Annotated in this window: 183 protein-coding genes, 1 tRNA gene and 4 pseudogenes (2 of these 188 only partly in view); 112 read left to right on the top strand and 76 right to left on the bottom strand. The window is 71.1% G+C overall.

Translation table 11 applies throughout. The features are described from left to right. A protein-coding gene (locus OG413_RS18560) for an acyltransferase family protein (RefSeq protein ID WP_266806956.1) crosses the window boundary here: on the top strand, positions 1 to 9 show its 3' end. 1,158 nt of this gene lie to the left of the window's left edge; 9 of the gene's 1,167 nt are visible here — the last part of the coding sequence; the start codon falls outside the window, past its left edge; the stop codon is at positions 7 to 9. Between the two features lie 104 nt (positions 10 to 113). Here the strand turns inward: OG413_RS18560 and OG413_RS18555 are convergent, their stop codons facing one another. The 3 genes from OG413_RS18555 to OG413_RS18545 are packed head-to-tail and all read right to left on the bottom strand — an operon-like array spanning position 114 to position 3,970. Then, complete coding sequence (locus tag OG413_RS18555; RefSeq protein ID WP_266806954.1) at positions 114 to 614, bottom strand: HD domain-containing protein; 501 nt, start codon at positions 612 to 614, stop codon at positions 114 to 116. A gap of 27 nt (positions 615 to 641) precedes the next feature. Beyond that, a complete protein-coding gene (locus tag OG413_RS18550; RefSeq protein WP_266806952.1) occupies positions 642 to 3,104 on the bottom strand; it encodes an FtsX-like permease family protein in 2,463 nt (820 codons plus the stop codon). Beyond that, a complete protein-coding gene (locus OG413_RS18545; protein WP_266806950.1) occupies positions 3,104 to 3,970 on the bottom strand; it encodes an ABC transporter ATP-binding protein in 867 nt (288 codons plus the stop codon). The genes OG413_RS18550 and OG413_RS18545 overlap by 1 nt, the downstream gene beginning before the upstream one ends. 356 nt (positions 3,971 to 4,326) lie before the next feature. Here OG413_RS18545 and OG413_RS18540 point away from each other — a divergent pair, with 356 nt between their 5' ends. Further along, a complete protein-coding gene (locus OG413_RS18540) occupies positions 4,327 to 5,535 on the top strand; it encodes a cation:proton antiporter (protein WP_266806949.1) in 1,209 nt (402 codons plus the stop codon). Between the two features lie 123 nt (positions 5,536 to 5,658). On the opposite strand, the gene OG413_RS18535 is transcribed toward OG413_RS18540, so the two are convergent. Further along, a complete protein-coding gene (locus OG413_RS18535) occupies positions 5,659 to 6,804 on the bottom strand; it encodes a PP2C family protein-serine/threonine phosphatase (RefSeq protein WP_266806948.1) in 1,146 nt (381 codons plus the stop codon). Positions 6,805 to 6,909: 105 nt separating this feature from the next. On the opposite strand from OG413_RS18535, the gene OG413_RS18530 reads away from it, so the two are divergent. Continuing rightward, positions 6,910 to 8,142, top strand: coding sequence for a GNAT family N-acetyltransferase (locus OG413_RS18530; protein ID WP_266806947.1), 1,233 nt, complete (start codon positions 6,910 to 6,912; stop codon positions 8,140 to 8,142). Positions 8,143 to 8,277: 135 nt separating this feature from the next. Here OG413_RS18530 and OG413_RS18525 read toward each other — a convergent pair whose 3' ends face one another. After that, positions 8,278 to 9,090, bottom strand: a complete 813-nt coding sequence (locus OG413_RS18525) for an Fpg/Nei family DNA glycosylase (RefSeq protein WP_266806945.1) — start codon at positions 9,088 to 9,090, stop codon at positions 8,278 to 8,280. 114 nt (positions 9,091 to 9,204) lie between these two features. After that, entirely contained in the window at positions 9,205 to 9,693 is a 489-nt protein-coding gene (locus tag OG413_RS18520) for a ribose-5-phosphate isomerase (RefSeq protein WP_266806943.1), read from the bottom strand. A gap of 223 nt (positions 9,694 to 9,916) precedes the next feature. On the opposite strand from OG413_RS18520, the gene OG413_RS18515 reads away from it, so the two are divergent. Further along, the gene (locus OG413_RS18515) at positions 9,917 to 11,437 is read left to right on the top strand and encodes an amino acid permease (RefSeq protein ID WP_266806941.1); all 1,521 of its coding nucleotides are present in this window, start codon (positions 9,917 to 9,919) and stop codon (positions 11,435 to 11,437) included. 94 nt (positions 11,438 to 11,531) lie between these two features. After that, positions 11,532 to 12,824: an FAD-binding oxidoreductase gene (locus OG413_RS18510; RefSeq protein WP_266806939.1), complete on the top strand. Its 1,293-nt coding sequence runs from the start codon at positions 11,532 to 11,534 to the stop codon at positions 12,822 to 12,824. Here the strand turns inward: OG413_RS18510 and OG413_RS18505 are convergent. Next, complete coding sequence (locus OG413_RS18505; RefSeq protein WP_266806937.1) at positions 12,805 to 13,398, bottom strand: biotin transporter BioY; 594 nt, start codon at positions 13,396 to 13,398, stop codon at positions 12,805 to 12,807. The two genes, OG413_RS18510 and OG413_RS18505, sit on opposite strands and share 20 nt — an antisense overlap. 362 nt (positions 13,399 to 13,760) lie before the next feature. Between OG413_RS18505 and OG413_RS18500 the strand changes: the two genes are divergently transcribed. Both OG413_RS18500 and OG413_RS18495 read left to right on the top strand, forming a co-directional pair. Continuing rightward, positions 13,761 to 15,269, top strand: a complete 1,509-nt coding sequence (locus OG413_RS18500) for an amino acid permease (RefSeq protein WP_266806935.1) — start codon at positions 13,761 to 13,763, stop codon at positions 15,267 to 15,269. A gap of 119 nt (positions 15,270 to 15,388) precedes the next feature. Next, positions 15,389 to 16,804, top strand: coding sequence for an amino acid permease (locus OG413_RS18495; protein WP_266806933.1), 1,416 nt, complete (start codon positions 15,389 to 15,391; stop codon positions 16,802 to 16,804). A 40-nt stretch (positions 16,805 to 16,844) separates the two neighbouring features. Here the strand turns inward: OG413_RS18495 and OG413_RS18490 are convergent, their stop codons facing one another. Beyond that, positions 16,845 to 17,531 carry a histidine phosphatase family protein gene (locus tag OG413_RS18490; RefSeq protein WP_266806932.1) on the bottom strand — a complete coding sequence of 229 codons (687 nt, stop codon included), beginning with the start codon at positions 17,529 to 17,531 and terminating at the stop codon, positions 16,845 to 16,847. Continuing rightward, a complete protein-coding gene (locus OG413_RS18485; RefSeq protein ID WP_266806931.1) occupies positions 17,528 to 18,952 on the bottom strand; it encodes an FGGY-family carbohydrate kinase in 1,425 nt (474 codons plus the stop codon). Before OG413_RS18485 ends, OG413_RS18490 begins: the two co-directional genes overlap by 4 nt. 146 nt (positions 18,953 to 19,098) lie before the next feature. On the opposite strand from OG413_RS18485, the gene OG413_RS18480 reads away from it, so the two are divergent. The 12 genes from OG413_RS18480 (at position 19,099) to OG413_RS18425 (ending at position 31,473) form a co-directional block, all read left to right on the top strand. After that, positions 19,099 to 20,526 (top strand): sugar ABC transporter substrate-binding protein, encoded by a 1,428-nt coding sequence (locus OG413_RS18480; RefSeq protein ID WP_266806930.1) that lies wholly within the window; start codon positions 19,099 to 19,101, stop codon positions 20,524 to 20,526. Between the two features lie 3 nt (positions 20,527 to 20,529). Further along, positions 20,530 to 21,492 (top strand): carbohydrate ABC transporter permease, encoded by a 963-nt coding sequence (locus OG413_RS18475; protein ID WP_266806928.1) that lies wholly within the window; start codon positions 20,530 to 20,532, stop codon positions 21,490 to 21,492. Further along, positions 21,489 to 22,544, top strand: coding sequence for a carbohydrate ABC transporter permease (locus OG413_RS18470; protein ID WP_266806926.1), 1,056 nt, complete (start codon positions 21,489 to 21,491; stop codon positions 22,542 to 22,544). Before OG413_RS18475 ends, OG413_RS18470 begins: the two co-directional genes overlap by 4 nt. Next, positions 22,541 to 23,689: an ABC transporter ATP-binding protein gene (locus OG413_RS18465; RefSeq protein ID WP_266806924.1), complete on the top strand. Its 1,149-nt coding sequence runs from the start codon at positions 22,541 to 22,543 to the stop codon at positions 23,687 to 23,689. Before OG413_RS18470 ends, OG413_RS18465 begins: the two co-directional genes overlap by 4 nt. After that, on the top strand, positions 23,686 to 24,522 hold the full coding sequence (locus OG413_RS18460; RefSeq protein WP_266806922.1) for a DeoR/GlpR family DNA-binding transcription regulator: 837 nt from the start codon (positions 23,686 to 23,688) through the stop codon (positions 24,520 to 24,522). Before OG413_RS18465 ends, OG413_RS18460 begins: the two co-directional genes overlap by 4 nt. Next, positions 24,519 to 25,598, top strand: coding sequence for an ABC transporter ATP-binding protein (locus OG413_RS18455; protein ID WP_266806920.1), 1,080 nt, complete (start codon positions 24,519 to 24,521; stop codon positions 25,596 to 25,598). The genes OG413_RS18460 and OG413_RS18455 overlap by 4 nt, the downstream gene beginning before the upstream one ends. An 11-nt stretch (positions 25,599 to 25,609) precedes the next feature. Further along, on the top strand, positions 25,610 to 26,617 hold the full coding sequence (locus OG413_RS18450; protein ID WP_266810230.1) for an NAD(P)-dependent oxidoreductase: 1,008 nt from the start codon (positions 25,610 to 25,612) through the stop codon (positions 26,615 to 26,617). A 54-nt stretch (positions 26,618 to 26,671) separates the two neighbouring features. Continuing rightward, positions 26,672 to 28,099: an FGGY-family carbohydrate kinase gene (locus tag OG413_RS18445; protein WP_266806918.1), complete on the top strand. Its 1,428-nt coding sequence runs from the start codon at positions 26,672 to 26,674 to the stop codon at positions 28,097 to 28,099. Positions 28,100 to 28,324: 225 nt separating this feature from the next. Continuing rightward, on the top strand, positions 28,325 to 29,389 hold the full coding sequence (locus tag OG413_RS18440; protein ID WP_266806917.1) for a glycerophosphodiester phosphodiesterase family protein: 1,065 nt from the start codon (positions 28,325 to 28,327) through the stop codon (positions 29,387 to 29,389). Positions 29,390 to 29,584: 195 nt separating this feature from the next. Next, a complete protein-coding gene (locus OG413_RS18435) occupies positions 29,585 to 30,226 on the top strand; it encodes a superoxide dismutase (RefSeq protein ID WP_266806916.1) in 642 nt (213 codons plus the stop codon). Between the two features lie 168 nt (positions 30,227 to 30,394). Then, positions 30,395 to 30,730, top strand: coding sequence for a metalloregulator ArsR/SmtB family transcription factor (locus OG413_RS18430; protein ID WP_266806914.1), 336 nt, complete (start codon positions 30,395 to 30,397; stop codon positions 30,728 to 30,730). Beyond that, the gene (locus OG413_RS18425) at positions 30,727 to 31,473 is read left to right on the top strand and encodes a DUF2071 domain-containing protein (protein WP_266806912.1); all 747 of its coding nucleotides are present in this window, start codon (positions 30,727 to 30,729) and stop codon (positions 31,471 to 31,473) included. The genes OG413_RS18430 and OG413_RS18425 overlap by 4 nt, the downstream gene beginning before the upstream one ends. Here the strand turns inward: OG413_RS18425 and OG413_RS18420 are convergent. Next, positions 31,445 to 32,131: an O-methyltransferase gene (locus OG413_RS18420; RefSeq protein WP_266806910.1), complete on the bottom strand. Its 687-nt coding sequence runs from the start codon at positions 32,129 to 32,131 to the stop codon at positions 31,445 to 31,447. The genes OG413_RS18425 and OG413_RS18420 overlap by 29 nt on opposite strands. A 133-nt stretch (positions 32,132 to 32,264) precedes the next feature. On the opposite strand from OG413_RS18420, the gene OG413_RS18415 reads away from it, so the two are divergent. Further along, on the top strand, positions 32,265 to 32,936 hold the full coding sequence (locus OG413_RS18415; protein ID WP_266806908.1) for a CatB-related O-acetyltransferase: 672 nt from the start codon (positions 32,265 to 32,267) through the stop codon (positions 32,934 to 32,936). Between the two features lie 55 nt (positions 32,937 to 32,991). Here OG413_RS18415 and OG413_RS18410 read toward each other — a convergent pair whose 3' ends face one another. Together OG413_RS18410 and OG413_RS18405 are read right to left on the bottom strand one after the other, a co-directional pair. Further along, positions 32,992 to 33,411, bottom strand: a complete 420-nt coding sequence (locus OG413_RS18410) for an RNHCP domain-containing protein (protein WP_266806906.1) — start codon at positions 33,409 to 33,411, stop codon at positions 32,992 to 32,994. 42 nt (positions 33,412 to 33,453) lie between these two features. Continuing rightward, a complete protein-coding gene (locus tag OG413_RS18405) occupies positions 33,454 to 33,795 on the bottom strand; it encodes an RNHCP domain-containing protein (protein ID WP_266810228.1) in 342 nt (113 codons plus the stop codon). A gap of 720 nt (positions 33,796 to 34,515) precedes the next feature. Between OG413_RS18405 and OG413_RS18400 the strand changes: the two genes are divergently transcribed. From OG413_RS18400 to OG413_RS18385, 4 genes are all read left to right on the top strand, one after another. After that, complete coding sequence (locus tag OG413_RS18400) at positions 34,516 to 36,183, top strand: recombinase family protein (protein ID WP_266806904.1); 1,668 nt, start codon at positions 34,516 to 34,518, stop codon at positions 36,181 to 36,183. A 486-nt stretch (positions 36,184 to 36,669) separates the two neighbouring features. After that, positions 36,670 to 36,984 (top strand): hypothetical protein, encoded by a 315-nt coding sequence (locus OG413_RS18395; RefSeq protein WP_266806902.1) that lies wholly within the window; start codon positions 36,670 to 36,672, stop codon positions 36,982 to 36,984. Between the two features lie 97 nt (positions 36,985 to 37,081). Beyond that, complete coding sequence (locus OG413_RS18390) at positions 37,082 to 37,528, top strand: hypothetical protein (RefSeq protein ID WP_266806900.1); 447 nt, start codon at positions 37,082 to 37,084, stop codon at positions 37,526 to 37,528. Positions 37,529 to 37,575: 47 nt separating this feature from the next. Continuing rightward, on the top strand, positions 37,576 to 38,418 hold the full coding sequence (locus OG413_RS18385) for a phage major capsid protein (protein WP_266806898.1): 843 nt from the start codon (positions 37,576 to 37,578) through the stop codon (positions 38,416 to 38,418). Between the two features lie 144 nt (positions 38,419 to 38,562). On the opposite strand, the gene OG413_RS18380 is transcribed toward OG413_RS18385, so the two are convergent. Then, entirely contained in the window at positions 38,563 to 38,871 is a 309-nt protein-coding gene (locus OG413_RS18380; RefSeq protein ID WP_266806896.1) for a hypothetical protein, read from the bottom strand. Positions 38,872 to 39,555: 684 nt separating this feature from the next. Here OG413_RS18380 and OG413_RS18375 point away from each other — a divergent pair. Further along, positions 39,556 to 39,999: a phage terminase small subunit P27 family gene (locus tag OG413_RS18375; protein ID WP_266806894.1), complete on the top strand. Its 444-nt coding sequence runs from the start codon at positions 39,556 to 39,558 to the stop codon at positions 39,997 to 39,999. A 150-nt stretch (positions 40,000 to 40,149) separates the two neighbouring features. Here the strand turns inward: OG413_RS18375 and OG413_RS18370 are convergent, their stop codons facing one another. Both OG413_RS18370 and OG413_RS18365 read right to left on the bottom strand, forming a co-directional pair. Then, entirely contained in the window at positions 40,150 to 40,371 is a 222-nt protein-coding gene (locus OG413_RS18370; RefSeq protein WP_266806892.1) for a DUF397 domain-containing protein, read from the bottom strand. Then, complete coding sequence (locus tag OG413_RS18365; protein ID WP_266810227.1) at positions 40,368 to 41,207, bottom strand: helix-turn-helix transcriptional regulator; 840 nt, start codon at positions 41,205 to 41,207, stop codon at positions 40,368 to 40,370. Before OG413_RS18365 ends, OG413_RS18370 begins: the two co-directional genes overlap by 4 nt. Positions 41,208 to 42,002: 795 nt before the next feature. Between OG413_RS18365 and OG413_RS18360 the strand changes: the two genes are divergently transcribed. Continuing rightward, a complete protein-coding gene (locus OG413_RS18360; protein WP_266806890.1) occupies positions 42,003 to 42,347 on the top strand; it encodes a hypothetical protein in 345 nt (114 codons plus the stop codon). 106 nt (positions 42,348 to 42,453) lie between these two features. Then, positions 42,454 to 42,735: a hypothetical protein gene (locus OG413_RS18355; protein WP_266806888.1), complete on the top strand. Its 282-nt coding sequence runs from the start codon at positions 42,454 to 42,456 to the stop codon at positions 42,733 to 42,735. Between the two features lie 98 nt (positions 42,736 to 42,833). On the opposite strand, the gene OG413_RS18350 is transcribed toward OG413_RS18355, so the two are convergent. Further along, complete coding sequence (locus OG413_RS18350; RefSeq protein WP_266806886.1) at positions 42,834 to 43,106, bottom strand: GntR family transcriptional regulator; 273 nt, start codon at positions 43,104 to 43,106, stop codon at positions 42,834 to 42,836. 171 nt (positions 43,107 to 43,277) lie between these two features. Between OG413_RS18350 and OG413_RS18345 the strand changes: the two genes are divergently transcribed. Together OG413_RS18345 and OG413_RS18340 are read left to right on the top strand one after the other, a co-directional pair. Beyond that, positions 43,278 to 43,589: a hypothetical protein gene (locus tag OG413_RS18345; RefSeq protein WP_266806884.1), complete on the top strand. Its 312-nt coding sequence runs from the start codon at positions 43,278 to 43,280 to the stop codon at positions 43,587 to 43,589. Beyond that, entirely contained in the window at positions 43,586 to 43,786 is a 201-nt protein-coding gene (locus OG413_RS18340) for a hypothetical protein (RefSeq protein ID WP_266806882.1), read from the top strand. Before OG413_RS18345 ends, OG413_RS18340 begins: the two co-directional genes overlap by 4 nt. A 79-nt stretch (positions 43,787 to 43,865) precedes the next feature. Here the strand turns inward: OG413_RS18340 and OG413_RS18335 are convergent, their stop codons facing one another. The 3 genes from OG413_RS18335 to OG413_RS18325 form a co-directional block, all read right to left on the bottom strand. Continuing rightward, on the bottom strand, positions 43,866 to 44,195 hold the full coding sequence (locus OG413_RS18335; protein WP_266806880.1) for a VOC family protein: 330 nt from the start codon (positions 44,193 to 44,195) through the stop codon (positions 43,866 to 43,868). 90 nt (positions 44,196 to 44,285) lie between these two features. Continuing rightward, positions 44,286 to 44,738, bottom strand: a complete 453-nt coding sequence (locus OG413_RS18330; protein ID WP_266806878.1) for a GNAT family N-acetyltransferase — start codon at positions 44,736 to 44,738, stop codon at positions 44,286 to 44,288. 121 nt (positions 44,739 to 44,859) lie between these two features. Continuing rightward, a complete protein-coding gene (locus OG413_RS18325; RefSeq protein WP_266806876.1) occupies positions 44,860 to 45,510 on the bottom strand; it encodes a DsbA family protein in 651 nt (216 codons plus the stop codon). Between the two features lie 144 nt (positions 45,511 to 45,654). Between OG413_RS18325 and pepN (OG413_RS18320) the strand changes: the two genes are divergently transcribed. From pepN (OG413_RS18320) to OG413_RS18310, 3 genes are all read left to right on the top strand, one after another. Further along, on the top strand, positions 45,655 to 48,252 hold the full coding sequence (gene pepN / locus OG413_RS18320; protein ID WP_266806874.1) for an aminopeptidase N: 2,598 nt from the start codon (positions 45,655 to 45,657) through the stop codon (positions 48,250 to 48,252). Positions 48,253 to 48,481: 229 nt separating this feature from the next. Beyond that, positions 48,482 to 49,540 (top strand): hypothetical protein, encoded by a 1,059-nt coding sequence (locus OG413_RS18315; RefSeq protein WP_266806872.1) that lies wholly within the window; start codon positions 48,482 to 48,484, stop codon positions 49,538 to 49,540. Positions 49,541 to 49,727: 187 nt separating this feature from the next. After that, positions 49,728 to 53,033 carry a S8 family serine peptidase gene (locus tag OG413_RS18310; protein ID WP_266806870.1) on the top strand — a complete coding sequence of 1,102 codons (3,306 nt, stop codon included), beginning with the start codon at positions 49,728 to 49,730 and terminating at the stop codon, positions 53,031 to 53,033. 232 nt (positions 53,034 to 53,265) lie between these two features. On the opposite strand, the gene OG413_RS18305 is transcribed toward OG413_RS18310, so the two are convergent. Further along, entirely contained in the window at positions 53,266 to 53,940 is a 675-nt protein-coding gene (locus OG413_RS18305) for a hypothetical protein (RefSeq protein WP_266806868.1), read from the bottom strand. A gap of 2 nt (positions 53,941 to 53,942) precedes the next feature. Then, a complete protein-coding gene (locus tag OG413_RS18300; protein ID WP_266806866.1) occupies positions 53,943 to 54,473 on the bottom strand; it encodes an RNA polymerase sigma factor in 531 nt (176 codons plus the stop codon). Positions 54,474 to 54,640: 167 nt separating this feature from the next. On the opposite strand from OG413_RS18300, the gene OG413_RS18295 reads away from it, so the two are divergent. Further along, on the top strand, positions 54,641 to 55,669 hold the full coding sequence (locus tag OG413_RS18295) for an aspartate-semialdehyde dehydrogenase (protein ID WP_266806864.1): 1,029 nt from the start codon (positions 54,641 to 54,643) through the stop codon (positions 55,667 to 55,669). Positions 55,670 to 55,812: 143 nt separating this feature from the next. On the opposite strand, the gene OG413_RS18290 is transcribed toward OG413_RS18295, so the two are convergent. Beyond that, positions 55,813 to 56,313, bottom strand: coding sequence for a DUF1203 domain-containing protein (locus tag OG413_RS18290; RefSeq protein ID WP_266806862.1), 501 nt, complete (start codon positions 56,311 to 56,313; stop codon positions 55,813 to 55,815). Between the two features lie 156 nt (positions 56,314 to 56,469). On the opposite strand from OG413_RS18290, the gene pepN (OG413_RS18285) reads away from it, so the two are divergent. Beyond that, complete coding sequence (gene pepN, locus OG413_RS18285; protein WP_266806860.1) at positions 56,470 to 59,046, top strand: aminopeptidase N; 2,577 nt, start codon at positions 56,470 to 56,472, stop codon at positions 59,044 to 59,046. A 64-nt stretch (positions 59,047 to 59,110) separates the two neighbouring features. Here pepN (OG413_RS18285) and OG413_RS18280 read toward each other — a convergent pair whose 3' ends face one another. From OG413_RS18280 to OG413_RS18255, 6 genes are all read right to left on the bottom strand, one after another. Next, positions 59,111 to 59,572, bottom strand: a complete 462-nt coding sequence (locus tag OG413_RS18280; protein WP_266806858.1) for a hypothetical protein — start codon at positions 59,570 to 59,572, stop codon at positions 59,111 to 59,113. A gap of 180 nt (positions 59,573 to 59,752) precedes the next feature. Next, complete coding sequence (gene alc, locus OG413_RS18275; protein ID WP_266806856.1) at positions 59,753 to 60,901, bottom strand: allantoicase; 1,149 nt, start codon at positions 60,899 to 60,901, stop codon at positions 59,753 to 59,755. Between the two features lie 64 nt (positions 60,902 to 60,965). Beyond that, a complete protein-coding gene (locus OG413_RS18270) occupies positions 60,966 to 61,874 on the bottom strand; it encodes a LysR family transcriptional regulator (protein WP_266806854.1) in 909 nt (302 codons plus the stop codon). A 173-nt stretch (positions 61,875 to 62,047) separates the two neighbouring features. Then, on the bottom strand, positions 62,048 to 62,278 hold the full coding sequence (locus tag OG413_RS18265) for a hypothetical protein (RefSeq protein WP_073723257.1): 231 nt from the start codon (positions 62,276 to 62,278) through the stop codon (positions 62,048 to 62,050). 20 nt (positions 62,279 to 62,298) lie between these two features. Further along, complete coding sequence (gene malQ, locus OG413_RS18260) at positions 62,299 to 64,557, bottom strand: 4-alpha-glucanotransferase (protein WP_266806850.1); 2,259 nt, start codon at positions 64,555 to 64,557, stop codon at positions 62,299 to 62,301. After that, the gene (locus OG413_RS18255; RefSeq protein WP_266806848.1) at positions 64,558 to 64,869 is read right to left on the bottom strand and encodes a hypothetical protein; all 312 of its coding nucleotides are present in this window, start codon (positions 64,867 to 64,869) and stop codon (positions 64,558 to 64,560) included. It abuts the gene before it with no gap. 297 nt (positions 64,870 to 65,166) lie between these two features. Between OG413_RS18255 and OG413_RS18250 the strand changes: the two genes are divergently transcribed. After that, positions 65,167 to 68,151: a beta-N-acetylglucosaminidase domain-containing protein gene (locus tag OG413_RS18250; protein WP_266810226.1), complete on the top strand. Its 2,985-nt coding sequence runs from the start codon at positions 65,167 to 65,169 to the stop codon at positions 68,149 to 68,151. 112 nt (positions 68,152 to 68,263) lie between these two features. Here OG413_RS18250 and OG413_RS18245 read toward each other — a convergent pair whose 3' ends face one another. Then, complete coding sequence (locus OG413_RS18245; RefSeq protein ID WP_073723265.1) at positions 68,264 to 68,800, bottom strand: HNH endonuclease; 537 nt, start codon at positions 68,798 to 68,800, stop codon at positions 68,264 to 68,266. 318 nt (positions 68,801 to 69,118) lie between these two features. Here OG413_RS18245 and OG413_RS18240 point away from each other — a divergent pair, with 318 nt between their 5' ends. The 14 genes from OG413_RS18240 (at position 69,119) to OG413_RS18175 (ending at position 88,395) form a co-directional block, all read left to right on the top strand. Further along, positions 69,119 to 70,183 (top strand): mechanosensitive ion channel family protein, encoded by a 1,065-nt coding sequence (locus OG413_RS18240; RefSeq protein WP_266806845.1) that lies wholly within the window; start codon positions 69,119 to 69,121, stop codon positions 70,181 to 70,183. 208 nt (positions 70,184 to 70,391) lie between these two features. After that, entirely contained in the window at positions 70,392 to 71,597 is a 1,206-nt protein-coding gene (locus OG413_RS18235; RefSeq protein ID WP_266806844.1) for an ROK family transcriptional regulator, read from the top strand. A gap of 106 nt (positions 71,598 to 71,703) precedes the next feature. Next, positions 71,704 to 73,038 (top strand): ABC transporter substrate-binding protein, encoded by a 1,335-nt coding sequence (locus OG413_RS18230; protein ID WP_266806843.1) that lies wholly within the window; start codon positions 71,704 to 71,706, stop codon positions 73,036 to 73,038. A gap of 7 nt (positions 73,039 to 73,045) precedes the next feature. Next, positions 73,046 to 73,987 carry a carbohydrate ABC transporter permease gene (locus OG413_RS18225; protein WP_266806842.1) on the top strand — a complete coding sequence of 314 codons (942 nt, stop codon included), beginning with the start codon at positions 73,046 to 73,048 and terminating at the stop codon, positions 73,985 to 73,987. A gap of 3 nt (positions 73,988 to 73,990) precedes the next feature. Then, positions 73,991 to 74,887, top strand: a complete 897-nt coding sequence (locus OG413_RS18220) for a carbohydrate ABC transporter permease (RefSeq protein ID WP_266806841.1) — start codon at positions 73,991 to 73,993, stop codon at positions 74,885 to 74,887. A 2-nt stretch (positions 74,888 to 74,889) separates the two neighbouring features. After that, on the top strand, positions 74,890 to 76,155 hold the full coding sequence (locus OG413_RS18215) for a 6-phospho-beta-glucosidase (RefSeq protein ID WP_266806840.1): 1,266 nt from the start codon (positions 74,890 to 74,892) through the stop codon (positions 76,153 to 76,155). Then, positions 76,146 to 77,120 (top strand): N-acetylglucosamine kinase, encoded by a 975-nt coding sequence (locus OG413_RS18210; RefSeq protein ID WP_266806838.1) that lies wholly within the window; start codon positions 76,146 to 76,148, stop codon positions 77,118 to 77,120. Before OG413_RS18215 ends, OG413_RS18210 begins: the two co-directional genes overlap by 10 nt. Positions 77,121 to 77,590: 470 nt before the next feature. Continuing rightward, a complete protein-coding gene (locus OG413_RS18205) occupies positions 77,591 to 78,865 on the top strand; it encodes a hypothetical protein (protein ID WP_266810224.1) in 1,275 nt (424 codons plus the stop codon). Between the two features lie 11 nt (positions 78,866 to 78,876). Continuing rightward, positions 78,877 to 79,911 carry a glutamate ABC transporter substrate-binding protein gene (locus tag OG413_RS18200; protein WP_266806837.1) on the top strand — a complete coding sequence of 345 codons (1,035 nt, stop codon included), beginning with the start codon at positions 78,877 to 78,879 and terminating at the stop codon, positions 79,909 to 79,911. A 46-nt stretch (positions 79,912 to 79,957) separates the two neighbouring features. Further along, entirely contained in the window at positions 79,958 to 81,304 is a 1,347-nt protein-coding gene (locus tag OG413_RS18195; RefSeq protein ID WP_266806836.1) for a hypothetical protein, read from the top strand. Next, entirely contained in the window at positions 81,301 to 84,123 is a 2,823-nt protein-coding gene (locus OG413_RS18190; protein WP_266806834.1) for a tetratricopeptide repeat protein, read from the top strand. Before OG413_RS18195 ends, OG413_RS18190 begins: the two co-directional genes overlap by 4 nt. 2 nt (positions 84,124 to 84,125) lie before the next feature. After that, complete coding sequence (locus OG413_RS18185; RefSeq protein ID WP_266806832.1) at positions 84,126 to 85,559, top strand: PP2C family serine/threonine-protein phosphatase; 1,434 nt, start codon at positions 84,126 to 84,128, stop codon at positions 85,557 to 85,559. A 97-nt stretch (positions 85,560 to 85,656) separates the two neighbouring features. Further along, positions 85,657 to 87,018 (top strand): VWA domain-containing protein, encoded by a 1,362-nt coding sequence (locus OG413_RS18180; protein ID WP_266806830.1) that lies wholly within the window; start codon positions 85,657 to 85,659, stop codon positions 87,016 to 87,018. 75 nt (positions 87,019 to 87,093) lie between these two features. Next, the gene (locus tag OG413_RS18175; RefSeq protein WP_266806829.1) at positions 87,094 to 88,395 is read left to right on the top strand and encodes an FHA domain-containing protein; all 1,302 of its coding nucleotides are present in this window, start codon (positions 87,094 to 87,096) and stop codon (positions 88,393 to 88,395) included. 36 nt (positions 88,396 to 88,431) lie between these two features. On the opposite strand, the gene OG413_RS18170 is transcribed toward OG413_RS18175, so the two are convergent. Next, positions 88,432 to 89,418, bottom strand: a complete 987-nt coding sequence (locus tag OG413_RS18170) for a methyltransferase domain-containing protein (protein WP_266806828.1) — start codon at positions 89,416 to 89,418, stop codon at positions 88,432 to 88,434. A 134-nt stretch (positions 89,419 to 89,552) separates the two neighbouring features. On the opposite strand from OG413_RS18170, the gene OG413_RS18165 reads away from it, so the two are divergent. The 6 genes from OG413_RS18165 (at position 89,553) to OG413_RS18140 (ending at position 100,279) form a co-directional block, all read left to right on the top strand. Next, positions 89,553 to 89,957, top strand: coding sequence for a globin (locus OG413_RS18165; RefSeq protein WP_266806826.1), 405 nt, complete (start codon positions 89,553 to 89,555; stop codon positions 89,955 to 89,957). A 145-nt stretch (positions 89,958 to 90,102) separates the two neighbouring features. Next, a complete protein-coding gene (locus OG413_RS18160; RefSeq protein WP_266806824.1) occupies positions 90,103 to 93,426 on the top strand; it encodes an FtsX-like permease family protein in 3,324 nt (1,107 codons plus the stop codon). Position 93,427: 1 nt separating this feature from the next. Continuing rightward, on the top strand, positions 93,428 to 96,316 hold the full coding sequence (locus OG413_RS18155) for an FtsX-like permease family protein (protein WP_266806823.1): 2,889 nt from the start codon (positions 93,428 to 93,430) through the stop codon (positions 96,314 to 96,316). Beyond that, entirely contained in the window at positions 96,313 to 97,278 is a 966-nt protein-coding gene (locus OG413_RS18150; RefSeq protein WP_266806821.1) for an ABC transporter ATP-binding protein, read from the top strand. Before OG413_RS18155 ends, OG413_RS18150 begins: the two co-directional genes overlap by 4 nt. 197 nt (positions 97,279 to 97,475) lie before the next feature. After that, positions 97,476 to 99,041: an alpha/beta hydrolase gene (locus OG413_RS18145; protein ID WP_266806820.1), complete on the top strand. Its 1,566-nt coding sequence runs from the start codon at positions 97,476 to 97,478 to the stop codon at positions 99,039 to 99,041. Further along, positions 99,038 to 100,279 (top strand): serine hydrolase, encoded by a 1,242-nt coding sequence (locus tag OG413_RS18140; RefSeq protein ID WP_266806818.1) that lies wholly within the window; start codon positions 99,038 to 99,040, stop codon positions 100,277 to 100,279. Before OG413_RS18145 ends, OG413_RS18140 begins: the two co-directional genes overlap by 4 nt. 40 nt (positions 100,280 to 100,319) lie before the next feature. Here the strand turns inward: OG413_RS18140 and OG413_RS18135 are convergent, their stop codons facing one another. The 8 genes from OG413_RS18135 to OG413_RS18100 form a co-directional block, all read right to left on the bottom strand. After that, a complete protein-coding gene (locus OG413_RS18135) occupies positions 100,320 to 101,054 on the bottom strand; it encodes a hypothetical protein (protein ID WP_266806817.1) in 735 nt (244 codons plus the stop codon). After that, complete coding sequence (locus tag OG413_RS18130) at positions 101,051 to 101,473, bottom strand: thioesterase family protein (protein ID WP_073723307.1); 423 nt, start codon at positions 101,471 to 101,473, stop codon at positions 101,051 to 101,053. The genes OG413_RS18135 and OG413_RS18130 overlap by 4 nt, the downstream gene beginning before the upstream one ends. 5 nt (positions 101,474 to 101,478) lie before the next feature. Further along, the gene (gene ettA / locus OG413_RS18125) at positions 101,479 to 103,143 is read right to left on the bottom strand and encodes an energy-dependent translational throttle protein EttA (RefSeq protein WP_266806815.1); all 1,665 of its coding nucleotides are present in this window, start codon (positions 103,141 to 103,143) and stop codon (positions 101,479 to 101,481) included. A gap of 248 nt (positions 103,144 to 103,391) precedes the next feature. Continuing rightward, a complete protein-coding gene (locus OG413_RS18120; RefSeq protein ID WP_266806813.1) occupies positions 103,392 to 104,570 on the bottom strand; it encodes a PQQ-binding-like beta-propeller repeat protein in 1,179 nt (392 codons plus the stop codon). A gap of 352 nt (positions 104,571 to 104,922) precedes the next feature. Further along, complete coding sequence (locus tag OG413_RS18115) at positions 104,923 to 106,317, bottom strand: LAETG motif-containing sortase-dependent surface protein (protein WP_266810222.1); 1,395 nt, start codon at positions 106,315 to 106,317, stop codon at positions 104,923 to 104,925. 294 nt (positions 106,318 to 106,611) lie between these two features. After that, positions 106,612 to 107,115, bottom strand: coding sequence for a single-stranded DNA-binding protein (locus OG413_RS18110; protein ID WP_266806811.1), 504 nt, complete (start codon positions 107,113 to 107,115; stop codon positions 106,612 to 106,614). Between the two features lie 90 nt (positions 107,116 to 107,205). Beyond that, the gene (locus OG413_RS18105) at positions 107,206 to 109,200 is read right to left on the bottom strand and encodes a GTPase (RefSeq protein ID WP_266806809.1); all 1,995 of its coding nucleotides are present in this window, start codon (positions 109,198 to 109,200) and stop codon (positions 107,206 to 107,208) included. Next, complete coding sequence (locus tag OG413_RS18100; protein WP_266806808.1) at positions 109,197 to 110,840, bottom strand: ATP-binding protein; 1,644 nt, start codon at positions 110,838 to 110,840, stop codon at positions 109,197 to 109,199. Before OG413_RS18100 ends, OG413_RS18105 begins: the two co-directional genes overlap by 4 nt. A 317-nt stretch (positions 110,841 to 111,157) precedes the next feature. Between OG413_RS18100 and OG413_RS18095 the strand changes: the two genes are divergently transcribed. Beyond that, positions 111,158 to 111,230 (top strand) — tRNA-Arg (locus OG413_RS18095). A 175-nt stretch (positions 111,231 to 111,405) separates the two neighbouring features. Here the strand turns inward: OG413_RS18095 and OG413_RS18090 are convergent. Further along, positions 111,406 to 112,824: a PLP-dependent aminotransferase family protein gene (locus OG413_RS18090; protein WP_266806806.1), complete on the bottom strand. Its 1,419-nt coding sequence runs from the start codon at positions 112,822 to 112,824 to the stop codon at positions 111,406 to 111,408. A gap of 105 nt (positions 112,825 to 112,929) precedes the next feature. Between OG413_RS18090 and OG413_RS18085 the strand changes: the two genes are divergently transcribed. The 27 genes from OG413_RS18085 to OG413_RS17955 all read left to right on the top strand — a co-directional run bounded on the left by OG413_RS18085 (position 112,930) and on the right by OG413_RS17955 (position 152,477). Beyond that, positions 112,930 to 114,183, top strand: coding sequence for a Tm-1-like ATP-binding domain-containing protein (locus OG413_RS18085; RefSeq protein WP_266806805.1), 1,254 nt, complete (start codon positions 112,930 to 112,932; stop codon positions 114,181 to 114,183). A 74-nt stretch (positions 114,184 to 114,257) separates the two neighbouring features. Further along, on the top strand, positions 114,258 to 115,082 hold the full coding sequence (locus OG413_RS18080) for a phosphoenolpyruvate hydrolase family protein (protein WP_266806803.1): 825 nt from the start codon (positions 114,258 to 114,260) through the stop codon (positions 115,080 to 115,082). Positions 115,083 to 116,187: 1,105 nt separating this feature from the next. After that, the gene (locus tag OG413_RS18075; protein ID WP_266806802.1) at positions 116,188 to 117,258 is read left to right on the top strand and encodes a phytanoyl-CoA dioxygenase family protein; all 1,071 of its coding nucleotides are present in this window, start codon (positions 116,188 to 116,190) and stop codon (positions 117,256 to 117,258) included. Next, entirely contained in the window at positions 117,240 to 118,553 is a 1,314-nt protein-coding gene (locus tag OG413_RS18070) for a DUF6271 family protein (RefSeq protein ID WP_266806801.1), read from the top strand. Before OG413_RS18075 ends, OG413_RS18070 begins: the two co-directional genes overlap by 19 nt. Before the next feature lie 37 nt (positions 118,554 to 118,590). Then, complete coding sequence (locus OG413_RS18065; RefSeq protein ID WP_266806800.1) at positions 118,591 to 119,766, top strand: type III PLP-dependent enzyme; 1,176 nt, start codon at positions 118,591 to 118,593, stop codon at positions 119,764 to 119,766. Beyond that, complete coding sequence (locus OG413_RS18060; protein WP_266806799.1) at positions 119,767 to 120,351, top strand: GNAT family N-acetyltransferase; 585 nt, start codon at positions 119,767 to 119,769, stop codon at positions 120,349 to 120,351. Between the two features lie 5 nt (positions 120,352 to 120,356). Further along, positions 120,357 to 121,523: an MFS transporter gene (locus OG413_RS18055; protein WP_266806797.1), complete on the top strand. Its 1,167-nt coding sequence runs from the start codon at positions 120,357 to 120,359 to the stop codon at positions 121,521 to 121,523. Between the two features lie 625 nt (positions 121,524 to 122,148). Further along, a complete protein-coding gene (locus tag OG413_RS18050; RefSeq protein WP_266806795.1) occupies positions 122,149 to 123,999 on the top strand; it encodes a phage tail sheath C-terminal domain-containing protein in 1,851 nt (616 codons plus the stop codon). Positions 124,000 to 124,036: 37 nt separating this feature from the next. Then, positions 124,037 to 124,561 carry a phage tail protein gene (locus tag OG413_RS18045; RefSeq protein WP_073723339.1) on the top strand — a complete coding sequence of 175 codons (525 nt, stop codon included), beginning with the start codon at positions 124,037 to 124,039 and terminating at the stop codon, positions 124,559 to 124,561. Positions 124,562 to 124,713: 152 nt separating this feature from the next. Next, entirely contained in the window at positions 124,714 to 125,469 is a 756-nt protein-coding gene (locus OG413_RS18040; RefSeq protein ID WP_266806794.1) for a hypothetical protein, read from the top strand. Continuing rightward, entirely contained in the window at positions 125,462 to 126,205 is a 744-nt protein-coding gene (locus OG413_RS18035) for a hypothetical protein (RefSeq protein ID WP_266806793.1), read from the top strand. Before OG413_RS18040 ends, OG413_RS18035 begins: the two co-directional genes overlap by 8 nt. A gap of 4 nt (positions 126,206 to 126,209) precedes the next feature. Beyond that, positions 126,210 to 127,118: a DUF4255 domain-containing protein gene (locus OG413_RS18030; protein ID WP_266806792.1), complete on the top strand. Its 909-nt coding sequence runs from the start codon at positions 126,210 to 126,212 to the stop codon at positions 127,116 to 127,118. A 30-nt stretch (positions 127,119 to 127,148) separates the two neighbouring features. Further along, positions 127,149 to 129,344: an ATP-binding protein gene (locus tag OG413_RS18025; RefSeq protein WP_266806790.1), complete on the top strand. Its 2,196-nt coding sequence runs from the start codon at positions 127,149 to 127,151 to the stop codon at positions 129,342 to 129,344. Further along, positions 129,335 to 129,622 carry a hypothetical protein gene (locus tag OG413_RS18020; RefSeq protein ID WP_266806788.1) on the top strand — a complete coding sequence of 96 codons (288 nt, stop codon included), beginning with the start codon at positions 129,335 to 129,337 and terminating at the stop codon, positions 129,620 to 129,622. Before OG413_RS18025 ends, OG413_RS18020 begins: the two co-directional genes overlap by 10 nt. Beyond that, positions 129,619 to 136,044: a DUF4157 domain-containing protein gene (locus tag OG413_RS18015; protein WP_266806786.1), complete on the top strand. Its 6,426-nt coding sequence runs from the start codon at positions 129,619 to 129,621 to the stop codon at positions 136,042 to 136,044. Before OG413_RS18020 ends, OG413_RS18015 begins: the two co-directional genes overlap by 4 nt. Before the next feature lie 28 nt (positions 136,045 to 136,072). Then, positions 136,073 to 136,717, top strand: a complete 645-nt coding sequence (locus tag OG413_RS18010; protein WP_266806784.1) for a hypothetical protein — start codon at positions 136,073 to 136,075, stop codon at positions 136,715 to 136,717. After that, on the top strand, positions 136,714 to 137,373 hold the full coding sequence (locus tag OG413_RS18005) for a hypothetical protein (RefSeq protein ID WP_266806783.1): 660 nt from the start codon (positions 136,714 to 136,716) through the stop codon (positions 137,371 to 137,373). Before OG413_RS18010 ends, OG413_RS18005 begins: the two co-directional genes overlap by 4 nt. A 9-nt stretch (positions 137,374 to 137,382) precedes the next feature. Beyond that, a complete protein-coding gene (locus OG413_RS18000) occupies positions 137,383 to 137,766 on the top strand; it encodes a hypothetical protein (RefSeq protein ID WP_266806782.1) in 384 nt (127 codons plus the stop codon). After that, complete coding sequence (locus OG413_RS17995) at positions 137,759 to 138,898, top strand: hypothetical protein (protein ID WP_266806780.1); 1,140 nt, start codon at positions 137,759 to 137,761, stop codon at positions 138,896 to 138,898. The genes OG413_RS18000 and OG413_RS17995 overlap by 8 nt, the downstream gene beginning before the upstream one ends. A gap of 36 nt (positions 138,899 to 138,934) precedes the next feature. Then, positions 138,935 to 139,465, top strand: a complete 531-nt coding sequence (locus OG413_RS17990) for a phage baseplate assembly protein V (RefSeq protein WP_266806778.1) — start codon at positions 138,935 to 138,937, stop codon at positions 139,463 to 139,465. A 22-nt stretch (positions 139,466 to 139,487) separates the two neighbouring features. Then, positions 139,488 to 139,937, top strand: a complete 450-nt coding sequence (locus tag OG413_RS17985; RefSeq protein ID WP_323137874.1) for a hypothetical protein — start codon at positions 139,488 to 139,490, stop codon at positions 139,935 to 139,937. Then, positions 139,934 to 140,317: a GPW/gp25 family protein gene (locus tag OG413_RS17980; RefSeq protein WP_073723364.1), complete on the top strand. Its 384-nt coding sequence runs from the start codon at positions 139,934 to 139,936 to the stop codon at positions 140,315 to 140,317. The genes OG413_RS17985 and OG413_RS17980 overlap by 4 nt, the downstream gene beginning before the upstream one ends. Continuing rightward, positions 140,314 to 143,616, top strand: a complete 3,303-nt coding sequence (locus OG413_RS17975; RefSeq protein ID WP_266806775.1) for a putative baseplate assembly protein — start codon at positions 140,314 to 140,316, stop codon at positions 143,614 to 143,616. The genes OG413_RS17980 and OG413_RS17975 overlap by 4 nt, the downstream gene beginning before the upstream one ends. After that, entirely contained in the window at positions 143,613 to 147,554 is a 3,942-nt protein-coding gene (locus OG413_RS17970) for a putative baseplate assembly protein (RefSeq protein WP_266806773.1), read from the top strand. The genes OG413_RS17975 and OG413_RS17970 overlap by 4 nt, the downstream gene beginning before the upstream one ends. 22 nt (positions 147,555 to 147,576) lie before the next feature. Beyond that, positions 147,577 to 149,847 (top strand): hypothetical protein, encoded by a 2,271-nt coding sequence (locus OG413_RS17965; RefSeq protein ID WP_266806771.1) that lies wholly within the window; start codon positions 147,577 to 147,579, stop codon positions 149,845 to 149,847. A 155-nt stretch (positions 149,848 to 150,002) separates the two neighbouring features. Next, a complete protein-coding gene (locus OG413_RS17960; protein ID WP_266806770.1) occupies positions 150,003 to 151,547 on the top strand; it encodes a DUF6519 domain-containing protein in 1,545 nt (514 codons plus the stop codon). Between the two features lie 51 nt (positions 151,548 to 151,598). Beyond that, positions 151,599 to 152,477, top strand: coding sequence for a peptidoglycan-binding protein (locus OG413_RS17955; protein ID WP_266806768.1), 879 nt, complete (start codon positions 151,599 to 151,601; stop codon positions 152,475 to 152,477). A gap of 128 nt (positions 152,478 to 152,605) precedes the next feature. Here the strand turns inward: OG413_RS17955 and OG413_RS17950 are convergent, their stop codons facing one another. Continuing rightward, positions 152,606 to 154,087, bottom strand: coding sequence for an FG-GAP-like repeat-containing protein (locus tag OG413_RS17950; RefSeq protein ID WP_266806766.1), 1,482 nt, complete (start codon positions 154,085 to 154,087; stop codon positions 152,606 to 152,608). A 198-nt stretch (positions 154,088 to 154,285) separates the two neighbouring features. Between OG413_RS17950 and OG413_RS17945 the strand changes: the two genes are divergently transcribed. Then, positions 154,286 to 154,852, top strand: coding sequence for a GNAT family N-acetyltransferase (locus OG413_RS17945; RefSeq protein WP_266806764.1), 567 nt, complete (start codon positions 154,286 to 154,288; stop codon positions 154,850 to 154,852). Between the two features lie 217 nt (positions 154,853 to 155,069). On the opposite strand, the gene OG413_RS17940 is transcribed toward OG413_RS17945, so the two are convergent. The 4 genes from OG413_RS17940 to OG413_RS17925 all read right to left on the bottom strand — a co-directional run bounded on the left by OG413_RS17940 (position 155,070) and on the right by OG413_RS17925 (position 161,111). Continuing rightward, a complete protein-coding gene (locus OG413_RS17940) occupies positions 155,070 to 155,519 on the bottom strand; it encodes a DUF1772 domain-containing protein (protein WP_266806762.1) in 450 nt (149 codons plus the stop codon). Positions 155,520 to 155,747: 228 nt separating this feature from the next. Further along, positions 155,748 to 157,436, bottom strand: a complete 1,689-nt coding sequence (locus OG413_RS17935; protein WP_266806760.1) for a von Willebrand factor type A domain-containing protein — start codon at positions 157,434 to 157,436, stop codon at positions 155,748 to 155,750. A gap of 136 nt (positions 157,437 to 157,572) precedes the next feature. Continuing rightward, entirely contained in the window at positions 157,573 to 158,460 is an 888-nt protein-coding gene (locus OG413_RS17930; RefSeq protein WP_266806758.1) for an ABC transporter permease, read from the bottom strand. Next, positions 158,457 to 161,111 (bottom strand): alpha/beta fold hydrolase, encoded by a 2,655-nt coding sequence (locus tag OG413_RS17925; protein ID WP_266806756.1) that lies wholly within the window; start codon positions 161,109 to 161,111, stop codon positions 158,457 to 158,459. Before OG413_RS17925 ends, OG413_RS17930 begins: the two co-directional genes overlap by 4 nt. Positions 161,112 to 161,323: 212 nt before the next feature. Here OG413_RS17925 and OG413_RS17920 point away from each other — a divergent pair, with 212 nt between their 5' ends. Beyond that, positions 161,324 to 161,875 (top strand): zeta toxin family protein, encoded by a 552-nt coding sequence (locus OG413_RS17920; protein WP_266806754.1) that lies wholly within the window; start codon positions 161,324 to 161,326, stop codon positions 161,873 to 161,875. On the opposite strand, the pseudogene OG413_RS17915 reads toward OG413_RS17920, so the two are convergent. Continuing rightward, a pseudogene (locus OG413_RS17915) lies at positions 161,838 to 162,299 on the bottom strand (DUF4291 domain-containing protein); the annotation flags it as partial. The gene OG413_RS17920 and the pseudogene OG413_RS17915 sit on opposite strands and share 38 nt — an antisense overlap. Before the next feature lie 220 nt (positions 162,300 to 162,519). Here OG413_RS17915 and OG413_RS17910 point away from each other — a divergent pair. The 4 genes from OG413_RS17910 to OG413_RS17895 all read left to right on the top strand — a co-directional run bounded on the left by OG413_RS17910 (position 162,520) and on the right by OG413_RS17895 (position 166,989). Further along, positions 162,520 to 163,569 carry a tyrosine-type recombinase/integrase gene (locus tag OG413_RS17910; protein ID WP_266810219.1) on the top strand — a complete coding sequence of 350 codons (1,050 nt, stop codon included), beginning with the start codon at positions 162,520 to 162,522 and terminating at the stop codon, positions 163,567 to 163,569. 130 nt (positions 163,570 to 163,699) lie between these two features. Further along, the gene (locus OG413_RS17905; RefSeq protein WP_266806752.1) at positions 163,700 to 166,012 is read left to right on the top strand and encodes a site-specific integrase; all 2,313 of its coding nucleotides are present in this window, start codon (positions 163,700 to 163,702) and stop codon (positions 166,010 to 166,012) included. Positions 166,013 to 166,059: 47 nt separating this feature from the next. Next, complete coding sequence (locus OG413_RS17900) at positions 166,060 to 166,671, top strand: hypothetical protein (protein ID WP_266806750.1); 612 nt, start codon at positions 166,060 to 166,062, stop codon at positions 166,669 to 166,671. Between the two features lie 18 nt (positions 166,672 to 166,689). Beyond that, the gene (locus tag OG413_RS17895; protein ID WP_266806748.1) at positions 166,690 to 166,989 is read left to right on the top strand and encodes a hypothetical protein; all 300 of its coding nucleotides are present in this window, start codon (positions 166,690 to 166,692) and stop codon (positions 166,987 to 166,989) included. Positions 166,990 to 167,042: 53 nt separating this feature from the next. On the opposite strand, the pseudogene OG413_RS17890 reads toward OG413_RS17895, so the two are convergent. The 7 genes and pseudogenes from OG413_RS17890 to iolC form a co-directional block, all read right to left on the bottom strand. Beyond that, positions 167,043 to 167,192, bottom strand: a pseudogene (locus tag OG413_RS17890) (DUF4291 family protein); the annotation flags it as partial. A 209-nt stretch (positions 167,193 to 167,401) separates the two neighbouring features. Then, positions 167,402 to 167,608, bottom strand: a pseudogene (locus tag OG413_RS17885) (DUF6879 family protein); the annotation flags it as partial. Positions 167,609 to 167,720: 112 nt separating this feature from the next. After that, positions 167,721 to 169,223, bottom strand: a complete 1,503-nt coding sequence (gene mmsA / locus OG413_RS17880; protein ID WP_266806746.1) for a CoA-acylating methylmalonate-semialdehyde dehydrogenase — start codon at positions 169,221 to 169,223, stop codon at positions 167,721 to 167,723. 19 nt (positions 169,224 to 169,242) lie between these two features. Further along, positions 169,243 to 171,141 carry a 3D-(3,5/4)-trihydroxycyclohexane-1,2-dione acylhydrolase (decyclizing) gene (gene iolD, locus OG413_RS17875; protein WP_266806744.1) on the bottom strand — a complete coding sequence of 633 codons (1,899 nt, stop codon included), beginning with the start codon at positions 171,139 to 171,141 and terminating at the stop codon, positions 169,243 to 169,245. Next, complete coding sequence (iolB, locus tag OG413_RS17870) at positions 171,138 to 172,124, bottom strand: 5-deoxy-glucuronate isomerase (RefSeq protein WP_266806742.1); 987 nt, start codon at positions 172,122 to 172,124, stop codon at positions 171,138 to 171,140. Before iolB ends, iolD begins: the two co-directional genes overlap by 4 nt. 27 nt (positions 172,125 to 172,151) lie before the next feature. Beyond that, the gene (locus OG413_RS17865) at positions 172,152 to 173,102 is read right to left on the bottom strand and encodes a deoxyribose-phosphate aldolase (protein ID WP_266806741.1); all 951 of its coding nucleotides are present in this window, start codon (positions 173,100 to 173,102) and stop codon (positions 172,152 to 172,154) included. Then, the gene (iolC, locus tag OG413_RS17860; RefSeq protein WP_266806739.1) at positions 173,099 to 174,196 is read right to left on the bottom strand and encodes a 5-dehydro-2-deoxygluconokinase; all 1,098 of its coding nucleotides are present in this window, start codon (positions 174,194 to 174,196) and stop codon (positions 173,099 to 173,101) included. The genes OG413_RS17865 and iolC overlap by 4 nt, the downstream gene beginning before the upstream one ends. 188 nt (positions 174,197 to 174,384) lie before the next feature. On the opposite strand from iolC, the gene OG413_RS17855 reads away from it, so the two are divergent. Further along, positions 174,385 to 175,311, top strand: a complete 927-nt coding sequence (locus OG413_RS17855; RefSeq protein ID WP_266806737.1) for a sugar phosphate isomerase/epimerase — start codon at positions 174,385 to 174,387, stop codon at positions 175,309 to 175,311. A 94-nt stretch (positions 175,312 to 175,405) separates the two neighbouring features. Here OG413_RS17855 and OG413_RS17850 read toward each other — a convergent pair whose 3' ends face one another. Next, positions 175,406 to 175,954 (bottom strand): DinB family protein, encoded by a 549-nt coding sequence (locus OG413_RS17850; protein ID WP_266806735.1) that lies wholly within the window; start codon positions 175,952 to 175,954, stop codon positions 175,406 to 175,408. A gap of 252 nt (positions 175,955 to 176,206) precedes the next feature. Between OG413_RS17850 and OG413_RS17845 the strand changes: the two genes are divergently transcribed. Next, positions 176,207 to 176,398, top strand: a complete 192-nt coding sequence (locus tag OG413_RS17845) for an AlpA family transcriptional regulator (RefSeq protein WP_266806733.1) — start codon at positions 176,207 to 176,209, stop codon at positions 176,396 to 176,398. Between the two features lie 67 nt (positions 176,399 to 176,465). Here OG413_RS17845 and OG413_RS17840 read toward each other — a convergent pair. Next, a pseudogene (locus tag OG413_RS17840) lies at positions 176,466 to 176,842 on the bottom strand (hypothetical protein). 130 nt (positions 176,843 to 176,972) lie between these two features. Between OG413_RS17840 and OG413_RS17835 the strand changes: the two are divergent. The 3 genes from OG413_RS17835 to OG413_RS17825 all read left to right on the top strand — a co-directional run bounded on the left by OG413_RS17835 (position 176,973) and on the right by OG413_RS17825 (position 180,842). Next, positions 176,973 to 177,953, top strand: a complete 981-nt coding sequence (locus OG413_RS17835) for a PrsW family intramembrane metalloprotease (protein ID WP_266806731.1) — start codon at positions 176,973 to 176,975, stop codon at positions 177,951 to 177,953. An 89-nt stretch (positions 177,954 to 178,042) separates the two neighbouring features. Beyond that, positions 178,043 to 178,351: a heavy-metal-associated domain-containing protein gene (locus OG413_RS17830; protein WP_266806729.1), complete on the top strand. Its 309-nt coding sequence runs from the start codon at positions 178,043 to 178,045 to the stop codon at positions 178,349 to 178,351. Between the two features lie 115 nt (positions 178,352 to 178,466). After that, entirely contained in the window at positions 178,467 to 180,842 is a 2,376-nt protein-coding gene (locus OG413_RS17825; protein WP_266806727.1) for a cation-translocating P-type ATPase, read from the top strand. A gap of 618 nt (positions 180,843 to 181,460) precedes the next feature. Here OG413_RS17825 and OG413_RS17820 read toward each other — a convergent pair. From OG413_RS17820 to OG413_RS17805, 4 genes are all read right to left on the bottom strand, one after another. Then, positions 181,461 to 182,759 carry a citrate synthase gene (locus tag OG413_RS17820; RefSeq protein WP_073723411.1) on the bottom strand — a complete coding sequence of 433 codons (1,299 nt, stop codon included), beginning with the start codon at positions 182,757 to 182,759 and terminating at the stop codon, positions 181,461 to 181,463. A gap of 214 nt (positions 182,760 to 182,973) precedes the next feature. Beyond that, positions 182,974 to 185,181: an ATP-dependent RecD-like DNA helicase gene (locus tag OG413_RS17815; RefSeq protein ID WP_266806725.1), complete on the bottom strand. Its 2,208-nt coding sequence runs from the start codon at positions 185,179 to 185,181 to the stop codon at positions 182,974 to 182,976. A gap of 229 nt (positions 185,182 to 185,410) precedes the next feature. Beyond that, positions 185,411 to 186,475 carry a CU044_5270 family protein gene (locus OG413_RS17810; protein ID WP_266806723.1) on the bottom strand — a complete coding sequence of 355 codons (1,065 nt, stop codon included), beginning with the start codon at positions 186,473 to 186,475 and terminating at the stop codon, positions 185,411 to 185,413. Continuing rightward, positions 186,472 to 187,086, bottom strand: coding sequence for an RNA polymerase sigma factor (locus OG413_RS17805; protein ID WP_266806722.1), 615 nt, complete (start codon positions 187,084 to 187,086; stop codon positions 186,472 to 186,474). The genes OG413_RS17810 and OG413_RS17805 overlap by 4 nt, the downstream gene beginning before the upstream one ends. A 167-nt stretch (positions 187,087 to 187,253) precedes the next feature. Between OG413_RS17805 and OG413_RS17800 the strand changes: the two genes are divergently transcribed. The 5 genes from OG413_RS17800 (at position 187,254) to OG413_RS17780 (ending at position 190,457) form a co-directional block, all read left to right on the top strand. Next, on the top strand, positions 187,254 to 187,769 hold the full coding sequence (locus OG413_RS17800; RefSeq protein ID WP_266806720.1) for a hypothetical protein: 516 nt from the start codon (positions 187,254 to 187,256) through the stop codon (positions 187,767 to 187,769). After that, complete coding sequence (locus tag OG413_RS17795; RefSeq protein ID WP_266806718.1) at positions 187,766 to 188,116, top strand: transcriptional regulator; 351 nt, start codon at positions 187,766 to 187,768, stop codon at positions 188,114 to 188,116. The genes OG413_RS17800 and OG413_RS17795 overlap by 4 nt, the downstream gene beginning before the upstream one ends. Before the next feature lie 68 nt (positions 188,117 to 188,184). Then, positions 188,185 to 188,892, top strand: a complete 708-nt coding sequence (locus OG413_RS17790) for a VOC family protein (RefSeq protein ID WP_266806716.1) — start codon at positions 188,185 to 188,187, stop codon at positions 188,890 to 188,892. A gap of 27 nt (positions 188,893 to 188,919) precedes the next feature. Continuing rightward, positions 188,920 to 189,747, top strand: a complete 828-nt coding sequence (locus OG413_RS17785; RefSeq protein WP_266806714.1) for an SMI1/KNR4 family protein — start codon at positions 188,920 to 188,922, stop codon at positions 189,745 to 189,747. A gap of 131 nt (positions 189,748 to 189,878) precedes the next feature. After that, on the top strand, positions 189,879 to 190,457 hold the full coding sequence (locus OG413_RS17780) for a hypothetical protein (RefSeq protein ID WP_266806712.1): 579 nt from the start codon (positions 189,879 to 189,881) through the stop codon (positions 190,455 to 190,457). A gap of 61 nt (positions 190,458 to 190,518) precedes the next feature. Here OG413_RS17780 and OG413_RS17775 read toward each other — a convergent pair whose 3' ends face one another. Next, positions 190,519 to 191,259 (bottom strand): hypothetical protein, encoded by a 741-nt coding sequence (locus tag OG413_RS17775; protein WP_266806710.1) that lies wholly within the window; start codon positions 191,257 to 191,259, stop codon positions 190,519 to 190,521. Continuing rightward, a complete protein-coding gene (locus OG413_RS17770; protein WP_266806708.1) occupies positions 191,249 to 191,434 on the bottom strand; it encodes a hypothetical protein in 186 nt (61 codons plus the stop codon). The genes OG413_RS17775 and OG413_RS17770 overlap by 11 nt, the downstream gene beginning before the upstream one ends. 313 nt (positions 191,435 to 191,747) lie before the next feature. Between OG413_RS17770 and OG413_RS17765 the strand changes: the two genes are divergently transcribed. Further along, entirely contained in the window at positions 191,748 to 192,989 is a 1,242-nt protein-coding gene (locus tag OG413_RS17765; RefSeq protein ID WP_266806706.1) for a DUF2254 family protein, read from the top strand. Between the two features lie 69 nt (positions 192,990 to 193,058). Here the strand turns inward: OG413_RS17765 and OG413_RS17760 are convergent, their stop codons facing one another. Both OG413_RS17760 and OG413_RS17755 read right to left on the bottom strand, forming a co-directional pair. Further along, positions 193,059 to 193,418, bottom strand: a complete 360-nt coding sequence (locus OG413_RS17760; protein WP_266806704.1) for a hypothetical protein — start codon at positions 193,416 to 193,418, stop codon at positions 193,059 to 193,061. Next, positions 193,415 to 193,786: a hypothetical protein gene (locus OG413_RS17755; protein WP_266806703.1), complete on the bottom strand. Its 372-nt coding sequence runs from the start codon at positions 193,784 to 193,786 to the stop codon at positions 193,415 to 193,417. The genes OG413_RS17760 and OG413_RS17755 overlap by 4 nt, the downstream gene beginning before the upstream one ends. 183 nt (positions 193,787 to 193,969) lie before the next feature. Here OG413_RS17755 and OG413_RS17750 point away from each other — a divergent pair, with 183 nt between their 5' ends. Next, on the top strand, positions 193,970 to 194,809 hold the full coding sequence (locus tag OG413_RS17750) for a helix-turn-helix transcriptional regulator (RefSeq protein WP_266806701.1): 840 nt from the start codon (positions 193,970 to 193,972) through the stop codon (positions 194,807 to 194,809). Further along, entirely contained in the window at positions 194,781 to 195,005 is a 225-nt protein-coding gene (locus OG413_RS17745; RefSeq protein ID WP_266806699.1) for a DUF397 domain-containing protein, read from the top strand. Before OG413_RS17750 ends, OG413_RS17745 begins: the two co-directional genes overlap by 29 nt. A gap of 33 nt (positions 195,006 to 195,038) precedes the next feature. Here OG413_RS17745 and OG413_RS17740 read toward each other — a convergent pair whose 3' ends face one another. The 5 genes from OG413_RS17740 to OG413_RS17720 form a co-directional block, all read right to left on the bottom strand. Continuing rightward, positions 195,039 to 195,797, bottom strand: a complete 759-nt coding sequence (locus OG413_RS17740) for an HNH endonuclease (protein WP_266806697.1) — start codon at positions 195,795 to 195,797, stop codon at positions 195,039 to 195,041. Next, the gene (locus tag OG413_RS17735; protein ID WP_266810217.1) at positions 195,794 to 197,200 is read right to left on the bottom strand and encodes an AAA family ATPase; all 1,407 of its coding nucleotides are present in this window, start codon (positions 197,198 to 197,200) and stop codon (positions 195,794 to 195,796) included. Before OG413_RS17735 ends, OG413_RS17740 begins: the two co-directional genes overlap by 4 nt. A 315-nt stretch (positions 197,201 to 197,515) precedes the next feature. Continuing rightward, on the bottom strand, positions 197,516 to 198,349 hold the full coding sequence (locus OG413_RS17730) for a sugar phosphate isomerase/epimerase (RefSeq protein WP_266806695.1): 834 nt from the start codon (positions 198,347 to 198,349) through the stop codon (positions 197,516 to 197,518). Next, positions 198,346 to 199,494 (bottom strand): dihydrodipicolinate synthase family protein, encoded by a 1,149-nt coding sequence (locus OG413_RS17725; RefSeq protein ID WP_266806694.1) that lies wholly within the window; start codon positions 199,492 to 199,494, stop codon positions 198,346 to 198,348. The genes OG413_RS17730 and OG413_RS17725 overlap by 4 nt, the downstream gene beginning before the upstream one ends. A gap of 118 nt (positions 199,495 to 199,612) precedes the next feature. Beyond that, complete coding sequence (locus OG413_RS17720; RefSeq protein WP_073723425.1) at positions 199,613 to 200,764, bottom strand: Gfo/Idh/MocA family protein; 1,152 nt, start codon at positions 200,762 to 200,764, stop codon at positions 199,613 to 199,615. 132 nt (positions 200,765 to 200,896) lie between these two features. Between OG413_RS17720 and OG413_RS17715 the strand changes: the two genes are divergently transcribed. Then, entirely contained in the window at positions 200,897 to 201,961 is a 1,065-nt protein-coding gene (locus tag OG413_RS17715) for a LacI family DNA-binding transcriptional regulator (RefSeq protein ID WP_266806692.1), read from the top strand. A gap of 241 nt (positions 201,962 to 202,202) precedes the next feature. After that, positions 202,203 to 202,991: a sugar phosphate isomerase/epimerase gene (locus OG413_RS17710; RefSeq protein WP_266806690.1), complete on the top strand. Its 789-nt coding sequence runs from the start codon at positions 202,203 to 202,205 to the stop codon at positions 202,989 to 202,991. Between the two features lie 22 nt (positions 202,992 to 203,013). On the opposite strand, the gene OG413_RS17705 is transcribed toward OG413_RS17710, so the two are convergent. After that, on the bottom strand, positions 203,014 to 204,033 hold the full coding sequence (locus tag OG413_RS17705; protein ID WP_266806689.1) for an EamA family transporter: 1,020 nt from the start codon (positions 204,031 to 204,033) through the stop codon (positions 203,014 to 203,016). Between the two features lie 102 nt (positions 204,034 to 204,135). Between OG413_RS17705 and OG413_RS17700 the strand changes: the two genes are divergently transcribed. Both OG413_RS17700 and OG413_RS17695 read left to right on the top strand, forming a co-directional pair. Then, a complete protein-coding gene (locus OG413_RS17700) occupies positions 204,136 to 205,068 on the top strand; it encodes a LysR family transcriptional regulator (RefSeq protein WP_266810215.1) in 933 nt (310 codons plus the stop codon). A gap of 123 nt (positions 205,069 to 205,191) precedes the next feature. Continuing rightward, a complete protein-coding gene (locus OG413_RS17695; protein ID WP_266806688.1) occupies positions 205,192 to 207,021 on the top strand; it encodes a glycoside hydrolase family 3 protein in 1,830 nt (609 codons plus the stop codon). A 97-nt stretch (positions 207,022 to 207,118) separates the two neighbouring features. Here the strand turns inward: OG413_RS17695 and OG413_RS17690 are convergent, their stop codons facing one another. From OG413_RS17690 to OG413_RS17655, 8 genes are all read right to left on the bottom strand, one after another. Next, positions 207,119 to 208,603 carry a S28 family serine protease gene (locus OG413_RS17690; RefSeq protein ID WP_266806687.1) on the bottom strand — a complete coding sequence of 495 codons (1,485 nt, stop codon included), beginning with the start codon at positions 208,601 to 208,603 and terminating at the stop codon, positions 207,119 to 207,121. Positions 208,604 to 208,707: 104 nt separating this feature from the next. Then, a complete protein-coding gene (locus OG413_RS17685; RefSeq protein WP_266806686.1) occupies positions 208,708 to 209,079 on the bottom strand; it encodes a hypothetical protein in 372 nt (123 codons plus the stop codon). A 227-nt stretch (positions 209,080 to 209,306) separates the two neighbouring features. Then, on the bottom strand, positions 209,307 to 213,026 hold the full coding sequence (locus tag OG413_RS17680) for an ABC transporter ATP-binding protein (RefSeq protein ID WP_266806684.1): 3,720 nt from the start codon (positions 213,024 to 213,026) through the stop codon (positions 209,307 to 209,309). Between the two features lie 200 nt (positions 213,027 to 213,226). Beyond that, entirely contained in the window at positions 213,227 to 214,186 is a 960-nt protein-coding gene (locus OG413_RS17675; RefSeq protein ID WP_266806683.1) for a serine hydrolase, read from the bottom strand. 227 nt (positions 214,187 to 214,413) lie between these two features. Beyond that, positions 214,414 to 215,859, bottom strand: coding sequence for a HEAT repeat domain-containing protein (locus tag OG413_RS17670; RefSeq protein WP_266806682.1), 1,446 nt, complete (start codon positions 215,857 to 215,859; stop codon positions 214,414 to 214,416). A gap of 107 nt (positions 215,860 to 215,966) precedes the next feature. Further along, positions 215,967 to 217,649: a thiamine pyrophosphate-binding protein gene (locus tag OG413_RS17665; protein ID WP_266806681.1), complete on the bottom strand. Its 1,683-nt coding sequence runs from the start codon at positions 217,647 to 217,649 to the stop codon at positions 215,967 to 215,969. Continuing rightward, positions 217,646 to 218,632: an agmatinase gene (gene speB, locus OG413_RS17660; protein ID WP_266806679.1), complete on the bottom strand. Its 987-nt coding sequence runs from the start codon at positions 218,630 to 218,632 to the stop codon at positions 217,646 to 217,648. The genes OG413_RS17665 and speB overlap by 4 nt, the downstream gene beginning before the upstream one ends. 263 nt (positions 218,633 to 218,895) lie before the next feature. Then, positions 218,896 to 220,386, bottom strand: coding sequence for a sodium:solute symporter (locus tag OG413_RS17655; RefSeq protein ID WP_266806677.1), 1,491 nt, complete (start codon positions 220,384 to 220,386; stop codon positions 218,896 to 218,898). Between the two features lie 162 nt (positions 220,387 to 220,548). Here OG413_RS17655 and OG413_RS17650 point away from each other — a divergent pair, with 162 nt between their 5' ends. The 6 genes from OG413_RS17650 to OG413_RS17625 all read left to right on the top strand — a co-directional run. Further along, positions 220,549 to 222,039, top strand: coding sequence for a PucR family transcriptional regulator (locus OG413_RS17650; RefSeq protein ID WP_266806675.1), 1,491 nt, complete (start codon positions 220,549 to 220,551; stop codon positions 222,037 to 222,039). Positions 222,040 to 222,141: 102 nt separating this feature from the next. Then, positions 222,142 to 222,432 carry a hypothetical protein gene (locus OG413_RS17645; protein WP_266806673.1) on the top strand — a complete coding sequence of 97 codons (291 nt, stop codon included), beginning with the start codon at positions 222,142 to 222,144 and terminating at the stop codon, positions 222,430 to 222,432. A gap of 173 nt (positions 222,433 to 222,605) precedes the next feature. After that, a complete protein-coding gene (gene eccD, locus OG413_RS17640; protein WP_266806671.1) occupies positions 222,606 to 223,946 on the top strand; it encodes a type VII secretion integral membrane protein EccD in 1,341 nt (446 codons plus the stop codon). 64 nt (positions 223,947 to 224,010) lie between these two features. Beyond that, positions 224,011 to 225,222 carry a MinD/ParA family protein gene (locus OG413_RS17635; RefSeq protein WP_266806669.1) on the top strand — a complete coding sequence of 404 codons (1,212 nt, stop codon included), beginning with the start codon at positions 224,011 to 224,013 and terminating at the stop codon, positions 225,220 to 225,222. Positions 225,223 to 225,292: 70 nt separating this feature from the next. Continuing rightward, entirely contained in the window at positions 225,293 to 229,300 is a 4,008-nt protein-coding gene (eccCa, locus tag OG413_RS17630; protein ID WP_266806668.1) for a type VII secretion protein EccCa, read from the top strand. A 49-nt stretch (positions 229,301 to 229,349) separates the two neighbouring features. Further along, positions 229,350 to 230,686: the 5' portion of a DUF6177 family protein gene (locus tag OG413_RS17625; protein WP_266806666.1), read on the top strand. The gene runs 82 nt beyond the window's last position; only the first 1,337 of its 1,419 coding nucleotides appear in the window; it begins with the start codon at positions 229,350 to 229,352; the stop codon falls past the right edge of the window.

Here is a 230,686-nt window from a genome sequence, read left to right as displayed (position 1 = left end):
GAACGCTGAACCGCCGCACCGGTACGACGTACGGGCCCTGCCGGGCTGTCCGGCAGGGCCCGTACGCGGTCTGTATCGGTGCGGCGGTCCGTACGGAGCTGCCCGTACGGCTGTCAGTGCGTCGCCGGGTTGGCTTGATCCCGTTGGTCGGTGGGTGATTCGGCCCCCGTGAGACCCAACAAGCCGCGTACCTGCGCATATTTCGCTGTCAGCCGGGTACGCGTCGCCGGTTCCAGGACCGCGAGGCGGGCCGGGTCGGCGTTGTGGGCCAGATCCGACTCCTTGATCAGCAGGGCGCCGGGGATGGCCAGGATCCGTCCGGTGTACGCGGCCAGGTCCTCGCCGGCCCGTTTGGTGACGGCGAGGACCATGTCCTTGACCTGCTGCGGCAGCGCCGCCCCGGCCAGCCATCCGGCCGTGAGCGCGTCGTCCTCGATCGCGTCGTGGAGCCAGGCGGCGGCGATCTGTTCGTCGCTGCCGCCGCGGACCCGTACCCCCTCGGCGACCGCCGCGAGGTGTTCGGTGTACGGGCGTCCCGCCTTGTCCTTCTGGGTCGCGTGGGCCGTGCGGGCGATCGCCTCGATCTCGGCCAGGGTCAGGTACGGGGTGGACACGGCCCCGACTGTACGGCGGGCGGCGGCTCAGCGCAGGGCCGCCCGAGCGGGTATGGCGGTCGCGCCGAGCCCGAGGATCACCGTCGCCGCGGCGAACGAGCCGTACAGCATCGGCGGGATGTACGGGGCCTCGCCCGTCAGGCCCTTCATCATCGGGATGAGCGTGGCCAGGGCGATGCCCGTACCGAGGACGATGCCCGCGCCCGTGACCAGCAGGGCCTCCCAGCGGATCATGCCCATGACCTGACGCCGGGTGGAGCCGACCAGGCGGAGCACGGTGAGTTCGCGGCGGCGGTCCAGGACCGTCATGACCAGGGTGTTGACGGCCGCGACCGCGGCGAATCCGCCGAGAACCGCCGCCATGACGGTGTTGGCCCAGGCGCTGAGCTCACGCTGCTGGTTCTGGGTGGCGGCGTAGCCGGAGGAGTCGGTGACGGTGCCCAGCGCGGTGAGTTCGCTCGCCGCGGCCGGGGTGGCGCGGACCAGGACGTCCGAGGCGTACGGCGAGGTCACATGGCCCTTGAGGTCGGCGGCGGGCAGCGTGACGAGTGAGATGCCGAGGCCGCGGCCGTAGACGGCGACCACCTTCGGGGACGCCTTGGTGCCGTCCGGGAGGTGCAGCGCGAGCCGGTCCCCGGTGGTGACCTTCGCCGACGCCGCGAGGGTGGTGTCGATGGCGACCGTGCCGGGGCGGAGGGCGTCGAGTGTGCCCGTACGGACATCGAGGTCCTGGACCCGCCCGAGGTCGGCGGCCGAACCGATGACTCCCTGGGCGGATGCGGTGGCCAGGTACCTCTCGGAGGAGCTGCCGCTGGGCACCAGGACGGAACTGCGGACCAGGCCGACCGCGGTGGAGACCCCGGGGGTCGCGGCGGCGCGCGCGGTGGCGTCGGAGGCCAGTCCCGCCGGGTCGGAGACGATGTGATCGGCGGTGATGCCGTCGCGCTGCTGGTGCTCGACGGCCCGGTTCTCGCTCGTGTGCATGAAGACGAGGGTCGAGGAGAAGGCCATGGCGAGCACGATCGGGGTGATCGCGGAGGCCAGTCGGCGGGCATTCGTACGGGAGTTGGCGGCGGCCAGTGATCCGGAGGCGCCCGCGGCGCGCAGCGGGAGGCCGAGGACGCTCGCACAGACACGGGCGATCACCGGGCCGAGCAGGGCGACGGCCATCATGAAGAGCATGACCACGCCGAGTGCGGCGTTGGCGGCGTCCTCGCCGGTCTGGGAGGCGGCGACGCCCGCGAAGACACCACCGCCGACGAGGGCGATGACACCCAGCGGCGTACGGATCCGGCCGAACGGGGAGCCCTCCACCGCGGTCTGGGCGAGGGCCAGGCCGGGCTTGGTCTTCGCGGGACGGCGGGCGGCCAGGTATCCGGCGAGCAGCGCGGTGAGCACCGTGGCGGCGACGGCGACGGCCGGCGGCAGCCACCCGATGTCGAGCCGTACCGCGTCGGGGATCGCCCCCTTGTCCTTCAGCCGGCCGAACCACCAGTTCGCCAGGGCGATTCCGGGCAGCGTGCCGAGTGCTCCGGCGAGCGGGGCGACGAGCAGGGATTCGGTGGCGATGGTGCGGCGCAGCTGACGCGGGGTGGCTCCGATCGCGCGCAGCAGGGCGAACTCGCGGCCACGCTGGCCGACGGAGAGCGCGACCGTACCGGCGGCGGTGAAGACGGCGACCATGGCGGCGATGCCGCCGAAGGAGCCGCCGAGTCCGACGAGGAGTTCCTCGGCGCTCGCGAGGCCGGGGTCCTCGACTCCGCCCCGGTCGTCGCCGGTGTGGACCTGGGCGGCGTGCTCGGTGCCCATGGCCCGGCCGACCTGGGCGGCGAGGGTGTCGGTGGTGGTGCCGGGGGCGGCGAGTACGGCGATGGCGTCGACCCGGCCGGGGTGGCCGGAGACGCTGCCCGCCTGCTGGTCGGTGAACCAGAGGGTGGCGCCGGTGTCCGTGGTGCCCGAGACGCGGAACGCGTGGGCGCCCGCCGGGGTGTCCAGGGTGATGGTGTCGCCGACCCGGCCCTCGATACCGCTGCCGATGACGACTTCGCCGGTCTCCGGCGCGTCACCGGTGACCAGTTCCGTACCGGTGAAGGCGGTGGATCCCCAGCCGTGGGCGGTGAGGGGGGTCCGGTCCTGGTGCACGGGGAAGGTGAGGTCCCCGATCGCGGCGGCCGCGCCCGGGGCGTCCGCGGCCTTCTTCACGAGGGATTCGGGCAGCCGTGCGGTGTCCGGGAGCACGGTGGTCGATTCGTACGCCTCGTCGCCGCTGCCGGAGGTCACGCTGACCTGCTGGTCGGCGGCGACGAGCACGGGTGCCCCGGCGTACCGGTCGGCGGGGACGGAGGCGGTGAGGCCCGTCTGGAGCAGGATGCCGCAGGCGGAGACGATCGCGGCGGCCATCAGCAGCGCGACGAAGGTCCCGACGAACGAGGAGGGCCGGAAGCGGACTGCCGCGCGGGCCAGGCCGTTCGGGAGGTGCGGGGTGAACATCAGGCTGCCGCTCCCGCGTATGCGTGGGCGGGGGCGGTGAGTGCCGTCATCCGGGCGGCGATCCGCTCGGCGGTGGCGTGCGGCAGGCTGTCCGCGATCTCCCCGTCGGCGAGGAAGAGCACGCGGTCGGCCCAGGCGGCGGCCGCCGGGTCGTGGGTGACCATGACGACGGTCGCGCCGAGGCTGTCCACGGCGTGCCGGAGCAGGGCGAGGATCTCGACGGCTGTGGTGGTGTCGAGGGCGCCGGTCGGTTCGTCGGCGAAGATCACATCGGGTTCGGTGACCAGGGCGCGGGCGATGGCGACGCGTTGCTGCTGGCCGCCGGAGAGCTGGCCGGGACGGCGGTCGCCCTTGCCTGCGAGGCCGACCCTGGTGAGCATGTCGGCGGCGCTGCGGCGGGCGGCCGAGCCGGTGCCCCGGCCGGCCAGCCGCATGGGCAGGATGATGTTCTGCTCGACCGTCAGGGACGGCAGCAGGTTGAACGCCTGGAAGACGAAGCCGAGTCGGCTGCGGCGCAGCTCGGTGAGCTTGTTCTCGCTCATGCCGGTGATCTCGGTGCCGCCGAGGCGTACGGACCCTTCGGTCGGCCGGTCGAGTCCGGCCGCGCACTGGAGGAAGGTCGACTTCCCGGATCCGGAGGGGCCCATCACGGCGGTGAAGCTGCCGCGCGGGAGGGTCAGGTCGATGCCGCGCAGGGCGTGGACGGTGGCGGAGCCGCGGCCGTACCGCCGCTGGACGCCCCGCAGTTCGACGGCCGCGTCGGCGTGACCGTGCTGCCCGTGGGCGCCCTGCGGGTCCCGTGCGACCTGCGAGCTCCGCGCGTTCCGCGAGCTCTGCGCGGTGCGCCTCGTGCGTCGCAGCCCCATGGTGTTCCGTCCTTCCGTTGCCCTGCTTGATCGATACCTCGAACGTACGGATCACGGGGTGTCCCGGGCCATGGCGGCTACTGGTGGATCGGGGGTGGGGATTGCCCCACCCTCGACGGATTCGGCAGGGGCCCCGGACGGATCCGACTGGTGGCCCGGGGGGCGGATCCGGCACGGCCCGGGGGGCGGATCCGGCACGGCCCGGGGGGCGGATCCGGCACGGCCCGGGGACGGATGCACCGGGGGGCATAGTTGCGACGTCAATCGTTCGGTAAACTAATTACTGACGATTTCTTGACGCCCCCTTGACCTACTGAAGGACCAAGCTCATCGGACACGCAGACACGCTCATCGCCATGGGCGGCGCCTTCCTGGCCGCCGCCGTCCTCGCCCGCGTCGGCGGCCGTATCGGACTGCCGACCATCCCCCTGTTCATCCTGGCCGGAATCATGCTCGGCCCGCACACCCCCGGCATCGTTCTCGTCTCCGACCCGCACGAGCTGGAGATGCTCTCCGCACTCGGTCTCGTGCTGCTGCTCTTCTATCTGGGACTTGAGTTCCACCTCGACGACCTCAAGACGGGCGGGCGCAAGATGGCGCTCGCCGGAGGCGCCTATCTCGCGCTGAACGTCGGCGCGGGGCTCGGCTTCGGCTTCGCGCTGGGCTGGGGCACCTCGGAGGCACTGGTCCTCGCCGGGGTCCTCGGCATCTCGTCGTCGGCCATCGTCACCAAGGTCCTGGTCGACCTCGGACGCATCGGCAATCCGGAGACCAAGCCGATCCTCGGCATCATCGTCGTCGAGGACGTCTTCCTCGCCCTGTACCTGGCCGCTCTCCAGCCGATCCTGTCCGGTGCGGACAGCCTCTCCGCCGCGGTCGTCGACGGCGGAAAGGCGTTCGGCTTCCTGCTGCTGCTCGCCCTGGTGGCCCGCTTCGGCACCAAGGTGATCTCCAGGCTGATCAACACCAAGGACGACGAACTCCTCGTCATCTCCTTCCTCGGTGCCGCGGTCTTCGTCGCCGGGGTCTCCGAGTGGTTCGGTGTGGCCGACGCGATCGGCGCCTTCATGGTCGGCCTGATGCTCGGCAGCACGACGTCGGGCGGCCGCATCCTCAAGCTGGTCCACCCGCTGCGGGACGCGTTCGGGGCGATCTTCTTCTTCGCCTTCGGTCTCTCCATCAACCCGGGCGACCTGCCGAGCGTGGTGTGGCCGGTCCTCGCGGCCGTCGCGGTGACCATGGCGATGAACGTGTTCGCGGGTCTCGCCGCGGCCAAGGTGTACACCTTCGGGCCGCAGGCCACGGCGAACATCTCCACCACACTGCTGGCCCGCGGCGAGTTCGCGCTGATCCTGGCCACGATGGCGGCGGGCGCCGGTCTGGACGAACGGCTTTCCCCGTTCATCGCGGGCTATGTACTCGTCCTCGCCGTCCTCGCACCGCTGGCGGCCGGACGCTCGCACTGGCTCGCCCGGATTCTGCCCGGCGGCCGGACAGAACGCGGGGACGGAGACGGAGACGGGAACGGAGATCCGAATCCGGGCAAGATTCCGGTGACGGTCTGAGGCGGTGGCGCGGGGCGCCCCGGTTCCGCACCTTTCGGTGACGGGGCGCCCCCGCGTTGACGTCCGCGCGATATCGCCGGGTTGTGTACGGTTCGCGAATCGGCGTCGTCGTCGGTGCGCGACTCAGGCGCGGCGGGACAGCAGCAGCAGCGCGCGGTCGTCGTTGACGTCCTTCGCGCAGGCCTCGATCAGGTGCCAGGCGGCGCCCTCGAAGCCGGTGGCGACATAGCGGTCGGCCTCACCGGTCAGCCGGTCGATGCCCTCGGCCATGTCCCGGTCGGACGCCTCCACCAGGCCGTCCGTGAACAGCATCAGCACGTCCCCGGGCGCCAGTCGGCCCTTCACCGCGTCGAACTGCGCCCCGTCGTAGACCCCGAGCAGCGGCCCCTCCCCGGACTTCTCCTCCCAGTGGCCGCTGCCCGCGTGCAGCTGGAGGGCGGGCGGATGACCGGCCGAGAGGATCTCGTAGTCGCCCGACTCCAGGTCCAGGACCAGGTGGATCGAGGTCGCGAAGCCCTCGTCCCAGTCCTGGCGCAGCAGATAGCCGTTGGCCGCGGGCAGGAAGCCGTGCGGGGGCAGCGAGCCGAGGAGCCCGCCGAAGGCGCCGGACAGCAGCAGGGCGCGGGAACCCGCGTCCATGCCCTTGCCGGAGACATCGGTGAGTACGGCCTCCAGGGTGCGCCCGCCGTTGGTCCGGGCCGCGACGACGAAGTCGCCGGAGAAGGACTGGCCGCCCGCGGGGCGCAGCGCCATCTCGCGGTGCCAGCCCTTCGGCAGCGGGGGCAGGGCGCTCTGGACCCGGATGCGTTCGCGCAGGTCGAAGAGCATCGTGCCGCCGCGTCGCCACGGGACCCCGACGCGGGCCCGGAACTGCGCGAGGACCAGCCCGAAGAACCCGCAGGCCGCGACCACCAGGACGGTGCCCGGGGTGACCCGGGCCGGGCCGTCCGCGTACGGGCCGAGCGTGAGGGCCTCGACGATCAGCGCGACGGCCGCCGTCGCGTACAGGCCCAGCAGGCTGGCGGGCCGCAGCAGCAGACCGCCCGCGACGATCGGCAGGACGAGGGCGGCCGGGGCGCACCACACGGGGTTCAGCACCGTGGCGCAGGTGATGGCCGGGACGGTCAGCAACAGGCCGACGAGGGCGATCCAGTCGGAGCCGTCACCGCGGAAGTAGTCGACCCCGGATTTGCGCAGCGCGATGCGCGCCCGGTGCGCCGACTTCCGCCAGCGGGCCGGGTACGCGTCCACTCCTCCGCGACGGTCCATTGCGGGGACTTTATCCACCCCGCCGCCTCCGGTGCAGGGGGACCCCGGTGACAATGTGTTCGAAAACGGGTCGCTTGCCCGCCGACACCCTGGTAGGGATGGCATATGACAACAGAACTCCGGGTTCTCCGGCCCTCCGAATGGGACAACTGGCTCAGCTGTCTGGAGCGTGGCTTCGGCGCGGTGCCCAGCTCTCCGGAGGCGCGGGAGCTCTGGCTCGCCCTCGCCGAGTACGAGCGGTTCCTCGGGCTGTGGGACGGCGCCGAATGCGTGGGGACGACGGGGGCGTACAGCTTCCGGCTGACGGTGCCCGGCGGAGCCGCCGTGCCCGCCGCCGGGGTGACCATGGTGAGCGTCGCCGCGACGCACCGCAGGCGCGGAGCGCTCACCGGGATGATGCGGCGCCAGCTCGACGACGTCCGCTCCTGGGGTGAACCGCTGGCCGTGCTGACGGCTTCGGAACCGGCGATCTACGGACGCTTCGGCTATGGAGCCGCCGCCCGGGAGATGCATCTGGACATCGACACCGACCGCGTGCGGCTCGCCCGGCCGGCCGGTTCGGACGAGGTCCGGCTGCGGTACGCGGATCCGGTGGAGGCCCTGGCCGCCTGCGAGGCGGTGTACGCGCGGCTGGCGCCGGGTCGCCCGGGGACCCCCGTGCGCAGGCCGAACTGGGACCGTGCGGCGGTGATCGACCCCGAGCGGGACCGGTCGGGCTCCTCTCCGTTGCAGTGCGTGCTCGCGGAACGGGACGGGGAGGTCGTCGGGTACGCCACCTTCCGCACCAAGCCCGAATGGGACCTGACCAGGCCCCGCGGCACGGTGTCGCTGCGGGATCTCGGGGCGCTCGATCCCGCCTCGTACGCCTCGCTGTGGCAGTTCCTCTTCGACATCGACCTGATGTCGACGGTCGAGTGCGACAACCGGCCGGCGGACGACGCGCTCCTGCACCTCGTCTCCGACGTGCGGCGCTGCGACGTGCGCGTGCGGGACGGGCTGTACGTCCGGCTGGTGGAGGTGGGCGCGGCCCTGGAGGCGCGGACCTACCGGACGCCGGTGGATGTGGTGCTGGAGGTCGAGGACGCGTTCTGCCCCTGGAACGCGGGGCGTTGGCGGCTCACCGCGGACGCGAAGGGCGTGGCCTCGTGCCGGCGGACGGAGGACGACGCGGATCTGGAGCTCTCGGTACGGGAGTTGGGGTCGGCGTATCTCGGCGGGGTGTCACTGGCCTCGCTGGCGTCGGCCGGGCGGGTGCGGGAACTGCGCACGGGAGCGCTGGCGGAGGCCGGGGCGGCGTTCTCCTGGGACGTGGAGCCGTGGCTGCCGCACGGATTCTGAGCCGCGGCTTCCGAGCCTGCCGGTTCTGAGCCCGCCGGGCCCGAGCGGCCCGGCGGGTTCAGCCGGGCCGCTGGTCGCGTTCTGCGGGCGGCTGGTCACGTTCAGACGAGCGTTCAGCCGAGCGGCCGGGCAGGCTCAGCGCGGCGGCTGGCAGGTGGGGCACCAGAAGAGGTTGCGGGCCGCCAGCGGGGCCGTACGGATCTCGGTGTGGCAGATGTGGCAGGGCTGGTGCGTGCGCCGGTACACGTAGACCTCGCCGCCGTGGTCGTCCACGCGGGGCGCGCGCCCCATGGCCTCGGGCAGGTGCTCGGGGCGGACCGTGTCGATCCGGTTGTTCCGTACGCCCTCGCGCATCAGCATCACGAGGTCGGCCCAGATCGCGTCCCACTCGCGGCGGGTGAGGTCCTTGCCGGGGCGGTACGGGTCGATGCCGTGCCGGAACAGGACCTCGGCGCGGTAGACGTTGCCGACGCCCGCGATGACCTTCTGGTCCATCAGGAGGGCCGCGACGGTGATCCGGCTGCGGGAGATCCGCGACCAGGCCCGTTCGCCGTTCTCGTCGGTGCGCAGGGGGTCCGGGCCGAGGCGGTCGTGTATCGCGCGCTTCTCCGGCTCGGTGATCAGGGCGCAGGTGGTGGGCCCGCGCAGATCGGCGTGGTGGTCCCCGTTCGCCAGGCGCAGCCGCACGGTGTCGGTGGGCGGCGGCGCCGGGGCCGTACCGAAGCCGAGCTTGCCGAACAGGCCGAGGTGGATATGGACCCAGCCGGTGCCCCCGAAGCCGAGGAAGAGGTGCTTGCCGTGGGCGTCCACCGCGTCCAGCACCTGGCCGTCGAGCAGGGCCGCGCTGTCGGCGAACTTGCCCTGCGGGCTGCTCACCCGTACCGGCCGCCCGGCGAATCTGTCCCGGTGGTCCGCGGCGAGGCGGTGGATGGTGTGTCCCTCGGGCACGGCCGACTCCCTGTGCGATGCGATGCGGGGTGATGCGGTGGTCATGGTGCGCGGTGATGGCATGACCGTGCCGCCGGGCGGGCCCGGCGGCACGGTGAAGCGGTGCGGGCCTGCTCAGCCCTGCTGCGGGTGGTGGGCCGGGATCGGGGGGAGGACGCCCGTCGCCTCGTACGCCGACAGCATCTCGATGCGGCGCGTGTGACGCTCCTCGTTCGAGTACGGCGTGCTGAGGAAGATCTCGACGAACTTGGTGGACTCCTCCACCGTGTGCATCCGGCCGCCGATGGCGACCACGTTGGCGTTGTTGTGCTCGCGGCCGAGCGCGGCGGTCTGCTCGCTCCAGGCCAGTGCGGCGCGGACGCCCTTGACCTTGTTGGCGGCGATCTGCTCGCCGTTGCCGGAGCCACCGATCACGATGCCCAGGCTCTCCGGGTCCGCGGCCGTCCTCTCGGCGGCACGCAGGCAGAACGGCGGGTAGTCGTCCTGGGCGTCATAGATGTGGGGGCCGCAGTCGACGGCCTCGTGGCCGTGGGCCTGGAGCCACTCGACGAGGTGGTTCTTGAGTTCGTAACCGGCATGGTCCGATCCGAGGTACACGCGCATGTGCCGAAGTGTGGCACGAACATCGCGGGGTAGCCGTCAGCGGGGTCGGGACCCTCCACGACGTCCGTGTGGGCAACACCACTCGGGCAACGATCCGGTCAACGATCCGGAACGGGGGGTTCCATTCCCAGCGGATGCCGGGCTTGAATGCGTGGCCCTGCCTTCGCACCACCACGCGGAGTCGGAGCCGACCCGCGTGCCCGTAAACGTAAGGATCCGTTCCATGACGTCGCAGACGACGCTGGCGAAGTCGGGCCAGGGGCCCGGTGAGCCGGAAAAGCCGGTCTCCCCGGACGGGCTCCAGGCCGGTCTGAAGAACCGCCACCTCTCGATGATCGCGATCGGCGGTGTGATCGGTGCGGGCCTCTTCGTGGGGTCCAGCGCGGGCATCGCCGCCGCGGGACCGGCCATTCTCCTGTCGTACGCGCTCGTCGGCCTGATGGTCGTGTTCGTGATGCGGATGCTGGGCGAGATGGCCGTCGCCCGGCCGAGCTCCGGCTCCTTCTCCGCCTATGCCGACCAGGCGCTGGGCCGCTGGGCGGGCTTCTCCATCGGCTGGCTGTACTGGTTCTTCTGGGTCGTGGTGCTGGCCGTCGAGGCGACCGCCGGTGCCAAGATCCTGGAGGGCTGGATCCCGGGCGTGCCGCAGTGGGCCTGGGCCCTGATCGTGATGATCGTGCTCACCGCGACGAACCTGGTCTCGGTCGGTTCGTACGGGGAGTTCGAGTTCTGGTTCGCCGGGATCAAGGTCGTGGCGATCGGCGCCTTCGTGGTCATCGGTCTGCTCGCCGTCTTCGGACTGCTGCCGGGGTCGGACAACCCCGGTTCCGGGCTCGCGCATCTCACCGACAGCGGAGGGTTCTTCCCCGAGGGGCCGGGCGCCATCCTCACCGGTGTGCTGATGGTCGTCTTCTCGTTCATGGGCAGCGAGATCGTGACCCTGGCGGCCGGTGAGTCCGAGGACCCGCAGCGTGCCGTGTCCAAGGCGACCAACAGCGTGATCTGGCGGATCGCGGTCTTCTACCTGGGCTCGATCTTCGTCGTCCTGACCCTGCTGCCGTGGAACGACCCGTCGATCCTCAAGGAGGGTTCGTACGTCGCCGCGCTCAACTCCATCGGCATCCCGCACGCGGGCCAGGTCATGGATGTCATCGTGCTGACGGCCGTGCTGTCCTGTCTGAACTCCGGCCTCTACACGGCCTCCCGGATGGCGTTCTCCCTCGGCGGCCGGGGAGACGCGCCGAGTGCCTTCGCCCGGGTGAACAAGCGCGGGGTGCCGCAGACGGCGATCCTGTCCTCCGTGGTGTTCGGCTTCGTCGCGGTGTTCTTCAACTACCAGTGGCCCGACACCGTCTTCCAGTTCCTGCTGAACTCCTCGGGCGCCGTCGCCCTGTTCGTCTGGCTGGTCATCTGCTTCACCCAGCTGCGGATGCGCGGGATCATCCTGCGCGAATCCCCGGAGAAGCTCGTCGTACGGATGTGGCTGTTCCCGTATCTGACCTGGGCGACGATCGCGATGATCTCCTTCGTCCTGGTCTACATGCTGACCGACGACGCCGGACGTGAGCAGGTGCTGCTCTCGTTGCTGGTCGCGGCGCTGGTGGTGGCGATCTCGCTGGTACGTGAGGCGCGCGGCCGCAAGGCCGCCAAGGCACCGGCCACCGAGGCGCAGGCCGACGAGGCGCAGGCCGACGAGGCGCAGGCCGACGAGGCGCAGGCCGACGAGGCGCAGGCCGACGAGTGAACTGATACCTGACGGCCGATGTCAGGTTTACCGGGGAGGCTCTCCCCCGCGACGCCCACCGGGTGCGTCGCGGGCGAATGGAGAGCCTCCCCTCATGACGTACGCGCCTGACACCTTCCAGACCGGCTTCCCGATCCGTCCCGACCGCGTCGTCGAGGCCACCGGCGCCGATGACGTGCGCGCCGCCGTGGCGTACGCCGCCGGGCGCGGGCTGCGGATCGCGGTCCACGCCACCGGGCACGGGCTGCCCGGCCCCGTCGAGGGCGGCGTACTGATCAGCACCCGCCGGATGGACTCCGTACGGATCGATCCGGGGCGCCGCACCGCCCTGCTCGGGGCGGGCGCCACCTGGGGGCAGGTGATCGCGGCCGCCGCCCCGCACGGGCTCGCCCCGCTGAACGGCTCGGCCCCGTCCGTGGGCGCCGTCTCCTACACGCTCGGCGGCGGGCTGGGCCTGCTGGCCCGGGAGTTCGGGTACGCCGCCGACCATGTGCGCTCCCTCGACGTGGTGACCGCCGACGGGGTGGCGCGCCGGGTCACCGCGGACAGCGAGCCCGAGCTGTTCTGGGGCCTGCGCGGCGGCGGGCACCGCCTGGGGGTGGTGACGGGCCTGGAGATCGGCCTGGTGGCGGTGGACCGGCTGTACGGCGGCTCGGTCGCCTTCGACGGGGCGGGGGCCGACGAGGTGCTGGGCCGGTATCTGGAGTGGACCCGGACGGTTCCGCGGAGCCTCAACTCCTCGCTCGCGGCGATCCAGTACCCCGACGCCCCGCAGCTGCCCGAGCCGCTGCGGGGGCGGTACGTGGTCTCGGTGCGGGTGGCGTTCACGGGCGGTACGGCCGAGGGCGAGCGGCTGGTCGCGCCGCTGCGCGCGATCGGGCCCGCGCTCGCGGATTCGCTACGGGAGATGCCGTACACCGACAGCCACACCATTCACAGCGACCCGCCGTTCCCGCACGCCTACTACGGAGACAGCGCGCTGCTCGGGGAGCTGGACGCGGGGCGGGCGGGGCGGGTGCTGGAGCTGACCGGGCCGAAGGCGCCGATGATGACGGTGGTTCAGCTCAACCACCTGGGCGGGGCGCTGGCCGAACGGCCCGGGGTGGACAACGCGGTGCCGTACCGCGAGGCGGGCTTCCTGCTGCGGCTGCTGTCCCCGCTGGACGGTACGGACGTCGCGGCGGTACGGGAGCTGTACGGGCGGGTGTCCGGGGTGCTGGCCCCGGACGTCCTGGGCCGGTCGCTGAACTTCTCCTTCGGCGGCGGCGACCGCACCGAGGACTTCCACGACCCCCGGACACGCGAAAGGCTCGCCGGTCTGGTCTCCCAGTACGATCCGGCGAGCCTCCTGCGAGGGCCCTACGGCATCAGCCGCGGCGCCCGATGAGCTTCCAGGACGCGGGCAGCGCACCCATGGCCAGCGCCGCCTTGAGGGCGTCGCCGATCAGGAACGGCACCAGACCGGCCGCGACGGCCGCGCCCATCGACATCCCGGTGGAGAACGCGAGGTACGGCACGCCGACCGCGTAGATCACCGCGGAGCCGACCGCCATCGTGCCCGCGGTGCGCAGTACGGAGCGGTCGCCGCCGCGGCGGGCGAGAGAGCCGACCACGGTGGCGGCGAGCAGCATGCCGAGCACATAGCCGAACGAGGCGCCGCCCGCACCGGAGGAGCCCTCGGAGAACCACGGCATGCCGGCCATGCCGACGAGCGCGTACAGGGCGAGCGAGAGGAAGCCGCGGCGGGCGCCCAGCGCGGTGCCGATGAGGAGCGCGGCGAAGGTCTGGCCCGTGACGGGGACCGGGGAGCCGGGGACCGGGACGGCGATCTGGGCCGCGATGCCGGTGAGGGCGGCGCCGCCCATGACCAGGGCCGTGTCGACGGCGTAACGGTGCCGGGCTGCGGGCAGCAGGTCGGCGAGGACCGCTCCGGAACGGACGGGTGCGACAGCAGTGCTCATCGGGACTCCGCGGGTGAGGGCAGGCAGGGTGGGTGCGAGCACGGTGGGTGCAGGCGGGCTGGGGACATCCGGTGGGAACAGTCGGTTGGGACATCCGGTGGGAACAGCCGGGTGGAGACGGACTGGAGTTGACGTTAGCCCACGGGTTAACGCTCGATCACCGTCAGCCGCCCACAAAGCGGTGACGGAGGGGATGGTGGGGTTCGCACAAAGACCGGCCCGCAATCATCCGCGGGCGTGACGCTCGTCACTGAGCCTGGGGCGGAGCGGGTGCCTTCTGCCGGGAGGGGACTCGCGGCGTGAGACTGTAGGTTCCCCATAAGACCGGTCGGTCCGAATGAGCCGAGAGTGACCCGCACCCCATGCACGACGCGCCTCCCCCCACGCACTCCCCCGTACCGGCCGAGCCGCTCTCCCACGGCCTGAAACAGCGGCATCTGACGATGCTCGGCCTGGGCGGGGTGATCGGGGCCGGGCTGTTCGTCGGGTCGGGCGCCGGGATCGCGGTGGCGGGCCCGGCCATCGTCGTCTCGTACCTGATCGCGGGAACGCTCGCGATGCTGGTGATGCGGATGCTCGGCGAGATGTCGGCCGCCATGCCGGCCTCCGGTTCGTTCTCCGTGCACGCGGAGCGGGCGCTCGGCCGCTGGGCCGGGTTCAGCGCCGGGTGGCTCTACTGGTTCCTGCTGGTGGTGGTGCTCGCCGTGGAGGCGACGGCCGCCGCGCAGATCGCCCACGGCTGGGTGCCGGGGATGGAACCGTGGGCCTGGGTGCTGGTCTTCATGGTGGTGTTCACGGTGGCCAACCTGACCGCCGTGAAGAACTTCGGGGAGTTCGAGTTCTGGTTCGCCGCGCTCAAGGTCGGCGCGATCGTGGCGTTCCTGGTGCTGGGGCTGCTGGCGGTCTTCGGTCTGCTCCCGGACACCGATCCGGTCGGGATGACCAACCTCACCGGGCAGGGCGGCTTCCTGCCGAACGGCTGGGACGGGGTGGTCTCCGGCGTACTGACCGTGGTCTTCGCCTTCGGCGGCCTGGAGGTCGTCACCATCGCGGCGGCCGAGACCGACGATCCGGCGCGGGCGGTGGGGCGCGCGGTGCGCAGCGCGGTGGTGCGCATCCTCTTCTTCTACGTCGGTTCGATGCTGGTCATCGTGACCGTGCTGCCGTGGACCGCGCAGCAGGCCGGGCTCAGCCCGTATGTGAAGGTGCTGGACTCCATCGGGGTGCCGTCCGCCGGGCAGATCATGAACATCGTGGTGTTCGTGGCGCTGCTCTCCGCGCTCAACGCCAATCTGTACGGCTCCTCGCGGATGATCTTCTCGCTGGCCGAGCGCGGCGAGGCGCCGCGCGGACTGCTGAAGGTGTCGGGCGGCGGCGGACGCAAACGCGGAGCCGAGGACGACGGCGGTACGGGAGACGGCGGTGACGACAGCGGTACGGAAGGCGGCGGCACGGCAGGGGGCAGCGGCGGTACGGGAGGCGGTGTGCCGCGGCGGGCGGTGCTCGCGTCGGTGGCCTTCGGCTTCGTCTCCGTCCTGCTCAATCTGCGGTGGCCGGACACGGTCTTCCTCTACCTGCTCAACTCGGTCGGCGCGGTGCTGCTGTTCGTCTGGGCCCTGATCGCCGCCTCGCAGCTGCGGCTGCGCGCCCGGATCGAGCGCGAGGCACCCGAGGCGCTGACCCTGCGGATGTGGTGTTTCCCGTATCTGACCTGGCTGACGCTGGCCGGTCTGTTCGGGGTGCTGCTGCTGATGCTGAGCGATGACGCGGCCCGCCCGCAGGTGCTGTGGTCGGCCGGGGCGACGGCGCTGGTGCTGCTGGTATCGGTGGTGCGGGAGTTCCGGACCCGGCCGGGAGCTACTCGGGAGTAGGCGCGTGCGCACCTTGTGTGAGCCTCGTGACCGTATAGCGGACAGCTGTTCCTTGTGAGCGGGGGCCGTGCCCAGACTGTGGGCTCGTCCCCGTCTCACCTACCGAACTGAGCTCGTCCATGCCTCGGACCTCCGCGTCTCCCCCCACCGCTGACTCCGCAGCCACCGGCACCGTCACGGCCGACTCCGCTCTCACCCACGGCCTCAAGCAGCGCCACCTCTCGATGATCGCCCTGGGCGGCGTCATCGGGGCCGGGCTGTTCGTCGGTTCGGGCGCGGGCATCGCCGCCGCCGGGCCCTCGATCGTCATCGCCTACGGGATTTCCGGGCTGCTGGTCATGTTCGTGATGCGCATGCTCGGCGAGATGTCCGCCGCGAATCCGGCCTCCGGTTCCTTCTCCGTCCACGCGGAACGCGCGATCGGCCCCTGGGCGGGCTTCACCGCCGGATGGGCGTTCTGGGTGCTCCTGTGCGTCGCCGTCGGCCTGGAGGGCATCGGCGCCGCGAAGATCGTCACCGGCTGGCTGCCCGGCACCCCGGAGTGGGCCTGGGTCGCGCTGTTCATGGTGATGTTCCTCGGGACGAATCTCGCCGCCGTGAAGAAGTTCGGCGAGTTCGAGTTCTGGTTCGCCGCGCTGAAGGTGGTCGCGATCACGCTCTTCCTCGTCCTGGGTGTGCTGGCGATCCTCGGCGTGCTGCCCGGCACGGACGCGCCCGGCGCCTCCAACCTCACGGGTGACGGCGGCTTCCTGCCCAACGGCTCCGACGGCTTCATCATCGGACTGCTCGCCTCCGTCTTCGCCTACGGCGGTCTGGAGACCGTCACCATCGCAGCCGCCGAGTCCGAGGACCCGGTGCGGGGCGTCGCGAAGGCGGTCCGGACGGCGATGTGGCGCATCGCGGTGTTCTACGTCGGCTCGATGGCGGTCATCGTCGCGCTGGTGCCGTGGGACGACCCGAAGGTCGTCGAGGTCGGCCCGTTCTACGCGGCACTGGACCACCTCGGCATCAGCGGCGCGGCGGAGATCATGAACGTGGTCATCCTGATCGCGCTGCTCTCCGCGATGAACGCCAACATCTACGGCGCCTCGCGCATGGCCTGCTCGCTCGTCGCACGGGGCCAGGGCCCGAAGCGGCTGGGCCGGATCACCTCCGGGGTGCCGCGCACGGCCGTTCTCGTCTCCTCCGTCTTCGGCTTCCTGTGCGTGCTGCTCAGCTACTGGCGGCCGGACGACGTCTTCCCGTGGCTGCTCAACATGATCGGCGCGGTGATCCTGGTGGTGTGGGTCTTCATCGCCGCCTCGCAGCTGATCCTGCGCGGCCGGATGGAGCGGGAGGCGCCGGAGAAGCTGGTGGTGCGGATGTGGCTGTTCCCGGTGGGCACCGTGCTCGCGCTGGCGGCGATGGCCGGCATCTTCCTGCTGATGCTGCGGCAGCCCGGCACGCGCGATCAGCTGTTGGCCACGGGGGCGCTGACCGCGGTGCTGATCGTCGTGGGGCTGCTGCGGCAGCGCCGGGGCGCCACCGCGGAGTGACCGCCGCGCCCTCGGGCCCGTCCGCGCCGGCAGCGACGCCTCAGGCGCCGGACGGGCCCGAGTCGTACGGGCCCGAGTCGCCGGACGGGCCCGGGTCGTCGCACGGCACGTTCAGGGAGAGCAGCGCCCCACCCCCGCCACCCTCGCCCGACAGGCGGATCTCGCTCACCGCCGCGTTCCGCAGCCGCGGGAAGACCCTGCGGTAGGAGCCCAGGGGGATGCCCAGCAGTTCGCACAGGACCAGGCGCAGCAGCGTGTTGTGCGCGACGACCAGGATCCGCCCGCCCGGTCCGCCCGCGGCGATGCGGCGCAGGGCCGCCGTCCCCCGGGCCGCCGCCGCCCGGGGGTCCTCGGCGCCCGGGAACGGGTTGGCCACCGGGTCGGCCCGGAACGCCTGTGCCCGCTCCGGGTCCTCGGCGGCGAACTCGGCGAGGGTGCGCCCCTCCACCACCCCGAAGTCGCACTCGCGCAGCCCGTGTTCACGCATCGGTACGAGGCCGAGCGCCCGGCAGGCCGGGTCGGCGGTCTCCATGGCGCGGGGGACGGTGGAGGTCCAGATCGCGTCGACCGGGTGCCGGGCCGCCCACCGCCCCAGTCGCTCCGCCTGACGCCTCCCCTCGTCCGTGAGGGCGACATCGCTCACTCCGGCGTAGCGGTTCTCCGCGTGCCAGACGGTCTGCCCGTGGCGGGCGAGCAGCAGCGTGGTGGGAGGCGGACTCGCGGTCATGGGTGCTCCGTTCGGGTGCGGGCGTGCGCGGCGACGGTGCCCGGGAGCCAGCCGCGCCGTTCCAGTTCGTCCACCAGCGTGCGGTACGGCTGAAGATGGCGGGCGGTACGCGCCGGGTCCGGGTGCAGGGTCTGCCGCAGCCGCACCATCCGGCCCGCGGCCTCCTGCACGGTGTCCGCGGCCCCCGCCCCGTACGCGGCGAGGACGGCCATGCCGAGGGCGGGTTCGCTGTGCTGCGGGAGGTGGACGGTCCGGCCGAGGATGTCGGCGCGCAGCCGGTTCCAGTGGTCGCTGCGGACGGCGCCGCCGGTGAACGTGAGCGGGCCGCGCACGGGCGCGCCGAGCAGGTCGAGGTAGTCGAGGCAGAGCCGTTCGACCAGTCCGACGCCCGTCAGGAGCGCCGCCCAGTGCTCGGCGTCCGACGCGGGTTCGCCGAGCAGGAAGCCGGTGGCGTCGGGGGCGAGGAAGGGGAAGCGCTCGCCTCGCGCCACCAGCGGGTACGCCACCACGTCCGACGGCCCGAGCCGGGCGGCCAGCGCGTCCAGCCGGGCCGGGTCCGCCTCCGGGAAGGCGGCGGTCAGCGCCCCGCCGCCGGTCCCGGACGCGCCGCCGGGCAGCCAGCTCCCGTCGGGGGCGCGGTGGTTGTAGACGACCCCGGTCCGGTCGGTGACCGGTGCGTCGGTGACCCCCTTGAGCACCAGGGTCGTGCCGAGCACCGCGTTCCAGGAGCCGACGGTCAGCGCGCCCGAGGCGATCTGTGCCGCGCAGCCGTCCGTCATCCCGGCCACCACGGGCGTGCCCGCCGGAATGCCGGTCTCCTCGGCCGCCGCGCGCCCCACCTCGCCGATCCGCCGACCGGGCCGCACCACCTGGGGGAACAGCCCCTCGGGCAGGCCGAGTCCGGCGAATTCCGCGTGCGGCCAGTCGTCGTCCGCCAGCACGTAGCCGGTCTTGAGGGCATGGCTGGAGTCGGTGGGCAGCGGGTGCCCGGCGAGCCGCGCCAGGACGAAATCGGCCTGGTGCGTCACGCGGACGCCGTCGCTCCCTCCCCCGTACTCCCTCAGCAGCCACATCACCTTGGGCAGCGCCCAGGTCGGTGGTGTCCCGGCCCTGGCCGCCTCCGCTCCGGCGCGCCCGTCGTCGTACATCAGTGCGGGGGTGAGCGGCCGTCCGGTGCGGTCGGCGAGCAGGACCGTGCCGGAGGTGGAGCAGACCGCGAGCGCCCGGGGCGCGGGACCCTCGCGCAGCGCCTGCCGGGTCGCCGCGCACACCGCCGTCCACCAGTGGTCCGGCAGCTGTTCGTGGCGTGCGCCGTCGCGCCTGCCGCCGAGCGGGGCCGACCCGCTGCCGAGGATCTTCCCGCGGTCGGAGGCGAGGACCGCGCGGACGCTCTGCGTTCCGAGATCGATGCCCATCCACATATCGGCTCCCTCTGTGAACTTCTCACTGTGCACTGAGAATTTCACTTGTGCGAGGGATTGACGGGCAACTTGTGTTGTTCCAAGCTCTGTTAACCAATCAGCACATTGTGTGATCAGCATCTCCGGCCGGACCGTGGAGGTCACGGATGGACAGGCACGGGCACGACCGGCGCCGCTTAGTCGCTCTCGGCGCGGCAGCCGCAGCATCCGCAGCTCCGCTGCTGTCCGCCTGCGGGGCGGGCTTCGGCGGTGACACCTCCGGCGGGGGCGGCTCCGCGGCCGACGATGTCACCGGCGCCTTCGACTGGAAGCGGGCCGAGGGCAAGACCGTCAAGGCGCTGCTCAACAAACACCCGTACACCGACGCCCTGATCGCCGATCTGAAGGCGTTCACCGAGAAGACGGGCATCAAGGTCGAGTACGACGTCTTCCCCGAGGACAACTACTTCGACAAGCTCACCGTCGACCTCTCCAGCGGGCGTGCCTCGTACGACGTGTTCATGCTCGGCGCGTACATGGTGTGGCAGTACGGTCCGCCCGGCTGGCTGGAGGACCTCGGGCCGTGGATGCGCAACTCCTCGGCGACCGGGTCCGCATGGGACCAGGCGGACTTCTACCCGAATCTGCTCCAGGCCGGCCAGTGGTCCCTGAAGGCGGGCGCCCCGCTCGGACAGGGCGGGCAGTACGCGCTGCCGTGGGGCTGGGAGACGAACGTCGTCGCGTACAACACCGAGGTGTTCAAGAAGCTCGGGCTGAAACCCGCCGAGTCCTTCGACGAGCTGCGCGAGCTGGCCGGGACCATCACCCGCAAGGCACCGGGCGCGGGATTCGACGGGATGTACGGGGTCGCGGTGCGCGGGTCGCGCAGCTGGGCCACGATCCACCCCGGCTTCATGACGATGTACGCGCGCAACGGGCTGAAGGACTTCACCGTCGCGGGCGGGAAGGTGAAGCCCGCGATGAACTCCCCGGAGGCCATCGCGTTCACCGGGGACTGGGCGGAGATGGTCAGGAAGGGCGGGCCGCCGTCCTGGACCTCGTACACCTGGTACCAGTGCTCCAGCGACCTCGGCGCGAAGAAGGCCGGGATGCTGTTCGACGCGGACACCGCCGCGTACTTCCAGGCGGTGGAGGGGGCCTCCCCGGCCTCCGGGAAGATCGCCTTCCACCCCGGTCCGAAGGGGCCGGGCGGCTCGCTCGCGACGAACATGTGGATCTGGTCGCTGGGCATGAACGCCAGGAGCCGCAACAAGCCGGCGGCCTGGCTGTTCCTCCAGTGGGCGACCGGCAAGGAGCATCTGCTCAAGGGCGCGGTCCAGGACAACCACATCGATCCGGTCCGCAGGTCGGTGAGCGAGGCCGCCGCGTACCGGGACAAGATGGGGGCGATCCCCGGCTTCATCGAGACGTTCGAGGCGGTCGTCGACCAGACGAAGATCCAGTTCACCCCGCAGGAGCAGTTCTTCGACGCGACGACGAGCTGGGCCTCGGCGCTCCAGGAGATCTACGGCGGGAAGAACGCCTCGTCCGTGCTGAACGGACTCGCGGGCGATCTGGCGTCGAAGATCGGCTGACCGGTGGCCCTGACGACGCCTCCGGCGCCCTCGGAACGCACGGCCGTCCATGGCGAGGAGACCGCGCCGGCACGGCCGGTGCCTAGGTGGCGCCGCTCGCTGCGGCCGTATCTCCTGATCGTCCCGGCGCTGCTGCTGACCGGCGGCATCCTCTATCCGTTCGGTCTGGGCCTCTACTACACGCTGTTCGACTTCGCGGCGAGCAAGCCGCGGCCGGACCTGGTGGGGTTCGAGAACTACCGGCGGATCTTCTCCCAGTCCTCGTTCTGGGAGTCGGCCCGGGTGACCGTGCTGTACGCGGTGGGCGCGGCGGCGGTCGAGACGGTGCTCGGGGTGTCGGTGGCGCTGCTGCTGCACCGGGCGAGCAGGGTCGGGCGGGTGCTGGAGAAGATCCTCATCCTGCCGCTGATGATCGCGCCGGTGATCGCCGCGATCATGTGGAAGCTGATGCTCCAGCCCTCGGTCGGGGTGATCAACCATCTGCTGGAGCCGGTCGGTCTGGGCGGGGTGCAGTGGACCGACACCCCGACCGGGGCGCTGCTGTCGTCGATCGCCGTCGATGTGTGGGTGTACACGCCGTTCGTCGCGATCCTCGCGCTGGCCGGGCTGCGCTCGCTGCCCGTGTCGCCGTTCGAGGCGGCGGCGGTGGACGGGGCGGGCTGGTGGTTCACCTTCCGGCGGCTCACGCTGCCGATGCTCTGGCCGTACGTCCTGGTGGCGGTGATCTTCCGGTTCATGGACTCGCTGAAGGTCTTCGACATCATCTACGCGCTGACCGAGGGCGGCCCCGGCGACTCGACGGTGGTGCTCCAGATCCGGGCGTATCTGGAGGCGATCCGCTTCCAGCGCTACTCGTTCGGCATCAGCTACATGATCGTGCTGTGGGCGGTGGTCTACCTGGTCACGATGGTGCTGGTGCGCTATCTGGGCCGGATCCAGAACCGTGCGGCGGAGGTGCCGAAGTGAGGCGGGAACCGCGGGACGGGTACGGGGCCGGGGACGGCGGGGCGGCGAAACCGCGGGCCGGGTACGGGGCCGGGGACGGCGGGGCGGCGAAACCGCGGGCCGGGGCCGGGGCCGGGGACGGCGGGGCGGCGAAACCGCGGGCCGGGGCCGGGGACGGCGGGGCGGCGAAACCGCGGGCCGGGGCCGGAGACGGCAGGACAGCGAAACCGCGGGCCGGGGACGGCGGGCGAAGGCTGTTGTCGGTGGCCGCCGACGGGGCGCTGATCCTCTACTTCGTCTTCGCGCTGTTCCCCGTCGTCTGGATGGTGATCCTGTCGCTGAAGCCGACGAACGAGCTGTTCAGCACGTACTTCTCGTTCACCCCGACCCTCGACGCGTACCGCACGGTGCTCGGCGCCGGGAACGACCAGGGCGTGCCGTTCCCGCGCTTCTTCGTCAACAGCCTGATCGTGTCGGTGGGGGCGGTGGCCCTGTCACTGGTGATCGGGCTGCCCGCCGCGTACGCCGCCGCCCGGTGGCGGTTCCGCGGCTCGGAGAACCTGATGTTCACGCTGCTCTCGTTCCGCTTCGCCCCCGAACTGACCGTGATCATCCCGCTGTTCGTGCTCTACCAGAAGCTCGGGCTCTTCGACACCTACGTCGGCATGGTGTGGGTGCTCCAGCTGGTGACGCTGCCGCTGATCGTCTGGATCATGCGCTCGTACTTCTCCGATCTGTCACCGGAGCTGGAGCAGGCGGCGCTGCTGGACGGCTACACCCGTAAGCAGGCGTTCTTCAGGGTCGTGCTGCCGCTGGTGAAACCCGGCATCGCGGCCGTCTCGCTGCTGGCGTTCATCTTCGCGTGGAACAACTTCGTCTTCCCGCTCATCCTGACCTCGTCGAACGCCCAGACGGTGACGGTCGGCGCGCTGTCCTTCCTGGGCGGTGACCGGCCCAAGTACAACCTCACGGCGGCCGCCGCGCTGATCTCGGCCGTCCCGCCGCTGCTGCTGGCCCTGACCATCCAGCGGTATCTGGTGCGGGGCCTGTCGTTCGGGGCGGTGAAGTCATGACCGCCCCGGCCGCCATCGCGCTGCGCTCCGTGCACCTGCGCTACGGCGGGAACGTCGCGCTGGACGGGCTGGACCTGGAGGTGGCGGAGGGCGAGTTCTACTGTCTGCTCGGCCCGTCGGGCGCGGGCAAGACGACCACGCTGAAGACCGTCGCGGGCCTGGTGGAGCCGCAGTCCGGGTCGGTGGAGCTGGGCGGGGCGGACATGACGGGCGTCGAGCCGTACGACCGGGGCGTGGCCATGTGCTTCGAGTCGTACGCGCTGTACCCGCACCGCACGGCGTACGACAATCTGGCCTCCCCGCTCCGTTCGCCCCGCCACCGCCTCCCCGCGGACCAGGTGCGGGCCCGGATCGGGGAGACCGCCGAACTCCTCGGGATCAGCGCCCTGCTGGACCGGCCGGTGGGCGCCCTGTCGAACGGGCAGCGCCAGCGCGTCGCGCTCGGCCGGGTGCTGGTCCGTCCGGCGCGGGCCTTCCTCCTCGACGAGCCGCTGTCGCACCTGGACGCCAAGCTGCGCCAGGCGATGCGCGCCGAGCTGCGGGCGATCGGCGAGGTACGGCGCACGACCACGCTGTACGTCACGCACGACGCGGTGGAGGCGCTGGCGCTCGGCGACCGGATCGGGGTGATCAGGGACGGCCGCCTGGTGCAGAGCGGCACCCGCGAGGAGCTGTGGCACCACCCGTACGACACCTTCGTCGCCCGTTCCTTCGGTCGGCCCCGGATCAATCTGCTGCCGGGCACGGTGACGTCCGAGGGCCGGTTCCGGGCGGCGGACGACTCGTACGAACTGCCGCTGACGGTGCCCGCGGCGCCGGGCACGGCCGTTCAACTGGGGCTGCGGCCCCGGGACATCGGGCTCCGGGAAGGCCGGGTGAGCGACGTCGGCGGGGCGTCCGGCGGCGGGCCCGACAGCGGACCCGGGGTCGCGTTCACGGGCTCCGTCTACATCACCGAGGTGCTGGGCCGGGCGACCGAGGTCACCGTCCGGATCGGCGAACAGCAGCTGTCCCTCGTCGTCCCGCGCGCCGAGGCCGCGGGCCTGCGTCCCGACGATCCGGTGCGCCTCCACACGGCGCGGACGAGACTGCTGTTGTTCGAGGCCGACCGGCCGGAGAGACCAGGACGAAGGATCAGCCCATGAGCAGTCTTCAGCAGCGCGGACCCGCCCCCCGTCAGGCGTCCATCGCCGAGTACGTCCTCGCCGAGGGCGAGGTCAGCGCCGCCGAGCTGGCCGAGCGATTCGACGTCAGTCTGATGACCATCCACCGCGACCTCGACGAGCTGGAGCGGCAGGGCATCGTCCGTAAGTTCCGCGGTGGGGTGACGGCCCAGCCGTCCGGCGTCTTCGAGTCGAACGTCGCCTACCGGCTGAAGACCATGCGCGCCGAGAAGGCCGCCGTCGCCGAGCGGGCGGTGCGGCTCATCGAGCCGGGCATGGCGGTGATGCTGGACGATTCGACCTCGACCCTGGAGATCGCGCGGCGGCTGCGGGCCATCACCCCCCTCACCGTCGTCACCAACTTCCTCGAAGCGATAACCGTGTTGTCGCAGGAGCGGGGCATCCATCTGATGGGCCTGGGCGGCGACTACGACCCGCTGCACTCCTCCTTCCTCGGGGTCTCCTGCGTGGAGGCCGTGCAGTCCCTCCAGGTCGATGTCTGCTTCACCTCGACGTCCGCGGTGTCCGGCGGCTTCGCCTACCACCAGGAGCAGCACATCGTGTCCGTGAAGCGGGCGATGCTCGACTCGGCCGCCCGTAACGTCCTGCTGCTCGACCACTCCAAGCTGGGTCGCGTCGCCCTGCACCGGCTCGCCCCGCTCAGCCGGTTCGATCTGGTGCTGGTGGACGACGGGGCGTCCGCCGAGGCACTGCGCGATCTGGACGAGCACAAGGTCCCCTACGAGGTCTGCGCGACCGGCACAAGCGTCGGCGTAGGCGTCGGCACGGCATCGGGAGGTGGCGGTGAACGGTGACTGAACTGGCCCTGCGCGCCCTGCGCAAGACGTACACCGGGCGGGGCCGGGCGGCGGACGTCGAGGCGGTGCGGTCCATCGACGTCGAGCTGCGGTCCGGGGAACTGCTGGGCCTGCTGGGCCCGTCCGGCTGCGGCAAGTCCACGACGCTGCGGATGATCGCCGGTCTGGAGACCGTCACCGGCGGCGACATCCTCATCGGCGGCTCCTCGGTCGTGCCGCTCCCGGCACAGCGGCGCAATATCGGGGTCGCGTTCGAGAACTACGCGCTGTATCCGCCGCTGACGGTCGCGGAGAACCTCGGATTCGGCCTGTCGGCGCGGCGACGCCACGGCCGGGCCGAGATTCGCGGCAGAGTGGCGGCCATGGCCGAACGTCTCGGGATCACCGACCTGCTCGGATCCCGCCCGGCCGCGCTCTCCAGCGGGCAGAAGCAGCGGGTGGCGCTGGCCCGCGCGCTGATCCGCGAGCCCGACGTACTGCTGCTCGACGAACCGCTCTCGCATCTGGACGCCGCCCAGCGGGACGCCACACGGCGTGAGCTGAAACGCATCCAGCGGGACTCCGGACACACCGCGATCCTCGTGACGCACGACCAGGAGGAGGCCCTGTCGCTCGCCGACCGGATCGCGGTCATGCGGGACGGCGAGATCCAGCAGCTCGGCACGCCCGAGGAGATCTATGACGCCCCGGCGAATCTGTTCGTCGCGGACTTCGTCGGGGAACCGGCGGTCAATCTGCTTCCGGGCGTCATGGACGGCGGGGGCGTACGGCTCTCGGACACCGTGGCCTTCCCGGTACCGCACCGCTCCACCGCGCCGGGCCGCTCGGTGGTCCTGGGCATCCGGCCCGAGGACCTCACCCTGGGCGATACGGGCGTACCGGCCCGGGTCGCCGCCCATGAGCCCCTCCTCGAAACGGGCATCGCCACGCTCGCCCTGGACGGGGTGGCCGGGCCCGTCGTCGTCCTGACCGGACCCGGAGTACGGCTCGGCCGGGGCGACACCGTACGGATCGCCGCCGACCCGCGGCACATCCATGTCTTCGACGCCGAAACAGGAGACGCACTTCGATGAACCGCCCCCCGATGAGGATTCTGGCAGCCGGTGACCATTTCGTCCGCGCCTCGCTGATCACCGAGGCCCTGCGCCGGACGGTGGCGGGCGACGCGGACATCACGGAACTCACCCTCCCCTGGCCCCTGGAGCCGTTCGGCAGGGTCGCCGAGGTCGACGAGGCCAGCGACGCCGAGGACGCCCTGATCCAGGCCCTGGACGGGATCGAGGTGTGCGTGACGCAGATGGGGCCGTTCACCGAGCGCGTTCTCGCCGCCGCGCCCCTGCTGCGGCTCGTCGTCGTCTGCCGGGGCGGCCCGGTCAATGTGAACGCGGCGGCCGCCCGTGCCCGGGGCGTACGGGTGTGCTTCGCCCCCGGGCGCAACGCGGCGGCGACCGCGGAGTTCACCGTGGGCCTGCTGCTGGCCGCCCTGCGGCGCATCCCCGAGGCCCACGAGACCCTGCGCACCCAGGGCCGTTGGGACGCCTCGCACTTCCTGTACGAGCAGGCTGGCCTCGAACTGGAGGACGTCCCGGTCGGCCTGATCGGCTACGGGGCGGTCGGCAGCCGGGTGGCCCGGGTGCTCGGCGCGTTCGGCGCCGAGGTCGAGGTGTACGACCCCTATGTGCGCGGCGACGTGCACGGGATGCGCGCCGTCTCGCTCGACGCGCTGCTCGCCCGCTCCCGGGTCCTGACCCTGCACGCCCGGCTGACCCCGGAGACCCGGCATCTGATCGGCGCCCGCGAGCTGGCCCTGCTGCCGCGGGGGGCGGTGCTGGTGAACGCGGCACGGGGCGGCCTGCTGGACACCGACGCGCTCTGCGACGCGCTGGATTCGGGCCAGTTGGGGGCCGCTGCGCTCGACACGTACGAGCAGGAGCCGCCGCCCGCGTCCTCCCGGCTGTTCCGGACCCCGCATCTGCTGATGACCCCGCATGTGGCGGGGGCCAGCCGTGCCGTCGCCGAGAAGGCGGCCCGGATCGCCGCGGACGAGGTGGCCCGCTATGCGCGGGGCGAGCCGTTGGCCCACGTCCTGTGACCGCGCGACACCGCCCGCACTCCCTCGAATTCCTCTGACCGGAGGCCATGCGCCGTGACCAGGTACGTCGGGATCGATGTCGGCACCTCGCTGGTGAAGGCGGCCGCCTTCGACGAACGGGGCCGCACCCTGGCCGTGGAGTCCCGCCCCGTCGGGCTGGACATCCACGGCGGCCGTGTCGAACAGGACATGGACGAGGTGTACGGGGCGGTCCGCGAGGTCCTTGCCGCGCTGGGCCCGGACGGGGTGGCGTTCGCCGGTCTCACCGGGCAGGGCGACGGGGTCTGGCTGGTGGACGCGGCGGGCCGCCCGGTCCGCAGGGCGATCTCCTGGATGGACGGCCGGGCCCATGAGGTGGTCGACGGCTGGCTGGCGTCGGGGGTCTTCGATGAGGTCTACCGGGCCACCGGCAGCGCGATGTTCCCGGGCTGCCCCGGTCCGGTGCTGGCCTGGCTCGACCACCATGAACCGGCCGCCCTGGACGCGGCGGCCACCGCGCTGTACTGCAAGGACATGGTGTTCCAGCGGCTGACGGGAGTCCGGGCCACCGATGTCTCCGACGCGTCGATGCCGTTCCTGGACCCGGTGACCCGGGCGTACTCCCCCGACGTCCTGGCCGCGCTCGGCCTCACCCGCCGGGCCGGGCTGCTGCCTCCGGTGAGCGACCCGGTGGCGACCGCCCGGCTGCCCAGCGGGGTGCCGGTGTCCAACGGCCCGTACGACCTGCCGGCCTCCGCGCTCGGCGCGGGTGTCACCCGCCCCGGCGACGGTCTGCTGATCGTCGGCACCTGTCTGGCCGCGCTGGTAGCCACCGACCGCCTCGATCTGTCCGGCGAACCGGCCGGGCTGCACATCTCCACCGACCGTCCCGGCCACTGGCTGCGCGCCATGCCCGCGATGGTGGGCACGGCGGCGCTGGACTGGATCCTGGCCACCACCGGCGTACGCCACCGGCAGCTCGACGCCCTCCTCGACGCGACTGTGCCCGGCGCGCACGGCGTGCGGGTGCTGCCGTACTTCGCGCCGTCCGGCGAGCGCGCCCCGTTCGTCGAGCCCCGGCTGCGGGCCGAACTCACCGGCGTATCCCTGGAGTCGACCCCGGCGGACCTGATCCGCGCGGTCTGCGAGGGCATCGGCTTCGCCGCCCGGCACTGCCTGGAGGCCGCGGGGCTGACCGGCACCCTGGCCCTGTGCGGCGGCGGCACCCGCTCCCCCGCCTGGATGCGCCTGTTCGCCGATGTGCTGGGCAGGCCGGTCCGGATCGTGGAGGGGGAGGTGGGGGCGCGGGGTGCGGTGCTCGCGGCGGCGGAGCGCTTCGGGGCGGAGCTGGACACGGCGTCCTGGACGGCACCCACGGCGGTGGTGACACCGGATCCGCGGCGGGCGGCCTTCTACGCGACGGCGTACGAGGACCACCTGGCACGCCTCGCCGAGGCCCGTACGCGGGCCCGCACCACCGGGAGCCCGTCGGTGGCGCTTTAGCGGAGCCCGCCGACGCCCGCGCCCGGCACCGACGGCGGTGTTGTCCATGCCCTTACGCGGGCCGGTACGCGGGGCCCGTACGCGGGGCGGTACGCGGGGCCCGTACGCGGGCCGGTACGCGAGCCCGTACCCACGGCCGTACATGACCCGGCAAGCCGCCGTCCGCCGGGCCGTAACCCCCCATCGCTTTGGTGGTCCTACCGCCCACCACCCGAGGAGATCCCCATGTCCCCTTCCCCCGGCCGACGTTCGATCCTTCTGGCCACCGCCGCGGTGACAGCGGCGGCGGCGACCACGCCCGCTTCCGCCGCGGACCGCCGTCCGCACCGCCCCCGGGGCCCCGTGGTCATCGGCCACCGCGGCGCGGCGGGCTGGCGCCCCGAACACACGGCAGCCGCCTACACCTTCGGTGTGCGGTCCGGCGCGGACTGGATCGAGCCGGACCTCGTACCGACGAAGGACCATGTCCTGGTCGTGCGCCACGAGAACGAGATCTCCGGGACGACGGATGTCGCCCGCCACCCGGAGTTCGCCGGCCGCCGCACCACGAAGACCATCGACGGGAAGGCCGTCACCGGCTGGTTCACCGAGGACTTCACGCTCAAGGAGCTGAAGACGCTGCGGGCGGTGGAGCGGCTGCCGCTGATCCGCAACCGCAACACGGTCTTCGACGGCCGCCAGCAGGTCATGACGTTCCAGGAGGTCGTCGATCTGGCCCGCGCCCTGTCGAAGGAGTACGGCCGCCGGATCGCGGTCTTCCCCGAGACGAAGCACCCCACGTACTTCCGCTCGATCGGTCTGCCGCTGGAGCCGGAGCTGATCCGGGTGATCCGCCGCAACCGCCTCACCGCCCGGGAGTGTGTCGTCCAGTCCTTCGAACCGTCCAGCCTGCACCGGGTGGCCGAGGCCCGGCTCGGCCTGCCGCTCTGGCAGGCGCTGGGCACGAGCGGGCGCCCGTACGGCCACGGGAGCACCTACAAGGAGATGATGACTCCGGCCGGGCTGCGCGAGATCGCCTCGTACGCGGACTGGATCGGCCCGGACAAGTCCTCGCTCGTCCCGCCGCTCACCCTGCTGGCCGACGCGCACGCGGCGGGCCTGAAGGTCGGTGCGTACACCTTCCGCGCCGAGAACCAGTACCTCCCGGCGCACTACCGCCGGGGCACCGCACCGAACGACTTCGGTGACGCCTTCGCCGAGTACGCCTTCCACTACGCGCAGGGCGTGGACGCGGTGGTGACGGACTTTCCGGACATCGCGGCGGCGGCGCGGGAGGACCTGCGGCCGTAGCTCCGCCCTCGCGCGGTCACCGACCACCGACCACCGACCCTCGGTCGCCGGTCGCCGGTCGCCGGTCCGATCGCCCGCCATCGGACCTAGGCCGAAGGGCTGATCACGGACGAACCCTCCTGCTGTTAGCCTGCTCCTGCATATAGGTTGCAATAACAACTGGACGGCATTCCCAGCAGTCGGAGGGTTCGCATCATGGCCACGTACACGCTCCCGGAGCTCCCTTACGATTACGCGGCGCTCGAACCGGTCATCAATCCCCAGATCGTCGAGCTGCACCACGACAAGCACCACGCCGCGTACGTGAAGGGTGCGAACGACACCCTGGAGCAGCTGGAAGAGGCCCGCGACAAGGGAGCCTGGGGCGCCATCAACGGCCTTCAGAAGAACCTCGCGTTTCACCTTTCCGGCCACATCCTGCACTCGATCTACTGGCACAACATGACCGGCGACGGCGGCGGCGAGCCCCTCGCGGCGGACGGCGTCGGCGACCTGGCCGACGCGATCACCGAGTCGTTCGGCTCGTACGCGGGCTTCAAGTCCCAGCTGACGAAGGCCGCGGCCACCACCCAGGGCTCCGGCTGGGGCGTCCTCGCGTACGAGCCCGTCAGCGGCAAGCTGATCGTGGAGCAGGTCTACGACCACCAGGGCAACGTGGGCCAAGGTTCGGTCCCGGTCCTGGTCTTCGACGCCTGGGAGCACGCCTTCTACCTGCAGTACAAGAACCAGAAGGTCGACTTCATCGAGGCGATGTGGCGCGTCGTCAACTGGCAGGACGTGGCGAAGCGGTACGCCGCCGCGAAGGAGCGCGCGGACGTGCTCCTGCTCGCCCCCTGACGATCCCCCAGGCGTCCTGCCTCGTGATCGTCTTCTCAACCTTCACTCGGGCAGGCGGATGAACGAAGAGCCCCCGCGAGGACATGACTCGCGGGGGCTCTTCCATGCCCAAGTTCCCCGCGCCCACCTGGCTCGTTAGCCATTTAGCTCATATGCTAAACATGGGCCATGGAGAATCCTTCCGCCGACGAGGCAAGCGCGTTCCGCGCTCTCGCCGACCCGACGAGGCGCCAGATCCTGGAGGACCTGCGGGGCGGTGAGCTGGCCGCCGGTGAGATCGCGGGCCGGTTCCCGATCAGCGCACCGTCCGTCTCGCGCCACCTGGGCGTACTCAAGGGCGCCGGGCTCGTCACCGAGCGCCGCGACGCCAACCGCATCCTCTACTCGCTCGCGGAGGAACGGCTCGCGATGTGCGTGGGACGGTTCCTCAGCGCCGTCTGCCCCGAACAGATCGTGCTCCGCCGCACCGCGTGGCGTCAGGGCCCGAAGGGTGATGCCTCATGACCGGACCCCGGCTCTCCAGCGTCATCGAACGCCGCCTCCTGGTGAACTACCGCGTGGACCCGGACATCGCGGCCGGTCTGCTGCCCGCCCCCCTGCGCCCCCAGCTCGTGCGCGGCAGTGCGGTCGCCGGGATCTGCCTGCTGCGCGTCGGGGGCGTACGCCCCGGCTGGAGTCCGGCCGCCGTCGGACTGCGCAGCGAGAACGCCGCGCACCGGATCTCCGTGGAGTGGGACGGCCCCGAGGGCGTGGAGAGCGGCGTCTACATCCCGCGCCGCGACAGCGCGTCCCGGCTCAACGTCCTCGCGGGCGGCCGGATCTTCCCGGGCGCGCACGGGCACGCCGACTTCACGGTGCGCGAGGACGCCGCCGAGGTGCGCGTGGCCTTCGCGACCCGGGACGGAGAGGTCCGGGTGGACGCCTCGGTGCAACCCACGGACGAACTGCGCGGCAGCGAGCTGTTCATGGACCTGGCCGAGGCGTCGGCGTTCTTCCGCGCGGGGGCCAGGGGCCTGTCCCCCCACGCCTCCGGCCGCCACCTGGATGTCCTCGAAATGAGCACCGACGCCTGGCGGGTGACGGCCGGGCGGGCCCGGTCCGTGCGGTCCTCGTTCTTCGAGGACCCGGACCGCTTCCCGCCGGGGAGCGCCGCGCTGGACAGCGTGCTGGTCATGCGGGGCGTCCCGGCCCGCTGGTCGCCGCGCGCGCCCTTCCCTCTCACCGCCCCGGCTGCTCGCCCCCGGTGACGAGCACGACCATCAGGCCGTCGTATCCCTTGTCCCCCACGGTCTGGAGCGCGGTGGCGCTCAGTGTCGGGTCAGCCGCGACGAGTTCGGTGAACCGGCGCACCCCCCGCACCTTCGGGTCGGTGCTGTCGGCGTCGACGACTTCCCCGTCGCGTACGACGTTGTCGGCGACTATCAGGCTGCCGGGCCGGGTCAGCTCGACGGACCAGGCGAGATAGTCGGGGTTGCTGGGCTTGTCGGCGTCGATGAACACGACGTCGAACGGCCCGTACCCCTCGGCGGCCAGCACGGGCAGCGTCTCCAGCGCCGGCCCGACCCGGACCTCTACGACATCGGCGAGCCCGGCGCGCGCGATGTTGGCGCGGGCGACCTCGGCGTACGCCGGATCGGCCTCCAGCGTCACGAGCCTGCCGTCCGCCGGGAGCGCCCGCGCCAGCCAGATGGTGCTGTACCCGCCCAGGGTGCCGATCTCCAGGATGGTCCGCGCCCCCTGGAGCCGGGCCAGCATGCTCAGCAGCTTGCCCTGATTGGGGGCGACCTGGATCGCGGGCAGACCCGCCGCCTCGCTCGCCCCGACGGCGGCGTCCAGGGCCGCGTCGGGCCCCACCAGCAAGCCGTTGAAGTAGTTGTCGACCGCGGTCCACTGTGCCTGAGTCATGCGTTCTCCCTGCTCACCGAGTCAGTTCCCTTGAGGAACTTACTAGGGTCGGCAAGAAAATGCACGTCGTCGCCGGTCGATGGCTGCCACGATGGGCCTGCCCCTGCCGACCGATCACCTGGAAGCGACCCCTGTGCCCACGACCCCCGTTCCCGCCGATCCCACCGTTCTGCACCCGCTGCCCGGTCAGCCACGGGTGGTGCGGCTGAAGCCGCTGGTGACCTCTCCGCTGATCGAGGTCGGGGAGTACTCGTACTACGACGACCCGGAGCACGCGGAGGAGTTCGAGACCCGCAATGTGCTGTACCACTACGGGCCCGAGCGGCTCGTCATCGGGAAGTTCTGCTCGCTGGGCACCGGGGTGCGGTTCATCATGAACGGCGCCAACCACCGTATGGACGGCCCGTCCACCTTCCCCTTCCCCTCCATGGACGGCGCCTGGTCCGACCACTTCGATCTGCTGACCGGTCTGCCCGGACGGGGCGACACCGTGGTGGGCAACGACGTCTGGTTCGGCTACGAGGCCATGGTGATGCCCGGCGTCCGCATCGGGCACGGCGCGATCATCGGCTCGCGGGCGGTCGTCGTCTCGGACGTACCGGACTACGGCATCGTCGGCGGAAACCCGGCGAAGCTGATCCGCACCCGGTACGAGGAGAAGGACGTCGCGCGCCTGCTGGCCGTCGCCTGGTGGGACTGGCCCACCGAGCACGTCACGAAGCACATCCGCACGATCATGTCCGGCAGCGTCGAGGAACTGGAGGCCGCGGCCCCCGAAGCCCGAGCCGCGGCCCCCGGCGCGTGAGCGGGGCGGCCGGGGCCTGAGCGGAGGGCGCCCGGCCGTGGCCGGGCGCCCCTGTTCACAGCGCGAGCAGCGCCCGTACGGGGATACGGGTGTCCGTCAGCGGTCGCAGCGCGAGCCGCATCAGTGCCAGCGGATTGTCGTCGCCCGCGATGCGGTTGGCGCTGAGTTCGTCGCACCTCAGGCAGTGGTGGATGACCGTCCACTCACCGTCCTCGCGCACCGACAGGCTCAGCGCCGCCATGCGTCCGCCGCAGCCCGCCGCCCGGTCGCCCGGTATCCGCCGGTCGACGTGCAGGCTGGCCAGACAGTGCGGGCAGTGATTGCGGTGGGCGGTGCCCGGCGCCACCAGCGGCACGTCGAGCCGGCAGCCGGCACACCGGAACGCGTCGCCACGCGCCCCGGCCGGTCCGTGGAGTACGTCCTTGGGCCGCTGGGGGCGGTGACTGCCGTCCCGCCGGGGTCTACGTCGCGGCACGGTCGCCTCCTCCCGCCTTCCTCCGGAGTCCTCGGGCCCGCTTCACAGGTCACCGAACGCTTCGAGCGGGAAGGGCGGTTGGGCCAGGGGGCGCACGGCCATCCGCATCAGGATCAGCTGGTTGTCGTCCCCGCAGACCGGATTCGAGGTCAGCTCGTCGCAGCGGGTGCAGCGATGGACGACCATCCAGTCGCCGGTGCGCAGCACCGCGATGGAGATCGGGGTCATCCGGCCCTCGCAGTCGGAGGGCCCGCCCTCGATGTGGTCGATCAGGTGCTTGGAGTGCAGACAGCTGGGGCAGTGGTTGCGGCGGCTGCCGTCGGGCGCGTGCGCGGCGACGGTCAGTCCGCAGCGCACGCAGGCGAAGGTGTCGATGAAGGACATGGCTGAGCGGTGCTGGGGGTTGTCGTGTGACACCCGGATACTCCTTGCCGAAGGTGCGGAACAAAGCAGCAGGGAAGTACCGAGCAGCCCTCGGCGCACGGCGTCACGGGGCAGGGGTCACGGGCCGAACGGCATGGTGTGTCAGCGAGGAGCGGCGAACAGTCGCATGCGGGCAGGTCCCGTCTCCCCGGCGCGGGAGGCGCGGCGAGGGAAGCTCGGAATCACTGGCCGGGGCATACATCAGCTGCTTTCCGGGGCATACGCCCAGAGGTCACCCGCGGTCGGTCCCGCGTGGAGGGTGCGAGCACCGTAACAACGGGGCGGGAACGGATCCACCGGATTACGCCCCCGCTCCGGCGGACCCGCCCTCCCCCCTCCGCTCAGCCGGAGACGCAGAACTCGTTGCCCGCCGGATCTCCCAACACTCAGAACTAGACGTTCTGGAGTGTCGGCATGGTGGCATCGGCCCTGGTCAAGCGCGGTAGCGGGAACCCTTCGCTCTCCCCTGGGGGCATGGAGAACAAAGCAGGCGGGGCGGCCTCGGTCCCTACAGATCCCATGGAACAGACCGCACGTAGGACTCCTCCGCTCCTTACAGAGAGCATGGAGAGTGAGCAGGGGACAGGCAGGGTCGGGCAACCTTCGCTCCCCACAGAAAGTGTGAACACAAACTCCCCGAATCCCCTCGCAGGCACGGTCTACACCGAGACCCTTCGGGGTGTGCGGTGTGTCCGCCTGTCCGTACTGACCGACGAGACGACCAGCCCGGAGCGGCAGCGCGAGGCCGACGACAAGGTTGCCGCCGAACTCGGCATCAGCTTCGGCGAGGGTGACGGGCTCCGCGAAGCCGTGGACCTCGATGTGAGCGCGTCCAAGGTTGCCCCGTTCGACCGTCCCGCCCTTGGTCAGTGGCTCGCCCGCCCTGACGAGTACGAGGCCCTTATCTGGTGGAGATTCGATAGGGCCATCCGGTCCATGAGCAACATGCACGACCTTGCGAAGTGGGCGAAGCAGCACCGCAAGATGCTGGTCTTTGCCGAGGGTATAGGCGGGGGCAAGCTCGTCTTTGACTTCCGCAACCCCATGGACCCCATGGCGGAATTCCAAATGACGATGCTCGCCTTTGCGGCACAGGTGGAAGCGCAAAGCATCAAGGATCGTGTCATGGGTGCCATGGCAGCTATCCGGAAGATGCCGCTTCGGTGGCGTGGTGGCCGTCCGCCGTACGGCTACATGCCCGCCCCCATGCCCAAGGAACACGGCGGTATCGGCTGGACGCTCATACCGGACCTGGATGCGGTCAAGGTCATTGAACGGATCGTCCGCGAGATGTTCGACGGCAAGACCGTTTCGGCTGTCGCCGCGGGTCTCAACGCAGACAGCATTCCGAGTCCGCGCGACCACTGGTCAGTGAAGAAGGGCCGCGAAAAAGGCGGGCGAACCGGCGGAGCCAAGGGGCTCGTCAAGGACGCATTCCTGTGGAACCCCGCAGTCATTACGCGGATGCTGCGTAACGAAACGCTGCTCGGCTGGAAGATGCACAAGGGAAAGCCCGTCCGGGACGCCGAGGGCAACCCGATCATGCAGACCGAACAGCCGATCATGACACGTGAGGAATTCGACCGCATCGGCGTGGTTCTCGAAGAACGGAGCATTGACAACAGCGACCGGAAGGACACGGATGCACTCCTGTTGCGGATCATTCACTGTGACTCTTGCAGTGGGCGTATGTACCTGAACAAGCAAGAGAGCAAGAAGAACCAGCACCCCACGTACAAGTGCAACCCGTACTCGCGCGGGTTCAAGTGCGAGAAGTCCGCGCACATCCGGGGCGATTGGGCGGACGAGTACGTTGAAGCCGAGTTCCTGCGACTGGTCGGCCCCATCCAGACAACCCACGTTGTGACCATTCCCGGATACGACCCCGGCCCGGAACTACAGGCCACGCTCGCCGAGTTCAACGAGCACCAGCAACAGAAGGGGCGGCAGAAGTCACGGCACGCTGCCGCTGCCTGGCAGGAACGCGCCGATGCGCTCGACAACCGGATAGCCGACCTGGAGTCCCGCGAGAAGCGCGAGCCGCAGCGCATCATCACGAACACGGGCCGGACGTTCGCGGACGAGTGGGCGGCGGCGGACACGGCGGGACGGCGCGCCATGCTCATCGAAGCGGGGGTGCGCCTCGATGTACGGCGCGGTGTCCGTGGCGGGTGGCGGACCCTGGACACGCGCCGTGTCACGTTCACCATGTCCGGTGAGCTGGACCCCGCCGCGGAAGCCCTCGCAGGAGAGGCGACGGCGCTTGAGTCGGTAGCGCGCGGAGACGAGCCGACCGAGGGCGCAAGTGTGCGCCTGGTCGAGCCCGTCCACCAACTGGTGGCCGCGTAGGCCCCAGCGCGCCCCTACGCCCCTCAAGAGCCCCGGACGGGCCCGTTCCCGCCGGGACTTTGGCGTGCCCGCAGACAGGCGCACAGGGACTCTCGCCGACTCGCCCTCGGCGGTGAACCGCCGGTCAGCGAGAGGCGAAAAGGTGTTGAGGGTGTCGAACTTCGACTGTTTTTGGGGAAGCCAAGAAAAACCTAGAGAGAAGAGAGATTGGGGTCTCTGCCGTCACCCCAACACGCTTCACCGCTCCCTGTCCGCTGTGCGGTCGGTGCCGACGATTCCGAGGCAGTGAAGTGTTGCGTGCATCACACTTACTGTCCGGTTTGCCTGTATTGAATAAGTTTGCGGGCAACCGCCGGTCCCTATTACTCGGGAACCAGAAAGCGGCCCACACGCGCGGACCGCCGACGCCGGGGCGCTGGAAACCTCCGCTCCCCCTTAACTACCGAGAGAGCTTGTACGGCCCTCTCCCTGCACCAGTGAGGAACGATGGACACCACACGACACATTGAGGTCTGCGCGCTGCTGCGACGCGCTGAGAGCGCCGCACGGGACGCACTGAACGGTGACCAGGCCGCCGCGCGCACAACACTTGCCCTTGTGGCCGATGCACGGCAGCGCGCGGAGGACACGGGTTCCGGGCTGTGCGGGCATCCGGACTGCCGCAACGAACTTCATTACGTGGGGCGGGGTCGGCGGCCCCTTTACTGTTCCGCGGTCTGCCGCACGGACGTGTACCAGGCCACGCAGATGGCTGCGCGTGCGCTGATCAAGGCCCCGGAATCCGTACCCGCGCAGACCTGACCCTCACGCAGCGGGGCAATGCCCTGACACTCGTTCCTCCCCTGACGTCATGCACGCAGGGGTTTTTTCATGCCCGAACACGCAGATGGAGTGAGTCATGAATGAAACCAATGACCGGGATGCGGTGCAGCGGACCACCGAGACGGTCCCTAATCCGCACGCTGGCAGCCCCGCAGCCGAAAGTGAGGGTTCTTCCCCGGAGGGTGCCAGTAAGGCGCTGACAGAGGCGCACAGTCGCTTGGAGGCTGCGCGGAAGCGCATTGACGAACTGTTGATGCGGGAAGTCGAGCACCAGGCAGCGAAGCGTCTCGATGTTCCCTCCGATCTCTTTGTTCTGGGGAATCACGCGCTTTCCGATCTGCTCAACGAAGGCGGAGAAATCGACACGGGGAAGGTCACTTCCGCCATCGATTCACTGCTGAATTCCCGCCCCGCCCTGGCGGCGCGCCGAATCGGCTGGGGAGAAGTGGGGGCGGGGATGCATGAAAGCCTCGCCGACGACACGCCCGACTGGAACACTGCCCTTCACGGACAGCACCGGTGACACGCCAAACCGCATAACCCGACACGACGACGAGAACAGAGGAACGTATGTCTATCTACACGAACACGCCCGGTGCGCAGAGCATTCTTCCCGACGAATACGGGGCGCTGGTTGAAAAGCCCGTCAAGGAACTCTCCCTCGCGATGAAGATCGGCACGATCGTCAACACGGCGAGCAACGTATACCGCATTCCCCTTCTCGCTGAGGATGTCACCGTGGGTGCGGTCGCCGAAGGAGCCGAGATTACCCCTTCCGATGTGAAGCTCGATGAGCAGAAGATCCGGCCCGCCAAGTTTGCCGGGCTCACGGTCATCAGCCGGGAAATGGCGGAAGACAGCTCGCCGTCCGCTGGTGAACAGGTCGGACGTTCCATCGCGCGTCAGATATCGAACAGCGTGGACAATGCGTTCCTGAACGCGCTGTCCGAGCCGAACCCTGCCGGGCTAGGTTCTCTCAAGGGGATTTCCAAGGTGAATGCCCCGGTGGTCTACACGAATCTCGACCCTTTCGAGGAGGCTATTTCTATCTCGGAAGGTGCGGGCGGCAACATTACGGCCTGGGTGATGACTGCCTCAACGGCACTCGATATCGCCAAGCTCAAGGACCAGAGCAATTCGAATCGCGGTCTTCTCAACACGGATATGACGATGGAGGGGCGGCGGCAGATCCTCGGCCGTCCCGTATTCGTGTCGCCATTCGTGCAGCCGGATACCGTGTACGGCGTGAGCCGTGATGATCTCCTGACCATTGTGCGCACCGGTACGCGACTGGATGTTGACAAGTCCGTGTACTTCACCAGCGACCGTGTGGCCGTCAAGGGCACTATGCGTGTCGCGTTCGGCTTCCCTGTGGAAGCGGCGCACGTCCGAATTCAGAATGCAGCTGAGTAACCCCCATGCCGCGTAAGCCCCGCCCCCCTTGTTCAGTCCCCGGATGCCCCGAACTGACCACGGGCGGGCACTGCCGGACAGTACTCCGCCCCAGTACGGGCTATTCAAAAGCTCGCACCGGGGCGGAACCTTCACCTGCCGCTGTTATTCGGTGACGAACTTCACCGAAGAGAATTCGGTGCGACCCTGTTCCTCTCCGGGGGGAAACGCGTCCACCTCATCGCGGCACCCTCCGCGGTCATAGACGACGGCTGTGGCGTCGGTGTAATTGATCAGACCTTTGGATTCCCCCAGATTGTAACAACGGCCATTCTGGGGGTTCTCCAAAACTACAAAACCTTGCTGCTTTCCGTAGTAGAATACTCCTTGCGCAGCGTGAGCGCTGGTTGAGATTCCGAACAGCAAGGTGGCAGCTGCACCGACAGAGATCAGTGCCTGTCCAAGGGTTTTCATTGTCTTTCTCCTTTTAGGTCTGGGCGTGGCGCTCTCAGTCTGACCACTTGAATGAACCGATATTCATTAGTTCACCCGCATGGCCCCTGGAGAAACGATCCCCCCTCACCTATTTGGAGGTGCCCCCATGCCGCGTAAGCCCCGCCCCCCTTGTTCAGTCCCCGGATGCCCCGAACTGACCACGGGCGGGCGCTGTGCAGCCCATGAGCGGGGGGCGAACAAACAGCGCGCGACACCAGGGACGAGCGCGTACGGGCCCGTGTGGCCGCGCATTCGCCGTGCGTACCTGTACGCGAATCCGTGGTGTGTGCTGTGTGGTCGGGCGGCGAATGTCGCGGACCATTTCCCCGCGAGCCGGCGGGAGCTTATCGCACGAGGTGAGAGGAATCCGGATGCCGCAAAGCATCTGCGTCCATTGTGTGTGAGGTGCCATAACGGGGAGACGGCGCGTAATCAGCCGGGTGGGTTCGCTGCGGAGTTCCGTTCGCGTCGTGATTCGGGTGAACGACCGCCGTTCTGACCAGGGGGGTACTCCCGAGCCTCCCCGTAGTTGCACGGCAGGGAGGCAATTAACTCGCGCTGGAGCTGCGGTTGTTTTTGGAGAGCCCCGTTACCAGGAAGTGAGAATGCATGGCTGACAGATATAGACCCAAATCCGCTATCCAGCGCGCACGCGAGGGAAATGTGTCACATTCCAAGATTCGAGAGGGTGTGATCGTGCCACGTGCGATTCTCGCCGAGCCGGATTGGTCAGGAGTTTTCCCGCCCTCATTCGATCCCGCTGTTGAACCGGCGAACGCCCGTTGCCGGGAAATCGCATCCGAGGAATGGCGACGCGTCGTCCCCATCCTGGAAGTCGCGGCCGGTATCGGCGAAGTGGACCACACCACGGTCAAGGATCTATGCGTGTGCGTCGCCCGCATCGACCAGGCCGAGCGGGACCTATCAGAACGGGGGCTTCTAGTGACAGCCGAGCGGGGAACGGTGAAGAACGGGGCGGCGACCATCGCAGCGCAGTACCGCACTCAACTCGCCCGCTACATACGCGAGTTGGGACTCTCGCCGAGTGCGCGGACCGCCATCACAGCCCCCGATGTCGAGGATGACGACAGCAACATCTGGGACTAGCGCCGACACACCTTCCGCCGTAGCCCCCGGTGACTACACGCCCCGCCATGCCCTGTCCGGGTGTGGCGGGGCTTCCGTCGTTCCAGGAAACAGCAACGCCCCACCATGCCGGGCACGATGGGGCTCCGCTGAGTCGGCCTCGCCGGTCGGTCAGATGCTGCCGAACTCTCCGGCCTTGACGCCCGCCACGAACGTGGCGAACGAACCAGCAGGGAAGGACAGCACGGGGCCGCTCGGGCGCTTGGAGTCACGGACGGGGACGACACCGGTAAAGGATGCGTGTGCCGGTGCCCACTCGACACACGTGCCGCCGTTGCCGCTGTACGAGGATTTGACCCAACGGGGTTGGAGAGGCTGAGAGTCGGTCGTCACGGGGTGCCCTTTCGTGCCTGCGTGATCATGTCCACGGATGCCGCTTGGGAGAGCGCGGGTGCCTGCATCTGATGGTAGGCCCTAAGCAAGGGCGCCACGGAGCCGATATCGCGGTCCAGATGCCCGTGCGTCTGTGACTCGACGTAAGAGATCACGGAGCGATCAGGCAGGGTCAGTAGATTGACCGCGCGGTTGAACGGCCTCTCCTCGCCACCAGCGAACGGGGCGATCTGGAGCATGGTGTTCGTCTCCTCCGCAAACCCGATCAAGCGCTCCAACTGTCGATCCATGACCGTCCGCCCCCCGATCGGTCGGCGGATGCAGCTCTCATCCAGCACCACGAACAATAAGGGCGGCAGCGATCGCACCAAGGCGGCTTGGCGTTCTATCAGGGACGTGACCCGTTCCTCTGCTTGTTCGGCCGTGATGGAGCCTCGCTTGACGTTGCTAACCTCCAGCGCCTGCGCGTACTCCGGTGTCTGGAGCAGACCAGGGATCAGGCCCGACTCGAACAGCCGGATCTCCACTGCCCGCCCCTCGTGCACCAAGTACTCAGGGAAGCCCTCCAGCAGGCTGCCGTGCCTGATCTCCCGCCATTCACGCTCGAATGAATCTGCGGTGTTCAATGTGCCTAGCGCCAGGTCAACCTTGCGGCTAAAGGGCAGGGTTGGGGACTTCCGGGCAGTTTCGAGCGCCGAGATGTGCCTCCCCGTACAGCCGACCAGCGTTGCGAAGTGGTCCTGGGTCCAGCCGCGAGCCTCACGGAACCTGCGCATACGTGCGCCGAAGGCCGCAAGTGGGCCCGCTTCGGGGTTCAGTTCCTTGCGGTTTACCAATGTGTCCTCCCGAAGAGCGACGTTGCAGATAGCGCGACTGTAGGTCAATGCTGGGCCGCCCTGGTAGTGGAATCGCTACGGAGAGGAACGGCCCGTGCCTGCAAAGAGCGGTGCCCCGCCCGGACAGGAAGCATCCCTCACCTCTGGCCCAGGCGCGCACGCGCAGAATGTAAGTCGTTCTGATGACTGGGCAATTCGCGATTTCAAGGTGTGCCGCCAGCTCGCCTTGCCTCTGGCCGCAGTGGCGGAGCGGAGCCGTCAGCGCTGGGAGGACACCCCGCAGGAGTCGTGGTTCTCCCCGTGGTCGCCGTTGCCGTGCGGTGTCCGCCGCGGACCGTACGCGAAGCCGACGCGGGACATCCTCACCGCTGTGCGGGACGGGCTGCAAAGGCGGGTGGGGCCATGACCCCTGGCAAGGATGACCCGGATGGGGATGATCCACCGATCCGTTCGGTGTTCGAGTGGCCCCGGTGCGCGTGCGGTTCCCCCCGTTGCCCGGACACAGCAGAGGACGGCGAGACGGCCGGCGAACGGACCGATGACCGGTCGCAGAGCGAGGCCATACAGCGCATCCGTCCCCGCGTCCGGTTCGAGAACGAACGAAGCCGTTGGAGGATTCGATGAAGTGCGACAAGTGCACTGCTCTGCGCGCTGAGTTGGCGCGGGCGGTCAAGGCTGGCGACCGCTCGAAGGAAACGGACTGCCGCATCCTCCTGAACCGGCACCCCGAACACGGAACATCCCCGGCCGCCAAAAGGTGGCCCCGTGGTTCTCGGCGCGTCTGACATGGCCGCTATGAGATCGAAACCGCCCCGTACGGCAGGCGCGGCGAATGTGCCGAAGACGCCCGTACAGCGTGCCGCGCAACTCCCGAGTCCGGTGCGGCCGTTCCGATCGGCCGATGAGATCAAGGCCGGTCAGGTCGTGTTCGACAAGGACAAGAACATGCCCTGCACCGTGATCTCTGTGCGGTACGGAATGGTGCAGGTGATACGCCCCGCGGGCGCGCCGTGGGAGACGCACTACAAGAGGCTGCTGCCCGGTACCGCCTACCACTGCCGTCAGCTGGACGCGCTGGCCGCACTCAACGCCACACGGGCGCGCGGAAGACAGCCGGGCGCATCCGCCCAACGGCTATGAGATTCCTCTACCGCTTCGGCTGGCCCGTGTTCGTCTCCGCTGTCACCGGACTTTCCCTTCTGATCCCCGTACTCGCCGTGACCGGCAAGCTCTGAAAGAGAACCGCATGGACTACCGCCCCGTGGGCCCTTCCCACTTCGACGAGGACGACCACACCGAAGCCAAGGAAGTCGGGGCCGACTTCGTGAACGCCTTACGGCGGGTGCGGGTCAGCTTCGAAGCTATCGGCATCGATCACCCGTGCGACACGTGCCAACAGGTCGAACACCGCATCTCGCTGGGCTGGATCAGCCTCAAAGAGGCCCGGACGATGACCGCCACGGTCAACGCCGCCATGGACGAACTGGACCGGTACCGCCAGGCCGGACGGGCCCCGCGCCTTCCCTGACCGCACGTCCCTGCCGGACGCAACCCGCCATGGCTCCCCGCCCGATGCGGAATCCCGGCAGGGACGTGCCCCAACCTCAACGGTTCCCGGAGCGGGGCCTACTCGCCGCTCTGGCGCTGATCCCCTGAAACGGGCTCGGCAACGTAAGTCCCACGGCCGGGCACGGTGAAGACCAGCCCCTGTTCGCGAAGTACAGCGAGTGCCGACCGGGCGGTATTACGTGCGACTCCGTATAGCTCCGTCAGTTCCTTTTCGGACGGAAGCGGCCTGCCCGGAGCCAAGTCGCCTCGCCCGATTTCCGCGATCAGGTCGGCAGCAATCTGCCGGTATGGGGGTTCCGGTGCCCGTGGGTCGATTTCGTGCGCTGCCATGAGGTGAAGCGTAGACACCCCGCACAGCAAGGCGCGATCTAGACCGACCTGAACGCAGCTAGACGGACCTATACAGGTTGGCTTAACGTCGGGCATGAAAACGCCCCGGAAGACCGCTCCACACGGTCCGCCGGGGCTCCGCCGCAACAGCTTTCGAGGAGCTGAAACGACATGCGCGATCTTATCGCCCGCATCCTGGCGTACATCCTGACATTCGTACTTCCGGGCAGGGGGCGCCACGCAGCAGACCCCGCCCCCTCACCCGTCCCCGTGTCGCCCTGGTCCCGCCCGTGGTCCAGCCCCACCAAGGAAGAAGCCCAAGCGCTCTTCCGGAAGCAAGCAGAAGTGACCATGCGACTCGGTGTGATCCGGGAACGCCGCACTGCTGCCGTCCTCGCAACGCTCGGCGTGGACTACCCGTACAGCTATCCCGGAGACCACTTCGAAACCGCCGCGTACGCCGCTGCGGGAGTGTCGGCATGACGCGCGACTGGCTGACCGCTGACCCGGTCATCACGATGGCGCTCTGCGTCCGCTGCAAGACCGTCACCTATGCCCCGGTCCCGATCCGCTACATGCAGAGCACCAGCGGCCCCGGAACCACCCTGTACGCCTGCCCCGCACACGCCGTGGCCCTGGTCACCGGCCCCGTTCCCGGAGAGCTTGAGCCTGGCATGTAGCCCCTCACAGACAGCAAAATGCCCCGTTCGGCCAAGTGCCGGGCGGGGCTCTGTCGTTGGTCCTGACGTGCGCGTATGCTCAGAACTGGTAGTCAGGAGTGTTGGGGTCCTGAAGGGTCGTCCAGGCCAGCCCCGGCATGGTGTGCTCACCGACGACGACGGCGCCCAGCCCCACCAGCCGCTCCACGTCTGCGGCCCGGTCCTCGGAGGAGAAGTCGACGTGGACCCGGTTCTTGCCGGCCTTCGGCTCGGGCACCTGCTGGAAGCCCAGCACCAGCGGCTGGGCCGCCAGGATGACGAACTCCCCGTGGTCCTGCGCCACTTCCACCCCGAGCGCACCGGCCCACCAGTCGGCCAGCGCACGCGCGTCCGCACAGTCGATCGTGATCATCTCCGCAGCCATTCTCATGCCCCTCACCGTACGGCGAGGCACTGACAACGGGCCGGGGACACTCTGCGTGCGTGCGGGTGCGGGTGCGGCTGCGGGCGCGGCCGGGGCTCAGCGCAGGGCGACCTCCAGCAGTGGCAGCTCGCGGCCCGGGATCGAGCCGGACGGGATGGCGCCGATGCGGACGGCGCCCATCGCCACGTAGAACGGCTCCGCGTTCGGATCGGCGTCGATCGTCAGGCGGGTGAAGCCGAGGCGGCGGGCCTCGTCCACGGTGTGGGCGAACAGCAGGCGCCCGATGCCCCGGCCCATCGCGTCCGGGTCGACGAACATCATGCCGAGCGCCCCCTCGGGCGGGTCCCCGTCCAGGGTGGTGAAGCCCAGCACGCGGCCGTGCTCCTCCGCGACCGCGGTCCGTCGGAGGCCCACGTCGGCCGGGCGGAGGGTCAGCTCCTGGCGGCAGGCGGCCAGGAAGTCCTCGTCGTAGTCCCAGTGGCCCTTCGAGCGCAGGGCCAGTTCGGTCAGTTCCGCGGCTTCCGCCGCCTCGCCCGCGCGCACGCGCATGGCCGGTCCCCTTCCGTTCGGCGAGGAGACGCGGGAACGGGCGGGTGGTGCGGGGTTCCGGCCGGAACCCCGCACCACCCGCCCGCCACGCCTCGGGGTACGTCAGTCGAAGCGGGGTACGTCAGTCGAAGATCGGGCCCTGGGTCCGGGTCCGCTTGATCTCGTAGAAGCCCGGAATGGACGCCACCAGCAGGGTGCCGTCCCACAGCTTCGCCGCTTCCTCGCCCTTGGGGGCCGGGGTGACGACGGGACCGAAGAAGGCGATCTGCTCGCCGTCGGCGCCCGGGACGGCGATGACCGGGGTGCCGACCTCCTGCCCGACCTTGTCGATGCCCTCCTTGTGGGAGGCGCGCAGCTCGGTGTCGTACGCGTCGGAATCGGCGTACTCCGCGAGCTCGGCCGGCAGGCCGACGTCCGTGAGGGCGCCGATGACCGCCTCGCGGGTCGGGCCCTCGCCCTTGTTGTGGAACCGGGTTCCGAGCGCGGTGTACAGGGGGCCGACGACCTTGTCGCCGTGCTTCTGCTGGGCGGCGACGACGACCCGGACCGGGCCCCACGCCTTGTTCTCCAGGAGGTCGCGGTACTCGTCGGGCAGGTCGTCGAGCTTGTCCTCGTTCAGGACGGCCAGGCTCATCACATGCCAGTGGACCTCGACGTCCCGGACCTTCTCCACCTCCAGCATCCAGCGGGAGGTCATCCACGCCCAGGGGCAGAGCGGGTCGAACCAGAAATCGACCGGAGTCCTGCCGTTGGCCGTGCTGTTCTCAGACATGTCTCTCCTCAAGGGCGTATCCCACCTGTCCGGCAGAACACCGCAGGGCGGTCCCCCCATTCCCGGATTCCGGCGTCCCGAGCCACATGGGAGGATCAAAGGTGTTCGAACACGACACAAAACGCGCGTCACGAAGGAGTGCCCGTGCCCGGTGAAAACCTGTCCCGCGACGAGGCCCATGAGCGGGCCGAGCTGCTGACCGTCGACGGATACGAGGTCGCCCTCGACCTGCGTTCCGCCGTCGGGGAGCCAGGCGGGGGCGACGGGGAGGCCGACAGCACCGGTCCGCGTACCTTCCGCTCGCTGACCACCATCCGCTTCCGCGCGGCCCGCGGCGGGGCGTCGTTCGCCGATCTGGTGGCGCCGCGGGTGAACGCGGTGACGCTGAACGGCACGGCCCTGGACCCGGCGGCCGTCTTCGACGGAACCCGGGTGGCGCTGGATTCCCTCGCCGAGGGCGAGAACGTCCTGGTGGTCGACGCGCAGTGCGCGTACAGCCGGACCGGCGAGGGCATGCACCGGTTCGTCGACCCGGAGGACGGCGAGGTCTACCTCTATACGCAGTACGAGCCGGCCGATGCCCGGCGCGTCTTCGCGAACTTCGAGCAGCCCGACCTGAAGGCGCCCTTCCGCTTCCAGGTGACGGCGCCCGAGGGCTGGCGGGTCTGGAGCAACGGAGCCGAGGAGTCCCACGAGGGCGAGGTGTGGCGGTTCGCCGAGACGAAGCCGATCTCCACCTACATCACCGCGGTCGTCGCCGGTCCGTACCACTACGAGACCGACCACTACACCCGCACCTTCGACGACGGCTCCAAGCTGGAGATCCCGCTCGGCGCGATGTGCCGCAAGGGGCTCGCCCGGCACTTCGACGCGGACGGCATCTTCCTCGTCACCAAGCAGGGCCTGGACTTCTTCCACGACCACTTCGACTACCCGTACCCCTTCGGGAAGTACGACCAGGCGTTCGTGCCCGAGTACAACATCGGCGCCATGGAGAACCCGGGCTGCGTCACCTTCCGCGAGGAGTACATCTACCGCGGCAAGGTCACCTCGGCGTCCTACGAGCGCCGGGCCAACGTCATCCTGCACGAGATGGCGCACATGTGGTTCGGCGACCTGGTCACCATGCAGTGGTGGGACGACCTGTGGCTGAAGGAGTCGTTCGCCGACTTCATGGGCACCTTCTCCATGGTGGAGGCGACCCGCTTCACCAACGGCTGGATCACCTTCGCCAACAAGCGCAAGGCGTGGGCCTACCGCGCCGACCAGCTGCCCTCCACGCATCCGGTCACGGCCGACATCCGTGACCTGGAGGACGCCAAGCTGAACTTCGACGGCATCACGTACGCCAAGGGCGCCTCCGTGCTGAAGCAGCTGGTGGCGTACGTCGGACAGGACGCGTTCATGGAGGGCGCCCGGCGCTACTTCAAGCAGCACGCGTACGGCAACACCCAGCTGGGCGACCTGCTCTCGGTGCTGGCCGAGACGTCCGGCCGCGACATGACCGCCTGGTCGCGCTCCTGGCTCCAGACGGCGGGCGTCAATGTGCTCACCCCCGTCGCCACGTACGACGCGGCCGGGCGGATCACCGAACTGGCCGTGGTCCAGGAGGCAGCCGAGTCGCACCCGGAGCTGCGCCCGCACCGCGTCGCGGTGGGCCTGTACCGGCGCAACCCGGACGGCGACCTGGTGCGCTACGCGCGCGCCGAGGTGGACGTCGCCGGGCCGCGCACGGTGGTCGGGGAGCTGGCCGGGGCCGAGCGGCCCGAGCTGATCCTGGTCAACGACGACGACCTGACGTACTGCAAGGTCCGCTTCGACGAGGTGTCCCTGGCCACCCTGCGCGAGCACCTGGGCGACATCACCGACCCGCTCGCACGGGCGCTGTGCTGGTCGGCCCTGTGGAGCCTGACGCGCGACGGTCTGCTGCCCGCCCGCGACTTCGTCCACCTGGTGCTGGCCTTCTCCGGCCGGGAGACGGACATCGGCGTGCTCCAGATGCTGCACGCCTGGACGCAGTCGGCACTCACGCACTACGCCGCGCCCGCCTGGCGCGAGGAGGGCGGCCAGGCCGTGGCCGAGGGCGCGCTGCACGAGCTGCGCCTCGCCGAGCCGGGCAGCCAGCACCAGCTGACCTGGACCCGGTTCTTCGCGGCGGTCGCCACCTCGGAGGCTGACTTCCAGCTGCTGACCGGGCTGCTCGACGGCACCGCCCGGATCGACGGCCTGGACGTCGACCAGGAGCTGCGCTGGGCGTTCCTGTCCCCGCTGGCCTCGCACGGGGTCGCCGACGAGTCGGTGATCGACGCCGAACTGGCCCGCGACGACACGGCGTCCGGGAAGCGGCACCAGGTGCGCTGCCTGGCCTCGCGCCCCTCGGCGGCGGTCAAGGCGCAGGCGTGGGCGGTGGTCGTGGAGTCGGACAAGCTGTCCAACGCCCTGGTCGGGGCGACGATCGCGGGCTTCGTGCAGTCCTCGCAGCGCGAGCTGCTGGCGCCGTACACGACCGCGTACTTCGACGCGATCGAGCGGGTGTGGGCCGAGCGCTCCATCCAGATCGGCATGGACGTCGTCTCGGGGCTGTTCCCGGGGCTCCAGGACGACCCGGCCACGCTCGCGGCGACGGACGCGTGGCTGACCGCGCACCCGGACGCGGCCCCGGCGCTGCGCCGGCTGGTCCTGGAGGCCCGCGACGACCTGGCGCGGGCGCTGCGCGCCCAGGAGTGCGACCGGAGGGCGTGAGCCGCGGGTGTGCGAGCCGAGGGATGTGAGCCGGGGGATGTGAGCCGGGGGTGTGCGAGCGGCGCGGAAGCGGCGCTCGCACACCCGTCCATGGCGCCCCCGCACAATCCCCGCGTGACGGCGCTTTTCGGATCTCGAACGCCCGTACTTTAGGACGGCGTTGTCCTGGATTGTCGACGGGCGTGTAACAGGGGTTAGCGCCCCGTGGGCGAGCGGGAAACCCCGGGGCATGACCCAGAACACCCCGCTCTCCCCCTGCCCCCTGAGTCACCTCCACGAGGTGCGGCAACGCGTGCTGTCCGCCGCCCAGTTACGGGTGCGGGGCGTGTCCGCCGCGCAGGCCGCCGCGCGGTGTCTGCGCGGTGGCCCCTGGCAGCAACTGCTGCCGGGGGTGTACCTGCTGCGGCCGGGTCCGCCCTCCGGTGCGGAACGGCTGCACGGCGCCCTGCTGTACGCGGGCCGCCCGCCGGTCTCCGGGCGGCGGACCCCGGCGCCCGCGCACGGCGGGGCGGAGTACGGGGAGGCGATGGTCACGGGGCTCGCGGCGCTCACGCTGCACGGGTTCGCGTCCGCGCCGCACCTGATGTCGCTGCACCGGATCGATGTGCTCGTGCCGCGCTCCCGGCGGCTGCGTTCGACCCGGTTCGTCCAGGTGCTCCGGTCCGCCGGGCTGCCGGAGCCCACGCGCGTCGCCGGGCTGCCGGTCGCGCCGGTGGAGCGGGCGGTGGCCGACGCGGTGGCGGAGCTCACGGACGCGGGGGCCGTGCGCCGGCTGCTGACCGAGGCGGTCCGGGACGGGCACGGCGAGAGCGGCGCGCTCGTACGGGAGCTGAGCACGGCGAAGCTGCTGGGCCGGGCACCGGTGGTGGAGGCCGTGGAGTCGCTGCTGGCCGAGGGGCGGGCCGAGGCGGAGCTGCGGCTGTACGAGATGGTGCGCGCGCACGGGCTGCCGGAACCGCTGTGGAACGTGGAGCTGCGGCTGCCGGGCGGCCCGCCGCTGGGCGGGGTCGACGCCTACTGGCCCGATGAGGCCGTCGCGCTCGGGCTGGACATCCGCGCCCCCGGGCGCGGCGCGACGGCCGACGGGCATCAGGAGGAGCATGACGCGCGAGGGTCCGCGTACGCCGCCCAGCGGGAACATCTGGAGCAGCTCGGGATCACCGTCGTCCAGGTCACGCCGAGAAAACTGCGCGAGTCGGCGGAGCGGCAGGCCACCGTGGTGCGTACGGCGCTGATGGCGGCGGGTGACCGCGAACCGGCCGCGTATGTGATGGTCCTGCCCCGATGAGGGCCCCCGCGGGCCCCTGTGGGGCCTTTTTGACCCCATTCATCACTCGTGACGCATCCGACCCACTGGCGGATCTACGCCATGTCCATTTCTCGTCTCCGTCAACTCTCCACAAACCCCTGTCATTTACGACAGGGTGAGCGGTCATCCGGTACCGAATTCCGGACTCTCTCTTTCAGATACAGGGATGCTGATGACCAAGGAATCCCCCAGCTCCATACCCGGGGCGAGACGCGCGGCCCGTATCGCGGCCGCCGCCGGTCTGGTGGCCGCGCTGGCCGCCTCCGGTGCCGCCCCGGTTTTCGCCGCCGACGACCCGGCCACCGCGCCCGTCAAGCCCTCCGCCACGAGCGAGAAGGGCGACAAGCTCGGCAAGGCCGACGCCGACGTGCTGTCCAAGGCCGAGGCCAAGGGCGAGAAGAACATCACGATGATGGTCGCCACCACTCCGGGGGCGACCGAGCAGGTCACCAAGCAGTTGGACGCCGTCAAGGGGTCCGTGCTGGGGCAGACGTACGACAAGCTCGGCTATGTCCGCGCGACCGTACCGACCGCCGCGGCCGAGTCGACGATCAAGGCGGCTTCCAAGCTGTCGTCCGTCCTCGGCATCGACCTCAAGCAGGAGATCAAGCTGGACGACCCGACGCCCGAGGGCGACCGGGCCGCCGGGGCGAAGAGGGCGAAGTCCACGGGCAGTCACCCGGCCCCGGGCAGGAAGACGCCGGCGAAGAACCCGTACAACCCGTCCTTCGAGACGGGCGCGGTCGACTTCGTCAAGCAGCACCCGAAGGCCGACGGCCGCGGGATCACCATCGGTGTCCTGGACTCCGGGGTCGACCTCGGTCACCCGGCCCTCCAGAAGACCACCACCGGCGAGCGCAAGATCGTCGACTGGGTGACCGCCACCGACCCGGTCGGCGACAGTGACGGCACCTGGCTGCGGATGACGGAGGCCGTGACCGGCCCGACGTTCACGGCCCAGGGCAAGACGTACTCGGCGCCCGCGGGCTCGTACCGCTTCAGCCTGTTCAAGGAGTCCGCCACGCTCGGGGGCGACATGGCGGGCGACCTCAACCGTGACGGTGACACCACCGACACGTGGGGCGTGCTGTACGACCCGGTCACCGGCACCACGCGCGTCGACCTGAACGGCAACGCGAACTTCGCCGACGACACCGTCCTGAAGCCCTACAAGGACAAGCACCAGGTCTCCTACTTCGGCAAGGACGACCCGCGCACCGATGTCGTGGAGCGCATCCCGTTCGTCGTCGAGACCCGTAAGAACGTCGTCTACAACGCCGCGGGCGCCAAGGCCGACTTCGTCAGCATCGGTGTCATCGAGAGCGAGCACGGTACGCACGTCGCGGGCATCACCGCGGCCAACGGCCTGTTCGGCGGCAAGATGAACGGCGCGGCGCCCGGCGCCAAGATCGTCTCCTCGCGTGCCTGCACCTGGACCGGCGGCTGCACCAACATCGCGCTCACCGAGGGCATGATCGACCTCGTCGTGAACCGCGGTGTCGACGTCGTGAACATGTCGATCGGCGGCCTGCCGCCGCTGAACGACGGCAACAACGCGCGCGCCGAGCTCTACAAGCGGCTCATCGACATCTACGGCGTCCAGCTGGTCATCTCGGCCGGCAACGACGGCCCCGGTGTCAACACCATCGGTGACCCCGGTCTCGCCGACCACGTCATCTCGGTGGGCGCGTCCATCTCCAAGGAGACCTGGGCCGCCAACTACGGCTCGAAGGTCACCAAGAAGTACGACATGCTGCCCTTCTCCTCGCGCGGTCCGCGTGAGGACGGCGGCTTCGCGCCGATCCTGACGGCGCCGGGTGCGTCCATCAACACCACCCAGACCTGGCTCCCGGGCGGACCGGTCAAGGAGGCGGGTTACAGCCTGCCGGCCGGTTACTCCATGCTCCAGGGCACCTCGATGGCCTCGCCGCAGGCCGCCGGTGCGACCGCGCTGCTGCTGTCCGCCGCGAAGCAGAAGAACATCGAGCTGCCGCCCGCCGATCTGCGCACCGCGCTGACCAGCACCGCCACCCACATCAAGGGAGTGCCCGCGCACGCCCAGGGTGCCGGTCTCATCGACATCGTCGGTGCCTGGAAGGCCATCGGAAAGGGCGCCACCGCGCACGAGTACACGGTGAAGGCCCCGGTCGACACCGCGATCGACTTCGCGCTCAAGGACCCGGGCTTCGGCACGGGCCTGTACGACCGTGAGGGCGGCCTGAAGGCCGGCCAGAAGAAGTCGTACGACGTCACCGTCACCCGCACCACGGGTCCGGACCGCAACGTCAAGCACACGCTGTCGTGGAAGAACAACGACGGCACCTTCAAGCTGACCGGTCCGAGCACCATCTCGCTGCCGCTCGGCAAGCCGGTGACCGTCAAGGTCCAGGCGAAGCCCGGCAGCGCCGGTGTGCACAGCGCGATCCTCAAGGTCGATGACAAGAAGACCGTCGGCGTGGACCACCAGATTCTCACCACCGTCGTCGTCGCCACCGACCTCAAGAAGCCGGGTTACGCGTTCAAGGCGTCCGGCTCGGTGCAGCGCAACAGCAGCACGTCGTACTTCCTGAACGTGCCGGAGGGCGCCAAGACCCTTGAGGTCGCCCTCAGCGCCCTGCGTTCGGGCAGCCAGACGCGGTTCATCTCCGTGCACCCCTACGGGGTCGCGGTGGAGGACAGCGCCACGATCTACTGCTACCCGAACTACGAGAACCCGGCCAACACCTGCCGCCCGGACGTGCGTTCCTACAAGGACCCGCAGCCCGGCGTCTGGGAGGTCGAGGTCGAGTCGCGTCGTACGTCGCCGCTGCTGGACAACCCGTTCAAGCTGGATGTCAGCCTGCTCGGCGCGTCCTTCGACCCGGCCGTGCAGACCATCGCCGAGGCGAAGATCGGCAGCCCGGCCGCGGTGGACTGGAAGGTCACCAACAGCGCCGCCGCCCTGGAGGGCAAGCTCAAGGGCGGTTCGCTGGGTTCGGCCAAGGTCGACCGCCTGTCGATCTCCACGGGTGGAAGCTACGAGACCACGGTCACCATCGGTGAGGGCGTCGAGAAGCTGGACGTCGCCATCGGCGGCACCTCGGACGCCAACGCGGACATCGACCTGCTCGTCTTCAAGGGCGACAAGGAGGTCGGCAGGTCGACCACCGCGGGCTCCGAGGAGTCGGTCAGCCTGCTCAAGCCCGCCGCCGGTACGTACACCGTCGTCGTCGACGGCTACTCGGTCCCGGCCGGGACCACCGAGTTCGACTACCGCGACGTGTTCTACTCGCCGTCGCTCGGCACGATCAAGGTCGACACGTCGAAGGCCGTGAACCTGGCCAACGGTGCCTCGGCCCAGGTCGGCGCCGAGGTCCTGGTCGCCGGAGCGGCCCCCGAGGGCCGGCAGTTCTTCGGTGAGGTCCAGCTGGTCAACCCCCGCGGCACCGCGGCGGGCACCGGCAGCGTCGTGATCGAGAAGGTCACACCGTAATGACCGGTCCGGCGACTCGGTGAGCCGTCGGACCGGTGGGTCACCGCACCGGTGACCCACTGAACGACCAGCGGGGCGGGCGCTCTCCCGGGAGCTCCCGCCCCGCCGCACGTCCCGTGCCGGTGCTCCGGGTCCGGACCGTCGGCCGGGGTCAGGGCTGTCACCCCGCTCCGGGCCGTCAGCCGGGTCCGGCCCGTCAGCCGAGTCCGGTCCGTCACCCGGGTCCTGGCCGTCACCCGGGCCCGGAGCACTCCAGGTCCCGGGAGCCCGGCAGCGCGGCCGACATCCACTCCCAGGCCGCCGCCCGGTCCGCCGCCGCCGTGTAGAAGTCGACCCCCTCGCCGGGGAAGCGGGACACGCTGACGACCATGCGGGCGCCGGGCGGGTAGTGGTCCGCGTCCTTGCCCGGCACGAGGAACGCGGCCTCGCGCGGGCCGCGCTCCGGCTTGAGCCGGCGCTCGACGTCCAGCAACACGCGCACGCCGGGCGCGACCCGCTCGGTACGGGTCACCGTGCCTTCCACGACGAGGCGGGCGCAGGCCATGATCCCCTCGTGGGTCAGCTTGGCGTCGCCGGGCCCGCCGTCCGAGGGCCGCGCCACCGACCACATGATCCCGGTGCCCGCCAGCGCGGCGGCGACCACCAGCGACGCGGCCGGCGCGAACACCCGCCACCGGGACCGCCGGGCGGCGGGGTGCGGGGCCGCGGGCTCCGGGACAGCCGACTCCGGGGCCGGGGTCGCGGCCAGGGTGTCCCCGATCAGCCGGAGCTGCGTACCGAGCACCGCGAGGTCCCGCTCCGCCGCCGCGTAGCGGGCCGCGGTGCCGCTCTCCCCGTCCCGAGGCGCCGGCTCCCCCAGCAGCACGGCCATCAGCTCGTCCGATCCGTACGGCTCGCCCGTGTTCATCGTCACACCACCTCGTCCGTGCGCAGCAGCGCCATCCGCTCGCGCATCGCCCCGGCCGCCGCGTACAGGCGGCTCTTGACCGTGCCTTCCGGAATCCCCAGCTCGGCGGCGATCCGCGGTACGGAGAGGTCCGCGTAGAACCGCAGCACCAGGGCCTGGCGCTGCGGTCCGGGCAGCTCGTCGAGCCCGGCGGCGACCGTGAGGGCCAGCAGCCGCGCCTCCTGGCCGCCCTCGGCCGCGCCGTCCGGCGGGGTCAGCGCGGCGAGCCGGGCGCCGATCCGCTCCTGTCGGCCGCGCCCGCGGTGCCAGTCGGCCGCCAGGTTCGAGGCGACCACGGCCGCCCAGGCGCCGACGTCGCGCGGGGCCTCCTTGCCGCTCGCCGCGCGCTCCAGCAGGCGCAGCCGTATCTGCTGCACACCGTCCTGGAGATCGGCGTACGGCACACCGCCGAGGGACAGCACGGCCCTGACCCTGTCCACCTGCGCCGGGGCCAGCGGATCCTCCCCCGCACCCGACGCCTTCCTTCTCAGCAAGGACTGCCTCCCCCTGAAGATGTTTCCCCTCAGACGCCGGAACGCGGCAGAACGTTCGGTCCGGGAGCCAGGAGTCCGCAGGCCGGACAATGGATTGGACAAGGCGGGCAGGGACATACGCATCATGGAGCGGCAAGCGGGCCGCACAAACGTACAGAGGAGATCCTGTGAAGGTCGGAATCGTCGGCGCCACCGGTCAGGTCGGCACAGTCATGCGCGGGATCCTGGCCGAGCGGAAGTTCCCGGTCGCCGGGCTGCGGCTCTTCGCCTCCGCGCGCTCGGCGGGCTCCACGATCGAGTGGCAGGGCGCGGACATCACCGTCGAGGACGCCTCCACGGCCGACTACACGGGCCTGGACATCGTGCTCTTCTCCGCCGGTGGCGCGACCTCGAAGGCGCTGGCGGAGAAGGTCGCCGCCCAGGGTGCCGTCGTGATCGACAACTCCTCCGCCTGGCGCATGGACCCCGAGGTCCCGCTGGTCGTCTCCGAGGTCAATCCGCACGCGGCGCTGGTCCGCCCCAAGGGGATCATCGCCAACCCGAACTGCACCACCATGGCCGCGATGCCCGTGCTGCGCCCGCTGCACGCCGAGGCCGGTCTCGAAACGCTGACCGTGGCCACGTACCAGGCGGTGTCCGGCTCCGGTGTCGCGGGTGTCGCCGAGCTGCACGGCCAGGCGTCCAAGGTCGTCGCCGAGGCCGACAAGCTGGCCCACGACGGCGAGGCCGTGGACTTCCCCGAGCCTGCTGTCTACAAGCGTCCGATCGCCTTCAATGTGCTGCCGCTGGCGGGCTCCATCGTGGACGACGGTTCGTTCGAGACGGACGAGGAGCAGAAGCTCCGCAACGAGTCCCGCAAGATCCTGGAGATCCCCGGCCTCAAGGTGTCCGGCACCTGTGTCCGGGTCCCGGTCTTCTCCGGCCACTCGCTCCAGGTCAACGCCCGTTTCGCCCGGCCGATCAGCGTCGAGCGCGCCTATGAGCTGCTGAAGGACGCGGAGGGCGTCGAGCTCTCGGAGATCCCCACCCCGCTCCAGGCGGCCGGCAAGGACGCCTCGTTCGTGGGCCGTATCCGGGTCGACGAGACCGTCGAGCACGGCCTCGCGCTCTTCGTCTCCAACGACAACCTCCGCAAGGGCGCGGCGCTGAACGCCGTGCAGATCGCGGAGCTGGTGGCGGCCGAGCTGAAGGGCTGACCCGCGGCCGTACGCGTACGGGAACGGGCGGCCACCGGCACACGGTGGCCGCCCGTCGGCATGAGGGGACCGGCGGAAAGACCGGCGGAGGCACCGCGGGCCGGACCGGTGGAGGCACCGGCGGTCCCGGCCCGGTGGCGGGATCAGCCGCGCCGCACCTCGAACTGGAAGCACCCGTACTCCACGGCCCGCACATGCACCAGCTCCACCGCCGGATCGGCGAACGCCTCGTCGAAGGCCGTGTCGAACCCGCGGTCGTGGTCCGCGGGGATCTCCATCAGCCGCCCTCCCACGATCCGCCCCTCCGCGTCGTAGCGCCGGACGGTCCGCAGCGCCCCGGTCCGCGCGAACGGGTAGCCCGCCCGCTCCGGGGCGGGCCCCCCGCACTCCTCGGCGTGGATGAAGACCGGCCCCTGCTCGTCGTACGCCCCCGGCCTGGCCCACGCCGCGGCCGCCCAGCGGCGCAGCGGCGCGTAGGAGACCAGGGCGATGCGCTCCCCCGGCTCGTTGCCGCGCAGACAGCAGCGCAGCGGGCTGCCGCTCCCCTCGGCGGTGTACGGGACGCAGGGGTACCCCGCGTCGTCGGTGTCGCGGAGCTCCTTGAGGGCGGTGGGTTCGATGGGACGTGCCTCGTATCCGGTCATGGTTCGAGGGTCGCGCCGCCCGCCGTCCCCGTCCGGCGGAAAACGGACATCGCGCTGTGTGCGTGCCGCGTGGAAGGATGGCCGGAAACGCCGCATGGCAAGATCGACCGCCCCATGTGCCGGTCGGTCCAAGTAGCACATCAAGGAGATGACCGCGTGCCTGGCACGAATCTGACCCGCGAAGAGGCACAGGAGCGGGCGCGCCTGCTGACCGTGGACGCGTACGAGGTCGATCTCGACCTCTCCGGAGCGCAGGAGGGCGGCACCTACAGGTCCGTCACCACCGTGCGCTTCGACTCCGCCGAAGCCGGTGCCGAGTCCTTCATCGACCTGGTGGCCCCGGCGGTGCACGATGTCGAGCTGAACGGGAAGTCGCTCGATGTCGCCGCCGTCTTCCGTGACTCGCGGATCGCGCTGCCGCATCTGCTGGCGGGCGCCAATGAGCTGAAGGTCGTCGCCGACTGCGCCTACACCAACACGGGCGAGGGTCTGCACCGCTTCGTCGACCCGGTCGACGAGCAGGCTTACCTGTACACGCAGTTCGAGGTGCCGGACGCGCGCCGGGTGTTCGCGAGCTTCGAGCAGCCCGATCTGAAGGCGACGTTCCAGTTCACGGTGAAGGCGCCGGAGGGCTGGACCGTCATCTCGAACTCGGCGACCCCGGAGCCGAAGGACCACGTCTGGTCCTTCGAGCCGACGCCGCGTATCTCGACGTACATCACGGCCCTCATCGTGGGCCCGTACCACTCGGTGCACAGCAGCTACGAGAAGGACGGCCAGTCCGTTCCCCTCGGCATCTACTGCCGCCCGTCGCTGGCCGAGTACCTGGACGCGGACGAGATCTTCGCGGTCACGCGGCAGGGCTTCGACTGGTTCCAGGAGAAGTTCGACTACGCGTACCCCTTCGCCAAGTACGACCAGCTCTTCGTCCCGGAGTTCAACGCGGGCGCCATGGAGAACGCGGGCGCGGTCACGATCCGCGACCAGTACGTGTTCCGCTCGAAGGTGACGGACGCCGCGTACGAGGTGCGGGCCGAGACCATCCTGCACGAGCTGGCCCACATGTGGTTCGGCGACCTGGTCACCATGGAGTGGTGGAACGACCTGTGGCTGAACGAGTCGTTCGCCACGTACACCTCGATCGCCTGCCAGGCGTACGCCGAGGGCTCGAAGTGGCCGCACTCCTGGACCACGTTCGCCAACTCCATGAAGACCTGGGCGTACCGGCAGGACCAGCTGCCCTCGACGCACCCGATCATGGCGGAGATCAACGATCTCGACGACGTCCTGGTGAACTTCGACGGGATCACGTACGCGAAGGGCGCCTCGGTCCTGAAGCAGCTCGTGGCGTACGTCGGCATGGACGAGTTCTTCCAGGGCGTGCAGGCGTACTTCAAGGCGCACGCCTTCGGCAACACGCGTCTGTCGGACCTGCTGGGCGCGCTGGAGAAGACCTCAGGCCGTGACCTGAAGACCTGGTCGAAGGCGTGGCTGGAGACGGCGGGGATCAACATCCTGCGCCCGGAGATCGAGACGGACGTGCACGGTCACGTCACGTCCTTCGCGGTCCTCCAGGAGGCTCCCGCCCTTCCCGCCGGTGCGAAGGGCGAGCCGACGCTGCGCCCGCACCGCATCGCGATCGGCTGCTACGACCTCGACGGGGCGGGCAAGCTGGTCCGTACGAAGCGGATCGAGCTGGACGTCGACGGCGAGCGCACGGCCGTCCCGTTCCCGGCGGACACGGCACGCCCGGCGGTCATCCTGCTCAACGACGACGACCTCTCGTACGCGAAGGTCCGTCTCGACGAGGAGTCGCTGCGGGTCGTCACCGAGCACCTCGGCGACTTCACCGAGTCCCTGCCGCGCGCCCTGTGCTGGGCCTCGGCCTGGGACATGACCCGCGACGGCGAGCTGGCGACGCGGGACTACCTCTCGCTCGTGCTGTCCGGCATCGGCAAGGAGTCGGACATCGGCGTCGTCCAGTCGCTGCACCGTCAGGTGAAGCTGGCGCTGGACCTGTACGCGGCGCCGGCGTCCCGCGAGACATTCCTGAACCAGTGGACGGACGCGACGCTGGCCCATCTGCACGCGGCGGAGCCGGGCAGCGACCACCAGCTGGCGTGGGCCCGCGCCTTCGCGACGACGGCCCGCAACCCGCAGCAGCTGGCCCTGCTCCAGGAGCTGCTGGACGGCACGGAGACCATCGAGGGCCTGGCGGTCGACACCGAGCTGCGCTGGGCGTTCGTGCAGCGGCTGGCCGCGACCGGTCTGCTGGACGAGGAGGAGATCGCCGCCGAGTACGAGCGTGACAGGACGGCGGCGGGCGAGCGCCACGCGGCGTCCGCCCGCGCCGCCCAGCCCACGGCGGAGGCGAAGGCCGCGGCGTGGGCCTCGGTCGTCGAGTCCGACAAGCTCCCGAACTCCCTCCAGGAGGCGGTGATCGGCGGCTTCGTCCAGACCGATCAGGGCGAGCTGCTGGCCCCGTACACGGAGAAGTTCTTCGCCGCGGTGAAGGACGTCTGGGACTCGCGCAGCCATGAGATGGCTCAGCAGATCGCGGTGGGCCTCTACCCGGCCCTCCAGGTCTCGGAGGCCACCCTGGACGCCACCGACGCCTGGCTCGCCTCGGCGGAGCCGAGCGCGGCCCTGCGCCGTCTGATGTCGGAGTCCCGGTCGGGCGTGGAGCGTGCTCTGAAGGCCCGGACCGCGGACGCGGAGGCGGCGACCGCGTAGGCGGCGCACCACCGCACGCGTGAGGGGCGCCTCCTTCGGGGGCGCCCCTTTCTTCGTTTCTCGGCTACTCGGGCGGCGGCGCCAGGATGAGCGGCCAGTTCTCGCCGGACCGGGCCTCCGCCACGACCTGTTCGGCCGGTCTCCCGGCGGGTGCCGTCAGTACGGCGGTGCTGTCCTGGGCCCGTTCGTACATGCCGGGGCTGACGTGGGCGCTCACGCGCAGGAGCCGCAGCGCCGCCGGGTCGGCCGAGGACCGTTCGGGGAACAGCTCCGCGTCGGCCTCCAGCCCTTTGAGTACGACGGGGTAGGCCACGATGTCCACGGTCAGCAGCTCACCGTCCAGCCGCCGCTCGGCCCAGCCGTCCGTCTGCACGAAGTAGAGGCAGCCGTCGCCTTCGTATCCGTACACCCCGAGCCGCGCGACGGCGCGCTCGTCCTCGGACGCTTCCTCCGCCACGACCACGACGAGCGTCACGGAGTCCGGTTCGTCCGGATCCAGTCCGGTGCACAGCACGAGCTCTGCCATCTGCCATCCCCACGGGAGCGAAGCAACGGGACCGACGGCAGACTAGCCCCTCCCGCGCGGCCTCTTCCCGGGCGTCCCCCTCGGCCGTCCGGAGCGTGGAATCCGCCCGGCGGGCAGGCGCACGAGCGCAGCCGTCCGCCGGGCGGAAGCAGGGTGGGGCGTGGGCGCCCTGACCTGTTTTCAGGCGCCCGACTCCTCGTAACGGCGGGCCAGTTCGGCCGTGCCGGTCTCCGTGAGCGTGCCGTGCAGGCGCATCCGGGCCACTCCGCCGTCGGGGAAGGTGTCGAGGCGGACATGGGTGACCACCGCCTGGGCGCGCAGGACGAAGCGGTGGAGGGTGTCCGGCTGGAGCCGGGTGCGGGGGATGATCTCGAACCATTCGCCCGTCTCGCCGTTACGGCCCTGGAGAGCGATCCAGCCGGCCGCGTTGCCCTTGAGGTAGGCGGTGTCGATCTCGACCGCGCGGACGGCACCCTGGGCGGGCAGCCGGAAGCGGACCCAGTCGTTGGTGTCGCGGACCCGGCGACGGCGGTTCTCCCAGCCGTCGTCCATCTTGCGGGAGGTGCCGGGCAGGATGATCTGGGTGGGCGAGGAGTAGAAGCGGTCCGAGGCGTCCTCGTACGTGCCGCCGTTCAGGACCGAGATCAGGTCGACGGTGCCGAGTGCGGCGAGCCACGCCGGGTCGGGGATCACCTCGCCGTGCACGCGGAGGCGGGCGATGCCGCCGTCGGGGTGCTGGCGGAGACGGATGTGGGTGTAGCGGCGGCCGCCGGTGATCTCGAAGGCGTTGGCGGCGTGGCCGCGTACGGGCGTCGGCGCGACGATCTCCTCCCACTTCACGTCGTCGGCCAGCAGCTCGTCCGGGCCGGGTGCGCCATCCACCGCGGTCGCCTGGACCGATACGCGCTGCGGGTAGTTGCCGCGGAAGTGGGCGGTGTCCACGACGATGCCGCGGATGATGCCGGGGGCACCGAGCCGGACGATGGCCCAGTCGTGTTCCCCGGGGGCCGGGAAGGGGTGGGCCGCGTCGGCGCCGCGGCGACGGCGGGTCTCCCAGCCGTCCATGATCTTGCCCTTGTGCCCGAAGCGCTCGGGGTCGAAGACGGCGCGCTCGCGGATCAGGAGGTTCTCGCGCTCGGCGAAGAACTCGTCGTTGGCGGCGATCACGCCCGCGCCGAGGCGGCGGTCGGCGAGGTCGACGAGTTCGGTGAAGGAGAGGTCGTCGGCGGTGCGGTAGTCGGCGTACGGGTCGCCGCCGCCGTAGGGGGCCGCGTCATTGGCGTGCGGGTCGGTGTCCTGGAATGTGGTCTCGCTCGCGTCGAAGGTCATGCGACGACTGTCCTACGCCCACACCCATCAGGTCCATCGAAAGTTTTCGCAGATGATATTCAGTTCAGCTGAACGATTCGGCGGCCCGGGTGAGCGCCTTCAGGACGCGCGCCACGGCCGGGCCCCGCTCCGCCCCCTGCCGCACCGCCGCCACCACATGCCGTCGCGGCTGGTCCGCGTCCAGGACCCGCATCACCACGCCCTCGCTGCGCTCCCTCGACGCCATCCGGGGAACCAGCGCGATGCCCATGCCCGCCTCGACCATGGAAAGGATCGCCGTCCACCCGGCGGCGCTGTGGGCCTGCTCGGGTACGAAGCCCGCGGCCTCGCACGCGGCCGTGGTGATCTGCGACCAGGGGCCCGAGCCGCCGAAGATCCAGGGGTCACGGGCCAGGTCCGCCAGGCGGAGGGCGGGGGTGTGCGCCAGCCGGTGGTCCGCCGGGAGCGCCACGTCCAGGGGATCGGCCAGCAGCGGCAGCAGGGTGAAGCGCGGGTCGCGGGCCGTCGGGGCGTGCGCGGCGAGGGAGAGCGCCAGGTCCACATCGCCGGAGGTGAGCAGTTCGTACGCCTGTGCAGCCTCGGCCTCCCGTACGCGTACGTCGGGACCCGGCCGGCCCTCGGCGCGCAGGAGCCGGACCGCGGGTACGACGAGGGCGGACACCGCGGTGGAGAACGCGCCGACCCGCACCTCACCCGCCTCACCGCGCAGATAGCCGGCCAGTTCGGCGTCGGCGCGCTCCAGCTGGGCGAAGACCACCTCGGCGTGGCGGAGTACGAGGTGCGCGGCGTCGGTGAGGCGGACCCGGCGGCCCTGGGCTTCGAGGAGCGGCACCCCGAGCTGTCTGGCCAGATTGGTGAGCTGCTGGGAGACCGCGGACGGGGTCATCGACAGCGCCTCGGCGGTCGAGGTCACGGTGCCCCGGTCGCGCAGGGTGCGCAGGATACGGAGCTTCTTGACGTCCCACTCGGTCATGGGCGCAACCTACCGGGCGGACACGCGCGCATGGACCGCCGAGCGGTCCGGGGCTTCGGCGTACGCGCAGGCGGGCGCGTGGGCCACCGCACCGTACGGGCACCTGGGCCGGGACACGCGAATGCGCCGCGCGGTACCTCGTACCGCGCGGCGCACCCGTCAAGAGCGTGTGGCTAGGCCTGCTTCTTGGACTTGTCCAGGACCATGACCAGGCCCGTGATCACCAAGAACAGGGCGATGGGCGCCACGACATAGAGACCGATGGTCTCCATCGCGCTCAGGCCCGGCCCCGGGTCGTCACCGTCGTCGCGGGTCAGCGCGAGCGCCGGGGACGACATGAGCAGCATCATCAGCGTCGTACCGGCCGCGACGGCGCCGGCGCGCATAGCGTTCTTCTTGTCCACGGTGCAAACGTAGCGAACGACTAGGAGCGACGCGCGCCCGGGGGTGCCGTATGACCCTTTCGGGGTCTCAGGACGTCCATCAGGCCGTGCAGTCGGGACGAGACGGCCAGCTCCTCCAGGGTGACGGGGTGTCCCTCGGCGTCGGCGACGGGCAGGCGCCAGTTGGGGTACTGGTCCCAGGTGCCGGGGAGGTTCTGCGGGCGGCGGTCGCCCACCGTGTCCGGGAGCCAGACGCCGACCATGCGGGCGGGGGTGTCCATCAGGAACCGGTGGACGGCCCGGACCGCCGCCTCCTCGTCACCGTCGCCCTCGGGGAGCATCCGGAGCCGGGCCAGGCAGGCCAGCCACTCGGCGGTGTCGGTGGCGTCCTCGGTCAGCTCCTGCTCCAGGGGCCGGGTGAGCAGGCCGAGCCGGTGGCGCAGCGTCACATGGTCGCCGGTCAGCCGGGCCGCGGTGGACGGCAGGTCGTGCGTGGTGGCCGTGGCCAGACAGTCCCGGCGCCAGTTCCGCGGCGGCAGCGGGCGGCCGGTGCCGTCCCAGTCGCGCTCGAACCAGAGCACGGAGGTGCCGAGCACGCCCCGCCGGGCGAGCGCCTCGCGTACGCCCGGTTCGACGGTGCCGAGGTCCTCCCCCACGACGACCGCCCCGGCCCGGTGCGCCTCCAGGACGAGCACGGCGAGCATCGCCTCGCCGTCCTGGGCGACGTAGGTCCCCTCGGTGGGCGGCCTGCCCTCGGGCACCCACCAGAGCCGGAAGAGGCCCATCACGTGGTCGATGCGCAGGGCGCCCGCGTGGCCGAACAGCCCGCGCAGGAGGCCGCGGTAGGGGGCGTAGCCGGTCGCGGCGAGGACGTCGGGGCGCCACGGGGGCAGCCCCCAGTCCTGGCCGCGCGCGTTGAAGGCGTCCGGGGGCGCGCCGATGGACATCCCCTGCGCGAAGGCGTCCCGCTGGGCCCAGGTGTCGGCGCCCGTGGGGTGCACGCCGACGGCCAGGTCGTGGACGATCCCGATCTCCATCCCGGCGTCCTCGGCGGCGCGCTGGGCGTCGGCGAGCTGAGTGGCGGTCAGCCAGGCGAGCCGGGAGTGGAAGTCGACCCGGTCCAGGAGCCCGGCGCGGGCGCGGGCGGTCTCCGCGGAGCGGGGGTCACGCAGGGCGGCGGGCCAGGCGTGCCAGTCGGAGCCGTGCACCTCGGCGAGGGCGCACCACAGGGCGTGGTCCTCCAGGGCCTGCCCCCGCTCGGCCAGGAAGTCGCAGTACGCGGCGCGCCGGCCGGGGGTCAGCGGCACCTCGTGGATGAGCTCCAGGGCCTGCCGCTTGAGCTCCCAGACGGCGTCCCGGTCGATGAGCGCGCCCTTGTTCAGTACGGCTTCGCGCAGGGACGCGGCGTCCTGTCGGAGGTCGTCCAGGGTGGCCCGGTCCTGGACGTGCCCGTACTCGGGGATCGACTCGACCCGCAGATGTACGGGGTCGGGGAAGCGGCGCGAGGAGGGGCGGTAGGGGGACGGGTCGGTGGGTCTGCCCGGTACGGCGGCGTGGAGCGGGTTGACCTGGACGAATCCGGATCCGAGCGTCCGCCCGGACCAGGCGGCGAGGTCGGCCAGGTCGCCGAGGTCGCCCATGCCCCAGGAGCGGCCGGAGAGCAGGGAGTAGAGCTGGACCAGGAAGCCGTGGGTGCGGGCGGGCGGCTGCGGGACGCGGGGCGGGGCGACGACGAGTGTGACGGTGGCGCTGCTGCGGTCCGGGGTGCGGACGGCGAGGCGGTGGACACCGTGGGGCGGGCCGGTCCACCAGGAGGGGACGGGTGAACCCTCGGTCCCGGCGGCGGGTGCGCCCTGCGCGGGAAATCCCGAGGCCCCTTCCCGTACCGCTGACGGCCGCTCCGGCGCCGTCGACGGCGCCTCCAGCCCCTCCAGTACCGAGGGCAGTCCCGTCGGCCGCTCCGTCACCCGCATCCGCAGCGGCCGCGGTGCCCGTCCGCTCCCCTGGCCCGGTTCGGGCTCCGGGGTGAGGGTCAGCGTCGTGCCGGGGGGCAGCGCGGTCAGGGCGGGCGGCAGCGCCTCGCCGGACCAGACCACCACCGTCGGCGGAAGCAGGCGCGAAACCGCCGCCGATTCGGCGGCCGCCAGTGATTTCCGTACGGCCTCGGGGGTGCCGACGTCCACGCCCAGCGCGGCGAGCACGGCCGTGACCGTGTCGTCGGGGACGGACACCGTGACACCCGCGGACGGGGAGTAGGAGGTGGCGACGCCATGCAGTGCGGCGAGCCGGGACAAGCCCATTCAGACTCCAGGGAACTCCATGCCCCCTGCGGTGCCGGGGGCGGTCGGCTCGCTGGTCAGAGGGGCGACGGCGGCGAGCGGTGGCTCGCTCGTGAGCGGGGTGGCGTCGGCGAGCGGGGGCTCGCTGGTCAGGGGGGCGGCGTCGGCGAACGAGGATTCACCGATCAGGGAGGAGACGTCGGCGAGCGGCAGCTCGCTGATCAGCGGTGCGACCTGCGCCAGGGGAGGCTCACTGGTCAGTGGGGCCGAGCCGGCCTGGTCCGGTACCTGTTTGGAGAGGGCGGAGAGCAGAAGCTGCGCGGAAGCGGGCATGGTGGCCTCCTGGCCATGGAGAACAGGACACAGCAGACCTACCCAGCCCTGGCGGACGCAGACGTGGACGAGACATAGGCGTTATGACAACGAGCCCAACGTGCCGTAGGTCACATTCCGTTCCCCCGTACGGCAGGTATGAGGCGTTTTCGGCCACCCCAATGCCCCTCTTACGGCCCATCAGGGACCGTACCCGCCAACACATCCGGCATATCCGACAGACCGGCCACGCGCATTGACACCCTCGGTCCCGGGTGGTGGGCTCGGAGCCCACCGGTGGGACGAGGGGAGAGCGACGTGCGGTTCGGGCGCAGAAAGCACGCGACGGCTGTCGCCGTCGCCGTGATCGGCGGACTGCTCGGGGCCGTCGCACCGGCCGCGACGGCCGCCCCCGTCGTACCCGGCCAGCCGGCCGCCACCTCTCCCGACCACGCCGACAGCGCGCGGCTGCCGTCCGTCTGGCCCCGGCCGCAGAGCATCAAGGCCGCAGGGCAGGCCGTGCCACTGGGCACCGAGGTCACCGTCGTCGCCGCCGCGGACGCCGATCCGTACGCCGTCGACGCACTGCGCGCCGTGCTGCGCGAGGCGGGCGTACGGACCCTGCACGAGGGCCTGCCCGGCCGCGGCCCGGTCGTCCGGATCGGCGGCACGGGTGCCCAGGACGCGCTGCGGACCCTGCGCGCGCCCGAGCGCGCCGACCTGCCCGCGGGCGGCTACCGGATCGCCGTCGGCCAGATCGCCGGGCGCTCCACCGTCGCCCTGGACGGCATCGGCGAGGACGGCCTCTTCCACGGCGTCCAGACGCTGCGTCAGCTGGTGAGCGACGGCTCCGTGGCCGGGGTCGTGGTGCGCGACTGGCCGGGCACGGCCGTGCGCGGGATGGCCGAGGGGTTCTACGGGCAGCCGTGGACCCGCGAGGAACGGCTCGCGCAGATCGCGTTCATGGGGCGCACGAAGCAGAACCGGTATCTGTACGCGGCGGGCGACGACCCCTATCGGCTGGCCCGCTGGCGCGACCCGTACCCGGCCGAGCGGCGCGCCGACTTCCGGGCGCTCGCCGAGAAGGCCCGCGCCGAGCATGTGACGCTCGGCTGGGCCGTCTCCCCCGGCCAGGCGATGTGCATGGCGTCGGACGCCGACGTCAAGGCGCTCACCCGCAAGGTCGACGCCATGTGGGCGCTGGGCGTGCGGGTGTTCCAGTTGCAGTTCCAGGACGTCAGCTACAGCGAATGGCACTGCGACCAGGACGCGGACACCTTCGGCAGCGGCCCACGGGCGGCGGCCAGGGCGCAGGCCCGGGTGGCCGGCGCGCTCGCCCAGCACCTGGCGGACCGTCACCCCGGCGCGGCCCCGCTGTCGGTGCTGCCGACCGAGTTCTACCAGGACGGTGCCACCGACTACCGCACGGCGCTCGCCGCCGAGCTGGACGACCGGGTGCAGGTGGCCTGGACCGGGGTCGGGGTCGTACCGAAGACCATCACCGGGGGCGAACTGGCCGGGGCCCGCGCCGCGTTCCGGCACCCGCTGGTCACCATGGACAACTATCCGGTCAACGACTACGCGCAGGACCGGATCTTCCTGGGCCCGTACACCGGCCGGGATCCGGCGGTGGCGAGCGGTTCGGCCGCGCTGCTCGCCAACGCGATGGAGCAGGCGTCCGCCTCCCGCATCCCGCTGTTCACCGCCGCCGACTTCGCCTGGAACCCGAAGGGGTACCGGCCGCAGGAGTCCTGGCACGCGGCGATCGACGACCTGGCGGGCGGGGACGCCCGTACCCGGGCCGCGCTGCGGGCGCTCGCGGGCAACAGCGCGACCTCCGTGCTCGGCGGCGACGAGTCCGCCTATCTCCAGCCGCTGCTCACCGCGTTCTGGAAGTCCCGGGCGGCGGACGCGACGGTCCGGGACGGTGCCGCGCGCGATCTGCGGGCGGCGTTCTCCGTGATGCGGGAGGCCCCCGAACGGCTGAAGACCCCGGCGGAGGGACGGCTGGACGAGGAAGTGCGGCCGTGGACCGAGCAGCTGGCCCGGTACGGCGAGGCGGGCGAGCTGACCGTCGATCTGCTCCAGGCCCAGGCGCGCGGGGACGGGGCGGCGGCCTGGCAGGCGCAGCTGGCCCTGGAGCCGCTGCGCAAGGACATCGCGGCGAGCGGCGCGACGGTCGGCAAGGGCGTGCTGGGCCCGTTCCTGGACCGGGCCCGCAAGGCGGCCGACAGCTGGAACGGCACCGACCGCACCGCCGGAACGGTCACCCGCGACGCGGACAGCTACACCGTCCGGCTGAACCGGGCCCGCCCCGTGGAGTCCGTGACGGCGATGACGGAACCGGGCGGCGGATTCGCCGGCGCGGTCCTGGAGGGCCATGTGCCGGGCGAGGGCTGGCGGACGCTGGGCCGACTCTCGGCGAGCGGCTGGACCCAGACGGCGGCGAGGGGGCTGCGGGCGGACGCGATCCGCGTCCGCCTGCCGGAGGGCGCCGGGACCACTCCCCCGTCCTTCATGAGCCCCGCCCTGCCCGCCGCTCCCCTGGTGGACCGGAGCGCGCTGAAGGTGCGGGACCTGATCCCGTGGTTCGGTGACGAGCCCGCGGCCAAGCTCGATCTCGTACGCGGGGTGACGGACGCGGAGATCGGCGGCGGCACCCAGCGCGTGGCGGCCCGGCTGGCCGCGCGGCGCCCCGCCGAGGTACGGGGCGAGCTCACCGCCAAGGCGCCCAAGGGCATCGAGGTGAAGGTCCCGAAGCGGACGACGGTGCCGCGCGGCTCGCGTACCGATGTCCCCGTGGACATCACGGTCCCGGCGGACACCCCGGCAGGCGAGTACGAGGTGCCGTTCGCCTTCGGGGGCGAGGAGAGCACCCTGACCGTCCGGGCGTTCCCGCGTACGGCGGGCCCCGATCTGGCGCGTACGGCCAGGGCGTCCTCGTCCGGCGACGAGACCCCGGACTTCCCCGCCTCGGCGGCCTCCGACGGCGATCCCGCCACCCGCTGGTCCTCACCGGTCGAGGACGGCGCCTGGTGGCAGACGGAACTGGCGGAGCCCGTACGGCTCGGGCAGGTGGTGCTGCGCTGGCAGGACGCGTACGCCTCCCGCTACCGCGTACAGGTCTCCGCGGACGGCCGCACCTGGCGTACGGCGGCGACCGTGCGGGAAGGCAGGGGCGGGCGCGAATCGGTGCGGATGGACGCGAAGGACACCCGTTTCCTCAGGGTCCAGGGCGACGGCCGGGCGACCGAGTACGGCTACTCCCTCTGGTCGGTGGAGGCGTACGCCGTCGCCCCGTAGAGGTGCGCGTCGCCCGTAGAGGCACGCCGTAGCCCGTAGAGGTGCGCCGTCGCCCGCGGGCGTGCGCCGTGGCTCCGCGGTGGCGACGCCCGGGACGACGAAGGCCCGGGGCTCAGGCGGAAACGCCGTCGATCCGGGCCATCACGTCGTCCGCGCCGAACGGTTGCAAATACGGCAGCCAGCGCGGGTCGCGGTGTCCGGTCCCGATGATCCGCCAGGCCAGCCCGGTCGGCGGGGCGGGCTGATGGCGCAGCCGCCAGCCCAGCTCGGGCAGATGCCGGTCGGCCTTGACGTGGTTGCAGCGGCGGCAGGCCGCCACCACGTTGTCCCAGGCGTGCTGTCCACCGCGGCTTCGCGGAATGACATGGTCGACGCTGGTCGCGGCGGCTCCGCAGTACATGCAGCGCCCGCCGTCCCTGGCGAACAGCGCGCGGCGCGTCAGGGGAACGGGCCCCCGGTAGGGGACCCGTACGAATCGCTTGAGGCGGACGACGCTGGGCGCCGGCAGAGCACGGGTGGCGCTGTGCAGGAAGGAGCCGGACTCCTCCAGGCAGATCGCCTTGTTCTCCAGCACGAGGACGAGCGCGCGACGGAGCGGTACGACGCCGAGCGGCTCGTACGACGCGTTGAGAACCAGGACGTGCGGCACGGTGGATGCCTCCTTGTACGCCGGCGGCGCGTGGCTCGCGCCGGGACGATCCGATCTCAGTCTCTCCTCCTGCCTGGTCAAAGCGCCACCACGTGCGGGTAACGGGCCGGGAGGATTTTTCTCACCACCCGCCCGGAGGCGCGCCACGGCCCACCGGAACAGGTGCTTCACCAGGGTGGCCGCCCGCACTGTGCGATCGGCCACACCCACTCCGTTCCCAGGTGAGACGTGTCTCTCCCCCGAGAGCGGCAACGATCCACTCCACCGGCTTCGTTAGTGTGGTTGGTCAGCCGTCGCCCCCCGTTGGAGGTTCCCACCGTGTCCCTGTCCGTCCTCTTGGCCGTAGCCCCGTCACCCGAGCCGGGCGGCTCGCTGGACGAAGCCGCCAAGCAGGCCGGCAACGCCGCGGGCTGGGTCGAGGAGAACTGGTCCACCTGGCTGAACACCGGTCTGCGCATTCTGCTCATCGCGGCGATCGCGATCGTGCTGCGCTACGTGATCCGCCGGGCCCTGACCAACCTGATCGAGCGGATGAACCGCAGCGCCCAGGCGGTGGAGGGCACCGCGCTGGGCGGCCTGCTGGTCAACGCGGAGCGCCGCCGTCAGCGCTCGGAGGCCATCGGCTCCGTCCTGCGCTCGGTGACCTCGTTCCTGATTCTGGGCACGGCCGCCCTGATGATCCTGGGCGCGTTCCAGATCAATCTGGCGCCGTTGCTGGCCTCCGCCGGTGTCGCCGGAGTCGCGCTGGGCTTCGGCGCGCGCAATCTCGTCACCGACTTCCTGTCCGGGGTGTTCATGATCCTGGAGGACCAGTACGGCGTCGGCGACACGGTCGACGCGGGCGTCGCCTCCGGTGAGGTCATCGAGGTGGGCCTGCGGGTCACCAAGCTGCGCGGCGACAACGGTGAGATCTGGTACGTCCGCAACGGCGAGGTGAAGCGGATAGGCAACCTCAGCCAGGGCTGGTCCACCGCCGGGGTCGATGTGACGGTGCGTCCCACGGAGAACCTGGACCGGGTCCGCGAGGCGATCACCGCCGCCGCGGAGACCATGGCCAAGGAGGACCCGTGGGCGGAGCGGCTGTGGGGCCCGGTGGAGGTCCTCGGCCTGGACGCCGTCCTGCTGGACTCCATGACGGTCCGGGTCACCGCGAAGACGATGCCGGGCAAGGCGCTGGGCGTGGAGCGGGAGCTGCGCTGGCGGATCAAGCAGGCGCTGGACGAGGCGGGCATCCGGATGGTCGGGACCGTGCCGGTCCAGGCGGACGGCGTGTCGGCCCCGGACCCGACGGCCGGAATGGCCGCCCCGTCCGCGTACGCCTCGTCGACCTCGCCGCAGTCGATGGCCGCGACCCCGATAGCGCCACCGAGCATCACGAAGTAACACCTGCCCGTCATAACCGTAATAACGGTCCAGGGGCGCCCCGCGGCGGTTCGCGGGGCGCCCCTGGACCGTTCGGCGGGTGCGGTCACCGTTCCAGGTAACGCTTTGGTTGCCACAGGGGTGTGAACCATTGACGGTCCGGTGACCTGCGCCATACCGTCCTCTCACCGAATAGGAAAGTTTCCTAACAGAGGGCGGTGCATCGATCATGGCGGGAACCACACCGGGTACGCCACGCGTCCTGCGCGCCATGAACGACCGGGCCGCCCTCGACCTGCTCCTGGAACACGGCCCGCTCTCCCGGACGAAGATCGGGAAGCTGACCGGGCTGTCCAAGCCCACCGCCTCCCAGCTGCTGGCCCGGCTGGAGGCGGCCGGTCTGGTCGTGGCCACCGGGACCAGCGAGGGGCGCCCCGGGCCCAACGCGCAGCTGTACACCGTGAACGCGCGGGCCGCCCATGTCGCCGGGCTCGATGTGAACGCCCAGCGGATCGTCGCCGCGGTCGCCGATGTGACCGGTGGAACCGTCGGCGAGTTCGAGCTGCGCACCCCCGGCCGCCGCGCCGACAGCGTGGTGCGCCAGGTGACCGAAGCGCTGGACGGCGCGGTCAAGGACGCCGGGCTCACCCGCTCCGACGTGCACCGCGTGGTCATCGGCACGCCGGGCGCCTTCGACCCCGGTACCGGCCGCCTGCGGTACGCCTCGCACCTGCCCGGCTGGCACTCCACCACGCTGCTGGACGAGCTGGCCGCGTTCCTGCCCATGCCGGTGGAGTACGAGAACGATGTGAATCTGGTCGCCGTGGCCGAGCAGCGGCTCGGCGCGGCCCGCGGCAACGAGGACTTCGTCCTGCTGTGGAACGAGGAGGGCCTCGGCGCCGCCCTCGTCATCAACGGACGGCTGCACCGCGGCTTCACCGGCGGCGCGGGCGAGGTCGGCTTCCTTCCGGTGCCGGGCACTCCGCTCGTACGCCAGGTGGTGAAGGCCAACAGCGGCGGCTTCCAGGAGCTGGCGGGCGCCCAGGCGCTGCCGCGGCTCGCGAGGTCGCTCGGCATCGACACCCCTCAGACGCCCTACCCCGAGGTCGCCGCCGCCCTGCTGGTACGGGCCACCGCCGCGTACGAGCGGGACGAGCCGCTGACCGAGCTGCTGCGCCAGTACGCCCAGCGGCTCGCCACCGGTCTCGCCTCCGTCACCGCCGTGCTCGACCCCGGGCTGATCGTGCTCTCCGGTGAGCTGGTCTCCGCGGGCGGCGAACTCCTGCGGTCCCTGATCCAGTCCGAGCTCGCCGAACTCGCCGCCTCCCGGCCCCGTCTCGTCCTCGGCGAGATCGACCGGCATCCGGTCCTGCGGGGTGCCCTGGAAAGGGCCCTCTCCGATACCCGCGACGAAGTGTTCGACACCTCGCGCTGATCCGCCGCACCGCCTTCCCCTCTTCTTTCTCCTCTTCTTTCTCCTCTTTCTTTTCCTCGCTCGTCCCCTGCTTCCATCCCCTGTCCCTGTCCCTGGGAGTCCCGTCATGCGCAAAAGCCGTCTGACCACCACCGCCGCTGTCGCCGTCGCCGCGATCTCGGTTCTTGCCACCGCGTGTACCGGCCAGTCCGAGACCGCCGCGAACGACGATCCGAACGCGAAGACCACGATCAACTTCTGGCACGGCTGGAGCGCGCCCGCCGAGGTCAAGGCGGTCCAGGACAACGTCGACCGGTTCGAGAAGGCCCACCCGAACATCGAGGTCCACGTCATCGGGAACATCAATGACGACAAGCTGAACCAGTCGCTGCGCGCGGGCGGTTCGAAGGGCCCCGACGTGGTGTCGTCCTTCACCACGTCCAATGTCGGCAAGTTCTGCTCGTCCGGCGCGTTCGCCGATCTGACGCCCTTCATCGAGAAGTCGAAGCTCGACCTGGAGAAGACCTTCCCGAAGGTTCTGCTGGACTACACCCAGTTCGAGGGCAAGCGCTGCGCCCTGCCGCTGCTCGCCGACGCGTACGGGCTGTACTACAACAAGGACGCCTTCGAGAAGGCCGGGATCACCGCGCCGCCGAAGACGATGTCCGAGCTGGCGAGCGTCGCGAAGCGGCTGACCGTCGAGAAGGGCGACAGCTACCAGCAGCTCGGCTTCATGCCGACCTTCCACGGCTACGAGACGGTCGCCGACCACTACATGTCCTCGTGGGACCACAAGTACTTCGACGAGAACGGCAAGTCCAACATCGCCAAGGACCCGTCCTTCGCGAAGATGTTCACGTACCAGAAGAAGCTGGTCGCCGACCTCGGCGGCTACGACAAGCTGGAGAAGTACCGCGGCACCTTCGGTGACGAGTGGGGCTCCAAGCACCCGTTCCAGACCGGTCAGGTCGCCATGCAGCTGGACGGCGAGTGGCGGCTGGGCATGGCCGAGGACGCCAAGGTGCCGTTCGAGATCGGCGTCGCGCCGATGCCCGTCGCCGACGACGAGGCCGACAGCTACGGCAAGGGCTTCCTGTCCGGCACGATCATGGGCATCGCCCCGGCCAGCAAGAAGCAGAACGCCGCCTGGGAGCTGGTCAAGTTCATGACCAGCGACACCAAGGCCGTCGTCGACTTCGCCAACGGCATCCGCAACGTGCCCTCCACCTTCGAGGCGCTGAAGTCGCCCGACCTGAAGTTCGACCCGCGCTTCAAGACCTTCCTGGACATCGCCCAGCACCCCAAGTCCAACACCCCGGACGGGGCCATCAACGGCGCGACGTACCAGCAGACCATCCAGGACTTCGGCTACCAGTACGAGAAGGGCGCGGTGAAGGACCTCAAGGCCGGCCTGGAGAAGACCGCGAAGCAGATCGACACCGACATCGCCAAGGCTAAGTAGCAGCACGATGACAACGCACACGCTCCGCTCCAAGCGCCGCAGGTCGGCCCTTCGGACAGCGGCCTTCATGTCGCCGTGGCTGATCGGGTTCACCGTCTTCTTCGCGTACCCGATGATCTCGACCGTCTACTTCTCCTTCATGGACTACGACGGTTTCGGGGCCCCGGTCTTCAACGGCCTCACGAACTGGAGGTATGTCTTCGAGGACTACCCCATGTTCTGGCCGTCACTGCGCAACACGCTCTGGCTGGTCCTGGTCATGGTCACCTGCCGGGTCATCTTCGGCCTCGGCATCGGCATGCTGATCACCAAGATCAAGTCGGGTACGGGCGTCTTCCGCACCCTGTTCTACCTGCCGTACCTGGCGCCGCCGGTCGCCGCGACGCTGGCCTTCGTCTTCCTGCTCAACCCCGGGACGGGGCCGGTCAACTCGATCCTCGGCGACCTGGGGCTGCCGACGCCCGGGTGGTTCAACGACGCCTCCTGGTCCAAGCCGGCGCTCACCATGCTCGCGGTGTGGGGCATCGGCGACCTGATGGTCATCTTCATGGCCGCGCTGCTGGACGTGCCGACGGAGCAGTACGAGGCCGCCGAGCTGGACGGCGCCTCGCCCTGGCAGAAGTTCCGCTTCGTCACGCTGCCGAACATCTCGCCGATCGTGCTGTTCGCGGTGGTCACCGGAGTGATCCAGGCGATGCAGTACTACACACAGCCACTGGTCGCGGGGAAGGTCGCCTCCGGCATCATCGGCGGCTCCGGCCAGGCCTTCGAACCGGGCTATCCCGACAAGTCGACACTGACACTTCCGCAGCTCGTCTACAACCTCGGCTTCCAGCGCTTCGACTACGGCTCCGCCTGTGTCGTCGCCCTCGTCCTGTTCGCCCTGGCCATGACCTTCACCGCGCTGCTGATGCGCGGCCGCAACAACCTTCTCCAGGCCGGTGACTGAGTCATGACCCAACTCCTCGACAAGCCCGCCGCCCGGGTGACCGACGGCCCCACGCCCGCCGCGCGCACCGCGCGCCGCAAGGCACTGCTGCACTGGATCGCCGTGCACTCGCTCGGGGTCGCGGCCGCGCTCTTCTTCGTGCTGCCGTTCGTCTTCGTGGTCCTGACCTCGCTGATGACCGACCAGCAGGCGCTGACCCGCGACCTCACCCCGAACACCTGGGAGTGGGGCAACTACAAGCAGGTCTTCGACACCCCGGGCTTCCTGACCTGGTGGCGCAACACCCTGCTGTACGCGGGGGTCGGCACCGTGCTGACGGTGGTGTCGTCCGTGCCCGTGGCGTACGCGCTCGCCAAGTTCCGTTTCCGCGGCCGCAAGCTGTCGCTGATGCTGGTCATCTCGATGATGATGCTGCCGCCGCAGGTCGTCATCATCCCGATGTACCTGTTCTGGGCCAAGCAGCTGGACCTGTCCGGCACCCTCTGGCCGCTGATCATCCCGATGGCCTTCGGTGACGCGTTCTCCATCTTCCTGCTGCGGCAGTTCCTCCTGACCATCCCCAACGAGTACCTCGACGCGGCCAAGGTCGACGGCTGCGGTGAATTCCGCACGCTGATCAGGGTCGTTCTGCCGATGGCCAAGCCCGGCATCGCGGCGATCGCGCTGTTCCAGTTCTTCGCCGCCTGGAACGACTACTTCGGCCCACAGATCTACGCCTCCGAGAACCCGGCCGCCTGGACGCTCAGTTACGGCCTCGAATCCTTCAAGGGCGCACACCACACAAACTGGAATCTGACCATGGCCGCGACCGTACTGGTCATGGCCCCCGTGATCGCCGTCTTCTTCTTTGCCCAGAAGGCATTCGTCGAGGGCGTCACACTGACCGGAGTAAAGGGCTGACCATGAAGCTCGCAGTAGTTGGTGGCGGGTCCACCTACACACCTGAACTGATCGACGGCTTCGCGCGGCTGCGCGACACCCTGCCGGTCGAGGAGCTCGTGCTCGTCGACCCGGCGGCCGACCGGCTGGAGCTGGTCGGCGGCCTGGCCCGGCGGATCTTCGCCAAGCAGGGCCACCCGGGGAAGATCACCACCACCTCCGACCTGGACGCGGGCGTCGCCGACGCCGACGCGGTCCTGCTCCAGCTGCGCGTCGGCGGACAGGCCGCCCGCAACAAGGACGAGACCTGGCCGCTGGAGTGCGGCTGCGTCGGCCAGGAGACCACCGGCGCCGGTGGCCTCGCCAAGGCGATGCGCACGGTGCCCGTCGTCCTCGACATCGCCGAGCGGGTCCGCCGCTCGAACCCGAACGCCTGGATCATCGACTTCACCAACCCCGTCGGCATCGTCACCCGGGCGCTCCTCCAGGCCGGGCACAAGGCCGTCGGCCTGTGCAACGTGGCGATCGGCTTCCAGCGGAAGTTCGCCGCGCTGCTCGACGTCACCCCCGGCGAGGTCCACCTGGACCACGTCGGACTGAACCACCTGACCTGGGAGCTCGGGGTGCGCCTGGGCGGCCCCGAGGGCGAGAACGTCCTGCCGAAGCTGCTGGCCGAGCACGGCGACGCCATCGCCGACGATCTGCACATGCCGCGCGCCATCGTGGACCGGCTGGGCGTCGTCCCCTCGTACTACCTGCGGTACTTCTACGCGCACGACGAGGTCGTCCGGGAGCTCGGCACCAAGCCGTCCCGGGCCGCCGAGGTCGCGGCGATGGAGAAGGAACTCCTGGAGATGTACGGCGACCCGACCCTGGACGAGAAGCCGGCCCTGCTCGGCAAGCGCGGCGGCGCCTTCTACTCGGAGGCGGCCGTGGACCTGGCGGCCTCGCTGCTCGGCGGCGGCGGTTCCGCGGTGCAGGTGGTCAACACGTACAACAACGGGACGCTGCCGTTCCTGGCGGACGACGCGGTGATCGAGGTGCAGGCCCGGGTCGACGGCACGGGCGCGACCCCGCTCGCCGTCCCGGCGCTGGACCCGCTGTACGCCGGTCTGATCGGTCATGTCACGGCGTACGAGGACCTCGCCCTGGAAGCCGCGCTGCGCGGCGGCCGGGACCGGGTCTTCAAGGCGCTGCTCGCGCATCCGCTGGTCGGCCAGTACGAGTACGCCGAGGGCCTCACCGACCGGCTGATCGCGCACAACCGGGAGCACTTCGCGTGGGCGTGAATGTCTCGGTCGTCGCCATCGACGCGGGGAACAGCAAGACCGATGTGGCTCTGATCGGCGAGGACGGAAGCGTGCTGTCCACGGCCCGGGGCGGCGGTTTCCAGCCGCCCGCCGTCGGGGTGGCGGCGGCCGTGGACGTCCTGTCCTCGATCCTGGACCGGGCGGTCGCCGCCGTCGGTGGGCCCATCGGGAACATCGGGCATGTGTCCGCGTGTCTGGCCAACGCCGATCTCCCGGTCGAGGAGGCGGAGCTGACCGAGGCTCTGCTCGCCCGTGGCTGGGCCGGCACGGTGGAGGTGCGCAACGACACCTTCGCGATACTGCGGGCCGGGGTGGACGAGCCGCGGGGCGTCGCGGTGGTCTGCGGCGCCGGGATCAACTGCGTCGGCATGGTGCCGGACGGGCGCACCGCCCGCTTCCCCGCGATCGGCCGCATATCCGGTGACTGGGGCGGCGGTTCGGGGCTGGCGGAGGAGGCCCTGTGGCTGGCCGCGCGGGCCGAGGACGGCCGCGGCGGGCCGACGGAACTGGTCCGTACGCTGCCCGGCCACTTCGGGCTCGACTCGATGTACGCGCTGATCGAGGCGCTGCACCGGGGGGGGATCCCGTACGAGCGGCGCCATGAGCTCACCCCGGTGCTGTTCGCCACGAGTGCGGCCGGTGACCCGCTGGCGGGCTCCGTGGTGGACCGGCTGGCGGAGGAGGTCGTCGCGATGGCCTCGGTCGCGCTGACCCGCCTCGGTCTGCTGGACGAGGAGGCGCCGGTGCTCCTGGGCGGCAGTGTGCTGGCCGCACGCCACCCGCAGCTGGACTCCAGGATCGCCGAACTCCTCGCGGACCGGGCCCCGAAGGCGGTGGTCCGGGTGGTGTCGCAGCCGCCGGTCCTGGGGGCCGCGCTGCTCGGCCTGGACCACGTGGGTGCGGCGCCCGAGGTGCACCGGAGGCTGCGCGCCCAGTACACCTGACACACTGGACACTCCCGTGGGGCGTCTCACAGCGTTCGCGCCGTGAGGCGCCCCTGGGCGTAGGGGAACCGATCAGTGGTCCCGAACGTGTTCCTGGTGGGGATTCTGTCCGCTTCGGGGATGCTTCGGCAGCGCTGACGGGGATGTTTCAGGGCTTGTTACGGCGATCGTCTTGATCGACTGCGCTCGCCCTGATCGAATGCGTGGACCGATACAGGATCCAGGCGTTCTCCGTATGGACTCCGTTCCCTGCGGCCATACTTCTGGCCGGGTACCAGTCCTCCGATCGGCCGGGGGGCCGGACCGCCGTCAGTGACCGAGGGGGAGGTCAAGTGACATACCCGCCGATCGGGGGCTCGCAGGCGGAGCAGGCTCAGCCGTCCGCGCCCGGCGAGCTGTCCGCGCCCGCCCGGACGTCCGGGCCCGTACCCGCGCAGCGCCGCGGTGCCTGGACCGGGCGGACGGAGCGGCTGCGGGACGCGGCGACGACCGAGCCCGGACGGCTCCAGATCATCGGAGCCGTACTGGCGCTGCTGGTCGTGGCGTTCGGAGCGGTGACGGCCCTGGAGATCTCGGGCCGGGCCTCCGCGGCCGATGACGTGGTCAGCCGCAGTCAACCGCTGAGCGCGGACGCGGCGGACATCTACCGCTCGCTCGCCGACGCGGACACGATGGCGGCGAGCGGCTTCCTGGCGGGCGCCCAGGAGCCCAGGGATGTGCACGAGCAGTACGAGAAGGACATCAAGGACACCTCGCGGCTGCTGGTGAAGGCCGCCGCGAACACGGACGCCACGACCACGTCCGGGCACGAGATCACCACGCTGAACGAACTGCTCCCGGTCTACACCGGACTGATCGAGCGGGCCCGCGCGAACAACCGGCAGGGTCTGCCGCTGGGCGGGGCCTATCTCCGGTACGCGAACCAGAAGATGACCGACGAACTGCTGCCCGCCGCCGAGCGGCTGTACGTCGCGGAGACGGGGCGGCTCGGCCGCGACTCCGCCGACGCCCGGCGGTTTCCGTACTTCTCGCTGCTGACCGGGATCGTGGCGCTGGGCGCGCTGGTGTGGACGCAGCGGCGCAACTACCGTCGTACGAACAGGGTCTTCAACCACGGCCTGCTGGCGGCGACGGCCGCGACGACCGTGCTGCTGCTGTGGCTGGCGGTGGGGCATACGGTGGCGCGTACCGAACTGCGTGCCGCGATGGTCCACGGGCAGGAGTCACTCGATGTCCTCAACAACGCGCGGATCAACTCCCTGAAGGCGCGCGCCAATGAGAACCTCACCCTGGTCGCCCGCGGTGCCGTACTGACCGCGGACGGCACCGGCGACCAGTACGAGACCGACTACACCACGGGCATGAAGGCCCTCGACGCGCAGTTGAAGAGGGCCGAGAAGCTCGCCGACGACTTCCGGGGGAGCGAGCCGGTGGCGAAGGCCATCACCAGTGCGTCCGAGTGGCAGGACCGCCACCGCAAGGCCCGTGCGACCGACGACCAGGGCGACTACGAGGGTGCGCTGGTGCAGATCATCGGCACGAAGGACTCCACGGGCCAGTCGTTCCGGCGAGTGGACATGGCGCTCGAAAAGGCACTCGCTCTTGAGCAGGGCGATTTCACCCGGTCGGCGACCGACGGACGCGGGGCGCTGGGCGGGCTGCCGATCGGGGCCGGTGCCCTGGCCGTGTTGGGCGCGGCCGCCGCCGCCCTCGGGGTCAACCGCAGGCTCTCGGAATACCGGTGAGAGGGGCAGCGATGACCGGGGTGAAGGACCGGGCGGCGCGCGGCAGGCTGCGTGGCTGGGGCGGGGTGACGGGCATGGCCGTGGCCTGTGCCGTCACGGCCTCGCTCACCCTGCTGCCGCTCTCCCACGGCGGAGCCGACCCCTTCGGCGTGAACACCGCGGGCCCGGGGACGGCGTCGGCGGTGCCCGCTCGGGCCGAGGCGTGCACCGACCCGGAGGCGAGTCTGCCGCCGTCGAGCGCGGGCGGGCCGAGCATCGAGAAGATCCGCAAGCGCGGCAAGCTGATCGCCGGTGTCGACCAGAACAGCTTCCGGTGGGGCTATCGCAACCCGGACACCGGCACGCTCGAAGGCTTCGACATCGACCTGGTGCGGGCCATCGCGGGGAACATCCTGGGCGACCCCGACGCGGTGATCTTCCGGGCCATTCCCACCAACCAGCGCATAGCGGCCCTGGAGCACGACCGGGTCGACGTCGTCGTGCGGACGATGACGATCAACTGCAAGCGGCTGGACCAGGTCTCCTTCTCCACGGCCTACTTCCAGGCCGGGCAGCAGGTGCTCGCCCCGAAGAAATCGACGATCACGGGGTACGACTCCTCCCTGAAGGGGAAGCGGGTCTGCACCGCCGAGGGCTCCACCGCGTACGAGGCGCTGGAGAAGCAGTCCTACGGTGCGGTCTTCAAGGACGAGTCCGACGGCACCGGGCGGGACAAGGACCAGCTGACCGTGCCCAATCAGCTGGACTGCCTGGTCCGTCTCCAGCTCGGCGAGGTCGACGCCGTCGTCACGGACAACGCCCTGGCGGCCGGTCAGGCCGCGCAGGATCCGGCGGTGGTCCTCAAGGGCGCCCCGTTCACCACCGAGTACTACGGCGTGGCGACGAAGAAGGGCGCGAACGACCTGGTGGCCCGCGTCAACGCCGTGCTGGACGACTATCGCCGGGGCGGGAAGGACAGCGACTGGATGGTGTCGTACCGCACGTGGCTGGCGACCGGACTGCCCGGGATCAAGGCACCGCCGGAGCCCAAGTACCGGAGCAACTGATCCCGTCCGGGCCCACGGCCCGGCGGGGAGAGCGGAGAGATGATCGATGGGCGTGGCGGGATCCTTCCCCGGCTTCGCGGGGAAGCCCCCCGGCCCGGTCATGGACCGGGACGAGGCGGACCGTGCGCTGGCCCGGCTCGGTGCGGAGCACGAGGCGATCGAGACCTCGCTCCTCGCCCTGCAGGACCATGCCGGGCGCCGGCTCCTGGAGGGCGCCGAGCTGACCGGGGTGACCCGGGACCGCTGGGCCACGACCGACCGGTCGATCACGCTGCTGTGGGGCTATTTCGACGCCTACGCGGGGGCGCTCGCCCAGGCCCGCGAGGTGCGGGCCCGCAGGCGCTACCCGAACCGGGACGACCTGGTCGCCCTGACCGGGCTGCTGCGCGGCGACGACATCACCGTGGCGAACACCGCGGCGGTGACCGATCCCTCGATCACCGGTCCGGCCCGGCTCTCCGAGCGGTTCACGCTGGAGGAGCTGGTGAGCCGGATGAACGAGCTGTACGCGCGTTCGCTGGACATGGTCGTCGCCTCGGACTCCGTATGGTCCGCGCTGCCCGCCCGGATAGATCTGCTCGCCGCCGAACTGCACCGGACACGCTCGCTGGCGCACTCGGTGGGGGTGCGTCCCGGTGAGCATCCGGCGGGCGACGACCTGGCGGAGATCACCCAGGAGCTGACCACGCTGCGGACGCAGGTGATCTCCGACCCGCTGGCGTTCTGGCTGCCGGGCCCCGGCAGCGCGGCGCCCGGCGGCGGCCGTCCCGACACCATCCGCTACGACCGGGCGGCCCGTGCCCTGGAGGACGTGCGCCGGGAGATCGAGGCGGTGCTCGCGGTCCGGCAGGACGCCGAACAGCGCCTGGTCCAGCTGCGGGACGTCCTCTCGCGGGCGGACCGCACCCTGGCCGAGGCGCGCTCGGCGCGCGGTGAGGTGCTGGCGAAGATCGCCGCGTCCGAGGTGCCCGCGGTCAGCGGCCCGCCGACGGCGTTGCAGGAGCGGCTCGCGGCCGCGTCCGACTACCGCAGGTACGCGCAGTGGCACCGGCTCTCACCGCTCCTGGAGTCACTGGAGCGGGAGGCCGAGGACGAGTTGATGCGGGCCCGAGAGTCACTGACGTCCGTCACGGCGCCGCTCGCGGTCCGTGCGGAGCTGCGCGGACGGCTCGACGCGTACAAGGCGAAGGTCGCCCGGCACGGTCTCGCGGAGGACCCGGTGCTGATCGAGCGGTACGACGCCGCGCGCCGGATGCTGTGGAGCGCCCCGTGCGATCTGCGGGTCGCCGGGCAGGCGGTGCTGCGCTATCAGCAGGCGGCCGCGGAACTGCTGACACCGCAGCGGCCGTCCTCACCGGAGGACCGGCGGGGCGAACAGGGGGATACACGATGAGTACGCAGTGCCAGCGCCCCGCGTGCGAGGGCGTTTACGAGGACATGGGCGGCGGTGAGCTGTACTGCGACACCTGCGGTCTGGCGCCGGTCGTCCCACCGGCGGGGTCTCCCCCGTCCGGGCACAACCGGGAATCCGGCGACGGGATGGTCGCCTCGCCGCCCACCGGCATCGCGGGCGGCGGCCGGGCCGGCAGCCGCAGCACGTCACAGCGGTCGAGTTCGCGCGCCTCGTCCCGCTCGTCGACCTCGCGGCGTTCCGTCTCCGGGCGGCTGTCGCGCTCGCTGTCCGGTGCCTCGACGTCCCGTTCGGTGTCGGTGCGCTCCTCGGGGACCGCGTCCGGCTCCTCCGGCCGGGGCAGGCTGGGCGTGGGCCTGGTGCAGGTCCCGGACGTGCCGCGCCCCGATCCGCGTACCGCCGTGATGGAGAATCCCGAGGTCCCCGAGCGCAAGCGGTTCTGTTCGCGCTCCGACTGCGGGGCCCCGGTGGGCCGCGCGCGCGGCGAACGGGCGGGCCGCACCGAGGGGTTCTGCACCAAGTGCGGCCACCCCTACTCCTTCGTACCGAAGCTGCGCGGCGGTGACATCGTGCACGGGCAGTACGAGGTCGCGGGCTGTCTGGCGCACGGCGGGCTCGGCTGGGTCTACCTCGCGGTGGACCGTGCCGTCTCCGACCGCTGGGTGGTCCTCAAGGGCCTGCTGGACACCGGGGACCAGGACGCGATGGCGGCGGCCATATCGGAGCGCCGCTTCCTCGCGGAGATCGAGCACTCCAACATCGTCCGCATCTACAACTTCGTCGAGCACCTGGACCAGCGGACCGGCTCGCTCGACGGCTACATCGTGATGGAGTACGTCGGCGGCAAGGCGCTCAAGGAGATCGCGAACGAGCGCCGCACCCCGGCCGGAAAGCGCGACCCGCTGCCGGTCGAACAGGCGTGCGCGTACGGGATCGAGGCCCTGGAGGCGCTCGGTCATCTGCACAGCCGGAATCTGCTGTACTGCGACTTCAAGGTCGACAACGCGATCCAGACCGAGGACCAGCTCAAGCTGATCGACATGGGCGCGGTGCGCCGGATGGACGACGAGGAGTCGGCCATCTACGGCACCGTGGGCTACCAGGCGCCCGAGGTCGCGGAGGTCGGCCCGTCGGTCGCCTCCGACCTGTACACGGTCGCGCGGACGCTCGCGGTGCTCACGTTCGACTTCCAGGGGTACACGAACGTCTTCGTGGACTCGCTGCCGGACCCGGACAACATCGAGGTGTTCCGGACGTACGAGTCGTTCTACCGGCTGCTGGTGCGGGCCACCGACCCGGATCCGGCGCGGCGGTTCGCCTCGGCGACGGAGATGGCCGAGCAGCTGACGGGGGTGCTGCGCGAGGTCGTGTCGCTCCAGACGGGGCGGCCGAGGCCGGCCCTGTCGACGCTCTTCGGTACGGAACTGCGGGTGACGGACACGGAGCTGTTCTCCGAGCTGACGCAGGATGTGTCGCGCCTGGGTGTGCGGGCCGATCCGGCGGGCGGCGGGCGACCAAACCGGCGCAAGCGCCGTGCGGGTGCGACGGCCGGTGCCGCGATGCCCCTCGCCCCGGGGGCGGCCGTGACGGCGGTGGCGAGCGCCCTGCCTGTGGGCGCCCAGCCCGCGGGCCCGCCCGCGCCCGGGTACCACGCTCCGGGCGGCGCTCCGCTGTCGGCGCCGGGCACCCATGTACAGGGCGGCCAGGTCGGCGGCCCGGGGAGCGGCGCCGGAGGCGGGGGCGGTGCCGCGCTCGCGTACGCGCAGCCGCAGGCCGTGATTCCGGCGCCCCGGACGGCTCTCGCCGCACCGGCCGGTCCGCCGGGCACGTCCGCCGGGCGCGGCCTGCGGCTCCCCGGGCTCGACGCGCGGGGCACCTCGCTCGCGCTGCCGGTGCCCCGGGTCGACGCCGACGATCCGAACGCCGGTTTCCTCGCCGGGGTGATCGCGTCCGCGCCCGCCGAACTGATCGCCGCGCTGCACGCCGTGCCCGCCGCCTCCCTGGAGACGCGGCTGCGGGAGCTGCGGGCCCGGCTGGAGATGAGCGAACCGGACGCCGCGGCACGGGCCCTGAGCACGCTGGAGGGGCAGCACCCGGACGACTGGCGGGTCGTCTGGTACCGGGGCATCACCTCGCTGGTGACCGGGGACAACGAGGTCGCCGCGCTGTCCTTCGACGCGATCTACGACGCGTTTCCCGGGGAGCCCGCGCCCAAGCTGGCGCTGGGCATCTGTGCCGAGGTGCTGGGGCAGCTGGACAACGCCGCGGAGTACTACCGGCTGGTGTGGACGACCGACCCGAGTTTCGTGAGCGCCGCGTTCGGACTGGCCCGGGTGCAGATCGCCGCCGGAGACCGGGCCGGGGCGGTCCGCACCCTGGAGTCGGTGCCGGAGGCGTCGATCCACTACACGGCGGCACGGGTCGCCGCCGTGCGGGCGCGGCTGCGTGAACGGGACCCCGACGAGCCGCTGCTGACGGACCTGACGGCCGCCGCGGTCCAGGTGGCGGAGCTGGCCGGGTTCGGCCTGGACGCGGTGCGCCGCGAACAGTTGTCGACCGAGGTACTGGGCAAGGCACTGGACTGGGTACTCTCCGGTAGTCCCGGTGCGCCCTTGCCGGGCGGGTCGTCCGCCGGAGCTCCGGGTACGCGGAAACTGCTCGGCGCCGAACTGGACGAGCGGGGACTGCGGTTCGGGCTCGAACGCTCGTACCGGATGCTCGCCCGGCTGGCACAGCGTGGCGACGAGAGGATCGAACTGGTGGAGCGGGCCAACCGTTTCCGCCCCCGGACGTGGGTGTGAAGATGTCACAGATCCACCAGCAGGCCTCCTTGTCGAGGTGCCCCGGCTGCGAGGAGCCGCTGGAGTCGGGCGACCTGTTCTGCGGTGCGTGCGGGTACGACCTGTCGGCCGTGCCCGCGCCGCCGGACGACCGGCCGACGATGCCCATCGCCGTGCCCGTCGCCGGTGCGCCCGCTCCCCCGGCCGGTGCGCCCGCGCCTCCGGCCGGTACCGCCGGGCCCGTCGGTGCCGTTCCGGGTGCGAGTGCGGGTGCGGGTGCGGTGGAGTGGCCGCCCGCGTCCGAGGTCGACAGCTCCGATCTGCCCGCGCCCACGCACCGTCCGGCCGACCTGCCCGGCACGGACTCGGGCGGCAAGCCGCTGCCCACCGCGGCCGCGGACCCGGTCCGGTACGACGACCGGGCCACCCCGGACGGACCGGCGGGAACAGAGTCCTCGGGCGACTTCGCGCTCGCGGCGCCCGACCCACGTACGGCGGAACACACCTCCACCCCGGCGGCGGGCACCAAGCTCTGTGTGGCCTGCCGTTCGGGCCGGGTGGACCCCGACGGCTACTGCGAGAACTGCGGCCACGCCCAGCCCCGCGAGCGCGACCACATGGAGCGGGAACTGGGCTCGGTGGCCGCGGTCAGCGACCGGGGTCTGCGCCACCACCGCAACGAGGACTCCTTCGCGGTGTCCTCGACCGCCCTGCCGGACGGCTCGGCGGCCGTCGTCGCGATCGTCTGCGACGGCGTCTCCTCCGCGAGCCGACCCGACGAGGCGTCGGCGGCCGCCGCGAGTTGCGCGAACGAGGCGCTGTTGGAGTCCCTGCCGCGCGGTACGCACCCGCAGCAGGCGATGCACGACGCGATCATCGCCGCGTCCGAGGCGGTCAACGCGCTGGCCCAGGAGCCGGGCCGGGCGACGGAGCACGACACCCACCGCCATCAGAACGCCCCGGCCTGCACGCTGGTCGGCGCGATCATGGCGGGCGGCCTGCTGGTCATCGGCTGGGTCGGCGACAGCCGGGTCTACTGGGTGCCGGACGACCGCACCGTCCCGCCCGCCCGGCTCACCGAGGACGACTCCTGGGCCGCGCAGATGGTGGCCGCCGGCCTGATGAACGAGGCCGAGGCGTACGCGGACGAGCGCGCCCACGCCATCACGGGCTGGCTCGGCGCCGACAGCTACGAGCTGGAGCCGCATACCGCCTCGTTCAAACCGGACCGGCCGGGTCTGGTGGTGGTCTGCACGGACGGGCTGTGGAACTACGCGGAATCCGCCGTGGAGATGGCCGCGGCCGTGCCGCCGGACGCGTACGAACGACCGCTGCACGGCGCCCAGGTGCTGGTGGGTCACGCGCTCGACGGCGGCGGCCACGACAACGTCACCGTGGCTCTTCTGCCGTTCGCCGTACCGCCGCAAGGGACAGGATCGGCCGGCGACACCGCCTGACCCGGCGCGTTTCCCGGTCCCTGTCCGCTCCCTGCCTCCCAGTCCTCCGGCTGCGACCCAGTCCTCCGGCTGTTTCCCGCTTCAAGGAGCCGATCAGATGGCCAACTTCTCCAAGTCGAATGTGCCGCAGTTCTCCGTCGAGGTGTACCAGAACGCCTACCTGCCCGACGGCGGACGCGAGGTCAACGCGATCGTCACCGTCACCTCGACCGGCGGCGGCACCACCGGCGGCGTGCCGCTGACCGGGGCGTCCCTGTCGCCCTCGCACCTTCCGGGGCGGGCGCCGAACGCCGCCGTGGTGATCATGGTCGACTGTTCCGGGTCGATGGACTACCCGCCGACGAAGATGCGCAACGCGCGCGACGCGACGGCCGCGGCCATCGACACGCTGCGCGAGGGCACACAGTTCGCGGTGGTAGCCGGTACGCATGTGGCCAAGGACATCTATCCGGGCAACGGGCGGCTCGCGACCGCCGACGCGCAGACCAAGGCCCAGGCGAAGGACGCGCTGCGGCGTCTGAGCGCGGGCGGCGGCACAGCGATCGGCACCTGGCTGCGGCTGGCCGACCGGCTGCTCGCCGCCGCCGACGTGGACATCCGGCACGGCATCGTGCTGACCGACGGCCGCAACGAGCACGAGGTCCCGGAGGATCTGCGGGCCGCGCTCGACTCCTGCGCGGGCCGCTTCACCTGTGACGCGCGTGGTGTCGGCACCGACTGGGAGGTGAAGGAGGTCACCGCCATCGCCTCCGCGCTGCTCGGGACCGCCGACATCGTCGCCGACCCGGCGGGCCTGGCGGCGGACTTCACACAGATGATGGAGAACGCGATGGGCAAGGAGGTCGCGGACGTGGCGCTGCGGCTCTGGACGCCCGTCGGGGTCGAGATCAGATTCGTGAAGCAGGTGGCGCCCACGGTCGCCGACCTGACCGACCGGCGCACCGAGGCGGGACCGCGTGCCGGGGACTACCCCACGGGTTCGTGGGGCGACGAGTCCCGCGACTATCACGTGTGCGTCCAGGTCCCCCAGGCCGGAATCGGCCAGGAGATGCTGGCGGCCCGGGTCTCGCTGATCCTGCCCGCCCCGTCCGGCGGCGGCGCTCCGCAGACCCTGTCGCAGGGTCTCGTACGGGCGGTGTGGACGGACGACATGGCAGCGTCCACATCGATCAATCCGCAGGTCGCGCACTACACAGGTCAGGCGGAACTGGCACAAGTCATCCAGCAGGGGCTCGACGCACGCAAGTCGGGCGACTTCGACGGCGCGACCGCGAAACTGGGCCGTGCGGTGCAGCTCGCGTCGGCCTCGGGGAACGAGGACACTGCGAAACTGCTTTCGAAGGTGGTCGACGTCGTCGACGCGGCGACGGGTACTGTGCGACTGAAGGCGAAGGTCGCGGAGGCGGACGAGATGACCCTCGAAACGCGCTCCACCAAGACCGTTCGCGTCAAGAAGTAGCGTCAAGACAGCACACCGCAACCGAACGAGCATGACGGCCCCCTGGGCCGGACGAGGAGAGGGGGAAGCGCCGACATGCCGACCTGCCCGAACGGACACCAGTCGGGTTCCGAGGACTGGTGCGAGGTCTGCGGACACCGCATGGCCGGGGCGGGCGCGCCCGCGGGCGCGGTTCCCCCGCCCCCTCCCCCGCCGCCCGCACCCGGTTACGGCTACCCGCAGGGCCCCGGCCCCGGTTCGCAGCCGACCATGCAGGCGGAGCTCTGCCCGCAGTGCCGCACCCCGCGTGAGGCGATGGCGCCGTTCTGCGAGGAGTGCCGCTGGAACTTCCTCACGAACACGGCGACCTCCTACACCCCGCTCGCCCCGTCGCACGGTGGCCCCGGCGGTCCGGTGCCGGGTCTCAGCCTGCCGCCGGGCTTCCAGGCCCAGCCGCCCGCGCCGCCTCAGCAGCAGCAGTCGCAGCAACAGCCGCCGCGCGACCCGTTCGAGTACCAGGGCTCGCGGCCTTCGCAGGTGAACCGTCCGGCCGAGACGCTCGCGCCCGAGCAGGCCGGACCGGGCGGCCACGGTAGTCAGCCCGGACCGGGTGGACCGGGCGGCCAGGGTGGTCATGCCGGGCCGCCGCCGTCGTTCCAGCAGCAGTCGGCGCCGTCTCCGTCGCCGTTCGCCCAGCAGCCGCCGTCGCCGTTCCCGCCGCACCAGCAGCAGTCGGCGCCGCCCGCGCCGCCGCAGCCGCAGGCCCCGCAGACCGGCGCGGACGACTGGATGCTGTCGCCGCCCTCGCAGGCGCAGGCACCCCAGTCGCATCAGGCACCCCCGCCGCCGCCCGCCCCGCAGCTGCCGCAGGGCTACCAGCAGCAGGGGCCGCAGGGAACACCGCAGTTCCCGGGTCAGGGACATGACCAGGGGCACGGCCTCGGACCGGGCCAGGGGCATGACCAGGGCCAGGGGCAGCAGCAGCCCGTCTCCACCACCTGGACCGCCGTGATCGCCCCGGACCGTGAGTACTTCCTGGCGATGATGCAGCGCAGCGGACCCGAGGCGACCGGGCTCAACCTGCCCGCGTACTCCCCGGAGCAGCGCCTCCCGCTCACCGGCAACCAGATCACCATCGGGCGCCGTCGGCACAGCACCGGTGAGTCCCCCGATGTCGATCTGTCGGTGCCGCCGGAGGACCCGGGTGTCTCGCACCAGCACGCGGTGCTGGTGCAGCAGCCCGACGGCAGCTGGGCCGTGGTCGACCAGAACTCCACCAACGGCACCACGCTCAACGGTGCCGAGGACCCGATCCAGCCCTATGTCCCCGTCCCGCTCCAGGACGGCGACCAGGTGCATGTCGGCGCCTGGACGACGATCACGGTCCGCCGGGACTAGGTCGTTCCGAGCGTCGCTGGCCGGGCAGCACAGCCCTCAGGGCCCGGCGAGCGGCCAGGCGTACGGCCCCTGCGGGTCGTCCAGCCAGGCCCACTGCCGGTCCGGCCCGACCGTGATCCCGTACCTCTCCCGCTGGGGGCGCCGCTCGCGCTCCCAGAGGGAGAGTGCCTCGTGCGGATCGAGGGTGCCCGCGGTCAAGGTCAGCAGGAAGCGGAAGAGTTCGTCGTCGATCACGCGCCTCGGCAGTCCGGCGAGGGGCTGGAGCTGGGCGGGCAGCGGCAGCGCACCGCGCAGGGGCACGAAGTACGCCGGGGTGGGCAGGAACCGCCCCTCCGCGCTCCGGCCGTGCGCCGTGTCGCGTACCCGCAGGGAGATCAGCCCGGTGGCGAACGGGGCCAGAATCCGTGCGCCGTCCCGGCACTGCGCCGGCCAGGCCCACGGTACGGAGGGCAGGGTGCAGGTCGCGATGATCCGGTCGTAGGGGGCCCGCGCCGGGCAGCCGCGTGCGCCGTCCCCCGTGATCACCGCCGGGCGGTATCCGGCAGCGGCGAGATGACGGCGGGCCGACTCCGTGATCTCCGGGTCCAGATCGACGGTGGTCACCGCCCGGTCGCCGAGCCGGTGGCAGAGCAGCGCCGCGTTGTAGCCGGTGCCCGCGCCGATCTCCAGGACGGTGTGCCCGTCCCGTACGTCCAGTTCGTCGAGCATCAGGGCCATCAGCGAGGGCTGGCTGCTGGACGAGATGAGTTCGCCGTCCCTGATCCGGGTGGCCAGCGGCACGTCCGCGTACGCCTCGCGCAGCCAGCGTCCGCGGCGTACCGGGTCGGGGTCCTCGCCCCACAGCCGTTCGTAGCCGCGGATCCCGCCCACGGAGAAGTACGGCACGAACAGATGGCGCGGTACGTCCTCGAACGCGGCGCGCCAGGCGGGGTCCGTCAGGCCGCCGCGCGCCGCGACGGCCCGTGCCATGGACCACCGTGCCTCGTCGGCGTCGGCCGCGAACCGTTCCTGGTGTCCGCCCATGTCCCCACTGTCCTGCGGCGGCGGCCCGGCGGCCAGTGTGCGGGGCGAGTGGCCGAGCGGGGTCCCGGACAGGCGTGCGGGACGAAGGACCTAGGACCCGGGACCTCGGCCGGTGCGTCTGCGACCATGGACGGGTGACAGAGATTCCGCACGGCACGCTTCAGGAGCAGACCTTCTACGAGCAGGTCGGCGGCGAGGCGACCTTCCGGCGCCTGGTCCACCGCTTCTACGAGGGGGTCGCGGGCGACGAACTGCTGCGGCCGATGTACCCGGAGGAGGATCTGGGCCCGGCCGAGGAGCGGTTCACGCTGTTCCTGATCCAGTACTGGGGCGGCCCGAGGACCTACAGCGACCAGCGCGGACACCCTCGGCTGCGGATGCGGCACGTCCCGTTCCGGGTGGACCGGGCCGCTCATGACGCCTGGCTCGGTCATATGCGGGTCGCTCTCGACGAGCTCGGCCTGGCACCGGAACATGAGCAGCAGTTGTGGAAATACCTGACATATGCCGCCGCGTCGATGATCAATACCGACGGCTGATATCCGGAATACGGTACTCCACCCCCGAATAACGGTCACGATCGCATCAAGGTGCCCCCGTAAGCGGTTTCCAGAACCCTGTGCCCTCTGAAAGCATCACGGGGACGTCGGGGGGCGTGCGGGTTCAGGGGTTCTGGGGGAGTAAGTGACGGGGTTCGTCTTTCTGCGGGTGAGGGCGCATCGGCTCCTTCTCGCCGCGGCTCTCCTGGCCGTGCTGCTCACCACATCGGTACTGGCCGCGCTCACCGCGTTCTCCGGTTCCGTCGGGGATGCCGCGCTGCGGCACACGCTCACCCACCGGTCGGCGGCCTCCGCCTCCCTGTTCGTCTCGGCGCAAGTGGACCGGGAGCAGCGCGGCGACGCGGAGAAGGCCACCCGCAAGGCGGCCCACGACACCTTCGACGGGCTGCCCGTCACCGTACGGAAGCTGGAGAGTTCGGGGCCGTACGCACTGCCGCGCGACCTCCAGTCCCCGGCCGCCCGGCGCGGCGAACCCGACCTCACCCACTTCGCCGCGCTCGACCGCAGCCGCGTCCGGCTCACCGAAGGCCGTCTCCCGGCGGGCGCGAACGGTGACGGGCCCCTACAGGTGGCCCTGCCCGGTGCCGCCGCCGAGGTCCTGAAGCTGAAGCCGGGCTCCCGGCTCACCCTCACCGACCGGCTGAGCGGCAAGCCGCAGCGGATCGTGATCACCGGCCTGTACAAGGCGTCCGACCAGGCCGACACGTACTGGCAGCTGGACACGCTCGGCGGGCGCGGCGTCCGCAAGGTCGTCTTCACCACCTACGGTCCCCTGCTCACCGACCCCTCCGTCCTCGGCTCCGGCCGGATCAGCCCCGGCGAGACGTCCTGGCTGGCCACGGCCGACTTCACCAGCGTGACCACCGGCTCGATGGACGCGCTGCACAAGGCGTCGACGGACGGGCCGAAGGCCCTGCTGGCCACCCCGGTGTTCAAGGACGGCGCCAACGCGCGGACCTCGCTGCCCACCGTGCTCGACCAGATCGACCGGGCGCTCCTGGTCTCCCGCTCGACGCTGATGATCGTCGCGGTGCAGCTGGTGCTGCTCGCGGCGTACGCGCTGCTGCTCGTGGCCCGGCTGCTGAGCAGCGAACGCGGCGGCGAGACCGAGCTGTTGCGGGCCCGCGGCGGTTCACGGGGCCGGATCACCTCGTTCGCGGCGATCGAGGCGCTGATGCTCGCGGTACCCGCCGCCGTCATCGCCCCGCTGCTCGCGGGGCCGCTGACCCGGCTGCTCGCGGAGCGCAGCGTGCTCTCCCGGATCGGGCTGCGGTTCGAGGAGGCTTCGACCGGCACGGTGTGGCTGGTCGCCGCCACCGTCGCGCTGGCCTGCGCGCTCGCCGTGGTGGCGCCCGCGCTGGCCGCCAGCGCGGGCGGTGGCCGCCGGGCGCGGGCCACCGCGCTCCCCGGTCCGGTGCGCGCCGGTGCCGATGTCGGACTGCTCCTGATCGCCGCCGTGGCGTACTGGCAGCTGGACCGGCAGACCGGCGGTTCCGGCAACGGGGCACTCAGCGGTGACCGGGAGGGCGACCTCGGCATCGATCCGCTGCTGGTGGCCGCGCCCGCGCTGGCGCTGCTCGCGGGCACCGTACTGACACTGAGGCTGCTGCCCCCGGCGGCGAAGCTCGCGGAGCGCCGCGCGGCGGGTGGCCGCGGGCTGCCCGCGGCGCTGGCCGGCTGGCAGTTCAGCCGACGGCCGCTGCGCGGTGCCGGACCGGTGCTGCTGCTGGTCCTCTCGGTCGCGATGGGCATGCTGGCGATCGGTCAGAGCGCGTCCTGGAACCGCTCGCAGGGCGACCAGGCGGACTTCAGGTCCGGTGCGTCGGTCCGCATGGTGGGCGGACTCAGCGGCGATCCGGCGAAGGCGGGCGCGTATGTGGGACTTCCGGGGGTACGGGAGGCGGCGCCCGCCTACCGCACGGGCGTGGAACTCTCCGGTGACCGCACGGCCCAGGTCATCGCCCTGGACACCGCGCACGCCGACGAGGGCATGCTGATGCGCCCGGACCTCGGCGAGGAGACGCCGCAGCAGCTGTTCGACGCGATCGCACCGGCGAAGACGGCCCGTACCGGGCTGCTGCTGCCCAAGGGCAGCGAGCGGCTGACGTTCGACGCGCGGATCAGCGGCCCGTCGAAGAAGTCCCGCGACGGGCAGCCGGACTCCTGGGCCCCGGACCGGGTGCCTGTGGTGACCGTCCTGCTGGAGGACCGTTACGGCATCCCGTACCGGACTCTCGCCGGGCCCGTGCCGGCCGACGGCCGGCCGCACACCCTCTCGATCGCGGTGGCCGCCGCGGGCGAACTGGCCGTGACCGGCTTCGAGGTGGACGACCGGCTGCCCGCCGAGGCACAGCAGCGCCGGTTCTCCGTGAGCGGACTCGATGGGGTGACCGCCGACGGCGGCCGGCTCCCGGTGCGCGCCCAGAAGGGGCTGCGCTGGGTGGGCGCCACCATGCTCACGGAATTCGGCGAGGAGCAGCCGGGCGAGACTCCGGTCCAGAAGAACGAGCCCGGCGGCGCCCCGGACTTCAGCTACAGCACCGGGTTCTCCGAGGACGCCGTGTCGGACTACGCGACCTCGAACGGTTCGCTGCGCATCACCACCGCCCGCGCGAAGGCCGCACCGGTCAAGGCCGTGGTGACGGACGCGTATCTGAAGGCCTCCGGCGCGAAGCTGGGCCAGCAGGTCGACCTCATGCTGGCCGGGAACACGGTCCGGGTGACCCTGGTGAAGTCCGTGCGCCAGCTGCCCACGACCGGACCCGGCGCCCTCACGGAGTCCCGGGATTCGCTGACCCGGACCAAGGACGGCGGGGCCCTGCTGCTCGACCTCCGGTCCGTCACCGACCTGCTCGCCCACCGGCCGGGCGCCACCATCGCCGCCACCGAGTGGTGGCTGAGCACCGGACCGGGCGACGCCTCGAAGGTCGCCGCCGCGCTGCGCAAGCTGCCCGACACCGACCCGGCACAGGTCGAGGTGCGCGACGAGACCGCCCGCGAGCTGATCAACGACCCGCTGGGGGCGGGACCGCAGTCCGCGCTGCTCGCCGTGGCCGTGGTGGCCGCCGCGCTGGCGGCGGTCGGCTTCGCGGTCAGCGTCGTCGGCTCGCAGCGCGAACGGTCCGCCGAATTCGCCGTACTGCGGGCGCTGGGGGCACCGCGCCGCAAGCTGGCCCGGATGATCGCCGCCGAGCAGGGCGTGCTGATCGCCATCGCGCTGCTCGTCGGCCTGGCCCTCGGGGCCGTACTGACCAGGGCCGTCGTGCCACTCATCGTGCTGACCGGACAGGCGACCCAGCCGGTGCCCGAGGTGCTGGTGCACCTGCCGGCCGGACAGGTCGCCGCGCTGCTGGCCGGGGTCGCCGCGCTGCCACTGCTGATCGTCGCGGCGATCGCGCTGCGCCGCGCCGACCCGGCGGTATCGCTGCGCCACCAGGGGGACAACTGACATGAGCGCCGACCAGAACCAGAACACCGGCGCGCCCGGCGGACCGGAGAAGACCCCGGCCGCCACCGGTGGCCCCGGCACGGCCGCGGCCGTCGCCCGGCGTGCGGCCGCCTGCGCCCCGTGGGTCCGCACCCGGCTGCGTACCGCCCCCGGCGCCGCGGCGGCACTCGCGGGTCTCGTCCTGCTGACCGCGTTCCTCGCCGCGGCGTTCCCGCGGTCCGTGGAGTCGTACGAGACGGACGGGCTGCGGCACGACATCGCCTCGGCCTCGCCCAGCCGGAGCGTCCTCGAAGTGACGTCACCGCCGCCCGACCTGGAACTGCGGCCGGAGGTCCAGGACGCCGCGGTGCGGAGCCCCGGGATGTCCAGGGTCGACGCCGCGCTGATGAAGTCGCTGCCGAAACCGGTACGGCCCGACGCCGCGCGCTCGTCCTACGGGGTGCACACCACGGCCCCCGCCGTCGCGTTCGAGCCGTGGCTGCCCCGGCCGGACGGCCTCGCCCCGCAGTTCACCTACGCCACCCCGGCGGCGCTCGACAAGCACAGCACCCTGCGCTCCGGGCAGTGGCCGACGGTCCGCGGCGAGGTCGCCACGGACAGCCGGGAGGTGGAGGCCGCGGTAACCGCCGAGACGGCGTCCGCCCTGAAGATGAAGGTCGGCTCCACGCTCTCGGTGCCCACCCGGACCGGTGCCCCGCTGACCGTCCGTATCACCGGCATCGTCACTCCCCTGCGCCCCACCGAGAGCTTCTGGTCCGTCGAGCCGCTGTTCAGGGGACCGGCCCTGATCCCGGAGCGCGGGAGTTCGGAACCGAAGAACTACTGGACGGCCGCCCTGCTGCTGCCCCCGGACGCCGCGCCCGCCCTGCTGGCCACGATGAACGAACCGGAGCTGTTCTGGCGGATCGCCCCGGACGCCGCTCACCTCACCGGGCTCGACGTGTCCGGGCTGCGGTCCGCCGTCGCCTCGTTGGAGAGCGGCCCCGAGCTGCTGAAGCTGCGCGACATCGCCGGGCCCACCGCGACGCTCACCACCGATCTGGACGAGATCGTCCTCGCCCACACCCGGATGCGGTCGGCGATCAGTCCCGTAGTGACGGTCGCCGCGGTCGGGATCGGAGCGGTCGCCGCCGTCGTCCTGCTGATGACGGGCGGGCTGATCGGCGCCCGCCGCCACCACGAACTGGCCCTGCTGCGCTCGCGCGGCGGCTCCCTGCGGGGCATCGGCCGCCGCCTGTTCGCGGAGACCGCGGTGACCGTGCTGCCCGCGGCGGCGCTCGGGCTGCTGCTCGCCGTACTGACCGTCGGGCAGGCCCGGCTGTGGCCCGCTGTCGCCGCCGCCGCGGCCGTGACCGTACTGGTCTGCGCCGCGCTGCCGCTCCGTACGACCCTGCGGCACATCCGGCCGCAACTGCACGGCGCCCGCGACGACATGATGAACGCCCGGCCCTCGCGCCGACGCACCGTCGCCGAACTGACCCTGCTCGTCCTGGCGATCGGCGCGGTCGCCGCACTGCGCCGCCGGGGCACGGACGCGGACGGCGGCACCGACCTGCTGGTCAGCTCGGCGCCCGTGCTGGTCGGGCTGATCGCGGCCCTCGTCCTCGTACGGCTCTATCCGCTGCCCCTGCGGCTGGCCTCGCGTCCCGTCGCCCGGCTGCGCGGGGCCATCGGCTTCCTGTCGCTGGCCCGCGCCGGGCGCGCCTCCTCCAGCGGCACGCTGCCGCTGCTCGCGCTGCTGATCGCGCTGACCACCGCGGCGTTCGGCGGTTCGGTGCTCGCCGGGGTCGGGGACGCCCGCGGCGACGCGGCGCTGAAGGCCGTCGGGGCGGATGCCCGGATCAGCGGTCCGGGCGATCGCAGCACGCTGCCGGACGGCTTCGCCGACCGGGTGCGCGCGGTGCGCGGAGTCGATGACGTGGCGCCCGTCCAGATCGACTACGGCGTGCTGCTGCCGCCCGCCGCGAACGGCATCGAGGACGCGAAGGGCGCCACCCTGGTGGGCGTCGAACCCGAGTCGTACGCGCGGCTGGCGCGCGCGACCGGTCTGAAGGCATTCCCCGCCGACCGGCTGAAGGCCACCGGCTCGGCCGCCCCGGTCCCGAAGGGGACCTTCCCGTCACTTGACCGGGTGCTGCCCGTGATCGCCTCGCCCTCGGTCGCCGAGCGGCTCGGCGACCAGCCGCAGGACATCGAGTCGCTGGCCGGGGACTTCAAGGTGCGGGTCGTGGGCGTCCAGCCGCGCACCTCGGCGGTGGCGGACTCCGACTTCATGATCGTCAACACCGCGTCGCTCTCCGAAGGGCATCCCACCACGCTGCTCGTCACGGGCGCGGGTCCGGACGCGAAGGGGCTGCGCGCCGCCGCGCACGACACGGGCAAGGACTTCGCCGTACAGCTGCGGTCCGAGGAACTCGACGCGTTCGTCGACACCCCGATGCAGGCGGGCGCCGAGCGGATCTACGCGGCGGCGATCGCGGCGGGCGCCGGTTACGCGCTGCTGGCCGTGCTGCTGTCGCTGCTCCAGACCGCCCCGGAGCGCACCACGCTGCTGGCCCGGCTGCGCACGATGGGACTCACCACCGGGCAGGGCAGGCGGCTCCTCGCGTTCGAGGCGATGCCGCAGGCGCTGCTGGCCGCCGTCGGCGGCCTGCTCGTCGGCTGGGCGACCATCGTCCTGCTGGCACCCGGGGTGAACCTGGTCACGCTGGCCCTGGCCGGCGCCTCCACGACCGCCCAGCACACCGTTTCGCTGCGGGCCGACCCCTGGTCGCTGGTGCTTCCGGCGCTCGGGGTCGTCGTTCTCGCCGCCGCCGTGGCCGGCGTCCAGGCCTGGTGGGCGAGCCGCCGCGGCTCGATCACCGAACTCAGGGCAGGAGACACCCGATGACGTCGACCACCGAGACCACTCTGGCGGAACTCGAACAGCGGGCCACCGCGCGCCGGGACCGCCCTTCGTACGGGCATGACGCGCTGATCGCCTGCGACCGGCTGGTACGCATCTTCACCACGGACGGAGTGGAGGTGCAGGCCCTCCAGGGCCTCGATCTGCTGGTCACCGAGGGCGAGTTGATGGCCCTGGTCGGCGCGTCCGGCAGCGGCAAGTCGACGCTGATGAACATCCTGGCGGGCCTGGACGTGCCCACGGCCGGGTCGGCGAAGGTCGCGGGCTGCGATCTGCTGTCGATGGGGCCCAAGGAACGGCTCCGCTACCGCCGTGACGTGGTCGGGTTCGTCTGGCAGCAGACCGCGCGCAACCTGCTGCCGTATCTCACCGCGATCCAGAACATCACGCTGCCGATGCAGCTGCGCGGCGGCGGACGCAATCGCGAACGGGCCGCCCGCGCCGAGTCGTTGCTCCGGATGCTGGACATCGACGACTGCCGGGACCGGCGGCCGCAGCAGCTGTCCGGCGGGCAGCAGCAGCGGGTGGCGATTGCGGTGGCCCTCGCCAACAACCCGTCGGTACTGCTCGCCGACGAGCCGACCGGTGAGCTGGACTCGGCCACCGGCGAGCAGGTCTTCGCCGCGTTCCGCCGCGCCAACGAGGAGCTCGGCACGTCCATCGTGATCGTCACGCACGACCAGGCGGTGGCCAGCGAGGTGCGCCGTACGGTCGCCATCCGGGACGGCCGTACGTCCTCCGAGGTGCTGCGCCGCACGGAGGTCGACGCGGCGACGGGCCAGGAGTCCCAGGTGGCCCGGGAGTACGCGATGCTCGACCGCGCCGGTCGCCTCCAGCTCCCCGCCGACTACACGCAGGCGCTGGGCATGGAGCACCGGGTGATGCTGGAGCTGGAACAGGACCACATCGGGGTGTGGCCGGACGCCCCGGAGGAGCCGGGCAAGTAAAGCGGCGGGCCGGGGAGCGGGCGGGGCCGGGCCGGGAGCACCCGCACGTCAAGCGCGAGCACCGAGCGCGGCACGTCACGCGCGGGTACGGCAAGTAGGGCTGGCACCAGGGCAGTTCGAGGGGCTGTCCCGATGGTGGCGGCACCATGTGCGCTCGTAGCGTCGGTCAGGTCATTCCACCTGTTCCGAGGAGCACCATGCGCGTCGCCCCCCTGTCCTTCGTCGGCCTGGGACTGGCCGGTCTGCTCGCGGGTGCGGTGCCCGCGACCGCGGCCTCTCCGTTACCCGCCCCCGCGACCGCCCTCTCCCCCGCGCACCAACGCCTCGACTGGGGGCCCTGCCCGGACCGGTACGAGGATCTGAACGCGGCGGGCGCGCAGTGCGCCGATGTCACCGTGCCCCTCGACCACGCCGATCCCGGCGGCCGGACGATCCAGGTCGCCATCTCCCGTATCAAGGCCGCGGAACCCTCCCGGCGTCGCGGCATCCTGCTCTCCAACCCGGGCGGACCGGGCGGGACCGGGCTGGACAGCACCCTTCGCCTGCGACCGGCGCTCGGGGACGTGGCGGACCGCTACGACCTGATCGGCTTCGATCCGCGCTTCCTCGGCGACTCCACCCCGGTCGGCTGCGCCCCGGCGGCACCGGCCGTGCCGCCCGGACCCGTCACCTCCGCGCGCCAGGACTTCGACAGATCGGTCCGCTCGGCCCGTGACACCGCGCGGCGCTGCGGCCGGTACGGGGACAACGCCACGCTGCTCCCGCACGCCTCCTCGCGCAATGTCGCCCGTGACATGGACGCGATCCGGGCGGCGCTGGGCGAGCGCGGGCTCTCGTACTACGGCATCTCGTACGGGGCCGATCTGGGCGCCGTCTACACCCAGTTGTTCCCGCGGCGGGCGGACCGGATGGTGATCGACTCCAGCACCGATCCGACGGCCACCCAGTACGAACTGTTCCGGTCGGCCGGGAAGCCGCTCGAAGAGGCCCTGGACGCCTGGGCCGGCTGGACCGCCCGGCACCACGGCACCTACGCGCTGGGCCGCACGGCCGCCGAGGTGCGGTCCCGCGTGCAGCGGCTCCTCGACGGGGCGGAGAGGCGCCCGGTGCCCGTCGCCGGGGTCCGGCTCGACGCCCCCGTCCTGCGGCTGGTGCTCCGGCAGCTGATCCAGCACGAGGAGTACGACGCGGCGCTCGCCGGTACCGTACGGGACCTGGTGGACGCCGCCGCCGGAAAGCCGGTCGAGCCCGGTCCGGAACTGGCCGCGATGCTGGAGCTGCTCACCTCCCCCGAGCTGGCGGACAGCATGCTGGGCGGTGCGGTGTTCATGTGCGGGGACGGCGGCTGGCCGTCCGGCGGATGGCCGCCGGACCCGGAGACGTACTGGAAGAACTCCCAGCGCAGCCGGGCCGAGCAGCCCGTCTTCGGTCCGTTCGTGAACGGGATGACGGCCCCGTGCGCCTTCTGGGAGCCGGAACCGGCCGAGCCCGGTACGACGATCGGCAACGACGTACCCGTCCTGATGCTCCAGGCCCGCCGCGACAACAACGTTCCGTACGAAGGGGCGTTGGCCCTGCACCGCAGGCTGACCGGTTCGCGGCTGGTGACGGCGGACATCCGCTCGCACGGTGTCTACGGACGCGGAATCGACGGGCTGCGGCCGGTGCCCTGCGCCGACCGGGCCGTCAACGACTATCTGCGCGACGGCACCCTGCCCGCGCACGACCTCACCTGCCCCGCGACCGGGAGGTCCGAGCGATGATCAGCAGGCGTACGGGCCTCACGGCCGCCGCGGCGGCGCTGCTGGCAGGCGCGGCCGGACCGGCGGCGGCAGCCACCCGCCCGGCCCCCGCCCCCGCGGCGGCCACCCGTGCGGCGCGGCCCACGAACCCGGCGGCGCGGCACCGCCTGCGGACCGACGCGGACGCGATCGTCGCGACCGGGGCCACCGGGGTGGTCGCCGAGGTCCAGAGTGCGCGCGGCAGCAGGACGGCGAGCTCCGGATCGGCCGACCTGTCGGACCCGGGCACCCCGGTCCCCCGGAACGCCTCGTACCGGATCGGGAGCGACACCAAGACCTTCACCGCCGTCCTCGCCCTGCAACTGATCGGCGAGGGCCGGCTCGCGCTGGAGGACACGGTCGAACGGTGGCTGCCGGGAATGGTGCGGGGCAACGGCAACGACGGCACCCGGATCACCGTGCGCGATCTGCTCGGCCAGACCAGCGGGCTCAACGACTACCTCGCGGTGTCGCCCGACGCCGCGGAGGCGTTCACCCCGGAGGGCTATCACCGCTCACGGTTCCGCTCGCAGACCGCCCGCGAGCAGGTGGCGGCCGCCCTGAGCCGGCCTCCCCAGTGGCTTCCGGACCCCGTCGACTCGCCCGGCGGAAAACGGCGTTGGGGCTACTCCAACACCAACTACACGCTCATGGGCCTGGTGATCGAGGAGGTGACGGGGCACCCCTGGGCGCAGGAGATCCACGACCGGATCATCGAACCTCTCGGCCTGCGCCACACCTTCTCACCGGGCACCTCCCCCTACGTCCCGGCCCCGACCGCCATCGCGTACACCAGGTTTCCCGGCGAGGACGGCTTCACGGACACGACGCTGGCGTACGGGGGCGGCGCAGACGGCTGCCTGATCAGCGACACCCACGACCATGGCCGCTTCCTGCGCGCGCTGATGGGCGGCCGGCTGCTGCGCCCGGCCCAACTGGCGGCGATGAAGGAGACGGTGGCCGCCGACGACTGGATCGACGCGCCCGGGGTGCGCTACGGGCTGGGGATCGCCTGGCGGCCGGTGGCGGGGAGCCGCGGGGGCGTCTGGTTCCACGGGGGCACGCATCTGGGCGTCGTCTCGGAGAGCGGGGTGACACCGGACGGTGAACGGGCCGCGACCAGCGCCACGTTCACGCTGCGCGTGGGCGGCGCGGGCCAGGACGCCCAGGACCGGGCGGCCCGCGGACTGGTGGACCGGGCGCTGACGGGCCGGTGGTGACGGGCCCTCGCGACGGGGGTGCCGGGCGCGGGGCTTCGGGTCAGCGGGGGCCGACGGTGAAGGGCAGGGCGCCGAGCCCGCCGCTCGTCGCGCGGCGCAGGGCGATCGAGCCGTACGGGGTCCGCAGCCGGAGCCACGTTCCCGAGGACAGCAGCGATACGGGGAAGTGCGGGTCGGCCCGGAGGAAGCCGAGGGACTGGGCCGCGTGGACGGCCCGGAGCGGTAGTTCCGTGGTGCCGACGGGGCGGGACCAGATCTCCCGGCCGATGCGGTCGCGCTCGGCCCGGGTGCGGTGCTCGTCGGGCAGCGCCTCGTCGCGGGTGCGGAATTCCGCGACCGCGGCGGTGAGCGCGACGCGCAGGGCGTCCGGACCCGGCAGACCGGGCAGCTCCCGCCAGGGGCCGCGGGGCGGCAGGACACCGGTCCAGGGCGGCCCGGTGACGGGCCCCGGCAGCGCTCCGGAACCGAAACCGCCACCGCCGCCCGCATCGGCGCCCGCACCCGCGTCGGCCGGCTCCTCGACATCCAGCGATTCGAGGAGTTCCCCGGCCGACACCGTGATGTCGAACGTCTCGGGGTGGGCGAGCCGCGCCGTACGGATCGCGAGGACCTCGAACGACGGCGGCCGGCCGAAGACGGCCAGTGCGTCGCCGCCGCCCGCCTGCAGCCGGACCGCCGCGGCCCGGTCGTAGTGGAGCAGCCGGCCGAGGAAGGCGGCGAGATCCGCCGCCTCCCTCGCGTCGGCGAACTGCGGCGACCGCACGGGCACCGTCATGCTGCGGCGGGCTCCTCTGCCAGGTACTGCTGGAGGAAGAGCTTCTCCTCCGCGGAGATCCGCCGGGGTCGCGCCGCGGCCAGGTCGTACGGCACGACGACGGTCGAGGCGCGCACGTACACCTGCTCGGGGTCCTTGATCTCGTACGAGATCGTCAGCGACGCGGCACCGATCTTCGTGACCCACGACTCGACGGTCACCGGGGCGTGCCGGTGCACCAGCGGCCGTACGTAGTCGATCTCGTGCCGGGCCACCACGGACCCGCCGGAGAACGACGGCGAGCCGTCCCCGGGCGCCAGCCGGAACATGAAGTCGATGCGCGCCTCCTCCAGGTAGCGGAGGAAGACCACGTTGTTGACGTGGCCGAAGGCGTCCATGTCCGACCAGCGCAGCGGGCAGCTGTAGATATGACGAGCCAAGACGATCAGCCTCGCGTGAGCTTCTTGTACGTGGCGCGGTGCGGACGGGCCGCGTCCGCACCGAGGCGCTCGATCTTGTTCTTCTCGTACGACTCGAAGTTGCCCTCGAACCAGTACCACTTGGAGTCGCCCTCGTACGCCAGGATGTGCGTGGCGACGCGGTCCAGGAACCAGCGGTCGTGGGAGATGACCACCGCGGCGCCGGGGAACTCCAGCAGGGCGTTCTCCAGCGAGGACAGGGTCTCGACGTCGAGGTCGTTGGTGGGCTCGTCGAGGAGCAGCAGGTTGCCGCCCTCCTTGAGCGTCAGCGCCAGGTTGAGGCGGTTGCGCTCACCACCGGACAGGACGCCCGCGGGCTTCTGCTGGTCCGGGCCCTTGAAGCCGAACGCGGAGACGTAGGCGCGCGAGGGCATCTCGACCTGGCCGACGTTGATGTAGTCCAGCTCGTCCGACACGACGGCCCAGAGGGTCTTCTTGGGGTCGATGTTGGCGCGGGACTGGTCGACGTAGGAGATCTTGACCGTGTCGCCGACCTTGATGGAGCCGGTGTCCGGCGTCTCCAGGCCCTGGATCATCTTGAACAGCGTGGTCTTGCCCGCACCGTTCGGACCGATGACGCCGACGATGCCGTTGCGCGGCAGCGTGAACGACAGGTCGTCGATGAGGACCTTGTCGCCGAAGGCCTTCGAGAGGTTCTCGACCTCGACGACGATGGAACCGAGCCGCGGGCCCGGCGGGATCTGGATCTCCTCGAAGTCCAGCTTCCGCATCTTGTCCGCCTCGGCCGCCATCTCCTCGTAACGGGCGAGACGGGCCTTGGACTTGGTCTGGCGGCCCTTGGCGTTGGAGCGGACCCACTCCAGCTCTTCCTTGAGCCGCTTCTGGCGCTTCTCGTCCTTGCGGCCCTCGACCTTGAGGCGGGCCTGCTTCTTCTCCAGGTACGTGGAGTAGTTGCCCTCGTACGCGATGGCGCGGCCGCGGTCGAGCTCAAGGATCCACTCGGCGACGTTGTTCAGGAAGTACCGGTCGTGGGTGACGGCGATGACGCAGCCCGCGTACTTCGAGAGGTGCTGCTCCAGCCAGTTCACCGACTCGGCGTCGAGGTGGTTGGTGGGCTCGTCGAGGAGGAGCAGGTCCGGGGCCTCGATGAGGAGCTTGCACAGCGCCACGCGGCGCTTCTCGCCACCGGAGAGGTTGGTGACCGGCCAGTCGCCGGGCGGGCAGCCCAGGGCGTCCATGGCCTGCTCCAGCTGGGCGTCCAGGTCCCACGCGTTGGCGTGGTCCAGGTCCTCCTGGAGCTTGCCCATCTCATCCATGAGCGCGTCGGAGTAGTCCGTCGCCATGAGCTCGGCGACCTCGTTGAAGCGCTGGAGCTTGCCCATGATCTCGGCGGCGCCGGCCTGGACGTTCTCCAGGACGGTCTTCGTCTCGTCGAGCTTCGGCTCCTGCATGAGGATGCCGACGCTGAAACCGGGCGACAGGTACGCCTCACCGTTGGACGGCTGCTCCAGGCCCGCCATGATCTTCAGCACCGTGGACTTACCGGCGCCGTTGGGCCCCACGACACCGATCTTCGCGCCGGGCAGGAAGTTCAAGGTGACGTCATCAAGGATCACCTTGTCGCCGTGCGCCTTGCGCGTCTTGCGCATGGTGTAGATGAACTCAGCCAAGAGAAACCGTCCGGCAGCAATAGAGGTGTGGGCAGATACACCCCATCTTGCCTGACGTCCATCCCCGGACGGAAACCCGTCTCATCGGGGGCCCGTGACCTGCCCTTTCGCCAACCCCCGCTCGCAGTCGACCGGTCACTGCCTGTCGTAGGCGACCGCTGCCGGGCGTCCTCGGGCGGTGGGAATCCCGTAAACGATCTCGCGCAGGGCGGCGGGTGGTGGCCGGGACCGGCCACCACCCGCGCTGCTCACTGCCCGTACGCGACCAGCAGGTCGCTGGCCGGAACCACCACGAGCCCGCCACCCGCTCCGAGCCCGGTCAGCGGCTGGGACGCGTTGTGCTCGTCGGGCTCGTTGATCGGCGCGCCGACGTCGGTGGACCAGACGGACTGACCGGTGGCGCCGTTGAGTGCCCACAGCTGACCGGTTCGGGAGCCGACGTAGACGTATCCGTTGACGACGATCGGCGCGGTACTGATCAGGCCGTCGCCCTCGAACTTCCAGCGGGTGGCCAGGGTGCGGCTGTGCCGCTCCTGAAGGACACCGTCATCGACGAAGTAGCCCTGGCGGCCGTCGAAGGCCGGTGCGGGCGCGTTGCCGGTGGCCCCGTAGGTGCTGCGGACCTTCCCGTCGGCGGCGTTGAGGGCGATGCCGCCGTCGTCGCGAATCCAGACACCGCCGTCGGCGAGAACAGGGGTGCGGCCCCCGCCACCGGAGCAGTCCGTCCGGTGGTGCCAGACCGGGTCGCCCGGCTTGGGGTCGAAGGCGTAGGTCTGCGCGCAGGCGTAGGAGACGTAGACCCCGTTGGCCGTGACGGCGGGCGAGCTGTTGCCCCCGTTCGCGACGGGCTGGGTCCAGAGCACCCCACCGTCGGCTGCGTTCACCGCGTACAAGGTGCCGCCCGAGCCGGCGCCGCCCGTGTACACCACGCCACCGGCGAACGTGGGCGGCGAGGTGAAGGAGGACTGCCCGGGCAGTGTGACGGTCCAGATCTCCTTCCCGGTGGCCGGGCTGAACGCTGTCAGCACACCGTCGTAGTTCTGGGCGTAGAGCCGACCGCCCCCGTAGGCGAGCGCGGACCACCAGGAGGTGCCACCGAGGTCAACGGGCTCCCAGGCGTTCTCGCCCGTGGCCGCGTCGATGGCGTAGAGGGTGGTGCCGTACCCGTCCGGCGAGGCGGCGGTGGCGAAGACGCGCCCACCGGCCACGATGGGGTAGGAGACGCTCCCGCCCAGGTCGCGGGACCACTTCCGGCTGAGCGGCGGCGCGCCCACAGCGGTATCGACGAGACTGCCGTCGTGCCGTGCGTTGATCTGGTAGGTGGTCGAGGCTCCGGTCTGCGTCGACTGCGCGCCGACCGGCGTCACGAGCATGACGAGCGACAGTGCCGCACCGAACAGGACCGCGGTGGTTCTTCGCAGGTTCACTGAGGTATCCCCCATCATCCGGCATCGCCGCGGCGATGCGCGCAGGGCGGACCGGCCGCCAGGTTCAGTGGCCCGCCTCCAGGCCCCATAGTCCCCCCGATGACGTACCAACCGCCTTCTGTTTTTGCCTAGTTGGACATGCCCGAGGACCGTGTTACGCGATCCGGGGCAGGGCTCGTGGCGCTCTGTCGCACCGTCCTGCGGGCACCCCGGAGTGAACCGCGGCGTCGAGCCGGCCGCGTTGCCCGGTACGTGTCGAGCCCGGTACGTGTCGAGCCCGGTACACGGCGGCCCCGGTACGCCGAGGCGCGCCGGGGCCGCTGATCAGCGCACTGGCACAGTGCGCGCATTCTCACTCACCGTCGGTGTGCGGCTTCTTCCGGCGCAGGACGAAGATCGCGCCGCCGCCGACGGCGACCAGGACGATGGCGATGCCCGCGATCATCGGGGTGGCGCTGGAGCCGCCGGTCGCGGCGAGGTCGCCCTCGATCCCCGTCGAGCTGGTGCCGGTGGTGGCCGGGACGGGCTGCTTGGCGCTCTGGATGTCGATGCCGCCGTCACTGTCCTTGGTGCTGCCGCTGGTGGCACAGTCCAGGACGCCCTTGAAGTTCTTGGCGAACCCTCCCGGTCCGGTGATGGTGAAGTCGTAGCCCTGGTCCTCGGCCACCGGGATCGTGACCGTCCTGGTGGTTCCGGCGGCGATGGTGTGCTCGAAACCGGCCAGCTCGAAGGTGAACGGCGCGTCCCCCTTGTTGGCCGCGGTGATGTCCACCCCGCCCTTGGCGCAGTTCTTCCCGGCGGTGAGGGCGGGCACGGCGCCCGTCTCGCCCCAGGTGGCGGTGGCCCGTGCGGAGACCGTGGACTCGCTGGACCCGGCGAGGATCTGGGTCTGGCTCCTGGTCACCCCGGCGAAGGTGCGGCCCACCGGTACGGAGGTGGTGGCCTGGACGGTCAGCGCCGCGGAGCCGTCGGCCGTGTCCTTCGGTATGTCGAAGTAGAGGCGGGCCCCGTCGGCCGCGGCGGTGACGGGCCTGCCTGCCTTGTCGGTGACCTTGATGCCGCTGGCCGCGGCATCGGCGGGCGGCGCCACCGAGACCTGGTCCGCGTCGGTACGGACGGTGACCGGGCCGAGCCGCTCCCCGGCCCGGCCGGAGACCGCGGCGGGCTCCAGCGTCAGGGACGCCTTGGGTTCGCCGACGTTCCTGGCGCGCCGCTCCAGCCAGTCGGCGAGCTTCTCGGCCTGCTTGTCGGAGGCGTTGACGTCGGCGTCGTCCGAGTAGCGCCAGATGGCGACCTGGGTGCCCGCGGCGGCGGTCCGCTCGGTGAGCGGTCCGGTGCCGGCCTCCTCGGCGAGCGCCGCGAGGTCGTCGACCTGCGGGTAGGAGTGCTGGAGGATCCACCGGATCTTGCCGGCGTTCCGGTTGGCCCCGAGCGAGGTCTGGGCCCAGGGGGTCTCCAGATACTTCGCCTGTTCCTGCGTGGGGTTGTGGAGGTCGATGCAGTACGTCTTGAGCTTGCCTCCGCCGTCGACGGTCATCTCGAAGAGCCCGGCGGGCAGCTGCTGCGTCCGGTCCGGCTCACCGCCCCGGCCCTTTGTATGGAGCACGGCGCTGTCGAAGGTCTTCAGCCCGTCCAGCACCGCGGCCGCGCCGCCCTGGTGCTGGGGCGCTTCCTCGGCGGCCGCCCCGCCCGCACCGGCGAGGGTGCCGGCCACGAGGAGACCGGAGACCAACGTCACAGCGCCCAGCCGGGTGAGCCCCGAGCCACGCGTTCTCCCCCCGGCTCTGCCGCGGACGGAGTGCACCACCGTCGCGTCGGACGGCAAGGCGGACGCTGAAGACGCAGAAAACACAGAATTCCCCTCCGGGCGGGCCCTCGCGCATGGTGCGCGTGTGGGGAATGCCCCGCCAGCAGACTCAAGTGCCCCGTGAGTACTGAGGAATCCTAAGGACCGCGACGACGCGCGGTCCCCCGTCTCAGCCTCGGACAACCATTCCGAATCGGAATCGTTATCGCCGGTACAGGCCGCTCACCTGCCATTTCAGGACACCGCCGCCAACTCTGTGGCCTGTTCCGGGCTCTTCCGCGACAGCGCCGGACCTTCCCCAGCGGCACCCTCGCCGCGTGCCGAACTCCCGCCCGGGTCGCCCCCGCCGCGTGCCGGACCGGCCGTCAGCGAGGGCTCCGCCCGCACCACTCGGCGGAAGGCGGCGGTCCCCCGCGTCAGGTCGTGTCCCACCGCCACCGCCTCGATGTCCACGAAGGTCCGCCGCTGACCGTCCCGTTCCTCCTCGCGCACCTTCAACCGGCCGTGCACGACCAGTGGTTCTCCGACCGACACGGATCCGGCGAGATTCGACGCGAGCGTCCGCCATGCCCAGACCGTGTAGAAACTGGTGTGCCCGTCCGCCCAGTGCTGTTTCTCCCGGTCCCAGCGGCGCGGTGTCACAGCGAACCGGAATCGTGCCATCGGGCCGGTGGCCGTCTCCCGGAACTCCACGCCCGTGGCCGCGTTTCCCACCACCGTCACCAAGGTCTCGTTCATTTCCGTCCCCCTCGTCCGTCTTCGTCCCGCCCGTCCTGACTGCTGACTTCATGGTGGACGGAAGAGGGGAATCGCGTCGGAGCCTGTGGACTACCGGCCGGTTGTGGAAAACTCCGTCACCGCCACGTACCGCTCCCGCACCTCGCGGTAGCGCACCAGTTCCGCCGCCACCGGATCCAGGACCCGGGCCCGGCCGCAACCGGCCGCCGCGTCACGCAGCCGCCGCTCCGCCTCCTGCCCGTACCGTCGTGCCGGTCCCCTGGCGGCGGCCGCGCACGACCACTCCACCAACGGCCCGCCGACGACTCCGGCCAGCATGACCAGCGCGGGGGTGACCAGGCCCGGTTCCAGGACTCCGACGATCTGGCCGAGCAGCCACAGCCCGCCGAAGATCTGGAGCAGGGTCATCGACGCCTGGGCCAGCACGGCGGCGGGCCACCACTTCGGGCGCGGCGGCCGCATGCCCCGCCCACCGAGCGGGAGCCCAGTGGGCGCCCCGGTCCGTGCCTCCTTGCCCGCCCCGGTCCGTGCCGCTCTGCCCGCACCGCCGGACGTCTCCGGGCCGCCCTCCTTCGCGGTCCGGCTCCCCGCGCCGGCTCCCGCCTTCACCGCCAGCTCGTCCAGCGCCTCCGAGAGCCCCTTCGCCCCGCTCACCGCCGCCTCGCGCACGGCCTGCGCCCACGGGGCGGGCAGCCCGTCGGCGGCGTCGTCCGCGACGGTCCGTACCGCCTGCTCCACCCGCTGCCTGGCGGTCAGCTCCTCCTCCGGCGGGGCCAGGGCCTGCGCCATCCGGTCCAGGCTGCCCGGCTGCCGGGACGATTCGTACCAGCGCCACAGCCGCAGCCACGGAGTCCCGCAAGCCCGCCCGGCGTTCCTGCGCCACTCGCGTTCCGCCGCCTGTCCGGCGGCGGCCGCTCCGACGGCCTCCGCGAGCCGGTCGGTGAACTCCTCACGGGCCCGCTCGCCGAGGTCGGGCCGCCCCTCCGCGACGTACACCGGCCTCAGCCGTGCCGCCGCGGCGTCCACATCGGCGGAGAGCCTGCGGGCGGCGGCCGTGCGTTCCTGGACGAACCGGCCGAGCATCTCGCGCAGTTCGACCACCCCGTCACCGGTGAGCGCGGACAGGGACATGACGGTGGCGCCGGGTTCGCCGTGCTCGCCCAGCGCCATGCCGTCCTCGTCCAGCAGCCGCCGCAGATCGTCCAGAACCAGATCGGCGGCCTCGCCGGGCAGCCTGTCGATCTGGTTGAGGACGACGAAGGTGACCTCCGCGTGCCCGGCCAGCGGGCGCAGATAGCGTTCGTGCAGGGCGGCGTCGGCGTACTTCTCCGGGTCGACGACCCAGATCACCGCGTCGACCAGCGCCAGCACCCGGTCCACCTGTTCGCGGTGGCCGCTCGCCGCCGAGTCGTGGTCGGGCAGGTCCACCAGGACGAGCCCCTGAAGCGCCTCGTCCGCCTCCGTGCCCCCCTGTTGGGGCCTGCGCCGCAGCCGCCCGGGAATCGCGAGCCGGTCCAGCAGTCCGGCGGCGCCGTCGGTCCAGCTGCACGCGATCGGCGAGGCGGTGGTCGGCCTGCGCAGCCCGGTGTCGGAGATCTGGACGCCCGCGAGCGCGTTGAACAGGGTCGACTTCCCGCTGCCGGTGGCTCCGGCGATGGCCACGACGGTGTGCCGGGAGGAGAGCCGCTGCCGGGCGGCGGCCTCGTCCAGCACCCGCCCCGCCTCGGCGAGCGTCCCCTGATCGAGCCGGGCCCTGGAGAGCCCGACCAGTTCGCGCAGGGCGTCGAGTCGCGTACGCAGGGGGCTGCCGGACCCCACGTACGCCTCGACCTGCGGGCGTACGTCGTCGTCCGGCGCGCTCTCCGGCTCGGTGTCCTCGCGGATGACCACCGCCGCGCGCCGGGCGATGAGCCCGTCGTCCCAGCGCCCGTCCACCGCCTGCGCCCCCCGCGCCCCCTTGCCCGCGCCCGTGCCCTGGCCTGCTTCCTGGCCCCGGCCCGAATCCTGCCCCTCGTCCTGCCCCGGGCCCCGCCCGTGGTCCTGGTCCTGGCCCTGGCCCTGGTCCTGTCCCGTGACGGCGGTCATCGCTGCCACCTCTCCTTCTGCAGTACGGAAAGCGCGGCAATCAGTTCGGCCTGTGGTTCCGGGGCGACGTCGAGCGCGTCGAGCGGGGCGAGCCGCCGGTCGCGTTCGCCGTTCAGCACCTGGTCGAGATAGCCGGTCAGCAGCGCGCCGCCCTTGTCGCGGAGCCGCAACGCGCCCTGCGCACCGATGCGTTCGGCGAGCTGCTCCCCCGCGGTACGGGCCCGGCGCCCGCCGAGCAGGGCGGCCGCCAGCAGCGCGGCCACGGTCTCGGGATCGGGTGCGGCGTTGCGTTCCAGCAGCCGTACCTCTTCCTCCGCCAGCTCTTCGAGTACCCGCCGCCACCGTCGTACGGCCATGGAGATCCGTCCCTCGATGTCCTCGGCGGGCCCCCATCCCCCGGCTTCCCGGCCGGCGCTCTCGAAGCGGAAGAGACCGGCGGACGGATCGCGCTGCCAGGTCGTACGGATCTGCTCGTCGGCGGCGGCCACGGCGCACTGGAGGAGCGCCACCAGGCTGTCCACCAGCGCTTCGATGAGTTCCCCGGCGGAGCTGTCCAGCGGATAGCCGCGCCACCGGGTCCGCGCGCCCCCGGCCAGTACGGCGCCGCTCTGGAGCCTCCGGCGGATCCGGGACTCCTCCTTCCGGTACGCCTCCTCGACCACCCCGGTCAGCCGTACCGCCGCCGCGTACTGTGCGGCGACGGCCCCGGCCAGCCCGGGGACGCGTACGTTCAGCGACTCGATGACCCCGGCCGCCGTGCGCCCCACGGCCTGCTGGCGGGCGGCCGGATCCTGGACGCGGTGGGTGAGCCAGGCGCGCAGCGGGGCGACGGCGGTGGTGGGCAGCAGCCCGCTGCCGCCGCCCGCGGACTCGGGCAGCTCGGGGATGGTGAAGCGCGGCACCTCCCCCAGGCCCGCCCGGGTGAGCAGCGCCGCGTACTGGCGGGACACCTCGGCGATCACCTGGTGCGGCACCCGGTCGAGCACGGTGACGAGGGAGGCGTCGTACTCCTTCGCGGTGCGCAGCAGGTGCCAGGGCACGGCGTCGGCGTACCGCGACGCGGTGGTCACCATCACCCATACGTCGGCGGCGCAGATGAGCTCCGCGGCGAGGACCCGGTTGCGTACGACGAGGGAGTCGATGTCGGGGGCGTCCAGCAGCGCGAGTCCGCGCGGCAGCGTGGCCGCGGTCTCCACCCGCAGGGCGGTTCCCTCCTCGTCCCCGGCCGCCGCGAGGTCGTCGAGCCCGTCCGGGTCCGGGGCCCGACCCGGCGGCAGCCAGATCCGGGTCAGCTGCGGGAGCACCCGTACCCCGGCGAACCAGTGGTGGTCGTCCGGGTGGCAGACGAGCACCGGTGTCCGTGTGGTCGGCCGCAGCACGCCCGCCTCGCTGACCCGGCATCCCACGAGTGAATTGACGAGCGTCGACTTCCCGGCCCCGGTGGACCCTCCGATGACCGCGAGCAGCGGCGCTTCGGGGTCCTTGAGCCGTGGCACCAGGTAGTCGTCGAGCTGTGCGAGCAGTTCCACCCTGGTCTGCCGGGCCCGCGCGGCCCCGGGAAGCGGGAGTGGAAGACGCACGGCGGCGACACGGTCGCGCAGGGCGGAAAGTGCGTCGATGAGCTGAGGCCGTACGTCCATGGTCACCACATGCGAAGAATGCCCAATTTTGGCGCCTTTTTGAAGCGTATAGGCACCTCTGCGCGGCGGTTCCACCCTCCGGACAGAGGGGACGAGTGGGGCGCAGGCATAACGAGTGCACAACACCCGTGGCGTCAGAGGCCAAAAGCGGTGCATAAATCGCACCTACCTGCGATTATCGGTTCGCTTCACCGAACCTCCACATCGTGCCACGCAGGTGAAGCAACCGGGTCGAGGGGATCGGAGCCCTATCCTTGTCCCGGCAAGGCCACGGACCCACCCGATCACGGGCTCCGGGCCGACGAGGCCACCACCCGGCCCCCGTAGCTCAGTGGATAGAGCAGGCGCCTTCTAAGCGCTTGGCCGCAGGTTCGAGTCCTGCCGGGGGCGCTTCGCGCCACAGCTGGTCCGGCCCTCCTTCGGGAGGGCCTTTTTGCTGGTCCGGGGCACGCTAGCGAGTGCGGCGTAGCGTGGGCGTAAGCGTTGGCTGTGCCATCGGCGGGACGATCGAGGCCCCGGCGCCGTCGCAACCGGTCGTCGCGAACCGGTCGCCGCGAGGCGGAGTTCAGCGCGGGCCGCGGCTTCGCTCCGCGCAGTCGACCAGTACCGGCAGCGCCTTCTCCAGATTGCCGTGCCGGTCGGCGAAGGGCAGCCGCAGGTGGTGGCGGAACCCGTCGACCGCCGAGAAGGCGGGACCGGGAACGATCAGGACGCCCGCACGGCGGGCGAGTTGGGCGGTGGCCTCGGCGTCCGCGCCGGGGATCTCCGCCCAGAGCGCGGAGCCGCCCGCGGGGCGCTCCCAACGCCAGCCGGGGGCATGGGCGTGGAGGAGCCGTTCGGTCTCCGTGAGGCGCTCGCGCAGCTGGGAGCGGCGGTGGGCGCGGGCTTCGGGCAGCTGCCCGAGCAGTCGCACGGCCAGCATCTGGTCCACCACCGGACAGGACAGGTCGACGGACTTCTTGATGTCCGCGAGACGGTGGACGACGGTGGTGGAGGCGCGGATCCACCCCACCCTCAGGCCGCCCCAGAAGAGCTTGGACAGGGTGCCGATGGTCGCGGTGGCGGCGGGTGGCAGCCGGGACGCCAGGGAGACGGGCGCGGTGTCGTGGCCCAGGGCCAGTTCCGCGTAGGCGTTGTCCTCCACCGCGTACACGCCGTGTTCGGCCAGTGCGGCCGCCCAGCGCAGCCGGGTGTGCTCGTCCATGCCGCGCCCGGTGGGGTTGTGCACGGACGGCTGGAGATAGACGAGGCGCGGGCGGATGTGGCCGGCCAGCCGGTCCAGCGCCGCCGGTCCGTCGCCATGGGAGGACGCGGCGGGCAGCGGGACCAGCCGGGCGCCCCGCGAACGCAGTGCTTCGAGCGCCCCGCGGTACGTCGGGTCCTCGACGACCACCGTGTCCCCGGGCTCGACCAGCCCCTGGGTGATCAGCCAGACGGCCTGCTGGGACCCCGCGGTGACCAGGATCTGTTCCGGTGACGTCGGCAGCCCCGCGGACCGGTGGTACTCGGCGATCGCCTCCCGGAGCTCCGGCAGCCCGTACGGAAGGTAGCCGTCACCGGCCAGCGCGGTGGTGAGGTCCCCGGCGGTCAGGGCGCCGACCGCCGCCGCGACCGCGGGCAGGCCGTCCAGTGCCCCGCTGGACAGGTCGATGCCGCTCTCCCTGGCCCCGAAACTGGCCAGGCGGCCCTCGGACGCGGGTTCGCCCACCACCCCGGACCGCCGCAGCCGGGACCCGCTGCCGTGCCGGCTCTCCAGCCGTCCCTCGGCTTCCAGCATCCCGTAGGCGGCCGTCACCGTACTGCGGCTGACGCCGAGCGCCGCCGCGAGGGCGCGCTGCGAGGGGAGCACCGTGCCGGGGGCCACGTCGCCGCGCTGGGCCAGTTCGCGCAGCGCGTCGGCCAGCAGCCGCGGCATCGCTCCCGTACCCCCTTCGGACCAGCCGGTGAGCAGACGTGACAGGCGGGTGGGAGGAATCCGGTCCATCCGCCCATCATCCCGCGCCGCAGGCCAATTGCCCTCAAGTGGTGTGGGCGGGCCGCGGGTGCCGGGCGCAGGATCGAGGAACCGTTCGTTCAAGGGAGAAAGAACATGGCGACCGTGGTGCTGGTCGGGACTCTGGACACCAAGGGTGCGGAGTACGCGTGGCTCGCGACGCGGCTGCGCGCGTCCGGCTGCGATGTCGTGACCGTCGATGTGGGGGTGATGCCGCTGCCGGACGGTGCGCCCGCCGGTGACATCGAGGCGGCCGTTGTCGCCCGCCGCGCCGGGCACGACCTTCAGGCGCTGCGTGCCGCCGGGGACCGTGGCGCGGCCGTGGCGGCCATGGCCGAGGGCGTCGAGCGGGTCGTCGGTGATCTGCACCGCGAGGGACGGCTGCACGCGGTCCTGGCGGTGGCCGGCAGCGGGGGCTCGTTCATCGCCGCCCGTGCCATGCGGGCGCTGCCCGTCGGGGTGCCGAAGCTGCTGGTGTCCACCATGGCCGGCGGGAATGTGGCCCCGTACGTGGGCAGCAGCGACATCACCATGATGTACAGCGTGGTCGATGTGGCGGGCATCAACTCGGTGTCGTCCCTGATCCTGGGCAACGCGGTGGCCGCCGCCGCCGGGATGGCCGCCCACCACGAGCGGATGCTCGCCCGACCGCGGTCCGAGGGCCGCGAGCTGATCGGTGCCAGCATGTTCGGCGTCACCACACCGGCCGTCGACGCCGCCCGTCGGCGCCTGGACGAACTCGGTTACGAGGTCCTGGTCTTCCATGCCACAGGAGCGGGCGGGCAGGCCCTGGAGAAGCTCGCGGCGGGCGGGTTCCTGGCCGGGGTCCTGGACCTGACCACCACCGAACTCGCGGACGAGCTGGTCGGCGGTGTGCTGAGCGCGGGGCCCGACCGGCTCACCGCGGCGGGCCGGGCGGGCATCCCGCAGGTGGTCGCCCCGGGCGCGCTGGACTTGGTCAACTTCGGCGCTGCGGAGACCGTTCCGGAGCGTTTCGCCGGACGCCACCTGCTCGTGCACAACCCCACTGTCACCCTGATGCGCACCACGGCCGACGAGATGGCGCTGCTCGGCACCGCCGTCGGAGACAAACTGGCCGCGGCGGGCGGCCCGGCGGCGGTCTTCTGGCCGTTGGGCGGCGTCTCCGCGGTGGACGCCCCCGGCGGTCCCTTCCACGACCCCGCCGCCGACGCGGCCGGGCTGGCGTCCCTGCGCTCGGCCCTGAAGGACAGCACCGTCGAACTCCACGAGTTCGACGCCCATCTGAACGATCCGGCTTTCGCCGTCGCCGCCGCCGACCACCTCCACCGGCTGATCACCGCCCACGCCCGCACGGCCGCGGACGCCTGAGTCCCCGTCCGCTCATCCGGTCCGCCCGCCTGCGGCGTACCCGACGAATCACCTCGACCGAACAGGAGCCCCTCGTGGACCGCAAGCTAGCACTGGGCCGCCTGACCGCCCAGGTCAGCGCCGGTAGAGCCGTCATCGGAGCCGGTGCCGGAACCGGCCTGACCGCCAAGTGCGCGGAGGCCGGCGGCGTCGATCTGCTGATCATCTACAACTCCGGCCGCTACCGGATGGCCGGCCGCGGCTCGCTGGCGGGCCTGCTGCCGTACGGCGACGCCAACGCGATCGTGCTGGAGATGGCCGGTGAGGTCCTTCCGGTCGTACGGGACGTGCCGGTGCTCGCCGGGGTGTGCGGCACCGATCCCTTCCGGATCATGGGCAACTTCCTCGACCAGCTGAAGGCCGTCGGCTTCACCGGCGTACAGAACTTCCCCACGGTCGGGCTGTACGACGGCACGTTCCGGGAGAACCTGGAAGAGACCGGTATGGGCTTCGGCCTGGAGGTCGACATGATCCGCCAGGCCCATGAGCGCGACCTGCTGACCGCCCCGTACGTCTTCGACCCGGACCAGGCCGCGGCCATGGCCCGAGCCGGTGCGGACGTGCTCGTACCCCACGTCGGGCTGACCACCAAGGGCGCCATCGGTGCCACCACCGCGCTCACCCTGGACCAGGCCGCGACGGCCGTGCAGGACATGCACGACGCCGCCAAGCGCGTCAATCCGGACATCATCGTGCTCTGCCACGGCGGGCCGATCGCCGAACCCGAGGACGCGCGCTACGTCCTGGACCACACCTCGGGAATCGCCGGATTCTTCGGCGCCTCCTCCATGGAACGGCTCCCCACCGAGCGTGCCGTCACCGAGCAGGCGCGCGCCTTCAAGGCCCTCTCGCTGGACTGAGTGCTGAGTGCTGAGAACTGAGTACTCCAGGACTCCTCACCCCTGGATCCGTCGGTTCCGGATGTTTCCCCGCCGCCCGGCCGCCCTTCGTGGGCGGCCGGGCGGAATCGTTTCCCGAAGAGAATATCCGGGCGCGTATCCGGGCGCGTATCCGGGCGCGTATACGAGATTTCCTCAACTCCCTCTGTTTTGACGCGAACTAGAGAGGTGACTCGGGTAAGCATTCAGCCGTACCCGCCAGTAGAGAAAGCCTCTCCCGCAACACAAATCATTTCTCCACCACTTGCACCCCGGAATGGGATTTCGCCACTCCCGCAGAACACGTCAACCACATCAAAGATCTGGTCGAGTTCCGTCGCGCCGCCGTGCGGAATCCCGGGCCCCGTACCGATCCTCCCTGCCTGGTCACCCCCGCTTCACCGCCTCTTCTCAACGTTGGGGTTGACACCGCAAGTTGGTCTAGTCCAACTTAGTGACACACACGTTCGGCGGGGTGAAGGCCGGGGGACGGACCCTCGCCGTACGAAAGAAGCAGCAGGCCAGCAGTGTGAGTTGACCCTGCGTGTGTCGACGACGAGGTCGATCGTGCGCGTTGACGACGGGTCGGCTCCGCAGGTGCCTGTCCTTGCCGACGATCTGCGCCGGGCGCCAAGAACGAGGAGGGGGAGGGCTCCGGTTCAGCCTGTGCGGCGAACCGTCACCGCACTGCGGGACAGCCTCGTACGACTCCCGTCCCCGGACGGCTCATCGTCGTCGCGCAAGTGGCGGAACGAGGCCGGAAATCCGCCCCGCACCGGGGCGGACCGAGGAAGAACACCTGCCGGACGGCATTCCGTCCCGACGGCCGACCCCACCCGCAGCGAGTGAATCAACGGCAGCCGGCCGTGCGTTCACTGCGCCCTGAAGCGGTCGTGTGAGCCGTTCTCCACTCAGACCATTTCGCTCCACCGAATCCACCGAAGCCGCATTTTCGAGCCGAATCCCGTTCTCCGCGCCGATTCCGTCCTCCGTACCGAATCCGGTGATGCTCCGCGCCAACGGCGCGAGCCGACGGGGAGCGGTCGATCCACTCATCCACAGCACTTTCGAGTCTTGGAGTGATTGCATGCCGACGCCTGACCAATATCTGCATCGAGCCTCCTCGGACATCCCGTACTTCAGCGCGGACACCGAGACCTACCTGGCGCAGACACCGCTGCGTGATCTACGGAAGTCACGTCCGCTCCGGGTCCTGTCCGAGGAGGACTTCGCCTTCTGGCAGACCTATGGATATGTCGTTGTCGAGCAGGCGATACCCGCCGACGCGGCGAAGCGCCTGCTCGATTTCACCTGGGACTTCCAGGGGCTCGACCCGGCCCGCCCGGAAACCTGGTACTCCGACCGGGAGTTCCGGTCGGACCTGGACAGAGAGCTGCACATCTACGGATTTGTCGAGGCGTACCACCACCAGCTCATCTGGGACAGCCGCCAGAGCCGGCGCGTCTACGACGCGTTCGTCGATGTGTGGGACTGCGAAGAGCTGTGGGTGACCCTGGACCGGCTCAATCTCAACCCGCCGAACATCAAGGACCGTGACCGCGCGCATATCGCGCCCACGGACGAGGGGTTCGACATCGAGCTCCACTGGGATATCGACACCACACTCGGTGTGCTGCCGCAGCGGGTCCAGGGGATCATCGCGCTGAGCGACACACAGCCGGAAGAGGGCGGTTTCCAGTGCTCGCCCGAGCTGTTCCGTCGCTTCGAGCAGTGGAAGGCCGTTCAGCCGGAGGACCGGGATCCCATCAGGCCCGCTGCCGACCGGGCGGAGTTCCCCGTGGTCCGGCCCGCGCTCAAGGCCGGTGACCTGCTGATCTGGAACGGTCTGCTCGCCCATGGCGTGGCGCGCAACACCTCGGAGCAGGGCGTGCGGGCGGTCCAGTACCTCTCCATGATGCCCGCGCTGGAGTCGGACCAGGAGCTGACCCGGTCCCGGGTGGATTCCTGGCGTCATCTCAGTACGCCGGACTGGAACAAGACGCTGGTCGGCGACGCGGCGAAGCATGAATCCCTCAGATACGGCACTGCCGAGCTGAACGATCTCGGCGCGAAACTGCTGGGGCTCGAATCCTGGAGTGGGAAAGAAGCCGACACCGCACCGTCGACGGGAGAGCCGGCATGCGCAAAGTCTGTCTGACCCTTCCCACGAACAGGCCCTGCACGGCCACGATTTCCGCGATCGGCGAGGAAGCGGCCTACGCGGCGGAGCGTTTCGGGGTCGAGGTGCATCTGCTGATCCTCGACTCCTCCGACGCGCCCACGCGTGCCGAACACGGCCGGGCCGTGGCCGGGCTGCCCCGCACGGCGAACGTGATCACGCACCATCTCGGTGAGGCGGAGCAGCGGGACTTCCTTCGGCGCGTGATCGACCGCGCCGACGTCCCCAAGCCCGACCTGATACGCGATCTCATGCTGCCCGACGACGTGTCCTACGGCGCCTGCACCAATCGCGCGTTCCTGATCGCCTCCGCGCTCGGCTGCCTGTCGGTTCACCGCCGGGACTCGGACAGCACCTATCAGGTCCTGAACGGCGCGACCGTGTTCCCCATTCACCACGAGCTGATGTCTCTGGGGAAGCGGGCGGCCGACGCGGCTCAGGGAGTGTCCGAGACCACCCTGGATCCGGAACAGGCCCACCGACCGGTGGCGATGGTGGGCAGTTCGTTCGTGGGTGAACTGTCCGTGGACATCGGTGAGATCCAGCAGCTCGACCGCGAGATCTATCACGATGTGGTCAGCCTGTGGGCCCCCGCCGAGTGGCCGGACGAGAAGAAGCGGCAGCTGGTCGACGAATCCTTCCGGGGCGCCGGAACGGAACCGTTCGACGGCGATCACTCGATCCTGACCACGGTCGACCCCATGCGGGTGGACATGTGCAACATCAGTTTCCACCACGAGGTGTACGAGCGCATGCCGCTGCCGCCCGCGACCAATACCATCGGCAGCGATTACTTCCTCATGCACGTGGTTCATGACGCGCGATTGCCCGGCGTCCTGCACAACCGCAACATCGTGAATTTCTATACCGCCGAGCGGAGAACCGACTCCGGGTTCATCGCTTATCAGATGCGGCTGACGAAATTCTTCCTGTCGATGCTCTACTTCAATTTCATCTACGACAGGATGACGGAAGCGGGCGAGAATCTGCTCGACGGCCAGGACCACGTCCGCGCTGCCACGCTGGTGGACATCATCAGGGAAAGCACCGGGCTGGCCAGGGACGAGAACGTGGAGCGGCTCAGCAGCCTCGGACAGTCCTACGGGAAACTGGGCGGCAGATATGCCGCGTTCGCCGAGATCCTGGCCGCGAGCGGCCCGCGGCTGCTCGACGAGGCCCAGGCCGACATCGATGACTTCGCCCTCCTGACCGAGGCATGGGGACCGCTGACGCACGCGAGCAGGTCCACCGGCCTTGACCGAATTCCCCGGTAGACGGACCGGTTTATCACTCATGCATGCACACACGCATATGCGCGCCGCTCTGGCTGCCGCCACCGAGGACCAGATCATCTTCGATCTCGCCGGGATCGAGGACCGATACGCAACGCTGTTAAGCGAATTGCCCGACATCTCCGTCCGGTTCGCCATGAAGGCATGTCCGGTGGACGAGGTGCTAACCACCCTGGCGAACAAGGGCGCCGGCTTCGACGCGGCAAGCCCCGAAGAGATCGCACAGGCGGTCAGGACCGGCGTACCACTCGACACCATCCACTACGGCAACACCATAAAGTCCGACCGGAACATCATCGACGCCCACCGTCTCGGCATCCGGGACTTCGCGACCGACAGCCTTCAGGACGTGGCCGCGGTGGCCGTGCACGCGCCCGGTGCGCGCGTCTTCTGCAGGCTCGCCACCAGCGGGGACGGGGCTCTCTGGGGCCTCAGCAAGAAATTCGGATGCTCGGGTGCGGACGCGGTGCTCGTGATGGAAGAGGCGCGATCGCTCGGCCTGACCCCGGCCGGTCTGTCCGTCCACGTCGGCTCGCAGCAGATGACGGCCGAAGCCTGGCAGAGCGCTTTCGAGACGCTTGCCGACGTGCTCGCGGACCTGAACCGGCGCGGAATCCAGCTTGATCACATCAATCTCGGTGGTGGTCTGCCCGCCCTCGGATATCGCGACAGGCGCGGGATGCAACTGGATCCCCCGATGGACAAGATATTCGCCGTGCTCCGGGAAGGCATGGAGCACCTCAGGTCGGTTTCGGAATCCCCGCTGGATTTCGTCATGGAGCCGGGGCGCTATCTGGTCGCCGACCACGGGGCCATCAGGGCACACGTCTCCCGGATGTCGTCGCGGCAGCAGCTGGACGGTGAACGCCAGAACTGGCTTTATCTGAGCTGCGGGAAGTTCAACGGCCTTTACGAGATGGACGAGTTGCAGTACCGGCTGGAATTCCCTTCCCACGGCGAGGCGGAATACGTTCCCGCGGTCGTCGCGGGCCCCACCTGTGACAGCGACGACGCCTATGCCTTCACGGACAGCCTTGTCCAGGTGCCCGGGGCGGTGGCATCAGGGGACGCTGTCTGGATTCTCTCCTGCGGGGCCTATGTCACCAGCTACATGACCCAGGGGTTCAACGGTTTCCCTCCACTTCCGTACACGTGGATACGCGGCGAGGACCACGGTCGGAAGGGTCTGGAGTAGATGGTCGACGACATGCGCGTACGGCACATCCGTGACAGCGACTGGGACGGCATCGTCGCCCTGGAAGCCGGTGCCTACACCGACAGTTCACTGTCGGAGGGACGTGCCGCGCTGGAGTCCAGGGCGTGGGCTTCGCCGGCCACCTGTTTCGTTCTGGAGGGCGGGCTTCCGGAGGGTGAGCGGCGGATAGCGGGCTATGTGCTGGCGCTGCCCTATCCGATGTACCAGTACCCGGATCTGGCGCGGAGCGAGGACGTCATCTTCCGCTCGCGCAATCTGCATCTGCACGATCTCGTCATCGCCGAGGAATTCCGCGGCAGGGGGCTGGCGAAGCGTCTGCTCCGGCCGCTCACGGAGTCGGCCAGGTCGATGTCGTACGAGCGGATCTCCTTGATCGCCGTCGAGGGCAACGAGAGCTTCTGGTCGGCAAACGGCTACCACCCCCATCCGCACGTCACGCTGCCCGGGACCTACGGCACGGACGCCGTGTACATGTCCAGGACATTGCACGGCGGGCGGGCCGAGAAGTCACCGTTCACCGACGATCCGCCGCCCGGGTCGCCATCGCAAGACGAAGTAGGTTGATTCACATGTTTCGCGTTCGCGATCCATTCCGCCAAGCACAGCTGGCGATCGCAGCGTTGTTCTGTCTGCTCGGGTTCCAGTACGCCACCTGGGCATCACGGCTTCCCACGCTCAAGACACAACTCGACCTGAGCGACGCGGAACTGGGCCTGTTGCTGATGGCCTGCGGTGCGGGCGCGGCGGCGTCCTTCCCGCTGGTGACCGTGTTGATGCAGCGCATGGGCTCCCGGCAGCTGGCGTTTCTGTCGTCCCTCTGTCTGGGCGCGCTCCTGCTGGCGTTGGCCGCGGCACCGAACTATCCGGTCGCTCTGCTGATCATCTGCTGCGACGGTGTCGCTGTCGGCTGCCTGAACGTCGCCATGAACGCGCAGGGCGCTGCGCTCGAAGTGGAGTACCAGCGCACCACCATGTCCAAATTGCATGCGACGTTCAGTGCCGGGTCGTTGCTGGCCGCGCTCCTCGCGTCCGGTATGCACCTGGTGACCTCGGACCTGGCGGCACATTTCGGGGTGGCCGCCGTGCTGGTTCTGCTCCTGGTCGGGTTCGCACGGCCGGGACTGCTGCGGACGGACCAGCAGCCCGCGAAGAAGGACACCGATCCCGGTCGCCGCCGGAAACTGACCATGCCGGCGCGCGTGACGCTGTGGATGGGGTGCGCGATGGCGTTCGGCACCGTGACCGAAGGCGCCATGAACGACTGGTCGGCGCTCTATATGAAGGACGTCGTGAACGCGGCGGCCGAACTCGCGCCCATGGGCATCGCCGTCGTCTCGGTCATGATGGTGCTGGCCCGCGTCTTCGCCGACGGCTGGCGTACCCGCTGGGGTGACGGGCCCATCGTCCGGGCGGGCAGCGTGCTGGCCGGTGCCGGGCTGACGCTCGCCCTGCTGGTGGGGGGCGTGGTGCCGACGCTGATCGGGTTCGCCTGTGTCGGGCTGGGCATCGCGGCCGTGACCCCGTGCATCTATGTGGCGGCGGCGAAGAAGGGCCCGGACGCGTTGGCCCTGGTCGCCGCCATGGGTACGACCGGTCTGCTGGCCGGGCCCGCGGCGATCGGCTTCATAGCGAGTGCCAGCAGCCTGGTGTGGGGCATGGGCGCCGTGGCCGCCGCGGCGCTGCTCGTGGCCCTGTGCGCCACGCAGATCCGCTGGACGGCGTTGTCCGAGAGCTGACTCCCGCGGTCCTGGGGCCGCAGGACAGGGGCATCACCCCTGTCCTGCGGCCCTTTTGGCGTCCGGCCCACCGCGGCGCCGCCCGCCTCCCGGCCGATTCCCCGCCCGCTTCCCCGCCCGCTTCCCGCTTTCCGCTTCCCGGCCGATTCGCTGCCGTCTCCCTCCCCAATCGCCGCCCGTCTTCCCCGCCGCCCGCCGCCGAAACCGGAGCATTTTCGCCGGAACAAGACACAAGGAGGCGCGCCGAACGGCTCTGCGAACGGCTGAAATCACTCCCCCGTGCGGCATGGAACGTGAAGCACCGGTGAATCCGTCTTCGTGTTCGATCATTGAGATCCGGCTGACCACGCGGAACACGCCTCGTCAGATATTCACGGCCGCATTTCTCGGGATGACCGAATCACCTCCTTGACCATCTCTTGGTACAAGACGGAAACTCACAGAGGCACTCATGCATCAGGAGCCACAAGCGCATGTGCATGCGAATGGCCCTGCGAGACATAGATCGCACGGGGTGTGCGGCGGGGGAAGCAGCGAAGATCGTATGTCCGTGACGGCATGACCCGCGGGCAATTCCTTCACCTCCTCTCCTCATCTCTTGGTGCGCGAAGGGAATGGAGGGGGAATGCCGACCCACATGGGCTATCCCGGCGTTTACATCGAGGAACTCCCCAGCAGCGTACGGACCATCGCCTCGGTCACCACATCGGTGACCGCTTTTGTGGGGCACACCCGCCGCGGACCGCTCAACCAACCGGTGCGCGTGACCAGCTTCGCCGACTTCGAGCGACGCTTCGGCGGACTCACGTCGCAGAGCGCGGTCGGCTACGCCGTGCACCAGTTCTTCGGCAACGGCGGGACGGTCGCGGTCGTCGTCCGGGTGGCCAAGGCCGGCACCGGCGAGGAAGCCTGCGTCACCCTGGAGTCCACCGAGGGACGCAGCGCGTGCCCCGTACTGGAAGTGCGCGCCAAGGAACCGGGCGTATGGGGGTCGGGACTGCGGGTGGCGGTCGACCATGACACGTCCGCCCCGGACAAGACCTTCAACCTGCATGTCCTGGACGCCCGCGGTGGCGCCCGCGAGTCCTTCACCGGCCTGTCGATGCACTCCGGTCACGGCCGCTTCGTCGAGACGGTCGTCGGCGCCGGCTCCTCGCTCGTCCGCGTCAAGGTTCTCGACGAGGACCGGCCGGACCCGTCCGGCACGGTCTCCAAGCCGTTCGCCGCGAAGCTGCCCGCCCTGGGCGTCGAGCTGAAGGTCAAGATCGGTGACGTGGAGCGGGAGTTCACGCTCTTCGAGCCCGACCGCGACGGCGAGCCGCCGCACACGGTGACCGAGCTGGCACTCCTGCTGGAACGCAAGCTGCGCGCCCTGCCCGACGCCCCCGGCAAGCACGCCTTCGCCGGTGCCGAGGTCATCGCCTTCGGCCGCCGCCTCCAGGTCGTCGCCGGATCCGTCGACCCGGACGACGTCGTGCGGTTCGTCGGCGAGTGCGCCAACGACCTCGGTCTCGAAGCCTCGGTGAACCCGCCCGTCTTCCCGCTGGAGGGCGGCAAGGACGGCGACGCGCCGGGACCGCTCGACCTCATCGGCAGCGAGGCCCGCAAGACCGGGGTGCACGCGCTGCGCGACGTGGACGACGTCAACCTGCTGGCGCTGCCCGAGCTTTCGGCGTACGCGTCCACCGAGGACATGGTCACCGTGCTGTCGGCGGCCGAGCAGCTGTGCCGGGAGCTCCGGATCTTCCTGCTCGTCGACTCGCCGTCCACCTGGGGAAGCGTCGACGCGGCGCGGGCCGGGATCGGCGCGTTCGAAGCCGTACGCAGTGACCACGCCGGCCTGTACTTCCCGCACCTCCAGCTCACCGACCCGCTGACCGGGCGGCTGCGGTCGTTCCCGCCGTCGGGTGCGGTGGCCGGCGTCATCGCCCGTACGGACGGTGAGCGCGGCGTCTGGAAGGCCCCGGCGGGCACCGAGGCGCGGCTGGCCGGAGTGCGTTCCCTGACGGTCCGGCTGACCGACCGGGACAACGGACTGCTCAATCCGCTGGGCGTCAACTGCCTGCGGACCTTCCCGGTGGTGGGACCGCTCGTCTGGGGTGCCAGGACGCTGCGGGGCGCGGACGCCCTGGAGAGCGAGTGGAAGTACGTTCCGGTGCGCCGGCTCGCCCTGCATGTCGAGGAGAGCCTGTATCGGGGACTCCAGTGGGTGGTCTTCGAGCCGAACGACGAGCAGTTGTGGCAGCAGATCCGGCTGAATGCCTCGGCCTATCTGAATGATCTGTTCCGCCAGGGCGCCTTCAAGGGCGGCACACCCCGTGAGGCGTACTTCGTGAAGTGCGACAAGGACACGACCACGGAAGCCGACATCGAACACGGTGTGGTGAATGTGCTGATCGGGATCGCGCCGGTCAGGCCCGCCGAGTTCGTGATCGTCAAGATCCAGCAGATTGCCGGTCAGTTCGACCTCTCGTAAACCACGGACCCGAGGTAAAGGAACACGAAGGAAACCGATGGCTGAGTTCCAAGTAAACGCCCATCGCTTTGACCCCTACAAGAATTTCAAGTTCCTGGTCCTGTGGGACGGTCGAACGGTCGCGGGCATCAGCAAGATCAGTCCACTGAAGCGGACCACGGAAGTGGTCAAGCACCGGCACGGCGGCGACCCCAGTTCACCGCGGAAGTCGCCGGGCCGCTCCGAATTCGAGGGGGTCACGCTCGAACGCGGGGTGACCCACGATCCGGAGTTCGACCGCTGGGCCAACAAGGTCTGGCAGGTCGGCGCCGGTCTCGGCTCCGAGGTGTCGCTGCGCGACTTCCGCAAGGACATCATCATCCAGGTCCTCAACGAGGCCGGGCAGGTCGCCGTCTCGCACAAGCTCTACCGGGCCTGGGTCAGCGAGTACCAGGTCATGGGCGAACTCGACGCGAACGCCAACGCCGTCGCCATCCAGAGCGTGAAGCTGGAATGCGAGGGCTGGGAGCGGGACTACGAGGTTCCGGAACCGGTCGAGCCGTCGTTCACCCACCCGGCCTGAGTCGCGTCGTACGTGCACGGAGGAAAGACGATGGCTCGTCGTCGTAGTCCGGCGGGGGTCGGGACGTGATCCCGCGAGCGGCCCCGGCGGAGTCCGGTACGGCCCCGGCAGCGCCCGGTGCGGGTCCGGTCGTGCCCGGTACGGATCCGGTCGTGCCCCGTACGGCCCCGGTGGGTCCCGCCGAGCTGCTGGCCGCCTGGGAGGCCGGGCTGGCTCTGGGCGCGGCGGAGAGGTCGCTGCTGCTGCACCGGGCCGCCCGCCCGGGGGCCGGTGCCGACGCCTTGCTGTCGGTGCCGGTCGGTGAGCGGGAGGCGGACCTGTTCGCGCTGCGCCGCTCGCTGTTCGGTGAGCGGATGCAGGTACGGATCGAGTGCGGTGCCTGCGGCGAGGCCATGGAGTTCGACCTCGACGCGGGTGCCCTGGGTGCGCGCGGGCCGGTCGCGGACCAGCCGCTGCGGGTGGCGGAGGGCGGGTGGGTGGTCGAGTTCCGGCTGCCCACCGTCGCCGCCCTGGCGGCGGCCGGGGCTGCTTCCTCCCCCGCCGAGGCCCGTCGGCTGCTCGTGACGGGCTGCACGGTACGGGCCCTGCGGGACGGGGAGCCCGTCGCCGCCGAGCAGCTGGCCGAGCTGCTCCCGGAACGGGTGGAACGGCTCATCGCCGAAAAGGCCGCGGAGGCGGACCCGACGGCCGAAGTGACGCTGAACGTGGCGTGTCCCGAATGCGGCGAGGCCACCTTGGCCGAGCTGGACATCTCCTCCTACTTGTGGACCGAACTGGACACCTGGGCCAGGGACTTGCTCCTCGATGTCCATGTGCTCGCCACCGCCTACGGGTGGAGCGAGCCGGAGATTCTGGCGCTCAGCCCCCTTCGGCGTCGTTACTACCTGGAGCTGTGCACCGATGCCTGACTACTTCGACCGGCTCCTCGCCCGGTACGCGCCGGTGGCCACGGCGGACGACACCGGCGGCTCCGGCGCGCGGGTACACGTACGGCCGCGGCTGCCCGGACCGTTCGAGCGGGCCGAGGCGGTGCGGCAGGGGCAGCCCGAGCCGGACGAACCGGCCGCGCTGATCCCCTCCGCTCCCCCGCCCGCCTCCGGCCCGCCCCGTCCGTGGCGGCCGGAGCGGGAAGTGCACACCGAACGGCACACGGTCGTCCGCACCGAACAGGCCCCGCCGCCCGGCGAGAGCGACCGGCCGGTCCGGCCCCCGGCACCGGCACCGACTCCGCTGCTGCGGCCGTCGGCCGCCGCGTCGCCGCTGCTCCGGCCCGGTACGGCGGAGGCCGCGCGGGCGGCGCGACGGGGAGATCCGTCCGCGTCCGACGCCCCGGCGCCCGCTCCGGCCGTGGCGACCTCACGGGCCCCGGTGGCCGCCGAGTTCGCCCGTACGTCCGCGCCGGTGGAGCCGCGCGGCTCCGACACCGCCGCCGCGCGCGGTGCGGCGCCCGGTTCGGTGGGGCGGCGCGCGCCGCGTCCGGCCGACCGGGTCGTGCATGTGCGGATCGGGCGGCTGGAGGTCAGCGCGGCAGCGCCGCCCGGTGCGAGCGGTTCGCCGGGCGGGCGCACCGCACAGCAGACCGGCCGACCGGCCCCCGTACTGACTCTGGACGACTACCTGTCGCGCGGCGGGAAGAGGGATTGACGACATGAGCAACGCACTCGCCGTCGCCACGGTCACCCAGGCGCTCGCCCTGCTGATCGAGAGCAACCTGGGCCCCGAGATGGATATCGCGGTCAAGGTGGAGACCCGTAAGCCTCCGTCGGAGCCGCCGAGCGAGCCGACCATCACGGTGTTCCTCTACCAGGTGACTCCGAACGCCGCGATGCGCAACAACGACCTGCCGACGCGCGCCGCCGACGGCACCCTGCGCAACCGCGCCGCCGCGCCGCTGGATCTGCACTACGTGATCAGCGCGTACGGGGAGGAGGCGGAACTCGTCGGGCAGCGGCTGCTGGGCTGCGTGATCCGCACCCTGCACGAAATCCCCGTACTTCCCAAGGAGTTGATCGAACTGGCCGCCGAGCGGCCGTATCTGGCGGGCAGCGACCTGGCCGACTCGATCCAGAAGGTGCGCTTCACGCCGACGGTCATGGACGTCGACGAGACGTCCAAGCTCTGGGGAATGCTGCACCAGACCCCGTACACCCTGTCGGTGGCCTACCAGGCATCGCTGGTGGTCATCGAGGGCCGCGAGAAGCCGGTCCCGGCGAAGCCGGTGAAGGAACGGACGGTACGGGTGCTGCCGTTCGGGGCACCCGGGGCGCCGGTGCCGCCCGGGGCGGATACGGAGACCTCCGCTCCGGGCATGGATGCCTCCCGTCCGGACACGGAACCGGCTGTTCCGCAGGCGGCGGAGCGGGCGGCAGGGGCTGAGGCCCCGACCAAGAGGACGGCGGCGAAGAAGACCACGCCCGCCGCCACGAAGACCGCCGCGAAGGCGCCGGCCGAAGCGCCCGCCCCCAAGTCCACGAAGGCCCCTGCGCGGCGTTCGGCCCCGCCCCGCCCCCGCAAGACCGCCGAGAGCGATTCGCCCACGCCGGACGACAAGGGCTGAGTCGACGTGCGGAACACGGGGGGTGAGGACATGGGTACGTACGAGGGAACCGGTCGGGGCGAGGGCGAAGGCGAGGCCGAGGGCGCCCGCGCGAGCGAAGGCGCGGGCCGGGGGCGGGACGCGGCGGCACAGGGAAGGGCGCTCTCGGCGGCCGTCCACGCCGTCCTCGCCCGGGTGGACGCCCATGCCGGACGCGCCGGGCGTGCAGGGCGCGCCGGACACGCCGGAGCCGCCCGCCGCCCGGAAGCGGAAACGGAATCGGAAGCGCGCCCGGACGCGGAATCGGGCTCGGACGCGGAATCGGGCTCGACGACGGCAACGGCCACGGCCGATTCCACCCGGCCCGGGAGCGCTGTGGACGTAGGTGCCCCGCCCCGCGGTGGCGGCCGAACCGGCACCGCCCTCGCCTCCCCCACCGCGCCCGTGTCCCCCGCCGCCCTGGACGCGCTCGTCGCCTGCTTCGGCCTGAGTGCCTTCGAGCGCGAGGTCGTCCTGCTGACCGCGGCGGCCGAACTGGAACCCACCACGGCCGCCCGCTGCGCCGCGGCCTGCGGGGATCCGGAGCGCGCGTACCCCACCTTCTCGCTCGCCCTCGCCGCGCTCGGCGACCCGCACTGGAGCGCCCTCACCCCGGTCGCCCCGCTGCGCCGCTGGCGGATCGTCGAGCTGGACGACGAGTCCCGGCTGACCACGTCCCGGCTCCGGCTCGACGAGCGGATCCTGCACTTCCTCGCCGGTTCGCCCTACCTGGACGCCCGGCTGCACGGGCTGCTGCGCCGGACCACCGTGCCGGACGTGCTGCCCGCCTCGTACGACCTGGCGGCGAACCGGGTCGCGGCGGGCTGGGCGGGGGCGGGGCGCGGGGCGCCGCTCCGGGTCGAGCTGGTCGGCGGCGATCTGCGGACGAGAGCGGACATCGCGGCGGCCGCGGCCCGCCGCTCGGGGCTCGGCCTCTACGAGATGTCGGCCGCCGACGTTCCGAACGCCCCGGCCGCGCGCGATCTGTTGGCGCGCCTGTGGCAGCGCGAGGCGATCCTGCTGCCCGCGGCGCTGCTGGTGGAGATCGGCGACCTGGACCGCGAACAGGCAGCCGCCACCGACGCGTTCGTGGAGAGCGCCGCCGTACCGCTGGTCGTATCGAGTCCCGACCCCCGGCAGACGGCGCGCCCCCGCGGTGAGCGCGTCACCGTTCCGCCGTTGGACGCGGATGAGCAGCTCGGGGTGTGGACCGACGCGTTCGCCGGCGTACCGGAGGTGTCGCAGGGCGATCTGCGCGACCTCGTGGCCCAGTTCGCGCTGCCGCCGCACCTGGTCCGTTCGGCGGGTGCCGCCGTGGCCCGGGATCTGCCGGGCGAGGGCGTGCTGGACGCCACCGCGCTGGCCTGGCAGGCGGGACTCACCGAGGCCCGGATGGGCATGGACGAGCTGGGCCGGCGGATCGAGCCGCAGGCGGGCTGGGGCGATCTGGTCCTGGCTGAAAGGCAGTTGAAGGTGCTGCGGGAGATCGTCGCGCATGTGCGGCAGCGGCCGACCGTGTACCAGGAATGGGGCTTCGCCGAGACGCTGCGCCGGGGTCTCGGCGTCACCGCGCTGTTCGCGGGCGGCTCCGGTACGGGCAAGACGCTGGCCGCCGAGGTGATGGCGCGGGAGCTGGGTCTGGATCTGTTCGTCATCGATCTGTCGCAGGTGGTCAGCAAGTACATCGGCGAGACCGAGAAGAACCTCCGCAAGGTGTTCGACGCCGCCGAGCAGGGCGGGGCGCTGCTGCTGTTCGACGAGGCCGACGCGCTGTTCGGCAAGCGCAGCGAGGTCAAGGACAGCCACGACCGGTACGCCAACCTCGAAGTCAGCTATCTGCTGATGCGGATGGAGGCGTACCGGGGGCTCGCGATCCTCACGACGAACATGAAGCAGGCGCTGGACACGGCGTTCATGCGCCGCATCCGGTTCGTCGTCGACTTCCCGTTCCCGAGCGAGAGCGAGCGGGCCGAGATCTGGCGCCGGGTGCTGCCCGCGCGGGCCCCGATGAAGGGCGTCGAACCGGAACTGCTGGCCCGGCTGACCGTGGCGGGCGGCTCCATCCGCAACATCGCGCTGTCGGGCGCGTTCCTCGCGGCGGAGGAGGGCGACCGCCTCCAGATGCGCCACATGCTGGAGGCCGCCCGTACCGAGTACCTCAAGCTCGACCGTTCCCTGACGCCCTCGGAGGTGCACGGATGGGTCTGAACGAGCAGCAGCGCACGGTACGGGTCGACATCGGCGAGCTGGTCCTCGACGGCTTCGGCCGGGTGGACCCGGAGCGCGTGTCGGAGGCGTTCCAGGCGGAGTTGGGCCGACTCGTACGGGAACGGGGCGTACCGCTGGCCGCGGACGGCGGGCAGGCGCTGGACGCCCTGGCGGGACTGCCCCCACTGCCCGCGACGGTCTCCGCGCGGCGCTTGGGCCAGGAGCTGGCCCGCGCGGTGCACACGGGGCTCTCGGGCGGGGGTGAGGCGACGCGATGAGTACGTCCCACTCGCAGGAGACGCGCTCGGACCAGTCCGCCAAGCGCCGCAAGCGCAAGGAGCGCGCCGCCTCGCGCGCGCCCGAGCCGAAGAACATCGTCAGCGGTGCGGGCCAGCCGCTCGACCTGAGCGTACGGCGGGAGCTGGAGGAACAGCTCGGCCACGACTTCGGCCGGGTGCGGCTGCACACCGATCCGGACGCGGGCGCGCTCACCGAGATGCTCGGCGCGGACGCGGTCGCGGTCGGCCAGGACATCTTCTTCCGCGAGGGGACGTACCGCCCCGGCACGGTCGACGGACAGCGGCTGCTCGCGCACGAGTTGCTGCACACGGTGCAGAACCCGCACGGTCTCGGCACCCTGCGCGCCGGGCGTGACCTGGGCGCGGTGAGCCTGCCGCAGCAGGCGATGGAGCGCGAGGCGGAGGCGGCGGCGCAGGAGTCCGTACGGGACGGGGAGCCCGAAACCCGGGTCGAGGAGGGGCAGGTGACGCCGGGCTGGCTGCGGTACGCGACCGTGGACGCGGACCGGAACCGGATGGAGCAGATCGATCCGGCGACGCTCGTGGAGCGGCTGGCGAACTCCGTCGTACGCTCGCTGCGCGGCGACCCGGAGGACCGGTCCAAGCGCACCCGCAGGCAACTTGCCCTGCTGCCGGATGAGTTGCAGGACAACGTTCTGGAGCGGCTGGAGACCAGGCTGCTCAGTTCGGAGCACGAGCGGGTACTGGACCTCGTCGACGAGGTCGAGGCGTACGACGACCTGGAGCGCGACTCGCTCGAAGCGCCCACCGTCGAGAGCGATCCGGCCCAGGAGCTGTGGTACGAGCGCGAGACCGCGCGGCGGGAGTCCGAGGAGGAGCGGGCGGAGACGGAGGAGCCCACTGCCGCACCGGGTCCGGAGAAGGAACGGGACGAGGCGGAGGGCGCCCCCGGCAGCACGCCGGAGAACACCCGGGGTCCGAAGGACGTGGAGCGGGAGCAGGAGCAGGAGCGGAACCAGGGCTCGGGCGCCGGTCCTGGAAGTGGTGTCGGTACGGCGCCGGAGGGCGGGCAGCCGGACGCGGCGGCAGCACCGGCTGCGGCGCCGCAGCCGCAGCCGTCGTCCTCTTCTTCTCCCGCTGCCGCGTCCTCGGGCGGCGCGAAGCAGCCCTCCGACGCGGCCGCGGGCGGCCGGGAGGGCCAGGAAGGGCAGGAGGGCCAGGACCAGCAGGGCGCCCCGGCCGCGGGCAAGGAGGAGTCCGCGGCCAAGAACCGCCCCGGGGCGGTCGATGCGCTCGTGGCGGGGCAGCAGCTGAAGCAGGAGGACAAGCGCGGCTCGGACAAGCCCACGGGTTCGCCGGCCGTCTCCGGCAAGGACACCCAGTTGCCCGCTGCGTTCAGCCGACTGGAGGGTGTACGCAACCAGGACCTCGACGGCCCGGAGGCGCGGGCGGACGAGGACCCGCTCGCCTCCGGCAGCGGGTCGGAGGTCGAGGTCGGCGGCGGGGAGAAGAGCGCCTGGGACGTCAAGCTCCAGCCGGAGGACTTCCTTCCGGCGCAGGACCTCGATGTGTCCGCCGTACCGACCGCGGACAAGCTTGACCCGTCCTCGTCCGGCGCGACGGCCGCTCCGTCGTTCCCCGCTCCCCCCGTGACGAAGGCCGAGCAGGTGCAGGCCGAGCGGGAGGCGGAGGACGCCGAGGACGCGGCGGCGGAGACGGAGCCCCAGGAGGGCGGCGCCGGTTCGTCCGACGGCACGGAGCTGTCGGCCGAGGCGGACGGGGCCGGTCCGGGAGGCGCGCAGTCCGACGGTCTCGCCCTGGAGCAGGCGGCCGAGGCGCGGCCGGTGACAACGTCGAAGGACCCGAAGAGCGGTGACGACCCGAAGGCCGGGCCGGTCGCCGCGCAGACGGCGGTGCAGGAGGCGCCGGGCGGGACGGAGTCCGGGAGCGACGCCAAGGAGGCGGCGGCCAAGGAGGAGAAGGGCACTCCGGCCGGGGGCGAGACGCAGGCGGGTGCTCAGGAGAAGGCATCGCCGCAGGCGGTGGCGGGCAACGCGGCGGCGCCGGAGCCCGCGGCCAGGGAGGAGCAGAAGAAGACGGACGCGGCTCTGGCGGGCCGCAGCGAACCGGCGGCGGACGCACAGTCCCCCTCGCCCGCGCGGGACACTCATGTCTCCGGCGGGTCCAACGTGGATACGTCGGGGGGTGCGCCGAACGAGTCGGCGGACGGGCCCTCGTCGAAGAGTGAACCCGCATCCCGTACGGAGAGCGCGGCACCGAAGGCGCCCGCCGCCCCGGAACCCACGAAGCCCGCCGACGCCCCCACCTCGGCGAAGGCCGCACCGGAGGCCAGGGCCGCGGCGTCCAAGCCCGCACCGGCGGCCAAGGGGTCGCCCGGCGGTGGTGGCGGCGGTGGTGGCGGTGGCGGTGGCGGAGGCGCCAAGGCTGCCGCACCGGGGAAGGGCAAGGGCAAGAAGGATTCGGGAGCCGCACCGAACCTTTCCGGGGTGGCTCCGGAGGCGGGCCTGTCCACCGCCTCGAAGCTCAAGCCGCACAAGGCACTTCAGGCGATGAGCGGCGTGAGCGGCTCCGTGGACCGCACGGTCGGCGACGAGCACAAGTCCCTCGCGGCGGCGCCGCCCTCGATGCAGCGTCCGGCCGGTGCGCCGCAGACGCTCCAGGGCAAGCCGAAGGCCGACGCACCGGCGCAGTACTCCCAGGATCCGGCGGCGAAGTCCGAGGCCCCGAAGGACGAGAAGGCCGAGGTCAAGGGCACCAAGGAGCCCGGGGGCCAGATCGAGGCGGAGAAGGCGGAGGAGCCGGGCGGCTGGGACACGTTCAAGATGGCTCTGGGCTTCATCGGCGGCAAGATCGTGAACGGAATCGCGAGCGCCTTCGGAGCCGACAAACCCGTGGTGGACCCGCAGGAACTGGCCGCCAAGTTCGCCGGGCTGCCGACCAAGGACGAGGCGCTGAAGAAGGCCCAGGCGGGCAACGCGCCGGGCGTGGAGATGGAGGGCGCCGCCGAGCAGACGGCGGGCGAGCAGGGCACGGCCGTCGACACCAAGGGCCAGGAGACGGTCGCGACGGGCAGGGACGACGCCGGGCGCCCAATGGGCGAGAACCAGGTCTACCCCAACGCTCCCAAGGAGCAGATGACCGCGAAGGTCCCGGGTGGCCAGGGCGGGAAGGGCGCCGCGCCGGACGGTGGCGCGGGCACCGGAGCCGTACCCCCCGAGGCGGCCTCCGAGGTGGCGGAGCACGAGCGGGGGCCGGAGTTCCAGGCCGCGTTCAGCGACGGCCAGAAGGGGATGTCCGAGGGCCGGCAGACCAAGGACAAGGACTTCCGCGACTCCCAGCAGAAGCACAAGGCGAAGGTCGACGCCGAGATCGCGACCAACACGAGGAGTCAGGCGGGCGAGCGCGAGAAGGCCCTGAGCGAGGTCACCGCCAAGCGGGCCGACTGGCGCACGGATCAGGACGCGGAGCTCAAGACCCTCGGCACCAAGAAGACCGAGCGGCACCAGAAGGTCCGCACGGACGTCAAGGAAAAGGAGAAGAAGACCGACGAGGACGTCGGCAAGGAGAAGGAGGACGGCGACAAGAAGATCCAGGACGAGAACACCAAGGCTGAGAAGGACGCGGAGAAGGAGCGCGACGACAGCGCCAAGGACTCACGCAACTGGGTCAGCAAGGCCTTCGACTGGATCAAGAAGAAGGTCATCGAGATCAAGGACGCGATCGTCCGCGTCATCAGAGCGGCACGTAACGCGGTCATCGGCTTCATCAAGAAATTCAAGGAGACGGTCGAGCGCTGGATCAATGAGGCCCGCAAGTTCATCGTCGAAACAATCAAGACCCTGATCAACGACCTGATCGAGTTCGCGAAGGCCATGGTGCGGGCCATCGTCGAACTGGCCAACAGCATCCGGAAGTTCATCACCGGTCTGATCGCGGCCGCGATCGCCCTGGTCAACAGGCTCGCGACGATGCTGAAGCAGATCGTCACGGATCTGCTGGACGCCATCGGCAAGTTGCTGAGCGGCATCCTGGACTTCCTCAAGAAGATGCTCGACGCCGTGGTCAAGGCGGTCATGGACGCCGTGAAGGCGGTCCTGGACTTCGCCTCGAAGCTGCTGAGCGCGCTCGGCGACTGGATGCTCATCGCGGTCGACTTCCTCTCCGACCCCGGCGGCTGGCTGGGCGGCGCGAAGAACTCTGCGGTGGACGGCGCGAAGAACCACCTCTTCCGCGAGGTCAAGGCCGCGGTCAAGCAGTGGTTCAACGACAAGATCCAGGAGATCATCGGCGTCCCGAAGGCCATCTTGGACAAGCTGCTCAAGGGCGGCATCAAGATGGAGGAGATCGTCAAGGAGGCGTGGGACGCCGTGGTCCCCCAACTCCCTTTGATCATCGGCGAACTGGTCATGACGAAGATCGTCGCCAAGCTGATTCCGGGCGCGGGCTGGGTGATGGCCGTCATCGACGCCATCCGCACGGCGTGGGGCGCGCTGAGCGCGATCCTGAGCGCGCTGGGCATGGTGCTGGACTGGCTGAAGGCTGTACGCAGCGGGGGCGCGGGAATCCTCTTCGCCAAGGCGGTCGCGGCGGGGGTCGTCGCCCTGCTGGAGGTCCTGTACCAGGCGCTGCTGACTGGCATCGGCAAGTACGTGTCGAAGGTGGGCAGGCGCCTCAAGGGAGTCGCGGCCAAGCTCGGCAAGGGCGACAAGGGCAACGACAAGGGCCCGGGTGCCGCCGGTTCGGACGACAAGGGCAAGGGCGACGACAAGAAGGCCCAGGACCAGCACCCGAAGTCCACGGCCCCGAACGCCCGCCCGACTACGACGAAGCCCACGACACCGGGCCCGAACGGCAAGCCGAAGACGGGCCCGGGAGACGGCAAGAAGCCCACGACGACGCCCACGTCCACGTCCAAGGACAAGAACGGCCGGCCGCATACCAAGGACGACGACAAGCCGAACACCCGCCCGACCCCGTCCCCGAAGCCCAAGCCAAAAGCGGATCCCCCACCGAAGCCGAAGGTCGAGCCGGACACGAAGCCGAAGCCGAGGGACGACACCCCGGGCAAGCCGAAGGACAACGACAAGGACTCCACGAAGCCGAAGGACGACAGGGACACCCCGGCCAAACCGAAGGACCAAGACCAGACAAAGCCCAAGGACAAGCCCGGCGACAAGGACGCCCCGGGCAAGCCCACCAAGCCGAAGGACAAGGACGGGGACAGCAAGAAGCCCAAGGACAAGGACGACGGCAAGGACCCGAAGAAGCCGAGGCCGGACAAGCGCAAGGACAAGGACGGAAAGCCGAAGGACAGGGACCCGGCCAAGGAGAAGCAGGACAAGAAGGATCAGCGCAAGAAGGACGAGGACTCGAAGGAGTCCAAGGACGATCGGCTGCGCAAGATCGTGGCGCGCATACGCCCGAAGCTGTACGACGGGATGCGCAACGGTGTTCCCCGCGTGCCCTTCCTCGGCCTCCTGAAGTCGACGCGTCTCTACTACCGGCTCACGGGGCTCGCACCTGCTGGAGGCGATCCGTTCACTGTCGTAGCGACGCTGAATCCGTCAATGCCCGTTCTGGGTGGAGTCTATTCGGGGCCCTCGTCCGGGCCGTCGGCCTTCCCCAGTCCGCCCGGGGCACCGGCGACCGCCTTGCCGAAGCCGAAACTCCCCGATTTCCACAGCAGCAGGGCCAGTACGATCAGCGCCGAGTTCCTCAGCGCACCGCGCGCCACAAAGGGCAGCCCGCCCCGCAGTAGTCCGCCCGGCTGGGGCTATATCACGCACCCCACGCGCAAACTCCAGCAAGGCGGAGCCTGGGTCAGGGCACACCTCCTCCCGGAGCGCCTCGGCGGCAGGGGAACCGAGAACAATCTCGTGCCGGCCCGCCGCGGGGTGAACAAGGACCTCGAACTCGGCGTGGAAGAGCCAGCTTGGGACCTCTTCAATAACGACCCCCCGATCTGGTATGAGTCCAGGGTGAAGTTCGGCAACACAGGGGCCGTCTCGGATATCCCGACGTATATACGCTCCACCTTCGGGCAGTACCGCCACCTCAGGGGAACAGGTTCGCAGCGGGGTGACTGGCAGCGGAAGGGTCTCCACAAGTCTTTCGGCCTCGATCTCGAACCACCACAGCTCAACGAGAAGAGAAAGCTCTGGATCAATACCTACGGGCCCACACAGATCCGCAAATGGCTCAAGGTCCCGATGTCGGTGGGAGAGCACATTGCGCAGCAACGCTCTGATCAGCCCGGTCGCCAGTTCACCACAGTGCGGGATTTCGAGACGGCGATGCGCAAGCGGCGAGCCAGCGGAGGGCCGGGAATGCTACTCAAACTGGATGACGCGATCGCCCAGTTGAAGAAGCTCCAGAATGCAGGGAAGGTCGGATGGGACCCACTGCACAAAGAAAAATGAGGATCACATGTTTCCATATGACGATCGCTTGTCCCGGACCATCTGCGAGGTACGCAAATCGCCGTTCTTCGACGTCATGTACGAGGAAGTGGGTCCGGGTGGCCCAGGGAAGGATCCGTCAGCAATCTTCGAACTGATGGCTGAGGAAGGATTTCCGCTCACCGAAAGACTCAAGGAAGCGTACTTCCCCTACCGGTACAAGGCCCTGCACTGGTGTACCACAGATCCCAATGTGCCACTTTTCGGCGAATTCAACGTCATGAACATCGATGCCAGCAGCGAAGTCAGGCTTCCAGTGAAAGACTTCGCCTGGGAAGAGAGCGATGAGAAATTGCTCTCGGAGCTCTCCATTCTCGATGACATCTCACGAGGAGGAGGGGGACAACTGGCCACCATGAGGTTCCTGCCAAACGTATCGAGTCCGGATATCTGGTTCCTCGACAGGTTCCACACCTTCGTCAAACTCGACCTGGACTATCGCGAATATCTAGATAACCTCTTCGTTACGAAGGGCGTGACCGGCTGGCAGTACCTATTCGCCGATGTGCCGCTTGGCGCCAGAGAGTACGACTCCATCCGGGAAAGCCTGAAGACGATGCTTCAGGTCCTCCCCGAGCACTTTCCGAATTACGAATACGCACCTTTGGCCGCCCGCCTGGAGGCCCGCCTGTGACCCGCTACGCAGACATCCCCAAGCCCATCCGCTCCGGCATAGTCGTCGTCGACCCCGAGCGCGGTACCCCCCAGCGCATCATCGTTCTCCAGTTCAATCCCGACACCCTCGAACGCTCCCTCGCGCCCCAGTCCGCCGGCGGTAGCGGGGACTCCGGCGGAGGGGGCAGCGGGGGTGGGGACCGGAATGAGGCTCTGCGGCTCAAGGGGCCCGCTCAGGAGACCTGGAAGTTCACCGCCGAGATCGATGCCACCGATCAGTTCGAGGTGGCCGCACCCGACGGGATTCATCCGGAGCTGGCCACCCTCGAAATGCTCGTGCATCCGACCACCGCCCAGTTGCGGGAGGCCAGTCGGCTTTCCAAGAAGGGGACCATCGAGATCAGCCCGATCGAGATGCCGTTGACCCTCTTCACGTGGGGCAGCAAGCGCGTCATGCCCGTGCGGCTCACCGAACTGTCCATCAACGAGTCCGCGTTCGACGTGAATCTCAATCCGATCCGGGCCGCGCTGAGCATCGGCATGAAGGTGCTCAGTGTCAGCGATCTGCCCGCCGGGCACCGCGGGGCCGATCTGTACATGGCGCATCTCGCGCAGAAGGAGCGGCTCGCCGCGTTGGGGCTTGCCGGGCGGGATGCCGGGCTGGGGAGGGGCTGAGCCGAGATCATGGCCGACATCGAACCGTACGAGAACGCGCTGGACACCATTCCCGGCGCGCACCCCTACCCGCGCTCCAGCCGGTACCACGACGCCGAGATCGGGGTGCACCGGATGGCGGACGGGACCGAAGTCCGTTACACCAAACGGCGGTTGCTGCCACCGATCGAGGACGTCACGGACGACGAGACCGCGCCGCACACCGTCAGCAGCGGGGAGCGGCCCGATCTGCTGGCCCAGCGGTATCTCGGCGACCCCGGCCAGTGGTGGCAGATCGCCGACGCGAATCCCGTGCTGGACCCGCAGGAGCTGACTCAGGAGGCGGGCCGCGTCATCGCGATCCCGCACGCCGGGGGCTTCCCCGGGGCGGGGGCGGGTGCGCGGTATGTCTGACCAGCCCGTGGGGGGCGGGCCCATCCACATCACCCTGGAGACGGGGCCGAAGCTGACCCGGCCCGTGCCGCCCGAGGTCGTGGAGGCGCTGCTGTCGGCCCAGATCACCGCTACCGCGGGTGAACGCAGCGGATTCCAGCTGGCGTTCGACCTGACCAAGCAGGGCGCGCTGTCCCGGCGGCTGCTGCCCGAAGGGTTCTTCGACCCGAAGACCCGGGTGATTCTCAGCGTGAGCGTGAAGGGCACCGCCTGGGTGCTGCTCGACGGGCTCATCGTGCGGCAGGAGGTCGGTGCCAGCAATCAGCCGGGGCACTCCACCCTCACGGTGACCGGCGAGGACCTCACCCTCCTGATGGACCTGGAGGAGCGCACCGACCGCTATCCCAATCTGCGGCCCTCCGGACGCGTCGCGCGCATCCTGTCCCGGTACGCCGACTACGGCATCGAGCCATATGTCTTCCAGGAGCAGATCGAACAGCCCCCGCGCGAGCAGCTCCGGGTCGACTACCAGTCGGGCACCGACCTGAGTTACGTGAACGAGCTGGCGCGCGCCAACGGGTACACCTTCTATCTCGAACCCGGCCCGCGCCCCGGCCACTCGGTCGCCGTGTGGGGCCCGGAGGCCCGGCTCGGGCAGCGTCAGCAGGCACTCAACGTGAACATGGACGTCAACTCCACGGTGGACCAGCTGACATTCGCGTACGACGGGACGGCCCGCGAGGAGCCGCAGGCCCGGGTGCAGGACCCGGCCACCCGCGACAGCCGGCTGCTGCCGCAGCCCGACATCGGGCCGCTGCGACCGCCGTTGGGCCGCCGGGCCACTCCCGCGCTGAAGCGCCGCACCCTGTCCGGCACGGCGAAGAGGGAGTCGGCGCAGGCGCAGGCGGAGCTGCTGGCGCGGGCCGCGCTGTCGGCCGACGCCATCTCCGGCTCCGGGTCGCTGGACGTGAACCGGCACGGGTACATCCTGCGGCCGCGCGAGCTGGTCGGGGTCCGTGGCGCCGGGGTGACGTACGACGGCGACTACTTCGTCAAGTCCGTCACGCACAACATCAGGCCCGGCTCGTACCAGCAGAACTTCACGCTGTCGCGCGAGGGCCTGATCGCCCGGAGCGACACCGTACGACCGTAGCGCCGCAACCGCGGAAATGGACCAGGAGAGCTTCGCATGGCTGCAGGACCGAACAACCGGTTTCTCGGCAAGTTCCGGGGGCGGGTGGTGAGCAATGACGATCCGCTGAGGATCGGGCGGGTCACGGTCAAGGTGCCGGACGTCCTGGGCGACGAGACGTCCACCTGGGCCATGCCCTGCCTGCCGTTCACCGGGCCGCAGTCGGGCCAGTACGTGGTACCGGCCGCCGGGGCGGGGGTGTGGGTGGAGTTCGAGCAGGGTGAGGTCAGTTTCCCCATCTGGACCGGGTGTTGGTACGGGGACAGCTCCGAGGTACCGCCCGACGCCCTGACCGGCTCTCCGGCGCACCAGAACGTGGTGATCCAGACGTCGGACCGGCACAAGTTAGTGATGGGTGACGTACCGGGCGGGGGCCAGGGCATCCGGCTCCAGGCCGCGAGCGGGGCGTACATCCAGCTCGACGAGAAGGGCGTGACGATCGCCAACGGTCAGGGCGCCTCGGTCGTGCTGAACGGCGGCGAGGTCAACATCAACGACGGCCGGCTGATCGTGGCCAAGAAGCAGTAGGGGCAGAGGGGCGGAGCCGCGGTTGCAGGAGGGGGAGGAGCAGGAGGAGGAGCTGGAGGAGGAGCAGGAGCAGTTCGCGGAAGCAGTAGCCGACAGCGACACACAGAGATCTACGGGGAGAGGACTCTTGTCCACACGCTCAGGGACCATCGTCAGCGCCGCCGCCACGCTCACCTGCCCGCACGGCGGCCGGGCATCCGCCACCTCCGGGCGACCGGCCGCCGTGCGGGTGGACGGGCTGCCCGTGCACACGGCGTCCGACGTCTTCGCGGTGACCGGGTGCCCGCACCTCGTCGACGGGGTGCCGCATCCGTGCACCACCGTCCGGTGGACCCCGCAGCCGGGCGGCGTGCTCGTCGACGGCGCGGCCGCCCTGCTGCACACGAGTGCGGCGCAGTGCTTCAGCGCGGCGCTCGTGCCGCAGGGGCCGCCGGTCGTCGCGACGGCGCTGCGGGGGGTGGTCTGCGGATGAGGGCGAGGACCGTACGCGGCGACATCGCGTTCCCGTTCCGTATCGACCGGCGTGGGCGCAGCGCCCACGCCCCGTACGACGACCATGTGCGGGATCTGGTGGAGCAGTTGCTGTTCACCAGCCCGGGCGAGCGGGTGATGCGGCCCGACTTCGGCTGCGGGCTGCTGGATCTGGTCTTCACACCGAACAGTCCCGAGCTGGCTTCGGCCCTGGAGCTGTCGGTGCAGGCCGCGCTCCAGCGCTGGCTGGGCGAGCTGATCGATGTGGAGTCCCTGGACGTGGTGAGCGAGGAGAACGTGGTCCGGGTGTATCTGCGCTATGTGGTGCGCTCCACCGGGAGCCGGCGCGACGAGGTGTTCGAAGGGAGCGGGCCCGCATGAGCAGCCCGAGCAGGGAGTTGGTCTGCCGCGTGGACGGCAGGCGGGGCAAGGTGCGTGCGGCGCGGCTCGGTGGCGTGGACGCGGTGGAGTGCGGCGACGACGGTCTGACGCTGACGGTGACGTTCCTCGGCAAGGCGCCGCACGGGCTGTGCCCGGAGAACATCCGGATCGACGGCGGCCGCCGGATCACCGGGATCGAGGCGGTCGAGGTGGCCGTGGAGCGCGAGGAGGACCCGGAGCTGGACGACCGGCTGCTCGTGACGGTCGACCGGACCGGGGACACCTCGCGCTACCGGCTCTCGGTGGTGGACTCCGATCCGTACGGGCGGCCGGGTACGGAGCCGTTCCGGGGGTTCGATCAGCGGTACTTCGGGGCGGAGTTCACGTTCCGGCCGGACTGTCCGACGCCCTTCGACTGCGTGGACGGGGCGGCGGGCGACGACCCCGGTCCCCGGCGCGAGGCGCCCGTCATCGATTACACGGCGCGCGACTACGACTCCGTGCGCCGGCTCATCCTGGACCGGCTGGCGCTGACCACGCCCGGCTGGGTGGAGCGCAACCCGGCCGATCTCGGTGTCGCGCTCGTGGAGCTGCTGGCGCACACGGCGGACCGGATCGGCTACCAGCAGGACGCGGTGGCCACCGAGGCGTATCTGGACACCGCCCGCAGGCGGGTGTCGGTGCGGCGGCACGTGCGGCTGATCGACTATCCGATGCACGACGGGTGCAACGCCCGGACGCTGGTCACCGTCGAGGTGACGAAGCGGCTGACGCTGCGGCCGGGCACGTTCCGGTTCGCCGCGGTCGACGTCCGTACGCTGGGGCCGCGCGACCGGCCGGAGATCGGCGCGGTCGTGGAGGACCGCGAGCTGGCGGTGCTGGCCGAGCGCGGTTCGGTGGAGGTCTTCGAGCCGGTGGTGGCCGGGGAGCCGGTCGAGCTGCGGCCCGCGCACAACACCGTCCGGTTCTGGACCTGGGGCGACGAGGTGTGTGCCCTGCCGAGGGGCGCGGTCTCGGCGACGCTGCGGGACGAGTGGGCCGACAAGAAGCGCTCGGTGCGGACGCTGGCTCTGTCACCGGGTGATCTGCTGGTGTTCGAGGAGGTGCGCGGGGCGCGTTCGGGTACGCCGGGCGACGCGGACCCGGCCCATCGGCACGCCGTACGACTGACCTCTCTCACCCCGGGCGTGGACCGGCTCTCCGGGCAGCCCGTGCTGGAGGTCACCTGGGGTCGCGAGGACGCGTTGGCGTTCCCGCTGTGTCTGTCGACGCGCGGCGGCCCCGGCTGTGAGCCCGTGGCGGATGTGAGCGTCGCGCGGGGCAATGTGGTCCTCGTCGATCACGGCAGGTCACTGACGTTCGGCGGGGCGCTGCCGGAGACGGTGACCGTGCCGCCGGAGCCCGCCGTGCTCGGTTCCTGCGAACCGTCCGGCTTCGGGTGCGGGGACCCGGACGCGGGCAACGCCACGGCGCGGCTCGTCGTGGCCCGCCTGGAACAGACCCGGCACGGGCAGCTGTTGACCGCCCGTCAGGTGCGGGAGCTGTCCGTCCTGGTCGGCGACGAGGAGGTGACACGCGCCGGGATCGGGCTGGAGCTGGCCGGACGGCGGCGCGAGAAGGTGGTGCCGGGCACGGCGTACGAGCAGGCCGAGGCGCTGGCGACGCTGCTGGCGCAGGTGGTCTATCCCGGCATCCGGCCCCGGTTCCGGCCGGTGCTCCAGCGCTCCCCCGTGGTGTGGGCGGCGCCGTTCCCGCTGTCGGAGCATGTGTCGGCCGGGCAGGCCGACCGGCTGGCCGCCGTGCCCGGACGGGTACGGGAGCGGCTGGTGGAGCTGTGGCGCAGCGCCCGTGACCACGACGGGCTCGCCGAGGCGGAGATCGATGAGCTGACCGTGCTCTTCGGTCTGCGGGTGCTGGAACATCTGGAGCTGCACCTCCACCCGGTGCGGGCGCTGCGGGAGCTGCTGCACCGCAGCCCGCGGCTGCTGGCGCGGAAGCTGCGCAGGCTCGACGTGCTGACGGCGCGGGCGCGGGCGGGCGCGGTGCTGGACGCGGGCATCGCCTGGGAAATCGCCCGGAGTTGGGGACGCGGTTACGCGACCGGGCTGCGTCCGGACGATCCGGTCCTGCGGGGTCCGGCGGCGGCGCTGGTCCAGGATCCGCGGGCCGCTCTGCCCGCCGTGACGGCTGTGACAGCCGTGGGCGCGGTGACGGCCATGGACAGTGGGACGGCCGTGACAGCCGTGACAGCCGTGGACACGGTGACGGACGCGCACGGCGAGACGGGCACGACGGGTGTGACGGACGCGGAGGGCGTGACGGCCGTGGACGGCTCGGCGGTGTGGACGGCTCGGCGGGATCTGCTCGGCAGCGGGCACCGGGACCGGCATCTGGTCGGTGAGCTGGAGGACGACGGGCGGGTGGCGCTGCGCTTCGGCGACGGGCGTCACGGTGCCCGCCCGCCCGCCGGGGCCCGGCTCGCTCTGCACTACCGGCTCGGCGGCGGCACGGCGGGCAATGTCGGCGCGGAGGCCGTCAGCCATCTGGTGCTGTGCCGGGACCCGGAGGCCGAGGACGCCGGTGACGCGCTGCCGGTCGCGGGGGTCCGCAATCCGCTGCCCGCGATGGGCGGCACCGACCCCGAACCGACGGACCAGGTACGTCAGTTGGTGCCGCTCGACCTGAAGCGCACCCGGCAGCGGGCGGTGACCGCCGAGGACTACGCGGCGCTGGCGTCCGCGCTGCCGGGGGTGCAGCGCGCGGCGGCGGAGATCCGCTGGACGGGCAGCGTGCAGGAGGCCCATGTCGCCGTCGACGCGCTGGGGGCCGGGGAGCCGGACCCCGAACTGCTGGACTCGGTGGCGTACGCGCTGGAGAGCTACCGGCGTATCGGCCACGACCTGGTGGTCGGCCCCGCCAGGAACGTACCGCTGGACATCGCCCTGTCGGTGTGCGCGGCACCCGGTCATCAGCACGGGCAGATCCTGGCCGAGCTGTACCGGCTGCTGGGCGCCGGACGGCTGCGGGGCGGGCGGCTCGGGTTCTTCCATCCCGATGCCCTGGTGTTCGGCGAACCGGTGCGGCTCAGCGCCCTGGTGGCCGCGGCGGCCGGGGTGCGGGGCGTGGAGGACGTGACGGTGACGCGGCTGCGGCGGCTCTTCGACAACGGCCTGGACGATCCCGCCCTGGAGACGGGCGTACTGCGGCTCGGTCCGCTGGAGATCGCCCGTTGCGACAACGACCCCGACCGGCCCGAGAACGGCCGGCTGACCATCGAGCTCGCCGGAGGTACGCGATGAGCGGCGCGGACGGCTGCGGTTGCGGTTGCGGCGGACATGATGAGCGGCGGGCGCCCGATGCCCTCTACAACCCGCCGGGGCGCACGGCCCTCGACTACCGGGTCGGTGACTACGGCTCGTTCCTGGCGGCCATGGTGGACCGGCTCGCCTCCCCCGCCTACCCGGCACTGCGCGGGCTGACGGTCCGCACCCCGGACGATCCGGCGATCGGGCTGCTGGACTCCTGGGCCGTCGTCGGTGATCTGCTCACCTTCCACTCCGAGCGGATCGTGGACGAGGCGTATCTGCGCACCGCGAACGAGCACCGCTCGCTGGCGCTGCTCGGGCGTCTGGTGGGTCACCGGCCGAGGCCGGGGATCGCCGCCGACACCCATCTCGCGTACACCCTGGACCGGGATCCGCGCGACGAGGACGTGGAGGTGGTCATCCCGCGTGGGGCGCGCAGCAACAGCGTTCCGCTCACCTCCGAGGACGAGTCGCAGGTCTTCGAGACGTCCGCCGATCTCGCGGCCCGCGCGTCGTGGAACGAGCTGGCGGTGCGCGGGCGCAGGCCCTCGCTGCTGACCGAGGAGGATCTGAGCGGCCGCTCCGAGATCCAGGTCGCGGGCACGGCGACGGGGCTGACGACCGGGGACCGGCTGCTGTTCGTCTTCAAGAGCCGTCAGGGCACGAAGGACGGACAGGGTGGGGACGGACAGGGTGGGGACGGGCAAGGCAGGTCGGACGGGCAGGGCGCGGGCGCCCAGGGCACGTCGGGCGCCCAGGACACGGACAGCCAGGAGCCGGGGCAGCGGCTGCTGCGTACCGTCGCCCGGCTCCGGGTCGACCGTGAGGAGGACGTGACGGGGATCGGGCTCCAGCAGTCCGCCCCGCCGTCCCTGGCCGAGCTGGTGGCCCTGTTGCGCGAGTGGATCACGGAGGACGAGCGGGCGGTCGAGGACGGCGAGCCCACGCCCGACAACCCCAATCCGCGTCCCGTCAGCCGGTACATCGAGGAGTTCGACACCCAGGTGCTGGCCCCGCTGCGGGCCGACCTGGACACCATCGCCTCGCCCGCCCGCCTCGCGGCGCGGCTGGCCGAGCCGCACGAGCGGCTGGCCGAGGCACAGGCGGTGGCCGGTGCGCACGAGGAGGTCGCTTCGTGGTTCGAGCAGTTGGAGGCGATGGTCGGTGAGGTGATCGCCCAGGCCGCGGACCTGGAGCCGTCCCGGCCCGCGCCCGAGCTGCTCCGCAAGGGCCTGCCGGAGGGTTCGGCGGCGCTGCGGGCGCTGGGCGCGGTGCTTCCGGCGCTGCGCGGCGGGGTCGTACGCCCCGGTGCACGCCCTGGTGTACGCCCCGGTGCACGCGCCGCGGCACGCGCCGGGTCGTCGGGCACCGGTACGCGACGGCTGTCGGCGCCCGGATCGGACCTGGGGGCACGGCAGTTGTCGGCGCCGGGCTCGGACCTGGGGGCGCGGCTGCTGGCGGCGCTCGACCCGCGGATCACGGACGGGATGTATCCGGCGTGGCGGCAGTCCGCCCCGACCGCGCCCCCGCTGCTCCACGAGGTGCAGGCGCTGCGGGTGACATCGGCGCCGTTCGGGGCGATGGCGCCGCTGCGGCCGGTGCAGGACGAGCGGGGGCGGGTGATCAGGCAGGCCGACTGGCCGCTGAGCGGTTCGGCCCTGACGACGATGCGCGTCGTGTTCGACACGGCGGGCAGGGTCCCGGTGCGTGCGGAGTTCCAGTACACGGAGACGGGTTCGTCGGTCCAGCAGTCGGAGAATCTGTCGGCGGAGACGACGTTCGAGCTCGGGCCGGGCCGGGTCACGGTGATGGCGCGGGCCGGCCAGGACCACGATCTGAGCTGGCTCGGCAGGCGGCCCTCCGACTCCCAGGAGCCGGGGGTCACCGCCCGGCTGCACGAGGGCCTGCCCGAGCGGACGCTGTTCGTCTCCCGTCCCGGTGAGGACGGCCTGGTCCATGTCGTCGTGCACAACGGCGAGTCCAAGAGCTGGCGGCTGGCGCCGGGCGATCACGAGCAGGTCCGGCACGACGGCTACGAGCTGACCGTCCGCTACACGGTGGGCGGCGAACCGGCGAACGTGGTGATCGGCATCGCGTCGGTGCCGGAGCCCGCCAACCGGCGGGTCATCGCGCTCGACTCGGTGCAGGACTCGGTCACGGTCGGCAGCTGGGTCGCGATCGAGCGCCCCCGCAAGGGCGCCGAGGGACCGGACGGCATCCCCGGCGACCCGGACCTCCGGTTCGTCACCACCAGGGTCACCGCCGTACGCACCGCCGTGTACACCGACTTCGGCATCACGGGCCGCGGTACGGAGCTGACGCTCGCGGACCCGTGGCTCGACGAGCACGACGTGCTGCTCTCCACGATCCGGGACACCGCCGTGCACGCGGGCGGTCAGCCGCTGCGGCTCGCCCAGGAGCCGCTCGGCGAGGACGTGCACGGCAACCAGCTGGAGCTGGCCGAGCTGTACGACGGGCTGCGCCCGGGACGGCAGTTGATCGTGTCCGGGGAGCGTACGGACGTGCCCGCGGTGACGGGCACCGAACTGGTGACGGTCGCGGACGTCGAGCAGGTACTGGACCCCATGGTGCCCGGCGACCATGTGCACACCCGGCTGACGCTGACGACGGACCTGGTGCACCGCTACCGGCGGGCCACCGTGCGGGTACGGGGCAATGTGGTGGCGGCCACGCACGGCGAGAGCCGCGAGGAGCCGATCGGCAGCGGGGACGCGGACCGGATCAACCAGACGTTCGCGCTGTGGCAGTCACCGCTGACCTGGCTGCCCGCCGACAACCCGCTGGGGGCCACCCCGGCCCTCGAAGTGCGGGTCGACGGGCTGCTGTGGCACGAGGTGGACAGCCTCGCCGGGCGCGGCCCGCGCGAGCGGGTGTACGTCGGCGGGGTGGCGGGCGGCCGGACGACGGTGACCTTCGGCGACGGGGTGCACGGGGCACGGCTGCCCAGCGGCCACGAGAACGTCCGGGCCCGCTACCGCTTCGGTACCGGCCGGGCCGCCAATGTCCGGGCGGACCGGATCACCCAGGCGGTCACCCGGCCGCTGGGCGTCACCGGGGTCACCAATCCGCGGCCCGCGACGGGCGGCGCGGACGCGGACGGCCCCGGCCTGACCCGGTCCACGATCCCGCTCGCCGTGTCGGCCCTGGACCGGCTGGTGTCGGTCGCCGACTACGAGGACTTCGCCCGCTCACGCGCCGGGATCGGCCGGGCGGCGGCGCGCGAGATCTTCGACGGCAGGCGGCGGTTGCTGCATGTGACGGTCGCCGGGGTCGCGGACATCCCCGTCGCCGAGGACTCCGATGTGCTCACCGCGCTGCGTTCCTCGCTCGCCCGGTACGGCGACTCCCGGCTGCCGGTCCGGGTGCAGGTGCGCGAACTGGTGCTGCTGCTCCTCGCGGCGAAGGTGCAGGTGGCCCGCGACCACAGCTGGGAGCTGGTCGAACCACGGCTGCGCCAGGCCCTGTTGGCCCGGTTCGGCCCCGAGCGGCGCGAGCTGGGCAGCCCGGCGCGGCTGTCGGACGTGCTGGCCACGGCCCACTCGGTGCCCGGTGTCGGCCATGTGGACGTGGACGTCTTCGACGGGGTGCCCGCCTCCCTCACCCCCGAGGATCTGCTCGCGCTCGCCGAGCGGGAGGCCGGACCGCGGGCGACGGTTCCGGTGCGGCTCGGCGCGTACGACGAGGACGTGCACCGGGTCACCGCTCCGGAGGGCGAGACGCTCACCTCGGTCGCCGCCCGGTACGGCATCGGGCTCGGCGAACTGCTGCGTCTCAACCCGGACATCACCGACACCCGGCGCCTGGCGAAGGGCCGCGCGGTGTTCGTCTTCCGCGGCATCCGGCCCGCCCAGCTCGCCCTGCTGTCACCGGACGTCCCGGACACGCTGATTCTCACGGAGGTCACCTCATGAACACCCAGGAAGGGAGCGCCGCATGAGCAGGGAACCGGACGGTCTCGCGGAGCTGCTCCCGCAGTGGCACCGGCTGCGGGACGCCGAGGGCGGTGAGCCGCTGCGCGCGTTGCTCGCGGTGATCGCCGAGCAGGTGGACCGGGTGCGTGACGGGGTCGAGCAGAGTTACGAGGACCTGTTCGTGGAGACGGCGTCGCCCTGGGTGCTGCCGTATCTCGGCGATCTGGTGGGCTACCGGCCGCTGCCCGGATACGAGCGGGTACGGACGGCCGGCCTGGGCGGGGACGGCAGCAGCGGCAACGGCAACGGCGATGACGAGGCCCGTACGCGGCTCGCCGAGGCGCTGGCGCCGCGCCGCGATGTGGCGGCGACGGTCGCCAACCGCCGCCGCAAGGGCACTCTCGCCCTGCTGGAGGAGCTGTCCCAGGAGGTCGCCGGGTGGCCGGCCAGGGCGGTGGAGTTCTCCCGGCTGGTCTCCCAGCAGCAGCCGGTGAAGCTGTACGGGACGGGGGCGCCGGCCGCCGACGTACGCAGGCTGTCCCGGGGGCGGCTCGCCGATGTCCGGCAGGGTGCGCGACTGGACCTGGCGGGCGGGCCGTTCGACACGACGGCACGGTCCGTGGACGTACGCAGGGCGGGTTCGGCGCGCCGGGCGGGGGGCCATTCCCCCGCCGGGGTCGGGCTGTTCGTGTGGCGGCTGAAGCCGTACTCGGTCACCCGGGCACCGGCGTACTGCATCGACCGGGCGCGCAGCCTGTACACGTTCTCGATCCTGGGCAACGACAGTCCGCTGGTGACGAAGCCGGTGCCGGAGCCCTCGGCCACGCATATCGCGACGGTCGACAACGTGCCCGCGTTCATCAGGCGGCGGCAGCTCTCCGACCGGCTCGCGGACTACTACGGGCCGGGCAAGAGCTTCACCGTCTGGCGGGACGGGCAGGACGAGCCGGTGCCGATGTCGGACATCGTCGTGGCGGACCTGTCGGGCTGGCGCTACCGGCCCAAGCTCGGTCAGGTGGCCGTGGACCCGGTGCTGGGGCGGCTCGCCTTCGGGTCGCGTTCGGCGCCCCGGCAAGGGGTCTGGGTCACCTACCACTACGCCGCGGGTGACGACATCGGCGGCGGCGAGTACCCGCGCGAGCGCGTCACGCCGCCCGCCGCCCGCTTCTACCGGGTGGGTCCGGGCCAGGCGTTCCAGCGGATCATGGACGCGTACGAGCAGTGGCGCGCGGACCGGCGGGCGGGCCACTGCGGGGCCGAGGGCATCATCGAGATCACGCACAGCGGCGCCTACCAGGAGCAGCTCGACTTCGACCTCGACCGCGGCGACCGGCTGGAGCTGCGGGCGGCCGAGGGCTGCCGTCCGGTGATCCGGCTGCTCGACTGGTACAGCAACCGGCCGGACGCCCTCAACATCCGGGCGCGGGAGCGCGAAGGGATCCAGGTGAGCGACGGGCCCCAGGAGGGCGAAGGGACCGAGGGCGGCGGGTCGCCCACCGGCGGGTCGGCCACCGGCGGTGGCGGTGGCGGGGACGCGCCGCGCATCGTGCTGGACGGTCTGCTGGTCACCGGGCGCGGGCTGCATGTCAGCGGGCCCGTGGGCGCGGTCGTGCTGCGGCACTGCACCCTGGTGCCCGGTTGGTCGCTGGAGCCGGAGTGCGACCCGCACTCCCCCGAGGAGCCGAGCCTGGTCCTTGACCGGACCACCGCCTGTGTCTCCGTCGACCACAGCATCATCGGCACGATCGAGGTGATCGGCGACGAGGTGAGCCACGACCCGCCGGCGATCCACCTCCGCGACAGCGTCCTGGACGCCACCGGCCACGACCGGGCCGCGCTGTCCGCCCCGGACTGCCGTCACGCCCATGCCGTACTGCACGCCCACCGCACCACGGTCATCGGCGAGGTGCACACGCACGCGGTGGAGATCGCGGAGAACAGCGTCTTCACCGGGCAGCTGCGGGTGGTGCGGCGCGGCGTCGGCTGCCTGCGCTTCTCGTACGTGCCGCCCGGCTCCCGCACCCCGCGCCGCCACCGCTGCCAGCCCGACCTCGTGGGCGCCGAACGGGCACAGGAGGTGCGTCCGCTGTTCAGCGGCGAGCGGTACGGCACCCCCGCGTACGGGCGGCTCGTGGACGGCGGTCCGTGGCAGATCCGCCGGGGCGCCGACGACGGCTCGGAGATGGGCGTCTTCCACAACCTGTACGAACCGCAGCGCGAGGACAGCCTGCGTGCCCGGCTCGCCGAGTACACCCCGGCCGGTACGGACGCCGGGATCATCCCCGTCACCTGACCCGGCCACCCGTCCAGCCACCCCTCCAGTCAGCCACCCGTCCAGCCACCCGTCCAGTCGGCCGCCCGGCCCGGCCCGGACACGACACGGCGACCGGCCCGGTCGCCCCACCCGACTTCTTCCGACTGCCGAACTTCCAAGGGGGACCCCTTCCCATGCACGCAGATCTCTCCCGCGACACCTTCCGGCCGGACCGGCACTACTCGGCGGTGCTCGCCCAGCAGGGCCGCGTCCAACTGGACGCGGACACCAACGAGCAGGCCGCGATCCAGCTGCACCGGGCCCGTACCACCGCGGCCGACCTGATCGGACGGCACGGCGGCCCGCGCGGCGCGACCGGCTTCGAGGTGAAGTTCCTGGGCGGCAGCCGGGAGCTGGACGACCTCTCCCTCGGCGGCGGCCGCTACTACGTGGACGGCATCCCGCTGGACGCGACCCGGCCCGAACCGGGCGTCCCGGCCGAGGACGACGCCACCGCGCCCGACGACGAGGCCCCGGCCAACGCCCCCGCGACCTGGACGTACTGGGACCAGCCGGACGGCTACCGGGACCCGGAGCGCCCCGGCGACCGGCTGCCCACCCAATTCCCTTATCTGGCCTGCCTGAAGGTGTGGGAGCGGGTGGTCACCGCGGCCGAGGACCCGCTGCTGCGCGAGGTGGCGCTGGGCACCGCGATGCCCGACACGGCGGCCCGGGTCAAGGTGGTGTGGCAGGTCGTGCCGCTGCCCGGTGCGGAGCTGGATCTCGTGGACGGCGCGACGAAGGACCAGGTGCGGGAGGCGTTCGACACCTGGTCGGCGGCGCAGGCGCCGACGGCCCGGCTGGCGGCCCGCAGCGAACGCCCGGACCGGGCGGACGAGGACCCGTGCCTGGTCCGGCCGGACGCCCGCTACCGGGGGCCGGAGAACCAGCTGTACCGGGTGGAGATCCATCAGGGCGGCGCGGCACAGGACGCCACGTTCAAGTGGTCCAGGGAGAACGGTTCGGTGACCTTCGCGGTCGAGGAACTGGACGGTACGTGGGTCGAGTTGGCCTCGCTCGGCAACGACGACAAGCTCGACCTGAACGTCGGTGACCTGGTCGAGTTCGTCGACACCGCCTACACGAGCCGCCGTGAACCGCTGCCCCTGCTGCGGGTGGAGGAAGTCGATCTGCCGGGGCGCCGCGTGCGGCTCTCGGGCGAGCCGGAGCCCTTCGTGGGCCGGCGCCCCGAGTTGAACCCGTACCTGCGTCGCTGGGACCACCGCCCGGCGACCCGCAGGACCAAGGGCGCCGCGAAGGTGCGCGACGGTGCGCTGCGGATCGAGGAGGGGGCCTGGCTGCCGCTGGAGGACGGTGTGTTCGTGTACTTCGAGCCGGGCAGGACGTACCGCTCCGGCGACTACTGGACCGTGCCCGCCCGGACGGCGACGGGCGGCGTCGAGTGGCCGACGGACGCGGCCCGGCGTCCGCTGCTGCGCTCGCCGCGCGGTGTGCGGGTCCACCACGCGCCGCTGGCCTGGATTCTCGGCGAGGGGTCGGTGGCCGATCTTCGCCAGGAGTTCGGACCGCTGGCCGCGCCGATCCCGGCCGCGGACGAGGAGGCCCTGGCGGCGGAGGCACGGGCCGAGGAGGAGGCGGTGGCCGCCGAACGTGTGGCGGACAGCGGTTCGACTCCCCCCGTTACCGGGCAAAACGATCAGGAGACGAACGAGAGCTGACGCACTATTGAGTGCGTCGAACCACCGCACCACCTGGGAAGGAGCACCACGATGGCAACGCCTCTGTCGGCCGACAAGCTGCTCAAAGCCCTTCGTGACGAGGGCCTGCGTGTCGTCGAGCACCGGAGCTGGCGTACACACAACCGCAACCACAAGGGCCCGTGGGGCCCGGTGAACGGGGTGATGATCCATCACACCGTGACGTCCGGAACGCAGAGTTCGGTGGAGCTCTGCTACAACGGCCACTCCAGCCTCCCCGGCCCGCTCTGCCACGGGGTGATAGCCAAGGACGGGACGGTGCATCTCGTCGGCAACGGGCGGGCCAACCACGCCGGGCTCGGCGACGACGACGTCCTGCGGGCCGTGGTCAGCGAGTCGGCCTCACTGCCCTCCGACAACGAGGCCAACACCGACGGCAACCGGCACTTCTACGGCTTCGAGTGCGTCAACCTCGGCGATGGGAAGGACCCCTGGCCGGCGGCGCAGCTGCTCGCGATCGAGAAGGTGTCCGCCGCCATCTGCCGGGCGCACCACTGGTCGCAGCGCTCGGTGATCGGGCACAAGGAGTGGCAGCCGGGAAAGGTCGACCCGCGCGGGTTCACGATGGACTCGATGCGCGGCCGGATCAAGTCCCGGCTCGGCGGCAAGCCGGACGGCCCGTCGAAACCGCCCGCACCGCCGAAGTACGAGCCGTTCCCCGGTGCGGCGTTCTTCAAGTCGGGCAGACGCAGCGCGATCGTCACCGCGATGGGCAAGCGGCTCGTGGCGGAGGGCTGCGGGCGTTACGAGGTGGGTCCCGGACCGGCCTGGTCGGACGCCGACAAGAAGTCGTACGCCGCCTGGCAGCGCAAGCTCGGCTTCTCCGGCAGCGGGGCGGACGGCATTCCGGGCAAGGCGAGCTGGACGAAGCTCAAGGTTCCGAACGTCTGATCCGCGGAGCCCGGTCCCGAACGTCTGGTCCGCGGAGCCCGGTCCCGAACGCTGTACGGGCGCCAGGCCCTGTCGGGGCGCCGGGCCCTGTCGGGTGTCTCTCGACAGGGCCCGGCTCCCGTACGCCGTCAGCGGTTGAACGAGCTGCCCAGGGCGGCCTTCGCCGCCACCGTGCCCAGCGTCCCGTGACCGAAGCTGAAGGACCCCTTGGCGCCGAGGCCGGAGGCGGTGGCCGGGAAGAACCAGAGCGAGCCCGCGTCCTCGCCCTCGCCGGGCGCGCCGACGGCCAGGTCTGCGCGGCCGTCCTTGTTGACGTCCGCGAAGGCGGCGGCGCCGGCGAACAGGTCACCCTTCTCCGCCGTGCCGGGGACATCCGGTGTGGACTGGTTGAAGCCGAAACTGCCGGTGCCCGTCGGGCCCGTGGCCTTACCGGGCAGGATCACGATGCCGCCCGCCCGCTGGACCGTGCCGAGTGCCTCCCTCGGGACGCCGATGGCGATCTCGCCGAAGCCGTCGCCGTTCGTGTCGCCGATCGCGACGGACGAGCCGAAGCCGTCGGATGCCTCCGCCGCGCCCGGGACGCCCGCCGAATCCTGGTTGAAGACCTTGGCCTTGGTGCCCTGCGGTCCGGTGGCGCTGCCCGGTACGTAGGTGAGCATCCCGCCCTTGGAGAGCGGCAGGCCGAGGTCGCTGTCGTAGCCGTCGATCGCGCGTCCGACGGCGAGGTCGGCGTACTTGTCTCCGTTGACGTTGCCGACGGCGAGGCGTTCGCCGCCCTCCAGGGAGTAGCCGTCGCCGCCCTTCACCTGGGTGTACTCGCCCGGTCCCGCGGGGCTGCCGTTGCTGATGAGGATGCTGCGGTCGTCGAACTCGTCGCCGCTGTGGACGACGGCGGCGAGGTCGTCGCGCCCGTCCCCGTTGACGTCGCCCGCCGCCAGGTCCAGGTAGCGCTTGTCGTCCATGTCGGGCAGCTCGGTGGTGGCGGACGCGCGGCCGTCGCGGGTGAACGGGCCCAGGAGACTCTGGAGATCGTGGTCGCGGACGGTCGCGAGGTCGGGGGCGCCGTCCCCGTTGAAGTCGCCCGCGGCGAGATGGGTGCCGACACCGTCGTACTGCTCCCCGTTCAGAACGGTCGCGCCGCCCGCGAGTCCGCCCGCGCCGCCCCAGATGACGGTGAGCGAGCCCGCGGCGTCGCCGGTGCCGACCTTCTCGCCCGAGGAGCCGACCACCAGATCCGCGTAGCCGTCCCGGTCGAGGTCGGCGGAGACCACCGAGCTGCCGAAGGCGTCCTTCGCCTCCGGGGTGCCGGGGATGTCGGCCGTGCTCTGGGTGAAGACCTTCTTGGCGGAGTTCTTGATCCCGGTACTGGAGCCGTACGCGACGCCGACGTATCCGGCGCCCGCGAAGCCCTTGACCGTGGCACCGGGGGCGGCGAACGCGATGTCGGGGTATCCGTCGCCGTTGAAGTCGGAGTGGAGACCGGCCGGGGCGGCCGCCCGCTCGGGTGCGGCCGGGGCTGCCGGGGCGGCCTGGGCGGTGGGCAGGGCGAGGGCGGCGGAGGCGACCGTGATGGCCAGGACCACACCGGTACCGAGTGCTCGGGGTGCCACAGGAACTCCTTCTGCTGACGTGTACGGAGAACGTTCTCGGGTGTTCGTGAAACATTCCGCCGAGGTCTGCTGAACGGGGGTGGCAGTGACGGCTGGTACCCGGTGAGACGGGCGGACCGGCCCGACGGTTGCACGCCGATCCGTACAAGTACGCCTGTCTTGTTCCCTGTTCCCGCCCTCTGCCGAAGGAGTGACCCGGTGACCTCACAGGTCCGGCTCGTGACGGGTGAGGAGCTGACCGGCCACGCCGAGGGCATCCGCACCGTGTACGCGGAGGCGTTCTCCGCCCCGCCGTGGAACGAGGACCCCGCGGAGGCGGACAGGTATGCCGAACGTCTCGCCGAGGACGCGGCGCGGCCGGGATTCACGGCGGCGGTGGCCCTGGACGGGAAGGCCGTGACCGGCTTCGCCACGGCCTGGACCACGCCGGAGGTCTTCCCCGGTGACCGCAGTTACGGTCAGGTCGCCCATGCGCTGGGACCGGAGTGTACAACAGCCTTGCTGTGCGGGGCACTTGAGGTCGACGAGCTGGCCGTCAGCCCCCGGGCGCACGGCACGGGGCTGGGCACGGCACTGCTGGCGGCGGTGAACAGCCCGGCCACGGACGGCCGTTGCCGGCTGCTGACCTCGGCACGGGCGGGGGCCGCGCTGCGGCTGTACGAGCGCGCGGGCTGGCATCGCGTCGCCACACCGGTACCGGGCAGGGCCGGGCTGGTCGTGTTCCCCGGCCCCGGACACCCGGGCGCCCGCGAAGCGCGTACGTGAACGAAGCGCCGCCGCGAACGGGGCGCGTACGCAGCCGAAGCGCGGGCGCACACCCACGCGATCCCGCTCGCCGCCAACGACCCCAACGCGGTGTGCGGCCCGCTCAAGCAGGCCATGAAGAGGGACATGGAACTGGTGAAGGTCGCGATCGACCGGTTCGACTTCTGCGGGCTCCCACGGCTCCGGCGCGGCGGTCGACGGTCGGCGGGCCCGACGGCTACAGCGCGGCCGTCAGCAGGGCGCAGGCGGCGAGGGAGAAGACGGTGCGGACCCGGTGGAGGGCGTTCCAGCGGGACTCGAACGCCGTGCGGGCCGCGCTGTCGTCACCGCCCTCGGAGTCCGCGAGCGCCTTGTTCAGCGGGATGTTCCCGGCGATCGTGATCAGATGCCCGATCACGGCGCAGGCCAGCCCCGCCACGACGACGGGCAGCCGCGACTCCCCGCCGACGCCGGAGACCAGCGCCGCGACCGGAAGGGCGACCACTCCGAGGAACAGGACGAGGAAGACCGGCCCCGGCACCTTCTCGTTGAAGCGGCGCATCGCGGCCGTGAACTGTTCGTCCGGCAGCGCCGCGAGTCCGGGCATGATCGCGATGAGGAACGTGAGCATGAAGCCCGCGTAGAGGCCGTTGACGATCGCGGAGAGCACCAGGAACAGGGAGGTCATGGTGCACATCATGACGCGGGACGGCGGGCGGCACAGCCCCAATTCCCCACGGCCTTAAGCACCGTACGCACCCGCCTGCCCTTCCCGCCGAAACCCGCCTGAGCCCGCCGAAGCCCGCCTGAGCCGCGGCCGGGCCCCTCCGAAGCGCGGCCTGAGCCCGGCCGGAGGCCGCCGAAGCCCACCGGGACCGTCCAAAGCCCGGCTGGGCTCGGCCGATCCCGCCGGGGCTCAGCCGATCTCGCCCTCGGCCGCGCCGCCCTCCTTCGGACCGTCGCCGCCCTTGAGCCGGTCGGCATGGCGGATCGCCGTCGCCAGCTTCCGTACCGAACTGTCCTCGGTCACGCCCGCCAACTTCGACGCACGGGAGGCGAGTTCGGCGAGTCCGGGCATGCCCGGCAGCTCCCCGCCGCGCAGTGTTTCGGCGAAGTACGCGGCAACCGCCGCCACTTGGAGCCGCTCACCGGTGTCGCCCCACAGCGAGCCGTCGATCGACCCGCTCCGAACGGAGCCGGTCTCCTCGTGCGCCTCACGGGTCCTGGGGTCGAGCCAGCGCACCGTGGCCGTCGCCACCCGGCCGGACGCGCCCTCCCGCAGCCGTACGGCATAGAGCGCGGTCACCGTGTGGCCGGGGCCGACCTCGCCGCCGTCGACGCTGTCGTCGCGGAAGTCCTCGTCGGCGACCTTGCGGTTCTCGTAGCCGATGAGCCGGAACTGCTTGACGTTCTCGCGGTCGAAGGCGACCTGGGCCTTGGCGTCGCGCGCCCGCAGTTCCACATGGGCGGGCAGCTGATCGACGAAGACCTTGCGCGCCTGGGTCTCGTCGGCGATGTACGTGGTGTCGCCGTCGCCCTTGTTGGTGAGGCGCTCCATCAGCGCGTCGCCGTAGTCGCTGCCGACCCCGACGCCGAAGAGCGTGATGCCGTGCTCGCGGCGTGCTTCACCGATGCGTTCGAGGATCGCGTCGGCCCGGGTCTCGCCGGTGTTGGCGAGGGCGTCGGAGAGCAGCACGACGCGGTTGGTGGCGCCCTCGCGGTGACCCTCGACCGCCTCCTCGTAGCCGCGCACGATGCCGGCCTCGACGTTGGTGGAGTCGGTCGGTTCCATCTCCTCGACCGCGTCGCGGATCGCGGTCCGGTTGCCCCGGAGCCGGGTCATCGGCAGCCGGGTCTCGGCCTCGTCGCTGAAGGTGACCAGGGAGACCGCGTCGTCGTCGCGCAGTTCGTCGGTGAGGATCGTCAGGGACTTCTTCGCCAGGTCGAGACGGCCCGGCTCGGCCATGGACCCGGAGATGTCGACGACGAACGTCAGGGCGGCGGGCGGGCGTTCACCGCTGGGCGCGGCAGCCCTGGTGGCCAGGCCGACCCGGACGAGCGACCAGTCACCGGCCCCCTTTCCTGAGCCGTCCCCTGAGCCGTCCCCGGAGCCGCGCCCGGAGCTGCCCCCTGAGCCGTCCCCTGAGCCGTCCCCGGACTCCCCGTCGGCCCGCGCCCCGTCGACGGTCACCGAGAAGCCGTTGCCCTTCGGCCGCTCGTAGCCCTGGCGGAAGCTGTTGACGAACTCCTCGGGCCGTACGGTCCCGGGCTCCGGCAGCCTGCCGTCGCCCAGGGTGCGGCGCGCGTAGCCGTAGCTGGCGGTGTCCACGTCCAGGGCGAACGTGGACAGATAGTCGGGCGGCGCGACGTCCCGCTGCTTCCCGGCCGCCCCGTCACCCTTCGCGGCGCCGTCGGGCGCCGCGAAGGGGTCGGGCGCCGCGGAGGGGGCGGCCGGAGCAGGCTGCCCGCCGCCGGTCGACCCCGGTTCCTTCCGGGCGGTGGACTGGCGGTCGGCGGACGAGGCTCCGTCCATTCCACCGCCGCAGCCGGTGATCAGCACTCCGCCCGCCAGCAGCAGTGCGGCTGCCCGTGTCCGGTGTTTCATCGGTACCCCCACGTCGTCGACATCTGTGAATGTGACGTACGAGGTGGCCGAAGGGAGCCGATGAACGCATTGCGGAACAGTCTCGAAGCGGCAACGGCGGACGGCTGAGCGAGCCCGGACCCGCGGAATATCAGGTTCAGGACACGATGTCCTTACGACTGAACCCCCGGAAGGCCAACGCGAACAGAATCAGGGCATACGTCACCGAGACCGCCGCGCCCTTCACCATCCCGCCCCACTCCAGCTCCGGCTGGAGCGCGTCCGCCCACGCGAACTGCCAGTGCGCGGGCAGGAATTCGCGCCAGGAGCCGAGCGCGGTGACGGCGTCCAGCACATTGCCGACGATGGTCAGACCGACCGCGCCGCCGACCGCGCCGAGCGGGGCGTCCGTCTTCGTCGACAGCCAGAACGCCAGGGCGGCGGTGACCAGTTGGGAAACGAAGACGAACGCCACGACGAGCGCGAGACGCGGCACCGTGTCACCGGTCGCGAGCGCTCCCCCGGTGGGCAGTTCGAGCGGCCCCCAGCCGTACGCCGCGGCCCCCGCCGCCAGCGCGACGACCGGCAGCAGCACCATCGCGGCCAGGCTGAAACCGAGCGCGACGACGAGCTTGCTCCACAGCAGCCGCATCCGGGGCACGGGCGCGGCGAGCAGATAGCGCAGTGAGGACCAGCTGGCCTCGGAGGCGACGGTGTCCCCGCAGAACAGGGCGACCGGCACCACCAGCAGGAACCCGGCCGAGACGAACAGGCAGGTCGCGGCGAAGTTCGCGGCGGACGCGGTCGCGGTGTCCATCAGGGTGAGCCGGCCGCCGCCGTCGGGTCCGCCGTCCGGTGTGCCGCCGATCGCGAAGGCGATGATCAGGATGAACGGCAGCGCGGCCAGCACCCCGCCCATCAGCAGGGTGCGGCGCCTGCGCAGTTGCCGCATCGCCTCAACGCGCAGCGGCAGGGTGTGCCGGGCGCGGTAGCCAGGGGCCTCGACGGCCTCGGCCGCCTCCCGGACGTCGGCTGCGGAGCTCATGCGGTTCCTCCGGAGATGAGGGTGAGGAAGGCGTCCTCCAGGCGGCGGTGCGGCCCGACGCCCGTGACCGGGACGTCCAGCCGGACGAGTTCGGTGACGAGCCGGGAGGCGGTGGCGCCGTCGAGCCGGACGAGCAGCCCGCGCCCGTCATCGGTCCGGACGGCGGAGCCGATGCCGGGCAGCGCGGAGACCTTCTCCACGAGCGACTCGGCCACGTCCTCGGCGGTGGTGACGAGCAGCATGTCGCCGGAGCCGGTGATCTCGGCGACCGGGCCGGCCTGGACGAGCCGTCCCCGGTCCATGACGACGAGGTGAGTACAGGACTGTTCGACCTCGGACAGGAGGTGGCTGGAGACGATGACGGTCCGTCCTCCGGCCGCGTACCGGATCATCACGTCCCGCATCTCCCGGATCTGGGGCGGGTCGAGGCCGTTGGTCGGCTCGTCCAGGATGAGCAGGTCCGGCATCCCGAGCATGGCCTGGGCGATGGCGAGCCGCTGCCGCATGCCCTGCGAGTAGGTGCGCACGGCGCGGGCCAGGGCGTCGCCGAGCCCGGCGATCTCCAGGGCGTCGTCGATGTGCGAGTCCTCGGCGGGGCGGCCGGTGGCCTGCCAGTACAGCTCCAGGTTGGCGCGCCCGGACAGATGCGGCAGGAAGCCCGCCCCTTCGACGAACGCCCCGACGCGGGACAGCACGGGTGCGCCGGGCCGGATGGCCTGGCCGAAGACGCGGATCTCGCCCTCGTCGGGTGCGATGAGCCCCATCAGCATGCGCAGGGTGGTGGTCTTGCCCGCGCCGTTCGGCCCGAGGAGTCCGAGCACCTGCCCCTTCTCCACCCGGAAGGACAGCTCGCGGACGGCGTACCGGTCGGCGGACTTGGCGTACTTCTTGGACAGGCCGGTGATCTGGAGCGGTACGTCGGTGAGTGCCGGGTCGGGTGCCGGGGTCGCGGTGCGGCGGCGTGCGGTGAGCAGCAGCGCGGCGGCGATGACGAGCGCGGCGGCCGGGAGCCCCCAGGTCCACCACGGGAGGGCGGAGGACGCGGTCTTCACGGCGGGCGCGGTGGGGACGATCAGCGGTCCGTCCACGCTCACGGTGTACGTCGTCGGCTCGGCCGGTGAGGCGTAACCGAGGTCGGTCGCCGACAGGACGAGGCGCAGCCGGTGCCCGGAGTCGACTTCGTGGTCGACGGCGGGCAGGGTCAGCTCGACCGGCCTGCCCTGCTGTGCGGGGGTGATCCGGTAGGGGGCGACGAGCTGGGAGGGCAGTACCTGCTGCTTGCCGTCCGGCGACACGTCGTAGACCTTGCCGAACAGCACGGCGTCGCTGCCCTCTCCGGCCTTGACGTTCACCCGCACCGTGGGTGTTCCGGTGACCCGCACGGAGGTGTCGAGCGGGGCCGAGTCGAAGCGTGCGTGCTGGCCCGGGAAGTCGATCGACAGCCCGACGCCGAGCGAGGAGAGCTGGGAGAGCCCGCCGCCCACGCCGGGCACGGCGGAGATGGCGGGCGGACTGGCCCCGGCAGGATTACGGAACGTCTGCGTCCGCCCGTCGAGTCCGAATTCCCGGCCGCCGCTGCGCAGCCCCGGGTAGGTGTCGCCGCTCGCCCCGCGCTGGAGTGCGGCGCCGTCGGTGGAGTCGATTCCTCCGGTACGGGTGACCCGGAAGGCGGGCCCGGTGCCGGCGCCCTTGTCGTCCTTGAGATAGCGGTCGAACCAGTCGCCGACCCGGTTCTGGATCCGGTCGCCCTCCCGGTCGCCGCCGTCGTGCCCGCCCGCGATCCAGTCGACGGACACGGGGGCGCCGTTGGCCTTGATCGCCTTCGCCATGGCGTCGGCCTGGCCGAGTGGGAAGAGGGAGTCGCTCTGCCCCTGCACGACGAGCGAGGGCACGTCGATGCGGTCGGCGACGGCGACCGGTGACCGCGCGGTCAGCAGTTCGCGCGCGGCCGCGTCCGGCTTCCCGCTGACGGCGACCCGCTCGTACATCTCGCAGAGCTGCTTCTCGAACTTCTCGCAGCCTCCCCCCGAGGTGACGAAGATCCCGGCCCAGAGCTTCTTGAACACCCCGTCGGGGAAGAGCGCTTCGGCGAGGTTCCAGTAGGTGATGACGGGGGCGATGGCGTCGACGCGCCGGTCGTACCCGGCGGCGAGCAGCGAGACGGCCCCGCCGTAGGAGGACCCGGTGACTCCGACGCGGGGGTCGCCCCTGCCGTCGAGTTCGACCTCGGGCCGGGCGCCGAGCCAGTCGATGAGCCCGGAGACGTCCTTGACCTCGCGGTCGGGGGCGTTCAGCGAGATCTCCCCGCCGGACTTCCCGAACCCGCGGGCGGACCAGGTCAGCACGGCGTACCCGTCGCCCGCCAGCTTCTCGGCCTGGGCCCGCACATCGGCCTTGCTGCCGCCGAAGCCGTGCCCGATGAGCACGGCGGGACGGCGCTGCGAGCCGCCGGACGTGAAGTACGACGTGTCGATGGACACCCCGTTCATCCGCATCATCCGGTCCTCGCGGTGCACGGCCGGCGCACTGTCGTCGGCGACCGCGGTCCAGGTACCGGCACCCGCGAGCACGACGAGCGCGGCGACGACCGCGGCCCACCGGCCACGTTTGCGGGGCAGTCGGCGCCGCCATCGAGAAGTAGGGGTCTCCATGTCTACGACCCTAAACGGACGGTGCCACCGCTCACCCTGCCGCCGGGGGGAGGTACCGGGCCTCCCTGAGAGGTACGGGGCGGGGGCGTCGTACTCCGGACGCGGTACACGGAGCCGTATCCGGCCTCTCCCGACACCTCCTCCCTTCTGCCCGCCCGAAGCACCGGACAACCCTGTGGCGAAGGCCCGCGGCGGCCTGGCACCCTGCCTCCATGGATCACCCCGAGGTACTTCTCATCGGCGGCCGCGCGGGCGCCGGAAAGACGACGGTGGGCTGGGAGGTCTCCGACCGGCTGCGCGCCGCCGGAACCGCGCACGCGGTCATCGAGGGCGACTGCCTGGGCCAGGTCCATCCGGCTCCGGCCGGGGACCCGCGCCGCTCGTCGCTCACGGAGGCCAACCTGACGGCCGTGTGGCGGAACTACGCGACGCTCGGCTATCGCCGCCTGATCTACACGAACACGGTGAGCGTGCTGGCGGACGCGGAGGGGATGTTCGTCCGCGCCCTCGGCCCCGGCGTACGAATCGTCCGGGTCCTGCTCACCGCCACCGACGCGACGGTGCACGGGCGTCTGTCGGCCCGGGAGATCGGCTCGGGCCTGGACCGGGAACTCGCGGGCAGCGCCCGCAAGTCCCGCCTCCTGGACGACCAGGCTCCGCCCGACACGGTACGGGTCCCGACGGACGGCCGGCCGGTCCCGGAGATCGCGGCCGAGATACTGGCGGTCACGGGCTGGTCCGCGGCTCCGGACGGGGCGCGCTGAACCCCACGAGCGGCGTCTCCTCCGGCAGCAGCCCGGCCGCCCTGTCCTGCTCCCCCGCCCGGAGAAGCCCGTGGATCTCGCGCGCGAGCGGGGTCACGTCCCTGACGGCCACGATCCACTCATCGGCGTACCGCCCCGCCGCCTCACCGCTCAGACCCAGTTGGAGGGAGCGGTACGGGAGCGGATTGAGGTGCAGGTCGCGCTCGGGGTCCCACTGCACCCGCGCGGGCGCACGCCGCAGGCTCCGCCGCCAGGTGGCCTGATCGGGGTGAACGCCCCTTACGTAGTGCGAGAGTTCGGCGTTCTCCAGCGCCCACGCGAAGCCGTCGCGGGTGATCTCGACGGCGAGAACGGTCTCCTGCCCCTCCTTCGCGCCCCAGCCGCAGCGGTACATCATCCACAGGAAACTGGGCTTGGTCAGTTGACTGCACTAGCTCAGGCCACGGCTCGACTCCGGGACCTTGGTTCAAGAGCATGCGGGGGTGCATGAAGCTCCTTCGATTCATCGAGATCTGATTGACGGCCGGGTACGGCTGCCCCGGATGGGGGCGGTGGTGGACGGCGAGTCGCCTTCGTTGCCGTGGCGGGTGGTGGATGCTGCTGGTCGGGAGATCGAGCCGGTCAGCAGTTACCTCCGGGACCGGATGCTGGGCGATGTCAGCCCGCTGACATGTCGCAGCTACGGCTTTGACCTGTTGCGCTGGTACCGAGTGCTCTGGGCACTGGATGTGGGCTGGGAGCAGGCCACCGAGGCGGAGACCGCCGCGTTGGTGGGCTGGCTCCGTTCGGCTCGCAATCCACAGCGCCAGCGCCGGGCCGGTGGCCACCGGGCCGGGACGGTGAACCCGAAGACGGGCAAGCCGACGCTTCGGGCCGGGTACGCGCCGGCGACCATCGCTCACAACCTGTCGGCAGTTCATGGGTTCTACGCCTTTCACCTGCATTTCGGTCGGGGTCCGGTGGTAAACCCGGTGCCCGAGAACAGGGCACGCCGTGCTGCGCTCACGCATCTGTCGCCCATCGAGGCCCGCGCCGCGTATCGGCGCGGCCGGCTGCGGCCGAAGGTGCCTGCCAGGCAACCGCGGGCACTGCCCGATCACCAGTGGGACGAACTGTTCACGCAGATGAAGTGCGCACGGGACCGGGCATTGCTGTCCTGCTACGTCTCGTCTGGCGCCAGAGCCTCCGAACTGCTCGGGGTGGAACTCGGAGACGTCGACTGGACCAAGGGCCAGTTGTGGGTGATCTCCAAAGGCAGCCGGGCCCGACAACCGGTTCCGGTATCGCCCGAGGCCCTCGCCCACCTCGCCGCCTACCTGGAGGATGCCGGGCTCCCACCCGACGGCATGCCGCTCTGGCGCACCCGCCGCGGCCAGCCGAGACCGCTGACCTACTGGGCGGCCCGCCGCATCATCCAGCGCGCAGACGAAGCGATCGGGGCGAACTGGATGCTGCACGACCTGCGGCACACCGCCGCGACCCGACTCGCCCGCGACCCGGAGCTGACGCTGGTAGAGGTGCAGACAATCCTGCGACATGCCCATATCAGCACCACGGCCCTCTACACCGTGGTCGGACTGGACGACCTGGTGGACAAGCTCGCAGAGCACTACGCACGGCCGGTCCAGCCGGCCACGTGGCCGCAGCGATACGAGGCGAGCGACATCGAGGCGGTGTTCGGTGCCGGGCGCTAAAGTCGGCGACAGCCTGCGGCTTCAAGGCCCGACGACCAACCGGGTCCGCCGCCATGAGAGCGCCGAAGGCCGGGTGTCGACCGGAAACTTCGAGCCCACTGCCATCATTCCCGCCCCTCCGCCATGCCCGATGCGGCCGCCTCGCTCGCTTGGGGACTTCGCGACGGCCTCGGTCGAGGAGATCACCGAGGTGGTCATCGGACACTTCCTGCCCGCCGGCTCCAAGACGTGGCGAGCACGTCAAGAAATGCAGGAGTTCCTCGGCTACCTGACCGGATTTCCCGGGGATACCTGGCAGGAGCGCTGGGAAGCGGCCGGCCACGATGCGGGCATTCCCGTCGGCCGGGTCGCTGGGGACGACCGTGCCCTGAGTCGTCGGCTGAGCGCGGCGGCGGGCCGTTGCTTCGCCATGCGGTTGATCCGACCCACGCTGCTGGGCCTGCGCTCCAACACCTTCACCCGCTACACCCCGTGGTTCCGCAGCATCGCGAATGATCCGTGGCTGGAGGAGTTCTGCGAGCGTGTCGATCAGCTGCCCGTCGGCTCCTCCCGTCGTGGCCGGGCGAAATCCGACGTCTGCTACGCGTTGACGGTCTTCGGGATCGACCTGGACGGGCTCACGCCCGAGGCCCTGCTGCACTACGCCGTCGAATGCCGAGCCCATGCTCTGGCCGGGGAAGACGCCGAGTCGGGCACCTTCTCCGGCACACTGGCTTGGCCGGTGTTGCACGACATGGGGCAGTTTCCGCGCTCCGCTCCGCGAACTCTGCGGGCTGCTGTCACCCGGGGGCAGTTGTCGATCGAAGAAGCCGTAGACCGCCATCAGCTGCGCAACCGCGAGGTGCGGGACCTGTTGGTGGAGTACGTACGCCGCCGCTCCGCCGAGCTGGACTACTCGACCCTGCGGCACCTGATCACCCGCCTGGTCAAGACGTTCTGGAAGGTGATCGAGGAGATCAATCCCGAGCAGGCCGACCTGCGGCTGTCGGAGGAGACCTTCACACAGTGGAAGGAGAAGCTGCTGGTCCTGCCCGGCGGCAAGCCGCGCCTGGACATGGACGGCCCGCTGCTGGCGGTCCGGTCCCTCTACCTCGACCTTCACACCTGGTCCGTCGCCGAGCCCGAGCGGTGGTCGAAATGGGTCGCGCCCTGCCCGGTCCGGGACGCCGACCTGCGCCACTTCCAGCTGCGCCGGCGCCGCCTGAACGAACGGATCGCCAACCGCACGCGAGTCCGTCAGCCGCTGCTGCCGATCCTCTCCCAGCACGTCAACGACACCTGGCACCAGCGCAGAGAGCTGCTCAAGGCCGCGCAGAGCGTGAACCCCGGCGAAGAGTTCGTTCACGACGGCACCACGTGGCTTCGGGTGTCCTGCAACGAGCGTCACAACCGGCCCCCGGTCCGTGTGGTCAACCGCACCACCGGCGACCTCGTACGCGTCTCCCAGGACGAGAACGCCGCGTTTTGGCAATGGGCCGTCGTGGAGACACTCCGGCTGGCCGGCCTGCGCGCCGAGGAACTCACCGAACTGAGCCACCTCAGCGTCCGGCAGTACCAGCGCCCGAACGGCGAGGTCGTCGCGCTCCTGGTCGTCAGCCCGTCCAAGAGCGACCGTGAACGCGTCATCCCCATGTCGGCCGAGCTGTTCCACGTCATCGCCCAGGTCATCCGCCGCCACCGCGAGGAACACGGCACCGTCCCGGTCTGCGCCCGATACGACCTGCATGAGAAGGTTTGGAGTGAGGAGCTGCCCTACCTCTTCCAGACCGTCCACAGCAGCAGCCAGCGCGGTATGTCCAGCACGACGGTGTGGCGCATCGTGCGACGTGCGTGCAATGAGCTGGCCGCCACGCACCCGGAGTTCGCCAACGTGCACTTCGCCCCGCACGACTTCCGACGGCTGTTCGCCACCGAGCTGGTGAACAACGGTCTGCCCATTCACATCGGCGCCGCCCTGCTCGGGCACCTCGACATCCGCACCACCCGCGGCTACGTCGCGGTCTTCGACGAGGACGTCATCAGCCACTACCACCAGTTCCTCGCCCGACGCCGAGGCACGCGACCGGTCGAGGAGTACCGGGAGCCCACCCGCGACGAGTGGGAGGACTTCCAGGAGCACTTCGACAAGCGCCGGGTCGAACTCGGCTCCTGCGGCCGTCCCTACGGCACCCCGTGCGCGCACGAACATGCCTGCATTCGCTGCCCGATGCTCAGCATCAACCCGAAGATGCTGCCCCGCCTCAACGAGCTGGAGGAGGACCTCCTCGCCCGCCGCAAACGAGCCGTCGAAGAGGACTGGCGAGGTGAGATCGAAGGCCTCGATCTGACGCTCACCTTCTTGCGGAGCAAGCGCGAGCAGGCCCGCCGCTTCCAGCGCAACGATCCTGTCTCCCTCGGAATGCCTCCGATCCCGCATCAGAAACCCCAGGCCACAGAGAGGTAAGCAGCACTGCGAACACCAGAAACGCGGCCTGGTTCAGAATCAGGCGCATGGATGTTCCCAAGCTGCTGGAAGCCGCTTCCCTGCTCGTCCCCGAGGAAATGGCCACCGAGAACGACATCACGGTGGCCGACGTCTGGGAGTACCTCACCCACGACGAGTGGGAGGTGGCCCTTGACCTGCTGGAGGAACTCGGAGACGTCCAACCGCTTCCCCTGAGTTTCTGGGAAACCCTGGCCACCGCTGCCGAACAGATGCGGCTGGAGACGAGCGCGGCCTGGTGCCACTGGCGCTGCTACGAAACCCGCAACGGCATCATCCGGGCCGACCTCACCCTCCGCCCGGCCGCCGAGGCCCGACGGCAGACGCCCATCTCCGGCGCCGGCGTCCTGCGACCGATGTGGAACATCGGAAACCGAACCCCGACCGGCGAACCGGCCCTCAACATCGCCATGCTCTGGGTTGAGCGCACGCCCTTCCTCGAACCTGGCGGGCGAGCCTCGGTGCGACTCGCGCCCCTTGACCCTCAGCAGTGGCAGCACCTTGAGCCCGGCCAAGTGATCACCATGCACGAGGACCGATCCGTGGCCGGGACGGCAGTCGTCCTGGAGGTTCAGCGACCCTGCGGCCACGCCCACGGCATAGAGTCGAACGATCAGTAACGACCGCGGGAGGGGAACATGGCGGAGCGGAGTTGGGAGCTCAGACAGGGTGAGCGGCTGGTGGGAACCTTGGCCCTCGAAAGCGGCGACATGTTCTGGTCCGACTGTCGCTTCGAACCCGGCCCAGCCTGGGAAGGGCTTGCTCCCCTGTTCGCCGCTTCCCGTGATGCCTGGCGCCGTGGTGACGAGGATGCGGCCTTGGCCGCAGACGAAACGATCTACGCCCAGAACCTCGTCCTCGTTCCAGACAGCGGCGGAGCCCCGATCACGGAGTTCCTGATTCGGATCGAGGGGGAGGTCGCCCGATTCCGTCACTGATCCGGCGCAGTCACGCTCCTTCGGACTTCTAACGCCCGCGTTGGTGCAGAGAAGATCCACGTCATACGGTCCCGCTTCCAGCCCACGGGAAACCGCCCGTACCGCGCGGCGGGCAGCCCGATGGAGGGCCGGTACGCCTGGTAGACGGTGACGGTGGAGGCGGTGTGCCGGGCGCGGATCTCGTATCGGGGTGTCGCGTTCATGGCGCCCAGGGTGCGCGAGCCAGGCGCCGGCCCGCACCTCGTTTTCCCCCGCCCACGGGCGCCGTCATCCGAGGTGTGGCGACGGACGGGCCGGGTTTGCGACATGTTGCAGCGCTGGGCGAGCCGGGTTTGAGTCCGCCCGGCTCGCCGTCGCATTGCCTTCAGGGTTTTGTGCCAGATCAGCTCTGGACTCCCCCAACTGTCGAGGATCAAGCGCCAATGCCCCGCACACACGCCCCAAAGGGCACCGACTCGGCCACGGCCATGCGTTGATACTCGATGAACGGTTCCGCGTCGCCCTCGTACACTTCGCGGCTGGTCTGGCGACCATCGGGCTCATAGTTCATGAGCACCACTTCAGCCCGGTCGAACATCCAGAATTCCTGGACCCCGGCCAAGGGATTCGTCCGCTCCGTCCATGACCGTACGAGAGGTGCCGGTCGTCGTCCACGCGGCGTCGCCCGTATGCGCGTTGTCGCATAGAACCGGCCCCGTCGGCCGTGGTCGACGGGGCCGGAAGGCCGGGCCTCAGTGGTTGCGGGGGAAGCCCAGGTCCACGCCCGAGGGGGCGTCCGCCGGGTCGGGCCAGCGGGTGGTGACGACCTTGCCGCGGGTGTAGAAGTGCACGCCGTCGTTGCCGTAGATGTGGTGGTCGCCGAAGAGCGAGTCCTTCCAGCCGCCGAAGGAGTGGTAGCCCACCGGCACCGGGATCGGCACATTGACGCCGACCATGCCGGCCTCGATCTCCAGCTGGAAGCGGCGGGCCGCTCCGCCGTCGCGGGTGAAGATCGCGGTGCCGTTGCCGAACGGCGAGGCGTTCATCAGGGCCACGCCCTCGTCGTACGAGTCCACGCGCAGGACACACAGGACCGGGCCGAAGATCTCGTCCTTGTACGCGTCGGAGTCGGTGGAGACGTTGTCCAGGAGCGAGAGGCCGATCCAGTGGCCGTCCTCGAAGCCCTCCACCGTGTGGCCGGTGCCGTCGAGGACCACGTCGGCGCCCTGGGCGGCGGCGCCCGTGACGTAGGAGGCGACCTTGTCGCGGTGGGCGGCGGTGATCAGGGGGCCCATCTCGGACGCGGGGTCGTTGCCGGGGCCGATCTTGATCTTCTCGGCGCGCTCGCGGATCTTGGCCACCAGTTCGTCGCCGATCGCGCCGACCGCGACGACCGCCGAGATCGCCATGCAGCGCTCGCCCGCGGAGCCGTACGCGGCCGAGACCGCCGCGTCGGCCGCGGCGTCCAGGTCGGCGTCCGGCAGGACGAGCATGTGGTTCTTCGCGCCGCCGAGCGCCTGGACGCGCTTGCCGTTGGTGGAGGCCGTGGCGTGGATGTAGCGGGCGATCGGGGTGGAGCCGACGAAGGAGACCGCGGCCACGTCCGGGTGGGCCAGCAGGCCGTCGACCGCGATCTTGTCGCCGTGCAGGACGTTCAGGACGCCGTCGGGCAGGCCCGCCTCGGCGGCCAGCTCGGCCAGCAGGTTGGCGGCCGACGGGTCCTTCTCGCTGGGCTTCAGCACGAAGGTGTTGCCGCACGCGATGGCCAGCGGGAACATCCACATCGGCACCATGGCAGGGAAGTTGAACGGCGTGATGCCCGCGACGACGCCGATCGACTGGCGGATCGAGGAGACGTCGACCCGGCTGGAGACCTGGGTGGACAGCTCGCCCTTGAGCTGGGTGGTGATGCCGCAGGCCAGCTCGACGATCTCCAGGCCGCGGGCGACCTCGCCCAGCGCGTCGGAGTGCACCTTGCCGTGCTCGGCGGTGATCAGCGCGGCGATGTCGTCGCGGTGGGCGTCCAGCAGCGCGCGGTAGCGGAACAGGATCGTGGTGCGGGTGGAGAGCGAGGACGTGCCCCACGTCTCGTACGCGGCCTTCGCGGCGGCGACGGCGGCGTCCACCTCTTCGATCGAGGCCAGCGCGACCCGGGTGGTGACGGCACCGGTGGCCGGGTCGGTGACCGGGCCGTAGTTGCCCGACGTGCCCTCGACGGTCTTGCCACCGATCCAGTGGTCGACGGTCTTCGTCATTGCGTACTCCTTCATGCCTTCAGAGGTGGCGGCGTCGGGCTGCGACGTGGCGGTCGTACTCTTCGCGGGCCTTGACCGCGGACGAGCGGGTCGCGGTCTCGGCTACCGGAACATCCCACCACGCCTGTGCCGGAGGGGGGCCCGACACTGTGTCGGGCGTTTCGGTCTCGACGTAGACACAAGTGGGGCGGTCCGAGTCGCGGGCCTCCGCGAGCGCTTCCCGCAGGTCGTCCACGGTGGCGGCGCGCAGCACCCGCATCCCGAGGGAGGCCGCGTTGGCCGCGAGATCGACGGGCAGCGGGGCCCCGGTGAAGCCGCCTTCGGCGTCCCGTTGGCGGTAGGCCGTGCCGAGGCGTTCACCGCCGACGGACTCGGAGAGCCCGCCGATGGAGGCGTAACCGTGGTTCTGGAGGATGACGACCTTGATGGGCAGGCCCAGCTGTACGGCGGTGACGATTTCGGTGGGGTTCATCAGATACGTACCGTCGCCGACGAGCGCCCAGACCGGGCGGCCGGGGGCGGCGAGCTGCACGCCGATCGCGGCCGGGATCTCGTAGCCCATGCAGGAGTAGCCGTACTCGACGTGGTACTGGTCGCGGGAGCGGGTGCGCCAGAGCTTGTGCAGGTCGCCGGGGAGCGAACCGGCCGCGTTGATCAGGATGTCGTCCTCGGTGACCAGGGCGTCGAGCAGGCCAAGGACCTGGGCCTGCGTGGGGCGCGCACCGGGGGCGGGGGTGGCGAGGGCGGCGTCCACCCGGTGCTCCCAGTGCTCCTTGGCGTCGGTGTACGCGGTCTCGTACGCCGGGTCGACCCGGTATCCGCGTCCGGCGAGGGCCTCGCCGAGCGCTTCGAGGGAGGTGCGGGCGTCGGCCACGAGGGGCAGCGCGGCCAGTTTGTGGGCGTCGAAGCCCGTGATGTTGAGGTTGAGGAAGCGGACCGCCGGGTTGGCGAAGAGCGTGCCGGAGGCGGTCGTGAAGTCGGAGTAGCGGGTGCCGATCCCGATCACCAGGTCCGCGGCGCGGGCCAGTTCGTCGGCGGTGGCGGTGCCGGTGTGGCCGATGCCGCCGACATCGGCCGGGTGGTCGTGGCGCAGGGTCCCCTTGCCCGCCTGGGTGGAGGCGACCGGGATACGGGTGGACGCGGCGAAGGCGGCGAGGGTCTCCTCGGCGGCGCTGTGGCGGACGCCGCCGCCCGCGACGACGAGGGGGCGGCGGGCGGTGCGCACCGCCCGTACCGCCTGCTCCAGTTCGTACGCGTCGGGTGCGGGCCTGCGCACGTGCCAGACCCGCTCCGCGAAGAACTCCCCCGGCCAGTCGTACGCCTGCGCCTGCACGTCCTGCGGCAGCGCGAGGGTGACCGCCCCCGCCGTGGCCGGGTCGGTGAGGGTCCGCATCGCCTGGAGGGCGGCGGGGATCAGCGCCTCGGGGCGGGTGATGCGGTCGAAGTAGCGCGAGACGGGGCGCAGGCAGTCGTTGACCGAGACGTCGCCCGCCTGCGGGACTTCGAGCTGCTGGAGTACGGGGTCGGCGGGCCGGGTCGCGAAGGTGTCACCGGGGAGGAGGAGCACGGGCAGGTGGTTGACGGTGGCCAGCGCGGCGCCGGTGACGAGGTTGGTGGCGCCGGGGCCGATGGACGTGGTGACGGCGTGCGTGGAGAGCCGGCCGGACTGGCGGGCGTACCCGACGGCGGCGTGCACCATGGCCTGCTCATTGCGCCCCTGGAGGTACGGCATCCGGGAACCGGTCTCCAGCAGTGCCTGGCCGATTCCGGCGACATTGCCGTGGCCGAAGATGCCCCAGGTGGCGCCGATCAGCCGCTGTCGCCGGCCGTCGCGCTCGGTGTACTGGCGGGCCAGGAACGCGACCAGGGCCTGAGCCGTGGTCAGCCTGCGGGTGCTGCGGTCGCTCCGTGACGTCACTGGGCATCCTCCGGGCCGTAGAGCGGGAGTCGGGGGTCCACGGGCTGGTCCGGCCAGGTGTCCCGGATCCAGCCGTGGTCGGGATGGTCGCGGATCAGCCACTCGCGCTGCTGCCCCGGACCCGCCATCACGTTCAGGTAGTACAGGGTGCGGCCGGGGGGCGCGATGGACGGGCCGTGCCAGCCGTCGGGGATGAGGACCGCGTCGCCGCCGCGGACCTCGGCCAGGACATCCGTACCGCCCTCGCGGGACGGGGACACCCGGTGGTAGCCGAGCCCGTCCTTCTCCACCTCGAAGTAGTAGATCTCCTCCAGCACCGACTCCACGCCCGGCCGGTGCTCGTCGTGCTTGTGGGGCGGGTACGAGGACCAGTTGCCGCCGGGTGTGAGGACTTCGACGGCGATGAGCCGGTCGCAGTCGAACGTGTCGGCCGCGGCGAAGTTGTTGACCTGGCGCGAGCAGTTCCCGGTGCCGCGCAGTTCGACGGGTACCTCCGACGCGGGGCCGTAGCGAGCGGGGAGTCGTCGCTCGCACTTCGCTCCTGCCAGGGCGAAGCGGCCTCCCGCGCCGGAGGCGATCTGTGCGTGGGCGTCACGCGGTAGATACGCGAAATCGGTCACACCACTGAACACGCTTTCCCGGCCCAGCAGTTCAAAGATCTCACCTGTCGTCTGCACCGTACAGCCACCGGCCAACGGCAGAACGATCCATTCGCTCTCCCCGGTGACAAGCGTGTGAACACCTCCGGGCTCCAGTTCAAGGACCCGCAGACTCGACCAGCCCCAGCCGGCGCTCTCCGGGCCGATGTCGAGGGCGTAGGGGCCGCTCGCCGCGCTGCCGGCCCGCACATGAAGGTCGTGCACATGACCGGCTTGCGTCCGAGGGTCATTCACCTGGGGGTCGTCCACCTGAGGGCCGTTCACCTGGCCGTCGTGCACTTGGGGGTCGTGGTGCCGGTCGCGGTCGCGGTGCGTCGTCGTCATGCCCGGTTCCTACCCTTCGGCACCCGTCTACAGCAGCGATACGGCCGTGTCGACGGCCGCTGCCACATCGCCGTCGACCGGGTAGAGCAGTGAACGCCCCACCACCAGCCCCTGCACGGTCGGCAGCCGCAGCGCCGTGCGCCACTTCCCGTACGCCCCGTCGAGGTCGTCGCCGACCTCACCGCCGAGCAGGACGGCGGGCAGCGTCGAGGTCTCCATCACCCGGGCCATGTCGTCGGGGTTCTCGGTGACCGGGACCTTGAGCCAGGTGTACGCGGAGGTGCCCGCGAGCCCGGAGGCGATGGCGATGGAGGTGGTGACGGCGGCGGCGCCGAGGTCGGTACGCAGCCTGCCGTCGACGCGGCGGCAGAGGAACGGTTCGACGAAGACGGGCAGCCGGTGCGCGGCCATCGCGTCGATGGTGCGGGCGGCGGTGTGGAGGGTGTCGAGGGAGCCGGGGTCGTCGTGGTCGATGCGCAGCAGCAGTTTGCCCGCGTCGAATCCCTGCCGTGCCAGGTCGATGGGGCGGTGGCCGGTGAAACGGTCGTCCAGCTCGAAGGCGGCGCCCGCCAGCCCGCCCCGGTTCATGGAGCCGATGACGACCTTGTCCTCCAGGGCGCCGAGCAGGAGCAGGTCGTCAAGGACATCGGCGGAGGCGAGGACCCCGTCGACCCCGGGCCGGGAGAGCGCGAGGCAGAGCCGTTCGAGGAGCTCGAAGCGGTTGGCCATGGCGAGTTCGCGGTCACCGACGGCGAGGGCGCCGCGCGCCGGATGGTCCGCCGCGATGATCATCAGCCGTCCGCCGGTACGGATGAGGGGGCGCCGCAGCCGCCGGGCGGCGGCCTCGGCAATCGCCTCGGGGTGGTGCGCCCGCAGCCGCACGAGGTCGGAGACGGAGGTGGCGGACGCGGCGGGAGTGGCGGGGACGGGGACGGCGGGAGTGGCGGGGGTGGCGGGGGTTCGGGGCGGCGGCGTCATGGGGTGGCTCCGGTGGGGGGTGCGCCGGTGGAGGGCGCGCCGGTGGGAGGTGCGCCGGTGGAGGGCGGTTCGGTCGGAGGCACGCCGGGTGCTCCGACCGCGCCGTCGGCCAGGGCCTGTTCCACCTCGTACGGGTACGGCATCGCGGACGAGCAGGCGAGGCGGGAGGCGACGATGGCCCCGGCGGCGTTGGCGTACCGCATGATGCGCTCGATCTCCCACCCGGCGAGCAGCCCGTGGCACAGCGCCCCGCCGAACGCGTCCCCGGCACCGAGTCCGTTGACGACCCGTACGGGGAGGGGCGGGACATCGGCGGTGGTCCCGTCGCGGTGCACGGCGAGGACACCCTTCGGGCCCTGCTTGACGACGGCGAGTTCCACCCCGGCCGCGAGCAGGGCGCGGGCCGCCGCGTACGGCTCGCGCTCGCCCGTCGCGATGGCGCACTCGTCGAGGTTGCCGACGGCCACGGTGGCGTGGGCGAGCGCCTCGCGGTAGCGGGCGGGCGCGACGGAACTGTGGTCGCCGCCGTCCCAGAACATGGGGCGCCAGTCGAGGTCGAAGACGGTGGCCGTACGGGAACGGGAGGCGGAGGCAGGGGCAGAAGGGGAGGCGGGTGCGCTGCGGGCCCGTAGCGCGGCGAGGGTCGAGGCGCGGCTCGGTTCGGCGCTGAGCCCGGTGCCGGTCATCCAGAAGATCCGGGCGTCGCGCACCGCGTCCAGGTCGAGTTCCGGTTCCCGGATCTCCAGATCGGGCGCCTTGGGCTGCCGGTAGAAATAGAGCGGGAAGTGGTCCGGCGGGAAGATCTCGCAGAACGTGACCGGGGTCGGGTACTCCTCGACGGCGCTCACCCATCGGTCGTCGACGCCGAACTCCCGCAGCTGATGGTGGAGATACTCGCCGAAGGCGTCCTGTCCGGTACGGGTGATCACGGCCGTGCGGCGGCCCAGGCGCGCGCCCGCCACCGCGACATTGGTCGGGGAGCCGCCGAGGAACTTCCCGAAGGTGTCGACCCGCGCGAGTGGAACGCCGGTCTGCAACGGGTAGATGTCCACCCCGATCCGCCCCATGGTGATCACGTCGTACGGCTCAGGCATACGTATCCCTTCGGCCCGCTGCACTCGCTGCACCCGCTCCGACCGCACCCGCCCCGTCCCGCCGCCGTCCGGCCGCGACCGGACGGCTGGTCCCAGGTCTAGCCCTCCCCCGGAGCCCTGTCAACATTTTGTCCGGACATTCGGACGAACTCTTGACACCCTCGCGCGAGGGCCGGAGGGTGGGCGATATGACCGCCTCCGCACCGCCTCCGGCCCGCATCCGTATCGGCTCGGCACCCGATTCCTGGGGAGTGTGGTTCCCCGAGGACCCGCGGCAAGTGCCCTGGCACCGCTTCCTCGACGAGGTCTCCGAGGCCGGTTACGAGTGGATCGAGCTCGGACCGTACGGCTATCTGCCCACCGATCCGGCCCGGTTGGCGGACGAGACCCGCAGCCGCGGGCTCACGGTTTCGGCGGGCACCGTCTTCACCGGATTGCACCACGGGCCGGACGTCTGGGACCGGACCTGGGCGCATGTCGCGGACATCGCGGCGCTCACCCGGGCCATGGGCGCGGAGCATCTGGTGGTCATCCCGTCCTTCTGGCGCGACGACCGGACGGGCGAGGTGCTGGAGGACCGCACCCTCACCGCGGCCCAGTGGCGCGACCTCACCACCCAGACCGAACGGCTGGGCCGCGAGGTGCGGGAACGCTACGGGCTGCGGATCGTCGTGCACCCGCACGCGGACACCCATATCGACGGCGAGGAGAACGTGAACCGCTTCCTCGACGCCACCGACCCCGATCGGGTCTCGCTCTGCCTGGACACGGGGCATTACGCGTACTGCGGCGGGGACAGCGTCAAGCTCATCGAGACGTACGGGGAGCGCATCGGCTACCTCCACCTCAAGCAGGTCGACCCCGCGATCCTGGCCGGGGTCGTGGCGGACGAGGTGCCGTTCGGCCCGGCCGTGGCACGCGGCGTGATGTGCGAGCCGCCGGGCGGGGTGCCCGCGCTGGGGCCGGTCCTGGAGGCCGCCCGCGCGCTGGACGCCGAGCTGTTCGCGATCGTCGAGCAGGACATGTATCCGTGCCCGCCGGACAAGCCGTTCCCGATCGCGCGCCGCACCCGTGAATACCTCCGCTCCTGCGGGACGCCCCGGCGCCCCCTCTGACACCTCGTCGGTAGAGCCACAGCCTGCGGTCGTGGGGCCGCTTCCGAGGGCCGTCGGGCCCCTTCGGGGGCCGTGGGAGCCGCTTCCGGAGCGATCAGACCCCGGTGCGGCCGTCGATGCGCTCGCGGACGAGGTCGGCGTGGCCGCAGTGGCGGGCGTACTCACCGATCATGTGGGTGTAGATCCAGCGCAGCGTGACCCGCCCGCCCATGAACGGGCTGGTGTCTTCGAGCGCACGGACGGCGCAGTTCTCCCGGGCACGCCCGATCTCGGCCTGCCACACGGACAACGCCCCTTCATAGGTGGCCCCTTCGTCGAGAGCGAAACCCCCGTCCGCACCCTCCGCGTCACCTTCGGCGTCCTCTTCCGCTCCGGCGCCGGGATCGGCTTCCGACGTGAAGATCGGCGGCGCGTCCTCCTCGGCCAGGACCCGGCGGAACCAGTTCCGCTCGACCTCCGCCATGTGATGGACGAGGCCGAGCAACGTGATCGGAGAGGGCGCCGTGGACGCTTCCCGCAGCCGCTCCTCGTCCAGTCCGTCGCACTTCTGGGCGAGCGTGGTGCGGTAGAAGTCGAGCCAGCTTTCCAGGGAGACCCGCTCATCGGCATCCATGGGGGGCATGGGGCGTTCGGTTGTCCTCATGGTCATCAGCGTGGCACGCGGGTCTGACAATGCGCTCTGACCAGGGTCGTCCGGGGAGTCCGCGCCGTTCCGTCACGGGAATCCCCATTCGTCATACATATCTCCGTTACGTGGGTGTTTGGTCACAAGTGCTCAACAGACCCACCCCACCGGCCGCTCAACGGCGTTCAACGGGCCACAGGCTTCGAAAGAGCACGGGGGCGGCACCGAGAAGCGCGGAGCAGTACAGAGAAGGGCAGAGAGGCGTCACTGATGGCGGACAGAACACTGTGGTCCTACAAGGACATTGCCGGGCACATCCAGGTCCGGCCGGACACCGTTCGCTCGTATCGCAAGCACGGCCTCCTTCCCCCGCCCGATCACGTGCGGAACGGCAAGCCCTTCTGGTACGGGGACACCGTCTACGCCTGGATCGCCGCCCGTCCCCGCAACCGGAGCCGCTGACGTCGGGCCGCTTCGGTACAGTTCCGGCCGCTTCAGGATGCTTCCGGCTACTTCGCGCAAGTTCTGGCTACTTCTGGGCGCCCCTGCGGAACAGGGCCGTCCAGAGGAAGGGCTCGCCGAAGGACGGGAACTCCGGCGGTTCGTCGCGCATGCGGCGCAGTTCGACCTCCTCCAGATCCGAGAAGATCCAGCGCAACGACTCCGGGGTGTAGGCGATACCGCCGTGCGGCCGGGCCTGGTGGTAAGGGTCCGCGTCGGAGAGTTCGGAGCCCATCGCGCGCGGCCCGGCGCGATCAGGCCCCGGCCCAGGTACGACACCAGGTTCTCGTCGGGCTTCGACACGAAGAACGGCACCGGCTTGGAGCGGTCCTCGTAGAAGCCGTCCCACCAGGAGGACGCGCCGGCCGTCCACCGGTCGGCCTCCGGCGCGAACAACCCGTCCATGAGTCTCAGTCCTTCCGCCCTCCCGCCGGGCCCCGCGGGAGGGCGGAAGAGCACCAGAGGCTCCACATGCCCGACAGCAGAAGGAGTCCTAGGATTTGGGGACCTTAGTCACCTTTTACAGGGAGTTGGCGTGAACTGGATCGCATCCGATTCCCCGCAGCCTTCTCAGCCCTCTCAGTCCCCCCGGCCCACCCGGCCCCCGCAAGGGCTCCCCGAGCCGCCGCAGCCGCGTCCCGGCCTCTGGAAACGCTGCCTGTGGGGCGGCATCGCGCTCTGGATCCTCACCGCGATCGTCACGTACACCACCCAGAACACCACGCTGCTGCCGACTCTCATCCTGCTCGGCAGCTTCCTGGTTCCCGCCGTCTTCGTCCTCTGGGCCTACGAGCGCCACGGCCTCGACCTCGGCGCCGGAATCATCCTCGGCTGCTTCCTGACCGGCGGAATCCTGGGCGTACTCGGCGCGTCGGTCATGGAGTACTACCTCCTGCACCCCTCGGTGTGGATGTTTCTGGGCGTGGGACTGATCGAGGAGGCGGTGAAGCTCCTGGCCCTGATGTTCATCCTGCGGCGCTACCCGCACATCCACGGCATGCGGGCGGGCCTGGTGCTCGGCGCCACGGTCGGCTTCGGCTTCGCCGCGTTCGAGAGCGCGGGCTACGCCTTCAACGCGGCCGTCACCATGAAGGGCATCGACCTCCGCGCCCTGCTGGAGACCGAGGTGCTGCGCGGTGTGCTCGCCCCGTTCGGGCACGGCCTGTGGACCGCCATCGCCGGTGGCGTCCTGCTGTCGTTCCGTAAGCCGAACGGTCACTTCCACTTCGCCGCGCCCGTCATCGGCACCTACCTGGGCGTCGCCGTGCTGCACTGCCTCTGGGACTCGATGCACGGCATCTCGATCTGGCTGGTCGCCCGCATCACCGACACCGGCCTGAGCCGCGCACTCTTCTCCCAGGGCTACATGCCGCACCCCACCGATCAGCAGCAGCATCTCTTCACCCTGTTCAACGTGAGCGGCATGGTGGCGATCACCGTGGTCGCCCTGGTCTGGCTGCGCTCACTGGCACGGAGTTCACGCCGGGGGCGTGAGGCTCGCATTTATACCCCCTAGGGGTATAGTGTGCATCCATATGAGGCACGCCGGGCCTCCCGGCGGCCCCCCATGTCACGTCTTTTGTGTTTACCGAAGAGGAGAACGTCATGTCTGCCGAGACCCAGACCCCCCAGGCCACCGGCTCCTGCTGCACGCCCGCCGGGACCTGCAACGACGCAACGTCCGACGTTCAGGTCGGTGCGGTCACCGCCGTGTACCAGGTGAAGGGCATGACCTGCGGCCACTGCGAGGGCTCCATCGCCGAGGAGATCTCCGGTATCGAGGGTGTCACCTCGGTGAAGGCCGTCGCCTCCACCGGCCGGGTGACCGTCTCCTCCCTGGCCCCGTTGGCCGAGGACGCCGTCCGCGCCGCCGTGGACGAGGCGGGCTACGAGCTGGTCGGCACGGCCGCCTGAGACCGGCGCCGCAGGGCACGTCCCGCGGCGCCCACCACCGCTTTGCCGTCGGGCCGGGCCCACCAGCACATACTGGTGGGGTACGGCCCGACCTGCGTTACCCAGGAGTTCGGACATGGCCAGCACCACAGCCCCCCAGGCCGCGACCCCGGAAGACTCCGAGGCCGAGCTCACGATCGGCGGAATGACCTGCGCGTCCTGCGCGGCCCGCGTCGAGAAGAAGCTCAACCGGATGGACGGCGTCACCGCCACGGTCAACTACGCGACCGAGAAGGCGCGTGTCACCTTCGGCGAGGGGACGGAGGTGGCGGACCTCGTCGCCACGGTCGAGAAGACCGGCTACACCGCCCTCCCGACCCGGACTGCGGCCCCCGCCCCTGCCCCGGGCCCGTCACCATCGGCCACACCTCATGCCGAAGAGGCCGAGGAGTCCGGAGAGACGGGCGGGGCCGGAGATGAGGCGGGAGAGTCCGACGGCGCCGCGGACGCCCCGGACACCACCGATGCGGCGGACGCCGCCCTCGCCTCACTCCGTCAGCGCCTCGTCGTCTCCGCCGTCCTCGCCCTCCCCGTCGTCCTGCTCGCCATGGTCCCCGGCCTCCAGTTCGACAACTGGCAGTGGCTCTCCCTCACGCTCGCCGCCCCCGTCGTCATCTGGGGCGGGCTCCCCTTCCACCGCGCCACCTGGACCAACCTGCGGCACGGCGCGGCCACCATGGACACCCTGGTCTCCGTCGGCACCCTCGCCGCCTTCGGCTGGTCGCTGTGGGCACTGTTCTTCGGCACGGCGGGCATGCCCGGCATGCGGCACGGCTTCGACTTCACCGTCGCGCGCGCCGACGCGTCCTCGACGATCTACCTGGAGGTCGCGGCCGGGGTCATCACGTTCATCCTGCTGGGCCGCTATCTGGAGGCGCGCTCCAAGCGGAAGGCCGGTTCGGCGCTGCGGGCGCTGATGCACCTGGGCGCCAAGGATGTCGCGGTGTTCAGGGACGGTACGGAGGTACGTGTCCCGGTCGGCAGGCTCGTCGTCGGGGACCGTTTCGTCGTCCGCCCCGGCGAGAAGATCGCCACCGACGGCATCGTGGTCGACGGCCGGTCCGCCGTGGACGCCGCCATGCTCACCGGCGAGTCCGTCCCCGTCGACGTGGCCGTCGGCGACTCCGTCACCGGAGCCACGCTCAACGCGGGCGGCCGGCTCGTCGTGGAAGCGACCCGGGTCGGCGCCGACACCCAGCTGGCCCGGATGGCGAAGCTGGTCGAGGACGCCCAGAACGGCAAGGCCGCGGCCCAGCGCCTCGCCGACCGGATCTCCGCCGTCTTCGTCCCCATCGTGATCGCCCTCGCGCTCGGCACCCTCGGCTTCTGGCTCGGCAACGGGGCGGGACTCACCGCCGCGTTCACCGCCGCCGTCGCCGTACTGATCATCGCCTGCCCCTGCGCCCTCGGACTCGCCACCCCCACCGCCCTCATGGTCGGCACCGGACGCGGCGCCCAGCTCGGCATCCTCATCAAGGGCCCCGAAGTCCTGGAAACCACCCGCCGCGTCGACACGATCGTGCTCGACAAGACCGGCACCGTCACCACCGGCAAAATGACCCTCCTCACCGTCCACACCGCCGAAGGCACCACCCAAGCCGACGTCCTGCGCCTCGCCGGAGCCCTGGAACACGCCTCCGAACACCCCATCGCCCAGGCCGTCGCCGCCGGAGCCACCGCAGAGATCGGCGAACTCCCCACCCCCGAGGACTTCACCAACATCCCCGGCCTGGGCGTACGCGGCACCGTCCAGGGCCGTTCCGTCCTCGTCGGCCGCCCGAAACTGCTCGCCGAGGCCGGTATCGCCGGGATCACCCTCCCGCCGGATCTGTCCGCCGCGCTGACGGACGCCGCGGAGCGGGGACGTACCGCCATCGCCGTCGCCTGGGACGGGGAGGCGCGGGGCGTGCTCACGATCGCCGACGCGGTCAAGGCCGGCAGCGCGGCCGCCGTCGCCGAGCTGCGCGGACTGGGCCTCAGACCCGTTCTGCTGACCGGCGACAACCGGGCCGTGGCCGACGCGGTGGCGCGTGAGGTCGGGATCGACGAGGTCTACGCTGAGGTACTCCCCGAGGGCAAGGTGGACGTCGTCAGGCGGCTCCAGGCCGAGGGCCGTTCGGTCGCGATGGTCGGCGACGGCGTCAACGACGCCGCGGCGCTGGCCACCGCGGACCTGGGGCTGGCGATGGGAACAGGCACCGACGCGGCGATCGAGGCGAGCGACCTCACGCTGGTTCGTGGAGATCTCAAGGTGACGGCTGACGCAATCAGGCTGTCCAGGCGTACGCTGACCACCATCAGGGGCAACCTCTTCTGGGCCTTCGGGTATAACGTCGCTGCGTTGCCGCTGGCTGCATTTGGCCTGCTCAACCCTATGATCGCGGGAGCCGCCATGGCGCTTTCGTCCGTGTTCGTCGTTACCAACAGCCTGAGGTTGCGCTCCTTCACGTAACTTCCACAAAGAGATCTAGATCACACCTCTTCTGGGGTAACCATCCGGTGGGTTCGCGAGTCTTAGAGTGCGATGCCAAGGATGTCTTGGGGGACGTCCGATGGAGTGTCTTGGGGGACGCTCCTGGCAAGCGTTGGCCGGGGCGCGTGCACCGGGGAGCTTTGAGCGGCCCTCCCGTGCGTACGTTCCCCGGCAGACCGCCGCACAACAACGGGAGCTTCGGCTCCCTGCAGACGCCCGGCCGGATCCCGTGGGGGGAATCCGCTCCGGGATATGGGAAGCGCCCCGTTTCGTCGACCCGTGGGGGGATCGGCGGCGGGGCGTTTCTCGCACCATCTGCCGGACGGACCGCTTCCCCCTGCCGGACGGACCGCTTCCCGCACTCCCCGGAACGCTTCCCTCCGGACCGGGCCCCGGAACACGGACATCCGCCCCCGGAACGCCGAATCGCCCCGGACACCGCGCTCTGTGCGAAAGCGCGGTACGCGGGGCGAAGGCAGTCGGCCGAAGAGGCCGGGTACTACGGAGTCCCGTGGTGAACGTCCGCCACGAGAGGGAAAACGGGTCCTACGAAAAGCGTGAACCGCGACGGCGGCTCGGTGAGGCCGGGGTTCGGCTTCAGCGGCCCTCGACCGGGACGAAGTCGCGCAGGACCTCGCCGGTGTAGATCTGGCGCGGGCGGCCGATGCGGGATCCCGGCTCCTTGATCATCTCGTGCCACTGGGCGATCCAGCCCGGAAGCCGGCCGATCGCGAAGAGCACGGTGAACATCTCGCTGGGGAAGCCCATGGCCCGGTAGATCAGACCCGTGTAGAAGTCCACGTTGGGGTAGAGGTTGCGCGAGACGAAGTACTCGTCGGAGAGCGCGTGCTCCTCCAGCTTGAGCGCGATGTCGAGCAGCTCGTCGGACTTGCCGAGCGAGGACAGCACATCGTGCGCAGCGGCCTTGATGATCTTGGCTCGCGGGTCGAAGGACTTGTACACCCGGTGGCCGAAGCCCATCAGGCGGACGCCGTCCTCCTTGTTCTTCACCTTGTTGATGAAGGAGTCGACGTCGCCACCGTTGGCCTGGATGCCTTCCAGCATCTCCAGCACCGACTGGTTGGCGCCACCGTGCAGGGGGCCCCACAGCGCCGAGATGCCGGCGGAGATCGAGGCGAACATGTTCGCCTGCGAGGAGCCGACCAGACGCACGGTGGAGGTCGAACAGTTCTGCTCGTGGTCCGCGTGCAGGATGAGCAGCTTGTCCAGGGCCGAGACGACGACCGGGTCCAGCTCGTACTCCTGGGCGGGGACCGAGAAGGTCATGCGCAGGAAGTTCTCGACGTACCCGAGGTCGTTGCGCGGGTAGACGAAGGGGTGACCGATCGACTTCTTGTAGGCGTACGCCGCGATCGTCGGGAGCTTGGCCAGCAGCCGGATCGTCGAGAGGTGGCGCTGCTCCTCGTCGAACGGGTTGTGGCTGTCCTGATAGAACGTGGACAGCGCGCTGACGACCGAGGACAGCATGGCCATCGGGTGGGCGTCGCGCGGGAAGCCGTCGAAGAACCGCTTGACGTCCTCGTGCAGCAGCGTGTGCTGGGTGATCTCGTTCTTGAAGGTCGACAGCTCGTCGACCTTGGGAAGCTCACCGTTGATCAGCGTGTACGCGACCTCAAGGAACGTCGAGCGCTCGGCGAGCTGCTCGATCGGGTATCCGCGGTAGCGCAGAATGCCCTGCTCGCCGTCGAGGTACGTGATGGCGGATTTATAGGCGGCGGTGTTGCCGTATCCGCTGTCCAGCGTCACCAGGCCGGTATTGGCCCGGAGCTTCCCGATGTCGAAGCCCTTGTCGCCGACGGTGCTGTCGATCACCGGGTAGGTGTACTCGTCATCGCCGTACCGCAGTACTACAGCGTTGTTGGTGTGCTCGCTCACGTCATCCCTCACCGACGTAGTGCCTCTTCTTCGAGGTGCCCTGACTGTCTCCACCCTCCCCCATTTGGCTCAGGAGAGTGCACTCGGGGTCGTCCATTGGACCTACTGGCGGCACTGAGTGCCGCCAACTTACTCATCCTGCCCCCTTGAATCCGGTTCCGGAAGACCTCCGTGATGTTTCCCACCGATTTGATCGATCATTTTTGTACGAGGCTCACGCGAAGTCTTCGCCATCGGCGCCCCTGAGCCGGAAATCCAGTGCCGTACAGCGTCTGCCTGCGGAAACCGTGCGTACCGCCTGGCCGATGGCCTTGCGCGACCCGACCAGTACGACGAGCTTCTTGGCCCGCGTCACCGCCGTGTACAGCAGGTTCCGCTGGAGCATCATCCAGGCGCTGGTGGTGACCGGAACGACGACGGCCGGATACTCGCTGCCCTGGGAGCGGTGGATCGTCATGGCGTACGCGTGGGACAGCTCGTCCAGCTCGTCGAAGTCGTAGCCGATCTCCTCGTCCTCGTCGGTGCGGACGGTCAGCTTCTGTTCGTCCACGTCGAGGGCGGTGACGACGCCGACCGTGCCGTTGAAGACGCCGTTCTCGCCCTTGTCGTAGTTGTTGCGGATCTGCGTGACCTTGTCGCCGACGCGGAAGACCCGGCCGCCGAAACGCTTCTCGGGCAGGTCGGGGCGGCCGGGGGTGATGGCCTGCTGGAGCAGGCCGTTGAGATGGCCGGCACCGGCCGGGCCCCGGTGCATCGGGGCGAGAACCTGCACGTCACGGCGGGGGTTGAGGCCGAACTTCGCCGGGATGCGGCGGGCCGCGACATCCACGGCGAGCACGCCCGCGTCCTCGGTCTCGTCCTCCACGAAGAGGAAGAAGTCGCTCATGCCCTCGGTCAGGGGCGGCTGCCCCGCGTTGATCCGGTGGGCGTTGGTGACGACGCCGGACTGCTGGGCCTGGCGGAAGATCCGGGTCAGCCGGACGGCCGGGACGGGGCCGCCGTCCGCGAGCAGATCGCGCAGCACCTCGCCCGCACCCACGGAGGGAAGCTGGTCGACATCGCCCACGAGCAGGAGGTGGGCACCGGGTGCCACCGCCTTCACGAGCTTGTTGGCGAGGAGCAGATCGAGCATCGACGCCTCGTCCACGACGACGAGGTCGGCGTCCAGCGGACGGTCCCGGTCGTACGCCGCGTCCCCGCCCGGCTTCAGCTCCAGCAGCCGGTGCACGGTGGACGCCTCGGCCCCGGTCAGCTCGGACAGCCGCTTGGCGGCCCGCCCGGTCGGTGCGGCCAGCACCACCTTGGCGCGCTTGGCGCGGGCCAGTTCGACGATGGAGCGGACCGTGAACGACTTTCCGCAGCCGGGTCCGCCGGTCAGGACGGCGACCTTCCGGGTGAGCGCCAGCCGTACCGCCGCCTCCTGCTCGGGCGCCAGCGTCGCCCCCGTACGCGTCGCGAGCCAGGCCAGCGCCTTGTCCCAGGCCACGTCCCGGAAGGCCGGCATCCGGTCCTCCGGGGTGTGCAGCAGCCGCCGGACCTGCGCGGCCAGCGAGATCTCGGCGCGGTGGAAGGGCACCAGGTACACCGCCGTGACCGGCTCCCCGCCCTCCGGCGACGGCACCTTCTCCCGTACGACGCCCTCCGGGTCGGCGGCCAGAGCGGCCAGGCAGTCGATGACCAGGCCCGTGTCCACCTGGAGGAGCTTGACCCCGTCCGCGATGAGCCGTTCCTCGGGGAGGAAGCAGTGCCCCTGGTCGGAGGACTGGGACAGGGCGTACTGGAGTCCCGCCTTGACCCGCTCCGGGCTGTCGTGCGGAATGCCGACCGCCTGCGCGATCCGGTCGGCGGTGAGGAAGCCGATGCCCCAGACGTCGGCGGCCAGCCGGTAGGGCTGGTTCTTCACGACGGAGATGGAGGCGTCCTCGTACTTCTTGTAGATACGGACGGCGATGGAGGTGGAGACGCCGACGCCCTGGAGGAAGACCATGACCTCCTTGATCGCCTTCTGTTCCTCCCACGCGGCGGCGATCATCTTCGTCCGTTTCGGCCCGAGGCCGGGGACCTCCACGAGGCGCTTCGGCTCCTGCTCGATGATGTCGAGGGTGTCGACGCCGAAATGCGTGGTGATCCGGTCGGCCATGACGGGGCCGATGCCCTTGATCAGACCGGAGCCGAGATAGCGGCGGATGCCCTGGATGGTGGCGGGCAGGACCGTCGTGTAGTTCTCGACGGTGAACTGCTTGCCGTACTGGGAGTGCGACCCCCAACGGCCCTCCATCCGCAGCGACTCGCCGACCTGCGCGCCGAGCAGCGCACCGACCACCGTGAGGAGATCGTTGGCACCGCGCCCGGTGTCGACGCGGGCGACCGTGTACCCGTTCTCCTCGTTGGCGTACGTGATCCGCTCCAGGACCCCAGTCACTTCACAAACGCCTTGACGGCTCGACTGGTCCACGTCACCACCCCCTCGCGACCTGAGTCACGTTTGGTTGGTGATGTGGGATCCGCTCCAGGACCCCTTTGAGGACGGCCATGTTGGACATGTGCCGACGCTACCGGGTCCTGCTGACAAGCGGTCCGGCCCGGCCCGGTCCGGGTACGACTCCGACGGCCCCGGACCGGACCGCACGCCTCCTCCTACGGGCGGGGTCCTACGGCCGCAGGCCCTTCGTATCCACCACCGCGCGTTCGAGGACGGCCGAGGTGGACAGCACCTGGCCCGCCTCGATGCTGTCGGTGGCCTTCGTGGCGACGCTGCGGCTGCCGATGAACTCCAGGGTCTTCCTGTCGAAGATCAACTCATCGCGCAGGCCCGGGTTGTACGCGTCGTAGCGGGCGACGGCCACGCCGTGCTTCCCGGCGGCGTTCACCGCGTCGGGCACCACCACCACCCCCGGGATCTTCGCGGTGGCGCGGAAGAGCGCGGCGCCGACGTCCGGCGGCATCAGCGATTCGTCGAGGAGACCCCCGGCGACCACGAACGCGTCCTGGTCGGGATTCCGCTCCTCGTTCCCCTCTTCCCCCAGGGAACGCAGCCACTTGAGCATCGCGTCCGGGGTGGTGGGCAGGGTCTGGAGGTGGCGGTAGCTGGTGCTCTGCTCGTAGCCGGGCTCGCCGGGAGCGGGGGCGCGCTCCAGCTCCTCCCCGTCGGAGACGGCGCCCGGTTCGCGGAGCAGCCCCGAGCGGCTCCCGTCGACGGACAGCCACACCTCCCGCCGGTGCAGGGCGGCGAGCTTCGTCTCGATGCCCTCGCCCACCGTCGCGGCGGCCACCCTGCTGCGGATGTAGACGAACTGGTCGTCGCGGATGGTGTCACCCGCCGGAGACCGTGCCGCGACCGTCGCGATGCGGTCGAGCAGTTCGGCCGCGCCACCGGTGGTGTCGCCGTTCACCCGGGGGGCGAAGGCGTAGGTGGCCTTGCCGTCGCTGCCGACCGGGGTGGTGGAACTGTCGGCTCCGGTGACCGCGATCCCCGCGATGACCGCGAGGGTCAGCGCTCCCGCGAGGGCCGGACCGGCGACGACGGGGCGCAGCCACCTCCTGCGGCGGGTCGTTCTCCCGTACCGGACGGGGGGCTGCGGGGACTGCGAGGGCTGCGGGGACTGCCTCACGTCCCGGACGGGGTTCTGCCGGATCTCTCGCATCAGGTGCTCCTTGAGATGGCGGTGACGGCCCGGCGGAAGGTCCCGCTCGGGGAGCGACGCGTTGTCGTTCATCGGTTTCCCTCCTGTAGGGGCTGGGCCGCTTGTGTGCGGCCATCTCTCACCTGTCGCGGGCGGCGGGGTGGTTCCCGGTTCTCGGTGGCGGCGGCGAGTTTCTTCCGGGCCCGGGACAGCCGGGAGCGGACCGTGCCGACAGGAATCCCGAGCGCCTCGGCGGCCGACCCGTAGTCGAGCCCCGACCACACGCATAGCGCGAGCACCTCGCGTTCGTTACGTCGCAGGGTGGCCAGGGCCAGCCGTACGGCGCCCAGCAGTTCGGCGTCGTCGATACGGCTCGCGACCTCGTCCGCGAAGTCGCTCACCGGGCTCCCCGGGGGCAGCCGGGACATCGCCGCGGCGTGCCTGCCCGCGGCGCGTCTGGTGTTGCGTACGACGTTGGTCGCGATCCCCAGCAACCAGGGGCGCAGCGACCCGCCTTCGGCGTCGACCCGGGCGCTCAGCCGCCAGGCTTCGAGGAACGTCAGCGAGACGATGTCCTCGGCGCACGACCAGTCCCCCGTCAGCCGGAACGCGTGGTTGTACACGGAGCGTGCATACCTGTCGAACAACTCCGCGAAGGCGTCGTCGTCCCCGTCCCGTATCCGGGCCCGCAGTTGTGTCTCCATACCTTTTGGCCTGTCCGGGGCCTCGGGGGCGGTTCCCGTGACCCCCGTCACAGCCCGGCCCCGAGAGGCCGACCCCTCCCCGAGAAAGTACTTTCCTTTAGGGAAAGTAGATGCCAGTATGAACGAGCAGATCATGCACACGACTGACGAGAGGTCCGGGAAACACGATGTCCCCGCAGGACAACACCCCCACCCGCTCAGGCGGTACAGCCGTATCCGCCGACCGCGCGACGGAAGCCCTGCGGAGCGTCGAATCGGCCAGGGAGGCCGCCCGGCTCCGGGCCGGACTGTCCCCCTCCTGGTACGGCCCCGCGGCTGCGGCGGCGCTGATCGTTCCCGCCCTCGGACAAGCGTGGGCCGAGGAGCGCGGCGGCTGGGGAGTGCCCCTCGCGCTGGTGATCCCGCTCGCGGGCCTGGCCGTGGTACTCGTGCTCGTCAACGCCGCCGGGCGGCGGGCGGAAGTGACGGTGACCAGGTCCCTCTCCGCGCGGCTGCGCCGGGCGGCGGTTCCCCTGTCCACCCTCCTCGCCGCAGGGCTCGCGACATGGGGACTGTGCCACCTGTTCGGGGCCGATCGCGCCGTCACCAAGATCGCTCTGTTCACCGTCCTGGGACTCGGCACCTGGGCGGTGTTCGCCACCCGGAACGCGTCGATCGGGCGGAAGCTCCAGGACATCGGATGACCGCAGCCCACACACCTGAACAGCCGGCGATCGACGCGGCGATCAACCACCCCACCCGGCTGGCGGTCGTCGCCTTTCTCTCCGCGTGCGACGAGGCCGATTTCGCCTCCGTACGCGACAGTTGCCAGGTTTCCGACTCGATGCTGAGCAAGATCGCCTCCGCCCTGGAGGGGATCGGATACCTCGCCGTCCGCAAGGGCTACGTCGGCAAGCGCCCCCGGACCTGGCTGTCCCTCACGCCCGAGGGCAGGCGGGCACTGGCGCTGCACATCGCCGCACTCCAGGGCATCGCCGCCACGGCCCGGCAGGCGGGCGCGGAAGCGGGGACCGCCCCACCGCCGCACTGACCCGACCCCGGGCCCTGCGCCGGACCCGGACACTGGCCCAACTAATCAAATTTTACTACTCTGCGGGCATGACCGAGAAGACCATCCCGCTCCTCCCCTGCCAGACACGGCTGATCAAGCCGGTGGTCGACTTCTACACGGCCCTGGGCTTCGACACGACGTACCTCCAGACCAGCCCGTACGCCTACGCCGTCGTCGAACGCGGGGCGATCGAGCTGCAGTTCTACGGCATGAAGGAGTACGACCCCGCCGCCTCGCACTCCGGCTGTTATGTCCTCACCGAGGACGTCGACGGCCTGCACGCCGCGTTCCGGGCGGGACTCAAGGCCGCGTACGGCAGGATTCCCACGCGCGGGCTGCCCCGCATAGGGCCGCTCAAGGACATGTCGTACGGGGTACGGCAGTTCCTGATGACCGACCCGACCGGCAACACGATCCGCATCGGCCGGCCGACCAGCGACGACCCGGCGCACCGGCCCGCTCCCCGCGAGACCTTCGCCCGTGCGCTGCACATGGCGGACCTCTTCGCGGACTCCAAGCAGGACCTGCCGGGGGCTGCCCGGATCATCGACCGGGTACTGAACCTGACCGACGAGCGCCCCACTCCCGTACAGCGGCTGCGGCTGCTGGTGCTGCGCGGGGACATCGCGCAACGGCTCGGCGACGCGGAACCGGCACGGGTTCTGCTGGAACAGGCGGCGGCGGTGGAACTGGACGACGAGGAGAGGCAGTCGGTGGGCGACGATCTGACCCGGCTCCATGAGCTGCTGGGCTGACCGGCGCCCCCTGGCAGACTCGACCGCGTGAGACCTGATCTGACACAAATGCGCGAACTGGTACAAGTGTCACCGGAGTTCGGCCTCAGGCCCCCCGCCGTCGTACCGGAGGCGGCGATCCGCGACGCCGAGGCACGCATCGGCTGCCCGTTGCCGCCGTCGTACCGGTGGTGGCTGGCCGAGTTCGGGCACGGCCGGGTCGGTGGCGCGCACATCGCGACGGTCGCGCCGGGCGGGCCGGGCGGGCCAGGCGGGCCGGGCGGGCCAGGGGCGCTGGGCGGCTTCGCCGACGATGCGTACGAGGACGTCACCGCCGGGTGGCGGAAGGACGGCGCCCGGCTGTGTTTCGGTGTCGAGCCCGACTGCGGTGACACCTACTCCTTCGCCCTCGACCGGAGCGGCGAGTGCGGGGACGGCGAGTACCCGGTGGTGTGCCGTGACGGTCTCGACGGCGACGAGCGGCAGGTGGCGGAGTCCTTCGCCGGGTTCCTCGCCGTCCGGGCCGCGCGCCTGCGGGGGCTCGGGGACGGACCCGGCCCCGATGTCGCCCGCCTGTGGCGGTCCACGCCGGGCGCACTGCTCGACAACGGCATCCTGGTCTACGGACCGCACGACATCGAGGAGCGGAACAAGACCTTCGAGGTGGCCCACTACGCGCCCGAGTGGGTGCTGGTCGGGGACGACAGTGGGGGCGGCGGGCTGCTCATGCGACGTCACGGCCACGACCGGACCCGCGTGTTCCACCTCGATCTGGGTGCGATCGGCCCGGATGTCGAAGCGGACGGCGAACTGTTGACGGACGACCTGCTCGGCTGGCTCAGGTCGTCGGCCGGTCAACCGGGTTCTCCGATCTGACTCGGACGGGGCGGGACGCAGGGGGCACACCGACCCCGTCCGGCGCACCGAGCGATCATGGGAACCGCCGACATCCGCCGTGCCGTCGGAAACAGCAGCGGAGTGTTCCGTGACTGAGCGGAGGCGGCGGCATGCGCACGGGGGACGACAGCGGGAACGACGGCTGGGACGACGGCACGCACGACATCGGCCTGAAGGAAAGAACGGATCCGCTGCCGGACGCTCCGCGCACGTGGCCGTCCGCCCAGCAGTGGCTGGTGATTCTGGGAACTCCCGCCGTTCTCCTCGGCGTTCTGTGGCTCTTCGCCGACTCGCACGTCCAGGAACTGCGCGACGGACAGACCGCGACCGTCATCGGCGCCGGAGGGTGCCACGAGGGCGGAGGCCACACGGGACCGCCTCCCTCCTGCCACGCGACATGGCAATTCCTCGACGGTCACACCAGCAGCGGCACCGTCCCGAGCTCGTCGGTCACGGAGGGGGACACCGTCTTCGCCGGTGAGGGCTGGGCCTACCCCTCGGCCGCGCCCGTATGGCAACTCGTGGGAATCTTCAGCTTCATCGCGGCTTCGGTGCTGGTGGTGAACGTGGCGATCTGGGTCGTGGAATTCCGGCAGGACCGACAACGCCGCACTTACGAACTGCGGTACGGGCATGAGTACTTGCCCGAGCCGGAAGGCACCTCCGACCCCGCCGGTTCCGCCGCCTGACGTGGCGTCGGCTTCGCCGAGCCGGGGCAACCCCAGTCGCGGGTACCGGCGTTACGCGCCCCTACGGCCAGTACAGCTTCACGTCGTCCGTGGCCGGGCGCGCGGCAGGAATGGTCGGCTCCGTCACCGTGTACCCCAGCTGACGCAGCACTCGGGCAGCCGCGTCGGGGGCGTCCCGCACCGCCGTTTTGAGCTGCGTGGTCCGCCAGCTGCGGAGGTGCTTCTCGATCACCGCCTTCCAGCCCGGTGCGGTGTCGATCGCGAACTCGCGCTGGAGGAAGAGCAGCACGTCCTCCAGCGAGGGGCGCATCCGGTGACCGCCCACCGGGAAGTGCATCTCCGACAGCCGGGGCAGCTTGTCCCGCCTCATTCCCTGCTTCGGCCGCCCCCGGTCCGCCAGGCGCAGGAGATACGCCATCTCGTCCCGGTGCGCGTGCACCTGTACGTGGGCGCCCGGCGGCTCCTTGCTGTTGCGCACGTACTCGTAACGCAGGAGGGGATCCGGGACCCCCTCGTAGAAGACATGGACGTCCGCCTGGTCCGTCGCCATGAACGTACTCGAACCGTCCCAGCAGCAGTAGAAGCGGGCCATGAGGCTGAGCCGGGGCTCGCCGCCGATGCTGACCGGGATCCGCTGCATGACCTCGTTGTCGCGTATGGGCGAGACCCTGATCTTGGAACCCATGTTGATCGCGTGGAAACGCGGGGTGTCCGCACCGAGGACGCCCCGCGTCAGGTCAGTCAGTTCGTCGGCGAACCCGGCCGCCAGCTCATCAAGGGCCTTGGCCTCTTCAGCTGTCACCTTCGAGAAGGTAGTCGAGACCCTCGATGGTGTGCCACACGTCCAACTCGTCCATGCTGAGGCTGTACATGGCGGCGCGATCGGCGAGCTGGTCATAGCTCATGTTCACGTCGGCCAGCAGCTGTGCGCGCTGAGTCTCAAGCTGATCACGCGTCTTGTGGATCACAGTCGGCATAACTCGCTCCCCGGTATCGATGGCCTCAGTGAAGCAGGGCCCACTGACAATGGTGTTGCCGCCCCAGCGAAATGTCACCCTCATGGGGCCCAACAACTCGCTACCCGTAACCGGCCGCACGAACCCGGGGATACCGGCGTGGCCGCGCGCACCGGGGTCGTTTCGCGCTGCCGCTCATGTGTGCCGGGAGGCCGTCCGGCCTCCGGAGCGAGAGACTGTCCCTATGGCGAACCGGTCTGCTCTCCGTGCGGGGAGCGGCCGTCCTCATGCGGCGGAAGGCGGCACAGGTGACGGGCGTGAGAGGACCGGCGCGATGACCGTGCCCCCTGGCGGCGGGCACGCCCCGTTGCGACGCAGCCGACAGGCTCGGGCCGGAGCCGTACAGCTGTTGTGCGCCCTCTCGGGGGTGGCCCTGGGCCTGTTCGTTCCGAGGATCACCGGTGGTCCGGACATGCCCGCGCGCCAGGCGGCCGATCTGCTGCTGACTCTGGGTTTCGGCGTGCTCGGCACGACGGCCGTGATCTTCTCGCTGCTGTTCCTGGTGGTGCAGTGGGCGCACACCAGCTTCACCCCCCGCCTGACACTGTTCCGTCGGTCCCCGATCGTCTGGCGGACCTTCGCCTTCGCGATCGGCCTGGCGGTCTTCTGCGTCACGGCCGCGCTGACGATCGGCGACAGCTCGGAGGTGACGGTAGCCGTTCCGGTCGTCACCGCGATTCTGCTGCTGGCGATGCTGACCCTGTTGCGGACCCTGCTGCTGCGGGCTCTCGCCTCGATCCAGCTCGCCCCGGTCCTGCACTCGATCATTGAGCGGGGGGCCACCGCCCTGGACACGCTCTACCCCTCGGGAGCCACTCCGGCGGCCTCGGATCGCCCTGTGACCGAGGGGCCACCGGCTGCCACCCTCAGCTGGCCGAGGCCCACGGCAGTCCTTCAGCAGATCGACGTAAAAGAGCTGCGGAAGACGGCCCGGGAAGCGGGCGCGATCATCGTGCTGGACAAGGCTCCGGGCGCCACCCTGCACCGAGGGGCGAAGATCGCCGACGTGTACGGCGCCGCCGTGGTGGACGCCAAGATCCTGGGAGCGCTGGCCACCGGACTGGAGCCGACGTTCGAGCAGGACCCGATGCTTGCCTTTCGCCTGCTGGCCGACATCGCGCTCAGGGCCCTCTCCTCCAGCATCAACGACCCCGCGACCGCCGTGCAGGCCCTGGACGGTGTGGAGGATCTGCTCAGCGGTTCCGCCGCGAGCCGTGCGAGGGACGCCGGCCCTTTGCGGGTCACCGGCCCCGACGGTGTGGTGCGGGTCGTGATCCCGCGGTCCACGTGGGAGGACTTCCTGCGTACGGGCGTCGACGACGTCATCGTGGCCGCGCTGAACTCCCCTCTGGTCCTCACCCGCCTCCGCACCCTGCTGACGGATCTGGAGCCCGGCGCCCACCCTCACGGCCGGGACCTGCTGAACCGGCGACGCGCGTGGGTGGAGCGCGAGATGGCCGACCGGTTCCCCGTGCTGTGGCGGGAAACCTCACCGGAGCCGCCCGGCAGGACCTGAACCGGCCCCGTGCCCGGAGATGGGCGGGAGCCGGTAGCAGCCCGGGGACTCGTCAGGCCGTCGGCCGACTCACCGGTTCTCGACGTCCGGTTCCCGACGCCCCGGTGGGCCGCTGTCCGCACCGGAGCCGATCGCGCTCAGCCGCGAACCCCGACTCTCCGCGACACGTTTGACCTCTTCCAGCGACTCGCTCAGTCGGCTGGCGAGGAAGTGGAGCTCCGCTCCGGTGACCCTCTGGTCCGCCAGCAGATCAGCGGCGTGCCCGAGCAGGTTGTCCGCCATGTCGAGTTGTACGTGCTCCATGTCGTCCGCCATCCGTGACACACAGCCGGTGCCATCGCCCAGGACGTAACTCGGCTTGCCCTCCGCCTCTGTCCGGGGCAGCAGCCTGAACGTGTGGTGTACGTCCTGCTCCCTCTCCCTGGTCACGCGGCGGCCTCGGCTCGGTGAAGGGGCTGGGGCTGGGGCTGGGGCTGGGGCTGGGGCTGGGGCTGGGGCTCGATGTCCACACCGCGTACGGCGACCAGCACTCCCCCGCGACGGACGCGCTGCCGTCGCCGCTCAGCCGCCAGCTCTTCGGCCTGCTCCCTCTCGTACGCGACGAAGTACGGGCGTACCAGCGGGCTGTCCTCCCCGCGCGGAGGGCGCTCGCCGGTGCGGTAGGCGGTCGGCCCGCCGACGTAGTCGCAGGAGTAGGGGTGGACGTACACGTAGGTGTCCAGCGGGTGCCGTTGGTGCCGTACGGGGATCAGCAATCGCAGCACCGGCTCCAGGAACCGGGCGATAGCGTGCTTCATGTCAGCCTGCTCTCTCGGGATGACCAAGCCCCCGGACCGGTTGCGTCGGTCGCGGGGGTCTCTTCGTGCGTCGGCGTCGCTTCTTTCCGTAGCCAACCCATCACAGAGTGAGGTCACGAGTCGCTACGATTCCAGGGGGTCGGGGATGACAGCACGCTGGTCAAGTCAGGGAGTTGGGTGCACATGAAGGCGAACGGCAGGCCGCGTACGGTACGGGAGAAGTACGGCGAGGAGCTGAAGCTTCGGCGGCTTGCCGCAGGGCTGACGCAGGAGGCGCTGGCCGAGCAGGTCGTCTGCTCGCCGACTCTCATCAGCCATTGGGAGGCGGGGCGGCGGCTGCCGAGCCCGGACGACGCGCGGCGGATCGATCGGGCACTGGGCACGGACGGGTTTTTCGCACGGTGGCTGGAGGATCTGGACCCGTTTTTCGCCCACTACTTTGGGCTGGTCGCCGAGTGGGAGCAGCAGACCACGGAGATCCGTCACTACGGGTCTTCACTGATTCCAGGCCTGCTCCAGACGAAGGCGTACTCGCGTGCCGTATTCCAGGCGTACAGCCCGAATTACTGCGCGGAGGAGCTTGACGAACTCGTTGTCAGCCGCAGCAAACGAAGTCTGATCCTCGACAAGCCGTCAGCGCCCGTAACGTGGATACTGCTCGACGAGAGCGCCCTCAGGCGCCGCGTGGGAGGACCGCAGGTGATGGCGGAGCAACTGCACAAGGTGGCAGACATGGCCGACTCCGGTCGCCTGCGCCTGCATGTGCTGACTCTCGCATCCGGAGCGCACGCGCTTCTGGAAGGCATGCTCTATCTGTTGTCCTTCACGGACTCGGCCCCTCTGGCTTATGTCGAAGGAGTTCACAACGGCCGCCTGTTGGATGATCCGGCGGTAGTTGAGGCCTGCCACACCTCTTACACTCTCGCCCTGAGTGACGCGGCTCCGCGGCAAGAGTCGGTGGCGCTAGTCAGAAACATCGCGGAGGAGCACGAGCATGCACACCACCGAGCCCACCACCACTGACGGCGTGTCCTTCACCGCGTGGCGCAAGTCCAGCTACAGCGGCGGCGCCAACGGCGATTGCCTTGAGGTCGCGGACGGCCACCCCTCCGTCCCCGTCCGCGACAGCAAGACCCCCGCCGGCCCAGCCGTCGCCTTCTCCCCCGACGGCTGGTCAACCTTCCTCGCAGCGCTCAAGAACGGCCACCTCACCGCCTGACCCACACCCGAATCCCCGTACGCCGGGGCGACGTCATGCCCGTGCCAGGAAGGCCGCACGCAAGGCCCGGTCGCGGAGGAGGCCCAAGGTCTCCTCCTCGCCGTCGAAGAGCAGGTCCGCCGCCGGGTGGCCCGACTGGTGGAACATCGCGGCCAGTACATCGGCGAGCGGGCGGTCCCACGCGACGCTGACGATCTTCGCCGCCTTGTCGTGCCGGCCCCGGTCCGTGGCGATGCTCCAGAGCTCGACGGATTGCTTGGCGGTTTCGTACGCCGTCCTGCGGCCGTCGACGAGGACCCCGCGCGAGTTGAGGCCGAACACCTCTATGCACGCGTCGCCCCGGGCCGTCAGGCCCTTGTACGTACAGAGCGGCAGCACCAGTCTCAGGTGGGCCAGCGGGTTTTGAAGTGTGGGGTCCAGGAGGAGCGGGCTCCCGTCCTCCTCGGACCGGGGGAACTTGTTCCGCTTCTGGTTGCTGTTGCAGTACGAGCAGGCCAGCAGGTGGTTGAGCCACTCGAAGGTCCGCAGTGGAGCAAGGCTCTTCGGCTCGAAGTGGTCGATGTCCGTGCCCTGACCGTCGCCGCAGTACATGCAGCGCTGGTGGCCGGGGGCCATGTCCGCCAGGGCGGCGAGGAGACCTTCCCGCACTCGCCTCCGTACGGTCGAATGGGCCCACAGGTCCGCCGCCTTCGCCTTGCGTTTCGACTCGGCGGTCCGCTCGATCTCCTGGGTGTACGTCTTCAGGTGCGCTGCCGCGTCCGGGGGCAGGTCGGCACGTGCCAGCCGGATCACTCCGCCTCGCCCGCCTCTCCGTTCTCGATCTCCTCCGCGATGCGGTGGAGTTGAGCGGACATCTCGTGCACGCGCGCCGCGGGAGAGCTGGTGAGCAGGTCCTTCAGTTCCTTGTAGCGCGCGACGGTGCCCGGTGAGGTGTCGCCCTCGTACACCTTGGACTCCAGGGCGACGAACTCGGCCCGGAAGTGTTCGGCGCGCTCCGAGTAGGGGGTGTCGAGCCCGAAGAGGTCGGAGAGGACCGCGTCGTCACCGCTGCCGTAGACCACTCGCTCGTAGAGGTCCTCCGGTACGACCTCGGGTGCCGCGTTCTCCCTCACACCCGGCAGCCGGATCAGGCCGCCGGGGTCGGCCGCCTGGCAGATGTACGGGCTGTGGGTCGTCACGATGAACTGGATGTGGGGGAAGTGCGAGGTCAGCCAGGGGCCGATGCGGCGCTGCCAGGAGACGTGGAGGTGGGCGTCGATCTCGTCGATGATCACGACGCCGGGCACCTGGAGGGGGCCGGGTCCGCCCTCGTTCCCCTCTCCGGCGAACACCTCGTCGCCGAAGGTGTCGTGGATCTGCTTCAGCAGGTCGACGACGAGCGCCGCCACGGTACGGAAGCCGTCGCTCATCTCCCGCAGCGGATACCGGTGTCCGTCGCGCGTGACCCACAGTCCCTCGGAGTCGACGTCCTCCACCCGGTAGCCATCGGGAAGCAGTTCATGGCCCAGGATGGAAAGCGCTGCCTTCTTGAGCGCTGCGGCACCCTCCCGGCCTTCGAGCGCGCGCAGATGCTGCTCGATCAGCCAGGCGACGCCTTCGGCCAGCGAGGCGTCCTCGTGGAACAGACTCGCCTGCCTGGCCACCGGGCCGGAGGCCAGCATCAGCCGCTGCACCTCCCCCGAGCCCCCGGCCATGCGCCGGAACGGGCCGTAGGCGGCACAGAACCAGCCCACCGGGTTGTCGGCCCAGGGGCCGCGCTGGGCGGGAGTGGCGCTCTTGGCGTCGGGGTTCTGTCTGATCCCCTCCAGCGAGGGCTGGGCACTTTTGCGTCCGCCCCCGCCCCCGCCCTCGACCGGGGCCGTCCACCGCAGGCCCGCCCAGAAGTTGGTCTGGGTGCGCCCGGACGCGGAGAACCTGTCGAAGGCCGCGTCCCTGACGATCTTCGCCTGCACCTCGCCGACGGCCGTCCCGCGCGACATCCAGTTCTCGAACCCCTGGACCAGGCCCCGTGCCGCCACCGGTCCGCTCAGGGCCAGGGCCAGCGCCCGGAGCAGCGTCGTCTTTCCCGCGCCGTTCCGTCCCGCGAGGACGGTCCAGCCCGCGTGCGAGCCGTCCGGGCGGGTCAGTGTCAGGTCGACGACGCGCGGACCGTGGAACGACTTGATGTTCTCGACGTACACGCGGGAGACGTACATGGGTGGCTGTTCCGTCCATGTGGGAGGGGCGGGGCGGAAGTCGCTGCGCAGCGGCCGGCCCTCGAAGCGCTCCTCGACCACCGTACGGTACGGAGGGCTCTCGATCCGGTGCGGACGGGCCGGGGAAGGCCGCCCCCGTATAAGCGGAATGGGGCCCGGCCTCGCGGCCGGACCCCCCTCGCTTTCCCCTCCCGTCGGGCTTCCCGATCCCCCCGGACCCCTCCCCGGAAGTCCCGACGCCATGTGTGACCCGGCAGGGTACGCAAAGGTTGCACCCCTTTACGATCTCTTTACCTTGGGTCGTTCACAGGGCTCTCAACAGGCATGTTCCAGGTAACGGGCCGCGACTTCGGCGAGGACTTCGGCGCCGTCGCGGGCCCACAGGCCCTCGTTGAAGATCTCCACCTCTACTGGTCCCTCGAAGCCCGCCGCCTCGACCAGGCGTCGCCAGGCGCGGAAGTCCACGCTGCCGTCGCCCAGTTGGCCACGGCCCACCAGAACGCCCGCCGGAAGCGGGGTGATCCAGTCCGCCAGCTGGAAGGAGTGGATACGGCCGCCCTCCCCCGCCCGTGCGATCTGCGCGGGCGCCTGGTCGTCCCACCAGATGTGGTACGTGTCGACGACGACCCCGACCTGGTCGGCGGGGAAGCGTTCCGCGATGTCGAGGGCCTGGCCGAGCGTGGAGACCACGCAGCGGTCCGAGGCGAACATCGGGTGCAGCGGTTCGATCGCGAGACGTACGCCGCGCTCGGCCGCGTACGGGCCCAGTTCGGCGAGGGCGTCCGCGATGCGTTCTCGGGCGCCGTACAGGTCGCGGCTGCCCGGCGGGAGGCCGCCCGAGACGAGGACCAGGGTGTCGGTGGACAGGGCCGCCGCCTCGTCCACCGCCGCCCGGTTGTCGTCCAGGGCGCGGGCCCGTTCCGCCGGGTCGAGCGCGGTGAAGAAGCCGCCCCGGCACAGGCTGGTGACGGAGATCCCCGCGTCCTTGAGCAGGCTCGCCGTGCGCTCGACGCCGTACTCCTGGACCGGCGCGCGCCAGAGGCCGACCTTGCCGATGCCCGCCTTGACGCAGCCCTCCGTCAGCTCGGGCAGCGACCACTGCTTGATGGTCTCCTGGTTGAGGGAGAGGCGGGTGAGGTCGTCGCTCATCGGGTTCCTCCGTGGACCGCGAGCAGGGCCCGCATCCGGGACTCGGCCAGCTCGGGGTCGGGGAACAGGCCGAGCCGGTCGGCCAGTTCGTACGCCTTCGCCAGGTGCGGCAGCGAGCGGGCGGACTGGAGGCCGCCGACCATCGTGAAGTGCTCCTGGTGGCCCGCCAGCCAGGCGAGGAAGACCACGCCCGTCTTGTAGAAGCGGGTGGGGGTCCGGAACAGGTGGCGCGAGAGCTCGACCGTGGGATCCAGGAGATCCCGGAAGCCCTCGGTGTCGCCGGTGTCCAGCACCCGTACCGCGTGCGCCGCCAGCGGGCCGAGCGGGTCGAAGATGCCGAGCAGCGCGTGGCTGAAGCCCCGGTCGTCGCCCGCGATCAGTTCCGGGTAGTTGAAGTCGTCGCCGGTGTAGCAGCGGACCCCGCCGGGAAGGCGGCGGCGGACGTCGATCTCGCGCTCCGCGTCCAGGAGGGAGATCTTGATGCCGTCCACCTTGTCCGGGTGCTCGGCGATGACCTTCAGGAACGTGTCGGTCGCGGCGTCGAGGTCCGCGCTGCCCCAGTAGCCGTCCAGCGCGGGGTCGAACATCGGGCCGAGCCAGTGCAGGACGACCGGTTCGACTGCCTGGCGCAGCAGGTGTGCGTACGTCTCCAGGTAGTCCTCGGGACCCTTCGCCGCCGCCGCGAGCGCGCGGGAGGCCATCAGGATGGCCTGGGCCCCGCTCTCCTCGACCAGGGCGAGCTGCTCCTCGTACGCCGCGCGCACCTCGGCGAGCGTGGCCGGGCCGGCCGGGAGCTGGTCGGTGCCGACACCGCAGGCGATACGGCCCCCGACCGCCTTCGCCTCGGCGGCCGAGCGGCGGATCAGTTCGGCCGCGCCCGCCCAGTCCAGGCCCATGCCGCGCTGGGCGGTGTCCATCGCCTCGGCGACGCCCAGGCCGTGCGACCACAGGTGGCGGCGGAAGGCGAGGGTGGCGTCCCAGTCGACGGCCGCCGGGTCGTCGGCGCTGATGTCCGCGTGCGGGTCGGCGACGACATGGGCGGCGGAGAAGACCGTACGGGAGGCGAGCGGGGCCTTGCCCGGGGCCAGGTCGAGGGGGGTGGCGCGGGGTTCGTAGGGGCCCTGCGGGAGGTGGATGGTGCTCATGGGGTCAGCTCCGGGTGCGGAGTGCGGGTCGTCACGGCACCGGCTGCGGCTCCGGCGTCGGCTCCGGCTCCGGCTCCGGCTCCGGAACGGCGGAACGCCCGGTACGGATCGCGGGTCGTCACAGCGTCAGCTCCGGGACGTCGAAGCGACGACCCTCCGCCGACGACTTGAGGCCCAGCTCGGCCAGCTGCACGCCGCGCGCGCCGGCCATCAGGTCCCAGGTGTAGGGCTCGTCCAGCGCGACGTGGCGCAGGAACAGCTCCCACTGGGCCTTGAAGCCGTTGTCGAAGACCGCGTTGTCGGGGACTTCCTGCCACTGGTCGCGGAACGACTCGGTGACCGGGAGGTCGGGGTTCCAGACCGGCTTGGGCGTGGCCGAGCGGTGCTGGACCCGGCAGTTGCGGAGTCCGGCGACGGCGGAGCCGTGGGTTCCGTCGACCTGGAACTCGACCAGCTCGTCGCGGTTGACGCGTACCGTCCAGGAGGAGTTGATCTGCGCGACGGCGCCGCCCGCCAGCTGGAAGATGCCGTACGCGGCGTCGTCGGCGGTCGCGGCGTAGGGCTTGCCCTGCTCGTCCCAGCGCTGCGGAAGGTGCGTCTGGACGTGCGCCTGGACCGTGGTGACCTGGCCGAACAGCTCGTGGAGCACGTACTCCCAGTGCGGGAACATGTCGACGACGATGCCGCCGCCGTCCTCGGCGCGGTAGTTCCACGACGGGCGCTGGGCCTCCTGCCAGTCGCCCTCGAAGACCCAGTAGCCGAACTCGCCGCGCACCGAGAGGATCTCGCCGAAGAAGCCGCCGTCGATGAGGCGCTTCAGCTTCAGCAGGCCCGGCAGGAAGATCTTGTCCTGGACGACACCGTGCTTGATCCCGGCGTCACGGGCCAGCCGGGCCAGCTCCAGGGCGCCTTCGACGTCCGTGGCGGTGGGCTTCTCGGTGTAGATGTGCTTGCCCGCCGCGATCGCCTTCTTGATCGCCTCGACGCGCGCCGAGGTGACCTGGGCGTCGAAGTAGATGTCGATGGTGTCGTCGGCCAGCACCGCGTCCAGGTCGGTCGACCACTCGGTCAGACCGTGCCGCTCGGCGAGCTCCCGCAGCGCGTGGGCCCTGCGGCCGACGAGCACGGGCTCGGGCCACAGCACCTCGCCGTCGCCGAGGTCGAGGCCGCCCTGCTCGCGGATCGCGAGGATCGAGCGCACCAGGTGCTGCCGGTATCCCATGCGACCCGTGACGCCGTTCATGGCGATGCGCACTGTCCTGCGTGTCACGAAGTTCCCTCCATACAGCCGTAGCAAGCGCTTTCTATCGAGGATGACGCTAGCCTGCCGACAGCGGCCCGGACAAGAGGGGACGCGCCGATAACTCCTCGGTATCTCCCCGTGACCTCTCGGAGGACAGTGATGACAGTCACCCTGGCGGACGTGGCGGCCCGCGCCCGGGTGTCCCCGGCCACGGTCTCCCGCGTGCTGAACGGGAACTACCCGGTGGCCGCGTCGACGCGGGAGCGGGTCCTGCGCGCCGTGGACGACCTGGACTACGTGCTCAACGGGCCGGCCAGCTCGCTCGCGGCGGCCACCTCGGATCTGGTCGGCATCCTGGTGAACGACATCGCCGACCCGTTCTTCGGGATCATGGCGGGGGCCGCCCAGACCGAGATCGGCGGGCCCGGCGACGGCTCGGGCCGCGCGGGCGGCGAGAAGCTGGCCGTCGTCTGCAACACCGGCGGCTCCCCGGAACGCGAACTCACCTACCTCACCCTGCTCCAGCGCCAGCGCGCCGCCGCCGTCGTCCTCACCGGCGGCGCGGTGGAGAGCCCGGCCCACCGGGCCGCGATGTCCGCGAAGCTGGCCAAGCTCGCGGACGCGGGCACCCGGATCGTGTTCTGCGGGCGGCCCCCGCTGCCGGACAGCGACGCGGTGCTGGCGGCCCTCGCCTTCGACAACCGGGGCGGCGGGCGGCGGCTGACCGAGCACCTGATCTCGCTCGGCCACCGGCGGATCGGCTATGTCGCGGGCCCCCTGGAGCGGACCACCACCCGCCACCGCCTGGAAGGCCACCGGGACGCGATGCGCGAGGCCGGGCTGACCGGCGACGAGGACCGCCTCACCGTCCACGGCCCGTACGACCGGCGCTCCGGCTACGAGGCCACGCTCGAACTCCTGCGCCGCGAACCGGAGGTGACCGCGATCGTGGCCGCGAACGACACGGTGGCGCTGGGTGCCAGCGCGGCGGTACGGGACCGGGGGCAGCGCATCCCCCAGGACGTCTCGGTGGCGGGCTTCGACGACCTGCCGTTCTCGGTGGACGCCGTGCCGGCCCTGACGACCGTACGGCTGCCGCTCTTCGAGGCGGGCGCCCGTGCGGGCCGGCTCGCGATGGGCAAGGAGACCCCGCCGCCCGGCGGCGTCGCGACGATCGCGGCCGAACTGATGGTGCGGGGGTCGACGGCACCGCCTCGGACGTGACCCCACGCGCCGCCAGGAACGCCGGGCCGCGCTGCCGCCCCGCCGCACTGCCGCCCCGCCGCACTGCCGCACTGCCGCACTGCCGCACTGCCGCACTGCCGCACTGCTCCAATGGGGTCGCCACGTGCGTCGGCTTCCTGAGCAGGGGTAGGTGTACGGGACACCCCGGGCCGATGATGTGGGCGTCGCCGCTCGCGTCGCCCGGGGCGGTGGCACGTACCGATGTGGAAGGAACACGCACGTGAAGCTCGCTTTCTCGACCCTCGGAGTGCCGGGGATGCCGATAGCCGAGGTCATCCGGCTCGCCAACGAGCACGGGTACCAGGGGGTGGAGCTGCGCACCCACCCGGAGGAGCCGGTGCACCCGGGGCTCTCGCTGCTCGAACGCGCCGATGTGGTCGAGGAGTTCAAGGCGGGCGGGGTCGAGATCCTGACCCTGGCCGGATACGTACGGGTGGCGTCCGAAGGTGACGACGAGCCGGTCCTGGCCGAGCTGGCCGAGCTGCTGAAGCTCGCCCGCGACCTGGGCGCGAAGAACGTCCGGGTCTTCCCCGGCGGCGGCGGCCAGGACCAGGACGTGGCCGACGCGACCGCCGCCCGCAGGCTGGGGGCCGCCGCGCCGGACGCCGCGGACATGGGCGTACGGATCCTGCTGGAGACCCATGACTCGCACCGGGCGGGCGTCGACGTGGCCCGGGTCGTCGGTACGGTCGGACACCCGCAGATCGGTGCGCTCTGGGACATCATGCACACGTGGCTGGCGGGCGAGGAGCCGGTCGCGAGCCATGCGGTCCTGGCCCCCCACCTGGGCTACGTCCAGGTGAAGGACGTCGCGTCGGCGGAGGACATCGCGCCGCTGGGCCTGGGCGCCGGGGTGCTGCCGCTGCGCGCGTGCCTGGACACGCTGGACCCGGACAGCTGGGTGTGCTGGGAGTACGAGAAGCGCTGGCACCCGGATGCGCCGGAGCTGGCGGGGCTGCTGAGCGCGGGGCGCGAGCACCTGCTGCGGCTCGGAGCGCCGAAGCAGTAAGGAGGCGCGGGTGACCGGTGACCTACCGGGCACCCAGCGCGTCCGGTTTCCGTTCCGGCTGCTCCGCGCGCTCCGGCTGCTGCCCCTTCGGCGCCTTCGGCGCCTTCGGCGCCATCGGAGCGGTCGGAGCGGTGGGAGCGACCGGAGCGGTCGAAACAGCCGCATCGGCCTGAGCGGTCGGCGGGCGGCGGGCGCCCGCCAGTGAGGTGAGCGCCACCCCGCCGACCAGCAGCGCCGCCGCGCACCAGCGCAGCGGGCCGACCGGTTCGCCGAGCAGCAGCGCGGCCGAGGACATCCCGAAGACCGGGACGAGCAGCGTGAACGGGGCTACGGACGAGGCCGGGTACCGGCCGAGCAGGAAGCTCCAGGCGCCGAAGCCGAACACCGTGGTGATCCAGGCGACGTAGAGGATGATCCCGGCGCCGCTCCGGTCGAGCGCGGCCAGCGCCTCGGCGTCGCGGTCCCACCCCTCGAAGAGCAGGGACAGGCCGAGCAGCGGGAGCACGGGCACGGCCGAGACCCAGACCATGAAGTTGAGGGAGTCGGGCGGGGCGGCCCTGCGGGTCAGCACGTTCGACACGCCCCAGCAGGCGGCAGCCGCGATCACGAGGACGAAGGCGAGCACCGGACCGCTCGCGCCCTCGTCGACCGCGGCCACCCCGATGCCCACGAGGGCGACACCCATCCCCAACACCTTTGTCCTTCCCGGCCGTTCACCGAGCGCCTGGGCCGCGAACAGGGCGGTGAAGACCGCCTGGACCTGGAGGACGAGGGAGGAGAGCCCGGCGGGCATCCCGCGGTCCATGCCGAGGAAGAGCAGGCCGAACTTCCCCACTCCGAGGACGAGCCCGACCCCCACGATCCACTTCCAGGCGACCTTGGGACGGCCGACGAAGAAGACCGCCGGGAGCGCGGCCGCCAGGAAACGCAGGGCGGAGAAGAGCAGCGGCGGGAAGTGGTCGAGACCGATCTCGATGACGACGAAGTTCACACCCCAGACGGCGGCGACGAGCACGGCCAGGGCGATGTGGAGGGGACGCATGGATCGAGCATCGGCCGCGAGGACCATGTAGCACCAGCGCGGACTTCTTCATGGTGGAATTGAGCATCGCTAATGATTCCGACCGGTTCCCGCGAGGTCACGATGCTCGATCTGTCCCGGCTGCGCGCCCTGCACGCCGTCTCCGTCCATGGCTCCGTCGCGGGCGCCGCCGCCGCGCTCGGCTACACCCCGTCGGCGATCTCGCAGCAGATCACCAAGCTGGAGCGGGAAACCCGGACCACCCTGCTGGAACGGCGCGGGCGCGGTGTCTCGCTGACCGAGGAGGCCCTCCATCTGGTCACCGCGGCCCAGCAGTTGCTCGCGATCGTCGAGCGGGCCGAGACGACGCTGGCGGAGCGCAGGGGGCTGCCCACGGGGCGGTTGTCGATCGGCGCCTTCGCCTCCGCGGCGCGCGGCCTGCTGCCGGGCGTGCTGGCGGAGCTGGACCGGGACCACCCCGCGCTGGAGGTCCGGATGAGCGAGGTCGACCCGCATCTCTCGGTCGATCTGGTGGCCAAGGGCGTCATCGATCTGGCGGTCGCGCACGACTGGGACATCGCGCCGCTGCCCGCCCCCGAGGGGGTGGCACAGGCGGTGATCGGGGACGACCGGTGCGATCTCCTGGTGCCCGAGCGGCACGCCCTCGCCGGTCGGGACGCGGTGCGGCGCGAGGAGTTGGCGAAGGAGCGGTGGATCTGCCAGCCGCCGGGGACGGTCTGCCACGACTGGCTCGTACGGACGCTGCGGGCGGCGGGCTACGAGCCGGACATCCGGCACCGGGCCGAGGAGAACCACACCCAGCTCGCCCTGGTCGCGGCCGGGCTCGGGGTCGCGATGATCCCCCGGCTGGGGCGGGGGCCGCTGCCCGCCGGGGTGGTGGCGGTGCCTCTCGATCCCGTACCGGTACGGCGGCTGTACGCGCTGTGGCGTACGGAGGCGGCCCGTCGGCCCGCGATCACCGCCGCGGTCTCGGCTCTCCAGGCGCACGGGGTGGCGGCGGGGCTGGTCCGAGCCCCCGCGCGTACCGGCACATGACGGTTTGCCCCTCAATCGGCACCCTCAGCCGAAGGTGGCCGGGCGGGGCCCCTTGACCGGTAGTTACTTTCCATATATCCGTACCTTCTTGGAAGTTTCTTTCAGTCCCAGGAAGGAGCCCACGTGCACCACCGCACCTCCCGGCGCACTCTTCTCACCGCTACCGCGGCCACCGCGGCCGCGGCCGCCACCGGCGTCGTCGCCGTCCCCACCGCCGCCGCGCAGTCCGCGAGCGCCTCCACCGACCGCCGCCTCAAGCGGCTCATCAGTCGGATGAGCCTGGAGGAGAAGATCGGCCAGCTCTTCGTGATGCGGGTGTACGGGCACTCCGCCACCGACCCGGACCAGGCGGACATCGACGCGAACCTCAAGGAGATCGGGGTCCGTACCGCCGCCGAGCTGATCGACAAGTACCACGTCGGCGGCATCATCTACTTCGTCTGGACGCACAACACCCGCGACCCGCACCAGATCGCCGACCTCTCCAACGGCATCCAGCGCGCCGGGCTCGCCGGCCCCAACTCCGTACCGCTCCTGATCTCCACCGACCAGGAACACGGCATCGTCTGCCGCGTCGGCGAGCCCGCCACGCTGCTGCCGGGCGCGATGGCGCTCGGCGCGGGCGGCTCGCACTCCGACACCCGCCGGGCCGCCCGGATCGCGGGCGACGAACTGGCCGCCCTGGGCATCGTGCAGAACTACGCGCCGAACGCCGACGTGAACGTCAATCCGGCCAACCCGGTGATCGGCGTACGCTCCTTCGGCTCCGACCCGCAGTCGGTGGCCGGGATGGCCACCGCCCAGGTGAAGGGGTACCAGGGCGCCGGGATCGCCGCCACGGCCAAGCACTTCCCCGGCCACGGCGACACCAACACCGACAGCCACAGCGGGCTGCCGTTCATCCACCACACCCGGGAGCAGTGGGCCGAGCTGGACGCCCCGCCCTTCCGCGCCGCGATCGCCGCGGGCATCGACTCGATCATGACCGCGCACATCGTGGTCCCCGCGCTCGACGCCGCCGAGGACCCCGCCACGCTGTCCCGGCCCATCCTCACCGGCGTACTGCGCGAGGAGCTGGGCTACGACGGGGTCGTGGTCACCGACGCGCTCGACATGAAGGGCGTACGGGAGAAGTACGGCGACGACCGCGTCCCGGTCCTCGCACTCCAGGCGGGCGTCGACCAGCTGCTGAACCCGCCGAACCTCGCCGTCGCCTGGAACGCCGTGCTGGCGGCCGTCAGGAGCGGGGAGATCAGCGAGGCCCGGATCGAGGAATCGATCCTGCGCATCCTGCGGCTGAAGTCGAAACTGGGCCTGTTCCGCGACCCGTTCGTCAGCCACCGGGGCGTCGACCGCACCGTCGGCACCCGCGCGCACCTGGCCGCCGCCGACGGCATCGCCGAGCGTACGACCACGCTGCTCACCAACTCCGGGTCGCTGCTGCCGCTGTCCCGCCGCTCCCACCGCAAGCTCCTCGTGGTCGGCGCCGATCCGGCCTCGCCGTCCGGCACGACGGGCCCGCCGACCACCACGCTCGCCGGGGCCTTCGGCGAGCTGGGGTACACGGCGACCGCCCTGTCCACCGGCACGGCCCCGGACCCGGCGAAGATCGCGGAGGCGGTGGCCGCCGCGCGGGGCAAGGACGCGGTGATCGTCGGGACGTACAACCTCTCGGCGACCAGCAGCCAACTCGCCCTGGTCAAGGCCCTCGTGGCGACCGGCGTCCCGGTCGTCACCGTGGCGATCCGGAACCCGTACGACATCGCCCAGCTGACCGGTACGGGCGTCGCGGCGAGCCTGGCCGCGTACTCCTGGACGGACGTCGAACTGCGGGCGGCGGCACGGGTGATCGCGGGCCGCGCCGAGCCGGAGGGCAGGCTCCCGGTCCCGGTGCAGCGCGCGGACGACCCGGCCCGGGTGCTGTACCCGGTCGGCTACGGGCTGTCCTACTAGGCGTACGCCGCACGACGACAGGGCTGTGGGCCGTGCCCGCCGGATCCGAGGTACGGAACCGGCGGGCACGGCCCACTGTTTCGGTGATCAGCCGCGGTTACGGGCGCAGGGTGCCCTGACCGCGCTCGACCTCACCGTTGCGCTGGTCGAGCCGCGCGTCGAACTTCGCGAGCGGCTTGGCCTTCGCCGGGTCCGCGTCGACGGCCGCCGGGGCGACCCCCGCCCAGCGCAGGATGGCGGCGGTGGCCTTCGCCTTCTCGTCGGCGACGAGACCGGAGACCTTGGAACCGTGGTTGCCGCCCGGCACCGTGTAGACGTAGCTGTCACGGGCGCCGTGGCCGAGGCGGAAGGGCTCCGCACCCCACGGGTCGTTCTGCCCGTAGACGTACATCATCCGCTTGGCGTTGTGCTTCACCCACGTGTCCACGTCCCGCATCACCGACGGCTGGAACTTCATCGGGATGGTGCGCGGCACGAAGTTACGGGGCGGCTGGTAGCCGTAGCGGCTCAGGTTGCCGAGCCACGGCTGCTTGATGTCGGGCGAGCCGAGCTGCGTACCCGCCTGGTAGTAGTACGGCGTGTACGTCTCCAGGCCCTCGTCGGCGTAGGCCGAGAAGCCGGAGATCCCGTCGATCGAGTCCCAGATCGCCTGGTCGGTGGCGTTCTTGGCGTCGGCGGGGATGTCGGCGCAGTCGGCGAGCAGGCTGTACTGCCAGAACGCCCAGATGTAGTCCATGACGACGGCCTCGTACGCACGGTCGAGCGAGCCGACCGTGTTGAAGGTGAGGCCGTTCGCGGCGGCGTACTCCTTGTACTTCTTCTCCAGCGGCCCGCGGCGGATCAGCGCCTCGCGCTGGACCCCGCTCAGCTTGTCGCGGCACTCCTTGGTGCCGACGTTCGCCAGGAACCGGTCGTACGCCGAGTCCTCCTTGTTGACCACGTCGTTGGGCGCGACGTACGCGACGACGCCGTCCATGTCCTTCGGGTAGAAGCGCTCGAAGTACGTGGCGGTCATGCCGCCCTTGGAGCCACCGGTGGTCAGCCAGTTCTTCGAGTAGAGCTTCTTCAGCGCCTTGAACACCCGGTGCTGGTCGCTGGCGGCCTGCCAGATGTCGAGCTTGGACCAGTCGGCGGGCGCCGGGCGGGACGGGGTGAAGAAGCGGTACTCCAGGGAGACCTGGTTGCCGTCGATGATCTGCGTCGGCTCACTGCGGCTGGGGTTGGTCGAGACGTTGTAGCCGCTGGTGAAGAAGACCGTCGGGCGGCTCGTGTCCTTGTGCAGCAGGGTGATGCGCTGCTGGAACGTGCCCTTGGACGGGTGCCGGTGGTCGACCGGCTGGGTGTAATTGAGGACGAAGAAGCGGTAACCGGGGTACGGCTTCTCCTCGATCAGACTCATTCCCGGGATGGCCAGGATGCGGTCCTTGATGTCCTCGCTGCTGGACTCACCGCTTCCGGCAACACTGCTGCCCTGCTTCGCGGTCGGCTCCGCGGCGGTGGCCGCACCGGCCGAGGCCCCCGTCGCGCTCACTGTGCCTATGAGCACCGCGAGCGACAGAAACCCTCTGAGCGCCTTGCGCATGCACCCTCCCCATGATTCACAATATTCGCCGTGAACCTAGCGGGGGCAACACGCGCCACGCCAGACCCCATTGACCACATACTTCACGGGATCCTCGCGGAACGTCAGCAGAGGATCCATCCGGTGGAGGCCGATGAGCCCCCTATCGAGCCGGTCGCCCGGACGCAGCGGTTCAGCGCATGGACCGTCACCGGGCCCGCCAATTTGGTGTATTTGCCGCTGTCGGTCACCGCCCGGCCGCCGCGCGGCTGGAGCGAGACGCTCATCGCCCGCCGCTTGCCCGGCTTCTTGGCGACGGTGACGGCGCAGGCGTACGCGCGGCTCTTGTAGACGCGCAGTTCCGCCGTGGCGAACGCCACCGTCTTCGCCGGGCGTCCGGAGCAGGACGAGGCGGCGTGGACGGCGGGGGCCACCGGGGTGCCGAGCACCAGGCCCACGGCCGCGAGGATCGGCAGGACGAGCAGTCGCGCCAGCATCGGCCCACTCATCCGTCCGGACGGCTTCCACGTACTCAGCGGTCTCACCATCCGATCGAACATACGTATCCCCAACCGCCACATGCGCGTATATGCGTACGACGCGGGAGACCGTCCAACGGTTGCACGCGGCGCGCTGCGTGACGGGCTACGCGCCGCGTGACGGGCGGTTGTGTTCGCCTCGGCCCTGAGACCCGCCTCAGACCTCGGCCCTCAGGCCCCGGCCCTCAGACTCCCGCCGGTTCGTCCTCGCCGATGAACGTGCGCCACAGCCGGGCGTACTGCCCGTCCATGGCCAGCAGCTCGTCGTGCGTGCCGTCCTCGACGACCCGGCCGTGGTCCATCACCACGACCCGGTCGGCGCGGGCGGCCGTGGTCAGCCGGTGGGCCACGACCAGCGTCGTGCGGCGGCCGGTGAGCCGGTCGGTGGCCTGGTTGACCAGGGCCTCGGTCGCGAGGTCCAGGGCCGCGGTGGCCTCGTCGAGCAGCAGGACGTCCGGGTCGACCAGTTCGGCGCGGGCGAGCGCGACGAGCTGGCGCTGGCCGGCCGAGAGGTTGCGGCCCCGCTCGGCGACCTCGTGCAGATAGCCGCCGTCCAGCGTGGCGATCATGTCGTGCGCGCCGACCGCTCTGGCCGCCGCCTCCACCTGCGCGTCGGTGGCGTCGGGCAGCCCGTAGGCGATGGCGTCGCGGACCGTACCGGCGAAGAGGTACGCCTCCTGCGGTACGACGCCGAGGCGGTGCCGGTAGGCGGTCATGTCGAGCTTGCGCAGATCGGTGCCGTCGGCGGTGACCCGGCCGCCCGTGGGGTCGTAGAACCGGGCGACGAGCTTGACGAGGGTCGACTTGCCCGCGCCCGTCTCCCCGACGAAGGCCACCGTCTGACCCGCCGGAATGCGCAGGTCGACACCGGTCAGGGCCTCCTCCTCACCGCCGTACGCGAAGGACACGTCCTCGAACGCGATCTCGCCGCGCAGCGACAGCACGTCCATCGGCTCGTCGGGGTCCTCGGTCGAGGTGGCCTCCTGGAGCAGCTCCTGGATGCGGCCGAGCGACACGGTGGCCTGCTGGTAGCCGTCGAAGACCTGGGAGAGCTGCTGCACGGGGGCGAAGAACAGCTCGATGTAGAGGAGGTACGCGACCAGCGCACCGGTGGTCAGCGTGCCGTTGTCGACCCGGCCCGCACCGACGATCAGCACGGCCGCCACGGCGACCGACGACAGCAGCTGGACGAACGGGAAGTAGATGGATATCAGCCACTGGCCGCGCACGCGGGCCTCGCGGTAGTGGTCGCTGTGCTCGGCGTACCGCCGGACACCGCTCCGCTCGCGGCCGAACGCCTGCACGATCCGCAGTCCGGAGACGGACTCCTGGAGGTCGCCGTTGACGGCGCTGATGCGCTCACGGGCCAGTTCGTACGCCTGGACGCTCTTGCGGCGGAAGAAGACGGTTCCGATGACGAGCACCGGCAGCGTCGCGAAGACGACCAGGGCCAGCTGGATGTCGAGGACCAGCAGCGCGACCATGATGCCGAAGAAGGTGACGACGGAGACGAAGGCGGTGACCAGGCCGGTCTGGAGGAACGTGGACAGCGCGTCCACGTCCGTCGTCATCCGGGTCATGATCTTGCCGGTCAGTTCGCGCTCGTAGTAGTCGAGGCCGAGCCGCTGGAGCTGCGCGAAGATCTTCAGGCGCAGGGAGTAGAGCACCCGCTCGCCGGTGCGGCCCGTCATCCGGGTCTCGCCGACCTGGGCCACCCACTGCGCGAGTACGGCGATCAGCGCGATCGCGGAGGCCGCCCAGACCGCGCCGAGCGCGAGCCGGTTGACGCCCTCGTCGATGCCGTGCCGGATCAGTACGGGCAGCAGCAGACCCATGCCCGCGTCGACGGCGACGAGCGCCAGGCTGACGAGCAGCGGAAGGCCGAAGCCGCGCAGCAGGCGGCGCAGCCCGTAGGACTCCTCCGCCTGCACGGCGCGTGCCTCGTCGATGGCGGGGGTGTCCGTGGCGGGCGGCAGCGCGTCGACCTGGGCGAGCAGTTCGGGGGTGGCGGGCATGCCGGCCGGCGCCGTGTCGCGCGGTGCTTCCTTGCGGATCCACAGGTCGGGGGTGATGCCCCGCTCGGCGTCGAACTCGGCGTCCAGCTCCTCCTGGAACGCGCGGTCGTCCTCGGCCGTCGCGCCGGTGTCCACGGGCAGGTGGCCCGGCGAGGTGCCGCCCAGCTCGCCCGGGTCGGTGAGCAGGCGGCGGTAGAGGGCGGAGCGCTGTTCCAGCTCCTCGTGCGTACCGATGTCGGCGAGCCGTCCGCCGTCGAGGACGGCGATCCGGTCGGCGAGGCCGAGGGTGGAGCGGCGGTGGGCGATGAGCAGGGTGGTGCGGCCCGCCATCACCTGCTTGAGCGCTTCGTGGATCTCGTGCTCGACGCGGGCGTCGACGGCGGAGGTGGCGTCGTCCAGGAGGAGCAGCCGGGGGTCGGTGAGGATGGCGCGGGCGAGTGCGACGCGCTGGCGCTGGCCGCCGGAGAGGGTGAGCCCGTGCTCGCCGACCGTGGTGTCGTAGCCGAGGGGCAGCTCGGCGATGAACCGGTCGGCCTGGGCGGCGCGGGCGGCCTGCTCGATCTGTTCCTGGGTGGCGTCCGGGGCGCCGTAGGCGATGTTGGCGCGGATGGTGTCGGAGAACAGGAAGCTGTCCTCCGGTACGAGACCGATGGCGGCCCGGAGCGATGCCTGGGTGAGTTCGCGGACGTCGTGGCCGCCGACCAGGACGGCGCCGTGCGTCACGTCGTAGAAGCGGGGCAGCAGGAGCGAGACGGTGGACTTGCCGCTGCCGGACGCGCCGACGAGGGCGACGGTCTCGCCGGGCTCGATGGTGAGCGAGAAGCCGTCGAGGACGGGCCGCTCGTGGTCGTAGCCGAACCGTACGTCGTCGAACTCGATGCTCGCCGGGGCGTCGGCCGGGAGCTCCTTCGTACCGTCGTCGATCGTCGGCTCGGTGTCGATCAGCTCCAGGACCCGCTCCACACCGGCCCGTGCCTGCTGGCCGACGGTGAGGACCATGGCGAGCATCCGGACCGGGCCGACGAGCTGGGCGAGGTAGGTGGAGAAGGCGACGAACGTACCGAGGGTGATCTCGCCCCTCGTCGCCAGCCAGCCGCCGAGGGCCAGCATCGCGACCTGGCCGAGCGCGGGCACGGCCTGGAGGGCGGGGGTGTAGCGCGAATTCAGCCGGACGGTGCGCAGCCGCGCGGCGAAGAGCCTGCGCCCGACCTCGCGGAGTTTGCCGGTCTCCTGCTCCTCCTGCCCGAACCCCTTGACGACCCGGACGCCGGAGACGGCGCCGTCGACCACTCCGGCGACGGCCGCGGCCTGGCTCTGGGCGTACCAGGTGGCGGGGAAGAGGCGGGTGCGGGAGCGGCGGGCGATGAGCCAGAGCGCGGGGGCGACGGCGAGGGCGACGAGCGTCAGCAGCGGCGACAGCCACGCCATGATCCCCAGGGAGATGAGGAAGAGCAGGACGTTCCCGATGGTCATCGGGAGCATGAAGAGCAGGCTCTGGATCAGCTGGAGGTCGCTGGTGGCGCGCCCGACGACCTGGCCGGTGGACAGTTCGTCCTGCCGCCTTCCGTCCAGGCGGGTGATCGTCGCGTACATCTCCGTACGCAGATCGTGCTGTACGTCGAGGGCGAGGCGACCGCCGTAGTACCGCCGGATGTACGTGGCGATGTAGACGAGGACCGCCGCGGCTATGAGGAGGCCGGTCCAGACGGCCAGGGAGCGGGTGTGGTCCGTGACGACGTCGTCGATGATCACCTTGGTGATCAGCGGAACGAGCGCCATCACGGCCATTCCGGCGAGCGAGGAGCCGAGCGCGAGTACGACATTTCGCCGGTACCGCCACGTGTACCCGGTCAGCCGCCGGCCCCACCCCTGTTGGTCTGCGCCCGTCACCGATGCCTCCCGTTCGACCCCACGTCCGCCTGATCTACCGGAAGGCACCAACGCCGCGAGCAGTGGATTTCATCCCGCCGCAACAAAAGGGGGCCCATGGCGGAGGCCGAACGGGGCGGATCGGGCAGGACCCGCGGACGCATCCAGGACCCGCGATGTACGGGTAGGTCCCGGGGACCGGGCCCGGTGGGCGGCAGGTCCTACGACTGCGGCTTCGCCGTGAGCATCGGTACGGCGGGTGCCTCGGGCACCGCGGGGACGGCTTCCTGCGGGGCCATGGGCAGGGTCGAGGAGCGCCAGGACTTGGCGGTCGGGTTCAGGTCGCGGTGGACGGCGCGGGCGACGGCCTGGATGGTGTTGATGCCGTCGTTCATCGTCTTGTTGTCGTGGGTGAGCACGGTGAGGGCGTAGTCGTGGCCCTTCCCCGTGAAGGCCCCGATGCTGTGCACCCGCCAGCCGTGCGTGGCGCGCGGCAGCCAGCCGTTCTTGACCTGGACGGCCGCTCCGGCCGGGGCCCCGGCGGGAGTTCCCCAGCGCTGCGAGGCGACGACCTTGCGCATCAGGCCGAGCTCGTAGCCGCGGGAGGCGTCGGTGAGCACCTTGTTCTTGGTGGTCAGCAGGGTCAGCAGCCGCAGCTCGTCCTGTGCGGTGATCCGGGTCAGACCCCAGTAGCCGCCGGAGCCGGGCACGGTGCGGGTCATCCCGGCCGCCTTGAGGAACCCCTTGACCTTGGTGGCGCCGAGCTGCTTCCACAGGGCGGTGGTCGCGGTGTTGTCGGACTTGGTGATCATGGACGTGGCGAGGCTCTTCTCACGCTTGGTCAGCGAGCGGTCCTTCTTCTGGCTGTCCCAGAGCAGGGTCGCCAGGACCGTCGCCTTCACGACGCTCGCGGAGTCGTACGTCTGTGTGCCGCGCAGGGTGCAGGACGTCTTCGTGGTCCGGTCGTAGAGCGCCACGGCCGCCGTAGATTTGCGCCCCTTGAGCGCGGCGGTGATGTCCCTCGTCAGATTGGCGGCCAGCCGCGTCTTGCCGGAGGTGCAGCTCACCGCGGGTGTGGCGGCCGCGGCGGGAGCGGCGGCGACGGCCATGGGTGCGAGCACGGCGGTGGCGAGCGCGGCGGAGAGTATGCCCCGGGACATCCGGATGCGGTGTGCGGTCATGAGATTTCCCGTTCCTGCGTGATACGTAGGGATGCGCCCCCCGGCACATCCAGAACAGTTGACCGCCGATCGGCCGAATGGTTGTACGGAGCCCGGCGAGGTGTTCCGGAACGGAGACAACGGGAACGGAATCGAGACACCGGAGCGGGACAACGGCACGGAGACAACAGGGCGGGACAACGGCACGGGGTCGAGGAGGTCCGCTTCGTTCGTGGGGCCTCGCGACGTCACCCGGCGGTCGGGTTCTCCCGCCGCCACATCCACTGCCGGAGCGCGTCGGCCCGGTGGTCGTGCTCGAAGCCGGCGTCGAGAGGCCCCACCCGCTCGATCGCCTCGGCCGTGCGCGGATCGTCGCGCAGGAGGAGGCCATGGGCGGCCTCCAGGCGCACGAGCTGGCTGCCGTCGTCGAGCAACGCCGCCAGGGCATCGGCTACGGCAGGCGTACGGTCCCCGGATTCGGCCAGGAGCGTCGCCGCCGCTCCCCGCCGGCCGGACTCCGTGTCCTCGGCCAGCAGGATCAGCGCCTGGATGATCTCCGGGAGGAGCTCCTCGTCCCGGAGACTCGCCGTGCACGCGCTGATCCGCACCGCGGCGTCCGGGTCGCGCGTGAGGGCGAGGATCGCGGCCCTGGCCGCAGGGGAGCGGGCGACCTCGTACCTGGTGAGGGCGTAGGGCACTTCGCGACGTACGCGGGCGTCGGGATGGCCGGCGTGCCGGAGCCCGATGGCCTCCTGGCCGGGATGCTCGTACTCGGTGAAGACGTCGAGCACCCTCGCGAGGGTCTCGCCATCCGTCTCCTCGGCCGCCCAGGCAGCAAGGACCTCGCTCTCCTTCTTCTTGTAGTAGCCGGAGCCGACACCTGTCAGCGACCGCGTCCGCAGGTAGTCCAGCACGAACCGGCGGTGTGCCGGGGCGGGGTGGTGGCGATGGGCCACCACGGCCGACCAGGTCTCGAAGCTACGACGCCGACTGAGAATCCAGCAGACCGTCGACCAGTTCACATGCTCCTCGGCGAAAGGGGCCTCGGCAGCCGGGTCCTGGGTGACACGGTCCACGACGGCACGGTCCTCGGGAGGCTGCCCGACAGCACGGGCGATGAGTTCGTCGACGGGCGTCAGGATGCGGAAGGCCCACTCCAGCGAGGTCAGGATGGCGCCGTGCCCGGCCCGCACGACGAGTCCGCCGAGCGAGACCTGATCGACGTGGTTGTACTCGCCGTCCTGGACAAGGACCGTCGCGGCGGAATCCCGCCCGGCGCGATCCGGCGCCCCTGTCCTGCGCCGCAGCTCCTCGGCCGCGCCCGTCCCGTACCATCCCCGGGCCAGGGCGAGGAGGCGTTCACGGTCGGCTTCCGACAGCCGCAGTCGGGGCTCGTCGCCCAGCACCGCCGAGAAAACCGCCGGGGAGCCGCCGTCAACGGCACGCCACAGGGGCGTGGTCCCGTCCGGCAGGACCCGGTCGGGGTCCGCCCCGCCCTCCACCAGTGCCGCGGCGACCGGTTCGTCGTACGCCGCCACGGCCACGCACAGCACCGGCAGCCCGTCCGCGTCCGCTCCGTCTGCCGTGTTCGCGGTGTTCGCGTCCGCGCCCTGCTCCAGCAGGGCCCGTACCGTCTCCGCGTCCCCCGCCCGGACCGCCGACATGAGTGAACCTTCGAGTCCGTTCCCGCCCATGTCCGCCCCCCCTCTTCCGGCCTTGACCGACCGTATCCGCATGACACCGCCGACCGGCCGGTTCCGTATGACATCGCCGACCGGCCGAAAGTACCGCCCCGGGCCGGCTACAGGTGCGTCGGCTCGAACATTCTCAGCAGGGCCGGAAGCACGACGACCGACGGGCCGGGGGCGGCCAGGGCCTTCGCCAGGTCCGCGGCCAGTGAATCCGGCGTCGTACGGACGGCGGGGACGCCGAAGGACTCGGCCAGCGCGACGAAGTCCGGACGGGCCAGTTCCGTCGCCGTGGCCTCGCCGAAGGCTCCCGTCATGTACTCGCGCAGGATGCCGTAGCCGCCGTCGTCGACGATCAGCCAGGTGACGGGCAGGCCGTACTGGCGGGCGGTGGCGAGTTCGGCGATCGAGTACATCGCACCGCCGTCACCGGAGACCGCGAGCACCGGCCGCGTGGGGTCGGCCGCCGCCGCGCCGATGGCCGCCGGGAAGCCGTAGCCGAGGCCGCCCGCGCCCTGGGCCGAGTGCATCGTGTTCGGGTGGCGGGCGTCGAAGGCGGACCAGGCCCAGTAGGCCAGGATCGTCATGTCCCAGAAGCTGGGCGCGGTGTCGGGCAGCGCCTCGCGGACCGAGGCGAGGACCCGCTGCTCCAGGGTGAGGTCCTGGGCGTCGATCCGGGCCCGGACCTTCTCCAGCACCGTTCGGACCCGTTCGGGCGCGGTGGCGTCCGCGCGGGCGTCGACCGCTTCCAGGAGGTCGGCGAGCGCCTCTCGGGCGTCGGAGTGAATGCCGAGCGCGGGATGGTTGGACTCCAGCTTCCCGGCGTCGGCCTCGATCTGGATGATCCGGCCGCGCGGGGCGAACGTGTGGTAGTTCGAGGAGAGTTCGCCGAGTCCCGAGCCCACGACGAGCAGCACATCGGCGGACTCCAGGAAGTCCGTGGTGTGCCGGTCCTCCAGCCAGGACCGCAGCGAGAGCGGGTGCTCCCACGGGAACGCGCCCTTGCCGCCGAACGTGGTGACGACCGGGGCGCTGATCCGCTCCGCGAGCGCGCGCAGCTTGCCGGTCGCGTCGGAACGTACGACTCCGCCGCCCGCGATGATCGCCGGGCGCTCGGCGTTCGACAGCAGATGGGCGGCGGCCACGATCAGTTCGGGGCGCGGGTACAGCTCTCGCGGGGTGGCGTCCATCGCGCTGACGACCGGCAGCACGGTCTCGGCCAGCAGCACGTCCTGCGGGATCTCCACCCAGACCGGGCCGTGCGGGGCGGTCAGCGCGGACTCCCAGGCGGCGGCGATCGCGGACGGGATCTGCGACGCCGTACGCACGGTGTGCACGGACTTCACGATGCCGCGGAACGACGCCTGCTGATCGCGGAGTTCATGCAGATAGCCGTGCCGGCCGCCGCCCAGACCGGCCGTCGGGATCTGGCTGGAGATCGCGAGCACCGGGGCGGACGCGGCGGCCGCCTCCTGGAGCGCGGCGAGGGAGGTGAGCGCGCCGGGGCCGGTGGAGAGCAGCAGGGGCGCCACTTCCCCGGTGATCCGGCCGTAGGCGTCGGCGGCGAAGCCCGCGTTGTTCTCGACGCGCAGGCCGACGTACGAGAGGGAGGAGCGGCGCAGCGCGTCGAACATGCCGAGCGCGTGCTGGCCGGGCAGCCCGAAGACGGTGGTCGCACCGAGGCCCTGGAGGGACTCGACTACCAGGTCGCCGCCGTTGCGGCCCGGCGGGGGGTTCAGAGCGGCCTCGGCCTGGGCGGGCGTGAGCTGAGGCCGGTCGTCGTGGTCGTGGCTCACTTGGCGTCGGCCCCGTTCGCCGTCCTGGCCGCCGCGATCTGGCGGGACATGATCGTGGTCAGCTCGTACGCCGTGTGGGAGGCGGCGACGGAGGTGATCTCGGCGTGGTCGTACGCGGGCGCGACCTCGACCAGGTCGGCGGAGACCAGGTGGCAGGAGGCGAGGCCGCGCAGGATCTCCAGCAGCTCGCGGGAGGTGAGGCCACCGGCCTCGGGGGTTCCGGTACCGGGGGCGTGCGCCGGGTCCAGGACGTCGATGTCGATGGAGATGTACAGCGGCCGGTCCCCGATGCGCTGGCGGAGCTGGTCGGCGATCTCGTCGACGCCGCGCCGCATGACGTCGGCGGAGGTGACGATGCCGAAGCCCATCTTCTCGTCGTCGGTCAGGTCCTGCTTGCCGTACAGCGGGCCGCGGGTGCCGACGTGGGAGAGGGCGGAGGTGTCGAGAATGCCCTCCTCGACGGCCCGCCGGAACGGGGTCCCGTGGGTGTACTCGGCGCCGAAGTAGGTGTCCCAGGTGTCCAGGTGGGCGTCGAAGTGGAGCAGCGCGACCGGGCCGTGCTTCTTGGCGACGGACCGCAGCAGGGGCAGCGCGATGGTGTGGTCGCCGCCGAGCGTCATCAGCCGGGCGCCGGTGCCGAGCAGCTCGTCGGCAGCGGCCTCGACCGTCTCGACGGCCTCGTTGATGTTGAACGGGTTGGCGGCGATGTCACCGGCGTCGGCGACCTGCGCGAGAGCGAACGGCGAGGCGTCCTGCGCCGGGTTGTACGGGCGCAGGAGGCGGGACGCCTCACGGATCGCGTTGCCGCCGAAGCGGGCGCCGGGCCGGTAGGAGACCCCGCTGTCGAAGGGCACGCCGACGACGGCGACATCGGCGCTGCCGACCTCGTCGAGCCGGGGCAGCCGGGCGAACGTCGCGGGCCCGGCGTACCGCGGGACGCGGGAGGAGTCGACGGGGCCGCGCGGCGATTCGTTGCTGCTCATGGGTGGAGTGCCTTTCCTTCGGGTGGTGCGCGCTTTGTGGGCGTTAGTACGTTATTCAGTGTGCGGGCTGCGAGGGGGGCCGGGGTCGCCCGGCAGCCGCTTCCTGTCCTCAATCGCCGGACGGGCTGGGTCATGACGCCCACGGGCGCCGCGGAGGCAGCGGCCCCCTCCGCACCGGTTCCGTCCTCAAACGCCGGACGGGCTGGTCAAGCTCAGGGGGGCAAATCAAGCCCGTCCGGCGATTGAGGACATCTTTGGAGCTCCTACGTGGTGGCCGGTTCGCGCGACGGGGCGTCCGGCTCACCGGCCCCCCGCCCCGCCACCCGCTCCCGCCACGCACTCAGCACCGCCGCATCCGTAGGCTTCGTCGCCAGCGAGACGATCACGTACACCGCGAACGAGGCCAGCAGTCCGTAAAGGACCGGCTCGTTCGCGAGGATTCCGTAGCCCGCCATCAGCCCGATCACCGCGACCCCGCCCACCGACACCGCCGCCAGCGCCCCGGCCGCCGTACCGCGACGCCACAGCAGGCCGCCCAGGATCGGCACCAGCAGCCCGCCGACCAGCAGGTTGTACGCGACGGTCAGGGCCTCGACGACGTTGTTCAGCGCGATGGCGATGAGGATGACGGCGCTGCCCATGATCAGGATGAACACCCGGTTGCCCCGGACCTCGTCCCGCTCCTCAGCATCTCCGCCCCCACCCCCGGCCCCGCCCCCGGCAACCGCTCCCCGCAGCCGCGACCAGATGTCGTTGTTGGCGACGGTGGCGCAGGCGATCAGCGCACCGGAGGACGTCGACATCACGGCGGCGAGTGCCGCGGCGAGCACCAGCCCGCGTACCCCCACCGGCAGCTCGTCCTTGACGATGGTCGCGAACGCGGCGTCCGCGCTCGGCAGCTTCGGATACATCACCTTGGCCGCGGTGCCGATGACGGCTCCGGCTATCGCGTAGACCAGACAGTACGTACCGGCGACCGTCCCGCCCCAGCGCGCCGTCCGGTCGCTGCGCGCGGTGAACACCCGCTGCCAGATGTCCTGGCCGATGAGCATGCCGAAGGTGTAGATCAGCACATACGTGAAGATCGTCTCGCCGCCGATGCCCAGCGGGTCGAAGTACTCGGTGGACAGCTGGGCCTTCATCTCGCTGAAGCCACCGGCCTTGACGACCGCGATGGGCAGCAGGAGCAGCAGCACCCCGATGGTCTTCACGACGAACTGCACCATGTCCGTGAGCGTGATCGACCACATGCCGCCGAGCGTCGAGTACGCGACGACGATGGCACCGCCCAGGACGATCGCGACGGTCCGGTTCATATCGAAGAGGACGTCGAAGATGGTGGCGTACGCGATGGTCGAGGTGACGGCGAGCATCAGCGTGTAGGCCCACATGACGACGCCCGAGATGAGCCCGGCCCGGCCGCCGTAGCGCAGGTCGAGCATCTCGGAGACGGTGTAGACCTTCAGCCGGGCGATCCGCGCGGAGAAGAAGACGGACAGCGCGAGCAGGCCGAGGCCGATGGTGAAGACCATCCAGGCGCCGGAGAGCCCGTACTGGTAGCCCAGGCCGACGCCCCCGATGGTGGAGGCGCCGCCGAGGACGATGGCGGCCATGGTGCCGGAGTACATCCAGGGGCCGAGGCGGCGGCCCGCGACCAGGAACTCGCTCTTGGACTTGGCGCGGCGCATGCCCCACCAGCCCATGGCGAGCATGCCGGCCAGGTAGACGACGATCACGGCGTAGTCGACAGCCATGGGCTTCCCTCCGTCTCGTACAGCGGGTTCGGATTCGGGTTCGGGTTCGGGGTTCGGGTTCGGGGTTCGGGTTCCTGCGTGGTGAAGACGGTAGGTGGCCGGGAAGCGGCGCTGAAGTGTACGTTTCATCCATTCTTGACGCGCTGACTGGATGGACCATCCATGCCGGACTCCCCCGCCGGGCCGCCCACCCCGCCCATCCCCCTGTCGGAGCTCCTCGCCAGGGCGGAACTGGGGCTGCGCCGGATCGCCGGCCCGGACCACGCGGACCTGCTGTGGGTGCACACCTCGGAGATGGCCGACCCGTACCCGTATCTGCTCGGCGGTGAGCTGCTGCTGAGTGCCGGGGTGCTGCTCACGAACCCGGAGCGCTACGTCGCCCGGCTGGTGGAGGCGGGGGCCGCGGCGCTGGGCTTCGGGGTGCGGCCGGTGCACGAGACGGTGCCGCAGGCGTTGGTCGAGGCGTGCGACCGGCACGGTCTGCCGCTGCTGGAGGTGCCGCCGGACACACCGTTCACCGCGATCGCGCGGGCGGTGTGGCGCCTGATGGCCGAGGCGCGGCACCGCGAGCTGCGTCGGGTGACCCGCGCCCAGCAGGCGCTGGCGACGGCGGCGGCCCGCCCGGACCCGGTGCCCGCGGTGCTGCACCAGCTGGCCGCACAGCTCGCGGGCCGGGCCACGCTGCTGACGGCGGAGGGCGAGGTCCTGCACACGGCGGGGCGCCGCCCGGCCCCGGAGGCGGGGGAGGCGCTGACGCGGCTGGCCAGGGTGGTCGCCCCGGGAAAACCGGCCACCCCGCACTCTCCCTCCTCGCCCCCGTCCGTTCCCCTGTCCCCGGCTCCCACCTCGGCGACGGACACGTGCGGCGACGCGCAGCTGTCCGCGTACGCGCTCGGCGGCGGTCAGGGGCTGGTCCTCACCCTCGCGACCCGGCAGCGCGAGGCGGGCGACCGGACCGTGGCCGGAATCGCGGTCGTCCTGCTGTCGCTGCTGGCCGCCCCGCACCAGGGCGCCGACGCGGCGGGCCGTTCGGCGGCGCTCGTACGGATGCTGCTGGGCGCGACTCCGCACGACGTGGCCCCGCTCCTGGGCGGCGAGGGCCCATGGACCGTGGTGCACGCCCGCCGCGGCGACGGCGCCACCGCCGACCCGCTCACCGCCGGGGCCCTGGGCGCGTCCCTCGGCTCGGCCCTGGTCGACGCGGGGAAGGGCCGCGACGCGGTACGGGTCCTGCTCACCGGCCCCACCCCGCTCACCCCGCAACCGGGCTGGACCCTGGGCGCCTCCGACCCCGTACCCGTCACGGACCTCGACACCGCCGACACCCGGGCGGCCCGCGCCCTGTGCCACGCCGAGGCGACCCGCACCCCGCTGAAGGTCCACTCCCCCGCCTCGGGCCTCGCCGCCCTGATCCCCCCGGACCGGGCCGCCGCCCACGCCCGCACCCTCCTCGCTCCGCTCACCGCACCCCTGGCCGACACCCTGCGCTGCTGGCTGTCCCTGCACGGCAGCTGGGACCGTACGGCGGTGGCCCTGTCCGTCCACCGCAACACCGTCCGCCAACGCATCGGGCGGTGCGCGGAGTTGCTGGCCATGGACCTGGACGACATGGACGTACGAACGGAGTTGTGGTTCGCACTGCGGCGGACGTGAGACCAGGGGCGCGGAATCGGCCGGATCCGCCCTGCTCGGGCGACCCTGAGGTGTACCCCGCACCACCCCATGGCCTATGTTGCAGTGGCAAAGGGGGAGCGCATGGCACGGGATTACGACAGTCAACTGCTGGAGTCGGTCGGCGTACGCCGACGCAGGATGCGAGACGCCCTGCTGTTCGGTGCGCAACGCGCTCGGCGGACGGCGGACGAACGGCTCGGGAAGGTATTCGCGGGCATCGCGATCACCGCTGTCCTCTGCGCCGGCTGCGTCGGCTGGTCCTTCCTCCAGCACACTCTGGACAAACAGAAGGCTGAGCAGCAGAAACAGCAGCGGCAGGCCCAGCAGTACGAACAGCCGACGAATTCGTCCGGCACGGACAAGCAGCCATAATCCGGTGCGGGCGACGGGGCGGCCGGGAATTCACGGGCTCCGTTGCGGGCAAGATATCGCCTGATATGACCTGCTCCAGGAATTCGGAAAGAACACCCGGTTCACTTTTGCCCAATTGGCCCGAAATTTCGGAAAGTCGCGATGATAGGTTTCCGTAAGTGGTGAGCACAGCAATGACTTCCCGGGCGGAACTGAGCCGCGTGACCCTGGTCGGGGAGCGACGCCGGGCCGACATCGTTCTTCCCTCCGACACTCCCATCGGTCAACTCCTTCCGGACATCCTCCAATTGCTGGACGACCGGGCCGCATCCCGCCCGCTGACCCGGCAATTGATCACCTCCGACGGTTCGGCGCTGCCCCACGACAGCACGCTGGCATCGGCGGGCATCAGCGACGGGGCGGTGCTCCGGCTGGTCAGGACTCACGCCGCGCCTCCCGCCCCGGTGGTCCACGACGTCACGGATCAGGTGGCCGACAACCTCGGCCTGCGGGCCTGGCGCTGGCGTCCGGCGGCACGGCGGGTCGGTGCGGGGGCGACAGCCGTGGTCTTCGCAGTGATCACGGCGCTGCTGGCCCGCCGTGAGTTTCCGCTCGCCGCACTGGCCGGCGCCCTGGCGGCTGTCACCACCGTCCTCCTGGTGGCCGGAGCACTCGTCGCCCGGCTCGGGCAAAGCAACCGCGGGCTGGCGACCGCCCTGTTGATCATCTCCGGTGCGCTCGGCGTCCTGACGGCCTGGACCGCCGCCGACGCGCACGACTGGTCCGGACCCGTGCGGCTCGCCGCCGTGGCCGCGGCGGTGGCCCTGTCGATGACACTGCTCGGCTTCTTCTCCCCGCTCGGCCGCGGCGGCCTCATCGGCGCCGTGGCCACGGCCGCCGTCACCGCGGTGTGGGAGGGCGTCGCCGCTGTCGAGTCGGAACCGGCCCGGCTCGGTGCCGTCATGGCCGTGTTCTCCGTGGTCCTGCTCGGGATGCTGCCCCGGCTCGCCCTGATGGCGTCGGGGCTCACGGCACTCGACGACCGCCGCTCGGGCGGGGTGTCGGTCAGCCGTCACGACGTGGGCAACGCGCTGGCCGGCACGCACCGCGGTCTCGCCCTCGCGACGCTCGTCACGTCGGTGTCGGCGGCCGCGGCGGGCTGGCTGCTCACCCTGGCCGCACGCCCGACCGTGTGGACCGTCCTGCTGCCGTCGCTGGTCGCGGTGGTGCTCCTGTCGAGGGCACGCGCGTTCCCGCTGGTGGCCGAGGTGGGGGCGCTGTTCGCCGCCGCAGCGGTTCTCCTCGTCCGGCTCGTGACGCTCTGGATGGAACAGGCCGGTGGCGCCGGACCCATCACCGTGCTCTGCGCGGCGGCGCTGCTGCCCCTGCTCGCCCTGACGGTGGAGCCGCCCGAGCACGTACGGGTACGGCTGCGGCGGACCGCCGATCTGATCGAGTCCATCGGCATGGTGGGGCTCTTCCCGCTCGCCATCGGCGTGTTCGGCATCTACGGACAACTGCTCAACAAGTTCTGAGATCTCTGACATCACATGCGCGGGCGCTCCGGGCGGGGCATCGAAGCGGAGAAGAAGGGCAGACATGCCGCACGCGGACAACTGGCAGGGCGATGTACTGCGCGACCTGAGGGGCGCGCCCCCGCAGAACGCGGTGGGCCACGGCGAGCAGGCGTCAACAACGCCCACCCGGACGGGGGTTCACGAACAGGTGGCGCACGCACAGACACAGGCGCACTCACAGGGGCAGGGGCAAACGCCGGCCCCAGCACAGCCACAACCCCCGGCATCCGCCCCAGCACCGGAACCGGAGCAGGCATCGGCCGCTCCCTCGCCCCCGCCCGCCACGCGCCCCCCGATCACCCGGCCTTCCCAGACCCCCGATTCACGGGCCGTGGTGGACAGTGCGCTGGCCGGCGCGGTCCGCCGCCCGCGGCACGGTGAACCGCTCGCCGCACGTGCCTCGCGCGCGCTGCGCCGCGTCGTCGCCTCGTCGGCGGCGCGCGAGGTCGCCGAGATCACCCGGACCGCCGAGATGCTCCAGCAACCGGTGACGACCGGCCGACAGATCGCCGTCACGTCCATCCGGGGCGGCGCGGGCAAGACGACCGTGGCCGCCCTGCTCGGCACGGCCTACGCGCACTACCGCCAGGACCCGGTCCTCCTCGTGGAGGCCGACCCGGCGCTCGGATCGCTGCCCCTGCGGCTGGGCGCCGAGACCCTGCGGTGGACCACGGCCGATCTGGCGGACATCGTGGAGCCGCAGATGTCCCTGCTCGACGTCACCGGCTATCTCGTCCAGCTGCCCGGCAACGCCTGGCTGCTGCCCGGCAGTCGGGGCCAGATCGGGGCGATGCTGGACACGGCGACGTACGGACGGGTGATGGTGGCGCTGCGCCGCTACTTCGGTGTGACCGTGGTCGACTGCGAGACGCTGCCCGCCGAGGTCGCCCGGGTCGCGCTCTCCGCCGCCCAGGCCCGGGTGCTGGCCGCCCCCGCCACGCTGGACGGCGTCACGAGCACCTACGCCGTTCTGCAATGGATGCGGGGACTGCCCCAGCACATGATCGCCGGTACGGTCGTCGTCCTTTCCAGCATGATGGCGCGCCCCGGGATCGACGTGGAAGCGGCGGCCGAGACGCTCAGGTCCACCGGAGCGGGCGTCCATGTCCTGCCCTACGACCGGCACCTGGCAGCCGGTGGGGCGCTGCGCACCGAGTTGCTCGCCCGGCCGACTCGCCTGGCTGCCGCCCGGCTCGCCGCCGACGTGTTCCAGCTCTCCCAGAAGCGCCGGTGATCCGGATGCCTCCCCAGCAGAACGAGCAGCACCAGCCGCACCAGCCGCACGTGAACGACGGGCGACGCCGATGAGCACCCGACTGATCCACCGCCCCGCCCGGACCACCCGCCCACCCGCCACGTCCGCGCCCCGCACCATCGAGGCCCCGCCGAACCTCCCCGAGGGGAAGGCGGGCAACATCGCGATGTCCTTGCTGCCCGTCGCCGGGGTCATGTCGTCCGTCGTGATGATGACGGTCGTCCGCAACAGCCAGTTCGCGGCACTCGGCGCGATCATCCTCGTGGTCACGATCATCGGCTCCGTGGCCCTGCTCTTCTCGCAGCGCGGCAAGGCCCAGCGCACCCGGCGCACCCAGCGCGAGGCATACCTCGCCTACGTGGAGGACCTGCGGGAGGAACTGTCGTCCGAGGAGCGGGAGCGGCGCGAGCGCGCCGACGTGCTCAACCCCTCGCCGTACGCGCTGTACGACATCGTGCGCGATCCGGCCCGGCTCTGGGAGCGCCGTCGGGCGGACGACGACTTCCTGCGGGTGCGGGTCGGCACCGGCGAGATGCCCGTACGGGACCTGCGGGTCGCCGAGCAGGGGTCATCGGTCCTCACGCCGCCCGACCTCTTCATGCTCAACGAGGCGTCGGCACTCATGAACCGCTTCCGCAACGGGACCGAGCTGCCCCTCACCGTCCCGCTCGACCGGGTCGGCAACATCAGTGTGATCGGTCCGCGTGCCGACTGTCTGCGGCTGGCCCGCGCCCTGCTGGTCCAGGCCGCCGCCCTGCACGCTCCCGACGACGTGGCCCTCGCCGTCGCGGCGCCGGGTGACCGGATCGCGGACTGGGAATGGGCCAAGTGGCTGCCGCATCTGCTCGATCCGGAGCGGTTCGACGGTCCGGTCGCCGCCCGCCGCATCGCCCCGTCCGCACCCCAGCTGGCCCGGCAGCTCGGCGCCGAGCTGCGCCGCCGGGCGTCCTACGCGGCCGAGGTCCGGCGCGGCCTGGCCGGCAAGGACGCGCTGTCGATGAACTCCCGGCTGCTGGTGGTCACCGACGGACACGGCGAGGACGCCGTCGACCTGCCGCGCCCCGACGACGCGGTCGGTCTGCGGGAGATGGGCGTCACCGTCCTTCATCTGCTCGAACAGCGGGTGCAGGAGCCGGGGCACGTCAACGTACGCATCACCGTCGACGGCACCGATGTGACCATCGAGGACCTGCGGGCCGGGGAGCCCATAGAGGCCCGCGGCACCGTGGACGAGGTCGGCATTCCGTTCGCCGAGGGTCTGGCACGGATGCTCGCGCCACTGCGGCTGTCCGCCGAGTCCCTGGTCGACGCCCCGCTGTCCGGTCCGGTCGAGTTCGCCTCGATGCTCGGCATCCACGACGTGGCACAGCTCGATCTGCCGCAGCTGTGGGCACCGCGCGGCGAGCGGGCGTTCCTGCGTGTCCCGATCGGTATCAGCGACTCGCACGAGCCTGTGCTCCTGGACCTCAAGGAGTCCTCGGAACTGGGGATGGGCCCGCACGGCCTGTGTGTCGGCGCCACCGGTTCCGGAAAGTCGGAGCTGCTGCGGACCCTCGTCCTCGCCCTGGTGGCCACGCATCCGCCCGAGGACCTCGCGCTGGTCCTGGTCGACTACAAGGGCGGTGCGACCTTCGCCCCGTTCGCGGACCTGCCGCACGTGGCGGGCGTCATCACCAACCTGGAGAACCAGGCGGGCCTCGTCGAGCGCGTCCACTCCTCCCTCGCCGGTGAGGTCAAGCGCCGCCAGCAGGCGCTGAAGGACGCGGGCAACGTCGCCGACATCGGGGACTACGCGGCCCTGCGCGCCGAGAAGCGGCCGGACCTGGACCCGCTGCCGCATCTCTTCGTGGTGATCGACGAGTTCGGTGAACTGCTCACCGCCAAGCCTGACTTCATCGACCTGTTCCTGTCCATCGGCCGGATCGGGCGCTCCATCGGTGTCCATCTGCTGCTCTCCAGCCAGCGCATCGAGGGCGGCAAGCTCAAGGGCCTGGACACCTACCTCTCCTACCGGCTCGGTCTGCGGACCTTCTCCGCCGACGAGTCGCGCACGGTGCTGGACACCACGGACGCGTTCCACCTGCCGCCGCTGCCCGGCTTCAGCTACCTCAAGGTCGACACGAGCCATTACACCCGGTTCAAGGCGGGCTATGTGTCCGGCGGCTACCGCGGCCCCGTGCGGCGTTCCGAGGACGAGGAGACCGGGCCCCTCGCGCTGGCGTACGAGGCGTTCAACACCCTGGCCGGTCCGGACACGGCTCAGCCGCGGGAACCCACCTCCCGGCGCCGCGAGACCGGGCCGACCGAACTCGGCGTCATGGTCGCGCAGCTGACCGGTGCCGCCCCGCCGGTACGCGGCATCTGGCTGCCCCCGCTGCCCGCGGCCACCGCCCTGGACACGGTGGCCGGTCCGCTGGACATCGGCCCGCACGGCATGCGGCTCGCCGGGGCGCGTGCGGAGGGCGGGCGAGCCGGTGCCCGTCGGCAGGGCCCCCTCCTCGTACCGCTCGGTCTGCTGGACGACCCGGCCAAGCAGTGGCAGGGCCGGTGGTTCCTGGACCTCACGGTGGCCGGGGGCCACGCGGCCGTGATCGGCGGCCCGCAGTCCGGCAAGACGACACTCCTGCGCACCCTCGTCCTCTCCCTCGCGCTGACCCACACCCCGCAGGAGGTCGGCGTCTACGGGCTCGACCTGGTCGGCGGCGGCCTGCAGGCGCTGTCGGACCTGCCGCACGTCGGCGGCATCGCGGTGCGCGCCGACCGGGAGCGGGCGGCGCGCACCGTCGAGGAGGTCCGGACCATGCTCGCGCTGCGCGAGGACCTCTTCCGCGAGTACGGGATCGACTCGGTCGAGCAGTTGCGCACCCTTCACGCGGCAGGCCGACTGCCGCAGCTCGCCTCGGCCGAGATCCTGCTCGTCATCGACGGCTTCGGTGCGCTGCGCGATGACTTCGAGGAACTGGACGACGCGATCGGTGACATCCTCAAACGCGGCGGCGGCTACGGCATCCACGTCGTCGCGGGCATGCTGCGCTGGAACGACGTCCGCATCGCCGTCCAGTCGAACTTCGGCACTCGTATGGAGCTTCGCCTGAACGATTCCGGTGAGTCGAGCATCGACCGCAAGCTCGCCGGGACGCTGTCGCCCGAGGAGCCCGGCCGGGTCCTCACCGACGGGAAGCTCTTCGCCCAGGTGGCCCTTCCCCGTACGGACGGGGTGACCGACACGGCGGACCTGGGTGCGGTCCTGGAGCGCACCGCCCGAACGCTCCGTGCCACGTGGAACGGTGAAGTCGCCCAGCCGGTACGGGTGCTGCCGCACATCCTGGAGCCGCATCTGCTGCCGGGACCGGCCGCCGAGCCCCGGCGGGTGCCCATCGGGCTCGACCAGAGCGCGCTGGCGCCCGTCCTGCTCGACCTGTTCCACCACGACCAGCATCTGCTGGTGATGGGGGACAGCGAGTGCGGCAAGACGAACCTGCTGCGGACGGTCGCGCACGGTCTCATCGACCGCTACGGCGAGGACGATCTGGTGTTCGCCGTGATGGACCCCCGGCGCTCTCTGCGCGGGGCGGTTCCGGAGAAGTTCAACGGGGGCTACGCGTACAACTCCAAGCTGTGCGCGGGGCTTTCCGCCGGGATCGCCACCGAGCTGGAGAAGCGGCTGCCCGACGAGAACGCGCGCCTGGAGGACCTGGAACCGGGCAGCTGGGGCAAGGGGCCGCGCATCGTGGTGCTGGTCGACGACTACGACGTACTGACGACCGCGGGCCAGTCGCCGCTGGCCGCGTTCCTCCCGTACATCCCCTCGGCGGTCGACATCGGCCTCCACTTCGTGCTGACGCGGCGCGTGGCGGGTGCCTCGCGCGGCATGTACGAGCCGCTGGTGCAGGGGCTGCGGGAATCGGGGGCATCGGCGCTGCTGATGGCGGGCGACCGCAGCGAGGGCCAGCTGTTCCCGGGGGTGTACGCGTCGCAACAGGCGCCCGGCCGGGGCGTGTTCATCCGCAGGGGTCAGCCGAACCGGCTGATCCAGACCGTGCGCTCACCGGGGTGAAGCACCCGATGAGCCACCGACGCCGAACGACGAAGGACCGGACGACCCCATGACCAAGGACGTCATCGCGCTCACCACCCGCATGCCCGATCCGTGGAGCGTGCTCGCGGGTCTGCTCTCCGGCGGCCCGGACAAGCTGGTCGGCACACGGGGCGAAGGGGCCGTGGTGCAGCTCTGCGACGCGCAGGGGCGCCCGCTCGTCTCCGTCGAGGCACCGCTGCTGGTGGCCGTGGAGGGCGAGGCGGAACGGCTGCTCGGGGCCACGCCGCCGCCGGTGCCGTACTGGTGGACGGAGGCCCGCGCCACCACCGGGGTCGCGGAGGCGGAACAGCTCGCGGGCACGTTCGCGGCGCGGCTCGCGGCGCTCGTGGGCGGCTCCGCCTGGCCCGCGGACGCCGCGGACTCGCTCGCCGTGGTGAAGACCGACGGGGTGAGCGTGGCCCCGTCGCCCGCCGCCGCGCAGCCCGCCATCGACGTACTCACCGAAAAGGTCGCCGTCGTCATCCAGGACCGCCCGGTGGTCGCGATGACGGCCTGGCTCTCCGACGCGTTCCGGGCGGCGGCCGGGGCGGGGCTGGGGCTCCAGATCGTCAGCCCGGCGGGCACCACGCTCTCCCCCGCCGTACGCGACAGCCTCGGCGGCCCGCCGTCGCGGTGGATCGTGCAGGACGAGCGGGACGGGTACTACGACGGCCTGACGGGTGCCGTACTGCGCTGGCAGGACGGCATGTTCGCGCCGGTCGCCTCCCCGTCGGCGACGGACGACGACCCGCACACCCCGGTGGCGGCCGCCTACCAGGAGGCCGCGGACACGGGCGAGCGTCAGCTCGCCCTGACCTTCCGGATGGTGCACCCGGCGGACGAGCGGCTGGTTCTGGGCGGCGGGCTGGAGTCGGTATGGCGGGAGCTGACCGGGAAGCCGCCGGCCGGATGGGGCACGGCCGAGCCGGCGAACCTGCCGTGGTCACTGCGCCGGCTGACCGACCTCGCGTACGGAAGGGCTCCGGAGCCCACCTGGCTGGTCGTGGTCGGCAACGGCGACCGGCCGGGCATCGCCACGGTACGCGTCACCCGTACGAAGGCGGGCGTGGAGGAGCACGTCACGCTGGCGTTCGGCTACGGAAGCGGCGAGGAACCTCCGGTGGAGGCCCTGACCGGGGTTGCCGAGACGCTTGCCACCCGGCACCGCCTTCAGTCGATGCTCGTACAAGTTCGCAAAGCCCGACGCGATGTGGCCGTACCCGCGCGCTTCGAGGGCCCGGGAGTTCCGCTGGCCTTCGTGCTCGGCCCGGAGGAGGTGCGCGGGATGCCCGGCGACCGGGCACGCCGCACGCCGCTGTCCGAACCGCCCGTCCCGCTCGGCCCGAAGTCCCGGCCCGCCCTGTA

The organism is Streptomyces sp. NBC_01433 (genome assembly GCF_026340105.1).
Taxonomy (GTDB): Bacteria; Actinomycetota; Actinomycetes; order Streptomycetales; family Streptomycetaceae; genus Streptomyces.
Note: the sequence above shows the minus strand (reverse complement) of the source record. Positions and strands in the feature narration are given on the sequence as shown.

Bases quoted from the DNA above. Each gene is read 5' to 3' on its own strand.
- OG413_RS18550 (WP_266806952.1), bottom strand. From the start codon at position 3,104: ATGTTCACCCCGCACCTCCCGAACGGCCTGGCCCGCGCGGCAGTCCGC.
- OG413_RS18545 (WP_266806950.1), bottom strand. From the start codon at position 3,970: ATGGGGCTGCGACGCACGAGGCGCACCGCGCAGAGCTCGCGGAACGCG.
- OG413_RS18540 (WP_266806949.1), top strand. From the start codon at position 4,327: ATGGGCGGCGCCTTCCTGGCCGCCGCCGTCCTCGCCCGCGTCGGCGGC.
- OG413_RS18535 (WP_266806948.1), bottom strand. From the start codon at position 6,804: ATGGACCGTCGCGGAGGAGTGGACGCGTACCCGGCCCGCTGGCGGAAG.
- OG413_RS18530 (WP_266806947.1), top strand. From the start codon at position 6,910: ATGACAACAGAACTCCGGGTTCTCCGGCCCTCCGAATGGGACAACTGG.
- OG413_RS18520 (WP_266806943.1), bottom strand. From the start codon at position 9,693: ATGCGCGTGTACCTCGGATCGGACCATGCCGGTTACGAACTCAAGAAC.
- OG413_RS18515 (WP_266806941.1), top strand. From the start codon at position 9,917: ATGACGTCGCAGACGACGCTGGCGAAGTCGGGCCAGGGGCCCGGTGAG.
- OG413_RS18510 (WP_266806939.1), top strand. From the start codon at position 11,532: ATGACGTACGCGCCTGACACCTTCCAGACCGGCTTCCCGATCCGTCCC.
- OG413_RS18505 (WP_266806937.1), bottom strand. From the start codon at position 13,398: ATGAGCACTGCTGTCGCACCCGTCCGTTCCGGAGCGGTCCTCGCCGAC.
- OG413_RS18500 (WP_266806935.1), top strand. From the start codon at position 13,761: ATGCACGACGCGCCTCCCCCCACGCACTCCCCCGTACCGGCCGAGCCG.
- OG413_RS18495 (WP_266806933.1), top strand. From the start codon at position 15,389: ATGCCTCGGACCTCCGCGTCTCCCCCCACCGCTGACTCCGCAGCCACC.
- OG413_RS18490 (WP_266806932.1), bottom strand. From the start codon at position 17,531: ATGACCGCGAGTCCGCCTCCCACCACGCTGCTGCTCGCCCGCCACGGG.
- OG413_RS18485 (WP_266806931.1), bottom strand. From the start codon at position 18,952: ATGTGGATGGGCATCGATCTCGGAACGCAGAGCGTCCGCGCGGTCCTC.
- OG413_RS18480 (WP_266806930.1), top strand. From the start codon at position 19,099: ATGGACAGGCACGGGCACGACCGGCGCCGCTTAGTCGCTCTCGGCGCG.
- OG413_RS18465 (WP_266806924.1), top strand. From the start codon at position 22,541: ATGACCGCCCCGGCCGCCATCGCGCTGCGCTCCGTGCACCTGCGCTAC.
- OG413_RS18460 (WP_266806922.1), top strand. From the start codon at position 23,686: ATGAGCAGTCTTCAGCAGCGCGGACCCGCCCCCCGTCAGGCGTCCATC.
- OG413_RS18450 (WP_266810230.1), top strand. From the start codon at position 25,610: ATGAGGATTCTGGCAGCCGGTGACCATTTCGTCCGCGCCTCGCTGATC.
- OG413_RS18440 (WP_266806917.1), top strand. From the start codon at position 28,325: ATGTCCCCTTCCCCCGGCCGACGTTCGATCCTTCTGGCCACCGCCGCG.
- OG413_RS18435 (WP_266806916.1), top strand. From the start codon at position 29,585: ATGGCCACGTACACGCTCCCGGAGCTCCCTTACGATTACGCGGCGCTC.
- OG413_RS18430 (WP_266806914.1), top strand. From the start codon at position 30,395: ATGGAGAATCCTTCCGCCGACGAGGCAAGCGCGTTCCGCGCTCTCGCC.
- OG413_RS18425 (WP_266806912.1), top strand. From the start codon at position 30,727: ATGACCGGACCCCGGCTCTCCAGCGTCATCGAACGCCGCCTCCTGGTG.
- OG413_RS18420 (WP_266806910.1), bottom strand. From the start codon at position 32,131: ATGACTCAGGCACAGTGGACCGCGGTCGACAACTACTTCAACGGCTTG.
- OG413_RS18405 (WP_266810228.1), bottom strand. From the start codon at position 33,795: ATGTCCTTCATCGACACCTTCGCCTGCGTGCGCTGCGGACTGACCGTC.
- OG413_RS18395 (WP_266806902.1), top strand. From the start codon at position 36,670: ATGGACACCACACGACACATTGAGGTCTGCGCGCTGCTGCGACGCGCT.
- OG413_RS18390 (WP_266806900.1), top strand. From the start codon at position 37,082: ATGAATGAAACCAATGACCGGGATGCGGTGCAGCGGACCACCGAGACG.
- OG413_RS18385 (WP_266806898.1), top strand. From the start codon at position 37,576: ATGTCTATCTACACGAACACGCCCGGTGCGCAGAGCATTCTTCCCGAC.
- OG413_RS18380 (WP_266806896.1), bottom strand. From the start codon at position 38,871: ATGAAAACCCTTGGACAGGCACTGATCTCTGTCGGTGCAGCTGCCACC.
- OG413_RS18360 (WP_266806890.1), top strand. From the start codon at position 42,003: ATGAGATCGAAACCGCCCCGTACGGCAGGCGCGGCGAATGTGCCGAAG.
- OG413_RS18355 (WP_266806888.1), top strand. From the start codon at position 42,454: ATGGACTACCGCCCCGTGGGCCCTTCCCACTTCGACGAGGACGACCAC.
- OG413_RS18350 (WP_266806886.1), bottom strand. From the start codon at position 43,106: ATGGCAGCGCACGAAATCGACCCACGGGCACCGGAACCCCCATACCGG.
- OG413_RS18345 (WP_266806884.1), top strand. From the start codon at position 43,278: ATGCGCGATCTTATCGCCCGCATCCTGGCGTACATCCTGACATTCGTA.
- OG413_RS18340 (WP_266806882.1), top strand. From the start codon at position 43,586: ATGACGCGCGACTGGCTGACCGCTGACCCGGTCATCACGATGGCGCTC.
- OG413_RS18335 (WP_266806880.1), bottom strand. From the start codon at position 44,195: ATGAGAATGGCTGCGGAGATGATCACGATCGACTGTGCGGACGCGCGT.
- OG413_RS18330 (WP_266806878.1), bottom strand. From the start codon at position 44,738: ATGCGCGTGCGCGCGGGCGAGGCGGCGGAAGCCGCGGAACTGACCGAA.
- OG413_RS18325 (WP_266806876.1), bottom strand. From the start codon at position 45,510: ATGTCTGAGAACAGCACGGCCAACGGCAGGACTCCGGTCGATTTCTGG.
- OG413_RS18315 (WP_266806872.1), top strand. From the start codon at position 48,482: ATGACCCAGAACACCCCGCTCTCCCCCTGCCCCCTGAGTCACCTCCAC.
- OG413_RS18310 (WP_266806870.1), top strand. From the start codon at position 49,728: ATGCTGATGACCAAGGAATCCCCCAGCTCCATACCCGGGGCGAGACGC.
- OG413_RS18305 (WP_266806868.1), bottom strand. From the start codon at position 53,940: ATGAACACGGGCGAGCCGTACGGATCGGACGAGCTGATGGCCGTGCTG.
- OG413_RS18290 (WP_266806862.1), bottom strand. From the start codon at position 56,313: ATGACCGGATACGAGGCACGTCCCATCGAACCCACCGCCCTCAAGGAG.
- OG413_RS18280 (WP_266806858.1), bottom strand. From the start codon at position 59,572: ATGGCAGAGCTCGTGCTGTGCACCGGACTGGATCCGGACGAACCGGAC.
- alc (WP_266806856.1), bottom strand. From the start codon at position 60,901: ATGACCTTCGACGCGAGCGAGACCACATTCCAGGACACCGACCCGCAC.
- OG413_RS18270 (WP_266806854.1), bottom strand. From the start codon at position 61,874: ATGACCGAGTGGGACGTCAAGAAGCTCCGTATCCTGCGCACCCTGCGC.
- malQ (WP_266806850.1), bottom strand. From the start codon at position 64,557: ATGGGCTTGTCCCGGCTCGCCGCACTGCATGGCGTCGCCACCTCCTAC.
- OG413_RS18255 (WP_266806848.1), bottom strand. From the start codon at position 64,869: ATGCCCGCTTCCGCGCAGCTTCTGCTCTCCGCCCTCTCCAAACAGGTA.
- OG413_RS18235 (WP_266806844.1), top strand. From the start codon at position 70,392: ATGGCGGGAACCACACCGGGTACGCCACGCGTCCTGCGCGCCATGAAC.
- OG413_RS18230 (WP_266806843.1), top strand. From the start codon at position 71,704: ATGCGCAAAAGCCGTCTGACCACCACCGCCGCTGTCGCCGTCGCCGCG.
- OG413_RS18225 (WP_266806842.1), top strand. From the start codon at position 73,046: ATGACAACGCACACGCTCCGCTCCAAGCGCCGCAGGTCGGCCCTTCGG.
- OG413_RS18220 (WP_266806841.1), top strand. From the start codon at position 73,991: ATGACCCAACTCCTCGACAAGCCCGCCGCCCGGGTGACCGACGGCCCC.
- OG413_RS18215 (WP_266806840.1), top strand. From the start codon at position 74,890: ATGAAGCTCGCAGTAGTTGGTGGCGGGTCCACCTACACACCTGAACTG.
- OG413_RS18200 (WP_266806837.1), top strand. From the start codon at position 78,877: ATGACCGGGGTGAAGGACCGGGCGGCGCGCGGCAGGCTGCGTGGCTGG.
- OG413_RS18195 (WP_266806836.1), top strand. From the start codon at position 79,958: ATGGGCGTGGCGGGATCCTTCCCCGGCTTCGCGGGGAAGCCCCCCGGC.
- OG413_RS18190 (WP_266806834.1), top strand. From the start codon at position 81,301: ATGAGTACGCAGTGCCAGCGCCCCGCGTGCGAGGGCGTTTACGAGGAC.
- OG413_RS18185 (WP_266806832.1), top strand. From the start codon at position 84,126: ATGTCACAGATCCACCAGCAGGCCTCCTTGTCGAGGTGCCCCGGCTGC.
- OG413_RS18180 (WP_266806830.1), top strand. From the start codon at position 85,657: ATGGCCAACTTCTCCAAGTCGAATGTGCCGCAGTTCTCCGTCGAGGTG.
- OG413_RS18175 (WP_266806829.1), top strand. From the start codon at position 87,094: ATGCCGACCTGCCCGAACGGACACCAGTCGGGTTCCGAGGACTGGTGC.
- OG413_RS18170 (WP_266806828.1), bottom strand. From the start codon at position 89,418: ATGGGCGGACACCAGGAACGGTTCGCGGCCGACGCCGACGAGGCACGG.
- OG413_RS18155 (WP_266806823.1), top strand. From the start codon at position 93,428: ATGAGCGCCGACCAGAACCAGAACACCGGCGCGCCCGGCGGACCGGAG.
- OG413_RS18150 (WP_266806821.1), top strand. From the start codon at position 96,313: ATGACGTCGACCACCGAGACCACTCTGGCGGAACTCGAACAGCGGGCC.
- OG413_RS18145 (WP_266806820.1), top strand. From the start codon at position 97,476: ATGCGCGTCGCCCCCCTGTCCTTCGTCGGCCTGGGACTGGCCGGTCTG.
- OG413_RS18140 (WP_266806818.1), top strand. From the start codon at position 99,038: ATGATCAGCAGGCGTACGGGCCTCACGGCCGCCGCGGCGGCGCTGCTG.
- OG413_RS18135 (WP_266806817.1), bottom strand. From the start codon at position 101,054: ATGACGGTGCCCGTGCGGTCGCCGCAGTTCGCCGACGCGAGGGAGGCG.
- OG413_RS18110 (WP_266806811.1), bottom strand. From the start codon at position 107,115: ATGAACGAGACCTTGGTGACGGTGGTGGGAAACGCGGCCACGGGCGTG.
- OG413_RS18105 (WP_266806809.1), bottom strand. From the start codon at position 109,200: ATGACCGCCGTCACGGGACAGGACCAGGGCCAGGGCCAGGACCAGGAC.
- OG413_RS18100 (WP_266806808.1), bottom strand. From the start codon at position 110,840: ATGGACGTACGGCCTCAGCTCATCGACGCACTTTCCGCCCTGCGCGAC.
- OG413_RS18090 (WP_266806806.1), bottom strand. From the start codon at position 112,824: ATGGACCGGATTCCTCCCACCCGCCTGTCACGTCTGCTCACCGGCTGG.
- OG413_RS18085 (WP_266806805.1), top strand. From the start codon at position 112,930: ATGGCGACCGTGGTGCTGGTCGGGACTCTGGACACCAAGGGTGCGGAG.
- OG413_RS18075 (WP_266806802.1), top strand. From the start codon at position 116,188: ATGCCGACGCCTGACCAATATCTGCATCGAGCCTCCTCGGACATCCCG.
- OG413_RS18070 (WP_266806801.1), top strand. From the start codon at position 117,240: ATGCGCAAAGTCTGTCTGACCCTTCCCACGAACAGGCCCTGCACGGCC.
- OG413_RS18065 (WP_266806800.1), top strand. From the start codon at position 118,591: ATGCGCGCCGCTCTGGCTGCCGCCACCGAGGACCAGATCATCTTCGAT.
- OG413_RS18060 (WP_266806799.1), top strand. From the start codon at position 119,767: ATGGTCGACGACATGCGCGTACGGCACATCCGTGACAGCGACTGGGAC.
- OG413_RS18055 (WP_266806797.1), top strand. From the start codon at position 120,357: ATGTTTCGCGTTCGCGATCCATTCCGCCAAGCACAGCTGGCGATCGCA.
- OG413_RS18050 (WP_266806795.1), top strand. From the start codon at position 122,149: ATGCCGACCCACATGGGCTATCCCGGCGTTTACATCGAGGAACTCCCC.
- OG413_RS18045 (WP_073723339.1), top strand. From the start codon at position 124,037: ATGGCTGAGTTCCAAGTAAACGCCCATCGCTTTGACCCCTACAAGAAT.
- OG413_RS18035 (WP_266806793.1), top strand. From the start codon at position 125,462: ATGCCTGACTACTTCGACCGGCTCCTCGCCCGGTACGCGCCGGTGGCC.
- OG413_RS18030 (WP_266806792.1), top strand. From the start codon at position 126,210: ATGAGCAACGCACTCGCCGTCGCCACGGTCACCCAGGCGCTCGCCCTG.
- OG413_RS18025 (WP_266806790.1), top strand. From the start codon at position 127,149: ATGGGTACGTACGAGGGAACCGGTCGGGGCGAGGGCGAAGGCGAGGCC.
- OG413_RS18020 (WP_266806788.1), top strand. From the start codon at position 129,335: ATGGGTCTGAACGAGCAGCAGCGCACGGTACGGGTCGACATCGGCGAG.
- OG413_RS18015 (WP_266806786.1), top strand. From the start codon at position 129,619: ATGAGTACGTCCCACTCGCAGGAGACGCGCTCGGACCAGTCCGCCAAG.
- OG413_RS18000 (WP_266806782.1), top strand. From the start codon at position 137,383: ATGGCCGACATCGAACCGTACGAGAACGCGCTGGACACCATTCCCGGC.
- OG413_RS17995 (WP_266806780.1), top strand. From the start codon at position 137,759: ATGTCTGACCAGCCCGTGGGGGGCGGGCCCATCCACATCACCCTGGAG.
- OG413_RS17990 (WP_266806778.1), top strand. From the start codon at position 138,935: ATGGCTGCAGGACCGAACAACCGGTTTCTCGGCAAGTTCCGGGGGCGG.
- OG413_RS17980 (WP_073723364.1), top strand. From the start codon at position 139,934: ATGAGGGCGAGGACCGTACGCGGCGACATCGCGTTCCCGTTCCGTATC.
- OG413_RS17975 (WP_266806775.1), top strand. From the start codon at position 140,314: ATGAGCAGCCCGAGCAGGGAGTTGGTCTGCCGCGTGGACGGCAGGCGG.
- OG413_RS17970 (WP_266806773.1), top strand. From the start codon at position 143,613: ATGAGCGGCGCGGACGGCTGCGGTTGCGGTTGCGGCGGACATGATGAG.
- OG413_RS17965 (WP_266806771.1), top strand. From the start codon at position 147,577: ATGAGCAGGGAACCGGACGGTCTCGCGGAGCTGCTCCCGCAGTGGCAC.
- OG413_RS17960 (WP_266806770.1), top strand. From the start codon at position 150,003: ATGCACGCAGATCTCTCCCGCGACACCTTCCGGCCGGACCGGCACTAC.
- OG413_RS17955 (WP_266806768.1), top strand. From the start codon at position 151,599: ATGGCAACGCCTCTGTCGGCCGACAAGCTGCTCAAAGCCCTTCGTGAC.
- OG413_RS17940 (WP_266806762.1), bottom strand. From the start codon at position 155,519: ATGACCTCCCTGTTCCTGGTGCTCTCCGCGATCGTCAACGGCCTCTAC.
- OG413_RS17935 (WP_266806760.1), bottom strand. From the start codon at position 157,436: ATGAAACACCGGACACGGGCAGCCGCACTGCTGCTGGCGGGCGGAGTG.
- OG413_RS17930 (WP_266806758.1), bottom strand. From the start codon at position 158,460: ATGAGCTCCGCAGCCGACGTCCGGGAGGCGGCCGAGGCCGTCGAGGCC.
- OG413_RS17925 (WP_266806756.1), bottom strand. From the start codon at position 161,111: ATGGAGACCCCTACTTCTCGATGGCGGCGCCGACTGCCCCGCAAACGT.
- OG413_RS17920 (WP_266806754.1), top strand. From the start codon at position 161,324: ATGGATCACCCCGAGGTACTTCTCATCGGCGGCCGCGCGGGCGCCGGA.
- OG413_RS17910 (WP_266810219.1), top strand. From the start codon at position 162,520: ATGCTGGGCGATGTCAGCCCGCTGACATGTCGCAGCTACGGCTTTGAC.
- OG413_RS17905 (WP_266806752.1), top strand. From the start codon at position 163,700: ATGCGGCCGCCTCGCTCGCTTGGGGACTTCGCGACGGCCTCGGTCGAG.
- OG413_RS17900 (WP_266806750.1), top strand. From the start codon at position 166,060: ATGGATGTTCCCAAGCTGCTGGAAGCCGCTTCCCTGCTCGTCCCCGAG.
- OG413_RS17895 (WP_266806748.1), top strand. From the start codon at position 166,690: ATGGCGGAGCGGAGTTGGGAGCTCAGACAGGGTGAGCGGCTGGTGGGA.
- mmsA (WP_266806746.1), bottom strand. From the start codon at position 169,223: ATGACGAAGACCGTCGACCACTGGATCGGTGGCAAGACCGTCGAGGGC.
- iolB (WP_266806742.1), bottom strand. From the start codon at position 172,124: ATGACGACGACGCACCGCGACCGCGACCGGCACCACGACCCCCAAGTG.
- OG413_RS17865 (WP_266806741.1), bottom strand. From the start codon at position 173,102: ATGACGCCGCCGCCCCGAACCCCCGCCACCCCCGCCACTCCCGCCGTC.
- iolC (WP_266806739.1), bottom strand. From the start codon at position 174,196: ATGCCTGAGCCGTACGACGTGATCACCATGGGGCGGATCGGGGTGGAC.
- OG413_RS17855 (WP_266806737.1), top strand. From the start codon at position 174,385: ATGACCGCCTCCGCACCGCCTCCGGCCCGCATCCGTATCGGCTCGGCA.
- OG413_RS17850 (WP_266806735.1), bottom strand. From the start codon at position 175,954: ATGAGGACAACCGAACGCCCCATGCCCCCCATGGATGCCGATGAGCGG.
- OG413_RS17845 (WP_266806733.1), top strand. From the start codon at position 176,207: ATGGCGGACAGAACACTGTGGTCCTACAAGGACATTGCCGGGCACATC.
- OG413_RS17830 (WP_266806729.1), top strand. From the start codon at position 178,043: ATGTCTGCCGAGACCCAGACCCCCCAGGCCACCGGCTCCTGCTGCACG.
- OG413_RS17825 (WP_266806727.1), top strand. From the start codon at position 178,467: ATGGCCAGCACCACAGCCCCCCAGGCCGCGACCCCGGAAGACTCCGAG.
- OG413_RS17810 (WP_266806723.1), bottom strand. From the start codon at position 186,475: ATGAACGACAACGCGTCGCTCCCCGAGCGGGACCTTCCGCCGGGCCGT.
- OG413_RS17805 (WP_266806722.1), bottom strand. From the start codon at position 187,086: ATGGAGACACAACTGCGGGCCCGGATACGGGACGGGGACGACGACGCC.
- OG413_RS17800 (WP_266806720.1), top strand. From the start codon at position 187,254: ATGTCCCCGCAGGACAACACCCCCACCCGCTCAGGCGGTACAGCCGTA.
- OG413_RS17795 (WP_266806718.1), top strand. From the start codon at position 187,766: ATGACCGCAGCCCACACACCTGAACAGCCGGCGATCGACGCGGCGATC.
- OG413_RS17790 (WP_266806716.1), top strand. From the start codon at position 188,185: ATGACCGAGAAGACCATCCCGCTCCTCCCCTGCCAGACACGGCTGATC.
- OG413_RS17780 (WP_266806712.1), top strand. From the start codon at position 189,879: ATGCGCACGGGGGACGACAGCGGGAACGACGGCTGGGACGACGGCACG.
- OG413_RS17770 (WP_266806708.1), bottom strand. From the start codon at position 191,434: ATGCCGACTGTGATCCACAAGACGCGTGATCAGCTTGAGACTCAGCGC.
- OG413_RS17765 (WP_266806706.1), top strand. From the start codon at position 191,748: ATGACCGTGCCCCCTGGCGGCGGGCACGCCCCGTTGCGACGCAGCCGA.
- OG413_RS17755 (WP_266806703.1), bottom strand. From the start codon at position 193,786: ATGAAGCACGCTATCGCCCGGTTCCTGGAGCCGGTGCTGCGATTGCTG.
- OG413_RS17750 (WP_266806701.1), top strand. From the start codon at position 193,970: ATGAAGGCGAACGGCAGGCCGCGTACGGTACGGGAGAAGTACGGCGAG.
- OG413_RS17745 (WP_266806699.1), top strand. From the start codon at position 194,781: ATGCACACCACCGAGCCCACCACCACTGACGGCGTGTCCTTCACCGCG.
- OG413_RS17735 (WP_266810217.1), bottom strand. From the start codon at position 197,200: ATGTACGTCTCCCGCGTGTACGTCGAGAACATCAAGTCGTTCCACGGT.
- OG413_RS17730 (WP_266806695.1), bottom strand. From the start codon at position 198,349: ATGAGCGACGACCTCACCCGCCTCTCCCTCAACCAGGAGACCATCAAG.
- OG413_RS17725 (WP_266806694.1), bottom strand. From the start codon at position 199,494: ATGAGCACCATCCACCTCCCGCAGGGCCCCTACGAACCCCGCGCCACC.
- OG413_RS17715 (WP_266806692.1), top strand. From the start codon at position 200,897: ATGACAGTCACCCTGGCGGACGTGGCGGCCCGCGCCCGGGTGTCCCCG.
- OG413_RS17705 (WP_266806689.1), bottom strand. From the start codon at position 204,033: ATGCGTCCCCTCCACATCGCCCTGGCCGTGCTCGTCGCCGCCGTCTGG.
- OG413_RS17700 (WP_266810215.1), top strand. From the start codon at position 204,136: ATGCTCGATCTGTCCCGGCTGCGCGCCCTGCACGCCGTCTCCGTCCAT.
- OG413_RS17690 (WP_266806687.1), bottom strand. From the start codon at position 208,603: ATGCGCAAGGCGCTCAGAGGGTTTCTGTCGCTCGCGGTGCTCATAGGC.
- OG413_RS17685 (WP_266806686.1), bottom strand. From the start codon at position 209,079: ATGCTGGCGCGACTGCTCGTCCTGCCGATCCTCGCGGCCGTGGGCCTG.
- OG413_RS17675 (WP_266806683.1), bottom strand. From the start codon at position 214,186: ATGACCGCACACCGCATCCGGATGTCCCGGGGCATACTCTCCGCCGCG.
- OG413_RS17670 (WP_266806682.1), bottom strand. From the start codon at position 215,859: ATGGGCGGGAACGGACTCGAAGGTTCACTCATGTCGGCGGTCCGGGCG.
- speB (WP_266806679.1), bottom strand. From the start codon at position 218,632: ATGAGCAGCAACGAATCGCCGCGCGGCCCCGTCGACTCCTCCCGCGTC.
- OG413_RS17655 (WP_266806677.1), bottom strand. From the start codon at position 220,386: ATGGCTGTCGACTACGCCGTGATCGTCGTCTACCTGGCCGGCATGCTC.
- OG413_RS17650 (WP_266806675.1), top strand. From the start codon at position 220,549: ATGCCGGACTCCCCCGCCGGGCCGCCCACCCCGCCCATCCCCCTGTCG.
- OG413_RS17645 (WP_266806673.1), top strand. From the start codon at position 222,142: ATGGCACGGGATTACGACAGTCAACTGCTGGAGTCGGTCGGCGTACGC.
- eccD (WP_266806671.1), top strand. From the start codon at position 222,606: ATGACTTCCCGGGCGGAACTGAGCCGCGTGACCCTGGTCGGGGAGCGA.
- OG413_RS17635 (WP_266806669.1), top strand. From the start codon at position 224,011: ATGCCGCACGCGGACAACTGGCAGGGCGATGTACTGCGCGACCTGAGG.
- eccCa (WP_266806668.1), top strand. From the start codon at position 225,293: ATGAGCACCCGACTGATCCACCGCCCCGCCCGGACCACCCGCCCACCC.